Source organism: Microbacterium sp. AK031 (assembly GCF_024807145.1).
In the GTDB taxonomy this organism is placed as follows: domain Bacteria; phylum Actinomycetota; class Actinomycetes; order Actinomycetales; family Microbacteriaceae; genus Microbacterium.
On record NZ_JANUCA010000001.1, the window covers coordinates 744,452 to 973,436 of the forward strand.

The window sequence follows — 228,985 nt, forward strand, 5'->3', positions numbered from 1 at the left end:
ATACGGCGCGGCGCCTGCCAAGGGAACCCGCCCGGCGCGACGAGCGCGGAGGGCCGCACGTGTCGACGTCGCCGCCGACACCGCTGTGTTGGAAGCAGCACCTCACGACGCTCTACCGGAGTCTGCCGCCACCGCTCGGGTGGGTGAGCGTCCGCGTTCGACGCCTCCCGTGCGCGCATATGCGAAGCGGTCAGGAGTGGACATCGTGCTCGTCGCAGCCGAGGTGGGTGATCGTGTGATCACTCGTGACGACATCGACGCATATCTCGAGCGGGTGGGCAGCCCGGCGGCAACAGCGGAGCCGCGCACTCCTGAGGCCGCGGCAGCCGTCTCCACCGGGGAGAGGGAGACTCGGATCCCGATCAGGGGAGTCCGCAAGCACACGGCAGCGGCGATGGTTCAGAGCGCCTTCACCGCGCCGCACGTGACCACCTTCCACACGGTCGACGTCACCGCGACCATGGATCTGATCGCGAGCCTGCGCGATGACCGTGCGCTGTCCGAGCATCGGATCGGGCCGCTGGCGGTCGTGGCGAAGGCCGTGTGCCTCGCCCTCAGCCGCACACCGGGTCTCAACTCGCGCTGGGATGACGCCGCCGGTGAGATCGTTCAGCCGCACTATGTGGACCTCGGCATCGCCGCCGCCACGGAGCGCGGCCTGATCGTGCCGAACATCCGTGACGCGGATCAGATGACGCTTACGCAGCTCGCCGATGCGCTACGTGCGCTCACCGAGACCGCCCGATCAGGGAAGACCTCGCCTGCAGAGCTCGCCGGTGGCACGTTCTCGATCACCAACATCGGCGTCTTCGGGATCGATGCCGGCACTCCGATCCTGCCTCCAGGACAGTCCGGAATCCTCGCGGTCGGCGCCGTGCGACGCATGCCGTGGGAGCACAGGGGAGAGATCGCGCTCCGCCAGGTGATGACGCTGAGCCTGTCATTCGATCACCGGGTCGTCGACGGCGCGGAGGGAGCCAGGTTCGTCAAGGACGTCGCCGACATCCTCGAGGAGCCCGGTCGCGCGATGCTGCTGCGATGAAGGCTCTTCGGCAGGCTCATCCACCGGCAGCCCGGTCGGTGAGCCTGTCGAAGACCTCAGGCCTCTCAGGAGGTCAGGGCGGCGTGCGCCATCGACGTGAGGATAGTCGCCGTCGACTTCTTCGATCGACTCGCGCTGCGTGTGCTGTGCGGAGTGGAATTGATGAGGCCGAAACAGGCCTGTACACGCAACCGCAGCTCGTCGGATGGCGCGTCGTGCAGCGGCGCGAGCGCCGAGATCCACAGGTCGATGTATGTCCGCTGCAGCCGGCGGACCTCGGCGCGGTCCTCGTCGCTCAGGTGTGCCAGATCCCGATCCTGCACGCGGATGACGTCGGCGTGGGTGAGCGCGAAGTCGACGTGGAAGTCGATGAGAGCCAGCATCCGTCCCTCATCGTCGGACGCCGCCGCGGCGACGCGGCTCCCGCCGCTGACGAGGTCTTCACTGACCTTGACGAGAACAGCGCCCAGCAGCGCCTGCTTGCCCGAGAAATGGCGGTACACCGCAGGGCCGGAGACGCCCACAGCGGATCCGATGTCCTCCAAGCTCACGCCGGAGTAGCCGCGCTCGGCGAAGAGGCGCGCGGCCTCGTTCAGCAGGGAGTCCGCGCGTTCTGCCTTGGCGCGATCACGCGCTGTCGGGGGGCTTGTCATCTCAGTTAATGCTCGCTAACCTAAAATGATTGGTTAGTGAACAGTAACCGAGAATCCCTGTTCAATGCCACTGCGAGTCAAGGAGGACACCGCGATGCCGGTCACCCAGGAGATGCTCGCCGCTGAATTGCGCGAGCGGCGCGCTGCCGCCGCGCTCGGCGGCCCTGAAGCCTCCCGCACGCGTCACGTGTCGCGAGGCAAGCTGCTGCCGAGGGAGCGGATCACCCGACTGCTCGACGAGGGCAGCCCGTTCCTCGAGGTCGCTCCGCTGGCCGCACATGGGCTGTACGGGGGAGAGGCCCCCGGTGCCGGGGTGATCGCAGGCATCGGGCTCGTGCACGGCCGACACGTGATGGTCGTCTGCAATGACGCGACGGTCAAGGGCGGGAGCTATCTGCCGCTCACCGTCAAGAAGCATCTGCGGGCACAGGAGATCGCGCTGGAGAACCGGCTTCCCTGTCTCTATCTTGTGGACTCCGGCGGCGCGTTCCTGCCGAAGCAGGATGAGGTCTTCCCCGACCGCGAGCATTTCGGCCGCATCTTCTTCAACCAGGCGCGGATGAGCGCCGAGCGCATCCCGCAGCTGGCAGCGGTGCTCGGATCCTGCACAGCCGGTGGCGCATACGTCCCCGCGATGAGCGACGAGACGGTGATCGTCCGCGGGCAGGGCACGATCTTCCTTGGCGGCCCTCCGCTGGTGAAGGCGGCGATCGGAGAGATCGTCAGCGCGGAGGATCTCGGCGGGGGCGAGCTGCACGCGCGGCGTTCCGGCGTCGTTGACCACCTGGCTGAAGACGACGAGCACGCCCTCGAGATCCTTCGCGACATCGTCGCGACCCTTCCCGCTCCGTTCGCGCCGGCGTGGGAGATATCGGCATCCCGTCCACCGGCTGATCAGCCCAGCCTCTACGACGTGGTCCCCGTCGACGTGAATGCCGCATACGACGTTCACGAGGTGATCGATCGCCTCATCGACGTCGACTCCTTCCGCGAGTTCAAGTCCGAGTACGGCACGACGCTGGTCACCGGTTTCGCCAGATTGCACGGGCATCCGATCGGGATCGTCGCGAACAACGGTGTGCTCTTCAGCGAGTCGGCGCTCAAGGGCGCTCACTTCATCGAGTTGTGCGATCAGCGGGGCATCCCGCTGCTCTTCCTGCAGAACATCACGGGGTTCATGGTCGGCTCCGATGCCGAGGCCGGCGGCATCGCCAAGGACGGCGCGAAAATGGTGACAGCGGTCGCCACGACACGGGTGCCGAAGCTCACCGTGATCATCGGCGGATCCTTCGGCGCTGGCAACTATTCGATGTGCGGGCGCGCCTACTCGCCCCGATTCCTGTGGACCTGGCCGGCCAGCCGCATCTCGGTGATGGGCGGCAACCAGGCGGCATCCGTGCTGGCGACGGTGAAGGATGACCAGTTGACCGCCCGTGGCGAGAGCTGGAGCGCCGATGAGCGCACCGCGTTCGAGGAGCCGATCCGTCAACAGTATGAAACGCAGGGCGAGCCTTATTATGCCACCGCACGGCTCTGGGACGACGGCATCGTGGATCCGGACGAGACACGAGACCTGCTGGGTCTCGCACTCGACGTCGTCGCCCGCAGTCCACTGCCAGAGCCGCGCTTCGGCGTGTTCAGGATGTGAATCAGATGAACGATTCCAAGACGATGACGACAGTTCTGGTCGCCAACCGCGGCGAGATCGCGCGCCGCATCCTCCGCACGCTGCGGGAGCACGGGTTGCGCAGCGTCGCGGTGTACAGCGAGGCCGATACCAACGCACCTCATGTTCGCGAGGCCGATGACGCCGTCCTGATCGGCCGCGCGCCAGCAGCGGAGTCGTACCTCGTCGTCGACGCCGTGCTCGGTGCCGCGCTGCGGAGTGGCGCGGACGCGATCCACCCCGGCTACGGGTTCCTCTCGGAGAGCGTCGCTCTTGCCGAGGCTTGTGCGCGAGCAGGCATCATCTTCATCGGGCCTTCGATCGAGGCCCTCGAGATCATGGGCGACAAGGCGAAGGCGCGCGACCACGTTGCCGCACGCGGAGTGCCGGTGGTGCCGGGCTTCACTGCGCAGGGACTGTCGGATGCCGAGATCGCGAGTCGTGCGGATGAGGTCGGCTACCCGCTGCTGGTCAAGCCCAGCGCCGGTGGTGGCGGCAAAGGCATGGAGGTCGTCTCGGATGCGAGCGGACTCGGCGCAGCGCTGGCATCCGCCCGCCGTGTCGCCAAGGCGGCGTTCGGCGACGATGCACTCATACTGGAGCGGCTCATCCGTCGCCCCCGCCACATCGAGGTGCAGGTGTTCGGTGACAGCCACGGCACGGTCATCGCGCTGGGTGAGCGCGAGTGCACTCTGCAGCGACGCCATCAGAAGGTGATCGAGGAGGCACCGGCCGCAGGTCTGCCCGACGGTCTCACCGGGAGGCTGTTCGAGGCGGCGGTTCGTGCGGCCGAGAGCGTGTCGTACGTCGGCGCCGGCACGGTCGAATTCCTCATCGATGCGGATGCGCCGGATGACTTCTTCTTCATCGAGATGAACACGCGGCTGCAGGTAGAGCATCCGGTGACGGAAGCGGTCACCGGGCTCGATCTCGTGGCACTGCAGATCGACGTCGCCGCCGGCGGTGCGCTTCCGGCGCCGCCTACGGTGAGCGGGCATGCTGTCGAGGCCCGTATCTACGCGGAATCACCCGAACGAGACTTCCTGCCCTCCACGGGCCGCATTCTGCACTTCGCCGAGCCGCGCGGCGTGCGGGTGGATGCCGCGATCGAGACAGGCAGCGACGTCACAGGTTTCTACGACCCGATGATCGCGAAGGTGATCGCCTACGGCCCCGACCGTGCGACGGCACTCTCGCGCCTGGATCGGGCGCTGGCACAGACCGTCGTGCTCGGCGTCGACACGAACATCGCATTCCTGCGGCAACTGCTCACGAACGAGCGGGTCGTCAGCGGCGACCTCGACACAGGGCTGATCGAGACGCTGCTGCCTGTGCAGGCCGCTGAGCCGTCCGCATCGATGATCGCCGCCGCGAAACAGGAGCTGCAGCGTGAAACAGGGCGTGGCGGAGCCCGTCTCGCACAGGAGGTGCTGTTTCGACGTTCGGGCGGAGTCTGGGCAGCCCTCACGGACGCCGGCTCACGCGCGGTCGCCTTCCTCACCGACACGGACGAGCTCGTCGAGGCAGCAGCGGATGCGCGGACAAGCCTCGCTTCGGCGACGGATGCCGATGGAGCGATCTGGGTGAGTGAACACGGCCACTCCGCCCGTCTTCGCCCCGTGGATCGCCGGCAGCGGATGCGACTCCGTCTCGACGCCCAGCATCCGACCAGCATGGAGACTCATCCGGAGGCACGCGCCCCGATGCCGGGGAGCATCGTCGCGGTGCATGTCGAGGAAGGCGCGATCGTGACTGCAGGTCAGCCACTGGTCTCGATCGAGGCCATGAAGATGGAGCATCCGGTTCCCGCCCCGCACGACGGCACCGTGCACCTGCTGATGGCGGTCGGAGACCAGGCGAAGCGCGGCCAGGCCGTCGCACTCGTGACATCCACCGCAGGGACGACGTCGAACGACACCCCAAAAGGAGCAATTGCATGATCGAAGATCTCACCGCAGAAGAGGTCGAACTCGCCACGATGGTGCGCGAGTTCGCCGACACCGTTGTCGCGCCGCAGTCCTACGAGGCTGACCGCACGCACACCCTGTCGATGGACGTCGTCCGCCAGATGGGGGAGCTGGGGCTGTTCGGGCTTCCCTTCCCCGAGGAACTGGGTGGGCAAGGCGGCGACTACATGGCCCTCGGACTCGCGATCGAGGCCCTCGCACGAGTGGACCAGTCGATCGCGATCACGCTGGAGGCCGGCGTGAGCCTCGGCGCCATGCCGATCTTCCGCTTCGGCAATGACGCGCAGAAGGCCGAGTACCTGCCCGATCTGCTCGCCGGTCGTGCTCTCGCGGGCTTCGGGCTCACGGAGCCCGAGGCCGGCAGCGACGCCGGCGCGACGCGCACCACCGCTCGTCGCGATGGCGATGAATGGGTGATCGACGGGACCAAGCAGTTCATCACCAACTCCGGCACGCCCATCACCCGTTTCGTGACGGTCACCGCTGTCACCGGCATCCGAAATGGACGCAAGGAGATCTCGACCATCATCGTGCCGAACGGCACGCCCGGATTCACTGTCGAGGCGCCGTATGACAAGGTCGGCTGGCGCGCATCCGACACCCATCCGCTCACCTTCGACGGAGCCAGAGTCCCGGCGGACAACCTGCTCGGGGAAGAGGGTCGCGGATTCGGCAACTTCCTCAGCATCCTCGATGAAGGCCGCATCGCGATCGCCGCGCTCTCCACGGGCGCAGCGGAGGGGTGCCTGGAAGCCGCGGTCGACTACGCGAAGAGCCGCACCATCTTCGGCAGCGCCCTGAGCACGAGGCAGAACGCGCAGTTCACGCTGGCCCGCATGCGCGCCCGCGTGCACACGGCTCGCCTCGCCTGGCATCACGCGGCACGGCTCCGCGATGCAGGGAAGCCGTTCGCCGAGGCATCCGCGATCGCGAAGCTCGTCGCCGGAGATGCGGCGATGGACAACGCCAGGGATGCGACGCAGATCTTCGGCGGCAACGGGTTCATGAACGAGTTCTCCGTGGCGCGGCACTACCGGGATTCGAAGATCCTCGAGATCGGCGAGGGCACCACCGAGGTGCAGCTGCTCGTGATCGCGCGGGCGCTGGGCCTTGCCGGGTAGCGTGTCAGCATGACGGACATCCTCCAGCGCGGACTCTACTTCGAGGAGTTCGAGGTCGGCGCGCGCTATCTGCATCGCCCCGGACGGACTGCGACCGAGGCCGACAATGTGCTCTTCACGACATTGACCATGAACACGCAGGCACTGCATCTCGACGCCGCATTCGCCGCCGATCAGCAGTTCGGACAGCGCCTGATGAACTCGATGTGGACTTTGTCGACTATGGTGGGTTCCTCGGTCGCGCAGCTGACGCAGGGCACGCTCGTGGCGCAGCTCGGGCTGGGCGAGATCGCATTTCCGCATCCGCTGTTCGCCGGCGATACGCTCTACACCGAGAGCATCGTGACCGAGAAGCGGCCGTCGTCATCGCGACCGGGGCAGGGCATCTGCACGATCGCTCACACCGGTCGTAATCAGGATGGCGTCGTCGTCGCAACCGCAGCGCGGACGGTTCTGATGCTCTGTGTCCCTGGAGGCGATTCATGACGTTCGACCTCGGACCCGCGCTGCTCTTCTGCCCTGCGGATCGACCGGAGCGCTTCTCGAAGGCGCTCGAGCGCGCCGATGCCGTGATCCTCGACCTCGAGGATGCCGTGGCACCCGCCGACAAAGCATCGGCACGCGACAGCCTGATCGACGCTGCTGTCGAACCCGAACGCGTGATCGTGCGTGTGAATGCGCCCGACACGGGTGATTTCACAAGTGACCTCGCGGCGCTGGCCGACACGGAGTTCCGCACGGTCATGGTCGCGAAGGCGGAGGATCCCACGGCGTTGGATGCCTTCGACGAGAGGTTCTCGCTGATCGCCCTGTGCGAGACGGCGCGTGGCGTCGCGGCGGCAGACCGGCTCGCCGCGCACGATCGGGTCGTCGCACTCATGTGGGGCGCGGAGGATCTGGTGGCATCCCTCGGCGGAACGTCGAGTCGACAGCGGGACGGCCGCTACCGGGATGTCGCGCGGTACGCGCGTTCGCGGGTGCTCGTGGAGGCAGGAGCGCGCGGCAAAGCGGCAATCGACGCGGTGCACATCGACCTCGATGATGCTGAGGGACTGGCGGCGGAAGCCGCGGATGCCGTGGCTTCCGGCTTCCACGCCACGGCGTGCATCCATCCAGGTCAGGTGCCGATCATCCGCGAGGCGTATCTGCCGGATGCCGAGACCTTGTCCTGGGCGGAAACCGTGCTGGCTGCGGCGGACGGTGAGCGAGGCGTTTTCCGCTTCCGCGGGCAGATGGTCGATGAGCCCGTGCTGCGTCACGCTCGTTCGGTGATCGCGCGCGCCGGGCGCTGAATCGACTCGCTCAGGCGGTGACGGTCTCCAGCAGCCGAAGGATGCCAGGGGCCGCTTCGAAGCGGTGCAGGGATCCGTTCGCCAGCGGTACGCCGATGGGGGGAATCGTGCCGCCGGATGCATGATCGAGCAGTGCGCGAATGACACCTCCGTGGGCGACGACGATGATCGACTCCGCGACCGGCGCGGAACGGCGACGCGATGCGCGGGCGATCACATCGAGAGCGGCGAGCGCACGCTGTCCCACCTGATCGAAGCTCTCGGCCCTGGGGACTTCGGCATGCCAGTCCCCATAGCGGTCGATGTAGTCCGCGACGAGCATCCCCTCCGCCTCGCCGAACTCACGCTCGCGAAGATCCGGGACGAGTTCCGGCTCATCGAGCCCGATCGCGCCCGCGATGATCTGCGCCGTCTCATGCGCGCGCACGAGCGGGCTCGCGTAGATCGCGTGATGCGTGGCGCCCGCGAGCATCGCCGCGGCGTCTCGCGCGTGGCCGCGGCCGGTCTCGTTGAGGGGGATGTCGGTCGAGCCCTGGATGCGGCGATCCAGGTTCCAATCGGTCTGACCGTGACGGACGAGGGTGATGAAGGTCACTTTAAGAGCTCCAGAAATGCCGGGAGGACGTCGCTTGTGCCGCCTGCGAGGGTGACGTGCGCCCAAGCGTCGGCGCGAGTCGGCTCGCGATTGACGATGATGAGCGGGATGCTGCGGCGACGGGCGCGCTCGATGAGGCGCACGCCCGAGTTCACGACGAGCGAGGAACCCGCGACGATGAGGGCATCGCTGGCGCGCAGCAGGGATTCGGCGGCGCGGAAGCGGTCAGCAGGCACGAACTCGCCGAAGAACACCACATCCGGCTTCAGCATCCCGCCGCACACCGTGCACGTCGGGACGACGAAGTCATCCGTGCTCTCGGGTGCGACGTCGCCGTCCGGATTGAGAACGATGTTCTCCGGGACGGTGATCCACGGGTTGAGCTCCTCGATCTGCGTCGCGATGTCACGCCGATCGAAGACCTGTCCGCACTGCAGGCAGACCACCCGACGCATGGTGCCGTGCACCTCGATCACCCGACTGCTGCCGGCTCGCAGGTGCAGGCCATCGACGTTCTGCGTGATCACGCCCGAGGCGATGCCGTCTCGTTCCATCTCGGCGAGCGCGATATGCCCGGCGTTGGGCTCGGCGTGGGCGAAAGCGCGCCAGCCGAGGTGCCCCCCGACCCAATAACGACGGCGTGCGGCCTCGTCGGACAGATAGCGCTGCCCGGTCATCGGGTCGGCCCGCGTCCTCGCACCCTCGCCGCGGTATGCGGGAATACCGGAGTCGGTCGATATCCCGGCTCCCGTGAGAACGGCGATCCTGCGACCCCTGAGGAGGTCGACGGCTTGCTCCACACCGGCAGACAGCACGGCATCGGTCGTCACGCTCACAGAACCTCCCCGAGCGAGTCTACGGCGTGTCCGAAGAGTGAGGGACGTCCAGTCGGAGCCGCGAGATGGTGGCAGAGTTGTCGTCATGCCGCTCGAGTTGATCCACGACAGCGAGGATCCGCGATTGGCGGACTACCGCAACCTCACCGACACGGCGCTTCGGCGCATGAAGGAGCCCGAGCACGGCCTGTACATCGCCGAGTCGGTGAAGGTGATCGCGCGCGCGGTCCAGGCCGGTCACACACCGCGCTCCGTGTTGACGCAGCGCAAGTGGGTCGAGCAGGTCGAACAGGTGCTCGCAGGACGTGACACCGCCGTCTATCTGGTGACGGATGACATGGCCGAGCGGGTCACCGGCTACGCCGTGCACCGAGGCGCGCTGGCGTCGATGCACAGGCCTGTGCTGCCCACGGTGGCTGAGGTGCTGCGCGATGTGAAGCTCGTCCCACCTCACCCGGAGTCCCAGAGAACGGCTCGATCTCGTGTCGCGGTGCTTGAGGGCTTGACGGATCACGCCAACGTCGGGAGTGCCTTCCGGAACGCTGCCGCGCTGGGCGTGGACGCGGTCCTGGTGACGCCCAGCTGCGCTGACCCCTTCTACCGGCGTGCGGTACGGGTTTCGATGGGCACGGTGTTCCAAGTGCCGTGGACAAGGATCGAGAACTGGCCAGCGGGCATAGTCGACCTCCAGGCGGCTGGATACATCGTTGCCGGCATGACGCTGGGAGAGGGAGCGATCACGCTTGACCGGCTGGTCGAAGAGGACCACGAGAAGCTTGCTCTGATCTTCGGTACTGAGGGCGATGGCATCGCGTCCGAGACCGACCGCCGTCTTGACCGCAGAGTCACCATTCCGATGATGGGTGGCGTCGACTCTCTGAACGTTGCGGCTGCTTCGGCCGTGGTCTTCCACGCGACGAGGTGAACACGAGCGTCGGCCTGCGGCCGCGGGTCTCAGACGTCTGCCAGATGCAGCCGGCCGCCCTGCTTTCCATAGATCGCGATGATCTCGGAGGGGATGTCGTCGAGTGCGTTGCCGATCCAGTGCGGGACTCGGGTATCGAACTCCGCAGCTTCGCCGGCCGACAGTTCCGTCGCCTGCTCTGAGAGCACCAACCGAATTCTTCCGGACAGGACATACAGCCGCTCGCGTCCAGCGTGCGAGTGAAACCTCGCCGGCGGCAATGTGGCGACCGCAAAACCGACAGCATCGCCTCCATTGCAGATCACTGTCATCAGATCCATCAGCACTCACGATCGAACCTCACGGGTCTTGATCTCGCCGACGTCGTGTCGGGCCGCAGCCCGCGCACCATTCTGACCCTGTTCACGCACGTACTCGACGAACTCGCCTGGAACACAGGACACCTCGACATTCTTCGATCGCTCGCGGAGACCACTGACCGCTGACATCACGACCGCTGCTGACATCAGGGCCGCTGTGGTTCGGGTCGCCGGTGGCTCCACCGCTGCAGCGTCAAGGTGATCGCCGCGACGCCGACTACTTGCTGTCGGAGAAGAAGATCGGTCCTGGCTCCGGCCGCTTCGCTGTGATGAGGTCGCCGGAGGATTGGTGTCGCAGGCGCCTGAGCACCCATGGCACCAGGTGCTCCCGAGCCCACCCGAGGTCCTCACCACGGGCCTCGCGCCACGTGCGTACCGGCCGCGGCTCGGGCTGCAGCGCCTGCAGATCGTTCGGCACGTTCAGGGCGCGCAGCACCATTCTGGCCACCTCGTGGTGCCCCAGCGCGTTGAAATGCAGCCGGTCATCGTCGAAGAAACGCGAATCCTGCACGGTCTTCAACGCCCATTGATCGGCGACGATGCAGTCATGCGTCTCCGCGATCGCGCGGATGTTCTCGTTGTAGATCGCCACCTTGCCGCGGAATCGCCGGAAGACGGGCGTGAACCCGGTGTCGATTCCGGTGAAGAGGACGATCGCAGCGCCGGTCGATGCCAGTCGGGCGACCGCGTCCTCGAGCTGTTCGGCGATCGCGTCCGGATCTGTGCCAGGACGGATGACGTCGTTGCCGCCGGCGCAGATCGAAACGAGGTCGGGGCGCAGTGCGACGGCGGGTTCGATCTGATCGGCGACGATCTGGGCGATGAGTTTTCCCCGCACGGCGAGGTTCGCATATGCGAAACCGTCGACCTGACGCCCGAGCACCTCGGCGACGCGATCAGCCCAACCGCGATGCCCGTCCGGGACGGCGGGATCAGGATCGCCGATGCCCTCCGTGAACGAATCGCCGACGGCGACGAATCGCCGCCACGGGTGCGGGGTCTCGTTCGCGACATAAGGCGTTCTGGGCGATTCCTCGTCGACCATTGATACTCCTTCGCAGCGTGCGCGTCGGGAACGGCGACCGCGCAGTCTTCGAGCCTACTCGCCCGTCGGAACAAAGGGGCGGGCCGCGCGGACGGTGCCGCATGCGAGCGTGCCGCAGTGTCTGCGGCACCGATTACCCTTGAATCGATGCTCTCTCCGTCCTTCCCCCAGCGCGCCCCGTGGGGGACGGCGGACAAGCTTCGCGCGTGGCAGCGTGAGGCGCTGGACATCTACTTCCAGCGCGATCAGCGCGACTTCCTCGTCGCCGCGACACCCGGTGCTGGAAAGACGACGTTCGCGTTGACGCTCGCCGTCGAACTGCTGCGCATGGGCGAAGTGAACCGGATCATCGTGGTCGCTCCGACCGAACACCTCAAGACGCAATGGGCCGACGCCGCCGCACGCGTGCACATCCGTCTCGACCCGCGTTTCCGCAACAGCCACTGGGCGCCGTCACGTCAGTATCACGGCGTCGTCGTCACCTACGCGCAGGTCGCCGCGAAGTCGTCAGTGCACCGCCACCTGACCGAAGACGCCAAGACTCTGGTCATCCTCGATGAGGTGCACCACGGTGGCGATGCCCTCAGCTGGGGCGACGCGATCCGCGATGCCTACGGCCCGGCGAAGCGCCGCCTGTCGCTGTCAGGCACGCCATTCCGCAGCGATACCGCACCGATCCCGTTCGTCACCTACGCGCCCGACGAATCCGGTGGACGAGTGTCTTCGACGGACTACGCCTACGGCTACGGTCGTGCTCTGGCAGACGGCGTCGTGCGGCCAGTGCTCTTCCACATGTACTCCGGGAAGATGCGCTGGCGCACGAGCGCCGGCGACGAGCTCGAGGCCCATCTCGGGCAGGACAACACCAAGGACGTGAACTCGCAGGCGTGGCGCACTGCTCTCGACCCCGAGGGCGAATGGATGCCGGCGGTTCTGTCGGCCGCCGATCGACGCCTCACCGAGATCCGCCATCACGTACCGGATGCCGGTGGCTTGGTGATCGCGACCGATCAGACGGTGGCACGCGCCTATGCCAAGATCCTGCACAGCCTGACAGGCGAGCGACCGACGGTCGTGCTCTCCGATGAGGCCGCAGCCTCGGAGCGCATCGAGAGGTTCAGTGCCGACACGAGTCGCTGGATGGTCGCGGTGCGCATGGTGTCGGAAGGCGTCGACGTGCCGCGACTCGCCGTCGGTGTCTATGCGACGTCGTCGTCGACGCCGCTGTTCTTCGCCCAGGCCATCGGCCGCTTCGTGCGTGCCAGACGCCGTGGTGAGGCTGCGAGTGTCTTCCTGCCGAACGTGCCGGTGCTCATGGGCCTGGCGAACGAGCTGGAGAAGCAGCGCGACCACGCGCTGGATCGTCAGACCAAGGATGAGGACGGGCTCGACGACTCGCTGCTGGAGAGCGCGAACCGTGAAGAGGAGACCTCCGACGCCCTCACTCAGGAGTTCAGCTATCAGGCGATCTCCTCGCTCGCGCACTTCGACCGCGTCGTCTTCGAGGGGCAGGAATTCGGTCAGCTCGCCGAACCCGGAACCCCCGAGGAGGAGGAATTCATCGGCATCCCGGGACTCCTCGAGCCCGAGCACGTGCACGAGCTGCTCATGCAGCGCCAGACTCGCCAGTCGAAGCTGCGTGAAGCGCGAGAGTCCGAAGCGGGCCCGGAGACGGTCACGACGCTGCCGGCTCCGCTGCACCGCACGATGCGCGAGCAGCGGCAGCTCCTGAACAGCCTGGTCGGGCTGTACGCCCGGCAGGCGGGAGAGCCGCACGGTGCTGTGCACGCCGAGCTGCGCCGCATATGCGGAGGGCCGGCCGTCGCGCAGGCGACCGTGACACAGCTGCAGGCGCGCATCGAGGTGCTGCGCAAGCGCGTGCGCAAGTAGCCCGCTGCTCCCTGAGCCCGTCGAAGGGTTAGGAACCCCGAAATGCTGGCAATCCCTGGATTCCGGGGATGCCGGCCGCACCTGCTGGATACCGTTGAAGCTGCCCGATCACTCACTGGAGGATTCATGACAGCGCGTGCTGCCGCCGAGCCGACCGCCGCCGATCGCCGGCGTTGGGCACGATATCTCGTCGAGGAACGCGCCGAGGGGACGGTCTATCAGAAGCTCGCCGGGCGCAAGGCGGGAGAGGAACGCGAGATCCTGCAGAGCCTCGCCGATGCCGAGCGCCGCCATGAGCAGCACTGGCTGGATCTGCTCGGGGGAGAGCCGAACAAGCTCCCGAAAGCCGGTATCCGCTCGCGCCTGCTCGCCTGGATGGCAGGGCGATTCGGCTCCATCTTCGTGCTCGTTCTGGCTCAGAGCGCGGAAGCGCGTTCTCCTTACGACACCGAGCAGTATGCGACGCCCGCGATGCGCGCGGACGAGAAGATCCACCACGAGGTCGTGCGCGGCCTCGCCGCGCGTGGTCGGAGGCGCCTGTCCGGCTCCTTCCGCGCCGCCGTGTTCGGAGCCAACGACGGACTGGTCAGCAACCTCGCTCTCGTGCTCGGTATCGGCGCGACGGGGGTGGCATCGAGTTTCGTGCTGTTCAGCGGCATCGCAGGACTTCTCGCCGGAGCGTTGTCGATGGGCGCGGGGGAGTTCGTCTCCGTGCGGTCACAGCGTGAACTGCTCGCCTCGACGGAGGCGAATGACGACGCCGCGCACTCCGCGGGGGACCTCGACATCGACGTGAACGAATTGGCACTGGTGTATCGGACACGCGGCATGGACGAGAGCGAGGCTCTGGAGAGGTCGCGCCGCATCATCTCGGCCGCGCAGGAAGGCGTGCGTCGCGCCGCCACGGCGCCCGTCCGCACTCACGCGGCCGGCAGCGATCATGACATCGTCGGGCGTGATTGGACGGCCGCGATCTCCAGCTTTCTCCTCTTCGCGTCAGGCGCGATCATTCCGGTGCTGCCGTGGATCTTCGGCCTGCAGGGCATCACGGCGATCCTCACGGCTCTCGTGCTGGTCGGCATCTCGCTGCTTGCCACCGGGGCGATGGTCGGGATTCTCTCGGGCGGACCGCCGCTGCGCCGCGCACTGCGTCAACTCGCGATCGGGTTCGGCGCCGCCGCGATCACCTATCTGCTCGGTCTGGTCTTCGGGGTCGGCGCGGTCTGATCCGCGTGACGCCACCCATACACTGGGCGGGGGCGCGATGTGGCTGATCGACTCGGTTCCGGCGACGGCGGCCGCGCGAGCGAAGTGCTCCCGGTCCCCGCCTTCGCGCTGTTCTGGAGCGCGACGACCATCCGAGCATTCGGTGGATCGATCGCGGGCGCGGCATTCCAGATCCTTATCGTCACGGTTATCGCCGCTTCTCCCTTCGAGATCGGCGTGCTCAGCGCTCTGAGCATGGTCCCCTACCTCTTCCTGGGCCTGATCGTCGGGGCGCTCATGGATCCGTGGCGGCGCCAGCGGACTCTCATCATCACGAGCATCGGTCGCGCGCTGGTCCTCGGCACGGTCCCGGTGCTCCTCCTGCTCGACGCGCTCGACTTCTGGTCCCTCGCGGCTCCCTCGTGATGGCCAATGCGAGGTTGGGTCAGAGCGAGACGGTGGCGGTCACAGCGGGACCCGCGCTGGGCGGAACTCTCCTCAATCTTCTCGGTGCGCCTTTCCTGTTCGCGTTCGGTGCCGTGATCAACGCAGTGTCCGCCGTGCTCCAGTCCCGGATCAAGGTCGACGAGGCCACGCCGTCGCCTCGTGTCGCGGGCGCCATATCGGCGACGACATCGTCGAGGGGATGCGCTACACCTATCGGCATCGAACCCTCTGTCCACTCGCGGTCTCCATCCACGTGTGGTTCGTCGGGAAGAGCATCGTCGCGACGGTGTTCGCCGTCGGGCGATTCTGCTGGGCCGCCTGCTCGTCATCGTTCCGTGGGCGGCGCTTGCAGTGGCTCCGATATCCGCCGCAAGCGGACTCGCCCTGCTCGCCGGCTCGCTTGCGACCTTCTTGGGCTATCCGCTGACTCTCGGCGTCGCGGCAGTCATATTCGCCGCAGCCGCAGCGGTGGTCGGATTCTCTCCGTTGCGAACCGCGCGTCATGAGGACGCTGCACGTCTCGATTCCTGATCGCGAATAGGGGCGAAGCAAAAAGCTCCGGAAGATCCTGGGCGAACCAGGATCTTCCGGAGCTGTTCTGTGCGCGGAGGGGGACTTGAACCCCCACGCCCTTACGGGCACTACGACCTCAACGTAGCGCGTCTACCATTCCGCCACCCGCGCAGGTGATGAAAGGTTGTCTCCAACCGAAGATCGAGAATAGCACGCCGGCGGAGGGCGTTCGAACCGAGGAGCGTCCCGGGCGTGCCGTGCCGGTTCGATAGCCTGAGGGCATGTCTGACGCCGAACTGCCCGAGGTCGTCCGTGTCGCCCAGGACCTCATCCGGATCGACACCTCGAACTTCGGCGGCGGCAATGCCAAGGGGGAGCGCGAGGCGGCCGAGTACGTCGGGGCGTACCTGGAGAGCCTCGGCTTGAAGCCCGAGTACTACGAGCCCATCCCGCGCCGCACCAACGTCATGGCCCGTGTGACCGGTCGCGATTCGAGCAAGCCGGCGCTGGTCGTGCACGGCCACCTCGACGTCGTCCCGGCGATGGCTGAGGACTGGAGCGTCGATCCGTTCGCCGGCGAGGTGCGGGACGGGATGCTGTGGGGCCGCGGAGCCGTCGACATGAAGAACATGGATGCGATGATCCTCACGTCAGTGGCGGAGATTCTGCGGGCGGGCGAACAGCCGGAGCGCGACCTCGTGCTCGTGTTCTTCGCTGACGAGGAGAACGGCGGAGTCGAAGGATCGGCGCTCGTCGTGAAAGAGCGACCCGAGTGGTTCGCCGGGGCGACCGAGGCGATCAGCGAGGTCGGCGGCTACTCCATCACAGTCGACGATCGCCGCGCGTATCTGCTGCAGGTGGGGGAGAAGGCCCTGATCTGGATCCGTCTCGTCGCGAAGGGACGCGCCGGCCACGGCAGCCGCCTTCACGAAGACAGCGCCGTGGTGAAGCTCGCCGAGGCCGTCGCAGCGATCGGGCGCACGCGCTGGCCGATCCGGCTCACCGCCACGACAGAAGCGCTGCTGCAGGGACTCAGCGAGCTCACCGGACGCCCCGTCGACGACCCGGACGCTCTCGCGGCAGCATCCGGTCCTGCTGAAGCATTCCTGAGCTCGACGTTCCGCACGACGGCCAACCCGACGGCGCTGACCGCCGGCTACAAGCACAACGTGATCCCTGAGCGCGCGGTAGCGCTGATCGACGTGCGCGTGCTGCCCGGTACGGAGGACGATGTGCTGGCCGAGCTGCAGCAGATCGTCGGTGAAGACATCGTCATAGAGACGGTCGTTCGCGACATCGGCATGGAGACGCCGTTCGAAGGCGCACTGGTGGATGCCATGGTGCAGAGCCTCGGACGCCACGACCCCGGCGTGCCGGTCATCCCGTACCTGCTCGGGGCAGGCACCGACAACAAGGCGCTCTCCACGCTCGGGATCACAGGCTACGGCTTCGCGCCTCTTCGCCTTCCGGCCGATCTCGACTTCACCGGGATGTTCCACGGTGTCGATGAGCGCGTCCCCTTAGAATCACTTGTCTTCGGTCAGCAGGTTCTGACCGGTCTCCTGCGCACGTACTGACGCGCTTCCCTGAATCAGAAGGCCCTCCATGCACCTGCTCGAAGCGCTGTTCCTCGGCGTCATCCAGGGACTCACCGAGTTCCTTCCGATCTCATCCAGTGCGCACCTGCGCATCGTCGGCACCTTCACCGGCTCTGGCGAGGATCCTGGGGCCGCGTTCACGGCGATCACCCAGATCGGCACCGAAGCTGCTGTGGTGGTGTTCTTCTGGCGCGACATCACGCGCATCATCGGACATTGGTTCCGCTCGTTGACGGGGTCGCTCCCGCGCAACGATCCCGACGCCAGGATGGGGTGGCTGATCATCATCGGCAGCATCCCGATCGTCGTCCTCGGACTGCTGTTCCAAGACCAGATCGAGACCGTGCTGCGGTCGATGTGGGTTGTCGCCATCATGCTCATCTTCTTCGGCATCCTGCTCGGAATCGCCGACTACGTCGGCGCGAAGCGCCGCAAGCTCGACCAGATCACCTATCCGCACGGCATCCTGTTCGGATTCGCCCAGGCACTGGCGCTGATCCCCGGCGTCTCGCGTTCCGGAGGCACGATCACGATGGGGCTGTTCCTCGGGTACGAGCGGGCGGCCGCCGCACGCTATGCGTTCCTGCTCGCCATCCCCGCCGTGTTCGGCAGCGGCTTCTTCCAACTGTTCAAGAGTTGGGACGCCCCAGACCAGTACTTCTCGCTGGGTGAGACCATAGCTGCGACGGGCATCGCGTTCGTCGTGGCGCTCGGCGTCATCGCATTCTTCATGAACTGGATCTCCAAGCGCAGCTTCCTGCCGTTCGTGATCTATCGCATCCTGCTCGGCGTTACTCTGCTGATCCTGCTGAGCATGGGAGTGATCGCGGGCTAGCGCTTGTGGTCGCCGGGGCCGTCGCCTCGGCGACGCAGGTAGCGCTCGAACGCCTGCGCGATCGCATCGCCTGAGGCCTCCGGCGAGTCCCAGGTGTCACGGGTGCGCTCGAGCTGATGGATGTACTCGGTCATCTCCTCGTCATCCGCCGCTGCGGCGTCGATCGACGCCTCCCAGGTGGCAGCATCCGTGCGCAGCCGTTCACGAGGCATGTCGATGCCGGTCAGCTCCTCCAGGCGATCGAGCAACGCGAGAGTCGCCTTGGGAGAGGGCGCCGCGGATGCCACATAGTGCGGCACGCTCGCCCAGAGATTGGCGGTCGGGATGCCGGCACGCTCGGCGAAATGCTCGATCACACTGAGGATCCCGACCGGACCTTCGTACAACGAACGCTCCAGACCGAGCGATTCACGGACCTGTTCATTGGCGCTCGACGCGAAGATCGAGATCGGCCGCGTGTGCGGAACATCGGAGAGCATCGCGCCGAGTGTGATGAACCCGGTGACATCGTCGCGCAGCGCGACGTCGATGAACTCGTTGGCGAAGGCCTGCCAGGTGCGTGCCGGTTCCACGCCGGTGAGAAGCCAGAATTCCGGCGTTCGATCCGTCGATGGTGCGGCAGGACGCCACAGCGCCGCCTCAGGCCAGCGCAGATCGCGGCGTCCGGTGGCGTCCATCTTGGTCGACGGGCGGGTGTACTGGTAGTCGAAGTACAACTCGGGGTCGACCGTGTGCACGAGCTCGTACTCGGTGCTCTCGCGCAGCATCTCGATCGCGCAGCTCGCCGCCTCGCCGGCGTCGTTCCAACCATCGAACGCGACGACGACGATGCGGTTGCCCAGTGCATCCATCGAGTTCTCCTCCCATCCCGAACGCGGGTATCCCTCCAGGCTAGTCCGCGCCAGACGGGTGCGGGACATCAGCCGGGCTAGCATGGAGCGGTGAGTCAAAAGCCCCGCGCGGTCCTCTGGGACATGGATGGAACACTGGTCGACACCGAGCCGTACTGGATGGCGGCGGAGACGGCGCTGGTGGATTCCTTCGGAGGAACCTGGTCGCACGAGCAGGCGCTGCAGCTCGTCGGCAACGGCCTGCTCGACAGCGCGGTGCTGCTCCGTGCGGCAGGAGTCGACATGGATCCCGACGCGATCGTCGACAAGCTCACGGATGATGTGCGCACGGCATTGGCGACGCAGGGCGTTCCCTTCCGCCCCGGCGCCAAGGCCATGCTGCGAGACCTTCATGCCAACGGCATCCGCACCGCACTCGTGACGATGTCGCTGCGCCGGATGGCTCTGAGCGTCGTCGAGCTCGTCGAGTTCGACGCCTTCGAGCACATCGTCGCAGGGGACGACGTCGAACAGCCGAAACCTCATCCGGAGCCGTATCTGAAGGCAGCCGGGCTGCTCGACATCGACATCGAGGATGCCGTCGTGATCGAGGATTCCGTGACCGGTGTGCGTGCCGGCGCAGCATCGGGCGCCGTGACTCTCGGAGTTCCGCACATGGTGCCGCTCGACGGGGCAGGCGCGCACGCGCTCTGGTCCACGCTCGAGGACAGGACCGCCCATGACATCATCGACCTGTACGCCTCGACGAAGGCCGCGCAGACCGAGGGCGTTCTGCGGTGAGCGTCGCATCTGCACGCCAGAGCGGACCGTTCCGCGACGGCGACCGGGTACAGCTCACTGGACCCAAGAACCGGCTTCACACGGTCACCCTCAGCGAAGACGGCGAGCTGCACACCCACCACGGCGTGTTGCGACACCGGGATCTGATCGGTCTGCCCGACGGTTCGGTGGTCGCCAACAGCTCGGGGCACGAGTACCTGGCGCTTCGCCCGCTGCTGCGCGATTTCGCGATGTCGATGCCGCGCGGCGCGGCGATCGTGTATCCGAAGGATGCTGCTCAGATAGTGATGCAGGCGGATATCTTCCCCGGCGCGACCGTTGTCGAAGCCGGGGTCGGGTCGGGTGCCCTCTCGCTGTCGCTGCTGCGCGCGGTGGGTCCGACGGGGAATCTGGTGTCATTCGAGCGCAGGGACGACTTCGCGGAGGTCGCGCGAGCCAACGTCGAGACGTTCTTCGGGGAATCACCCGACACGTGGCGGGTCGTGGTGGGCGATCTCCTCGACGCGCTGCCGGCCGAACTCCCGGCCGGTTCGGTGGATCGTGTCGTGCTCGACATGCTCGCACCGTGGGAGGTCATGGATGTCGTCGCTGACGCCCTGACTCCGGGAGGTGTGGTGCTCTGCTACGTGGCGACTGCCACGCAGCTGTCTCGGGTCGCCGAGTTCATCCGCGGCGCCGGACTGTTCACCGATCCCGATGCATCCGAGACGATGGTTCGCGGCTGGCACGTCGAAGGTCTCGCGGTGCGTCCCGATCACCGGATGGTCGCACACACCGGATTCCTCCTCACCGCTCGCCGTCTGGCCCCGGGAACGATCGCGCCCGAGGTCAAACGTCGTGCGTCGAAGTCGAGTTACGGCGATGAGGATGTCGAGCAGTGGACGCCGGGAGCAGTCGGAGACCGCGATATCACGGACAAGAATCTGCGTAAGCGCGTCCGGGAGGCCACGAAAGCGGCAGACGGGGCGCGTCGTGCCGCCGCATCGCGCGATTCTGAGCAGCGTTCCCAATAGACTGGAACGCGTGCGTAAAACGTCTGCCGCTCTGGCCACACTCAGCCTCGCCCTCGTTGCTCTGACGGGGTGCACCACGGCGCCCGCGTTCGGCGGCGCCGCGTGCGACCGTGCGGCGGCGACCAGCGGGATCGACGACATCGCGACGATCACCGGAGAAGTGGGCGCCCAGCCGGATGTCGAGCTGTTCACTCCGGTCGGAGCACAGAAGAGTTCATTCAGCGACGTCGTCGTCGGCACTGGCCGTGCTCTCACGAGCCCGACCCAGAGCGCTGTCCTCGAGTTCGCGCTCTACTCGGGGAAGACCGGAGAAGCCGTCGCAGGCACCGCGTTCGATGAGGATCAGGCGCAGCTCGTGAGCATTGATTATTGGTCGCAGCGGGTGCCGGAGTTCGGGAAGGCGCTGGAGTGCGCCACCGAAGGCAGCCGCGTGCTCTCGGTGATCTCGCCGGAAGACTTCGGCGCGCAGAATCTTGCAGGCTTCGAACTCGACGAGGACGAGCCGGTCGTGGCTGTCTTCGATGTCGTGAAGGTCTTCCCGTCGAAGGCTGAAGGCGCCCTCCAGTACAACGACGCAGCAGGTATGCCGACTGTGGTGCGCGCCGATGACGGCCGCCCCGGCATCATCGTCCCCGACAGCGCGGCTCCCACCGATCTCGTCGTGCAGACCCTCATCAAGGGAGATGGCGAGAAGGTCGCAGACGACGACACTGTGCTCGTCAACTACACGGGTGTGACGTGGGCGGAGAAGACCGTCTTCGACTCGTCGTGGGACCGCGGGGCCACCGTATTCGATCTCGCCGCTCTGATTCCGGGCATGACGCAGGGCCTGAGCGGGCAGACCGTCGGTTCGCAGGTGCTCATCGTCGTTCCGCCCGAGCTCGGGTATGGCGAAGAGGGCGGTGGCGCTGTCCCCGCGAACTCGACCCTCGTGTTCGTCGTCGACATCCTCGGCATCGATCCGCCCGCGGCTCCAGCACAGTGATGGCTGCCCGGATCCCGCCCGAAGAGCGTCAGACGAATCTCGTCGTGGCGCTGATGGCCACGGAGATCGGGCTCACGAAGCAGCAGATCCTCGACAACATCTCCGGTTACCGGCAGCGCGCTGACGCCGGCACACGCGCGGATGCGCTGGAGAAGATGTTCGAGCGCGACAAGGACGAGTTGCGGTCGCTCGGTGTCCCGATCGAGACGATCGGCGAACCCGGCGACCCCAATGATCTCCGCGAGGCCAGATACCGCATTCCGAAGGCCGAGTACGATCTGCCTTCCGACATAGAATTCAGCCCCGCCGAGCTCGCCGTTCTGACGCTGGCAGGCAGCGTCTGGAGTGCGGAGTCGTCATCGGCAGACGCGCAGGCGGGCGTGCGCAAGATCCGGGCGCTGGGAATCGACGGCGATGAGCCGATCATCGGCTTCGCGCCGCGGATCACCGTTCGCGACGCGAGCTTCGCGCCGCTGCAGAGCGCGATCGAGGATTGCCGCGTCGTCACGTTCGACTACCTCAAGCCGGGGGAGGAGTCGCCGCGTCGCCGGCGAGTCGAACCTCTGGCTCTGCTCGACTACGAGGCGCGCTGGCACGTCTATGGCATCGACCTCGATGCGGATGACGAGCGCACTTTTCTTCTCAGCCGCATCGTCGGCGACGTGAGCGCGACGAAGCAGACGTTCGACGCGGGTCTCCGCGAAGGTGCGGGGGAGCGCGCGCTGGCGGGTCTCGAGGCGGTCGCCGCTCGCAATTCCGCTCTGCTCGAGATCACACCGGGCACCGAGGCCGCGCTGCGGCTCGGTCGACGTGCGACTGCGCAGGTGCAGGGCTTCAGTGTGCCGTTCGTCGATGTGCACATCTTCGCCGATGAGCTCGCCTCGTACGGACCTGAGGTGCGCGTGGTCGAGCCCGCCGTGCTGAAGGACGCCGTGATCGCTCGCCTCGAGGCGACGATCGCCGCCCATGCCGAGTCTGCTTCTGCCGATTCTGTCAGCACCGCTTCTGGTCACCACGACGGAGGGGAGCGCTGATGGCCGAGAAGACGAAACCCTTCCTCGCATCGGACCGGGTGCGTGCGTATCTGACGTTGGTGCCCTATCTCCTCGAGCGCGGGCAGGTCTCGCTCGAAGAAGCTGCCGGTGAATTCGGCATCACGGTAGACGAGATGCGCGGCATGGTCGAGAAGCTCACCGTCATCGGCCTTCCCGGCGACGCCGGATACTGGCAGCAGCCGCACGAGATGTTCGACATCAACTGGGATCTGCTTGATGAAGAAGGCGTCATCGAGATCACCAACGACGTCGGACTCCGCCGGGTTCCGCGGTTCACCGCACGAGAGGCTGCCGCGCTCCTGGCCGGCCTGCAGGTCGTCGCAGCAGTGCCCGCAGTGTCGAATTCGGGTCTGGTCGCAGGATTGCTGGCGAAGCTCTCCCGCGCGTCCGCGAACGCTCCGGCCGAGGTCGTCATCGCGCCAGGGACGGTCGATGCGGTGCGAGATGCCGTCGCCAGTGCGCTGAGCCGCGGAGTCGCCGTGTCATTCCGGTATCAGGCACCGGACGCCCCGGCCACGACCCGCACGGTCGACCCAGTCCAGGTGCTGATCACCGGCGGACAGTGGTACCTGCAGGGCTGGTGTCACCTTCGTGAGGCGATGCGCACCTTCCACCTCGATCGAGTCAGTGAGCCGGAGCTGACCGAGATCCCGATCACGCACGCCGACGAACTCCTCCCCGAGGCATTCGGCACGATCGGGGACGACGATGAGGTCACCGTCCGCCTTCCCGAACGGCTGGTGCCGCTGCTCGGCGACTACGTGCGGGCAGACAACGCGGAGCACAGCGGCGGTTTCGTCACCGCGCGCGTGCCCATTGCTGATCCGCGCGGCATCAAGCGCATCGCAGGTCGTTTCGGCGGGCACCTCGAGGTGCGTCAACCGGAAACAGCCCGCGCGGCGACACGAGAATGGGCAGCGGCCGGACTTGCGCTGTACCGTCACCCGTAATTCTTCATCCGCAGGTAGACTGCACGAAGACCCGATCCCTGGAGGGAACCATGGCTGGATTGACCGGTTGGCATCTGCTCGTACTCGTGCTCGTCGTCCTGTTGCTTTTCGGTGCTGCGAAGCTCCCGGCACTGGCGAAGAGCATGGGCCAGTCCGCGCGGCTCTTCAAGGGCGAGATGAAGGCCATGAAGGAAGACGACGGAAAAGTCGCCCAGACCTCGGCTGACCAGGCCTCGGCTGACGTCGCGAACACGTCGACGGCACCGGACCAGGGCGCTTCTGCACCCAGGTCTGACAGCGGCACCACCCCCTGACGACTGTGACCGCGATCGACAAGAAGTCGGCCGCGAGTGACAAACCACGCAATGAACGCCGTATGTCGCTCGGCGGCCACCTCGTGGAGTTGCGTCGACGGCTGATGATCTCTGCGGCGGCGCTTCTCGTCGCCATGATCTTGGGGTTCGTCATCTCCGACCCTGTGATCGCCTTCATCACAGAACCGGTGCGGAAGATCGCAGAGGCTCGCGGCGACGACCTCGTGGGTCTGACGTTCTCCTCCGTGACCTCGCCATTCGATCTCCGCATGCGTATCGCGTTCTCGCTCGGGATCTTCATCGCGGCGCCGGTGTGGTTGTGGCAGATCTGGGCATTCATCATGCCTGGTCTCACTCGCAAGGAGATCAGATACACGGTCGCCTTCGTGGCGGCCGCGGTTCCGCTCTTCTTCGGCGGCTGCTACGTCGGAGCGCTCGTCGTGCCGCATGTGATCGAGCTGATGGCCACGTTCACCCCGGAAGGTGCGAACAACCTCTTCGAGGCGAAGCAGTTCTATGACTTCAGCCTCAAGCTGATGCTCGTGGTCGGAGTCTCGTTCGTCCTGCCGGTGTTCCTGGTCGCGTTGAACGTGGCCGGCGTCATGTCGGGGCGTGCGATCCTCAAGGGATGGCGCGTCGCCATCCTCATCGCGACGGTGTTCGCCGCTCTGGCCACGCCGGCGGCTGACGTCGTCAGCATGCTGATGCTCGCCGGCATCCTCGTCGTGCTGTTCTTCGCCGCCGCAGGTCTGTCCGTGCTGTTCGACCGTCGCAAGACCAAGCGTGCAAAGGCTGAAGGACTGCTTCCGGACGTCGAGGTATGACCTCGCCCGCCGAGCGATACGCTGCCGCCCGCGACGCGGCATCTCACCCGCAGACAGCGGCATTCGCTGCGCGACAGAGTTTCGATCTCGACCCCTTCCAGATCGAAGGGTGTCACGCTCTCGAGCGCGGCCACAGCGTGCTGGTCGCGGCGCCCACCGGCGCGGGGAAGACGATCGTCGGAGAGTTCGCGATCCATCTCGCGATGCAGACTCCGAAGGACAAGGCGTTCTACACCACGCCTATGAAAGCACTGTCGAACCAGAAGTTCCGTGAGCTCGTCGACGTGTACGGGGCAGATCAGGTCGGACTGCTCACCGGTGACACGAACATCAACGGCAACGCCAGGATCGTCGTGATGACGACCGAGGTGCTGCGGAACATGATCTACGCGGATTCCGCCGCGCTGGCCGATCTGCGCTACGTCATCATGGACGAGGTGCACTACCTGGCCGACCGTTTCCGCGGTGCGGTCTGGGAAGAGGTCATCATCCACCTCCCGTCGCAGGTGCGACTGGTCTCGCTCAGCGCGACGGTCTCCAACGCGGAAGAGTTCGGAGACTGGCTCGACACGGTGCGCGGCGACACCGAGGTGATCGTCTCCGAGATCCGGCCGGTTCCGCTCGAACAGCACGTGCTGGTGCGAGACGACCTGCTCCCGCTGTTCGATGATCGCGCAGGGGTCGCCACGGCGACGGTGAACCAGGAGCTCATGCGCATCCGCTCGTTCACCGGGTCGCGCTATGACAGCAACAAACGAGCGCAGTCGTACATCAGCGGCAAGCACGCAGGGCGTCAGAGTCCCAGGCCGCAGCGAGGTGGACGCCGTCCGGTGCGCGCGGCGAACTCGCAGCGGATCGAGCGGATGGACCGGCCTGAGGTCATCCAGCTGCTGGAGCGCACGAACCTGCTCCCAGCGATCTTCTTCATCTTCAGCAGGGTCGGCTGCGACGCGGCCGTCCAGCAGGTTCGCCGTTCCGGCCTCCGGCTGACGACGGCGGAAGAACGGGCCGAGATCCGGGAACTCGTCGAGGAGCGCACGCGATCTCTGCAGGATGAGGATCTCGGAGTGCTCGGCTACTTCGAATGGGTGGAGAACCTCGAGCGGGGGATCGCCTCGCATCACGCCGGTCTCCTGCCTGCCTTCAAGGAGGTCGTCGAAGAGCTCTTTCGCCGAAAGCTCGTCAAGGTCGTCTTCGCCACCGAGACTCTCGCGCTCGGCATCAATATGCCGGCCCGCACGGTGGTGCTGGAGAAGATGGAGAAGTTCAACGGCGAAGCGCGCGTCGCCATCACCTCGGGGGAGTACACCCAGCTCACCGGTCGTGCCGGTCGTCGTGGGATCGACGTCGAGGGACATGCCGTGGTGCAGTGGACCGAGGGCATGGATCCGCAGGCGGTCGCTGCTCTCGCATCTCGGCGCACCTACCCCCTGAACTCGAGCTTCCGGCCCACCTACAACATGGCGGTCAACCTGATCGACATGTTCGGCCGGCCCCGTGCACGCCAGATCCTCGAGTCGTCGTTCGCCCAGTTCCAGGCCGACCGGGCCGTTGTCGGCCTCGCACGCCAAGTGCGCGAGGCGGAGGAATCCCTTGCAGGATACGTCTCGGCAATGCAGTGCGAGCACGGAGATTTCCTCGATTACGCGGGGATCCGGCGCGAACTCAGCGACCTGGAGAAGAAGAACCGTCAGGACTCGCATGCGCCGCGGTCAGCACGAGACAAGCGCATGAAGCGCATCCAGTCGCTGCGCACGAAGATGCAGCGACGCGGCTGTCACGGCTGCCCGGATCGCGAGGCGCATGCTCGTTGGGCGGAGCGCTATTGGAAGCTCAAGCGCCAGACCGACCGCACCCGCGCGCAGATCCAGACGCGCACGGGAACGGTCGCACGGGTCTTCGACCGAGTGGTCGAGGTGCTGGCAACGCTGGACTACGTCTCGGGCACCGCTGACGACACCGCCCTCACCGAAGCCGGGCGAACCATGCGCCGTATCTATGGCGAGCGTGACCTGCTGGTGGCAGAGTCGCTGCGCCAGGGACTCTGGAAAGCTCTGGATGCGCCGTCGCTCGCGGCGATGGCATGCTGCCTGGTGTACGAGCCGCGTAGAGATGAGGCGAACTCGGGGGAGCGCGGACTGCCACGCGGCGCCTTCCGCAGCGCATACGAGAAGACGACGACGCTGTGGTCAGAGCTCGATGACCTCGAGCAGGATCATCAGCTGCCGGGCTCTGAGCCGCTCGCAGCCGGACTTGCCGGTGCGATGCACGCCTGGGCACGCGGCGCGCAGCTCGATCGGGTTCTCGTGGATGCCGACATGGCTGCCGGCGACTTCGTTCGTTGGGCGAAGCAGACGATCGATCTGCTCGACCAGTTGTCGATCGTGGCAGAGGACGCGGGAGTCGCGCGTACGGCGCGGCAGGCGCTGGACGGTGTGCGGCGCGGCATCGTCTCCTACTCGTCGATGTGAGAATGCAGCTGATGACAGAGCTCGCCCCCGAGCGCCCGCGTCGGTCTCGACCTGTTCTGCAGCGCCCGCTGCTTCCGCTGTGGGCAGCGGTGGTGGTGGCGGCAGTCTCCGGGTTCCTCATGGATCTGTCCTATCCGCAGGCGAACATCTGGCCGCTGGCGTTCGTCGCCGTGGCGCTGCTTCTGCTCGCCCTGATCGGCAGGCGTGCCGGCGGAGCGCTGCTGGTCGGAGCGGTCTACGGCGCGGTGTTCTTCTTCCTGCTGGTATCTTGGACCTCGCGCTATCTCGGCGTCGTTCCGTGGGCCGCACTGGCGTCGCTGGAAGCGGCCCTGACGGCCATCGCAGTGATCCCCATCGCGCTGAGCTACCGATGGCTGCCCGGCGCTCTTCCGGGGCCCGTAGGACGCCTTGTGGGCCTTCCTGCGGTCATCGGAGCGCTGTGGGTGGGGCGAGAACTCTTCCTGGGCTCCTGGCCGTACACGGGCTTTCCGTGGGCGCGCATCGGCATGACGCAGTCGGAGAGTCCGCCGGGCGCGCTGTCGTCATGGGTGGGAGTGAGCGGGCTGAGCTTCCTGATCGTGTTCGCGGTGGCCATGCTGGTCGAATCGGTACGCATACGGCTCTGGCGTCTCCCGGTCGCGCTCCTCGCGCCGTCGGGCATCGTGCTCGTGCTTCTCGTGACGCCGGCGTTCCCGACCACCGCGGTCGGCACCATGCGGATCGGTGCAGTGCAGGGCAACGGGCCCAGCGGATATTTCGACGAGCGGGAGCCGTACTCGATCGTCCAGGCGCAGACAGATGCGACCGAGCCTCTGTTCGGTGAGGGCATGGATCTGCTGGTGTGGCCGGAGGGCGGACTGGACTACGACCCGTTCCAGGACGCTGCGCTCGCGCGTCGGATGACGATGGTCACCACGCGCGTCGGCGCACCGCTGCTCGCCAATGCTGCGACAGGGCGAGGCTACGAGTTCTTCAACACGTCGATGCTGTGGACCCAGGACGGCGTGGCCGAGCAGACTCATGACAAGCGATTCCCCGTACCGTTCGGCGAGTACGTTCCCGACCGCGATTTCTACAACGCGATAGTGCCCGACCTCATCGGACTGATCGGGCGCGAGTACACGCACGGCACGAACCCCCCGCTGATCGACGTCGACGGCATCGCTGTTGGCCTCGCGATCTGCTTCGATGTCATCTATGACGAAGTCAGCACCGAAGCCGTCAGAGGCGGCGCGCAGGTGCTGGTCTTCCAGACGAACAACGCAGACTTCCGAGGGACGGATGAGAACCTGCAGCAGCTCGCGTTCGCCCGCATGCGCGCAATCGAGACCGGGCGCAGTGTCGTCAACATCTCAACCGTTGGAACGAGCCAGATGATCCGTCCTGATGGCACGACGATGGCCGCGCTGGACGCGGACGAGGCCGGTGCGCTTCTCGAGGATGTGGAGTTGCGCACCGGCCTCACAGCTGGTGTCGTCCTGGGCCCCTGGGTGCAGCAGCTGCTGCTGTGGGGCGGACTGGGCGCACTGTTGTTCGGGTGGTGGCGCGCCCGTCGTCGGCTCTAGGCGCCGATCTTCTCGCGGGTCGGGTCTTCACCGGCACCACGGCGGGCACGGATGAATGCGAGGCGCTCCTCGAGGAGCTCTTCCAGCTCGGCGCGTGAGCGGCGCTCGAGCAGCATGTCCCAGTGGGTACGTGCGACCTTCTCGTCGGTGGCGTCGGGCGTGATGGTCTGCCCATCGACCCGAAGCACGGCCTCGGCACCGCAGGAGCGGCATTCCCAGGTCTGCGGCGGCTCGGCGTCGGCCGAGAACATCAGCGTGGTCACGTGATCACACGTGTCGCACTTGTAGGTGGTCTCGCGGCGTTCCATGAAAACGACGCCCTCTTCGCTCTGTAGGCTCTGGGCGCCGAGTCGGATGCCGCGCAGGCTGCGATCTGCCATTTTGTGGTCCTCTCGTCGCTGTCAGGTATAGCGGTTCAGCCTGTGCGCACGCTCAACGCAGGCGGATTCTCGGCGCTATTCACAGCCGAATCCCAGTCCGTCGTGCAATCGGGTCAGAAGAGCGTGTTCAGGGCCGTATCGGCGCGATCGGTGACGACACCGTCGACACCCAGCGCGATCAGCCGGCGCATGTCGTCTGAGGCATTGACGGTCCACACATGCACCTCGACGCCGTGGCGGTGCGCCGCGCGCAGGAGAGAGGGCGTGAGCACGCGAACCGGGCCGTATCGCTCGGGGATCTGAAGGGCATCGATATCTCGTAGTGCGCGTGCGCAGGGGAGACGCAGCGCACTCAGCAGTCGCACCCGCATCATGCTCGATCTGCCCGCGGAGGTCGCCGGACGCATCGCCGCTCCGGCGGCCAGCACGGCATCGACGGTGCGTCGGCGACGGGCATCGGAAAAGCTCGTCAGAAGAACTCGATGTGCGTGCGGCGCGATGATCCTGCCAAGGGGAGTGGTCGCGGCATCCGTTTTCACATCGATGTTGAAACGCGTCTCTGGGAATATCTCGAGCATCTCGCCGACGGTGAGCAGGCCACCGTGCGGTGCGAGGAGGCCTGCGAGCTCGCGTGTGCCGACTTCGCCGACCGTGCGGTCATCCGACAGCAGCCGTGTCAATGTCTCATCGTGGAAGAGCACCACGTCGCCGTCTGCCGTGACCCGGCAATCCGTCTCGATGTATTCCGCGCCGGCGGCGTGAGCGGCGGCGAATGCCGCGGCGGTGTTCTCCCACACGGCTCCTGGCAGCACGGCATTCGACGACGAGTCCTCGCCCGGTGCGGTCGGAAGACCACGATGGGCGAGGACTCGAGGATGCCGTGACTTGAGGAAGTACGGGTGCGTCACGCGCCGGGCGTGCCCGCGGGCGGCTGGCCGGTGCCGGGGCGCGGCGTGAATGCAGTGCCGATGCCCTTGAGCGCTTCGGTGAGCTCGCTCGGGATGATCCAGAGCTTGCTGGACTCGCTGTCTGCGATTTTCGGGAGCATCTGCAGGTACTGGTAGGCGAGCAGTTTGTCATCCGGTGCGCCCTGGTGGATGGATGCGAAGACGTTCTGGATCGCCTCGGCCTCACCCTGTGCGCGCAGAACGGCGGCCTGCTTGTCGCCTTCAGCGCGAAGGATCTCGGCCTGGCGAGCACCCTCTGCTTCGAGGATCGCGGACTGTTTGGTGCCCTCCGCGGTCAGGATCGCGGCGCGGCGGTCGCGCTCGGCGCGCATCTGCTTCTCCATCGAGTCCTGGATCGACAGGGGCGGGTCGATGGCCTTCAGCTCGACGCGTCCGACGCGGATGCCCCACTTTCCGGTTGCTTCGTCAAGCACGACACGCAGCTGCCCGTTGATGTTGTCGCGGCTGGTGAGCGCCTCTTCGAGGTTGAGCCCACCGACGACGTTACGCAGCGTGGTGGTGGTGAGCTGCTCGACGGCGCCGAGGTAGTTCGCGATCTCATAGGTCGCGGCGCGGGCGTCTGTGACCTGGAAGTAGACGACCGTGTCGATCGAGACCACGAGGTTGTCCTCGGTGATCACCGGCTGCGGCGGGAACGACACGACCTGCTCCCGCATGTCGATCAGAGGACGGAGCCGGTCGATGAACGGCACCAGGATGTTGAGGCCGGGCATGAGCGTCTTGTGGTAGCGGCCGAGACGCTCGACCACACCGGCTGTGGCCTGCGGGATGATCCGGATCGAGCGCGCTACCGTGACCACCACGAAGATGATGACGGCGATCGCGAGGATCCAACCGATCGCAGTGGGGATGAACGAGGAATCGTTCACGATTTCTCCTAGTCGTTGACGGGACGGACGATTGCAGTGGCGCCGTTGATCGTAGTGATCGCTACCGAGGCGCCCTGAGGAATGGGGATTGCCGCCTCGGTCCGAGCCGTCCAGGTGTCGCCGTTGCTGACTTTGACCTGACCGGAAATCCGTGTGATGTCGGCAAGTGCCGTGCCGCGGAGGCCGATGAGAGCGTCGACGTTGGATTTCGTCGGATCCTCACTGCGGTGAAGGCGTCTGAGCAGGGGCGGACGGATGACGAGGATGAACAGCGCAGCCGCTGCGGCGGCGACGATGAGCTGTGCCCAGACAGGCAGGCCGAACACTCCGGTGAGGAGACCGACCGCGCTGCCGAGGGCCAGCATGAGGAACGTGAAGTCAAGGGTCAGCATCTCGATCACGAGGAATACGGCGATCAGCACGAGCCAGCCGATCCACGCCCATTCGGTGACCAGCTCGAAGAAGACGGATACGTCGTTCATGGGCCCTCCTTTGCCGTCAACCTACCACGGTGGCGCGATGCGATCCGGGCATCGAATCCGCATTGGTAAGGTGAATATGCCGCGCTGCTCGTGGCGTTCCCCGCACCACTAGGAGTCACCGTGTCCGACGTTCTGCCCGCAGGTTCTCTCGCCGGAAAGGTCGCACTCGTCACCGGCTCGTCGCGGGGGATCGGGGCGGACACCGTCCGGTACTTCGCCGAAGCCGGCGCGGACGTCGTGATCAACTTCCGCAACAAGGCCCCGCGTGCCGAGAAGCTCGCCACGCAGTTGCGTGAGCTCGGGGGCCGCGCGCTCGTCGCAGGAGCAGACCTCACGGATCCGGCATCGGTCGCCGACATGTTCGAGAAGGTGCGCGCGGAGTACGGCCGGCTCGACGTGCTCGTCCTGAATGCATCCGGCGGCATGGAGTCCGGGATGGCGGAGGATTACGCGCTGACCCTCAACCGCGATGCGCAGCTGAGCGTGCTGAACGCCGCTCTGCCGCTGCTCGGTGAGGGCTCGCGCGTCGTTTTCGTGACCAGCCACCAGGCCCACTTCATCCGTACCACGCCCACCATGCCCGAGTACGAGCCTGTCGCACGCTCGAAGCGCGCAGGCGAGGACGCACTCCGAGGATTGATCCCGACGCTCGAAGAGAAGGGGATCGGCTTCACGGTCGTCTCCGGAGACATGATCGAAGGCACCATCACAGCGACGCTTCTCGAGCGTGCGAATCCGGGTGCGATCGCCGAGCGCCGTGGATCGGCGGGCAAGCTCTACAACGTCTCGGAGTTCGCCGCTGAGGTGGCCCTGGCGGCTGTCGAGCCGGTGCCTGCGGACAACACACGCCTCGTCGGCGACACCAGCGGCTTCGGCGGCGAATAGCATCCACAATGTGTGAACGGCCCCGTCCTGCGCTGAAGCAGTCGGGGCCGTTCTCGTTTCCGGACCTTATTCGGCCGTGATCGTGCTCTCGGAGAACGCGGCCGTTGCAGCCTTCTCCTCGCGTCCGAGCGTGATGGCACGGACGATCTGGATGATGCCGAGGACGACGAGCGTGATCCCCAGGATCCACCAGAGCGCGACCGCTGCGAGCAAGGGCGAGAAGATCACGATGATGCCCGCGACGATGCTGAGGATCGCGTAGATGATCGTCCACACTCTCGAACCGTCCTTGTTGAGCAACGTGAGCGAGACGACACCGTCGACGATCCAGCTGACGCCGATGAAGATGACGGTGATGAACGCCAGCGTGACCGTGACGGCAGCGAGATTCGTGAAGGCGATGACACCGGCGGCGATGTAAAGCACACCGAGCACGATGTGACCGACTCGCGCCCAACCGCCCTTCTTGCCGGAGAAGATGCCGAGGCCGACGTAGACGATGCCGGCGAGGATTAGGTATGCCGCGATGATGCCGGTCACGAGAACGGCCGTCTTCAACGGCCAGACAAGGAGAACGATTCCGGCGATCAGCGCGATGGCGCCGGATATTGCGAGTGTGATGCGAATCGACTTGAAGAACGACTTCGCCTCGGCGAGCGTTTCAGACATGTGTACAGCCTTTCTGAGAAGGTCCTGTGAAGGATGCGCTCAGCGTATCGCGCACTCCGTTCGAAATGTCGTCGGTCCGTGGGAGTATCAGAAATGTGCTGACACAGAACGTCGACCAGCAGCGACTGCGAGAGCTGGCAGTCATGCGACGTGTGCGCGATCGCATCGATCGCGAGTATGCGAGGCCACTCGACGTCGAGGCATTGGCGCGCGGAGTGCACATGTCTCCGGGGCATCTGAGCAGACAGTTCAAGGCCACGTACGGAGAATCACCGTACTCGTACCTCATGACGCGAAGAGTCGAGCGCGCGATGGCTCTGTTGAGGCGGGGCGATCTCAGCGTGACGGATGTCTGCTTCGAGGTCGGCTCCTCTTCACTCGGCACATTCAGCACGCGATTCACTGAACTCGTCGGAGTGCCGCCGAGCGTGTATCGCGAGCGTGCCGCTGATGTGTCCGGCATCCCGAACTTCCAGATCAAACACGTCACGAGACCGATCAGGAATCAAGAAGCGCCGCGCACCGGTGCCAATCTAACCTGGGCATCATGAACATCACCATCCACTACGCCTTCCTGCCGCACACTGACGCCGAGGCGGCACTCGGGTTCTACCGTGACACCCTCGGATTCGAGTTGCGCAAGGACGTCGGCTACGACGGTATGCGCTGGCTGACCGTCGGACCTGTCGAGCAACCGCAGACATCCATCGTCCTGCATCCGCCGGCAACCGACCCGGGGATCAGCGACGACGAACGGCGCACGATCCTCGAGCTCATCGCGAAAGGCAGCTACGGAGCGCTCACTCTCGCGAGCGACGACCTCGACGCGCTGTTCGACCAGCTCGTCGCCGGCGGTGCCGATATCGTGCAGGAGCCGATGGACCAGCCGTACGGTGAGCGCGACTGCGCCGTGCGCGACCCTTCCGGCAACCTGCTCCGTATCAACCAGGTCGCCTGACACCACTCGCCTCGACGCCCCCGATCACCCGCAGAAAGAAGACGATGGCCGACCTTTTGCATTCCGCCGATTCCCATGACCTGATCCGTGTGCAGGGCGCGCGGGAGAACAATCTCAAAGAGGTCAGCGTCGAGATCCCGAAACGACGTCTCACAGTGTTCACCGGGGTGTCCGGTTCCGGCAAGAGCTCGCTCGTGTTCGACACGATCGCTGCCGAGTCGAGGCGCATGATCGATGAGACCTACAGCGCGTTCGTGCAGGGGTTCATGCCATCGGTTCCACGCCCGGACGTCGACGTGCTCGAAGGGCTCACGACCTCGATCATCGTGGATCAGGAGCGACTCGGCGCGAATCCGCGATCGACTGTCGGCACGGTCACAGATGCGAACGCCATGCTCCGCATCCTGTTCAGCAAGTTGGGTCAGCCCTACATCGGCGGGCCGACGGCGTTCTCGTTCAACATTCCCACCCAGAAGGCCAGCGGCGTGATGACCGGACCCGGGGGTGAGAAGAAGATCGTCAAGGATGCCATCTATCTCGGCGGCATGTGCCCGAGGTGCGAGGGCAGGGGAGCGGTCTCCGACCTCGACCTCGCGCAGATCGTGGACGAGTCGAAGTCGCTGGACGAGGGCGCGATCATGGTCCCTGGCTACACAGCGGATGGCTGGATGGTGAAGGGGTTCTCACAGTCCGGCTTCTATCCGGCCGACAGGCCGATCGCGGACTTCACGGAGAAGCAGCGGCATCTCTTCCTCTATGGCGAGATCACCAAGGTGAAGATCTCGGGCATCAACATGACCTATGAAGGGCTCATCCCGAAGATCACCAAGTCGATGCTGTCGAAGGATCTCGATGCGTTGCAGCCGCACATCCGCGCGTTCGTCGAGCGGGTCGCGACCTTTGCGACCTGCCCGGAGTGCGACGGTACGCGGCTCACCGAAGGTGCACGGTCCTCGAAGATCGCCGGAGTCAGCATCGCGGATGCATGCCGGATGCAGGTGACTGATCTCGACTCGTGGGTTCGCGGACTGGACATGCCCGAGGCCGGCCCGCTGCTGACAGCACTCAGCGCGAATCTGGGGGCGTTCGTCACTCTCGGACTCGGATATCTGAGTCTTGATCGTCCTTCCGGCACGCTGTCCGGGGGAGAGGCGCAGCGGATCAAGATGCTGCGCCATCTCGGGTCATCCCTCACGGATGTCACGTACGTGTTCGACGAACCGACCATCGGGCTTCATCCGCACGACATCCAGCGCATGAACACTCTGCTGTTGCAGCTGCGGGACAAGGGCAACACGGTGCTCGTCGTGGAGCACAAGCCGGAGACGATCGCTATCGCCGACCACGTCGTCGACCTCGGTCCCGGTGCGGGTTCAGCGGGCGGAGAGATCTGCTTCGAGGGCGCGCTCGACGGATTACGTGCGAGCGGCACGCTCACCGGCACTCACCTCGATGACAGAGCGTCGCTGAAGGAGTCGGTTCGAGAGAAGACCGGCGCGATCGAAGTACGCGGCGCCGACGAGAACAACCTGCAGGACGTCGATGTCGACATCCCGACCGGAGTTCTGACAGTGGTCACGGGTGTCGCGGGTTCGGGAAAGAGCTCGCTGATCCATGGTTCGGTGACGGGCCGTGAGGGCGTGGTGGCGATCGATCAGAGCACGATCAAAGGCTCAAGGCGCAGCAACCCGGCAACGTATACCGGCATGCTCGAGCCGATCCGGAAGGCCTTCGCGAAGGCCAACGGAGTGAAGCCTGCGCTGTTCAGCGCGAACTCCGAGGGCGCCTGCCCGTCGTGCAAGGGATCCGGCGTCATCGTTACCCAACTGGGGTTCATGGACACGATCGAGACCCCGTGCGAGGACTGCGGAGGCAAGCGCTTCCAGGCCGGAGTTCTGGAGTACAAGCTCGCAGGCAAGGACATCACTGAGGTGCTGGATCTGCCGGTCAGCGAGGCGCGACAGTTCTTCTCAGACGGCGAAGCGAAGATCCCTGCGGTGGTCGCGATCCTCGGGCGACTGGAAGATGTCGGACTCGGGTACCTGTCGCTCGGCCAGCCGCTCTCGACGCTGTCGGGTGGTGAACGTCAGCGCGTGAAACTGGCGATCCAGATGGGGGAGAACGGCGATGTGTACGTGCTCGACGAGCCCACCACCGGTCTGCATCTCGCTGACGTCGACAAGATCCTCGGCCTCCTGGACCGACTCGTGGATGCCGGAAAGACGGTCATCGTGATCGAGCATCATCAGGCCGTCATGGCCCACGCCGATTGGATCATCGACATCGGCCCGGGCGCCGGACACGACGGCGGACGCGTGGTGTTCGAGGGTGCGCCGGCTGACCTCGTCGCCGCGAAGTCGACGCTGACGGGGGAACACCTCGCTCAGTACGTCGGAGCGTGAACGCAGTCGGATGTAGCGGGATGCGTCTGTCCTGCGCTCATCTGCTCGGCTGCAGCAGTCGCAGGGCGTCGATGAACGCCGTTCGGCTCTGTTCATCGAGCGGAGCAAGAACTTCCTCCTGGATGGCGGTCATGACCGCCAAGAGATCCTGGTGCCGAGCGCGCCCTGAGTCGGTGATCTCCACGACGTTGCGACGAGCGTCATCAGGATCCGGTCGTCGCTCGATCAATCCGTCCTCAGCGAGTGCCGCCAGTATGACGGAGACGTCGCGTCGATCCATTCGCGCGAGTGATCCGATGGCGACCTGAGACAGGGGAGTGGCTGCCGAGAGGACTTCAAGGATGCGGTAGTCGTATCCGCGCGCCCCGACCTCCGAGAGCCTGGCCAAGAGGATGTCGTGGGCCCGAAGGCTTGCCTGGGCCAGCAGCCAGGTCGGCAGATCGTGTAGCAAGCTCATATCCGATCAATCTGTTGGTTTCCCCAACGATATGGTACGTTGGCGGCACCAACGATACGCGAAGCCATGATGCTATCGCCTCTGTCTCAGGAGGTACATGGCGCCTGATCCTCGCCGAGACGCTCGCGGCCGCCGCTGAAGCGCATGCCGCGTGTAGCGAAGTTGTTGATCGACAGTCAACACGTTCTGGCGTCAGCTCGGAAGATCGAGCTGAGCAGCGACGCTGAATATGAACTCCATGAATCTCGCCGTATGGCGGCGCATGTCAACTCCGAGATCGATCGTCGGCTCACGAATGCGGATCGCGCGTCAACGGTACATTCGCGCAGAGCCGTTCGCGACGTTGTGGCCCGCATTGGCAAGCGTGGCTTCTCTTCGAGTGCACGCTCCGGCTATAGCTGATAATGCACATTATGTCAGCTGGTGGGAAAGCCACCGGTCGCCACGGTTCCCCACGTCCTGGGTCACCTCGTCACCATCCACCTGGAAGCCGAATGCTCTCACACCAGGATCCCTGAGCTCCCTCTCCCCGCAGCCGCTCGTTCCTGATTAAATTCGCTGGGAGCCACATCCGAGCGCCCGAATCGCCGTGGCGTTGCGCTGGGCCGGCACGCGAATGACAACGCTCCCGGACTGGGGATCATCATGTTCGAGCACCTCATGGCGACGGCCGTGTTGCCGGCGGCGGATCTCGACCGCGCGAAGCGCTGGTGGCACGACGTTCTGGGTCGCGACCGGGTCTACGCCGACACCGATTCAGGCAACCTGTTCTACGACGTCGGCGGCACAACGGTGCTCGTGTACCAGACCGACTTCGCCGGCACCGCACAGAACACCGCGTTCACCCTCGTGACAGACGATCTCGACCGCGATGCGACTGCGCTGCGCACGCAAGGTGTCGTCTCCCATGATTACGACTTCCCCGGTCTGAAGACCGTGGACGGGATCGCCGCGATCAGCTCTGGAGGTCGAACACCCACTCATTCATCATGAGTGTCGCCGCGCGGAATACATCGGCACGTTGCCCGGTCAGCGTGAAGCCGGTATTGCGGCATAACGCGTTCGACGGCGCATTGTTCTCGTCGGGAAACGCAGTGAGCAAGCGTCGACCATCAGCATGCGCTCGGGCGTCGTCGATGAGAAGCGTCAATGCTGCCGAACCCGCTCCCCTCCCCTGCGCTTCGGGGACGATGAACCAGCCCGCCTCGAACACTTCTTGATATGCAGCGTCATCTCGGGAGTGTTCCCACGATGAAGCAGCCCGGCGTCGTTCTCGGACCACCGGCGCAGGTGGATGTCGCTCATGCACTGATGATGGCACGACGTCCCGACATCGCTGACGGCGTGGGCACGTCGAGGTCAGCGGTGTTCATCCGCTGCGTCCAGGATGCTGCGCATGGTCGCCAGATCGATCCGCGAGGTCTCGCCGCCGTAGGTCTCCTCGATGTGGAACACGAGCCCGTGCCGTTCGCAGAATGCCGCCGTCTTCTCCAACCGTGGCGCAACCTGCACGTGGTCGTTTCCGAACAGCTCGGCGGCGTACACGTCGCGACCCGCAAGGATCGCCGAGCTCAGCTCCACCGACGAGCGTCCTGTGATGCCGTAGAGCTCTTTCAGCAGCGGCGGAGCGAGCCGCGGACGGTCCTCGATGACGATCGCGATGGAGGGAGATTCGGCCATGTTCCATTTCACCATGCCACGCGGTGACGACCATCCAGGCGGTGCATCGCTCGAAGCGAGAATCGTCGCAGAAGCCCGCGAGTAAGCTGAAACGCGTGAGCACGACCCCCGCCTCCCCTGTTTCAACGATCGGGTGGAGAGCGTGGCTGATCTGGTCGGTCGGCGTCGCGGCGTACATGCTCGCGATCACCAACCGCACATCGCTCGGCGCCGTCGGCGTGGATGCGGCGGAGCGGTTCCAGGCGGATGCGTCGACGCTCTCGCTTTTCGCTGTCGTGCAGCTCGCCGTCTACGGCGGCATGCAGATTCCGATCGGTGTGCTGCTCGACAAGTACGGCGCGCGACCGATCATCACGATCGGCATGATCCTGATGGCATTCGGACAGCTCACGATCGCGATCTCACCCAGCATCGGCATCGCCATCGTCGCGCGTATCCTCCTGGGCGCAGGCGACGCCGCCGTGTTCCCCGCTGTGCTGCGCCTCATTGCGATCTGGTTTCCGGCTCAGCGAGGTCCGGTCATGGTGCAGTTCACGGGCGTCATCGGACAATCGGGGCAGCTCATCGCTCTGATCCCGCTCGCCGCACTCCTGCACGCGACCACCTGGTCGGTCACCTTCGGCAGCATCGCCGGTCTCGCCATCCTCTTCGCCATCCTCGTATGGGTCGTGATCCGCAACCGCCCGCCAGAGCTCCACACCGACATCACCGTCAACACCGACACCGGTGTCATACGCGTCGTGACATCCGCCATCGATACCGGTGTGGGCATCCGCGCGGCGTGGGCGCATCCTGGTACGAGGTTGGCCTTCTGGTCGCACTTCACCACGCCATTCGCGGGCACGGCGTTCGTTCTGCTCTGGGGCATGCCGTTCCTCACTGCGGGCGAGGGCGTCACCACAGCGCAGGCGGCCACCATCATCTCGGTATATGTCGTTTCTGGCATGATTCTCGGTCCGATCATCGGAAACCTGTCCGGACGCATGCCGAATCAACGATCCATCGCGCTGGTGCTCCCTGCCATCGCGATCCAGATGATCGTGTGGCTCGTCGTGCTTCTCGTGCCTGGACCGGCGCCTCTCTGGCTTCTCTACGTCCTCGCAGTCGCACTCGCCACCGGTGGTCCCGCATCGATGATCGCGTTCGACCATGCCAGGACGCACAATCCTGCGCACCGGCTCAGCACGGCCACAGGCCTCACGAACGGCGGTGGGTTCATCTCCGCACTGATCGCGATCTTCCTCATCGGCCTCGCGCTCGATCTGCAGGGCGCCGGCACGCCTGACACCTACTCGCTGGACGCGTTCCGCATCGCGTTTCTGGCGCAGGTACCGATCTGGCTGGTGGGCGCCGCGTTCATCCTCATCGAGCGCAAACGCACCCGTATTCGAATAGGTCTCGACCCGGACCGAAAGGCGAGAAGATGACCGACCGCTTCAGCTTCGCGCAGAGTGACGAGCGCATAGACCGCGCACGCGTGCACCAGTGGCTCAGCGAAGAGTCGTACTGGGCGAAGGGGCGCACCCGCGCAGTACAGGATGCCGCGATCGATGCCTCTCGCAACTACGGAGTGTGGGACGCACGCACAGGCGAGCAGGCCGCCTATGCACGGGTCGTCACCGACGGCGTGACATTCGCCTGGCTGTGCGACGTCTTCGTCGCCTCAGAAGCGCGCGGCAACGGCATCGGCAAACTCCTCGTTCAGGGGGTCATCGCGGACCTTGAACCGATGGGCCTGCGCCGAATGCTGCTCGCCACGGCCGATGCTCACGGGTTGTACGCACAGCACGGCTTCGCCGTCTCGGACGACCCGAACCGTTACATGATTCGGGCGATGTCCTGACGGCGAAGCCGTTCAGACGTGTGGATCCTTCAGACGTGTGGATCCTTCAGACGTGTGGATCCTTCAGACGTGTGGATCCTTCAGACGTGTGGATCCTTCAGACGTGTGGATCCTTCAGATGTCTGATGCTGCGTCGTTGGACGACGACGACTGGCGGGTGGTGCGCTCTCCCACTGTCGGGTCGACCGTCGTATGTGTGACGGTGTCCTCTCGACGGCGCCGGGCCAGCAGCACCAGCCCGATCAGGAACACGACGACGCCGGCTCCCATCAGGATGTAACCGACCAGATCGAGATTCACCCATTCCACTTCGACGTTCACCGCGAATGTGAGAATCGCGCCGATCACGAAGAGGACGACTCCAGTGCCGATACTCATGTGCGCATTCCTTCCCGGTGCCGACCGTCGACACCCCGATGACGAGCCGAACGCTCGTTCGGTGTTACGACCATGCCAGGCAGCGAGGAGATGGCGAAGGGGGTTGACACCGCGCCCAATCGTCGAGGCGGCACTGCAGGTCGACTCCGACTGTTCACCGGAGCGGAGTCCATCCGAACGGCAGCGCGTCGTCTGACGCTGCCCGCTCTCGGTCGACCGCCGCTGACCACCCCTGTGCAGCATCCCTCTCGTCGAATCCGCCCCGTGCCAGTCGCATCCCGACGTCTTCGTGATGCATACGCGGCGCTCCCCCGCGTCTGACCGAGGCACGCACACTCCATGCGTCGTCCGCGTATCCGCCACCGCGGAACACGCGATAGTCGTCGTAGCGGGCCGGATCGAGCAAGTCCCAGCACCACTCCCACACGTTCCCCAGGGTGTCGAACAGGCCGTGGAGATTGGGCATCTTGCCGCCCACATCCTGCGGCGCGGCCACCGCGTCAGCTGTCGTCCACGCCACGTCGGTGAGCAGACCGTAATGCGGAGCCGTCGAGCCCGCGCGGCAGGCGTACTCCCACTCCGCCTCGGTGGGCAGCCGGTAACCGTCGCTGTCGACGTGCCACGTGATGTCCTCGCCGTCGAACGAATAGGCGGGGTCAAGCCCTTCCCATTCGGATGCCGCATTGCAGAAGCGCAACGCGCGCAACCAGCTCAGATCCGCCGCAGGGCGACGAGGATGACGCGACGCGATTCCGAGGATCTCGGCCAGCTGCTCCTCAGTGACCGCGAACACACCGATCTCGAAGGACTCGAGCGACACCGTGCGGTGAAGATCACGCCGTGCGTCGTGCAGCGTGACCTCTCCCGCAGGCAAGTGAGCCATCTCGATGTCGCTCATGCGGCGATGCCCTTCTGCAGCTGCAGGTTGATCGTGATTCCTTGCGACAGCACAGCGACCTCAATGGGGAGCTCGTTCGACCCATGAGGGATGCTTGGCGGCACGGCCATCGCCCGAGGAGGTCCGCGTCAGCCGTCGCCTGACCCACGGGCCGACATGCTCCCGGTAGTAGGCGAGCCCGACCGCTCCCCCGACGCTCTTCGCACTCGGCGCCCACCACTCCGCCGGCGGTTCGTAGCCGAGCGCGTCGAGCACCCTGGCAGCCACGCGATGGTGACCTGCCGCATTCATGTGCAGTCGGTCCTCTGACCAGTAGGGGCTGCGTGCCAGCTCGCGATCGGGCCAGTTCAGAGCCCGTACGACGTCAGGACGGTTCGCTATCCGGCGCAGCACCGCAGCCGAGAGCTCATCGCCTCGTCGTTGGATCATGGATCCCATCGGCAGCTGTCCGGCAGGATTCGCGCCGGACAGCAGAATGAGCGTGACACCCTGCTCATCGCATCGGCGCAGAACGCGGGAGAACGCGTCTGCGATGTGCTCGAGGTCGGTCCGAGGCCGTAGCATGTCGTTGCCGCCGCCGTTGAAGGAAAGATGCGTGGGGTTGAGCGCGAGTGCGGGTTCGAGCTGCTCCTCGACGATCGCCCAGGCCAGCTTGCCGCGGATCGCCAGGTTCGCATAATGGATCGTGTGGCCGGCAGCATCCGCCCATCCCTGTGCGGCGATGTCCGCCCACCCGCGGACCCGGCCATCAGGCAAATCGTCGCCGACGCCCTCGGTGAACGAGTCGCCGATTGCCACGAACCTCACATCACTCACCGAACCAGCCTATGCCCGCGCGCGGACATGGCGGCTCATCGATCGTCGAGCGCCTGACCTCGTCGATCCACCAGCCCCCATGTCACGATCGCCGCGACGACGAAGAAACCCGCGAAGATCGCGAAGAGCAGCGGTGCTCCCCCGGCGGCCAGCAGTACGGGCACGACCAGAGGCGCGACGATCGAGGCGATCCGGCCGACACCGGCCGCCCACCCTGCTCCGGTGCCGCGCAGCGACGTGGGATAGATCTCGGGTGTCACGGCGTACAGTGCGCCCCATGCCCCGAGGTTGAAGAACGACAGCGCCATCCCCGTCGCGATGATCGAACCGACGCCGGTCGCGGTTCCGAAAAGAACGGCGGATACGGCGGAGCCGGCGAGGAAGACCGACAGCGTCGTTCTGCGACCCCACACCTCGATCAACCAGGCTGCCACGGCATACCCCGGCAACTGCGCAAGCGTGATGAGCAGTGTGAAGCCGAAGGATCGCACGAGGTCGTACCCTGCATCGACGAGGATGCTGGGAATCCAGATGAATGCGCCGTAGTAGGCGAAGTTCACGCAGAACCAGATCACCCAGATGCACAGGGTCCGCACGCGGAACTCGGGATACCAGAGGGTACCGAGTCGTGTTGCCGCGTCGTCTGCGATGACCCGAGCCGCTGGAGCCTTGTGGATGAGCGGGCCGCCGGTGATCCCCGCGTCGGCCTCGAATGTCGATACGATCCGATCTGCCTCGGCGATCTTTCCACGGGAGGCGAGCCAACGTGGCGACTCAGGGAGCCCCCAGCGCACGACGATGGCGTACACCGCCGGCACAGCACCCAGGGCGAACGCCCAGCGCCAGCCAGACTCGGATGCCGGGATGACGAAGTAGCCGATGAGCGCTGCAGCCGTCCATCCGACCGCCCAGAATGCCTCCAGGATGACGATGAGGCGACCGCGGATACGGCGCGGAGCGAACTCGCTGACGTAGGTCGACGCGACCGGTAGCTCCGCACCGAGCCCGAGGCCGACGAAGAACCGCAGCACGAGCAGCATCGCCAATCCGCCGACGAGGGCGCTGGCCCCAGTGGCGACCCCGTAGATCAGCAGTGTGATGGCGAAGACCTGCCGTCGGCCGAGGCGATCTGCCAGCAGGCCGCCGAGCGTCGCGCCGATCGCCATGCCGATGAACCCGACCGAGGCGATCCACCCCGTCTCCGTCTTGGACAGATCCCACTGCTGTGCGAGCGCCGCGATGACGAACGAGATGAGTCCGACATCCATCGCATCCAGGGCCCAGCCGACGCCGGAGCCCGAGAGCACCTTGAAGTGCCGGCGCGTGAACGGGAGGCCATCGAGACGCTCGCCCAACGACGCGCGGCTCGGGATGCCGGGATTGCTCATTTCAGCAGGTCTCTGACACGAGGGACCACCTCGGTGCCATACAGCTCGATGCTGCGCATCATCTGCTCATGCCCGAGGGTGCCGGTGGAGTATTTGAGATCGAACCTGCCGATTCCCAGGGTGCGGATGGTGTCTGCGATCTTCGCGGCGACGCGTTCGGGAGAACCGGAGTAGATCGCGCCCGCCGGACCCACGTCGTTCTGGAACCGCGCGCGGCTGTACGTCGGCCAGCCTCGCTCCTTGCCGATCGTGTTGTTCATGGCCTCGAACCCTGAGTACGCAGCATTCCAGGCTTCCTCGTCGTTGTCGGCGATATGTCCCGGCGAGTGCACGGCGATCGGATGCTCCGGCGTGCCGAAGGCAGCGATCGAGCGTCGGTACAGCTCGACGAATGGCGTGAACAGAGCAGCAGGGCCGCCGATGATCGCAAGCATCAGTCCGACACCATGCCGCGCGACACGCACGACCGATTCAGGGCTCCCCCCGACGCCCACCCAGGTGCGAAGGCCGTTCTCGGTCTTCGGGAACACATCGGCGTCGACGAGGGCCGGGCGCATGGTGCCCGACCAGGTGACAGGCTTCTCCTTGGCCAACTCGACGAAGAGTTCGAGCTTCTCCTCGAACAGCGCCTCGTAATCACGCAAGTTGAATCCGAAGAGCGGAAACGACTCGGTGAACGAGCCGCGGCCGAGCACGACTTCTGCGCGACCTCCGGACAGCGCGTCCAACGTCGCGAATCGTTCGTACACCCGCACCGGGTCGTCAGAGGACAGCACGGTGACCGCCGTGCCCAATCTGATCCGCTCGGTGCGCGATGCGATGGCGGCCAGGACCATCTCGGGGGCCGAGACGGCGAACTCTTCGCGGTGGTGCTCGCCCACCCCGAAGAAATCGACGCCGACGCGGTCGGCGAGTTCGGCCTGGTCGACGATGTTGCGTATCGTCTGCGCCGCAGTGAGGAGCCGCCCGTCAGCGTCGAGAGTGATGTCGCCGAACGTGTCCAGGCCGAACTCGAGTGCCATGTGCCGCTACCTGCTCACGAGAGCCGTGCGAAGCGTGTCGAGCCCGACCCCGCCGAGATCCAGAGCACGCTTGTGGAACTGCTTGATGTCGAACGCATCGCCCTGCTGCGCCTGGTACGCGTCTCGCACCTGCTCCCAGATGCGCTGGCCCACCTTGTACGACGGTGCCTGGCCTGGCCAGCCGAGGTAACGGTTGACTTCGAACCGCACGAACTCATCCGACATGTTCACGTTGCGGCGCATGAACTCGAGCGCGTAATCGGCGTCCCAGACGCCGGTGCCGTCCAGTCGCGGCTTGCCCAGGTGGACACCGATGTCGAGCACGACGCGGGCCGCGCGCATGCGCTGTCCGTCGAGCATGCCCAGCCGGTCGGCTGGATCGTCAAGGTAGCCGAGTTGCTGCATGAGTCGTTCGGCGTAGAGCGCCCAGCCCTCGGCATGTCCGGACGTGCCCGCCAGGAGTCGGCGCCACGAGTTCAACTCGGCGCGGTTGTACACCGCCTGCCCGATCTGCAGATGGTGACCGGGAATGCCTTCGTGGTAGACGGTCGTGAGCTCACGCCAGGTGTCGAACTCGCTGACGCCCTCCGGCACCGACCACCACATGCGTCCAGGCCGTGAGAAGTCATCCGTCGGGCCGGTGTAGTAGATGCCGCCTTCCTGCGTGGGGGCGATCATGCACTCGAGCGTGCGGATCTGCTCCGGAATGTCGAAGTGCGTTGCGCCGAGTTCGGCGACCGCACGATCGCTGGTCTCCTGCATCCAGCGCTGCAGAGCCTCGGTGCCGTGCAGTTTGCGCGACGGATCGGACTCCAGATGCGCCACCGCCTCCTCGACGGTGGAGCCCGGCAGGATCTCGGTCGCGATCGCCGTCTGCTCGGACACCATGCGGGCGAGCTCTTCGCGGCCCCACTCGTACGTCTCGTCGAGATCGATCTCGGCACCGAGGAATCGGCGGGAGTTGAGTGCGTAGAGCTCGCGACCCACAGCATCCACATCGCTCGCGGCCGGCGCGAGGGTGCCGGTGAGGAAGGTCTTCAAATCGTCATAGGCGACGCGCGCCGCCGACGCGCTGTCGGCGAGTTCGCGTGCGAGGGATGCCGGGAGCTCGCCCTCGTCCGGCGTCGCACCGGCGACGAACGCGGCGAAGAAGCCGTCGTCTGCCGTGTACCGCACGATCTGGTCTGCGACCTCGACGACCTGGCGCCGCGCGGGGACGATGCCCCTGGCGATGCCCTCACCCAACGTCGCGGTGTAACCGCGAAGCGCACTCGGCACTGCCGACAGACGCTTCACGATGACCGACCAGTCATCGGCCGTAGAGGTCGGCATGAGGTCGTACACCTGACGGATGTCCTGCGCGGCGGACTCGATCACGTTGAGATCGCGGAGGTGCCACTGCGCCTCATGGAACTCGAGCTCGAGATTCAGCTCACTGCTGAGATCCGCCTTGGTGACCTCATCGACCGCATCGACCGGAGAGAGGGTCTCGAGCGTGCTGAGCGTCTTGCGCACCTCGGCCGCGTACTGTTCCTGACCATCAGGGCTCAGATCGGCGTAGCGATCGTTGGCGTCGTTGCGTCCGATATACGTGCCGACGGTGGGCACGAGGTCCACCATGGTGTCGACCCATTCTTCTGCGACCTTGTCGATCGCCGAGGGCGTGCGGGGGGTAGTCGTCATGCACTTCAGCGTAGCGCCGCGGATGAGCGAACGGACTGCGTACAGACGCTCAGTGCGCCGCTTCGTTCCAATCGTGACCTCGGCCTACCTGGACGTCGAGCGGAACGGACAGATCCGCCGCATCTGCCATGCGGGTACGCACGATCTTCTCCGTCGCGTCCCACTCCCCCGGCGCCACCTCGACCACGAGCTCGTCGTGGATCTGCAGAAGAACCCGTGAGCGCAGCTCGGCCGCCTGCAGGTCTGCGTGGATCTCGTACAGAGCGACCTTCATGATGTCGGCCGCGCTGCCCTGGATGGGCGCGTTGAGCGCCGCACGCTCGGCATTCTCGCGCAGCACGCGGTTGGGGCTGCTGAGGTCGGGGAAAGGACGACGGCGACCGAAGATCGTCTCGGTGTAGCCGACTTCTTTCGCCTTCACGACCGACGCGCGCAGGTAGTCGCGTACGGCACCGAAGCGCGCGAAGTACTCCAGCATCAGCTGCTTCGCCTCGGACTGCTCGATACGCAGCTGCTTCGACAGGCCGAAGGCGGAGAGCCCGTAGACCAGACCGTACGACATGGCTTTGACCTTGGTCCGCATCGCGGACGTGACCTCGGACGGCTCGACGCCGAAGACACGTGACCCGACGAACCTGTGCAGGTCCTCGCCGCTGTTGAACGCTTCGATCAGACCAGCGTCACCCGAGAGATGCGCCATGATGCGCATCTCGATCTGCGAGTAGTCGGCGGTCAGCAGAGTCTCATAGCCCTCGCCCACTTCGAACGCACTGCGGATGCGGCGGGACTCCTCTGTGCGCACCGGGATGTTCTGCAGGTTGGGGTCGGTGCTGGAGAGCCGGCCCGTCTGGCTGCCCGTCTGCACATATGTCGTGTGCACGCGGTGATCGTCACGTATCGCCGTGTCCAAAGACTCGATGATCTGCCGGAGCTTGGTCGCCTCGCGATGCTGCAGCAGCAGGTCGAGGAAGGGATGCGGGTGGCTCTCCTGCAGGTCGGCGAGCACCGCGGCATCTGTCGAGTACCCGGTCTTCGTCTTGCGCGTCTTCGGAAGCTGGAGGTCTTCGAAAAGCACCTCCTGCAGCTGCTTGGGCGAGCCGAGATTGAATTCGCGGCCGACCAGGGCGAATGCGTCGGTGGCGAGGCCCTCGGTACGCGCGGCGAGCTCGCTCGAGAATGTCGAGAGCACCTCGTGCGACACCGCCACACCTGAGATCTCCATATCGGCGAGCGTGAGCAGCGTGGGCAGTTCGATGCCGGTGAGCACGTTCGCCACCGACTCCGGCAGATCGTCGCGCAGCGCGGCCGCGGTGCGCAGCGTGAACCAGGCTTCCTGCGACGGCGTCGCACCATCGGTCTCCGGGACGAGCTGAGTCGGGTCGGCCACCGGCAGCTTCTCACCGAGGTAGCGATCGACCAGGTGCGCGAGGGTCTTGTCGGGGAAGCTCGGACGCAGCAGCCACCCGGCGAGAAGGGTGTCGTAGGACAACCCACCCAGCCGGATGCCTGCGCGGTGCAGCGCTTTCACCTGCGGCTTCGCGTCATTGAGGACCTTCGCAGCGTACGACTCGAGCCAGTGACGCAGCGCGTCTGCGGTCGCCTCGCTCCAGTCGGTCTCGCGAAGTTCGGTCAGGCTGGCGACGCCGATGCGGGATATCTCGCCGGCGGCCGTGACGAGTGTGACTGCCAGCTCATCGCTCTGCTCTCCGAGCCACTGCGCGAGGTCGGTCACGGAAGCCTCGACGGGGGCCGGCAGCGCGACCGCCGGCTCATCGTGAACGGGCTCATCACCGGCGCCGACTGCGTCGAACACCCGCGGAAGCAGGGTGCGGAACTCCAGACGCGCGAAGATGTCCCGCACGGCCTGTGCATCGATCGGAGCGACGGCGAGGTCGGCAGGCGCGACGGTCAGCTCGACGTCGGTGAGCAGGCGATTGAGCTGACGGTTACGTCGCACAGCTTCCGTGTGCTCGCGCAGGTTGCCGCCGACGACGCCCTTGATCTCCTCCGAGCGTTCGAGCAGCTCGTCGAGGCTGCCGAACTGGGTCAACCACTTGACCGCGGTCTTCTCCCCCACCTTGGGAACACCGGGCAGGTTGTCGCTGGTCTCCCCGACCAGCGCGGCGATGTCGGGATACTGCTCCGGGCGCACGCCGTACCGCTCTTGCACTGTTGCGGGGTCGTAGCGCTTGAGCTGCGAGACGCCCTGAACGGACGGGTAGAGCAGCGTGACCTTGTCGTTCACGAGCTGGATCGTGTCGCGGTCACCGGAGACCAGGAGCACGTTGTAGCCCTGCTCGGCGCCCTGCACCGCCAGCGTGGCGAGGATGTCATCGGCCTCGATCCCCTCCTTCGTGATTACAGGGATAGACATCGCGGCCAGAACGTCTTGCAGCAACGGCACCTGGCCGCGGAACTCCTGCGGCGATTCGGACCGGGTCGCCTTGTACTCGGGGTAGGCGTCGGTGCGGAACGAGTGCCGCGACGTGTCGAAGGCGATCGCCATGTGCGTCGGCTTCTCGGCCTTGATCAGGTTCACGAGCATCGACAGGAAGCCGTAGATGGCGTTGGTGTGCTGATGGTCCTTCGTGGTGAAGTTCTCGACCGGAAGCGCGAAGAACGCGCGGTAGGCGAGCGAATGGCCGTCGACGACCATGAGGGTAGGCTTTGCTGCGGAGTCCGTCACCCTGTCAGCCTAACTAGGACGACGGACACGCGCTGAGGAGGACACGTGAGTGACACGACCCTGACACCCGGGTTGCAGTGGGTCATGGAACGCGGAATGGGCACGCTGGCGGAACGAATGGGCATCGAGTTCACCGAGTTCACGATCGAACGCAGCGTCGCCACCATGCCGGTGGAGGGAAACACCCAGCCGGTCGGTCTCCTGCACGGCGGCGCGTATGTGGTTCTCGGCGAGTCGCTCGGCTCGATGGCCGCGAACCTCCATGCCGGTCCAGGGCGCCTGGCCGTCGGAGTCGACATCAACGCCACGCATACGTGCTCCGCCAGATCCGGCGTCGTGACCGGTGTGTGCACGCCGATCCATCTGGGGCGCAGCGTGACAGTTCACGAGATCGTCGTGACGGACGAACAGGGCCGCCGTTGCTCGACCATCCGCATCACGAACATGATCAAGGAAATGCCCGAGCGCTGAGTCCGCCGGTTCAGTTGTCCGAGAGAATCCGCTGGAACAGCAGGTGGTCCTGCCACTCCCCCGCGATCCGCAGATATTTCGGCGCCATCCCGAACTGTTCGAAGCCGTTGCGCAGCAGCACCCGCTGCGATGCGGTGTTGTCGAGAAGCGTGCCGGCCTGCAGACGGTGCAGCTCCAGCTCAGCGCGGGCATAGTCGATGACGATGGCTACGGCTCGGCTCATCACTCCGCGGCCCGCAAACGATGCATCGATCCAGTAACCGAGATCCGCGCTGTGGAACGCACCTCTGACGACATTGTTGACGTTGGCGACGCCCAGGATCCGGCCGTCTTCGTGAGCGAGCACGAAGCGGGCGGCACGCCCGTCTGAGTGATCCCGCAGGAACTGCGTCACCAGGGCGTTGTGCCACTCGACCGTGTAGAAGCTCTCGTCGCGTACCGGATCCCAGCGCTCGAGATGCGCACGGTTGGCGTCATAGGCGGCGGCGTATGCAGCCGCGTCGCCGGGTTCGACCAGACGGAGACGGATGCCGTCGCCGAGGTCGAACGTCACTTCTTGGGCGCGAGCTGCTCGATGATCGCCTTGGCGACGTCCTGCATTGTCAGACGGCGATCCATCGACGCCTTCTGAATCCAGCGGAATGCCTCGGGCTCACTGAGGCCCATCTTCTCGTTGAGCAGACCCTTGGCGCGGTCGACGAGCTTGCGCGTCTCGAACCGCTCGACCATGTCGGCGACCTCGGCCTCGAGCGTGATGATCTGCTCGTGGCGGGCGAGTGCGATCTCGATCGCAGGGAGAAGGTCGTTCGGAGTGAACGGCTTGACCACGTACGCCAGGGCGCCGGCCTCGCTCGCGCGCTCAACGAGCTCCTTCTGGCTGAAGGCCGTGAGAAGCACGACGGGAGCGATGTTGCCCTTGTGCAGCTTCTCCGCAGCGCTGATGCCGTCCAACTGGGGCATCTTCACGTCCATGATGACGAGGTCCGGCCGAAGTTCGGTGGCCAGTGCCACTGCGGTCTCACCGTCACCGGCCTCACCGACGACGTCGAATCCGTTGTCGCGAAGGATCTCCACGATGTCGAGACGGATCAGCGATTCGTCTTCGGCGACGACGACGCGTCGCGGGGCGGATGCCGTGGGCTGCTCAGCCGGTTCTGCCTGTTCTTGCTCGGTCACGACTCCATTCTAGTCGAGACCTGAGGGCGACCAGTCGCAGGAACCCGCCGAACGCACCGGACCGGTCTTCGTCCTGCGCTAAAGTCGTAGACGCACCACGCGCCGGCGTGGCGGAATGGTAGACGCGGAGCACTCAAAATGCTTTGTTCGAAAGGACGTGCGGGTTCGAGTCCCGCCGCCGGCACAATCGTGGCGAAGGCGATCATCACGTCACCTCGATGACTCGGATGGAGCAGCCACCCCGTATGGATCCGCGCTTGTCGCCCCTGTGGCGCCGCTGGGATGTACTGGTCGAGGCAGCTCTCGTCGGATTGGCGTTCGTTCCCGGCGTGGAGCGTAAGGGAGTCGATCTGGCCGAACTGCCCGATCGGGCGATGGACGCGCTGGGTTGGATGCTCCTTCTCGCACAGGGCGCGACGGTGGCGCTGCTGCAACGCCGGCCTGCAGCCCGTCTCGCCGTCGTCGGCTCCGCATTCGGCGCATACCAGTTGCTCGGCTATCCGACGACGTTCGCTGCGTTGGGTCTGCTGGTCTGCGTCGTCGGAGCCGGAGCGCTCGTGCGCCCGTCACCGACGAGTGACGATCGGGTGCGCGGCAGGCGGCTATGTGCTTCTCTGCAGTGCGTTGACGTGGGTCGGCTCACCGGCATCCCTGCTGGACCACGTCGTCTTCGGATTGCTGCTGGCGTCGTTGCGGGTGGTTGGCGCTTAGCTGCACAGTCGTGCTCTGGCTCAACGGCATCGGAGTGCGGAAGCCGCGCTCGCTGCCGCCCTGGCGGAGCGCTGACGCATCGCCAGGGAACTGCACGATGTGATCACGCATCACGTGACCGCGATGGTGGTGCAGGCCGATGCCGCGCAGTTCGCAGCGAACGAGAGCGAACGAACGAGGACGACGCTCGCCACGATCGGCGAGACGGGAAGAGCCGCGCTCACCGATCTTCGAGGCCTCCTCGGCGCGTTGGACGCGGCGGCGGATGCATCACCAGGAGATGACTCGGCGAGAATGCCGGCGATCACCGATGTCGAGGAACTCGTGGAACGCGCGCGAGCGGGGGGCCAGCCGGTCGAATTCGCTCGAGAGGGAGAGCTGCGCACCGTGGATGCCGCGTCAGCACTCGCTGTCATCCGGGTCGTGCAAGAAGCCCTGACGAATACGATCAAGCACGCGTACGGCGCCGCCACCCTGGTGCGCATCCGTTACTAGGAGAGGGAGATCGACGTGACGGTCACAACCGAGGCGGCCACAGCGCCCGGACTGGGGAGCGGCAGCGGTCACGGCCTCATCGGCCTGCGCGAGCGCATCGCGCTCGTCGGCGGGCGATTCGAAGCAGGTCACGTCGGCGCCGGGTTCGTCGTGCATGCCCGGATCGACGGATGAGCACGCCGAGCGGCGTCGCGCCGATCCGCGTGGTGGTGTGCGACGACCAGGATCTCGTGCGCACCGGGTTCGTCACGATCATCGACAACCCAGCCAAAGTGGTGATCGTCACGACGTTCAATCTCGACGCGCTGGTCTTCGACGCGCTGAGGGCGGGCGCCAGCGGATTCCTTTTGAAGGATGCCAGGCCAGTGGAACTTCTCGATGCGATCCGTACCGTCGCCGCCGGCGAGTCGCTGCTGTCGCCCACTGTGACGCGCACGCTCATCGCCGAGGGGCTCTCCAATGCGGAGATCGCGCTCGCGCTCGTCATCAGTCACGAGACGGTCAAGCCGTATGTCTCGCGGATCCTCAGCAAGCTTGATCTCCGCGATCGCGTTCAGGACGACGCTGACCACACCCCTGAGAGGCCTCGGGGCCCGGCTGGTTGACCGGTGGGGACTTCGGGCCCGAGGCGAGCATCGTCGCCGTGATCGTCTGCTCGATCGCGACCGCTGTGCTTCTCCGTATCGCCCATCGTCGAGGTCGTATCCTCGTCGGTCGCAGGCGCCAGATCCCGTCGGCGCTCTGACGACGAAGGGGCGGAGCAGAATCGAAGCTCCGCCCCACTCAGAAGACGTTCGCGCGATGCGCGAATGTCCTAGTCCATGCCGTCCATGCACGTCGGGTCGTCAGGAGAGCTCCTGCCGCTGAGTGTTCCCAGCTCCTCGATCACCCGCGGGTGCGCGAGGATTAGGAAATGCCCTCCCGTGTTCACACGGATGTTGGTCGCGCCGGAGAGCTCGCTCCCCTCAGGGATGTGAGGATCGAACCGCGCGTATATCGACACGATCTTCCGGTTGGTCGCGAGCTCTCGTCCGAGCGTGAGAATCACAGGGTCCATCGGAGCGAGGGCACGCAGCGTGCGCGACGGAATCATGCGCGCGTATCTCGAGCCACCGAATGGCGTGGCCACCGCGACCATCCCTCGCACTTGATCTCCGGCGGTCCCGATCATCACGAGCTTTCCGGCGAGTCCCCCCTTGCTGTGCGCGACAAGCGTGACGTCTCGCATACGGTTCCGGCGCAGATACTCGGTCACCAGATCGGCCATCTCTGCAACTGGATGCAGGTTTCGCTCGAGCATCTCCAGGACATGCACTGGGTGCCCGCGATTATGCAGCTCCTCGACGATCGGCTGCATGAACTTCCAGGTCTCGTAGATCCCCGGAAGGATGATCACCGGATCGCGGGTGCCGGTTGTGTAAGACGCAGGATCAGTGCGGTCGAACAACGCCCTGGTCTGCCATACCAGGGCGTACGCGTAGTCGAGAATCCACCAACCAGCGGCTCTCAGCGGTCCCATCACGTGCCGATTGTCTCTGGCGCTCGTGGTGCCGTGTGAGAACGAATTGCGCATGCGACGGCGGCAGGCGCCGCAAACTGCACGACATGGTGGTCGCCTGGTACCTCCACGAGCGTGGAGGCGCCAGGCACGAGATCACGGAGCCGTCGACACCAGGTTCGCCCCGCGACCGGGTCGCTACTGCCGCGGATGATGAGCAGCGGCTTCGTCAGTTCACGCACGCTGTCTTCGATCGGGTAGACGAGCATGCGGCGAAGTTGCGTCAGATACCACATGTACCAGCACGAATGCCGTGGCGTCCTGAGCCGGATCGGGTCCCTCCGTGGCGATGACACGAAACACCTGGTCGGAGTGATCCGCAGGACGGGGTCTGATGCGTATGCGGCTCGCCATGACTGAAACCTACCCTTGGCGGGTGGAATCGACATGCTCCTGACCGAGCCCGGCATGATCGGCTGTAGAAACTAGTGCTGCCGATACTGAGGGGGCAGGGCCGAAGCCCCGCCTCCTCAGAGAACTCGAGTCAGACGCCATCCTTGTAGATCGGCGCGGCACCGTTCACGGCATCCCCGACCTTGTGCACGCGGATGTCGTTCGTGGAACCGACGATTCCGGGAGGGGAGCCGGAGATCACGACGACCTTGTCCCCTTCCTTCGCGAGGTTGTTCTTCAGCAGGTGCTCATCGACCTGAAGGAACATCAGGTCGGTGTGCTGCACGTTCTCGACGAGCTTGGAGCGGATGCCCCAGGTCAGTGCCATGCGACGACGGATGCTGGGTTCCGGTGTGAACGCGATCATCGGAATGCGTGAGCGCAGACGCGAGAGGCGGCGGGCGGAGTCGCCGGACTGGGTGAAGACGCACAGGAACTTCGCCTCGACGAAGTCAGCCACCTCGAGAGCGGCGAGCGTGATCGCACCGCCCTGTGTACGCGGCTTGGCTGCGAGCGGTGCGATGCGCTCCAGACCGTGCTCTTCGGTGGACTCGACGATGCGGGCCATGGTCTCGACGACCACGATCGGGTACTGCCCCACGCTCGTCTCGCCCGAGAGCATGACGGCGTCGGCGCCGTCGAGGACGGCGTTGGCGACGTCCGATGTCTCCGCACGAGTCGGCACAGGGCTGGAGATCATCGACTCGAGCATCTGCGTGGCGACGATGACCGGCTTGGCGTTGCGTCGAGCGAGCTCGACTGCGCGCTTCTGCACGATCGGCACGGCCTCGAGCGGAAGCTCGACTCCGAGGTCGCCTCTGGCGACCATGATGCCGTCGAACGCGTCGACGATCTCTTCCAGTGCATCCACCGCCTGCGGCTTCTCGATCTTGGCGATGACGGGCACCTTGACGCCCTCTTCGGCCATGATCTCGTGCACCCGCACGACGTCGGACGCATTGCGCACGAACGACAGCGCGATGAGGTCGGCGCCGATCTGCAGACCCCAGCGGAGGTCTGCTTCGTCCTTCTCGCTGAGCGCGGGGACGTTGACGGCGACACCCGGCAGGTTGATGCCCTTGTTGTTCGACACCGCACCGGCGACGATCACACGGGTGGTGACGACGGTGCCGTCTGTCTCGACGACCTCGACGCGCACCTTTCCGTCGTCGATCAGCAGGAAGTCACCTGGCTTGACATCCTGCGGCAGCCCCTTGAAGGTGGTGCCGCAGATCTCGCGGTTGCCGATGATGTCCTCAGTGGTGATCTTGAAGATGTCACCGGCGGCGAGCTCGTACGGGCCGTCCTCGAACTTGCCGAGACGGATCTTCGGTCCCTGCAGGTCGACGAGTACGGCGACGGCCTTACCCGCGTCATCCGCAGCGCGGCGGACGTTGGCGTAGTTGGCGTCATGGACGGAATAGTCACCGTGGCTGAGGTTCAGTCGGGCGACGTCGACCCCCGCTTCGATGATTGCTCGAACGTTCTCGTAACTCGAGGTGGCCGGGCCCAGCGTGGCGACGATTTTCGCGCGTCTCAACAGAATCTCCAGGGTGAGAGTGGGGGGATAACAGAACTGGCGACGATGCCTCAGCCAGACTACGCGGGCTGCAGGCCGATCGCGACATCCGTGGGGCGCACGGGTGCGGGCAGCACCGTCTCGCCCATCAGGAAGCGGTCGACACCGGCAGCGGCGGCGCGTCCCTCGGCGATCGCCCACACGATGAGCGACTGCCCGCGACCTGCATCGCCGGCGACGAAGACACCGGGGACGGTCGTCTCGTACGAGTCATCGCGCTGGAATGCGCCGCGGTCGGTCGCCTCCGGCCGCACGTCGTCGGTGAAGCCGTCCTGCTCGGGGCCGGTGAAGCCCATTGCGATCAGCACGAGGTCGGCTGGGATCTCCCGCTCGGTGCCGCTCTTGGGCACTCGACGGCCATCGACGTACTCCGTCTCGGCCACGCGCAGGGCGCGCACCTCGCCGGCGTCGTTCGAGAGGAACTCGACCGTGGACGCCAGGTAGTGGCGCTCTCCACCCTCTTCGTGCGCGGACGACACCTCGAAGACGGTGGGCATCATCGGCCAGGGCTGGTGCTCCGGTCGCTCGACACCGGGCTGCACGCCGATCGCGAGGTTGGTCACGCTCAGCGCGCCCTGACGGTGCGCAGTACCGATGCAGTCCGCACCGGTGTCACCGCCGCCGATCACGATTACGTGCTTGCCCTCTGCGGTGATCTGGTTGTGCACGACATCGCCGGCGATCGCGTGGTTCGACTCGACGAGGTACTCCATGGCGAAGTGCACGCCGTCCAGGTCCCGACCGGGAATCGTCAGGTCGCGCGGCACCGTCGAGCCCGTCGCGATCACGACAGCGTCGTACCGGGTACGCAGATCGGCCCAGCTGATGTCCTTGCCGATCTCGACGCCGGCGCGGAAGCGAGTGCCCTCCTCCTGCATCTGCCGCAGGCGGGATTCGAGGTGGCCCTTCTCCATCTTGAAGTCCGGGATGCCGTAGCGCAGCAGCCCGCCGATGCGGTCGTCGCGCTCGAACACCGCGACCGTGTGTCCCGCGCGCGTGAGCTGCTGCGCCGCGGCGAGTCCGGCGGGGCCGGAACCGACGACGGCGACGGTCTTGCCGGTGATCCGCTCCGGCGGCTGCGGCTCTACCCAGCCCTTGGAGAAGGCCTCGTCGATGATCGAGACCTCGACCTGCTTGATGGTCACTGCGGGCTGGTTGATGCTCAGCACACACGCGCTCTCGCACGGTGCGGGGCACAGCCGCCCAGTGAACTCGGGGAAGTTGTTCGTGGCGTGCAGGCGCTCGATCGCCGAACGATCCTCACCACGCCAGGTGAGGTCGTTCCACTCGGGGATGAGGTTGCCCAGAGGGCATCCCTGGTGGCAGAACGGCACACCGCAGTCCATGCAGCGCCCCGCCTGTCGGCGCAGCACGGTCTTGTCGCCCGGCTCATAGACCTCCTTCCAGTCCATGATGCGCACGGGAACGGGACGGCGAGCAGGCAGCTCGCGCTCCGTCACCTTCAAGAAGCCCTTGGGGTCAGCCACCGGTCACCTCCAGGATCCGGCTCCAGACGACGTCGCCATCCGGGTCGAGCCCGTCTGCCTCCGCCTCCTGACGCATTGTCTGCACCGCGGCGAAGTCGCGCGGCAGTACTTTCACGAACTCGGATGCGACGTTGTCGAAGTCATCCAGCATCCGCGCCGCGAGCGGAGAAGCGGTGCGCTCCACATGCTCGACGAGCAGGCTGCGCAGCACCTCGAGGTCCGCCCGATCCAGCGTCTCCAACCGCAGCTCGCCGCTCTCGCGGGACTGCAGGTTGACCTTCTCGTCGGAGAGCGCGTGCACATATGCGACGCCGCCCGACATGCCGGCGCCCAGATTGCGGCCCGTCGACCCGAGGATCACGGCGAGGCCGCCCGTCATGTACTCGAGCGCGTGGTCGCCAACGCCCTCCACGACGGCCGTCGCGCCGGAGTTGCGCACCAGGAACCGCTCGCCGACGACACCGGAGATGAACATGGTGCCCGAAGTGGCTCCATAGCCGATCACGTTGCCGGCGATGACGTTCTCATGCGGTGCGATGTTCGACCCACGCGAAGGCCGGATGGTGATGTCACCGCCCGAGAGGCCCTTGCCCACGTAGTCGTTCGCGTCGCCTTCCAGGCGCAGCACGATGCCGGACGGCAGGAACGCTCCGAGTGACTGACCGGCGGTGCCGTGGAGCGTGACATCGATCGTCTCGCGAGCGAGTCCCGCCTCTCCGAATCGTGCCGTGACCTCGTGGCCGAGCATCGTTCCGACCGCGCGTTCCGTGTTGCGGATCGGGAGCTCGACGATGGTCGGCGCCATGTCGTTGAGCGTGCTCTGTGCCATCTCGATCAATGGCACATCGAAGTGCTTGTCGAGTGCGTGCTCCTGCGCCCGGCCGCTGCGGCGCGGCTCGGACGCCGGGAACACCGGACCCTCCAGCACCGGTGAGAGGTCGAGACCGTCGGCCTTCCAATGCTCGATCGCGGCGTTCGCCTCGATGAGGTCGGCGCGGCCGATGATCTCATCCAGGGACCGGAACCCGAGCTCGGCGAGGATCTCACGCACCTCTTCTGCGATGAACTCCATGAAGTTGACGACGAACTCCGGCTTGCCGGTGAACCGCTCGCGCAGCGCGGGGTTCTGCGTCGCGACGCCGACCGGACAGGTGTCCAGGTGGCACACGCGCATCATGATGCAGCCGCTGACGACGAGCGGGGCGGTCGCGAAGCCGAATTCCTCGGCCCCGAGCAGCGCGCCGATGATGACATCGCGTCCGGTCTTGAGCTGACCGTCGACCTGCACCACCACGCGGTCGCGCATGCCGTTGAGCATGAGCGTCTGCTGGGTCTCGGCGAGGCCGAGCTCCCATGGCGTGCCAGCGTGCTTGAGAGAGTTCAGCGGGCTGGCACCGGTTCCGCCGTCATGTCCCGAGACCAGGATCACGTCGCTGAGCGCCTTCGCGACCCCGGCCGAGACCGCGCCGATTCCGGACTGGCTGACGAGCTTGGTGTGGATGCGAGCGGACGGGTTCGCGCGCTTGAGATCGAAGATCAGCTGCTTGAGATCTTCAATCGAGTAGATGTCGTGATGCGGTGGCGGCGAGATGAGACCGACGCCGGCCGTCGCATGACGGGTACGAGCCACCCACGGGTAGACCTTGGTCGGCGGCAGCTGACCGCCCTCCCCCGGCTTCGCACCCTGGGCGAGCTTGATCTGGATGTCATCCGATTCCGTCAGGTACAGGCTCGTGACGCCGAACCGGCCGGAGGCGACCTGCTTGATCGAGCTGCGGCGCTCGGGGTCGAGCAGACGATCGACGTCCTCGCCGCCCTCACCCGTGTTCGACTTGCCGCCGATGCTGTTCATCGCGATCGCTAGCGTCTCGTGCGCCTCGCGGGAGATGGAGCCGTAGCTCATGGCGCCGGTGGAGAAGCGCTTGACGATCGCACTGACCGGCTCGACCTCGTCGAGCGGCACAGCAGGACGTGCACCGGTTCGCAGGTTGAAGAGCCCGCGCAGGGTCTTCAACTCGGCGGCCTGATCGTCCACGAGCTTCGTGTACTCGCGGAAGATGTCGTAGCGACGGTTGCGCGTCGAATGCTGCAGACGGAACACCGTCTCGGGATTGAAGAGGTGCGGAGAGCCATCGCGTCGCCACTGGTACTCGCCACCCGTCCACAGACGTTCGTGAGCGCGGGCAGCGGCGTCCTCGGGGTAGGCGTAATCGTGACGCGCCTGGTTCTCGGCGAAGACGTCCTCGATGTCGATGCCGCCGAGCTTGGTCTCAGTGCCGGTGAAGTACGCGTCGATCAGCTTCTGGCTGAGACCGACAGCTTCGAAGACCTGAGCGCCCGCGTACGACGAGACGGTCGAGATGCCCATCTTCGACATGATCTTGAGCACGCCCTTGCCGAGGGCGTAGATCAGATTCTTGACGGCCTTCTCCGGCGTGACACCGGTGATGAAGCCGGTGCGCACGAGGTGCTCGACGGTCTCCATCGCGAGATACGGGTTGACGGCAGAAGCTCCGTAGCCGATCAGCGTCGCGACGTGGTGCACTTCGCGGACATCGCCGGCTTCGACGATCAGACCGACCTTCATACGGTTCTCACGCCGGATCAGGTGATGATGGATCGCCGAGACCATGAGCAGCGACGGGATCGGAACGAGGTCCTTGTTGGAATCACGGTCCGACAGGATGATGAACTCCGCGCCGTCGGCGATGGCCTCATCGACCTCGGCGCACATCTCCTCGAGACGCTCCTGCATCGTGTGGGCACCGGCGTCGAAGTGGTACAGACCGCGGATCGTCACCGATGAGCGCCCTTCCAGCGCCTTGTCGATGTGACGGATCTTCGCGAGCTCGTCGTTGTCGATCACCGGGAAATCGAGCGTCACGGTGCGCGTGTGCTCCGGCCCCCAGCTGAGCAGGTTCCGCTCCGGTCCGAGGCCGGACTTCAGGCTCGTGACGACCTCTTCGCGGATGGAGTCCAGCGGCGGGTTCGTGACCTGCGCGAACTGCTGCGTGAAGTAGTCGAAGAGCAGCCGAGGGCGCTCGCTGAGCACGGCGATCGGAGTGTCCGATCCCATGGCACCGAGCGGCTCGACGCCGTTCTGCCCCATCGGCGTCAGCAGGATGCGCACTTCCTCTTCGGTGTAGCCGAAGGTGCGCTGGCGACGGGTGATGGATGCCGGCGGGTGCACGATGTGCTCACGCTCAGGCAGCTCGGAGAGGCGGACCGCGCCCTCATCCAGCCATTCCTGCCATGGGTGAAGCGTGGCGAGGTCGTGCTTGATCTCGTCATCCTCGACGATGCGACGGGTCTCCGTGTCGACGAGGAACATCTTGCCCGGCTGCAGACGTCCGCGGCGCTTGATGCGCTCTGGGGCGAACTCGAGGACCCCGGTCTCGGAGCCGATCACCACGAGTCCGTCTGTGGTCTCTGTCCAACGGCCGGGACGCAGTCCGTTGCGGTCAAGCGTCGCGCCGACGAGCGTGCCGTCGGTGAAGATGAGGGCGGCCGGGCCGTCCCATGGTTCCATCTGGTTCGAGTGGTACTCGTAGAACGCCCGAAGCTCCGGGGTGATGTCGGTCTGCTTCTCGTACGCCTCCGGCACCATCATCATGATGGCGTGCGGCAGGCTGCGGCCGGTCAAGGTGAGCAGTTCGAGCACCTCGTCGAACGATGCTGAATCGCTGGCACCGGGGGTACAGATCGGGAGCAGGGGGCGCACGTCGCCGAGCAGCTCTGACTCGAGCTGCGACTGGCGGGCGCGCATCCAGTTGCGGTTACCGCCGACGGTGTTGATCTCGCCGTTGTGCGCGAGCATGCGCAGCGGCTGAGCGAGCGGCCAGGACGGGAAGGTGTTGGTCGAGTACCGCGAGTGGACGACTGCGAGTTCGGAGGTGAACCGCTCGTCCTGCAGGTCGGGGTAGAACGGCTCGAGCTGCAGAGTCGTGACCATGCCTTTGTAGCCGATAGTGCGGCTGGACAGCGAGACGAAGTACGCGCCGATCTCGTGGCCCGCGCGCTTGCGCAGGCGGTAGGCCACCCGATCCAGGGCGATTCCGGACAGAGCCTCCTGACCGGGGGCCGAGGCGACGAAGAGCTGCTCGAACGCGGGACGCGCTTCATCGGCGAGCTTGCCGAGGTTCTCGTTGGCTGTGGGGACGACGCGCCAACCGAGAACCGTGAGTCCTTCTTCGCGGGCGATCTTCTCGACGCCGGCCTTCTGGGTGCGGCGCTCAGAGGCCTGCAGAGGAAGGAAGGCGAGCCCGGCGGCGTAATGGCCGGCATCGGGCAGTTCGAATGCGGTGACTTCACGCAGGAACTGGTCTGGCATCTGGGTGAGGATGCCGGCACCGTCTCCGGTGCCGGCATCTGAGCCGATCGCACCACGGTGCTCGAGGTTTCGCAGGGCTTCCAGCGCCAACTCGATGATGTCGTGTCCGGCTGTGCCCCGCAGGGTCGCGACCATGGCCAGGCCGCAGGCATCCTTCTCGAATGCCGGGTTGTACATGCCCTGCTTCGGGGGGTAAGCGCCGGAGGCGCCGTACGGAGGCTGGAAGTACATGGGTTACCGTCCTCAGGTAATCACGTGACACCGGGGACGACGTCGGCCCGCTCGTTCAATGCAGTGGATTCCTCACTCGACGAGGAGGCTTATCGGGAGCTGTCCTCGCTCGCGGGAGCAGTGCTTGTGGCGGTGGCTCCGGCGGTGACTTCGACCGGAGGCGCGCTCACGTCGACGAAGTCATCGATGATGTTCTGCGATTCTACATCAGCGTCGGAGTCCTTCCGCGTGCGCCCGGGAGAGTAAGGTCCCGCTTCGCGTCCCGTGTGCCTGCGCGTCTGGACGATCAGGATGACGATGCCGACGACCACGCCGATGATGGATGCCCAGACGTTGCTGCGCAGGCCGAGGATGATCTCGCTCGGGTCGATGCGGATCGACTCCCAGAGCACGCGACCGGCGCTGTACCAGATCAGGTACACGGCGAAGAGCTTGCCCCACTGCAGTTGCAGGCGACGACCGATCCAGAGCAGGAAGAGCACGCCGAGGCCGTTCCAGACGACTTCATACAGGAATGTGGGGTGGAAGAGCGTCCCCTCCGCGAGTCCTGGAGGGAAGGCGACGTTGTCGGACTCGATCTCGAGACCCCACGGCAGATCGGTCGGCAGACCGAAGAGCTCGTGGTTGAACCAGTTCCCGAAGCGCCCGAACGCCTGCGCGAGCAGCAGGCCGGGGGCGAGGGCATCGGCGAAGGTCCAGAACCGGATGCCGGTCCATCTGCAGCCGAGATATGCGCCGATCGCACCGCCGATGAGCGCACCGAAGATCGCGATGCCACCCTCCCAGATGGCCCAGACCGAACCGGGCTCGAACGGGTTCCAGGTGTTCTTGCCCTCACCGAAGTAGAAATTCGGGTGCGTGAGCACGTGGAAGATGCGCGCGCCGATGATCCCGAGCGGCACGGCGAGGATCGCGATGTCGATCACGACCCACGGCTCCGCTCCGCGCTTGGTGAGGCGGTGATTCGTCAGCAGAGTGGCGGCGATGATGCCCGCGATGATGCAGAGGGCATAGAAGTGGATCCGCAGGGGCCCGAGATCGAAATAGCTGACCGGAGGGCTCGGGATGCTGGTGAGCACGCCGCCGATGGCGGTGTGAAGCGCGAGGGACATGAGTGCGATTCTAGTTCTCGTGTGAGGTGACTGCCGACGGCGTGCCTGCGGCAAGGGACTTTGTGACGGCGGCGAGGGCCTCGAGGCCCCCGTCGCGGAGGGCACGCACCAGCGCGGTGCCGACGATGGCGCCGTCGGCGTACTCTGTGATGCCGGCGATCTGCTCGGCGGTGGAGATGCCGATTCCGACGCAGGCCCGCACCGCGCCGCGTTCGCGTAGGCGTGACACCAGAGTGCGCGCGGCCTTGTCGAGTTCGGTACGCTCACCCGTGATGCCCATCGTGGACACCGTGTAGACGAAACCGGTCGACGAAGCGACGACGAGGTCGAGGCGCTCGTCCGTCGAAGTCGGGGCGGCGAGGAAGATGCGATCGAGTCCAGTGCGCTTGCTGGCGGCGACCCAGTCGGCGGCAGCATCCGGTGTGATGTCGGGTGTGATCAGTCCTGCGCCGCCGGCGGCGAGCAGGTCGTCGGCATAGCGGTCGACGCCGTACTGCATCACGGGGTTCCAGTACGTCATCACGACGACGGGCACATCGGTGGCGGCCGTGATCTCCCGCACAGCGGTGAAGAGGTCGCGCATGCGGAACCCGGCGGCGAGGGCGGCCTGAGTGGCTTCCTGGATCACCAGGCCGTCCATCACAGGATCGCTGTACGGCGGTCCGAGTTCGATGACGTCGACGCCGTTCTCGGCGAGAGCGATCGCGGCCTGGATGCTGGTCTGCAGATCGGGGAATCCGACCGGCAGGTAGCCGATGAACGCACCCCGACCCTCATCATGTGCCTTCTGGATCGCGGCTTCCACGCGGCTCATCGCGCGGTCCCCGCATCCGCTGCAGCCTGCGTCACGGCATCCTTGTCGGCGGCGTCCCGTTCGGCAGCTTCGCGGTCGTAGAGATCGAAATACCTTGCGGCGGTGTCCATGTCCTTGTCTCCGCGGCCGGAGAGGCACACCGCGAGGATGGCGTCAGGGCCCAGCTCTCTGCCGATGCGCAGCGCGCCGGCGAGAGCATGGGCGGACTCGATGGCGGGGATGATGCCCTCGGTGCGGCTCAGCAGACGCAGCGCCTGCATGGCCTCGTCATCGGTGGCGGGGATGTACTCCGCCCGACCGATATCGGCGAGCCAGGAGTGCTCGGGTCCGACGCCGGGGTAGTCGAGGCCTGCCGAGATCGAATGCGACTCGATGGTCTGTCCGTCCTCGTCCTGGAGGACGTAGGTCTTCGCCCCGTGCAGCACACCGGGGCGACCGCGCTCGATGGATGCGGCATGCTGCTCGGTGTCGACGCCGTCGCCGGCGGCCTCCACTCCGTACAGCTTCACGTCGGCATCATCGAGGAACGCATCGAACATGCCGATCGCGTTGGACCCTCCCCCGACGCAGGCGATGACGGCGTCAGGGAGTCTGCCCGTCTCACCGAGGAGCTGCTGACGGGCCTCTTCGCCGATGATCTTCTGGAAGTCGCGCACCATCGCGGGGAACGGATGCGGGCCGGCAGCCGTGCCGAAGACGTAGTTGGTGCTCTCGACGGTGGCGACCCAGTCGCGGTAGGCGTCGTTGATAGCGTCTTTCAGCGTGCGCGAACCAGTGGTGACCGGGACGACTTCGGCCCCGAGAAGCCGCATACGCGCGACGTTCAGGGCCTGACGCTCGGTGTCGACCTCGCCCATGTAGATCGTGCAGTCCAGACCGAACAGCGCAGCTGCCGTCGCGGTGGCGACTCCGTGCTGCCCTGCGCCGGTCTCGGCGATGACGCGAGTCTTGCCCAGGCGCTTGGTCAACAGCGCCTGTCCGAGGACGTTGTTGATCTTGTGGCTGCCCGTGTGGTTGAGGTCTTCCCGCTTGAGGAAGACACGCCCTCCCCCGGCGTGCTCGGCGAACCGCTGCACCTCGGTGAGCGCGGAGGGCCGCCCGGCGTACGAGCTCAGCAGGCTCGCGAGCTCGGTGCGGAATTCGGGGTCGGCGATCGCCTGTTCGTAGGCGACCGTGAGCTCGTCGATCGCGGCGATCAGCGACTCCGGCATGTAGCGTCCGCCGAACTCGCCGAAGAACGGCCCAGGCTGGTCTCGCAGACTCACGCGTCCACCTCCAGGAAGCTCTTCAGCGTGGCGACCGGATCGCCGGTGACCAGTGCTTCGCCGATCAGCACGACATCAGCGCCAGCCGAGCGGTAGTGCGCGACATCGGCAGGGCTCAGCACGGCGGATTCGGCGATCTTCACGGCGTCTGAGGGGATGCGATCGACGAGCCGGCTGAACAGATCACGGTCGAGTTCGAGGGTCTTCAGGTTGCGCGCGTTCACGCCGATCAGCGGTGCGCCGAGATCGATCGCCGACTCCAGCTCGTCCGCGGAGTGGGTCTCCACGAGCGGGGTCATGCCGAGCTCGTTGATGAGGGCGAACAGCTCCCGCAACGCCTTCGGCTCGAGACCGGCGACGATGAGCAGCGCGAGGTCGGCGCCGGCGGCACGCGCCTCCAGCACCTGGTACGGCGTCGCGATGAAGTCCTTGCGCAGCACAGGAAGCGAGACCCTGGCCGTCACGGCCTCGAGATCGGCGAGGCTTCCCCCGAACCGCCGCTCCTCCGTGAGCACGCTGATCGCCGACGCACCGCCGGTCTCGTAGAGCGATGCCTGATGCGCGGGATCGGGGATGTCGGCGAGGGCCCCGCGCGACGGACTGGCGCGCTTGACCTCGGCGATGATCTTCACCCGTGCGGCCGGCGCGAGTGCGGCCACCGCGTCCTTGGCAGCTGGCCGTGCGAGGGCAGCCTTCTCGACCTCGGCGAGCGGACGTGTCTGTGCACGACGTTCGGCGTCTTCGACTGCGCCGGCCGTCAGGTCGGCGAGAACCACTAGTGCCCCTTCGGAGAGTACTTGGGGCCCTTCACGCCGTAACCGGCCTTGGTCAGGATCCACCCGAGCAGCAGGCCGACGACGATGATGCCGATCGAGACCCAGAGGATGGGCATCCAGATCGGGCTGAACTCTGCCAGGCAGAAGGCCACCGTGCCCAGCGTGAAGCCGAACAGCATGACCAGCACAGCGGTCCACGCCGCAGGTGAGTGTCCGTGGCCGGGGTCAGCGATCGGGTTGGTCATGGTCTCCTCCGAAGCGGTCGTTGGTATGCGGGTTCAGTCTATCGGGGTCATCGGGTCGGGTCCGTGCCGCGCGACAGGTCATCCCAGGAATCGATCGCATCGATGGGGCCCTCGGACTCGCCATGTGCGGTGGCGTCGGTGCGGAAACGCTTGCCGCCGCTCTTCCAGCGATTCGCGGTGAGGAGCGTGAACACGGACGCCACGATCAGCAGCACCCACCCGATCAGGGCCAGCACCGGCCACACGGTGGGCGTGATGGAGGCGACCAGGTCGGTCACCGCCGTGCCGCCGGCCAACCCGGTGGTCTCGGTGACGGTCGCGGCGACCGCCGATACCGGCGCGGTGAACGCGATCTCCGCAGTCCACCAGGTCAGCAGTGCACCGCCCAGCAGCGCGAGCGTCGCGAAGATGTAGCGCGGCATCCTCCCGACGAGCGCGAGCGCGGCTCCGAGCGCGAGTACGGCGAGACTCATCGGCGCGAGCAGCGCGAGCGCATCCGCACCGGGCACGAGGATCGGCTCCCCCGCATCCGCGCGGATGACGCTCAGCCAGGTCTGTGTCGAGGAGATGATGCCGACGGCGCCGGCGAGCAGGAAGGCGACGACGGCGGTGCTGCGCCCGCGACGGAGGAACTTCATTCGGCGCCTGAATCCTGCACGGCCAGGCCGTCGACGGCCTCCAGATCGGCCGCGTCGAAGCAGGTGCTGGTGCCGGTGTGGCACGCGGGACCGGTCTGATCGACCAGCAGCAGGATCGCGTCGCCGTCGCAGTCCAGCCGCGCCTCGTGGATGCGCTGGATGTTGCCCGATGTGTCGCCCTTGCGCCAGTACTCCTGGCGTGAGCGCGACCAGTAGGTGGCGCGGCCGGTCGTGAGCGTGCGGCGCAGCGCCTCGGCATCCACCCATGCGAGCATCAGCACTTCGCGGGTGTCCCATTGCTGCACGATCGCCGGCGCCAGTCCGTCGCCGTTCCAGGCCACCTGCGCGATCCGTGTCTCCAGGTCTTTCGACATCATCGCACCAGGATCCCTTCTGCGCTCATCGCATCCTTGACCTCACCGACGGTGAGCGCGCCGGAGTGGAACACGCTGGCTGCGAGGACGGCATCCGCTCCGGCCTGGATGGCAGGCGCGAAATCGGTCACTGCTCCGGCGCCGCCCGAGGCGATCACCGGTACAGACGACACCTCGCGCATGAGGCGCACGAGTTCGAGGTCGAAACCGTCGTGGGTGCCGTCGGCGTCGATCGAGTTGACGAGAAGCTCCCCAGCGCCGCGCTCGATCGCCTCGCGCGCCCATTCCAGAGCGTCCAACGAGGTCTGAGTGCGCCCGCCGTGCGTAGTGACGACGAATCCGGATGCCGTCGTCGGTGCGCGCTTGACGTCGAGTGAGAGCACCAGCACCTGGGCGCCGAATCGATCGGCGATCTCGCCGATGAGCTCCGGCCTGGCGATCGCCGCGGAGTTCACGCCCACTTTGTCGGCCCCGACGGCCTGCAGGCGCGCGACGTCTTCGACGTTGCGCACTCCCCCGCCGACGGTGAGTGGCACGAAAACGTGCTCAGCGGTGCGCTGCACGACGTCATACGTCGTGGCGCGCGCGTCGACGGTGGCGGTGACATCCAGGAACGTGATCTCGTCAGCGCCCTGGGCGGCGTAGTGCGCAGCCAGCTCGACCGGGTCGCCCATGTCGCGGAGGTTCTCGAAGTTGACGCCCTTGACGACGCGTCCCGCGGCGACGTCGAGGCACGGGATGACACGACTCGTGAGAGTCATCTGATTCCCCCCGATCACAATCTCGCGGCGTGGATGGCGGTCACGAGCAGCGCGCGTGCGCCGATGGCGTAGAGGTCGTCCATCACCTGGTTGATGCCCGTACGCGGCAGCATGACCCGCACGGCGACCCACTTCGGGTCCTGCAGGGGCGAGATGGTCGGCGATTCGCGCCCTGATGCGATGGCCGTGGCCTGCTCGATCAGTTCGACAGGCAGGTCGTAGTCGAGCAGCACGTAGCGGCGGGCAACGATGACGCCGCGGAGGCGGCGCAGCAGCCTCTCGGTGCCCTCTGCGTCACCGGGACGGCTGATCAGCACGGCCTCGGACTCGATGATGACCGGTCCGAATATCTCGAGTCCGGCCTGACGCAGCGTGGTGCCGGTCTCGACGACGTCGGCGATGGCGTCGGCGACGCCGAGTTGCACGGCGGATTCCACGGCACCGTCCAGCGGCACCAGGGTCGCCTCGACGCCGTGCTCGCGCAGGAAGGCGTCGACGAGGCCGGGGTACGCCGAGGCGACCCGCACACCGGCGAGATCCTCGATCGCGCTGTAGCGACCGGCGGGGGCGGCGAAGCGGAATGTGGAGCGTGCGAAACCGAGCGCCTGCACCTCACGGGCCTGCTGGGGAGCATCGCGCAGCAGATCCCGGCCGGTGATGCCGACATCGAGTGCCCCGGAGGCGACGTAGGTGGCGATGTCGCGCGGGCGGAGGAAGAAGAACTCGACGTCGTTCTGGGCGTCGATCACGTGCAGGGTCTTGGAGTCTCGGCGTCCGGCGTAGCCGGCTTCAGCGAGCATCTCGGCGGCGGTCTCGGCGAGCGAGCCCTTGTTGGGAACAGCAATGCGCAGCATGGGGAACTTTCAGATCAGAGGATGGGGACGGTACGCATCAGAGATGTCGGTACACGTCCTCGAGGCTGAGCCCCTTCGCGATCATCATGACCTGCACGTGGTAGAGCAGCTGGGAGATCTCCTCTGCCGCCTCGGCGTCGGACTCGTATTCGGAGGCCATCCACACTTCGGCGGCCTCCTCCACGATCTTCTTCCCGATCGTGTGCACGCCGGCGTCGAGTTCAGCGACGGTGCCGGAACCTTCAGGGCGGGTCTCGGCCTTGACACTGAGCTCTGCGAACAGGTCGTCGAAAGTCTTCACGATTCAAGGCTAGCGGCTCGCGTGCGCTCTCGAAGCCCACCGATAGCCGCCTCGATGTCCGCTGCCCCGTACACGGCCGACCCGGCGACGAACGTGTCGGCACCGGCCTCAGCAGCCTGCGCGATCGTGTCATCGGTGATCCCGCCGTCGACCTGGAACCAGACATCTGATCCGCGGCGCCTGGCCTCGTCTGCCAGAGCGCGCAGCTTGGGCATGGTCTCGGTCATGAAGCGCTGTCCGCCGAAGCCAGGTTCGACGGTCATCACGAGGATCTGGTCGAACTCGTCGAACAGCTCGTAGAGGCTCTCACCGTCAGTGCCGGGCTTCAGCGCCACGCCGGCGCGTGCACCGATCGATCGAAGGCGACGGGCGAGACCCACAGGGTCGGTCGCTGCTTCGAGATGGAAGGTGACACTGGCGGCTCCGAGTTCCGCATAGCCTGGCGCCCAGCGGTCGGGGTCGGTGATCATCAGGTGCACATCGAGTGGGATGGGACTCGTCGCCTGGATCCGTTCGACCATCTGCGTGCCGAAGGTCAGATTCGGCACGAAATGGTTGTCCATCACATCGACGTGGACGAAATCCGCCGTCGCGATGCGGGCGAGATCCGCCTGCATGTTGACGAAATCGGCGGACAGGATGCTGGGATTGATGCGCGGAGCAGCAGGAAGGCTCATCTGATCATTCTCCCGTCTCGGTGGTGGTCTTCGCGTCGTCAGTGCGCCGGAGCAGCGCGAGGAACATCGCGTCAGTGCCGTGGCGGTGCGGCCACAGCTGCACCCGACCACTGCCGTCGGACGCGAGACCGATCGGGCTCTGCGACACATCGGACATCACGGCCGCGGCATCCAGTTCGATCACGTCGTCACGCTCGCGCAGCACAGCCGACACCACGCCGGAGGTCTCGGCGAGGTGCGGCGAGCAGGTGACGTACGCGACGATGCCGCCCGGCGCGAGGGCATCGAGTGCGCCGGCGAGCAGCTGCTCCTGAAGGGGGACGAGATCGGCGACGTCGGCAGGCGTCTTGCGCCACCGCGCCTCCGGCCGCCTGCGCAGGGCGCCGAGGCCCGTGCACGGTGCATCGACGAGGATGCGGTCGTAGCGGCCGTGGTTCGCTGCGGTGAGCCCGCGCCCGTCCTCTTCGTGCACTGTGACCTCTCCCGGCACTGCCTTGAGGGCGTTGCGCACCAGGCGCGCACGCGTCGGCACGACTTCGTTGGCCTCGAGAGTGACCTGGTGCTGCTGCGCGATCGCGGCCAGCAGAGCCGTCTTGCCGCCCGGACCGGCGCAGAGATCGAGCCACTGCTCCCCCGCCCTGATCGGTGCAGCGCCGGCGAGTGCGAGTGCGACCAGCTGCGAACCCTCGTCCTGCACGCGCACGGTGCCGCCGGACGCGGCGATGATCTTGTGCGGGTCACCGCCAGGAGAGCCGAATGCGGTCGTCGCGTAGGGTCTGGCCGGACTGCCTGGTTCGGCGAGGCCGGGCAACGCGACCAATGTGACTTCGGGCGAGACGTTGTCGGCGTCGAGCAGCGCCTCCAATTCGTCTTCCCGGTTCTCGGCGGCGAGGGCGCGTCGCAGCGCACGGATGATCCAGACCGGATGCGCCGCGCGCAGACCGAGACGTTCGTCGTCAGAGCGCGCTTCGACTTCGATGTGCTCCTGCCACTGCCCCGGCGTGTCGCGTGAGATGCGTCGGAGCACGGCATTCGCGAAGCCGGAGGGGCCTCTGCCGAGTTCGGCCGCGACGAGGTTCACGGATTCATTGACCGCGGCATGCGAGGCGACACGGGTAGCGAGCAGCTGGTGCGTCGCCAGTCGCAGCGCATCGAGGACCGCCTCGTCGATGTCATCGATCGAGCGTCCGGCCGCCGATGCGATGATGGCGTCGTAGGTGCCGCGCCGGCGGAGCGTGCCGTAGGTGAGCTCGGTGGCGAGGGCTGCGTCCTGCGGATTCAGCGCGGCGTCGGCTATGGCCGAGGGCAGGAGCAGGTTCGCGTAGGCGTCCGACTCGCTCACCGCGCGCAGCACGTCGTAGGCGACTCGGCGTGCGGGCTGCACGGTTCTCGAGTTCCGCGTCGACCGCCGCGTCTCGGACGATCCTTGGGGCCGGGGCGAGCGCGCAGGCGCACGGTTCTTCCCACTCTCGCGGCGGCTCTCGCGCCTGTTGTCGCCGTTCATGCGCCGGCTCGGATCGTATCGTCGCCGCGGAAGCCGCGCCACCAGTCCGTCGCCTTCATCGGCGCCTTTCCGGCCGGCTGCACCCGCCGCACTTCGAGAGGCGTCGTGGCGGTGCCGATCAGCAGGGCGTGCGTGGTCGCGGCGATCTCACCGGGTGCCAGCGGCTCAGAGTCGACGGCCGGAGCGGCGTCGAGCACCTTCACCCGCAGCGCTCCGACGGTGGTGTGCGCACCGGGCTCCGGAGTCACTCCGCGGAAGCGCGAATAGATCTCTTCGACGGGAACGGTCCAGTCGAGCACGCCGTCCTCGAGCGTGAGCTTCGGCGCCAGCGACACCTCGCCCTCCTGCGGCACGGCGACAGCGGTGCCGCTCGCGATGCCGGCGACGACCTCGGCGGTGAGGCCGGCACCGTCGTACGCGAGCACGTCGAGCACGACGTCCGCGTTGGCATCGGGCGGCAACGGCACGACACGCGCACCGAATACGGCGCCGGCGTCCAGCGCGGGAACGAGCTGGAACACGCTCACCCCCAGCTCGGCGACCCCGGCGATGAGCGCGCGTTGCACGGGGGCAGCACCGCGCCAGGCCGGCAGAAGCGAGAAGTGCAGGTTGATCCAGCCGTGCTCGGGCGTCGAGAGCAGCGGCTCGCGGACGAGTCCGCCGTACGCGACGATGACGCCGAGCTCCGGCCGCAGCGCCGTGATGCGGCCGGTCGCCTCGTCATCCAACCGCGCGGCTTTGATGATCGGCAGGCCGAGTTCTTCAGCCGCCTGCGCCACCGGCGATGACGTCAGCACGCGCTTGCGCCCCAGTGGCGCATCCGGGCGCGTGACGACGGCCACGACCTCGTGAGACGCCGCGAGCGTGCGCAGCGTGGGTATGGCGGCGGCCGGCGTGCCGGCGAAGACGAGTCGCATGAAGGTTCTCCGGATGGAATGGGTGTCACAGCTCAGGATCGAGGATATCGAGCCGAAGTGACAGCGGGCTGCGGTTGCTCTGACCTCGGCCTCGGCGGCGCTTGACCGCCTCGGCGACGACGGCGGCGCGAAGGCTCGTCGCAACGGCGTTGCCCGCCGCGTACTCGAAGCGCACGAGAGCACGCACGCGGCCTTCGTCGCTCTCGATGGGCACGGGTCCGAGAATGGCGTCGGCGGGCAGTGGCAGCGCTCGGAGGTCGGCCAGAGCGCGGTCGACGGATGCCGGCAGTCCCTCGACGAGCGCGACGCGAGCGGCCGGGGGCATGTGCAGCGGAGCGCGCTCCTCGAGTTCTGAGCGTGCATAGCCGGCCTGGTTCCACGTGGCCAGCGCCCGGCCGACAGGGCCGTCGACGCCGACGAGGTGGATGGGCGCGCCGGGAGCTGCCAGGGCGGCGGCGTTCGACCACCAGCGCAGGCACGACTCCCCGACGCGCAGATCGGGCGCCTGCAGCATCCTCGTGCCGTCGAGGAGCACGACGGCACGGTATCCGCCGTCGGCGACCGGCTCGGCGCCGCGGGTCGCGACCACGAGAGCAGGCTTGTCGGACACCTGCTCCACCGGATGAGCACCATCGGCGATGATCACACGGATGCCGGGGAACGCGCGGCCGAGCTCGTCGGCGGTCCGCTCACTGCCAGAGGACGCGAGCCGCAGCTTCGTCGAGGAGCATGAAGGGCATGCCCACGCTCGCGCCGAGCGTCCGCACCATCCGCACACCGGCACGGCGCCGCGATGCCTCGCGCCGAGCGGACCGCCGCACGGTTGGCAGCGCGCCGGAGCACGGCATTCGGCGCAGACGAGGGTCGGCGAGAATCCGGGGCGTGAGACCTGCACCAGCACCGGGCCCTCTTCCGTGGCCCTCCGCGCTGCGCCGAACGCACTGGAGTGCACTCGCTGCGCCGGCTGCTCCATCTCCTGCGGTGTGCTCAGCACGACCTTGGGCAGCACACGCCTCGCGGCATGGATGTCCTTCAGCCAGCCGCGCGCCACGAGACGCTCGGCGTCTGTCGTACGGGTATGCCCGGCGAGCATCAGGGCCGAGCTCTCCTGCTCCTGTCGCAGCAGCGCGGCGTCGCGCGCGTGCACGTACGGGGCGAGCGGCTCCCCGAGCAGCGAATCGCCATCGTCCCAGATCGCGACCAGCCCTGCCTGTACCGGCGAGTAGACCGCAGAGCGGTTGCCGACCACGACGCAGGGCGCATCTTCCAGAGTGCGCAGAAACGCGCGATACCGATCGGGGTTGGTCTGTCGGGAGTCGTGCCGCACGATCGCCTCGGCAGGAAGGAACGACTCCAGCGTGTTCAGCAATCGGTCGACGTCACGATGATCCGGCACGACGAGGATCGTGGAGCGACCGGATGCCAGCATCCGTGTCGCGGCCGCGGCAAGCAGCTCGGTCCACCGCAGAACGCCATCGCGAACGCCGGGAATCGCCTCGACAGCGGCGCGTTCACCGGTGTCGAGCGCGGCGGTGAGAGCGTCGTACTCCGCGAGCACGGCATCGGCGCGCTCGACCGCGGCCGGCACAGGCACCGCTGCCTCGGCATCGCCTTTCCATGCCTTCTCGACGCGCACCTGCCGCTTCGGGATGACGAGCCGGAGGATGTCGCTCGCTGAACCGGCCGCGCGATCCGCCGTCCTGCGGGCAAGACGGTAGAGCCGCTCCGGGAGCACCGCAGCGGTGGAGACGACCGTCTCGACCGTGGAGAGCGGGCGCTCGGCGTCATTCTCCTCCGCGATCTCGACCACGTACGCGTCGATCATCCGCCCGGCGGTGCGCAGCGGCACGCGCACGCGTACGCCGACCGGCACCTCGCCGAGCTCTTCGGGCAGTGCGTAGTCGAACAGGCGATCCAGCTGCGGCAGCGGAGAGTCCAGCAGCACCCTCGCGATGCGCCGGCTCAACGCCGGGCTCCGCGCGTGGGCATCCGCGCCCCGCGCCCGTGCATCAGAGTCCGGCTGCGCGGCGGAGCTCGTCGGCGCGGTCCGTGCGCTCCCAGGTGAAGTCCGCGAGCTCCCGGCCGAAGTGGCCGTACGCCGCGGTCTGACGATAGATCGGACGCAGCAGGTCGAGCTGCTCGATGATCGCCTGCGGGCGCAGGTCGAACACCTGACGGATCGCCTCCGTGATCACCTCGTTCGAGACCTTGCCGGTGCCGAAGGTCTCGACGTAGAGGCCGACGGGGCGCGCGACGCCGATCGCGTAGGCGACCTGAACCTCGAGCCGCTCGGCGAGTCCGGCGGCGACAGCGTTCTTGGCGACCCAGCGCATGGCATAGGCACCTGAACGGTCGACCTTGGACGGGTCTTTGCCGCTGAAGGCCCCACCGCCGTGGCGCGCCGCGCCTCCGTACGTGTCGATGATGATCTTGCGACCGGTCAGCCCGGCATCGCCCTTCGGTCCGCCGGTGACGAAGGGTCCTGCGGGGTTGATGAAGTAGCGGTCGTCGGTCGGCATCTCGAGCCCTGTGCCCTCGAGCACCGGGTCGATGACGAGTCGGCGCACCTGCTCCTTGAGCTCATCCTGCGAGATATCGGGATGGTGCTGCGTCGAGAGCACGACGGCGTCGATGGTCTTGGGTGTGAAGCCCTCGTAGCCGAGCGTGACCTGCGTCTTGCCGTCGGGTCGCAGATATGCGAGTTCGCCGGAGCGACGCACCTCGGTGAGCCGTTCGGCGATGCGGTGCGCCGTGTGACCTGCCATGGGCATGAACTCGGGCGTCTCGATCGTCGCGAACCCGAACATGATGCCCTGGTCGCCGGCGCCCAGTCCGTCGAGCGCGTCGACGGAACTGCCGTCGCGCTGCTCCCGCGCCTGATCGACGCCGTGCGCGATGTCGCTGGACTGCTCCCCCACCGAGACGCTGACGCCGCAGGAGTCGCCGTCGAAGCCCGTCTCACTCGAGGTGTAACCGATCCCGTTCACGACCTGTCGGACGATCGTGGGGATGTCGACGTACGCCTCGGTACGGATCTCGCCTGCGACATGCACAAGGCCCGTGGTGACCAGGGTCTCCACGGCGACACGTGATCCGGTGTCCTGGGCGATCAGACCGTCGAGGATGCTGTCGGAGATCTGGTCGCAGATCTTGTCCGGGTGCCCCTCGGTGACGGACTCAGAGGTGAAAAGGCGCAGTGCGCTCATCGAGGAAGCTGCCTTCACTCAGCGTGGCGAAGGCGCAGCTTGTCCTCGTTGATCTCGTGGAGCGCGATGGTGAGCGGCTTGTCCTCGACAGACGAATCCACCAGCGGTCCGACGTTGTCGAAGAGGTTGCCCTCGTGGAGGTCGGCGTAGTAGTCGTTGATCTGACGCGCGCGCTTGGATGCGTAGATGACCAGCTCGTACTTCGACTCGACGCGGTCGAGCAGGTTGTCGATCGGCGGGTCGATGATGCCCTTGGTGTGGTGTCCGGCCATGGTGGGACCTCCAGATCAGGCGACGGGTTCGTCGCGAAGTCGAATCGGCAGGCGCGCGAATACCCTCAGCGCGCAGTCGCCTCGGACAATTCTACGACCTCGCGAGCGGCAGTGGCGACGTCCTCGTTCACAATGCGGTAATCGAACTCGCTCTGAGCCGCCAATTCGATCTTCGCGGTGCGCAGTCTGCGCGCCCGCTCCTCCTCGTCCTCGGTGCCGCGACCGACCAATCGATGGACCAATTCGTCCCATGAGGGCGGCAGCAGGAAGATGAGCGTCGCAGACGGCTCTGCCGCGCGCACCTGGCGCGCTCCCTGAAGATCGATCTCGAGAAGCACGGTCTTGCCCTCGGAGAGCGCCTTGTCGATCGGGGCGCGGGGCGTGCCGTAGCGGGAGCGGTTGTGCACGACGGCGTGCTCCAGCAGGGCGTCTTCGGCGATCATCCGATCGAACTCGGCGTCGTCCACGAAGAAGTAGTGCACGCCGTCGATCTCTCCCGGGCGTGGCGGCCTCGTGGTCGCGGAGATCGAAAGGTGGATATCGGGGTGGTTCTCGCGGATATGAGCGGCGACGGTGCCCTTGCCGACGGCCGTCGGGCCCGCAAGAACCAGCAGCCGGCTCCGTCCTGAGCGCGGGCTCTGCAGCGGGAAGCGCTCATCGAGCCAATGGCGGAGGGTGACGCGCTGACGCACGCCGAGCCCACCAAGGCGCTTGACCGGCGAGATGTCGAGTTCGACGAGGATCCGGTCGCGCTTGCCGACGCCGATCGCGGGAAGCGCGAGCAGGAAATCGGTGATGCGCATTGAGCCGGCAACGGACTCCGCGTCGGCGAACGCCTGCGCGGCGACGATCTGCGGAGCGACGACTCTCGTGGTCAGATCGCGTTTGAGCGACGCTCTCGCACGGCGTCGTTCGACAGCGCGTCGCGCGGCGGCCGCGCGGTCGACTTCGGGAACGCGGCGTTCAGACATTCAGTGCCTCCCGGTACTCCGCGGCGCGGGCGTCGATGGCTGCGATGAGCGCGTCGGGGCCAGCCGAGAGGATGCTGCGGCTCTCGGAGGCGATGACCATCGAGGCGTGCGTGCCGAATCGTGCGAGGAGATCACCGGGACCGGCTCCCTGTGCACCGAATCCCGGCCCGAGGATCGGTGCGGCCGGCGTGAACGCGGCGATGCCGGCATCCGTCCAGTCCACTGTCGCACCGATCACGAAACCCAGGCTGGCCCATTCACCGTCCGTTGTCGAGCGCGCGCTGCGTGAGCTGACCTCATCGATGATCGCGGCGGATACGGTCTGCGCGTCCGTCGAACGTGCGCGCTGCACGGCGCTCGCCTCAGGGTTGCTCGTCGCAGCGAGCACGAAGACGCCTTTGCCCGATCCTTCGGCGAGAGCGAATGTGCTCTCTAGTGCACCGACGCCGAGGAACGGGTTCACCGTGAGCGCGTCCGCCTCCAGCGGCGACCCCGGTGTGAGCCACGCCGCGGCGTATGCGTCCATCGTCGTGTCGATGTCGCCGCGTTTCGCATCGGCGATCACGACGAGGTCTGCGGCGCGTGCGGCGGCGAGCACCTCCTCCAGCGCGGCGAACCCCGCGGATCCGAAGCGCTCGAAGAACGACACCTGCGGCTTCACGGCGGCGATGCGCCCTGCCGCGGCATCCACGGTTCGAAGCCCGAACTCGCGAGCTCCGGCGGCGGAATCATCGAGCCCCCAGGAGGCCAGGAGCGCCCGGTGCGGGTCGATTCCCACGCAGAGCGGCCCATGGGCGCTCAGCGCAGCCCTGATCCGCTCCCCGAATCGTCCGCTCACAGAGCTGCCTCGCGGTCGATCGCGTACTCCTGCAGGCTCTTGACCTCGAAGCTCTCATCGGCGGCGTCCATACCGCTGACGGCGGCACCGAGAACAGCCATCGTCGTGAACAGCGCTTTGTCTGCGGCGACTGCCGCGGCGCGGATCTCATATCCGTCCGCTCGCGCGGCCCCGCCGGAGGGCGTGTTCACGATGATGTCGATCTCGCCGTCGTTGATGAGGTCGACGATGTTCTGCTCGCCGTTCTCGAGCGTCTCGCTGTACTTCGACACCACGGTGACGGCGATGCCGTTACGCGACAGGATCTCGGCGGTTCCCTCTGTGGCGACGAGGTTGAATCCGAGCTGCTGCAGGCGGTGCGCGGGCAGGATCACAGCGCGCTTGTCCGCGTCGGCGACCGAGATGAACACCGTGCCTGAGGTCGGCATCCCGCCGTATGCCGCTGCCTGGCTCTTCGCGAACGCGGTCGGGAAGTCCTTGTCGATGCCCATGACCTCGCCGGTCGAGCGCATCTCCGGGCCCAGCACGGAGTCGACGATCTTGCCGTCCTTGGTGCGGAACCGCTTGAACGGCAGCACCGCCTCTTTGACGGCGACCGGCGCACCGAGCGGCACGCGCGATCCATCGGAGATCGGCAGCAGGCCCTCGTTCTTGAGCTCGTCGATCGTGGCGCCGACCATGATGCGGCTCGCGGCCTTCGCCAGCGGGATGCCGAGCGCCTTCGAGACGAACGGCACCGTGCGGCTGGCGCGAGGGTTCGCCTCGATGACGTAGAGCACGCCGGCGCTGATCGCGAACTGCACGTTCAGCAGGCCGCGCACGCCGACGCCCTCGGCGATCGCGAGGGTCGCGATGCGAATGCGGTCGATGTCGCTGCGTCCGAGCGAGATGGGGGGCAGCGTGCAGCTGGAGTCGCCGGAGTGGATGCCGGCCTCTTCGAGGTGCTCCATCACTCCGCCGATGTACAGCTCGTTCCCGTCGTAGAGCGCGTCGACGTCGAGTTCGATCGCGTCGTCGAGGAAGCGGTCGACCAGCAGCGGGGTTCCTGGGCCGACGATGACCTCGCCTGCCGTGCGCACGAAGTAGTCGCGCAGGCTCGCGGTGTCGTACACGATCTCCATGCCGCGTCCGCCGAGCACGAAGCTCGGGCGCACCAGCACGGGGTAACCGATGTCCTCGGCGATGACGACCGCACCCTCCACGTCGGTGGCCGTGCCGTGACGCGGAGCGACGAGGCCCGCGGAGTTCAGCAGCTGTGAGAACAGCTCGCGCTCCTCGGCGATGTCGATCGCTTCAGGGCTCGTGCCGAGGACGGTGTAGCCGGCCGCTTCGATGCCCTTCGCGAGCCCGAGGGGGGTCTGACCGCCGAGCTGGCAGACGACGCCGAGGATGGTGCCGCTCGCGGCTTCCGCGTCGAGCACCTCGAGCACGTCCTCAAGGGTGAGCGGCTCGAAGTACAGCCGGTCGGAGGTGTCGTAGTCGGTGGAGACGGTCTCGGGGTTGCAGTTGACCATCACGGTCTCGTAGCCGGCGTCGGACAGCGCGAACGACGCGTGCACGCAGGAGTAGTCGAACTCGACGCCCTGGCCGATGCGGTTCGGACCCGAGCCGATGATGACGACCTTGGTGCGGTCCGACGGCGCGACCTCGGTCTCGAAGTCGTAGCTCGAGTAGTGGTACGGCGTGAGTGCGGGGAACTCCCCCGCGCATGTGTCGACCGTCTTGTAGACAGGACGGATGCCGAGGCCGTGGCGGACGCCGCGCACCTCGGCCTCGTCGATGCCGCGGATCTGGGCGAGCTGCGCGTCGGAGAAGCCATGCTCCTTCGCGTAGCGGAGCGTGTCGGCATCGAGCGCAGCGGCGTTGCGGACTGTCTCGGCGACCTCGTTGATCAGCACGATCTGGTCGAGGAACCACGGATCGATGGCGGTGGCATCGAACGCCTGCTCGATCGTCGCGCCCTTGCGCAGCGCCTGCTGCAGCACGACGATGCGGCCATCGGTCGGGGTCTTCGCGATCTCGAGCAGCTCCGCGGCCGTGCGTGTCTCCTCGCCCCAGTGGAAGCTGGAGCCGCGCTTCTCGAGCGAGCGGAGGGCCTTCTGCAGCGCCGTAGCGTAGTTGCGGCCGATCGCCATGGCCTCACCGACCGACTTCATGGTGGTGGTCAGCCTCGTGTCCGCAGCCGGGAACTTCTCGAACGCGAAGCGCGGCACCTTGACGACCACGTAGTCGAGCGTGGGCTCGAAGCTCGCAGGGGTGACACCGGTGATGTCGTTCGGGATCTCGTCGAGGCGGTAGCCGAGCGCGAGCTTGGCGGCGAGCTTGGCGATCGGGAATCCGGTGGCCTTCGAAGCCAGGGCGCTGGAGCGCGAGACGCGGGGGTTCATCTCGATCACGATGATGCGGCCGTCGGCCGGGTCGATCGCGAACTGGATGTTGCAGCCGCCGGTGTCGACGCCCACGGCGCGGATGATGTCGATGCCGATGTCGCGCAGCTTCTGGTACTCGCGATCGGTCAGCGTGAGTGCGGGGGCGACTGTGATGGAGTCGCCGGTGTGCACGCCCACGGCGTCGACGTTCTCGATGGAGCACACGACGACCGTGTTGTCTGCGGTGTCGCGCATGAGCTCGAGCTCGTACTCCTTCCAGCCGAGGATCGACTCTTCGAGGAGCACCTCGCTGGTCGGCGAGTCGTGAAGGCCTGCACCCGCCATGCGGCGGAGGTCCTTCTCGTCGTAGGCGAAGCCGGAGCCGAGACCTCCCATGGTGAAGCTCGGACGCACGACGAGCGGATAGCCCAGCTCATCGGCTGCCGCGAGAACCTCGTCCATGGTGTGGGCGATGCGGCTCTTCGCGACGTCTGCACCGGCGTCGAGCACCAGCTGCTTGAAGATCTGACGATCCTCGCCTTTGTTGATCGCCTCGAAGCTGGCGCCGATCAGCTCGACGTCGTACTTCTCCAGGATGCCGTGGTTGTGCAGTTCGATCGCGGCGTTCAGCGCTGTCTGGCCGCCGAGCGTCGGAAGGATCGCATCGGGCTTCTCCTTGGCGATGATCGTCTCGATGACCTGCCACGTGATCGGCTCGATGTACGTCGCGTCCGCGAAGTCCGGGTCGGTCATGATCGTGGCCGGGTTGGAGTTGACGAGGATGACGCGGACGCCCTCCTCGCGCAGTACGCGGCACGCCTGGGTTCCGGAGTAGTCGAACTCGCAGGCCTGGCCGATCACGATCGGGCCGGATCCGATGACGAGGACGGATTTGATGTCGTCGCGCTTTGGCATTACTTGGCGTCCTTCACAGTCGCGACGACCAGGTCGCGGAAGCGGTCGAAGAGGTAGTTGGCGTCGTGCGGACCGGCGGCGGCCTCGGGGTGGTACTGCACAGAGAAGGCCGGGATGTCGAGGGCGCGAAGCCCTTCGACCACGTTGTCGTTGAGGCCGATGTGGCTGACCTCCACCTTGCCGTAGCCGTTCGGGCTGTCGAAGGTGCCCTCCAGGGGCGCCTCCACCGCGAAGCCGTGGTTGTGCGCGGTGATCTCGACCTTGCCAGTGGTCTTGTCGAGCACGGGCTGGTTGATGCCGCGGTGGCCGAACGGGAGCTTGTAGGTGCCGAGGCCGAGGGCGCGCCCGAGCAGCTGGTTGCCGAAGCAGATGCCGAAGAAGGGCAGGCCTTCATCGAGCACGTTGCGCAGCAGAGCGACGTGATCGCCGGATGCCGCCGGATCACCGGGCCCGTTCGAATAGAACACGGCGACGGGTTCGATCGCAAGGATGTCCTGGATCGTCGCGGATTGCGGCAGTACGTGCACCTCGAAGCCGCGGCCTGCCAGATTGTCGATGGTGGCCTGCTTCACACCGAGGTCGAGCACTGCGAGATTGCCGATGCGCTCCCCTACCGGCATCGTGACCGTGGTGACGTCGACCGAAACCTGGGCCGAGAGGTTCTGGCCGCTCATCTCGGGAGCCTGCTGCACGAGGCGCAGCTGCTCGTCAGCATCCAGCGCAGCATCCGCTCCGGAGAAGACGCCGCCCCTCATCGAACCGGCGGAGCGGATGTGGCGTGTGATCGAGCGGGTGTCGATGCCGCTGATGCCGATGATGCCGTCGCGGACGAGGATCTCGTCCAGCGATGCGTTCGCACGCCAGTTCGACACCACGCGAGAGGGATCGCGCACGATGTAGCCGGCGACCCAGATGCGGCGCGACTCGGTGTCTTCATCGTTCATTCCGGTGTTGCCGATGTGGGGCGCGGTCTGCAGCACGATCTGGCCGGCGTAGGACGGATCGGTCAGTGTTTCCTGGTACCCGCTCATGCCGGTAGAGAAGACGACCTCACCGAGTGTGGTGCCCCGTGCGCCGTAGGCGCGGCCCGTGTGGCGGGTGCCGTCTTCGAGGACGAGGACGGCGGGATCTGGGAGTGTCATGATTCGGCTCCTGTGTCTTTCGCGGGGATGAGCCGCTGGAGTTCTGAGATGAGGTTCTGGGGATCGCCGGTCGTGACACGCACGTACGAGTCGACGATCGTGTCGTCGGACATGTTCCACGCGAGTCGGACGAGGCCGTTCGGCTCCACGACGCGGTCGATCGTGACTGTCGCACGGTCGACCTGCACGAGTTTCGCGGATGCGAGGAAGACGGTGGGCGCGCCGTCCAGGCAGAGCGCGGCGCCGCGGTCGGTGACGGCGATCTCGCCGCGTGCCCGGTATGCGAGCGGCGTGATCGCCAGGCGCTCCAGCGGCTGGTCGTGCCGTGTCGTCGAGACGTACAGCACCTCGTGCCGTGTCAGGACCTCGGCGTGCTCGGGGACGCCCATCGGCGCGGCGTGCACACCGTCGCGTCGGAGGCGTCGCCGCCACGCGAGGTACATGGACAGCAGGATCAGCACCGCCACCACGATGGTGATGGCGACAGCGATGTCTCGCATGCTCATGCGGTTAGCTCTTCCACGACTGCGCCGGATTCGACAGTGACGACGCCGTTGTGGATCGTCCACTCGACACGGCCCGGCAGGTCGCGTCCGAGGTACGGCGAGTTGCGGCTGCGACCGTGCAGGTCAGCGGCGGTGAAGGTGCCGGCCGCATCCGGGTCGTACAACGTGATCTGCGCGGGCTGACCGGCCTCCAACGGCGTGCCGTGGCCCTCGAGGAGTCCGATACGCGCAGGCGTCGCGCTCATGACGCGTGCGACATCGGCCCACCCGATCAGACCGGTCTGCACCATCGACTGGTGCACGACACGCAGCGCGCTCTCGAGTCCCACCATGCCGTTGGCTGCGGCCTGCCATTCGCACGCCTTGTTCTCGCTGGGGTGCGGGGCGTGGTCTGTGGCGACGATGTCGATCGTGCCGTCGGCGAGGCCCTCGCGCACGGCGAGCACGTCCTCTTCTCGGCGCAGCGGAGGGTTGACCTTGTACTTCGCGTCGTAACCGCGCACGAGCTCATCCGTCAGCAGCAGGTGATGCGGGGTGACTTCTGCGGTGACGCTGATGCCGCGCTTCTTGGCCCAGCGGATGATGTCGACGGACCCGGCGGTGGACAGGTGGCATACGTGCAGACGCGATCCCACGTGCTCGGCGAGCAGCACGTCGCGGGCGATGATCGATTCCTCTGCGACCGCGGGCCAGCCGGCGAGGCCGAGTTCGGCGGACACCGTGCCCTCATTCATCTGCGCGCCCTCGGTGAGGCGCGGATCCTGAGCGTGCTGCGCGATGACGCCGCCGAACGACTTCACGTACTCGAGCGCCCTCCGCATGATCAGCGGGTCGAAGACGCAGAAGCCGTCGTCGCTGAACACGCGCACCTTGGCACGAGATGCGGCCATGGCGCCGAGCTCAGCGAGCCGTTCGCCCTTCTGCCCAACGGTGACGGCGCCGATCGGCTGAACCGTGGCGTAGCCTGCGGCCTCGCCGAGGGCGAGTTCCTGCTCGACGACGCCGGCGGAATCTGCGACGGGCGACGTGTTCGGCATGGCGAAGACGGCGGTGAAACCACCGGCTGCGGCGGCCCTGGTCCCGGTGAGGATCGTCTCGGACGCCTCATAGCCCGGCTCGCGCAGGTGCGTGTGCAGGTCGACGAGTCCAGGGAGAGCGACGAGACCGTTCGCGTCGACGACGCGGGCGCCGGTGCGGCTGAGTCCCGTGCCGATCTCGGCGATCAGGCCGTTCTCCACCACGATGTCGGCGGCCTCTGCTCCGAGAAGCTGTGCCCCGGTGATCACGAGGGTGTCCATCAGCTGTCTTCTCCTCGTTCGTCGTCTCGTTCTCCTGCCAGCAGCAGGTAGAGCACCGCCATGCGCACGGACACACCGTTGGTGACCTGTTCCAGCACCGTCGAGCGCGGCGAGTCCGCGGCTTCGGCGGAGATCTCCAGGCCGCGATTCATGGGTCCGGGGTGCATCACAATGCTATCGTCCGGAAGCGTGGCCGCACGCACGGCATCCAGCCCCCAGCGCCGGGAATACTCCCGCTCACTCGGGAAATACGCGGCGTTCATCCGTTCGAGCTGGATGCGCAGCATCATCACGGCGTCAGGGCCGTCGGCTAGAGCCTCATCGAGGTCGTAGAGCACACGCACCGGCCACTGCGAGACGTTCTGCGGAACCAGCGTCGGCGGCGAGACCAGCGTGACCTCGGCACCGAGTGTCGTGAGCAGCCAGACGTTCGAACGTGCGACCCGTGAGTGCAGCACATCGCCCACGATCACGACCCGGAGGCCGGACAGATCGCGACCACGGCTGTCAGCGCCGAACCGGCGCTTGCGAATGGTGAACGCGTCGAGCAACGCCTGGGTGGGGTGCTCGTGCGTACCGTCGCCGGCGTTGACGACCCCGGCCGTGATCCAGCCGCTGGTCGCGAGCGTGCGCGGCGCCCCTGAGGCGTGGTGACGGATGACGACGGCATCCGCACCCATCGCCTGCAGGGTCTGCGCGGTGTCCTTCAGGCTCTCGCCCTTCGACACGCTGGAGCCCTTGGCTGCGAAGTTGATGACATCCGCCGAGAGCCGCTTGGCTGCGGCTTCGAAGGAGATGCGCGTGCGGGTGGAGTCTTCGAAGAAGAGGTTCACCACTGTCTTGCCGCGCAGCGTGGGCAGCTTCTTGTGCTCGCGTGACTGCGTGTCGGACATGTCCTCGGCGATGTCGAGGATGCGAAGGGCATTCGCCCGATCGAGGGTTCGGGTGTCGAGGAGGTGTCTCATTCTCCGATCGTCACCGCCTCGGCGCCGTCGTTCTCGAACAGGCGCACGTTGACGCGCTCCTGGCGGGAGGACGGGATGTTCTTGCCGACGAAGTCGGGGCGGATCGGGAGCTCCCGATGTCCACGATCGATGAGGATCGCGAGGCGCACGGTCGAGGGGCGACCGATCGACTGGATCGCATCGAGTGCGGCGCGGATGCTGCGCCCGGAGAACAGCACGTCATCGACGAGCACGACGGTCTTGCCGTCGATGCCGCCGGCGGGGATCTCGGTGGGCTGCGGTGACCGGGTCGGATGCTTGGCGAGATCGTCGCGGAACAGGGTCACATCGAGGGAGCCGGCCTGGACCGACGTCTGGGCGATGCTGCTGATCAGTGCGCCGAGGCGGTGGGCGAGAGTGACTCCGCGGGTGGGGATGCCCAGCAGGACGAGGTTCTCAGCTCCTCGGTTGGATTCGAGGATCTCATGCGCGATACGGGTCAGAGCCCGCGAGATATCGGCTTCGTGCAGCACAGTGCGTGCGCTCATCCACCGCTCCCTTCTCCGCCTCTCTGGACGGTGTTAAAGGTTGCTTGTTGATCCAGCTTAGCGGAGTGATCCACCCGATGACGCTCAGGCGCCGAGGCGCAGCGCCTCGTCAGTGACGTCGTCGACCTTCGCCGCCCGGATCGGATGACCGGTGGTGCTCAGGCACTTCCCCGTCTTCAGGTCCCACTTCCAGTCGTGCATGCTGCAGGTCAGCACGCCGTCCTCGTCGACCTTGCCCGTCTTGGTGAGATCGGCGCGCAGATGCGGGCAGCGGCGCTGCACGACCCAGTCGCCGATCTCGGCATCCTCGGTCTGATCGGTCTGCTCGGAGTACCAGTTCTCGACGTACTCGATGCGGTCGACCGAGAGGCACTTGAGGAAGGTCGTGAGGAACTCGTTGAACTTGCCGCTTCGGCCCACGTGGAACTGCATCGAGAGGAAGATCGAGTTCGACCAGTCGATCTCGCGGTCTCGGATGTTCGTCGAGACCAGATCGGCGGGGATCGTGTACCAGTAGATGCACTCCTCCCCGGCGTACTCGCGGACCTTCGCCCGTGGGAAGTCGACCACCATGTCGAGGTCGCCGATGCGGAACCGCACGTTGCCCCCGACGCCGAGGCGGATCGTGCGCGACTTCTTCAGCAGCGGCTCCCACCATGTCTTCAGCGTCTCGAGCATCTCCGCCGGCGGGATGATCGCCGCCCGAGATGCCTCTTCATCGCGGATCTCCTGCTGGCGGCTCGTGCGCTGAGATTCGAGGTACTCCCACTTCTCGTCGAAGATGTGGGCGATCTCGGCATCCGTGTACAGCGTCTGGGTGATCGTCATGTCGGCGTGATCGAGCTCGACGACGGTGCCGGGCACGAACAGCCGGCCGTCGTACTGCGGAGCCTTCTCCCTGAGGTGCGCGAGGAACTGCTTCTGATCCGTGAAGATCGAGTCGTCGTCCTGGCCGAAGCCGTTGTACTTGAACAGCTCGTCACGCAGGAACATCGGCGGGCCGGCCATCGGGAACACGTGGGGTGCGTCGACCTTCTCGATGTAGAACATCGCCCGCTTGTTCTGCGCGTCGCGCTTGAGGCGGGCGAAGTTCTGCTTCGCGTCCTGCGGCAGGTCGTAGACCATCGGCCACCAGATCGCGCCAGAGGTCTGCGTGAAGTACGCGTCTGGCTTGCCGAAGCTCAGCAGCTTCTCGAGGTCGAGCGGATGCGAGTCGTTCTGATTGAGCACGGATGCGGTGCCGTCGTCGACGCTGAGCGAGGAATCCCCGATCGGGCCGTCGCTCGGGGCTCTCAGCGGCGTGATCATGAGCTTCAGCGCACCGCGTTCGATGACCTCACCTGCGGGCGCGTAGGTGATGTTGTCGTAGCCGAGGGCGCGGATGTCCTTCTCGAGGTCGTCGATCGGGTAGTCCGGCAGCAGCACCTCGATGTCCTTGCGGATGTAGCGCTGCAGCAGCGCCGGATCGAAGTGGTCGCGGTGTCGGTGGGAGATGTACAGGAAGTCTGCCTCCCGCCCGAGCTTCTCCCAGTCGAGCCCGCGGTTGTCGGGGAACGGGAACCAGGAGCCGAAGAACGAAGGGCCCATCACGGGGTCGCAGATGATGCTTCCGCCGACCGTTTCGATGAACATTCCGGCATGGCCGAGCCCCGTGATCCGCATTGCGCTCCTTCTGAGATTGACCTCACGATTGTACCCGGGGCCCTCTGAGCGCACGCCGAGGCCGGGCCGGGCGAGACGATCGCAGTGCTGACTTCAGTGGGCCGCGGCCGCACGCACCTGCACGATCGCCGTCTTGAACTCCGGCATCGCCGAGATGGGGTCGGTGGCGTCGTTCGTCAGCAGGTTCGCGCTGTGCGCGTCGGCGAAGTGGAATGGCAGGAATACCGTGTCAGGCCGGATCTCGACGCTCGTCGCAACCCTCGCCGTCACGGTGCCTCGGCTGTTCTCGAGCGTCGCCTGGTCTCCGTCGCGGAGCCCTCGATCAGCCGCGGTGGATGGATGCATCGTCACCTCGAGCGCACTGCGCGCGACCATCAACTCCGGCACCCGTCGCGTCTGTGCACCGGATTGGTAGTGCTCGAGCAGCCGGCCGGTGATGAGCGCGAGCTCACCTCCGGTCGCCGCGCTCTCGGGTCGCTCACTGACGGACACCGCCACGATGCGGGCTCGGCCGTCGGGATGGCGGTATCCACCCAGCAGCGGCCGTGGAGTGCCCTCGCTTCCGATCGGAAAGGGCCAGTAGGCGTCGCGGTCGTCGTCGAGCAGATCATGGCTGAGTCCGGAGTAGTCGGCGATGCCGCCGGCGGAGGCGCGGGCGAGTTCGTCGAACACGAGTGCGGGATCGACGTCGAAACGCCCAGGGGCATCCAGCCGACGCGCGAGTTCGGCGAAGATCCACAGTTCACTGCGCACGCCCGTTGGCGGGTTCGTCGCGCGTCTGCGTCGGATCACTCGCCCCTCGAGGTTCGTCATCGTGCCCTCTTCCTCGGCCCACTGCGTCACCGGGAGGACGATGTCAGCCATGGCCGCGGTCTCGGAGAGGAAGAAGTCGCAGACCACGAGAAGCTCCAGCCGTCCGAGACGTTCGCGCACGGCGCCCGCATCCGGGGCGGAGATGACCGGATTGGACCCGTGCACGAGCAGTGCTCTGATTCCGTCCGGCTCGTCGACGGAGGCGAGCAGCTGCACAGCGGGCAGACCTGGTCCGGGAAGGTCTTCGGGGTCAACGCCCCAAACTGCGGCGACGTGTGCACGCGCGACGGGATCGGTGATCTTGCGATATCCCGGCAGTTGGTCGCACTTCTGGCCGTGCTCGCGGCCGCCCTGCCCGTTGCCCTGCCCGGTGAGAGTGCCGTAGCCGCTGCCTGGCCGCGTGGGCAGTCCGAGGATCAGCGCGAGGTTGATGGCCGCGGTCGCGGTGTCGGTGCCATCGGCATGCTGCTCGATGCCACGCCCGGTCAGGATGAAGGTCTCCGCTCCGGAGGACAGTCGCCTCGCCACGTCTCGCAGCACGCGGACGGGCACGCCTGTCAACTGCTGCACACGTGCCGGCCACCAGGCGGCCACACTGCGACGCAGATCGTCGAATCCGTCGGTGTGCGCCTCGATCTCCGCGGCGTCGAACAGCCCCTCCGCGATCACGATGTGCGTGAGACCGAGCAGCAGCTCCAGGTCTGTTCCCGGCGCGGGCGCAAGGTGCATCCCCTGCCCTTCTTCGGTCAGCCGTGCCGTCGCGCTGCGGCGTGGATCGACGACGATGAGGCCACCGGCCTCACGGACGCCGGCGAGGTGCGACAGGAACGGGGGCATGGTCGCTGCGACGTTCGAGCCCAGCATCAGGACCGTCTTCGCGCCGTCCAGATCGGTCAGCGGGAACGGCAGCCCGCGGTCGATGCCGAACGCGCGATTCGCGGCTGCGGCGGCGGACGACATGCAGAAGCGCCCGTTGTAGTCGATACGCGATGTGCCGAGCGCGATACGAGCGAACTTGCCCAGCTGATAGGCCTTCTCGTTCGTGAGACCACCGCCGCCGAACACGCCGATGCTGTCCGGTCCTGACTCGTCCTGCAGCGCGCGGATGCGCTGGGCGAGAAGGTCGAGCGCCTCAGACCACTCCGACGGCACCAGCTCGCCGTGAGCGTCTCGGATGAGGGGTGTGCGGATGCGATCATCGGAGTCCAGCAGGATCGAGGATGTCCACCCTTTCTTGCACAGGCCGCCACGATTGGTCGGGAAGGACCGCCCGGTCACTGTCAGCGACGGTTCGTCGATCGCGGCGTCTGCTGTTCTCGGTGTGAGCGTCATCGCACACTGCAGTGCGCAGTACGGGCAATGCGTGTGGGTGGCCACGCTCATGCGGGTGCGGCCTGTTCCGCCGGGGCGACGTGCTCTGCAGACGCGAATCTCTCGAGAAGTTCTGCGAGACGCGGCTTGCAGCCCCCGCAGCCAGTGCCGGCGCGGATGTCGCGACCTATGCATGCCACTGTGTCGCTGCCCGCGGCGACCGCGTCCTCGACGCGCTGGACGGTGACGCCGTTGCACCAGCAGACGGTGGACGTAGGGGCGAAGGCGTCTGCGCTCGCGGCCGCACCGTCATCAGCACCGTCGAACCGCAGCAGCAGCGAGCGATCGGCGGGCAGCTCACTGCCACGGTCGTACAGCAGGGTGAGCTCGGCACTGGTGCGCGGCATCCCGACGCAGGCGAACGCTTCGAGGATCCCGTCTCTGGTCACCAGTTTGAGATAGCGACCGTGCTGCGGGTCAGCCCACTCGGCGACATGCCGATGCGGTGCGGGCTCGTCGGGCAGCGGCGATTCCCAGACATCCACATCGACGTCTCCCACCGCCGTCACATCGATCTCATCGGACTTCAGCATGACGACCGAGTCCCGTTCGGTCGGCGCTGCCGAGGGCAGAGTGACGCCGGAGGCCTCAGCCGTGAGCCGACGAGCGAGCCACTCGGCCTGCCGCCATCCTGGACCGATGAGTCCGGACGGCGCACCCGGCAGACGCGTCAGGGCATCTGTCTCGGCCGTGTGCTCCACGATGTGCGCGCAGTCGCCGATCGCGAAGACATCCGCATCGGTCCAGCAACGCAGCTGTTCGTCGACCACGATCCCCATAGCGGTGCGCAAGCCCGACATGGTCGCGAGCTCCGCTCGGGCGCCGACTCCGCATGAGAGCACCAGCAGGTCTCCTCGGACGTAGTTGCCGTCAGCCGTGACCAGCGCATCAAATGTACGCGTGCTGTCGCCGTCCGTTCGAAAGGCGACAGCTTCGGCCCGGCTGTGCGCGTACACCGTCACCCCGCTGGCGCGCAGCGCGCGCGAGAGCACGATGCCTGAGCCCCGATCGAGGCTGCGCGGCATGGGCGTCGCCCCGTGATGCACCACGCCGACCTCGGCTCCTGCCTTCGCCGCCAGCAGGGCGAACTCCAGACCGAGAACCCCGGCGCCCAGCACGATGATCCGTGCCCTCTCCTGTACAGCGGCACGAATGCGTTCGGCATCAGCGAGGTCTCGCAGCACGGTCACTCCCATCGGCAGCACAGGGTCTGCCCCGATGGCGCCTGCCCCCGCTCTGGACAGGGAGGACAGGTCGAAGGCCGGTCGATCGATCCCGGTCAGGGTTGGTACGTTCGCGCGAGCCCCTGTCGCGAGCACCAGGCGGTCGTATGGCACGCTCTCTCCGGTCGACATCTCGACCTGCTTGCTCGCCCGGTCGATGCCGATGACCCTCGTGCCGAGATGCACACGCACGCCTGCGTCGACGCTCTCCTGCGGGTCGTGCAGGGTGATGCTCGCGGCATCCGCCCGATCGACCGTCATCTCGGCCACGAGGACGCGATTGTATGGCACCTCCTTCTCGGCGCCGACGACCGTGAGGTCGATCAGCCCCGTCTTCACCGCGGGAAGCAGCTCTTCGCACAGGCGAGCGCCGACCGGCCCGAAACCGACGATCACGACTCGGAGGCGTGCGTCCTCCGACACGCTCAGATCCGCCGTCCGTCGAGGGAGGCACGAGGCACGGCGTAGAAGACGACCGTGACGAGAAGAAGCACGATATAGGCGATGCCGAACCCGACGAACGCCGCTTCGTAGCCGCCAGAGGCCGACTGCGAAGCGTTGAGCACCTGGGGCACGACGAAGCCGCCGTATGCGCCGATCCCGGAGATGAGCCCGAGTGCCGCAGCTGCACGGCGGGCCACCGCGGCAGCGTCGCCTTCGCGTCGGGCGACGGCGCTGGCGGAGAAGACGATGGGGATCATCCGGTACGTCGAGCCGTTCCCGACTCCGGTGGCGGCGAAGAGCACCAGGAAGCAGACGAGGAACAGCCAGAACTGTCCGAGCGCGAGCACTCCGAGTATGCCGAACGCGCCGACCGCCATGACTGCGAAGGCGGCGACGGTCACTCGCGCCCCACCGAACCGGTCTGCCAGGCGCCCGCCGAGCGGTCGGAAGAGAGAACCGACGAGTGCGCCCAGAAATGCCAGAGAGACGACGGCTGCGCCGATGTGCAGAGCGGAGAACTCGGGGAACTCATCCACGATCAGCTTCGGGAAGACGCTGGAAAACCCGATGAACGAGCCGAAGGTGCCGATGTACAGCAACGAGAGCAGCCACAGGTGCGGTTCGCGCAGCGCTGCTGCGGAACCGGCGAGATCGGCCTTGGCGGACGACAGATTGTCCATGTACCGCCATGCGCCCCAGGCGGCGACCAGGATGAACGGCACCCACATCCAGCCTGCCAGTGGCAGACCGAGCCCGATGCCGGCACCGACCGAGACCACGACAGGGACGAAGAACTGCGCGACCGAAGTGCCGAGATTGCCGCCCGCAGCGTTGAGGCCGAGCGCCCAGCCCTTCTCTCGCTGAGGGAAGAAATACGTGATGTTCGCCATGGAGCTGGCGAAGTTGCCCCCTCCGAAGCCGGCGAGAGCCGCGATGACCAGCATCAGCCAGAACGGCGTGTCGGGATTACCCACCGCGATCGCCAGCAGCGACGCCGGGATCAGCAGCAGAAGAGCGGAGACGATCGTCCAGTTGCGGCCGCCGAACCGCGGCACCATGAATGTGTAGGGGAAGCGCAGCGTCGCTCCGACGAGGCTCGGCACCGAGAGCAGCCAGAACGTCTCGGCGCTGGTGAACGCGAAGCCCGCCGCAGGCAGCAGCACGACCACGACGCTCCACAACTGCCAGATGATGAAGCCGAGGAACTCCGCGTAGATCGACCAGCCGAGGTTGCGCCGTGCGATCGGGCGACCCTGCGTGTTCCAGAACTCGGTGCTCTCCGGATCGAACCCGTCGAGCCAGCGTCCCGACCGTCTGGTGAGAACCGGCGTGCGCGCGGACTGGTCCTGTGATCTTGAGACGGCGGATGTGACCATGGCTGCGCTCCCTGGGACAGTCGGATCCGAGATGGCCCGGACGGTATGTCACCGACGATAGGAGCGCGGTGTTTCGGGCGACCGCGGCGCGCGTTAACGCCCGATCACTTCTGCGTCACGCGTGCGATCGTCATCGGTGAGGACCATGTCATGTGCACGAAACACAGGCGGACGTCGTGCGCTCAGCTCTCGAACAGCCCGCGGATGTCGTCGGCCGTGAGTGACTGGGCGAACATCTCCTCGTCGTCCATCACAGCCGTGAACAGGCGCGCCTTGCGCTCCTGAAGCGCCAGCACCTTCTCCTCGATCGTGCCCGATGAGATCATCCGATACACCATGACCGGCTTCTGCTGCCCGATGCGGTGCGTGCGGTCGACGGCCTGCGCCTCTGCGGCCGGATTCCACCAGGGATCGAGCAGGAAGACGTAGTCGGCCTCCGTGAGAGTGAGACCGAATCCGCCGGCCTTCAGGCTGATGAGGAACACGGGCTGCTCCCCCGCCCTGAACCCGTCGATCACCTGCGGCCGGCTCCTGGTCGAGCCGTCAAGATAGGCATAGGCGATGCCGGCCTGATCGAGACGCGCCGCCGCCTCCTGCAGGTACGACGTGAACTGGCTGAAGACGAGTGCACGATGCCCCTCGGCCTGAAGTTCCTGCAGGTGCTCGAGCAGCGCGTCGAGCTTGCGCGACCCGATCTTCGCATCCTCCGGGTCCACCAGACCCGGTGAGAGGCTCAACAGCCGCAGCATCGTGAGCGAGCGGAACACTATGAAGCGATTGCGGTCGAGGTCTTTCAACAGCCCCAGCACCTTCTGCCGCTCGCGCTGGAGCACCGTGTCGTACAGCGCGCGATGCGCTGGACTGAGCTCGACGTGCAGGTGCTGCTCCTGCTTCTCCGGAAGATCAGCGGCGACGAGCTGCTTGGTGCGGCGCAGCATGAGCGGACGGATGCGGCGTCGCAGCCGCTCCAGTCGCCGCTGCCGGTACTCGCCGCCCTCCTCGTTCTCCGGGACCTTGCCCTTCTCGATGGGCTGCACATAATCCTCGCCGAACTTCCTGGCTGACGCGAACAGGCCGGGGGCTGCGAGCTTGAGCAGCGCCCAGAGGTCGGTGAGGCTGTTCTCCATCGGCGTGCCGCTCACGGCGTAGACGACGTCGGCGTGCAGGGCGGCGACGGCACGGTGCTGTTTGGTCTTGGGATTCTTCACGAACTGCGCCTCATCGAGGATGAGCCCAGCCCACTGCGTCTCGGCGAACTCCCTCTCGTCGAGGCGCACGAGCGTGTACGAGGTGATGACGACGTCGGCGTTCTGCGCAGCATCCGCCATCGCATCGCGCTTCACGCTGCTGCTGTCGATCACGCGCACGCGCAGTCCCGGCGCGAAGCGTGCGGCCTCGCGCTGCCAGGAACCCAGCACGGACGTCGGCGCGACGACGAGGAACGGACGCTTCTCCCCCGTCTCTTTCGCGTGCAGCGCCAGTGACAGCAGCTGGATCGTCTTTCCGAGTCCCATGTCGTCGGCGAGGATGCCGCCAAGGCGATGGGCCCAGAGGAACGCCAGCCAGTCGAAACCGTCCTTCTGATAGGGCCGCAACTCCGCGCGAAGCCCCGCCGGCACGGGTGTCGTCGGAACCTCGGTCGCCTGTCGCAGGCCCTCTGCCGTGGCGCGCCAGCTCACGGCGGGCAGCGCCTCGTCCGCGAGATCTTCGAACTCCTCCCAGAGGTCGGTCTGGTAGCGGCTGATGCGCGGACCGGTCTCCCACTCCTGAAGTTCGGACGCCTCGTCGATCAGCTCACGGAGCCGATCGAGCGCGGGGTGGTTCAACGACAGGTAGCTGCCGTCGACGAGCAGCAGCTTGCGCCTGCCCTTGGTCATCGCTTTGAACAGCGGGGTGAACGGGATCGTCCGCCCATCGATCTTCACGAGGACGCCGAGATCGAACCAGTCCGCGTCGGTGCTCTCCACTGTCGACACGGTGATCTCCGGGGTGCCGGTGAGCTCCTGGTAATCCTTGCGGGTGCCGTTCTCGACGACGCTCACGCCCTGCGCCTGGAACGCGGGAACGACGTGCGCGACGAACTCCGCAGCATCGACGTCGTGGAACGTGCCCGACGCCGCGAAGATGGAGTCGGAGAGCTCGCTCCACAGCTGCTCGAGTTCTCGCTGACGCTCCCTCTCGGCACCGTCGTCGCGCACGGCATCCGACGTCGATGAAAGGGGGAAGCGCCCGAAGCCCCTGTACGTCCACTCGAACGTGTAGTCGATCGTGTCACCGGTACGGAATGTGACGACGAGCGTCGGCTGCGGCTGCGGCACGGCAGGCAGTTTCACCCGGCCGATTGTGCGGATCGGCGCACGCCGCGCCAGCGCAGGGTAGGCCTCACGGAGGAACGCTGCCTCATCCGGCTTCGAGACCGTGATTGCGCCCTGCGCCTTGAGCAGGGCATGAACGGGCTCGCTGAGCTCGACCTCAGCCAGGGTGAGGGCGATCCGGCTGCCGATCGACTCGGCCACGTAGACGCCCGAGTGGCCGATCGCGCGCACGGATGCTGTCGGAACCGCCCGCTCGTCCACGACGACCTCAGCGGCGACGCTGAGCGAACCATCGTCCAACCGGGTGAGCGCCGCCGACAGGACCGCCGCATCGCCGAGCGACACAGTCGTGCTCTTCTGGGTCGATATCAATTCGATCCCGAGAGCTCTGCCCTGACGCAGATGTCCCCACAGCAGCGAGGACTCGATCAGGTCCATGGCGAGCCAGTCGCCCGCCGTCCCGGACAGCAGGGAATCACGTGACAGGCTGAGCAGGTCGGCGAACCACCGCACACGCTCACGACCGAACACCCCGGCCGATCGGCGCACAGAGTCCCAGGACACATCGCCCTGGATCCACGCACCGGACGCGGCGCTGCGCATGAGCGGACGAATACCGAGCAGCAATTCACCCGTGCCCTTGGCGAGCTCGCGCGCAGTGACGGGGCGCACCGGCCGCGGAGACCAGTGGTGTGCTTCGCTGTGCGCACGCTGGCGCAGTTCGACCCCCAGCGCGATCGGCGTTGTGGTATCCGCGGATGCGGCGGGGACGAGGATTCGCCATGCGGGCGGGGACGGCCGGTCGGGTGCGACAGCCGCCGCCATCACGGCGTCGTCGTTGCTCACCAGGAGCGTCGCGACGACGTGCTTGCAGGCCTGCGGAACCGGACAGCTGCACGACGTCGAAGCGACCGTCGCGGTGACCCCTGCCGCGGAGAATCGGATCGCGCAGCGGTAGGTGTGCTCTGCAGAACCGGCGACAACCGACGTGAGCACGTGCTCCGCGTCATCCCACGAAGTTCGGGTGACCATGCCGGAGCGCTGATAGGAGGTGCCCCGGCGGTAGCCGCCGTCGTCGGTGAGGCGACGGATGGCAACGGGATCGACGTACGGCGCTGGCATACCGGCATCCTCTCAGCGAGCACCGACGCTGCGCTCCACGTCCGCACGCGCCTGCGCGCACGTGTGCGAGTCAGGTGGCGCGTGCCACTCTGGCGAGCACGCCGTGCACGAATGCTCCGGAGTCGTCGGTCGAGAACTCCTTGGCGAGTTCCACTGCCTCGTCGATCGCGACCGCGGTCGGCACCTCGTCGTTATGCAGGATCTCCCACACGCCGATGCGCAGCAGCGCACGGTCGACGGCGGGCATCCGCTCGATCTTCCAGTCGCGGCTGTGGGTCTCGATGTGCTCGTCGATCTCATCGCGATGATCGACGATTCCGTCCACGATCTCGCGGGCGTACAGCCAGGAAGCCTCGCGAGCGGGTTCGCTCGCGGCGCGCTTGGCCTCCGCCGCAAGAGAGACGGAAAGGTCGTCTCCACGGACATCCGAGGAGAAGAGTATGTCGAGTGCGCGCTTGCGCGCCTTCGTCCGGGCGCCCACGCCTTACTTCTCGCGACCGAGGTAGTCACCCGTGCGGGTGTCGACCTTGATCTTCGTTCCGGCCTCGATGAAGAGCGGCACCTGCATCTCGTATCCGGTCTCGACGGTCGCAGGCTTCGTTCCTGCCGAGGAACGGTCGCCCTGCAGGCCCGGCTCGGTGTAGGTCACTTCGAGGGTTACCGAGGCGGGGAGATCGATGTACAGCGGGTTTCCGTTGTTCAGCGCGATCGTGACCTGCTGGTTCTCCAGGAGGAAGTTCTTGGCGTCGCCGACGGTTGCCGCTCCGACGGTGATCTGGTCGTAGTCGGTCGTGTCCATGAACACGAATCCGTCGCCGTCCGCATACAGGTAGGTGAAGTCGCGGCGATCGACGTTCTCGATCTCGATCTTCGCGCCGGCGTTGTACGTGCGGTCCACGGTCTTACCCGAGACGACGTTCTTCAGCTTCGTGCGCACGAACGCACCGCCCTTGCCGGGCTTGACGTGCTGGAACTCGATGACGTTCCAGAGCTGTCCGTCGATGCTGAGGACGACGCCGTTCTTGATGTCTGCGGTGGATGCCATGCGCTGAAAGTTCCGTTTCCGTTGATGAAGGGCCGGTCCTCGCCGTTTCGGGTTCGACCCGTTTCGGGTTCGATGAGTGCGGCCGACAGTCGATTCTACGGGATGAGTGCGGTGAGCTGACGAACGGCAGTCGCATAGCCGCCCACGCCCTCTCCGATCACCCGCACTGCGGCGACGTCCTCCAGGTAGGAGAAGTGCCGGAACTCCTCGCGGGCGTGCACGTCCGAGACGTGCACCTCGGCGAACAGAAGCGACACTCCGGTGAGCGCGTCGCGCAGGGCGACGGAGGTGTGCGTGAGCCCACCGGGGTTGATCACGATGCCGGCGCAGTCCTCACGCGCGGCGTGGATCGCGTCGATCAGCACGCCTTCGTGGTTGCTCTGGATGCTGCGCACTTCGAAGCCGGCTTCTGCGGCGGCATCGGTCGTGATCCGTTCGACATCTGCCAGCGTCGCCGATCCGTACACCTCGGGTTCGCGTGTGCCGAGCAGGTTGAGGTTCGGTCCGTTGACGAGCAGGATGCGGCGTTGTGCAGTCACGCCTGCACCCTATCGCCGTCCGCGATCTCACGCGCCATCTCGATCTCATGACCGATCGAGATGATGAACCGCACTCCGGTGTCCACGAAACCGGCGCGTCGGTACGCGGCCTGAGCGCGGGTGTTGTCCGCATGGACATCCAGCGTGAGCCCGGCGTCTCCCAACGAGGCCGCCCACTCCGCCGCCGCGTCGAAGAGTGCGTCGATGATTCCGCGGCCGCGGTGCTCTGGACGGATGAAGACGCCGACGACATCGCCGCGCGGAGACGTGACAGGACGCCCGTGGTGGTCGATCGAGCCTGCGAGACGTCGCAGCACCGAGACCGTGCCGATCCACTCCCCGTCGACCTCGGCGATGAACTGGGCGACGGCGTCGCCGGAGGCCGCGCCGGCAGCGCGCTGCTGCCAGAATTCGTCGTCATGCGCCGATTCCTCCTCGTAGGAGTGCAGGAACGCGATCGCGGCGGCCGGGTCGCGCACGGCATCGAGCCGCAGCGCACGCACTCGTTCCCATTCGTCCGCGCGGACGCGACGCACGTCGATGCTCACGCGCCGACCTCCTGGTAGGCGGCGAACAGCAGCGACTCGTCCGGAGCCCGAAGCACGGTGGGCTTGGCGATGTCGTCGAGCACGATGAAGCGCAGCATCCCCCCGCGACTCTTCTTGTCGCGCTGCATGGTCGCGAGCAGCTGCGGCCACGCGCCTGCCCGGTAGCTGGTCGGCAGACCGAGAGACTCGAGCACCGTGCGGTGACGGTCGGCGGCTTCGTCGGAGAGACGTCCTGCGAGGCGGGAGATCTCGGCGGCGAACAGCATCCCGACAGAGATCGCCGCGCCGTGACGCCAGCGATACCGCTCGGCGTGCTCGATCGCGTGACCGAGCGTGTGTCCGTAGTTGAGGATCTCGCGCTGACCCGCCTCACGGAAGTCCTCCGACACGATCCGTGCCTTCATGTCGATCGCGAGTTCGATCGTGCGCCGGAAGTCGTCGGTCGTCGCGTCGACGGCGCGGGTGGGGTCGGCCTCGATGATGTCGAGGATTTCCGGCGACCAGATGAATCCGGCCTTCACCACTTCTGCGTATCCCGCCGTGGCCTCGTGCGTGCTGAGGCTGCTCAGCTCGTCCAGATCGCCGATCACTGCGCGCGGCGCCCAGAACGCGCCGACGAGGTTCTTGCCCTCAGCAGTGTTGACGCCGGTCTTGCCGCCGACCGATGCATCGACGAGTCCGAGCACCGTGGTGGGGACCTGCACGATCTGTACACCGCGCAGCCAGGTGGCGGCGACGAACCCGGCGAGATCGGTCACGGATCCGCCGCCGTAGCCGACGACGGCGTCGGTGCGCGTGAAATCGGATTGGCCCATGATCTGCCAGCAGAACGCCGCGACTTCGATGCGCTTGCCCTGCTCGGCGTCAGGCACCTCGGCCAACAGCACTTCGCGGGGACCATCAGCCGTGTCGGCGAGGAGGCGGTCGCGCAGTTCCGCCGCGCGGGCGGCGAGCGTGGGAGGGTGAACCACGAGGATCTTGCGCACCGCCGGGTCAAGTGCCGCCGACACCCGGTCGAGGATGCGGCGGCCAACGGTGATGTCGTAGGACGCCTGCCCTGTCACGCTGATCGTGGTCGTGCTCATGCCTGTTCTCTCCTCCATGCTGCGATCTCATCGGCGATGCGCTGCATCGGCCGGCGCGAGGTGTCGAAAATCACATCGGCGACCTCCTCGTACCACCCGCGGCGCTGCTCGTAGATCTGATTCCAACGTTCCAGCGGATCTTCGCCCCCGGCCAGGAGTGGGCGCCCGCCGCTGCGGATGCGATCGGCGACCGCCTCCGGCGTCACAGCCAGGAAGACGACCGGATGCTGCCGCAGCAGCTCGCGCGTCTCCGCTGAGCTGACGGCACCGCCGCCGAGGGAGATCACTCCCCCTTCACTCAGCGCGGCTGCGACCGCGGCCTGCTCGAGCGCGCGGAAGTGGGATTCTCCGTGCTTCTCGAAGAGGTTCGGAATCGGACCGTGCTCGGCGGCGATGCGCTTGTCGGTGTCGATGAACCCGACGCCCAAGCGCTTGGCGACCTGTCGACCGACGCTTGTCTTGCCCGCACCCATCGGGCCGACGAGAACGACGGTCAGCTGCTCAGGCGTGCTCATCGTTGGCGATCAGCGCCGCCTCCGACGCGGGCGCGGTGCGCAGCTCGGCGGGGATCGCGTCGAGATAGCTCTGCAGATTTCGGGCCGTCTCACGGATGCTGTCGCCGCCGAACTTCTCCAGAACGGCGTTCGCGAGCTCTACCGCGACCATCGCCTCCGCGACGACGCCTGCTGCGGGAACCGCACACACGTCTGAGCGCTGGTGGTGGGCCGTCGCGGCATCGCCGGTGGCGACGTCGATCGTGCGCAGCGAGTGGGGCACTGTCGCGATCGGCTTCATCCCCGCGCGCACGCGCAGCACGGTGCCGGTGGACATGCCGCCCTCGGTGCCACCGGCGCGGTCAGAGCCGCGGGTGATACCCGCTTCGGCGGAGAAGAGCTCGTCGTGCGCGGCGGAGCCCCGTCGGCGCGTGGTCTCGAACCCGTCGCCCACCTCGACGCCCTTGATGGCCTGGATGCTCATGAGAGCCTGGGCAAGACGTGCGTCCAGCCGGCGATCCCAGTGCACGTGCGAGCCGAGCCCTGGCGGAAGCCCGTATGCGAGCACCTCGACGATTCCGCCGAGGGTGTCGCCGTCCTTGCGAGCCTGGTCGACCTCAGTGACCATTGCGGCGGAGGTGTGGGCGTCGAAGCACCGCAGCGGATCGGCGTCGAGCGCGTCGACGTCGTCAGGAGTGGGCAGCGCGCTGCCATCGGGCACGCGCACAGGGCCGATGGAAAGTGTGTGGCTGACGACGCGGATGCCGAGCTCGCCGAGGAACGACCGTGCGACGGCCCCGAGCGCGACGCGTGCCGCCGTCTCGCGCGCGCTCGCGCGCTCGAGGATCGGACGCGCCTCGTCGAAGTCGTACTTCTGCATGCCGACCAGATCGGCGTGCCCCGGTCGCGGGCGGGTCAGAGGTGCCGAACGTCCGCGCGACTTGTCGGTGATCTCGACGGGCTCGGGGTTCATCACCTCGATCCACTTCGGCCATTCGGTGTTTCCGATGCGCAGCGCGATCGGGCTGCCGAGGGAGCGGCCATGGCGGACGCCGCCCGAGATCGTGAGCTCGTCCTGCTCGAACTTCATGCGCGATCCGCGTCCATAGCCGAGCTTGCGGCGGGCGAGATCCTGCTGGATCGCCTCGGACGAGACAGGGACGCCGGACGGCAGCCCTTCCATGACGGCAATGAGTTCGGGACCGTGCGATTCGCCGGCCGTGAGCACGCGGAGCATTGCTCCAGTCTCCCACGACCGGGGACCCTGTTTTCTCCGCATGTCACGGAGGTCAGGTCAGGACGGCGATGGATCCGTCAGGGCCGTGCGCATGGCAGTGAGAACTCCGGCTTCATCGTCGAGCTCATGCAGCGGATCACCGTGCACGAACACGCGTGCCTGACGGACGGCCTGGTGCAGCAGCATCGCGAGTCCCGGGATGACGTCGTCACTCGTCCACGCTGAGGCCAGCGCGGACGGCCAGGGGGCGTAGGAGACATCGAGCAGAGTGCCGCCCCCCGTGGCGAAGGCGGCAGCGGTGTCGAGCACCGCACCGCCGGGAAGCGTTGCCACAGTGACATCGACGGCCTCGACCTGCGCGGCGAAGCCGCTCACACCGACCTCGACGCCGAGCCTCTCCCCCAGCGCGCGCAGCGTCTGCGCACGCTCCGGCCGGCGCGCGCGGACGTCGATGCGCTGCGCTCCCATCTCAGCGACAGCGACGAGAGCCGACGACGCGGTCGCACCGGCGCCGAGGATGCGCGCGTGCGACACGCTGCGGACGTCATGCTCGGCGAAGGCATCGATGATCCCGCCGACATCGGTGTTGAATCCGGCGAGCGAGGTGCCGAGCAGCAACGTGTTCACGGCACCCGTCAAGTCAGCATGAGGATCAAGGATCTCCGCTGCACGGAATGCCTGCTCCTTGAGCGGCATCGTGAGTGAGAGGCCGCGCCAGGAATCGTCCAGTCCGTGAAGCGCTGCGGAGAAGCCGTCAGCGTTCACCTGCCGGCGTCCGTACTCCCAGTCCAGACCGAGAACACGGATGGCGGCAGAATGCAGGGCTGGCGATTTGCTGTGAGCGATCGGATCGCCCCACACCGCCAGGCGACGAGCGCTCATCCCGTCAACACCCCTGGTCCGGGTTCGCGCGGCACCATTCCTGCCACGTCTCGATGGCGGCCTGGTGCTCTGCGTAAGTGGTTGAGAACACGGTCTCCCCGGTCTGCAGGTTGACCGTCACGAAGTAGAACCACGGCCCGTCGACCGGATGCATCGCGGCGTCGATCGCGGCATCGTTCGGGTTCGCGATCGGTCCGACCGGCAGCCCGGTGTGTACGTACGTGTTCCACGGGTTGTCATCGTTCTGCGCCTCGGTGGAGGTGCTCACCACACCAGCGTGGAGTTCGCCGTAGCCATACTGCGACGTCGAGTCCATCTGCAGCATCATCCCGTCGTCCAGACGATTCTGGATGACGCGGGAGACCTTGGCGAAGTCGTCCGTGCGCCCTTCTCTCTGGATGATCGATGCGATCGTCAGAATCCTCTGCTCGTCCCCGGCAGGCACGCCCGCAGACGCCAGGGATTCGCGGGTGCGGTCGACCATCCGCTGGATGATCTGAGTCGCTGTCGCCTCGGGGTCGAACGTGTACACGGCGGGGAACAGCCAGCCTTCGAGGCTCTGGGCCGTGACGCCATACGCGCTGGGGTCGGCCACCGCCGCCTGAAGATCCTCGAGGGGAACGCCCATGCTCTCACTGATGAGCGGTAGTGATGATTCGAGGGTGCCGCCCTCGGGAATGCTGACGGAGTTCTCGAGCTTGCTCGCGTCGTCCTGCAGGGCTGTGAGGGCATCCGCAGCGGTCATCTTCTGCTGCAGCTTGTACACGCCGGGATAGAAGGTCACTGCGATGTTCTCGTTCACGAGGTAGTCGTAGAAGACGTCCTCGGTCTTGGTCACGCCGGCCTCGTAGAGCGCCGTGGAGACCGGCGACCCGGTATCGCCCTCGCGGATGGTGACCAGTGCCTCACCGGTGGCGATGCCGGGTTCGTAGTCGTCCGGCTCCCCCCAGCCCATGACCTCGCTGATCCTGTCGCCATAGGCGTTCCAGACGGCGAAACCGCCGGCGACGACACCGCCGATCAGGGCGAGAACGATGACGAGCGCGACGATGCAGCCCGTGCGGCGCTTCTTCTTCCGCGGTGCGCGGCCGTCGATCTCGTCATGATCGGCTGCGAAGAGATCGTCGAGGGATGCAGGAGCGGACTCAGGCACCGGGTCGGCGGTTGGTTCGGCAGACCTCTCGCCATGTGAGGCCTCGTCTGAGGCCTCCGCGGCGTCGCGGGAATGCGCGGTCTCAGGCTGTGCGGCTTCGGACCGTGCGGTTACGGGCTGATCTGGATCGGAGTGCGCGGCTTCGCGCAGCGCGCGACGTGAACCAGGCACCGGCGGCGTCGAATCGACCGTGGGCACCTGACGCTCCGGAGCGGGAAGCTTGGAGAACAGGTCGTCGGAGAGCGAGTTCGACCCGCGCTCTGCATTCTCACGTTCGGGCATGCTCAAGTGGGCTCCTCATCGGTTGGAACCACGGAACCGGCCGGGTTGCCGGTGCTCTTCTCCGTGTCGATCGCGTGCTGCAGCAGCACGACTGCCGCGACCTGATCGACAATGCTACGAGAGTTTCGCTGAGTTCTGCCAGAAGAGCGCAGGGCAGCGTGTGCCGTGACGGTGCTGAGCCGCTCGTCCATCATGCGCACCGGCACGGCAGTGAGGCGCTGCAGCGCCGCCGCGAACTCTCTGGCATCGGCCGTCGACGGCGTGTCCGTTCCCTGCATGTTCACCGGCAGGCCGACGACGAACTCCAGAGGCTCGTACTCCGCGGCGATCTCGGCGATGCGCGCAAGAGAGTGCTCCGAGCGCGGCACCGTCTCCACCGGCACGGCGAGCATGCCGTCAGGGTCGCAGCGCGCCACGCCGACCCGTGCCTTGCCGACATCGATGCCGAGCCGCACTCCGCGGCGAAATCCGCTCACGCGCCGCGCAGCCCCTGAGTCACGGCCTCGAGTGCCGCATCCAACGCCGACGCGTCAGTGCCGCCCCCCTGTGCGACATCGTCACGGCCGCCTCCGCCGCCGCCGAGCACACCGGCGGCGCGCTTCGCGAGCGCACCGGCCTTGGCGCCTGCCGAGCGTGCGGCATCGTTGGTGGCCACGACGACGATCGGACGACCGGCGGCGATGCCGCCGAGTGCCACGACCGCGGCATCCGAGCCGAGCCGCTCACGCACGCTCAGTGCAAGAGTCCGGATGTCATCCGCCGAGGCGACATCTCCGAGAGAGACCGAGGCGACACGGTATGCGCCGACGCGTGCGGCCGCCTCTGCGATTGCGGGCACTTGGCCCTCGCGCTGCTTCGCTTCGAACTGCGCGATGCGCTTCTCGGCGGTCTTGAGGTTCGCGGCGATCTCCGCGATCCGCTCCGGCAACTGCTCGCGCGGCGTCTTGAGGGCGCTCGTGAGCTGCGAGACGATCGCACGCTCTGCGGCGAGTTCGCGGAATGCATCCTGACCGACCAGTGCCTCGATGCGGCGGTTGGAGGCGCCGATCGACGACTCACCGACGACGCTGACCAGTCCGATCTCTGCGCTCGTGTTCACGTGCGTGCCTGCACACAGCTCGCGTGACCACGGACCGCCGATGTCGACCATGCGCACGACGTCGCCGTACTTCTCACCGAACAGCGCCATGGCTCCGGCTTCCTTGGCCTCGTCGAGCGACACGATGCGGGTCGTCACCTCGAGGGCGTCGTGCACAGCACGGTTGGTGATCTCCTCGATGTCGGTACGCGCGTCGGCGGACAGCGCCTGCGACCACGAGAAGTCGAAGCGCATGTACCCCGCGCGGTTGAGCGATCCCGCCTGTGTGGCTGTCGGACCGAGCGTGTCGCGCAACGCGGCGTGCACGAGATGGGTCGCGGAGTGCGCCTGTCGTGCAGCACGGCGGTTCGCCGCATCCACGACCGTCGTCGCACGATCGTCCAGTGCGACGCTGCCACTGACGACCTGCACGGTGTGGCTGATGAGCCCGGCGACCGGCTTCTGCACGTCGAGCACGTCGAGTTCGAATCCGGCGCCCACGATCGTACCCTTATCGGCGACCTGGCCCCCGGACTCGGCATACAGAGTCGTCTCGGCGAGGATGACCTCGGCGACCTGGCCCTCACCGGCGGATGCCACCGGCTGGCCGTCGACGAGGATGCCGAGCACACGGGACTCGATGTCGAGATCGGTGTATCCCGCGAATCCGGTCTCACCGAGAGCGCGGAAATCGCGGTACACCGAGACATCGGCGAGCTGACGCTTGCGGCTCTTCGCATCAGCCTTCGCGCGTGAGCGCTGCTCCTGCATCAGGGTGTCGAACGCCGTGCGATCGACGTTGAGCCCCGCTTCCTCAGCGATCTCGAGCGTGAGATCGATCGGGAAGCCGTAGGTGTCGTGCAGCAGGAACGCCTCGGGACCCGCGAGGGTCTGCTTGCCGGACTTCTTGGTGTCGGCGAGTGCGAGGTCGAGGATCGTGGATCCCTGGGCGAGCGTGCGAAGGAACGTCTCCTCCTCCGCGACGGCCAGGCCAGAAAGGCGGGTCCAGTCGGTCTCGAGCACCGGGTAGGCGGACTTCATCGCGTCTCGTGACGTGGCGAACAGCTCGGGGAAGACCGGTGCGTCCACGCCGAGCAGACGCATCGCGCGGACGGTGCGGCGCATGAGCCTGCGAAGCACATACCCGCGGCCCTCGTTCGACGGCTTCACACCGTCGGAGAGCAGCATGAGCGAGGACCGCACGTGATCGGCGATCACGCGGAAGCGGACATCGTCCTCGTGGACGGCCCCGTAGCGATTACCGGACAGCTCGACCGCACGGTCGAGCACAGGACGGATCTGGTCCGTCTCGTACATGTTGGCCACGCCCTGCTTGAGGAAGGCGACGCGCTCCAGGCCCATGCCCGTGTCGATGTTCTTCTTCGGCAGCGGGCCGGCGATGTCGAAGTCGACCTGCGAGCGCACGTCGCTGAGCAGGTCCTGCATGAAGACGAGGTTCCACAGCTCCATGTAGCGGTTGTCGTCCGCAGCCGGACCGCCTTCGCGGCCGAACTCCGCTCCGCGATCGAAGAAGATCTCCGAATCAGGACCGCCTGGACCGGGTTGACCGGTGTGCCAGTAATTGTCGGCCCGTCCCAGTCGCTGGATGCGCTCCTCGGGAAGCCCAATCACGCGGCGCCAGATGTCAGCGGCCTCGTCGTCGGTCTCGTAGACGGTGACCCAGAAGTCCTTCTCCTTGAATCCCAGCCCGCCATCGGCCTCGCTGGTCGTCAGGAGCTCCCACGCGTACGTGATCGCCCCCTCCTTGAAGTAGTCGCCGAAGGACCAGTTGCCGAGCATCTGGAAGAACGTGCCGTGTCGCACCGTCTTGCCGACCTCTTCGATATCGCTGGTGCGAATGCACTTCTGCAGGTCGGTGGCGCGAGAGAACGGTGCCGGCACGAGCCCAGTGAGATAGGGAACGAACGGCACCATGCCGGCGATGTTGAACATCACTGTCGGATCGTCGCTCACGAGCGATGCCGAGGGCACCACCGTGTGGCCGTTCTTCTCGAAGTAGCTGAGGTAGCGCTGCGCGATGTCCGCAGTTTTCATAGGGGTACGGCTGTCCTTGAGTGAGGAGGATGAGCATCGCGACGGCCGCGATGCAGTGCGCTGAGGGTCAGTGATCAGTGGTCGAAGGAGCGGCGGGCTCGACCAGGCGAGCCTCCTGTGCGCGATAGGCGTCGCTGAGCACCGTGGTGAACCCGTTGATCCTGGCGTCGACCTCGGCGAGGATGTCGTGACCGCGAGGATCCTTGTTCATGAAGTGGGCGGCGACGAATCCGCCGATCACACCGATCAGGAACCACAGGAACGTCTTCATGTCGTCATCCTTGCCTTGGGCCGCGAGGCGCGGTCCCTCCATCGTATGCGGAAACGACAGAAGGCGTCGGGATGAACCCGACGCCTTCTGCAGAAATGGTTCGCTGGATCAGCGAGCCGCGTAGTACTCGACGACGAGCTGCACTTCACAGGTCACGGGGACCTCGGCGCGCTTCGGACGGCGAACCAGGCGAGCCTGGAGCTTGTCGAGCTCGACCTCGAGGTAGCCGGGAACGGGGGGAAGCACCTCGGCGTGACCGCCGGCTGCTGCCACCTGGAAGGGCTCGGTGCCCTCGCTCTTGGGCTTGACGTGGATGAGCTGACCCGGCTTCACACGGAACGACGGGCGATCGACGAGCTGGCCGTCGACGAGGATGTGACGGTGCACGACGAGCTGGCGAGCCTGTGCGGTGGTGCGGGCGAAGCCCGAACGCACGACGAGCGCGTCAAGACGCATCTCGAGCAGCTCGACCAGGTTCTCACCGGTCAGGCCATCGCGCTTGCGCGCCTCGTTGAACGTGTTGCGCATCTGCTTCTCGCGGATGCCGTACTGCTCGCGCAGACGCTGCTTCTCACGCAGACGGACCGCGTAGTCGCTGTCGGTCTTGCGCTTGGTGCGGCCGTGCTCGCCGGGAGCGTAGGGACGCTTCTCGAGGTAGCGGGCGGCCTTCGGGGTGAGCGCCACGCCGAGGGCGCGGGACAGGCGGACCTTGCGGCGGTCCTGGGACTTCGTGACCACGAAGTTTTCCTTCCGATGACGTGGACGTGTCTTTCACGCCTCACGGACGTATCTCCCCGTTCTGCCTTCGGGCGCACGCCGGGGCGCCGAGAAGGTGTGGTGTGAACGAGGGGATGCCCGAAAACTGTGTTTCGAGCCGGTCAAGTCTAACAGACTGGTTCTTCGAGGCGGTCCCTGAGCCTGTAGAAGGTCAGCGATCACCGAGGATGCGGCGGATGCGCTCGAGTCGGGCCGAGACGTCGCGCTCTGCTCCGAGCTGCTTGGGCTCGTAATAGCGGCGACCGACGAGTTCGTCGGGAAGATACTGCTGCGGCACGATCCCGAACTCGTTGTCGTGCGGGAAGACATAGCCCTTGCCATGGCCTAGGCGCTTCGCTCCGGCGTAGTGGGCGTCGCGCAGATGCACCGGGACCCGGCCGAAGCTCCCGGCCCGTACATCGGCGATCGCCGCGTTGATGCCGTCGTATGCCGCATTCGACTTCGCGGTGGTCGCGAGATACACGGTCGCCTCTGCGAGGGGGATACGGCCTTCCGGCATGCCGATGAACGCCACCGCATCAGCAGCGGCCGTGGCGATGACCAGCCCTTGGGGGTCGGCCAGCCCGATGTCTTCGGATGCCGAGATCACCAGACGACGCGCGATGAATCGAGGATCCTCCCCTGCTTCGATCATGCGGGCGAGATAGTGCAGCGCCGCATCGACATCCGAGCCGCGGATCGACTTGATGAACGCGCTGATCACGTCGTAGTGCTCGTCGCCCTGGCGGTCGTAGCGCAGCAGCGCACGGTCTAAGGCCTGCGCCACATCGTCTGCCGTGATCGCCGTTACCTCTGCCTCAGCATCGTCTGAGGCACCCGACATCGCGACGGCGGCTGCGGCCTCGAGGCCGGTGAGAGCGCGTCGTGCGTCTCCCGATGCCAGCCGCACCAGTGACGACCGCGCGGCCTCCTCGATCGAGACGGTGTCGTTCAGTCCGCGGGCGTCCGTAATCGCCCGATCGATCAGCAGGGCGATGTCGTCATCGGTGAGCGGTTGGAGGGTGAGCAGCAGTGACCGCGACAGCAACGGGGAGATCACTGAGAACGACGGGTTCTCGGTTGTGGCGGCGATCAGGATGACCCAGCCGTTCTCGACGCCGGGGAGCAGCGCGTCTTGCTGTGCCTTCGTGAAACGGTGGATCTCATCCAGGAACAGGATGGTCGTCTGCCCGTACAGGTCGCGCTGGGTGATCGCCTCCTGCATCACCTCGCGCACGTCTTTCACACCGGCGGTGATCGCCGAGAGCTCGACGAATCGGCGGCCGGAGGAGCGTGCGATGGCCTGTGCGAGCGTGGTCTTCCCTGTGCCAGGAGGCCCCCAGAGGATGATCGAAACCGCACCGGGAGAAGTCGCCTCGGGGTCGGCCAGCGCGACGATCGGCGATCCGGCACGCAGCAGATGCTGCTGCCCGGCGACCTCGTCCAGTGATACGGGACGCATGCGCACGGCGAGCGGCGTCTGTCCCGAGAGCAGAGGTGCGGAAGTCATCCGTCCAGGCTAATGCGAGGCACCGACAAAGCTCGCCACGATAGGCTCGCAGACGGCGCTCAGGCGAGGCGTCGAAGGAGGAGCCCATGGCCGCTCGCGGACCGAAGAACGTACAGCGCTCACGCGCCGAGGCCGAGCGCGCGCGCGTGTATGCCGCGCGAACGGCCTGGCATGACGGTCAGATCCGCCGGCGAACGCGAGACAATCTGATCGCCGGCGTCGTCGGCGGGCTCCTCGTGGTCGGTGCCATCGCCAGTCAGTCGGTGCACGCCGCCGTCAACGCCCCCGAGCCAGAGCCCACCGAAACCTCGGCACCCGGCGGTCCCCTCGAGAATCCGTTCGCAGACCTGTTCTCCGACGACGCGCCCGCCGAATAGACGCCACCTCACGCACGCGCACCCCCTGATGTGAGGGATTCGGTTCAGAGTCGTAACGATCGGTGCCTCTGCCGGTAACGCCGGTGAGCCACGCTGGGTCCAAGCCCGGCATCCGTGCTCATCCGTTACGTCCATGGAGGTTGCCCGTGTCCTACGTCAAACCCGCTGAACTCGTCACCAGAATGGTCGACGCCGGTGCATACAAGATGCAGCTGTCCACTCGCGACACGCTCATTCGCGCGTTCATGGGCGCGGCCCTGCTCACGATGGCCGCAGCATTCGCCGTCACGGTCTCGACCAACACCGGGCAGCCGTTGCTCGGTGCTCTGCTGTTCCCGGTCGGCTTCGTCATCCTCTACCTCTTCGGGTTCGACCTGCTCACCGGCGTGTTCACGCTGACTCCGCTCGCCGTGCTCGACAAGCGTCCTGGTGCGACCGTCGGGGCGATGTTCCGCAACTGGGGACTGGTGTTCCTCGGCAATTTCGGGGGCGCGTTCATGGTCGCGATCCTCATGGCGATCTACTTCACGTACGGCTTCTCGACAGCACCGAGCGCCGTCGGAGAAGCGATCAGCGAGATCGGCCACGGACGCACGGTCGGCTACGCCGATCACGGTGCCGCCGGGATGCTGACCCTCTTCATCCGCGGAGTGCTCTGCAACTGGATGGTCTCCACCGGCGTGGTGCTCTCGATGGTCGCGGACAATGTCGTGGCGAAGATCGTCGCAATGTGGCTGCCGATCATGCTGTTCTTCTACATGGGCTTCGAGCACTCGATCGTGAACATGTTCCTGTTCCCGTCCGGTCTGCTTCTCGGTGCGGACTTCACGATCATGGACTATCTCATCTGGAACGAGATCCCCACCGTTATCGGAAACCTCGTCGGCGGACTGCTCTTCGTCGGACTCCCGCTGTTCATCACCTACGGTCGCACAGCGACGCGTCGCGGTCGGGCCGCCTCACCGGCACAGAAGCGCTCAGCCACCGTGGGCGCCGCCACCGCTGACACCGCCACCGCGCACCCGGCCGCGCGGCCGATCGTGCAGCCGGTGTTCACGGCCAGCTCTTCGTCGGAACGCGAACCCGTCGGCATCGCCTGACCCTCGACCCAGAACACCCCGGTGAGACCGAAGCTCACGGGGTGTTCTGCTGCGCAAGCTTGAAGCTCAGCGAGCCGCGTGGAAGCGGTCCGCCACGACCTGTGCGATACGCGGGTCAGGAGCGAGAGGCAGACTGACGACGTCGGCTCCGGCGGCGCGGATGAGTCCTGCGAAGAACCCCGGTGCCAGCACATGACTCGCTGCGATCACTCGCACAGCGCCGTCGCGGCGCGCATCGGCCACAGCATCCACGATGCGCGGAATGGATGCGGAGGCGTAGCCGACCGTGACACGAACGGGGATGAGCGAACGCAGCCTGGTCGCGACCGCCTCGACGTCGGCCGATGCCGCGGGGTCGCTGGATCCCGCGGCTGCGAGCACCACGTGATCTCGTTGGATCCATCCATCCGGTAAGGCGGCAGACAGGCGATCGGCCAGAACCTCCGCCACGAGCGGGTGGGTCCCCAGCGGCTCTGCCTGACGAGCGTTCGCGTGCGTGCGGACCGCCCGGGAGATGTCGACGGCGGTGTGGTAGCCGACGGACAGCAGCAGCGGCACGACGATGACGTCGTCTCGTGATGCCTCCTGTGCGAGGACCGCACCGATCTGCGGCTCTTCGACGTCGACCACGGCGGGCATGACCCGGATACCGGGCAGCAGTGCGCGCACGTCATCGATCAGTCTGCGAACGGCATGCTGTCCGGCCGGGTCGTTCGTGCCGTGTGAGCAGGCGACGAGCGTGGTCATGCGATCTCCTCCACGGCGAGCCGGTAGCCCCTCTTCACGACGGTCTTGACGACGTCGACGGTGCCGAGTGCCTCACGCACGCGAGCGACCGCCATCTCCACCGCATGCGCGTTGCGTCCCGCGCGCGGGAGCGCCTCGGCGATCTCCTCTCGGGACAGCACGCGCCCGCCGGCGTCGAACAGCGCGCCCAGCAGATTCGCCCCTGCACGCGAGAGGGCGATGAACTCTCCGTCGACGACGGCGCCGCCGCTGCGCATCGACATGGCTCCCGCCGCAGTCGGAAGCGCCGGGGCGGCTCCCCCCTTGCCGAAGTAGCCGATGACGCAGCGTGCGAGCGAGCCGAGGCGGCCGCGCTCGGCGATCGTCGTACGAAGCCGATGCTCTCGCAGCGGCACAGCGGTGATCGGTCCGACGGCGGCGAGCAGCAGTCTGCCGGATTCGGCGCGTTCTCGGATGCTGTCCAGCGAGTCCAGACGGCTCGCAGCCCGCAACCACTCCGCCGCCCCAGGCGCTGAGGTGAACAGCACGGCATCCACCTCGCCGCCCGCCGCATGCGCGACAGAGCGCTCCACGAGCTGCGGGTCCGACGGAGGCCCCCACCGATAGACCGTGAGGCTCACGACGTCCGCCCCCGCATCCGCCAGCAGCTCATCCAACCCGTCGGAGCCCGCGCCATGATGCTGCACAGCGACGCGCCTGCCGGAGAGCGAGGAGGACAGCAGGTACTCCCCCACCTCGGCAGCCGTCTCGGACTCCGCGACCCAGTCCGCGACGAACCCGGCCTGCTGAATCGCGCCATGCGCCTTTGGCCCTCTGGCGATGAATTGCGTCTCGCTCAGCGCCTCTGTCAGCGCTTCCGCGAGACCGTGCTCGTGGGCGGCATCGATCCAGCCGCGGAACCCGACACCGGTCGTGACGACCACGACGTCGGGCGGGCGGACGATGAGCTCACGAGTGCGTCGGGTGAGCTCATCGTCGTCGGCGTTCGGAACGATGCTCAGCGCCGGCGCCCGGCAGACCTGCGCGCCGCGCCGCTCGAGCGCGCTCGCCAGGTCACCGGCTCGACGATCGGCGGCGACGACGATCGTGCAGCCGGCGAGAGCGGCATCCAGAAGGCTGCGCGGACTCAACTGATGGACTCCCGGGATCGCGCGTGCTCGGGCATGAGGAGGTGTGCTCCGGCGACGTCGCCGAACACGATCACCGCGGGGTTCTGCACGCCGGCGAGGGCAGCGTCCGCCACGATCTCGCCGAGAGTGCTGCGCGTCGTGCGCTGTCGGCGTGTGTGACCGCTTTCGACGATCGCGACCGGCAGGTCAGGACTGATCCCATGATCGAGCGCGGCGCGCACGACCTTCGACAGGGCAGCGACCCCCATCAGCATCGTCGTGGTCACTTCCGGGTCGGCGAGCGACCGAAGAGTCGTGGCCGACACCTCGCCCTGCCCGTTCACGACGTGCAGAGCGGATGCCGTGCCACGATGCGTCACCGGGATGCCTGCCGCCTGCGGCACCGAGATCGCGCTCGACACGCCGGGCGTGACCTCGACCGCGATCCCCGCCTGCCGGCAGGCGATGACCTCTTCGCCGCCACGACCGTACATGAACGGATCGCCGCCTTTGAGACGGACGACGCGCTTGCCCGCCGCGGCGTGCGCGATGAGCAGTGCGTTGATCTCGTGCTGCGGCACGGGATGGTGGTGCGGTCGCTTGCCGACGTCGATCACGAGTACATCGGGATCCAGTTCGGCGATCACTGCATCCGTCGGCCCGAGACGGTCGGCGATGACGACGTCGGCTTCGGCGAGCAGCCGCCGCGCGCGCACCGTCATGAGGTCGATCGGACCGGGACCGCCACCGATGAGATCGACGCGGCCGGCGCGTGTCGTGCGGTGTCGTCGAAGCGGAAGCCGCCCTGACACCAGCATCGTGTCGATGGCCCGCCGCACACCGGCAGCACGACGAGGATCGACGCCCACCTCGCTCGACACGCCGATGACCACGTCGCCCGATGACGTCTGCGCCGTCATCCTGGCGCTCGTGCGGGCACCGTCGGATGCGTTGATGCAGAACACCCTTCGTCGCTCGCACAGCTCGGCGACCTCGCGGTCCACCGAGGGATCGCCGGTCGCGCTGTGCACGAGCCATGCATCGTCGATGTCGTCTGGGACGAACCGGCGCGGAACCCATTCGATGTCACCGTCCGCGTCGGATTCCGCACTGTGCGCGGCGATCAGGGCGTGCGTCTGCCGCGCGAGCTCAGGCGCCACGATCCTGACCAGTGCGCCGTCGGCGAGGAACCGCCCGAGTCTGCGGGCGGTGACGGCGCCCCCGCCGACGAGGACCACCCGACGTCCGGTCAGCGACACCCCGAGCATCGTGGTCATCTCAGCCCACCTCCTGCAATGTCGAGCCGCTCGGCGTCCGCGTCGCCGCTCGCTGCAAATGGATGTCATCGCCCACGATGTGCACCGTCCACACGTCGAGGTGCTTGGCCGGTTTGCCCTGCGTCTCCAGGCACTGGCCGGTTCTGAGATCGAACACCTGCTTGTGCATGGGGGACGCGACGGTCGCAGCATCGCCCCTGGTGCCGACGATCCCGCGGGAGATCACATTGGCCCCGCTGTAGGGATCGAGGTTCGAGACGGCATGCACGGTGCCGTCACTCAGCAGGAACAGCGCGACCTGCTCGTCACCCAGAAGAGCGGCACGGCCGCGTTCCACCTCGAGATCGCCGATGCTGCACACGCGCACCGCGTCGCCCGCGCCGCTTTCAGCTGCGTATCCGTGCGAAGGAGTCATCGACGCACCTCCAGTGTGGTGCCGGCGATCATCACACCACCGGACTCTCGTTCCTCGGCCGTGGCCGGGCGGAGCTGGCCGCGGGTCGCGACATAGCCGAGCGAGGGGTCAGGCGTCTCCGCCGCGTTCACGAACGACTCGAAGCGCCTGAGCTTCTGCGGGTCGCGCAGCGTCGCAGCCCATTCGTCCTCGTAGTTGTCGACGTGCCTGGCCATGGCCGCGTCGAGATCGGCGCAGATGCCGAGGGAGTCGTCGAAGATCACTTCTTTGAGCCCGGTGAGTCCGCCGTCGAGCTCTTCGCACCACGGCGCAGTGCGCTGCAGGCGGTCGGCCGTGCGGATGTAGTACATGAAGAACCGGTCGATGGCCTGGATGAGCTCGTCGTCCGAGAGATCTGAAGCGAGGAGCTCGGCGTGCCGCGGCGTGAATCCGCCGTTGCCCCCGACGTACATGTTCCAGCCGGTCTCTGTGGCGATGACGCCGACATCCTTGCCGCGTGCCTCCGCGCACTCGCGTGCGCACCCTGAGACGCCGATCTTGAGCTTGTGCGGCGCCCTGAGCCCGCGATAGCGCAGCTCCAGGCGCACGGCCATTCCCACCGAGTCCTGCACGCCGTACCGGCACCAGGTGGAGCCGACGCACGACTTCACCGTTCGCAGCGATTTGCCGTACGCCTGCCCCGACTCGAATCCGGCGTCCACCAGCCGCTGCCAGATCAGGGGCAGCTGCTCCAGGCGCGCTCCGAACATGTCGATGCGCTGTCCGCCGGTGAGCTTCGTGTACAAACCGAAATCCTCGGCGACCTGCCCGATCACGACGAGGCCGGCCGGCGTCACCTCGCCACCGGGCATCCTCGGCACCACCGAGTACGTGCCATCCTTCTGCATGTTGGCCATGACGTGATCGTTCGTGTCCTGCAGCGTCGCGTTCTCGCCGTCGAGAACGTGCGCCCCCACCAGGACCGAGAGGATGCTGGCGAGTGCAGGCTTGCAGATGTCGCAGCCCCGCCCGCGCCCGAATCGCTCGATCACGGTGCTGAATGTCGTGGGCTCCGACACTCGTACGGCATCGAAGAGCTGCCGCCGCGACATGTCGAAGTGTTCGCACAGCGCATTGGACACGGTCTGGCCGAGCTTCGTGAGCTCCTGTCCGACGACCTTCTTGACCATGAGCACGCAGGAGCCACAGGTCGCGCCGGCTTTGGTGCAGGCCTTCACTGCGCCTGCGTCCGTGCATCCTTCATCGTGCACCGCCCGACGGATCCGGCCTGCGGTGACGTTCGAGCAGGAGCATACGACCGCGTCGTCAGGCAGCTCGCCTCCTGGCGCCTCCACGCCGCCTTCCGGCATCAGGTAAGCGACGGGGTCCGCCCCGAGACGGGCACCCACCAGCGGACGCAGTGAGCCGTACGCCGCCGCATCGCCGACGAGGATGCCGCCGAGAAGGGTCTGCGCGTCGTCGGAGAGCACGAGCTTCTTGTAGACGCCGGCCACAGGGTCGGTGTACACGACATCGAGGGCGTTCGGCGTGTGCCCGAACGCATCGCCGAAACTCGCGACATCGACACCGGAGAGCTTGAGCTTCGCGGATTCGTCGTAGCCGGGGAATGTCGCGTCGCCACCGAGGAGCCGGGTCGCTGCGACCTCTGCCATCGCGTACCCTGGCGCGACCAGTCCGACGCTGCGGCCATCGAAGTTCGCGACCTCTCCGATCGCGAGGATCGCCGGATCGCTGGTACGGCAGCGATCGTCGATGAGCACGCCCCCACGTGGATGCACGTCGAGCTGCGCGTTGCGGGCGAGCTCATCGCGCGGACGCACACCCACCGTGAAGATCACGATATCCGCCCGCTGGAAGCTGCCGTCCTGGAACTCCAGCGCGGTGACGGCCCCGGAATCGTCCGGGTCGAGCCTGGTCGTGCGCGACTCGGTGCGCACCGCGATACCGCGGGCCTCGATCAGGCGGCGCAGCATGCCGCCTCCCGCTAGATCGAGCTGCGCTGACATCAGACGATCGGAGGACTGCACGACGGTGCACTCCACATCCAGGCTTTGCAGCGCCCCTGCGGCCTCGAGTCCGAGCAGTCCGCCGCCGATGACCGCACCGCGCAGCGGTCGGCCGAGCTCACCGCTGCGATGCTGTACGAACCGGCGCAGCTCCTGCACATCGTCGAGAGTGCGATAGACGAAGCATCCGGGCAGCTCAGCGCCGTCGACGGCGACGCGCGCGGCATACGAGCCCGTCGCGAGGACGAGCGAGTCGTACGCGATGACCCTCCGTGCGCGCGTCAACACGGTCTTCGATCGCCGATCGATGCGGACGACGCGATCGTCGGCCAGCAGCGTGGTGCGCTCATCGTCGAAGACCGTGCGATCGAGCGTCAGCTCGCCCGGAGTCGTTCCGGAGAAGTAGCCGGTGAGTCCGACACGGTCGTATGGATGCCGACCCTCATCCCCGATCACGGTGATGAGCAGCGCTCCATCAGCTCGGTTCGACACGCTCTCGACGAAGCGGTGCGCTACCATTCCCGCTCCGACCACGACGATCCGCGTCACCGATTCGGTGTTCTCGTTCACAGCGCCTCCAGCACGTCGGGAATGCCCAGACACTATGAGCGCGGTGTTTCGCGGACCCTGCGGCTCCCGTTACGCGCGTCGAACGTTCTCCTCACAAAACGGTAACGGCGCTGTGAGATCCGAGCCCCCTCGCACAGTGCCCGGCTCGTACTAGGCTGATCAACGTCCTTTCCCCCTCCCGCGGGCTGACCGCGCAAGGAGCACATCGTGTCTGCCACCGAGCCTTCGAAGCCGACTCCCCCTGTCCCCTCACCGCCCGTCCCTGCACCCCCGCGCATCCCGATGCCGCCACGCACGCCCGCTCCCGCCGCGGCCGCTGCACCGGTGTCCCCGGTCGCTGCGGCCGATTCCGCCGATTGGGGTCGCGTCACCGAAGACGGCACCGTCGAGGTGCGTGAGGGTGAAGAGTGGCGCGTCGTCGGCCAGTACCCGGACGGCACCTCGGATGAGGCTCTCGCCTACTACGTGCGAAAGTTCGATGACCTCGCGTTCAAGGTGCACACTCTTGAGCAGCGCCACCAGGCCGGCGGTGCTTCCGCCAGCGATCTGACCACGCAGGCCAAGCATCTCGTCGAGGAGGTCACCGGCGCCGCCGCCGTGGGCGATCTCGCGTCGCTGCGCGCACGGATCGACGCACTCACCGCCGCGCTGTCAGAGGCCAGTGCGGCTGAGGCAAAGCAGGCCAAGGAGCTCGTCGACGCGGCGATCGCCGAACGGACCGTCCTCGTCGAGAGCATCGAGCGGATCGCCGCGCGCGATCTGTCGAAGGTGCAGTGGAAGCAGGTGACCGAAGAGGTCACCGCGCTCTTCGACACGTGGCAGGCGCAGCAGCAGAGCGGTCCTCGTCTGCCGAAGGGTACCTCCCAGCAGCTCTGGAAGCGATTCCGCGATGCCCGCTCGGTCGTCGACAAGAGCCGCCGCGCGTTCTACTCGGACCTCGACGAGACGCACAAGGCCGCCCGCGATCGCAAGGCGCAGTTGATCGAGCGTGCTGAGGCGCTGGCTCCCAAGGGCGTCGACGGCATCCCCGCATACCGCGCGCTGCTCGACGAATGGAAGGCCTCCGGTCGCGCTGGACGCAAGGCCGATGACGCGCTGTGGGCGCGTTTCAAGGCCGCCGGCGACGCGCTGTACGCGGCACGCGCCGAACAGTCCGCGGCGGAAGAGGCGGAGTCGGCGCCGAAGATCGAGGCGCGCGAAGCGCTGCTCGAAGAGGCCAAGGCCGTCGCAGATGAGCCGAACATCAAGCAGGCGCGCGCTCTCCTCACCCGCATCCAGCGACAGTGGGACGACGTGGGTCGCATCTTCCCGCGCGATCGCGAGCGCGCGTTGGACGACAAGCTGCGCGTGATCGAGCAGTCGCTCAAGTCCCGCGAAGAGGTGGACTGGAAGCGCAACAACCCCGAGACCAAAGCCCGTGCGAACGACATGAGCCAGCAGCTCCTCGATGCGATCGAGAAGCTCGAGAGCGAGAAGGCCGCAGCAGAGAAGGCCGGCGACAAGAAAGCGGCCAAGGAAGCGGCAGACGCTCTCGAAGCACGCCGCGCCTGGTTGAGCGCACTCGACGGCTGACCTTATCCACAGCCCGCCCCGGCGAGGAGGGCAGCGCGCCACACTGAATGTGTGGATCCGTCGCTGTTCTACCGACCCGGGGCGCTGCTGTCTCAGCAGGAGCTGGGAGCAGCGCGCCTGGACGGCCTGCTCGTCGAGGTCGGCGAAGGCTACATGCCCGCCGATCTGCCGGAGGATGCCGGTGCCAGAGCAGCGGCTGTCTCGCCGATCCTCTCCCCCGGCTACGCCGCGAGCGGTCCGACCGCAGCGTGGGTGCACGGCGTCGGAGACACGCCTCCGGCCCGACATCACACCCAGCGCGCCGTCGATCATCGTCCTCGCATTAGTCAGCGCAGCGACGTGATCGCCCACGAAGGGCGGGTACCGCCCTCCGACCTGGTCGTCATCGGAGTGATACCTGTCACCACGCCGCTGCGCACACTGACAGATCTCGTGCTCACATCCGGCCGATACCACGAGTGCGCCGTGTGGATGTCGGAGATGGCCGCAGCGTTCCCGTCGCTGGTGCCGCAGGTGCAGACGCTGCTTGCCGCACGCTCACGCATGCCGGGCAAACGGGCAGCGATGTCGGTCGTCGCAGAGCTGCTCGCCCTGCCCGCGCATGAGTGCGCTCAGGACGACGTGACGCTCAGGACGAGGTGACGCGATAGACGTCGTAGACCGCGTCGATGCGCCGTACGGCGTTGAGCACCCGGTCCAGGTGCACGGAGTCGCCCATCTCGAACACGAACCTGCTGATGGCCAGACGCTCGTCGTTCGTGTTCACGGTGGCCGAGAGGATGTTCACGTGGTGCTCGCTGAGCACGCGCGTGACGTCGGAGAGCAGGCCAGAGCGGTCCAGCGCCTCGACCTGGATCTGCACGCGGAACACGCTCTTCGTCGTCGGCGCCCATTCGACCTCGACGAAACGCTGCTCCTCGGCGCTGAGCGCCTTGACGTTCACGCAGTCCGAACGATGGACCGACACGCCGCTGCCACGCGTGACGAAGCCGACGATCGGGTCACCAGGCACCGGGGTGCAGCACTTGGCGAGCTTGACGAGGATGTCGTCGGCGCCGCGCACGAGAATGCCCGAGTCACCCGTTCGAGGCTCCCGAGAGCGCGCACGCCCTGGAATCTCGATCGCACCCGTCGTGGTGTCGTTCGCCGCGATGAGCGCGGTGACCTTCTCCAGCACCGACTGCGTGGAGACGTGGCCTTCGCCGACGGCGGCGTAGAGCGCCGAGACGTCTTCGTAGTGCAGCTGGTGGGCGACCTCTGAGAACGAGTCCTGGCTCATCAGACGCTGCAGCGGCAGGTTCTGGCGGCGCATCGCACGGGCGATGGACTCCTTGCCCTGCTCGATGGCCTCTTCGCGCCTCTCCTTCGTGAACCAGCCACGGATCTTATTGCGCGCTCGTGTGCTCTTGACGAAGCTGAGCCAGTCCTGGCTGGGACCGGCATCCGGGTTCTTCGAGGTGAACACCTCGACGACGTCGCCGCTCTTCACCGCTGTCTCGAGTGGCACCAGGCGACCGTTGACCTTCGCACCCATCGTGCGGTGGCCGATCTCAGTGTGCACGGCGTACGCGAAGTCGACCGGTGTGGCACCGGCGGGCAGGCCGATGACGCGCCCCTTCGGAGTGAAGACGTAGACCTCCTTCGCACCGATCTCGAAGCGCAGCGAGTCGAGGAATTCGCTGGGGTCAGCCGTCTCGGCCTGCCAGTCCGAGATATGCGCGAGCCAGGTCATGTCGGTGTCCGTGGGTCCGGCGACGGGCCTGCCCCCGTTCATCCGCTCCTTGTACATCCAGTGCGCGGCGACACCGAACTCCGCCTGCTGGTGCATCTCGTGCGTGCGGATCTGGATCTCGACCGTGCGGCCGCTCGGCCCGATGACAGTCGTGTGCAGCGACTGGTACAGGTTGAACTTCGGAGTGGCGATGTAGTCCTTGAACCGACCGGGAAGCGGCGTCCAGCGCGCGTGGATCGCACCCAGCACCGCGTAGCAGTCCCGCACCGAGTTCACCAGCACGCGGATGCCGATGAGATCGTAGATGTCGTCGAACTCGCGTCCGCGGATCACCATCTTCTGGTACACGGAGTACAGCTGCTTCGGGCGACCGCCGACCTTGCCGCGGATCCTCAGATCGTGCAGGTCCTCGTTGATGGACTCGATGACCTGGCCCAGATACTTCTCACGCTGCGGGGTGCGCTGCGCGATCAGACTGTTGATCTCGGCGTAGATCTTGGGGTGCAGAACCGCGAACGAGAGGTCCTCGAGCTCGGACTTGATCGCCTGGATGCCGAGACGGTTGGCGAGCGGAGCGTAGATCTCCAGCGTCTCCCTTGCCTTCCTCTCCGCCTTCTCGGGCGGGACGAAGCCCCAGGTGCGCGCATTGTGCAGACGGTCGGCGAGTTTGATGAGCAGCACGCGGATGTCCTTCGACATCGCGACGATCATCTTGCGGACGGTCTCGGCCTGCGCGCTCTCGCCGTACTTGACCTTGTCGAGCTTGGTGACGCCGTCGACGAGCATGGCGACCTCGTCGCCGAATGCCTCGGTCAGCTCTGAGAGTGCGTAGCCCGTGTCCTCCACCGTGTCGTGCAGGAGTGCCGCGGCGATGGCCCGCGGACCGAGTCCCATCTCCGCGAGGATCTGCGCAACGGCGAGCGGATGCGTGATGTACGGCTCGCCGCTCTGGCGCTTCTGTCCCTCATGCTTCTGATGCGCGACCCGGTAGGCACGTTCGATGATCGCGAGATCGCCCTTGGGATGGTTCACCCGGACCGTACGGACCAGATTGCCGAGGTCGTTTATGCGGGGGGCGCGCGAGAAGATGCGGGGCACCAGTCTTCTCAGACTGGATCCCTGCGTCGACGTGTTCGCCTCCGCCATCACTACACCTCCGGGTCAGAACATCCTACGCGCGCAGAGCAGGCGCGGCTCGCGCCCGACGGTGCTAAGCGTCGACGCGAGCGCGTTCGCGCAGTTCGAGCACGCGGCTGTCCTGGGCGATGATCTGCGGCTCCTTCTCGCGGAACAGCGAGTAGAGCGGAGCGGCCACGAACAGCGTGGAGTACGTGGCGACGAGGATGCCGACGAAGATCGACAGCGAGATGTCGGTGAGAGTCTCCGCGCCGAGCCAGAACGAGCCGATGAACAGGATCGCCCCGACAGGGAGCGCTGCGACGATCGATGTGTTGATCGACCGGATCAGCGTCTGGTTGACCGCCAGGTTCACGGATTCACCGAACGTTCGAGACGAATTCTCACCGTCCTCCGTGGTGTTCTCTCTGATCTTGTCGAACACCACCGTCGTGTCGTAGAGCGAGTACGCCAGGATCGTGAGGAACCCGATCACCGCCGCCGGTGAGATCTCGAAGCCGGCAAGCGCGTACACACCGATCGTGATGATCAGCACATCGAGCAGACCGATGATCGCCGCGGCAGACATCTTCCAGGTGCGGAAGTAGATCGCCAGGATCAGGAAGGTCAGTGCGAGGAAGATCGACAGGCCCCAGAGCGACTGCCTGGTGACGCTCTCGCCCCAGACCGGGCCGATGAAAGATGACGCGACTTCCTCGGCGGGCACGTCGTACGCCTCGGCCAATGCGCCGGCGACGCTCTGGGTCTCCTCCGGGCTCATCTGCGAAGTCTGCACGCGCACGTCAGTGCCGTTGACGATCGCCACCTTGGCGGCGGCCTCGGGAACGACGGACTTCACCGCACCCGTCGCGATCGACTGATCCGTATCGGACGGCGCGAGCACCGTGAACTGCGACCCGCCGGTGAACTCGATCGAGAACTGCACCGGACGCAGCAGCGGGACGAGAGCGGACGCGACGACAAGTGCGATCGCGATCACGAACCACAGACGTCGCCTGCCGACGAACGGGAACGAGGTCTTCCCGCTGTAGAGGTTGTTGCCGAATTCATCCATGGAGGCCATCAGCGCTCTCCCTCACTTCCGGCGTTGGTGGTTCTGTCGCCGGCCAGCGCCTCAGCGCGTTTGCGTTCGGCTATGGTCTGTCGGCGTTCGGCTTCCGCGCGCGAACGACTGTTCCTGGCCGCACGACCGGCGGTGGCCGGCGTGACCTGACGGTACTGCGTACGCGTGCGGTAGACCGCGCCGAGAGCGTCCGGATCGAGGCCCGACAGCTTGTGGCCGCCTCCGAAGAATCGGGTTCGCGCCAGCAGCTGCATCACCGGGTGCGTGAAGATCACGAAGATGAAGACGTCGATCAGGGTCGTCAGCCCCAGGGTGAAGGCGAAACCCTTCACCGTGGAGTCGGCGAGGACATAGAGCACGACGGCGGCGAGAACGTTGATCGATTTCGAGATGTAGATCGTGCGCTTGGCACGGCCCCATCCGTCCTCGACGGCACTCGTGATCGATTTCCCATCACGCAGTTCGTCTCGGATGCGCTCGAAGTACACGATGAACGAGTCGGCCGTGAAGCCGATCGACACGATGAGGCCGGCGACACCGGCGAGCGAGAGGCGGAAACCGAGACGCCAGGCGAGGATGCACACGATCACATAGGTCAGCACACCCATCACCGCGATCGACGCGATGATCACCGTACCGAGCGCACGGTAGCTCAGCAGCGAGTACACGGCGACGAGCGCAAGGCCGATGAGCCCGGCGATCAGACCGATCTGCAGCTGCTGCGTGCCGAGGGTGGCCGAGACCGTGTCTGAGCTCTCGGTCGTGAAGCTCAGCGGCAGAGCGCCGTACTTGAGCTGGTCGGCGAGGGTCTCTGCCGTCTCCTGAGTGAACGAGCCCGAGATGCTGGGCTTGCCGTTCAGGATCTGCGCGTTCATCCGCGGAGCGGAGAGCACCTTGCCATCGAGCACGAACGCGAACTGGTCACGAGGGCTGAGGCCATCGATCTGGTTCTGGTAGAGCCGCTGACTGATCTTGCCGAAGACCTCTGTGCCGGTGCCGTCGAGCACGAGGTTCACCGTCCATGCACCGGAGTCCGGTGCACGTCCGCTGGTCGCGTCGTCGATGGCGTCGCCGGAGAGCTCCATCGGGCCGAGGATGTACTTCACCGCACCCGTGTCATCACAGGTGACGAGCGGCTCATCCTCCGGGGCGTCAGCCGCCGTATTGTCGGGGTCTGCACAGTCGAAGGCGAGGAACTCCGACTGCAGCTTCTCCGTGATCCACGACATGTCGCTGCCATCGGTCGGCTCGGCCGTCGGAACGTCGTTGGCACTGGGATCGGGGGTCGGGTACGGCGTGGCGTTGCCGTCCTCGCCGACGAACTCGGTCGCGGGGTCTCCCACGTAGAGCACCGAGCGGAACTCGAGCTGTGCGCTGGCCTGGATCCGCGCACGCGTCTCCTCGTCGGCCGTACCGGGGATCTGGACGACGATATTGCGTCCGCCCTCGGTCGCGACGTCCGCTTCGGCGACACCGGCGGCATCCACGCGCTGACGGATGATCGCAGCGGCCTGGTCGAGCTGCTCCTGAGTAGGATCGGCGCCGTCCTCCGTGACGGCGCCGAGTACGATCTGCGTGCCGCCCTGGAGGTCGAGGGCGAGCTCAGGTGCCCACGAACTCTGTTTGAACACATGGACGCCGAGCGCGTTCACGCCGAACAGCGCGGCCGTCACGATGAGGAGGCTGAGAAGGACCTTCCAGGCGTGCCGGACTGGAGAAGAGGATGCCACGTACGTTCAGCTTTCTACGATGCCGGGCGGTCGAGGCCGAGGACTACTTGTCGTCGGAGTCGCGATCCAGGCGGGCCCTGGTCTCCTCTGGAGTCTCGAGCGACGACTCTGCCGGCGCCTCGAGCGGAGCCTGCGGCTCATCGACGATCTCGTCGGAGTCGACGGCGTCGGCATCCTCTGCCTCCGCGACGGCATCCTTCGGCTCGACGATGCGCAGAATCGCCTGGCTGTGCACCTCGATGACGGTGCCGGGTGCGATCTCGACGAGTGCAGGCGAGTCGAGGTCCTCGGCGTCGTACGCAACGATCGTGCCGTAGATCCCGCCCTGCATAAGCACCTTGACGCCGGGGACCGTCCTGGTCGCCTTCTCCTCTTGCTCGGCCTTCATCTGCCGCTGACGCTTGCGCGTGTTGACGAACATGAAGACGAGGAGAACTGCGAGGAGTCCGAAGAGGACGATTTCCATCAGGCGGAGCCTTTCAAAGTGCGCGCGCCATCAATGGGCACGCCGAGGGGGTTGGGTGGAAGCCTTCAGCGATTATAGGTCATCGAACAATGCGACTGACTCCGGATGCCGGAGCCCGAGGTGCTCGTAGGCCTCTGGCATCGCCACACGGCCCCGCGGCGTGCGTCCGAGGAACCCGATTCGCACGAGGAACGGCTCGACGACGCTCTCGACCGTCTCCGCCTCTTCGCCGACCGCTACAGCCAGTGTGCTGAGGCCGACCGGACCGCCCCTGAACCGACGGACGAGGGTATCGAGCACCGCACGATCGAGGCGGTCCAGCCCGATCGGATCGACGTCGTAGAGCTCGAGGGCGGCCCGGACCTCGGCGATCGAGGCCGATCCGTGCTCACCGTGGACGAGTGCGTAATCGCGTACCCGCCGCAGCAGCCGATTGGCGATACGGGGTGTCCCCCGCGACCTCTTGGCGATCTCCGCACGCGCATCGCCCGGCATCGACACTCCCAGCACACTGGAGGATCGCAGGATGACCTTCTCGAGGTCGCTGTCGTCGTAGAACTCGAGATGCCCCGTGAAGCCGAACCGGTCACGCAGCGGATTGGGAAGCAGCCCGGAGCGCGTCGTTGCGCCCACGAGCGTGAAGGGCGCCAGATCGAGCGGGATACTGGTGGCACCGGCGCCCTTGCCGACCATGATATCGATGCGGAAGTCCTCCATCGCGAGGTAGAGCATCTCTTCCGCTGAACGCGCCATGCGATGGATCTCGTCGATGAACAGCACCTCGCCGGGCACCAGGCTGGAGAGCAGCGCGGCGAGATCGCCCGCGTGCTGGATCGCCGGGCCGCTGGAGAGGCGGAGTGGCCGTTCGCTCTCATGTGCGACGATCATCGCGAGCGTCGTCTTGCCGAGCCCTGGGGGGCCTGCGAGGAGGATATGGTCGGGCGAGCGGTTCTGGATCCGTGCGGCTTCGAGCAGCAGCTGCAGCTGACCGCGAACCTTCGGCTGTCCGACGAACTCACCGAGGCTGCCCGGCCGCAATGCGCCTTCGATCGCGAGCTCCACCTCGTCGATGGGCTCGGCGTTCCTGCCCTCGAACGCGCCTTCGTCAACCACGCGGCGCTCCAGCGTTGGCGGGGCCCAGCGCGGCGAGAGCCTGACGTAGCAGCGCCGACACGGATTGCCTGTCGGCGTCGCTCGCCGCGTCCGCGGTCTCCGTTGCGGCTTCGTTCGCGACCTTCTCGGACCAACCGAGACCGACAAGGGCTGCGGTCAGCTGTGCGATGACATCGGTGCCGGTACCCGAGCGCGCATCGGCAGCACGCGGCAATGGCGCCTTGAGCTTGCCCGCGAGCTGCACGACGATGAGCTTCGCGGTCTTCGGTCCGATTCCGGACACCCGGCGAAACGGCGCGTCGTCGTCATCGGCGACGGCTGCGGCGATCTGGTCGACCGTGAGGTGCCCGAGCACACCGAGTGCAGACTTCGGACCGACGCCCGTGACGCTCAGCAGATGCCCGAACACCTCCAGCTCGACGGGTTCGGCGAACCCGAAGAGGGTGAGGGCGTCTTCACGCACGATCAGGCTGGTGTGCAGGCGCAACTGCTCACCGACGCGAGACGTGTGCGCCACGTCTCCGGGGACGAAGACGAAGAATCCCACGCCGCCGACCTCGATCATGACATGGTCGACGCCTGTGGAGAGCACGGTCCCGTGCAGCGAGGAGATCATCCTCCCAGCCTACGAGCCTGATCGTATGTATGTTCGAGCGACACGCTCAGCATCCGCCCACGCACGCTGGGCAGGGGTCAGAGATTCGGAGGCGCTCGGGGACGCACCGTCTCGTCGCCAGGCGTGACAGAGTGCGATCGCGAGAGCATCGGCGGCGTCAGCGGGCTGCGGCGGCGCATCGAGCCGGAGAATGCGGGCGATCATGGCCTGCACCTGCTTCTTGTCTGCAGAGCCATAGCCCGTGACCGCGGCCTTGACTTCGCTCGGCGTGTGAGTCGCCGCGGGCAGACCCGCCTCAGCGGCAAGCAACAGCGCCACGCCGCTCGCCTGCGCCGTACCCATCACAGTGTGACTGTTGTGCTGTGCGAAGACTCGCTCGACGGCCACTGCATCCGGGCGATGTTGTTCGAGCACGGTACGGATGCCGGCTGCGACTGCAGCGAGGCGATCGCCGATCGGCATATCCGGCGGCGTGCGGATGACGCCGACGTGCACGAGGCTGCCGCGGCGCGAGCGATCGACGTCGACGATGCCGACACCGCACCGGGTGAGACCGGGGTCGATGCCGAGTACGCGCAGAGAAGAAGCCGCCACTCCCCCAGGTTATGCGCCAGGAGGGCGACTGCGTCGAGGGCGCGCCTCAGTCGTCGCTCTCGAGTTCGGCCTGCACCTCTGGGCTGAGGTCGAAGTTGCTGTAGACGTTCTGCACGTCCTCGCTGTCTTCGAGGGCGTCGATCAGGCGGAAGATCTTGCGCGCGGTGTCGGCATCGATCTCCACCTTGAGGTTCGGCACGAACTCGACGTCAGCCGACTCGTAGTCGATGCCCGCATCCTGGAGCGCGGTGCGCACTGCCACCAGGTCCGAGGCATCGGTGATGACCTCGAAGCCCTCAGCGTGCGGTTCGATCTCCTCGGCGCCGGCCTCCAGCGCCGCCATCATGACGTCGTCCTCGGTGGTGCCTTCTGAGCCGACGACGATGACGCCCTTGCGGGTGAAGTTGTAGGCGACACTGCCCGGATCGGCCAAGTTGCCGCCGTTGCGGCTGAGAGTCGTGCGCACCTCGGCTGCGGCACGGTTCTTGTTGTCCGTGAGGCACTCGATCATGAGCGCGACGCCGTTGGCGCCGTAGCCCTCGTACATGATCGAGGTGTATTCGACGCTTTCGCCGCCGATGCCGGCGCCGCGCTTGACCGCACGGTCGATGTTGTCCTTCGGGACCGACATCTTCTTCGCCTTGAACACGGCGTCGAACAGGGTCGGGTTCCCCGCCATATCGGCACCGCCGAGCTTCGCGGCGACCTCGATGTTCTTGATGAGCTTGGCCCACGACTTCGCGCGCCTGGAGTCGATGACCGCCTTCTTGTGCTTGGTCGTCGCCCACTTGGAATGCCCGGACATATGTCTCCGCTCGTCGTATCCGCCCTGCTGACATCGCAGCGCGTCGTCCATTCTAACGAACGAGACCCGGCGGCATCGCGTGGAACATCTTGTTCGCGCATCGACGTGGTGCGAGACTTGCGCGCATGAACGCTCGTGAGCGTGCTCTCGACGCCGCGCATCGGCGCGCGACCGAGTTCCTGCTGACCGTTGACGAACGACCGGTGTGGCCACGCGCCGATCTGGATCAGATGCTGGCGGTCTTCGGCGGGCCGCTGCCTGAGAACGGCACCGACCCTGCGGCGGTCGTCGAGGAGATGGCCCAGCGCGCCGATCCCGGGCTCGTCGCCATCCCCGGTGGGCGTTTCTTCGGGTTCGTGATCGGTGGGACGCATCCCGCCGCGCTCGCGGCGGATTGGCTCGTCTCCGCGTGGGATCAGAACTCAGGTTCGTCGATGCTGACCCCCGCGACGGTGGCGATGGAGCGTGTCGCCGGGGAATGGATGCTGGACCTGTTCGGACTCCACCCGTCGGCCAGCGTCGGTTTCGTCACCGGTGGCCAGCTCGCGAACTTCGCGTGTCTCGCGAGCGCACGCACTGCCGTGCTGGCCCGTGCCGGATGGGACCTCGCCGAGAATGGGCTGCGCTCCGCCCCGCGGATGCGCTTCGTCGTCGGCGCCGATCGTCACGGCTCCATCGACCGTGCCGCGCGTTTCCTCGGAATCGGTCGTTCGGACTTCCTGATCATCGAATCCGATGATCAGGGCCGGATGCGCGCTGACGCGCTGGAGCGTGCATTGGTCGGAGGCGAGGGGCCGCTGATCGTATGCCTCCAGGCCGGTGAGGTGCACACCGGCGCCTTCGACGATTTCACGGAGCTGATCCCGATCGCGCAGCACCATGGGGCGTGGATTCACGTCGACGGAGCGTTCGGGTTGTGGGCCGCCGCATCTCCGGGACTGCGTCCCCTGACGAAAGGCATGGAGCTCGCGGATTCATGGGCGACGGATGCGCACAAGACGCTCAATGTGCCTTACGACTGCGGAATGGCCATCGTGCGTGAACCTGCGGATTCGATCGCGGCGTTCCGCACGGGCGGGGACTATCTGATCTATTCCGGCCTCGATCCGTGGGATGTCACTCCGGAGCTCTCTCGCCGCGCGCGCGGGGTGCCGGCGTGGGCGGCCATGCGCAGCCTCGGACGCAGCGGCATCGCGGCGCTCGTCGACGGCCTGCACGCCAACGCCGTGGCGATGGCGGCGGGTCTGTCTGCGATCGGCTCGATCGAGATTCTCAACGACGTCGACTACACGCAGGTCATGTTCCGCCTCGGCTCCGACGACGCCACGCGCGCGCTGGGCGAAGCGATCCTCGTTGACGGAACCGCGGCCGTGACCGGCGCGGAGTGGAGGGGACGCGCCACGCTGCGCTGCTCGATGTCATCCTGGGCGACAGACGGCGACGACATCGATCGCACGGTGGCCGCGATCCGCAGGCTCGTCGAGGGGTGAGTGACTGCGGCCGCGATCAGACCCGCGCGGCGACTCTGTCGAGAAATCGCCGGTGGAATCGCGTCTCCCCGGTGATCTCAGGGTGGAAGCTGATACCCAGGAGCCCGCCCTGCTCCACTGCGACGACACGGCCGTCGTTCAGGCTCGCCAGAGCGGTGGCGCCCACACCGACGTGCTCGATGACGGGTCCGCGGATGAAGGCTGCGCGCACGTTCGGGGTACCCAGTGCCGACACATCGAGCTCGGCTTCGAACGATTCGACCTGGCGTCCGAATGCATTGCGACGGACGATCACGTCCAGCCCGCCGAACGACTGCTGTCCGTCGATCGCGTCCACCACGGTGTCCGCCAGCATGATGAGACCGGCGCACGTGCCGAGCACCGGCATCCCCTCTCGGATCGCGTCGCGGATCGGATGCTGCAGCCCGAACAGGCGCGACAGTTTGTCGATCACGGTCGACTCTCCGCCAGGGATCACGAGTCCGGAGACCTGCGCGAGCTCTTCGGGGCGACGCACCCGGACGACGTCCGCCCCGAGATCGTGCAGAACCCGCTCGTGTTCGCGGACGTCGCCCTGCAGCGCCAGGACGCCGACGGTGGTGTTACCAGCCACGCTCAGCGAGGCGGTGCGGTGCGGGCAGGTCGGAGACGTTGATGCCGACCATGGCCTCGCCCAGTCCGCGGGAGACCTCGGCGACGACCTTGGCATCGTCGTAGAAGGTTGTGGCCTTCACGATCGCGGCCGCGCGCTCTGCGGGGTTTCCCGACTTGAAGATGCCGGAGCCGACGAAGACGCCGTCCGCACCCAGCTGCATCATCATCGCGGCATCCGCCGGAGTGGCGACACCCCCGGCGACGAACAGCACGACGGGCAGCTTTCCGGTCTCGGCGATCTCGGCGACGAGCTCGTACGGGGCCTGCAGCTCCTTCGCCGCGACGAACAGCTCGTCTTTCGGCAGAGCAGTGAGCGCGGCGATCTCTCCACGGATCTTGCGGATGTGCTTCATCGCCTCTGAGATGTCTCCGGTGCCCGCTTCGCCCTTGGAGCGGATCATCGCCGCACCCTCGTTGATGCGCCGGAGTGCCTCGCCGAGATTCGTGGCTCCGCAGACGAACGGCACAGTGAAGCCGAACTTGTCGATGTGGTTCACATAGTCGGCGGGTGAGAGCACCTCGGACTCGTCGATGTAGTCGACGCCGAGCTCCTGCAGCACCTGCGCCTCGACGAAGTGTCCGATGCGCGCCTTCGCCATGACCGGGATCGAGACGGTGTCGATGATGCTGTCGATCATGTCAGGGTCGCTCATCCGCGAGACGCCGCCCTGCGCCCGGATGTCTGCGGGAACACGCTCCAGCGCCATGACCGCGACTGCGCCGGCGTCCTCTGCGATCTTGGCCTGCTCTGCCGTGACGACGTCCATGATGACGCCGCCCTTGAGCATCTCGGCGAGACCGCGCTTGACGCGGGACGATCCTGTGGTGGCATTCTGGTCTGCAGCCATGAGCTGTTTCCTTCCGGGTATCCAAACGTGCACTTTGATCTATGCCAAAAGATACCACTGTCGGTGCGCCCCGTAGACTCGCATGTCGAGGGGTGACATGAACGACGAGATCACGGGGACCACAGCAGCCGACATCGCGACGAGCGTGCGTGAGCTGCGCGACCGCGGCGTGCTGCGTCCCGGAGCGGCGCTCCCCCCGGTGCGTGAGCTCGCGGCGCGTCTCGGGGTGAACCGCAACACCACCGTCGCGGCCTATCGGCAGCTCGCGCAGGCCGGACTCGTCGTCAGCCGTGGGCGCGCAGGCACCATGCTCGTCGAGCACGATGTCGTCGCCCAGGAGGGCTACGCCGCCGACACCGTGCTGCGCGACGTCGGCACCGGCAACCCCGACCCGCGCCTGATCCCCGATCCCACGCCCGTGCTGGCGACCGTGGCCGGGCGTCCGGTGCTCTATGGCGAACCCGTGATCGACACCGGCCTGGAGGCGTGGGCTCGCGAGTGGATCTCCCCTGATCTCCCTGCGGCGGATTTCCACATCACCGTCACCAGCGGAGCGGTGGATGCTGTCGAACGGCTGCTCGCACAGGCGCTTATGCGCGACGACGCGGTGGCGCTGGAGGATCCGTGCTTCCTCGCCAGCATCCACACGGTCCGTCTCGGTGGGTACCGAGCGGTGCCGGTGCCGGTCGACGACGAGGGGATGACCGTCGAGGGACTGCGTTCGGCGCTCGACGCAGGAGTCAGGGCGATCATCTGCACCCCGCGCGCGCAGAATCCGACCGGGGTCAGTCTCTCCCCCGCGCGTGCCGTCGCGCTGCGGGCGCTGTTGGCGGAGCATCCCTACGTTCTGCTCATCGAAGACGACCACTTCTCGATGCTCTCGTCCCGAGGGTACGAGAGCCTGATCGGCCCCGATCACAAGCGTTTCGCGTTGTTGCGGTCGGTTTCGAAGTTCCTCGGTCCTGATATGTGTCTCGCGGTCGCCGCGACCGATCCGGAGACGGCGGAGCGGCTCGCGATGCGCCTGAGTCCTGGCACGACATGGGTGAGTCACCTGCTGCAGCGTCTGACGCTGGGGCTGCTCGAAGACGATGGTGTGCGCGTGGCGATCCGCTCCGCCGGCACGCACTACGCCGAGCGCAACGAGGCGTTCGCGGAGCAGCTGCGCGCGCACGGGATCGAGACGCGTTACGTGGACGGCATGAATCTCTGGGTCGAGCTGCCGATTCCTGCGCGGACGGTGTCGGAGCGGCTTATGCGTCGCGGCTGGCTGGTGCGCACCGGCGACGGGTTCTCTCTCACGAACGCGGAGACCCCGTCACGTCATCTCCGTCTCACTGTGCACGATCTGACAGCAGACGAGGCCGAGCAGCTGGTGACCGACATCGCGGGCGCGGTACGCTGACGTGCGCGTGGTGACACTCAGCAGTGAGAGGATCGAAGGATGAAGATCCTCTCGATCCAGTCAGCTGTCGCCTACGGCCACGTAGGAAACTCCGCCGCGGTGTTCCCGCTTCAGCGGATCGGCGTCGACGTGCTTCCCGTGTACACGGTCAACTTCTCGAACCACACCGGCTACGGCGCCTGGCGAGGGCCATTGATCGATCCGAGCGATGTCGCCGACGTCATCACCGGCATCGAGGAGCGGGGCGCCTTCCCTGACGTCGACGCGATCCTGTCCGGCTATCAGGGCGGCGCGGGCATCGGAGACGTCATAATCGATGCGGTCGCGCGCGTGAAGGCCGCCAATCCGAAAGCGCTCTACGCGTGCGATCCGGTGATGGGCAATGCGAAGTCCGGATGCTTTGTCGCGCCGGCGATCCCCGAGCTTCTGCGGGAGCGCGTCGTGCCGGTCGCCGACATCATCACCCCGAACCAGTTCGAGCTTGGCTTCCTCACCGGCACTGACCCCGACACGTTGGATTCGACGCTCGCGTCGGTGGACGCTGCTCGTGCGATGGGCCCGTCGACAGTGCTCGTCACGAGCGTCGAGCGGCCCGACCGGGAAGAGGGCACGATCGAGATGCTCGCAGTGGACGACGCCGGAGCGTGGATCGTGCAGACGCCGTTCCTGCCGATGAAGGCCAACGGTTCAGGTGACGTGACGGCAGCGCTGTTCACGGCGCACTACGTCGATACCGGCAGCGCGAAGACCGCTCTCGAGCGCACGGCGTCGAGCGTGTTCGACCTGCTGCAGCTCACGCTGGACTCAGGTGAGCGCGAACTGCGGCTCATCGAGGCGCAGGAATCGTACGCGCACCCGAAGCTGCAGTTCGCCGCCCGCCAGGTGCGCTGACTGGTCTGTCGGTCAGGCCTGCGGCCAGGCATGCGCCACGGCCTCACGAACCTGCCCGAGCAGCTGCGGCAGCGCCTTGGTCTTTGCGATGATCGGGAAGAAGTTCGCGTCCGATTCCCAGCGCGGCACGATGTGCTGGTGCAGGTGCCCGTCGACGCCCGCTCCCGCGACCGCGCCCTGATTCATTCCCAGGTTGAAGCCGTCGCAGTTCGACACGTCGCGAAGCACGCGCATGCCGGTCTGCGTCAGTGCGCCGATTTCGGCGACCTCCTCGGCCGTCGCCTGGTCGTACGTCGCGATGTGGCGGTACGGACACACCAGGAGGTGTCCTGAGTTGTACGGGAACAGGTTCAGCAGCACGTAGGCGGTCTCACCGCGGGCGACGATCAGCCGTTCGGCATCGGGATGCTTGGGGGCCTCGCAGAACGGGCACTCGTCGCGCAGCGGCTGTGGCCCCGCCTGGATGTACGCCATCCGATGCGGGGTCCACAGTCGCTGGAACTGGTCGGGGATGCCGGCCAGGTGCGCAGCATCCTCCGCGCCGACGCCAGACGTCTCGGTCGCCGACGAGGCGTCAGTGATCGAAGGCTCCGGCATCGAGGTCACGCCAGATCCTCCACTGTGTGGACGAGGGCATGGGTGTCGATCGCCGCGCGGATGCGGGCGACGGCGTCCGCGATCGCGACGCCGTTCTCCTGCGTCCCGTCTCGGAAGCGGAACGAGACGGTGCCGGCATCCCGGTCCTTCTCCCCTGCAATGAGGATGAGCGGCACCTTGCCCGTGGTGTGGGTGCGGATCTTCTTCTGCATCCGGTCATCCGACACATCGAGGTCGGCGCGCACACCGCTGTCACGCAGCGTCGTGATGACCTCTCCGAGGTAATCGGCGAAGTCTTCGGCCACTGGGATCCCCACGACCTGCACCGGCGAGAGCCACACCGGGAAATCACCGGCGTAGTGCTCGAGCAGAATCGCGAAGAACCGCTCGATCGAACCGAACAGCGCACGGTGGATCATGATCGGCCGCTTCTTCTGGCCGTCCTTGTCCATGAACTCGAGGTCGAATCGCTCGGGCAGATTCGGGTCGACCTGCACGGTCGAGAGCTGCCAGGTGCGCCCGATCGCGTCGCGCGTCTTCAGGTCGATCTTGGGGCCGTAGAAGGCGGCCTCGCCCGGTACCTCGGTGAGCTTGAGTCCTGAGGCCACGGCAACTCGCCGCAGCGCATCGGTCGAGGACTCCCAGAACTCCTCCGAGCCGATCCACTTGGACTTCTCGTCGTCCTTCATCGACAGCTCGAGCTCGAACTCGGTGAGCCCGAAGTCGCGGAGCATCGACAGGATGAACTCGAGGACCTTCGAGACCTCTTCTTCCAACTGGTCGGGGGTGACGAAGAGGTGCGAATCGTCCTGTGTGAAGCCCCGCACGCGGGTGAGGCCGTGCAGGGCTCCGGAGAGCTCGTTGCGGTACACGGTGCCGTTCTCGGCGAACCGTAGGGGCAGGTCCCGGTAGCTGCGCGCACGCTCCTTGTAGATCAGGATGTGCATCGGGCAGTTCATGGGCTTCAGGTAGTAGTCCTGGCCCTGCTTGGTAATCTCGCCGTTCTCGTCGCGCTCCTCATCCATCACGATCGGAGGGAACATGCCCTCCTTGTAGGTGACGAGGTGGTTCGAGGTGAGGAAGAGATCTTCCTTCGAGATGTGCGGCGTGTAGACGTAGGTGTAGCCGCCCTCGATGTGGCGCTTGCGCGCGTGCTGCTCCATCTCGCCGCGGATCATGCCACCGCGGGGGTGCCAGACCGACAGGCCGGAACCGATCTCCTCGGGGAACGAGAAGAGGTCGAGCTCCTTGCCGAGGCGGCGGTGATCGCGCTTGGCTGCCTCTTCGAGACGGTGCTGGTAGGCGCGCAGCTCGTCCTTGGTCGGCCATGCGGTGCCGTAGATGCGCTGCAGCTGCGGATTCTTCTCACTGCCACGCCAGTAGGCTGCGGCGATGCGGGTGAGATCCCAGCCGTTGCCGATCATGCGGGTGCTGGGCAGGTGAGGGCCGCGGCAAAGGTCCTTCCAGACGACCTCGCCGTCCTTCGTGGTGTTGTCGTAGATCGTCAGCTCGCCGGCGCCGACCTCGACGGATGCGCCTTCGGCGGCTTCCTTGCTGCCGCCCTTGAGGCCGATGAGCTCGAGCTTGAACGGCTCGTTCGCGAGCTCGACCCGTGCCTCGTCATCCGTCACCACACGACGGACGAAGCGCTGTCCCTCGCGGACGATGCGCTGCATCTCCTTCGAGATCGCCTTGATGTCCTCGGGGGTGAAGGGCGTCTCGACGCCGAAGTCGTAATAGAAGCCGTCGGTGATCGGCGGGCCGATACCGAGGGTCGCCTGCGGGTTGATGCGCTGCACCGCCTGAGCGAGCACATGCGCCGTCGAATGCCGCAGAATCGCGAGCCCGTCTTCGCTGTCGATCGTGACGGGCTCGACCTCGTCGGTCGTCGTCACCGTGGTCGCGAGATCCTTCAGCTCGCCGTTGACGCGCATCGCGACGACGGATCGGTCAGAGAACAAGGCGAAGCCGTCTGTCGGCTGGGCGTTTTCAGGCACTGAATCACTCCATTTGGGTCGCCTCCAGGCTACTCGCCTCGCGGCATCGTCTGCGCGCGTGGCGCCCGATGGGACTCGGCCGTGACCCGTCAAAGAAAAGTGCTCCCGTGGAGTGGAAGTCCACGGGAGCGGCGATCACGTTCGTCTAGAAGGGACGACGCGTGAACTCATCAATTCTCTCACAGGGCGAGCGGTGCGGATGCCGCGCAGCGCACTCTTGGAGCGCACTCCCCGGGAAACGAGAAAACCCCCGGAAATCCGGGGGTTTCAGTGTGCGCGATACTGGGATCGAACCAGTGACCTCTTCCGTGTCAGGGAAGCGCGCTACCGCTGCGCCAATCGCGCCTGTTCAGGCTATTAAGTTGAAGCGACGAGGTGGCGACGGGATTCGAACCCGTGTAAACGGCTTTGCAGGCCGGTGCCTAGCCGCTCGGCCACGCCACCGTGTGGATTGACCCCACGTGCCGTGAGCCTCTCAGAAAGAGACTCCTGCACTCGAGCGGATGACGAGATTCGAACTCGCGACCCTCACCTTGGCAAGGTGATGCGCTACCACTGCGCTACATCCGCGTTGTGTTCCGGCTGACCGGGCACTTGTAAAACATTAGCCGATCATTTCGTTCCCGCAAAACCGAAACCCGATCTCGCGCGTGTCACACGGTTTGGTCGTGAGCGTGCCGAACGTTCAGGTAATATCGTTTCTCGACCCCCTGGGTCATGGGCGATTGGCGCAGTTGGTAGCGCGCTTCCTTCACACGGAAGAGGTCATCGGTTCGAGTCCGGTATCGCCCACCAGAAACAACCGCAGTCGATGACGCGGGGTTCATCTCGGCATCTGGTCGAGGACGAGTTCTCCACGAGCGTTGAGGTGTTCCATCATCCGCTCGAGTCTCTTCGGATCGATCTGGGCCATCTTCGGGTCGTCGAACTCCATGACGAGAGGGATGCTCGGGTGCATCCAGATGGTGAGGCGGCCGGCGGCACTCCTCTGATCTGGCAGCCACGTCATCATGAAGCTCTCATGGCGACGGAGCTTTGTGCCGATCACGACCTTCAGATGCGCCAAGGTTTCATCCGCGACGTTGATCGCGGGGCGAGAGCTGTTGTACTCGAGTGTTCCCATGCATTGGAGAATACTCGCCGTTGAGCGACGAAAGTTCCCGAGGTGGAGTTCTAGTAGTCGTACGTCTCGACGTACGGGAATCCTTGATCTCCATTGTCGCTCTGGTCGATTTCAACGGTCGCTTCGGATAACACCACGCGAGTGTGGGGCGTCACCAACGTGCTGACCTTCTCGTTGCCGACGACCGTGAACTCGACGAATGCGCCCCCCGACCGCATGGCAGTTTCGAAGCTCCGTTTCAGTTCATCCAGGTCCTGGTCTTGGGCTAGCAGGTACGGAGCATCGTCGATCTTCGCGCTTGCCCGCACCATCGTCCGTACCGAAGTCATGCCCTGCACCTTATGACCCTTGAGGCTCCTGGAGCATGGGGTTGCGCGAACAGCAAGCTGGCGCTACTCGCTACGACGCGTTCTCGCAGCGATGACCATGGTCGTCGCCGCATCGCGGACCTAAACTCGCCGCATGGGCATCTTGACCTTCGGCCTCAACGTCACCCTCGACGGGTGCGTCGACCATCAGGTGGGGATCGCCGATGACGAGACTCACGCCTTCTTCACCCGCCTCATGGACGAGGCCGGGGCGATGCTGTGGGGCCGCGTCACCTACGAGATGATGGAGAGCTCCTGGCCGGCCGTCGCTCGCGGTGACGAGGACGCGCCGCCGGCGCTACGCGAGTGGGCCGTCAAGCTGGACGCCAAGCCGAAATACGTGGTGTCGTCCACCCGAACCGACTTCCCGTGGTCCAACAGCCACCAGATCGCCGGCGACCTGCGAATAGGCGTGCAGGAGCTCAAGGATGCGACCCCGGATGGCATACTCCTCGGCAGTGGCCAGCTCGCGACCGAGCTGGACCGGTTGGAACTGATCGATGAGTACAAGTTCCTCGTCCACCCCAGGATTGCCGGACACGGCCCGACCCTCTATCAGAGCGGGCTGCCCAGCACACGCCGACTCGAGCTGGTCTCGGCGAAGCCACTCCACAACGGCGTGGTCACCATGCACTATCGACGCGTGCACTGACACGGTGCAGGAACTGCACCTCATTCATCGAGGTGGACCAGACGGTACGGTCGTGCGCGCCCGCAGATGGATGCGCTTGCCCTCTTTACTGAAGATCGACAGCAGCTCCGTCTGATGGGCGCCGACACCCGACAGCCAGTGCGGGATGCGCGTGTCGAACTCAGCAGCTTCTCCGGGTCCGAGGATGACGTCCTGCTCGCCGATCACCAGCCGCAGTCGACCCGACAACACGTAGAGCCATTCCTGCCCGTCGTGCACCTTCGGCTCCGGCACCGCGCTGATGCCCGCCGGGTTCGCCGGAAACGTGACCTTGTAGGTCTGCACCGGACTCGATTCCGGCGATAGCGACTCGTACCAGGTGTCTCCCATGCGTTTCTTCGTGCGGGCCACACGCGGATCCGGCGCTTTGCGCGGAACGATGTCGTCGAGCTCCAGCCTCAGCGCCCTGGCGATCGGCACGACGAGCTCGAGGTTCGGCGCCCGTTTACCTGCCTCAAGCCGCGACAGCGTGCTCGATGAGATCCCGGTCGCCTCCGAAAGGTCAACGAGGGTCATGCTGCGCTTCTCGCGCCAGCTCTTGAGTCTCGGGCCGATGAGTGCGACCGAGTCGTCGGGCATCTGGGGTCTCCTTGCTATTTCGGCATGGATATTTGCCATAACGGTATCACTCGCGCACTCTGAGATCATGACAAGTGACGACCGAGCAACGACAGCATCCGCATCCACACCCGACCCCACAGCACCCGCACCTCAGCTCGAGGCCGAGCGCTGGGATGTCGTGATCGTCGGCGGCGGGGCCGCAGGCCTGAGCGCCGCGCTCATCCTCTCCCGCGCCAGACGGCGCGTTCTCGTGCTCGATGCGCAGGCGCCTCGAAACCGGTTCGCCCCGCACATGCACGGCGTGCTGAGCCGTGACGGCTACTCGCCCCTCGACCTCGTGGCCGATGGACGACGCGAGGTGCTGGCCGCAGACGGAGTCATCGCGACCGCACGCGTCGTCGAGGCTCGTGCAGTTGCGGACGGTTTCGAAGTCATCACTGACGCCGGTACCCGGATCCCGACACGTCGGCTCATCGTCGCAACGGGAACCCGCGATGCGCTGCCCGACATCGACGGGCTCGCAGAGCACTGGGGCCGCGACGTCGTAGCATGCCCGTACTGCGACGGCTACGAAGCAGCTGGACGCAGGATCGGCGTACTGCTCGGGTCTGCCGCCGGCATCCACAAGGCACATATGCTGCGCTCATACTCCGGTGACATCACGGTGTTCACCGCGCTCGCGGACCCTATCCCCGAGACCGATCGTCGCATCCTCGAACAGCGGGGAATCCGTCTGGAGGACCAGAGCATCACACACGTCATGTCCGACGGTGATCGCCTTACCGGCCTCGCTCTCACAGACGGGACGGTCGTGCCCGTCGATGCCGTCTTCGCCGAACCACGACTGGTCCCGCTCGACGAACCACTGCAGCAGCTCGGCGCCGCACGCACCGACACCCCGTTCGGCACTTGGCCGACGGTAGATGAGTTCGGTAGGACCAGCGTCGCCGGTGTCTGGGCCGTGGGCAACACCGCGAATCCGGCCGCACTGGTCCCGATCGCGATGGGATCGGGCGCGACCGCCGCTCTCGCGCTCAACGGAGAGTTCGTCGCCGAAGAGGTGGCAGCCGCCGCTGAAGCGGTGAACACCGAGCTGGAAGCGGAAATGCGATGACAGACGGATCGGGTGGCGCCCGGGACGCGACTCAGTTCTGGGACGAGCGGTATGTGAGCCGGCGCACCGAGCACGGTCGAATGTGGAGCGGGCGCGTCAATGCGACCGTGGAACAGCAGGTGGCGGAGTTGACGCCGGGCAGTGCAATCGAACTCGGATCAGGGGAAGGCGCAGATGCACTGTGGCTCGCCGCCCGGGGCTGGACCGTCACCGCACTCGACATCTCGTCCGTGGCTCTGGCTGTCGGAGCAGCGGAAGCGGCGCGGGCAGGGCTCTCGGATCGAATCGACTGGGTTCAGACCGACCTCACGACATGGCATCCGTCCACCGAGCACGACCTCGTGGTCTCCGCGTTCTTCCATTCCCCCTTCGATTTCCCGCGGGAAGCCATCCTTCGACGTGCGGTTGCTGCGGTCGCGACCGGAGGCAGGCTGCTCGTCGTCGGCCACGGCGGATTTCCGCCCACGTCCGAACATGCACACGACACTGAGACCCCGTCGTTCCCGTCCCCGGATGAGGTTCTGGCATCCCTCGACCTGCCCACCGGATGGGTGGTCGAGACGAACGCGCTGATCGAGAGAACAGCGAAGTGGCGTGGCGAGGAAGACATCGTCCTTATCGACACGGTGCTGCGCGTGCGCCGTGTCGGATAGACACGACGCACGCGCAAGCTTCCTCGCAGGTCGGAACGAGGGTCAGCGGTTGCGAGTTGCGGTGGGTCCGGTCTGGGGCTTCGAGAACAGCACCACGACGATCACCGTGACTCCGACCACAACGTGCGGAAGCCACACGTTGAGCGCTTCGCCCGCGAAGCCAAAGATCCAGGGCGACAGGGCAAGGAACAGGCTCGCCACGATGTCGAACACGAGATGGACGGGCATCGGAATGAAACCGAAGGGACCCCACTCGTACTTCGTGAACAGGCTGTAGACGATGAGCCCGACGCCGAGCACGATCGGGATGACGACGGCAGGTCCTCCGACTCCAGCGAACCCGAACAGCCACGGCGCCGCGATGAGAGCGATGCCGACGAGGTAGTCGAGGACTCCGTGAACCTTGGTGGGAATGAAGCGCATGATTCCTCCTTGAGTATGGCCGCGAGATCGCGGCTGTCGAGAGGAGTTCGGCGCAGCGTGGAAATTGGATGGGATGCTCGGCGGAATGCGTCTCACACGGAGTCGGATCCCCCGTCCGCTTCCGGCATCCCCGGGCCCGGCCCAGGCCGCACTGCGGCCTCTTCGGCGATGTCCACCCGAGTCACCCCATCGTGCTCGGTCACGACGCGTGGTGCCGCGTCCGCTTCGGTCGCATCTGGCGCCGCCGTCATCTGATCGTGGCGCTTCTCCTCGCGGCTCATGTCTTCATATTCCATGTGGTGTCCCTTCATCGGATCGCCAAATCTACCGAGGTGCGGATCCGCTGGTGAGGGGCTTGATGTTTGACACCGAGATCATTAAAGGAAGACCGCCCGAACCGGTTCACGCCTGATGCGCAGACTTCACTGCTACGGTGAGCGGAGTCGGCATCTTGCCGGCGTCAGGGAAGACTTCTTGTCGACCAACGGGCCATCACGAGCCATTTCGTTTTCCGTCGCCTCCTCTGGACCATCTCGAGGAGACCCGATTTCCGTGCACCCGTACACCCATTCCGCTGACTCTCGCTCAGACGCCACGTCGACCGCGCTCCCGGTGCTTCCGGTCGGTTCGACAGCGATCGTCTACTGCGAGGCTCAGTTCGGCGAGCAGGACGGCAAGACGGCCAACGGACTGGTTCGCCACTCCGAGAAGTACGACATCCTCAGCGTCATCGACAGTCGCCATGCCGGCGCGGACGCCGGCGCCCTGCTCGACGGCACAGCCAACGGCATCCCGATCCTCGCGAGCCTCGCGGAGGCCATCGCACACGCGGGCAAGACCCCCGACTATCTCATCTGCGGCGTTGCACCCGCCGACGGCCTTCTGTCCGACGCGCAGCGCGTCGTGCTGCTGGACGGCGTCGCCCACGGCATGCACATCATCAACGGCCTGCATGAGTTCCTCAACGACGATGCAGAGTTCGTCGCCGCCGCGCTTCTCTCCGGTGTCACGATCACCGACGTACGACGCCCGAAGGACAAGAAGGACCTCCACCTGTTCTCAGGACGCATCTTCGATGTCACGTGCCCACGAATCGCCGTGCTCGGCACCGACGGCGCCATCGGAAAGCGCACCACCGCGACGCTGCTCGTCCAGGCTCTCAACGACCGCGGCATCCATGCAATCATGGTCGGCACCGGACAGACCACGATCATCCAGGGCGGCCGTTACGGCGTCGCACTCGACGCACTGGTGCCGCAGTTCTGCTCCGGCGAAGTCGAGAATCAGGTCGTCGCGGCCTACGAAGGCGAGAACCCCGACATCATCATCGTGGAGGGCCAGGGCGCGCTCAGCCACCCCGCATACCTCACCTCCGCGCACATCCTTCGCGGCAGCCGGCCGGCTGGTGTGATCGTGCAGCACGCGCCCGGCAGGCGCGTGCTCGGCGACTTCCCGATGATGCCCATGCCCGACGTCGCCAGCGAGGTCGCACTCATCGAGGCGTTCGCCGACACCCGCGTGATCGGCGTGACCGTGAATCACGAGCACCTCACCGATGCTCAGATCACGGCGGCCATCGACGAGATCGAACTCGACCTCGGCGTCCCTGCGACCGACCCGCTGACCCGACCATTGAGCAACCTGGTCGACATGGTGCTGCAGGCTTTCCCCGAGCTCTCGCCGACACTCACGCAGACTCCCGCCTGACCGGCCACAGTCCGCGGCGGCTTCAACCGCGCGTCACTGGTGCGGCGAGCCGCGAGACAGAGGGCACGCAGCGGCTTCTCGATGAACTCGATTTGCGACATGTGGTTCTCTCCGAGCTGACGCAAAGCGACTATCCGATGCAGGCGCTCGAGTTGCGAGGGATCATACGACCGGTAGCCGCTGAACTCGTCCACGTGAGCCGGCACGAGCAGACCGGCCGTGTCCCAATGCCGCAGCATCCGATGGGTCACCTGGCTGATCTGCGCGAACGCTCCGATGGATGACATGTCTCAGTTCTCTCGTCTTCCCCAGTGTGAGAGTCAAGTATCGCCCCTTGACCGACTGGAACGTCGCCGGTCACGGCTACGCTCCAACTGATGGTCAAGAACGTTCCTCTGCCTGGCCCCTGCACGCTGTGCGGCGGCGCTCGTGGGCAGCGTCTGCGCGGATCATGGCACTGCGCGGCGTGCGGTTGGCGTTACGGGGATGTGCCTGATTCCGACCTGCCGCTCCCCCGCATCGATGTCGTCTACTACCTGAGATTCGATCGCCGGGTGAAGATCGGCACGAGCATGCGTCCACGGCAGCGGCTCGCGAGCATCCGCCATGATGAGCTCCTCGCCTTCGAGCGCGGCGGCAGGAGCGTCGAACAGGAGCGGCATCGTCAGTTCAGCGCCCTGAGAGAAGGCGGCGAGTGGTTCACATTCACGAATGAGCTCGAGGTCCACGTCGCTCAGCTCAGGCGCAAGGGGGAACCCTGGCAGCTCCATGCGCGCTGGCTCAGCGACGCGCTGCGCTCCTGAATCGAGACGTCATTCTTCGACGCTGGTGCGCTTCGAGGTACGCCCCGCACCGGCCCCCTTCATCCACCGAGGTGCGTCGAAGAGCCATGCACAGTGCACTCGCAGGGCGACCCAGTGAAGCGCGAGGGGGCCCACGACACCGATGAGGGTGCCGGCGATCACCTGAACCGTGGGATCGTCCACTCCGATGCGCGACAAGACGATCCTCGACCCGGAGGCGAAGATGATGTGGGCGACGAAGATCGTCATCGATTCCCGACCGATGTACGAGAGTGGGCGGGCGACGACGGGCACGGGAGCGAGCACCCGCGCGAGCCCGAGCACCGCGAACAGGCCGGCAGTCGAGGCGACGACACCGAAGGCGACGGTCATGACTGTGCGGGTCGAGCCGCCCGTCGTCGGTGGCGTAGCCAAACCGGATACGCCGCACACGACTGTGACGACCCCCAACGTGAGGACCAGTATGGTCGTCAACCACATGGGCACGCGTCGTATCGCAGCCAGGACGCGGTCGCCTCGCCACACGAGCGCGACCACGAAGTACACCGTCAAAGCCAGTCCTTGAGTTCCGATGTACGGCCCCTGCACGCCCCAGAGGGCAAGGGAGCCGACGGCTGCTCCGATGATGACGACAGTCGCGCGTGATCGGCTCACCCATGGTCGAGTGGCGGCCGCGAGGATCATCATGAGGGCGATCCAGCCGAAGAACCACAGCTGACCATCGGGGACCCACAATCGGAGGATCTCGCCCAGTGAGGTCTGCGAATTCACGAATGCCCCAGCGATCAGCTTCACCGCCCCTTGGATGAGTGACCACACGACGTACAGCCACAGGAAGACGAGGTCGCGGTCTCGGGCGTATCGCCACGCGCCCTCGCGATTCATCCCGTGCTGCACGAAGAGTCCAGCAGTGAAGGCGAACACCGTCAGGTGCCACATGTACACGGTCGTGTCGACGGTCTCGAACAGATCAGCGTCGTGGATGAGTCCCGAGGCGGCGAGACCACGCCAGACGTGCCCGAACACGATCGCGATGATCGCGATCGCTTTCGCGATGTCCAGAGCAGCGTCTCTGTGTACTCCCATGGGCGAAGCGTAGCGAGCGCACTGGCGCGGTCAGCGGCCCCATCCGTAGCGCGCGATCAGTGCCGCGGCCACACGGTCGTAGCGTGCGCGTTCCAGCACGGCGGCTTCGCGTCGCATACCGCCGTCATGCACGCTGTAGAGCAGCTCGATGTCGACCCACGACGTCCGGCCCTGCGAATCCCAGGCGCCGCTGCCGATCGAGAGGTAGTCGCGGTCACGATCGTGGGGTTTGCTCGTCATCCGCACCGCGTACACGCGGTCTGCGGATTGCCGTCCGATCACGAGCACCGGGCGGTCTTTGCCTCGGCCATCGTTCTCCTCGTATGGCACCCACGTCCAGATGATCTCGCCGGAGTCAGGGGCGCCGTTCTTCTCAGGGCTGTAGCCGACCTGCAGATCCTTGATGCGCTCGGGGTCGATCCGCACAGTCTCACTCCCCCGCGCCTGACCCGCGTCCGCGCCCTCGGAAACGGCGACGGACGCGCTCGAACGCCCCGCCTCCTTGTGAGGAGAGCGGGGCGTTCGAGATATCAGCGCCTTCAGAACGATGTCGGCGAGCTGAGACAGGATGCTCTTGGAAGAGGTCACCCCGTCACCCTACCGGTGGCTCAGGCGTCGACCAGCGCGTAACCCTCTTCGCCATGGACGACCGAGTCGACGCCGGCGATCTCGTCTTCGTTGGTGATGCGGAAACCGATCGTCTTCTGGATCGCGAACCCGATGATGAAGGCGACCGCGAAGGCGTAGATCATCACGCCCAGTGCGGCGATGACCTGAACGGCAAGCTGGCGCGCGTCTCCGCCGACGAACAGACCGGTCTCCGTGGCGAAGAAGCCCAGGTAGATCGTGCCGAGCAGACCGCCGACGAGGTGGATGCCGACGACGTCGAGCGAGTCGTCGAAACCGAGGCGGAACTTCAGTTCCACAGCGAGAGCGCAGATGACACCGGCGAGAGCACCGAGCAGCAGCGACCAGCCGGGTGTCAGGTTGGCGCATGCTGGGGTGATGGCCACGAGGCCCGCGACGGCACCGGATGCGGCGCCGACCGACGTCGGCTTGCCGTCCTTGATCTTCTCGATGAGGATCCAGCCGAGGATGGCCGCGGCCGTCGCGCCGAGCGTGTTGAGACCGATGAGGCCGACACCGCCCATGTCCTCGGAGAGCCATTCCGCACCCGCATTGAAGCCGAACCAGCCGAACCACAGCAGGGCCGCGCCCAGGAGCGTCAGCGGCACGTTGTGCGGCTTGAGGATTCCCTTCTGGAACCCGATGCGCTTGCCGAGCACGAGGGCAAGTGCCAGGGCGGCCGCACCGGCGTTGATGTGTACGGCTGTTCCACCGGCGTAGTCGATCACGCCGATGCCGCTATCCTCTCCGAAGAGTGTCGTGCCCAGCTCCATGATCCAGCCGCCGCCCCAGACCCAGGCGGCAATCGGGAAGTAGCCCACGGTGGCGAAGATACCGGCGAAGATCAGCCAGCTGCCGAACTTGGCGCGATCGGCGATGGCCCCGGAGATCAGCGCGATGGTGATGATCGCGAACGTCGCACCGTATGCGACGCCGAGCAGTGCGACATTCGATCCTTCACCAGCGGCGAGGCTGGAGAGTCCGAAGTCGGCGAAGGGGTTGCCGGCGAACTGCGTCGGACTCTCGACCGCGCTCATCGAGAAGCCGAACAGGATCCAGAGCACCGCGACGAGCCCGATGGAGCCGAAGCTCATCATCATCATGCTGACGACGCTCTTGGCTTTGACGAGCCCGCCGTAGAAGAACGCGACGCCTGGCGTCATAAGCAAGACCAGCGCTGTCGCGGTGATCGCCCACGAGATGTTACCGGGAGCATCCATAGGAAAACCTCACATCCGAAGTAATTGAGAGCTTCAGTGTGACGAGGCCCGATTTCCGGGAAGCGCAGTGAGTGTTTCCGGCCGGTTACACCCCATGGTCCGGTGTAACCATCGCGTTACGCGATGCTGGGTTGCTGCGCAGAATGTGTGAGCGCGTTCAGCCTGGAGATGGCGCGCAGGTACTTCTTGCGGTATCCACCGCCCAGCATCTCGTCCGCGAAGACCTGGTCGAGACTCACGCCGGTCGCAACGATCGGAAGTTGCGCGTCATAGACGCGGTCGACGAATGCGACGAACCGCAGCGCTTCGGATTGGTCGGTCAGCACCTGCACGTCGCGGAGACCGACGAGCGACAGTCCGTCGATCAGTCGGATGTAGCGCGAGGGATGCACTTTGGCAAGGTGACGGATGACGTCGCTGAAGACATCATCGGATGCCGTACCCACCGCGCCCGCGATGCGCTGCGCGTACTCGGTATCGTCCAGCGCGACGGCGTGGCCGTCCAGTGCACGCTGCCGGAAGTCGACCCCGTCGATGCGGATGGTCTCGAACCTGTCCGACATCGCGTGGATCTCCCGCAGGAAGTCCTGAGCCGCGAAGCGGCCCTCGCCAAGAGCATTCGGCGGCGTGTTCGAGGTGGCGGCGAGACGGGTGCCGGTGCTCACGAGTTCTCCGAGGAGCCTCGTCATCACCATGGTGTCGCCCGGATCGTCGAGTTCGAACTCGTCGATGCAGATCAGATCCGCACCACGCAGCAAGTCGACGGTGTTGCGGTAGCCCAGTGCTCCGACGAGCGCCGTGTACTCGATGAACGAGCCGAAGTACTTACGACGTGCCGGCATCGCGTGGTAGATGGAAGCGAGCAGGTGCGTCTTGCCCACGCCGAAGCCGCCGTCGAGGTAGACACCCGGCTTCAGCTCCGGCTCCTTCTTCGCGCGGCCGAAGAACCCCCCGCGCTTCGCGGGCGCGCCGCGCCCGGCGAACTTCTCCAGCAGGGCCTTCGACTCCGCCTGAGACGGGTACGCGGCATCCGATCGGTAGCTTTCGAACGTGGCGTCGTCGAACTGCGGCGGCGGAACCAGGCTTGCGAGCATCTCTGGTCCGGTGACCACCGGCTGGCGCTCGGTGAGATGTGCGACGTTCGCGTTGTCGGTGTCGGTCATTCGTTTCCTGTGTCGAAGTCTTACAGAACGGGTGCCAGGCGCACGGAACGGCTCTATCGTCGAAGGGACGGCTCCACACTACGCCGTCCCAGCCGGAGCATTCGCTGCACCCCATCGAGGAGCGCCACGTGACCATCGAGTTCGATTCTTCATCCGAGAAGTTCGCAGAGTACGCAGAGCCTGGACGACTCGTCACCACCGACTGGCTCGCAGGGCATCTGGGCGACCCCGGTCTGGTCGTCGTCGAGTCCGATGAGGACGTGCTCCTCTACGAGACGGGTCACATCCCCGGCGCTGTGAAGGTCGACTGGCACACCGAGCTCAACGACCCCGTTGTGCGTGACTACGTCGACGGTGAAGGATTCGCTGCGCTGCTCGGCCGCAAGGGCATCTCTCGTGACGACACCGTCGTCATCTACGGCGACAAGAACAACTGGTGGGCTGCCTACGCCCTCTGGGTCTTCTCTCTTTTCGGCCACGAAGACGTGCGCCTTCTCGATGGCGGCCGCGATCGCTGGATCGCCGAGGGCCGCGAGATCACGACCGACCGCACCGAGATCACGCCGACCGAGTACCCGGTCGTCGAGCGCGATGACTCGGTACTGCGGGCGTACAAGGACGACGTGGTCGCCTTCATCGGCAATGGACCGCTCATCGATGTCCGCTCGCCAGAAGAGTACAGCGGAGAGCGCACGACCGCTCCCGCGTATCCCGATGAGGGCGCGCTGCGTGCCGGGCACATCCCCACCGCGCAGAGCGTGCCGTGGGCGAAGGCCGTCGCGGAGGACGGCGGCTTCCGCAGCCGCGCCGAGCTCGACGCGATCTACCGCGACGGTGCCGGTCTTGAGGACGGCGATGACGTCGTGGCGTATTGCCGCATCGGGGAGCGCTCCAGCCACACCTGGTTCGTGCTGAAGCACCTGCTGGGCTTCGAGAAGGTGCGCAACTACGACGGCTCCTGGACTGAGTGGGGCAGCGCGGTGCGCGTCCCGATCGTCACCGGATCCGAGCCAGGCACGCTCTGAACGTGTGACAATGACAGGGATGAGCACCACGCACGTTCCTGATTCTCTCGCGGAGATCCGCGACGACTTCCTCGAGCTTCCCGAGGCGGAGCGCCTCCAGCTGCTCCTGGAGTTCTCGAACGAGCTTCCGGAGGTGTCGGAAGAGGTCGCGAGCCATCCGGAGATGTACGAGCGGGTAGCCGAGTGCCAGTCGCCCGTCTATATCTACGTCGAGGTCCACGACGACGTCGTCACGATGCACGCGACGGCGCCGCCAGAGGCACCGACAACGCGCGGCTTCGCCAGCATCCTCGTGCAGGGCATCACCGGCCTCACAGCCGACGCAGTTCTCGCCATCCCGGATGACTATCCGCAGAGCATCGGCCTCACACGAGTCGTTTCGCCGCTGCGGATCGGCGGGATGACGGGGATGCTGATGCGCGTCAAGCGCCAGGTCACCCAGAAGCACTGATCACGCGGTAGCGCTGAAACCGTTCGCAGCGACCCAGTCGGTGATCGCCGCAGTCCAACCGATCTGGTCGTAGTTCCAGATCTTCGTGTGCCGTGCGCCGGTGAATCTGGGCATCGTGACGAGATCCGGTCGTGCTTCTGCGAGGGCATGCGAGGCATCGGCAGGCACGAAGCCGTCGTCCTCGCTGTGAAGGACGAGGATCGGCACAGCGAGTTCGTCGGCGCGCGCCACCATGTCGAGCTTGTCGAAGGGGATCACGAACTCCGAACCGGACAGCCGCGCGGTCAGCGGCGAAGAAAGCGCGTTCATCGCCAGCGCGGGGAACGGATCGCGGATACCCTCCTCGCGGGCCTGGAAGCGCAGGACGGTCCGCCAATCGACCACGGGGGAATCCAGCACGAGTCCTGCGATCGCCTCCCTGTGGGCGGAGGACACGGCCGTCTGCAGCGCGATCGCGCCGCCCATCGACCATCCCATCAGCAGTACTTGCGTCGCTCCGTGACGCAGAGCATAGGAGATCGCCGCATCCACGTCGCGCCACTCCGAGGCGCCGAGGGCGTAGGAGCCGCCCTTGCTGCGCGGCGCCTCCCCGTCGTTTCGGTACGACACCACGAGATTCGGCATCCCGAGCGAATGGAACACCGGCACCGCGCGCAGGCACTCTGCGCGGGTGACCCCGCGCCCGTGCACCTGGATGACCCAGGTCGATGACTCGGCCGGGAACAGCCATGCCGGACACGGGCCGGCGGGTGAACCGATCAGCACGCTCTCCCACGGGAGATGCAGTTCGCTCGGGGTCGAGTAATACCAGCCGCTGAACCCCGCGGCGCGGTCGATCTTCGCGCCGGATTCGATCTGAGTGAGCAGCTTGCGGCGCACGCGGGTGGCGTCTGCGCTCAGCACCGCACCGAGTTTGACGTAGCCATGGGTCCCGGTCGTGAACAGGCCGTAGCGGCCCGGCAGTTCAGTATCCGGGGTGCGCGAGAGCTCGATCGTCTGCGCACCGGTGTCGACCGCGAGGATGTCGGTGTCCGCGGCGCGAATCGAAGGCGTGACCACCCTGCGCGCGATCGCGAACACGAGGAGCGCGGCCGCGGTGCCCAGCATCGCGAGCAGCGCAGGGACCAGCAATGCAACGGCGTGCCTGAGACTCTTCATCGCTTCCTGACTCTAGCCTGTCAGCGTGAGCGCACACCCCGATGCCGGAGCGCATTTCGAACGTGCCGCAGCCGAGCTGCGTGACACGGTCTTCCGAGACGATATCGTGATCCGCGAGATCCCCTCCCCGCAGGGGCTCGCGCCGTTCTCGATCGCTCTCGCAGCCGACGTCCGTCCTGATGACCACGGCGACTCGATATACGGCACCGGCCGGTTCGTGCTGCTCTACGACCCGGATGCCCCGCCGGCATGGGGCGGGGCGTGGCGTATCGTCACTTTCGCGCAGGCGCCTCTCGAACCCGAGATCGGCACCGATCCTCTGCTCGCGGATGTGACATGGTCGTGGCTCGTCGACGCACTGGATTCACGGGATGCCGCGTACCACTCCGCATCCGGAACCGCGACGAAGACCCTCTCGAAGGGATTCGGCGCCCTCGCAGAGGAAGGCGACGGCGCTCAGATCGAACTACGATCGTCCTGGACGCCGGAAGAACCGTTCCGACCGCACGTGGAAGCATGGGCCGAACTCGTCGGCATGCTCGCCGGTCTCCCACCCGGCTCAGAGAACATCGCCGTGTTCGGCGCACGAAAGGCAGGGCGTGACTGAGTACAGCGTCATCGACGACCCGATCGAGTTCCAGACAGCCTGTCGGCTGCTGGCCGCCGGCATCGGACCTGTCGCCGTCGACGTCGAACGGGCCTCCGGATTCCGATACTCTCAGCGTGCATATCTCGTGCAGGTGTTCCGCCGGGGAGCAGGCGTCTTCCTCTTCGATCCACCGGCCATCGGCGACTTCGCCCCGCTGCAGGAGGCGATCGGCGACGTCGAGTGGGTTCTGCACGCCGCCAGCCAGGACCTCCCCTCACTACGCGAACTCGAACTCCAGCCCGCCACGATCTTCGACACCGAGCTCGCCGCCCGTCTGCTCGGCCATGAACGCGTCGGACTCGCCGCGGTGGTCGAAGACACCCTCGGCATCACGTTGAAGAAGGAGCACTCCGCGGCCGATTGGTCCACACGTCCGCTGCCGGCCGCCTGGCTCGACTATGCGGCGCTGGATGTCCTGCATCTGATCGACGTGCGCGACGCCATCGCCGCCGAGCTCGAGGAACAGAACAAGACCGAGTTCGCCGCGCAGGAGTTCGCGGCCACTCTTGCGCAGCCGCCGCGCCCGCCGAGGGAAGACCCCTGGCGCCGTTTGAGCGGCCTGCACCAGGTCAAGGGCGCCCGTGGCCTCGCCGTGGCGCGGTCGCTGTGGGAAGCACGCGAGGAGTTCGCTCAGCAGCAGGACACTTCTCCAGGACGTCTGGTTCCCGACCGTTCGCTGGTCGCGGCTGTTCTCGCCAATCCGCAGAGCAAGCAGGCACTCGCCGGAGTGCAGGCGTTCAACGGCCGCGCGAGCCGATCGCAACTCGACCGGTGGTGGAACGCTATCGTGCGCGGGCGCGAGGCTCCTGCCGTCCCCCGTGAACGAGGGCAAAGCGACGCTCTGCCTCCCGCTCGGGCGTGGGTCGATCGGAACCCGGAAGCGGATGCGCGGCTCAAGCTCGCCCGTCCCGTCGTGGAGGCCCATGCTGAAGAGCTGGGCATGCCGACAGAGAACCTGCTGAAGCCGGAGACCCTTCGCCGACTCGCATGGGCTCCGCCGGCGTTGACGACCGATGCCGTCGCTGCAGCCCTTTCGGATCTCGGCGCCCGGCCGTGGCAGGTTGAGCAGACTGCACAGAAGATCGTGGATGCCTTTGTAGAAGCTGGTCAACCCACTGATCAGCCCGCCGCACCGGAGTCGTAGGTTCGAACCAACCGATTCCCCGCGGTATCGGGCGGCTCGTAGTCTGAGGTCAAACCTAACCTTGGAGGCAGAGTGGCCGAGATCTCGGACGTCTACTTCGTTGATGGCGTACGCACCCCGTTCGGGCGCGCCGGCGAAAAAGGCATGTACTGGAACACCCGCGCAGACGATCTCGCTGTGAAAGCGACGATCGGCCTGCTGGAGCGCAACGCCGACGTTCCGGCCGATCGCATCGACGACGTCGCGATCGCCGCCACATCGCAGACCGGCGATCAGGGCCTGACTCTTGGCCGCTCCGTCGCGATCCTCGCCGGCCTGCCGAACACCGTCCCGGGTCTCGCTGTCGAGCGCATGTGCGCCGGCGCGATGACCAGTGTCACCACCATGGGCGCATCGATCGGCATCGGCATGTACGACTTCGCCATCGCAGGCGGCGTCGAGCACATGGGCCACCACCCGATCGGCGCCAACGCCGACCCGAACCCCCGCTTCGTCGCGGAGAAGATGGTCGACCCCGGCGCGCTGAACATGGGTGTCACCGCGGAACGCATCTTCGACCGCTTCCCCCACCTCACCAAGGAGCGCTCCGACCGCTTCGGCATGCTGAGCCAGCACAAGGTGCAGGCGGCGTACGACGCAGGCAAGATCCAGCCCGACCTCGTGCCAGTCGCGATCAAGGGCGCAGACGGCGCCTGGGGCCTCGCCACCGAGGACGAGGGCCGCCGCCCGCAGACGACGATGGAAGACCTCGCCGCGCTCAAGACGCCGTTCCGTCCGCACGGACGCGTGACCGCCGGGACGTCGTCGCCTCTGACCGACGGTGCCACCATGTCGCTGCTCGCCGGCGGCGGCGCGGTGAAGGAACTCGGCCTCAAGCCGAAGATGAAGATGGTCTCCTTCGCGTTCGCCGGGGTGCAGCCGGAGATCATGGGCATCGGCCCGATCCCGTCGACCGAGAAGGCACTGAAGAAGGCGGGCCTGACGATCTCCGACATCGGCCTGTTCGAACTGAACGAGGCCTTCGCGATCCAGGTGATCTCGCTGCTCGATCACTTCGGCATCGCCGATGACGACCCGCGGGTCAACCAGTGGGGCGGTGCGATCGCGGTCGGCCACCCGCTCGCGGCATCCGGTGTGCGGCTCATGATCCAGCTCGCGGCGCAGTTCGCCGAGCGTCCTGACGTGCGCTACGGACTCACCGCCATGTGCGTGGGCCTCGGCCAGGGTGGCTCCGTCATCTGGGAGAACCCCTTCTACGACGGCAAGAAGCGGAAGTGAGTGGGCACGTGACGAACTACGAAGAGATCGACTTCTCCCCCGTCGTGGCGCTTGCCGGCGACGAGGTAGTCACGCACTCCCCCGTGCGTGACATCCGCCTCCCGTCCGGCAAGGTGCTGGCGCTCATCACTCTCGACAACGGACGCGACCACACCCGTCCGAACACGCTCGGCCCTGCCACCCTCACTGAACTCGGTGAGACTCTTGCGGGTCTGAAGGCCCGTGCTGCGGCCGGCGAGATCCAGGCTGTCGCCATCACTGGCAAGCAATACATCCTCGCCGCAGGCGCCGATCTCTCCGACATCTCGAAGGTCGAGTCGAAGGACCACGCTCGTCTCATCGCGCAGCTGGGCCACAAGGTCATCGGCTCACTCAGCGACCTCGGCGTGCCCTCGTTCGCATTTGTGAACGGCCTCGCGCTCGGCGGTGGGCTCGAGATCGCCCTGAACTCGACCTATCGCACCGTCGACGCCTCCGCGGCCGCTGTCGCGCTGCCTGAGGTCTTCCTCGGCATCATCCCCGGGTGGGGCGGCGCCTATCTGCTGCCGAACCTCATCGGCATCGAGAACGCGCTCGAGGTCGTGATATCGAACCCGCTCAAGCAGAATCGGATGCTCAAGCCGCAGCAGGCGTTCGACCTCGGCATCTTCGATGCGATCTTCCCCGCGGCGAACTACCTCGAGAACTCGTTGGCATGGGCAGATGCCGTGCTCGGCGGCAAGAAGGTGGAGCGCAAGAACGAGCCGGGCAAGCTGGAGCGCTTGACGAAGTGGCCCATCGCGATCAAGATGGCGCGGGGCATGCTCGAGTCGAAGATCGGCACAGTTCCGAAGTCGCCGTATGTTGCACTCGATCTGCTCGACAAGGCGAAGAGCGGCACCAAGGCCGAAGGCTTCGCGCGGGAGGACGAGGCGCTCAGTGAGCTCGTCGCCGGCGATCAGTTCGCGGCATCCATGTATGCGTTCGACCTGGTGCAGAAGCGGGCCAAGCGTCCGGTCGGCGCCCCGGACAAGGCCCTCGCGAAGAAGGTGACCAAGGTCGGCATCATCGGCGCGGGTCTCATGGCCAGCCAGTTCGCGCTGCTGTTCGTGCGCAAACTGCGCGTGCCGGTGCTCATCACCGACATCGATCAGGCCCGCGTCGACAAGGGCGTGGCTTACATCAACGACGAGATCGGAAAGCTCGAGGCGAAGGGGCGTCTGGACGCCGACGGAGCCAACCAGCTGCGCGGGCTCATCCACGGCACCGTCGACAAGAGCGAGTACGCCGACTGCGACTTCGTGATCGAGGCGGTCTTCGAAGAGGTCGGCGTCAAGCAGCAGGTGTTCGGCGAGATCGAGAAGTTCATCGCCGAGGACGCGATCCTGGCCACCAACACCTCGTCGCTCTCGGTCGAGGAGATCGGTGCGAAGCTCGCTCACCCGGAACGTCTGGTGGGCTTCCACTTCTTCAACCCGGTCGCCGTCATGCCGCTCATCGAGATCGTCAAGACGCCCGGTACGGATGAGCAGACGCTCTCGACGGCCTTCGTCGTCGCGAAGGGTCTGGGCAAGAACGCCGTCCTCACCGCTGACGCCCCCGGATTCGTCGTGAACCGCCTCCTCGCGAAGGTCATGGGCGAGGCGGCCCGCGCCGTCTACGAGGGCACGCCGGTCGCAGACGTCGAGAAGGCATTCGGTCCGCTCGGACTGCCGATGGGACCCTTCCAGCTCATCGACCTGGTGGGCTGGAAGGTCGCAGCGCACGTGCAGGACACGATGGTGCGCCATTTCCCCGACCGCTTCTACGCGAACGAGAACTTCCATGCTCTCGCCGAGCTGGAACAGGTCGTGGAGAAGGACAAGGGCGGCCGCGTCACCGGATGGACGAAGGCCGCCGAGAAGACGCTCAAGGGCCACGTCGCGAACACACCCGCGTCTGCCGAGAGCATTCTGCGTCGCGTGCAGGACGGGCTCACGCAGGAGATCAAACTCATGCTCGACGAGGGAGTGGTGCCGGAGGTCGAGGACATCGATCTCTGCCTGATCCTCGGGGCCGGCTGGCCGTTCATCGACGGCGGCGCCTCCGTGTACCTCGATCGTGAGGGCGCATCCGAGCGCGTGTTCGACGGCACGTTCCACACTCCGCCGATCCGCGGGATCGCGCACAGCTGACGCCGCGATCTTCGCAGTGGAGGGGCCGAGTCCGGAGACTCGGCCCCTCCACTGCGTCTACCCGGCCAACCACTCACGAAATCCGGGTGAACAACTCGTGCTGGACCGTGAACTCGCGGCTCCTCGTGCGGGTGAACGGGCAGAGTGTGAGTGTGGATGCGATATTCAGCGCACTGGGCACCGGAACGATGAGCACACTCGTCAAGTCCGGAACCGCCGTCCTCACGACACTGCTCGTGGTCCCCGCGCTTCTGAAGCTCTTCATCGTGACCGTCGATGAGGGCTGGGCGGCCATCCGGACCCGCAACGGCAAACCGATCGTCCGCAAGCCCAACTCTCGGAGCGTCCGTGCCGGCAGAGGAACTGCGGGCGAGGTCGTCGTTCTCCACTCGGGATCGCACGGCGCTTTCCCGCTCTTCTACTGGTACAAGCTCATCGACGTCCGCGTGCGATCGACCGATCTGCCCGCGCGTCACCTCACCGGTGCGACCGGCCATCAGCACCTCATCCACGCCTCGTTCGAATGGCGCCCCGTTCCCTCCGGACGGGATCTGCGCGTGTTCGAGCTCGACGTCGTGAACGTGAAGGAACGGGCGGCGAACATCGTCGGCGCTGCGCTGCGTGACGTCATCCATGAGACGGATGGCGCAGTGCTTCCGCGCAACGAAGACGTCAACGTGACGGTGCTCGCCCAGTGCGCGGAACGCGCACAGTCCGCCGGAGGTATCGAGATCCTCTCGGTCATGATCACGGGCGACGCGCTCACAGACGGTTATCTGCTGTCTCAGGCGCTGCGCGAGACCGACCGAGGTCCCGCAGCCGTCGCTGCACTGAGCGCCCTGAACTGAGCGCCGCGGCCTCCCGGGCACCTCTCCCCGCCTGCTACCGTCTGAACATGTCCTCGACTCCCCCGATGGCTTTCAGCCGATGGCAGTTCTGGCGCGGTGTCGTCGCTGCGTGGGTCGTATTCATGATGCTGCTCGCCCTGTTCCTGACGTTCACTGCAGTGGTTCAGTCAGGTCCGCCGTGAGGTTCGCCTTACTCGACGGTCGTGATCTATCTCGTGTACGGCATCCCTGTCGGCGGCATCGCGGCAGCGGTGATCGCGGTGGTCGCGGCTCCGGCGGCATGGGCAGTCGCCCGCGGCCTGTCATCGACGCGCCGCATCGGTCTGCATCTCGGCGTCCACCTGACACTCGGCGCGGTGCTCGGGCTCTCGGTTCCGGTCGTCTCGACCCTGATCGGGCGCGGCGATCTCGTCCACGCGTTCGAGGTCGGATATACCTGGTATGCCGCCGCCGGATGTGCCGTCTCCATCACCGCAGGATGGTCCTGGACCGTGTGGCGATCAGTGCGAGAAGGGTCAGCGCCGCCGCTCCTGCAGCGGTAGGTCGATCGCGCCGGTCTCGCCGGCGTTACGGGCGACGGGGATGCGCGTGCCCAGCACCTGCGCCACGATGTCCTGTGCGATCTTCGGCGCCGTGAGTCCGGCATCCGCAAGGATCTGATCGCGAGACGCGTGATCGATGAACTCGTCCGGAAGCCCGAGTTCATCCACAGCGGTGTCGATTCCCGCCTCGCGGAGCACCTGACGCACGCGGGTTCCTACTCCGCCGACACGGATGCCATCCTCCAGGGTGATCACCAGGCGGTGATTCCGAGCGAGTTCGACAACCGATGGCTGCACGGGGATCGCCCAGCGCGGATCGACGACTGTCGCGCCGATGCCCTGGGCACGCAGGCGCGCCGCGACGTCCATGCCCATCGCGGCGAAAGGACCGATGGCGACGATGAGCACGTCTTCACTCTCGCCGCGGGAGAGCACGTCGACGCCGTCATCCAGCCGTTCCATTGCGGGCAGATCGGGGGCGACCGCTCCCTTGGGGAAACGGATCACGGTCGGCGCATCGTCGACCAGGACGGCCTCGTCCAGAGCCTCGCGCAGGCGTGCGCCGTCGCGCGGAGCGGCGATGCGGATATGCGGCACGATCTGCAGCATCGCGAGATCCCACATCCCGTGGTGGCTGGGGCCGTCCGGACCGGTGACGCCGGCACGATCAAGCACGAAGGTCACGCCGGCCTTGTGCAGGGCTACGTCCATCAGCACCTGGTCGAAGGCTCGTCCCATGAAAGTGGCGTACAGCGCGACGACGGGATGCAGACCGCCGTATGCGAGGCCGGCAGCGGACGCTACGGCGTGCTGCTCGGCGATGCCGACGTCGTACACGCGGTCGGGGAACCGCTCGGCGAACGGCGCGAGACCTGTCGGCCGCAGCATCGCCGCTGTCATGGCGATCACCTTCGGGTCGCGTTCACCCACATGCACCAGGGCTTCTGAGAAGACGTCCGTCCATCCCGTGCTGCTGCTCGCAAGCGACTCACCCGTGGCCGGATCGATCCGGTTGACCGCGTGGAACTGGTCGGCCTCATCGTCGCGAGCAGGCTGATACCCGCGGCCCTTCTCGGTGATCGCATGCACGATCACAGGAGCACCGTAGGACTTCGCCAGCTCCAGCGTTTCCAGGAGTGCGCCCATATCGTGCCCGTCTACCGGGCCGAGGTACTTGATGTCGAGATTCGAGTACAGCGCCTCGTTGTTCGTGAAACGCGACAGGAAGCCGTGTGTGCCGCCACGGACCCCGCGGAACACGGCACGCCCCACCGGCCCGAAGGCGCGGAAGAGCCGATCCGAGCGCCGATGCAGATCCTTGTACGCAGCAGCGGTTCGCACCCGGTTCAGGTATCGGGACATGCCTCCGATGGTCGGTGCGTAAGAGCGGCCGTTGTCGTTGACGACGATGACGAGGTTGCGGTCGTTGTCGTCGGAGATGTTGTTGAGTGCTTCCCAGGTCATGCCGCCCGTGAGCGCGCCGTCTCCGACCACGGCCACGACGTGGCGGTCGCTGCGACCCGTTGCCGTCAGCGCGCGGGAGATACCGTCCGCCCAGCTCAGCGAGCTGGAGGCATGAGAGGACTCGACGACGTCGTGCGGGCTCTCACTGCGCTGAGGGTAACCGGCGAGACCACCGCGCACGCGCAGTGCGGAGAAGTCCTGCCGCCCGGTGAGGAGCTTGTGCACGTACGACTGGTGCCCGGTGTCGAAGACGAAAGGATCATCTGGCGAGGAGAACACGCGGTGCAGAGCGATCGTGAGTTCCACCACGCCGAGATTGGGTCCGAGGTGCCCGCCGGTGCGGGACACGGTCTGGACGAGGAACTCCCTGATCTCCGAAGCGAGTTCGACGAGTTCTTCAGGGGTGAGTTCATCGAGATCACGTGGCCCACTGATGCGCTGCAGAATCGGCATCCGCCCTCCTCCTGGTTTCGGGAACCGGATCGGTCACCCACTCAGTCCCACCCCTTGATTCTATCGTCGCAGTCCGAGAACTTACGGTTAACCCGGTTGTGCCGCGCCATGGGCCCGGGTATGGCAGAGGGCCCGAGCGCTCAAGCGCCCGGGCCCTCTGTCTGTCTCGCTCAGACGAGCGAACGCAGCACGTACTGCAGGATGCCGCCGTTGCGGTAGTAGTCGGCTTCACCAGGGGTGTCGATGCGGACGATCGCGTCGAACTCCACGGCCTGCTTGCCCTCTGGCGAGTGCTCGCTCGGCGTGGCCGTGACGTGGACCGTCTTCGGGGTGGTCCCGTTGTTGAGTTCTTCCAGACCCGAGATCGAGACGACCTCGGTGCCGTCGAGCCCCAGCGACTCCCAGCTCTCCCCTGCGGGGAACTGCAGCGGGACGACGCCCATGCCGATCAGGTTCGAGCGGTGGATGCGCTCGAAGCTCTCGGTGATGACGGCCTTGACACCCAGCAGGCTGGTTCCCTTGGCGGCCCAGTCACGCGAGGATCCCGAGCCGTATTCCTTGCCACCGAAGATCACCAGCGGTGTGCCGGCGTCCTGGTAGTTCTGGCTTGCGTCGTAGATGAACGACTGCGGCGCGTCGGGCTGAGTGAAGTCGCGGGTGTATCCGCCCTCGACCTCTGCACCGTCGTTGACAGCGCGCACGAGCTGGTTCTTCAGACGGATGTTCGCGAACGTGCCGCGGATCATCACCTCGTGGTTACCGCGACGCGAACCGAAGGAGTTGAAGTCCTTCTGGCGCACTCCGTGCTCCTCGAGGTACTTCGCGGCCGGGGTCGCGGCCTTGATGTTGCCGGCCGGACTGATGTGGTCGGTCGTGACCGAGTCGCCGAGGGTGGCCAGCACACGCGCACCCGAGATATCGCTGACCGGGGTCAGATCCATCGTCATGCCCTCGAAGTACGGAGGACGACGCACGTAGGTGGACTGCTCGTCCCACTCGAAGATCGGACCGGTCGGCGTCGGCAGGCTCGTCCAGCGCTCGTCACCGTCGAAGACGGTGGCGTACTGCTTGATGAACTGTTCACGCGAGATCGACGAGTCGATGATCTCCTGCACCTCGTCGGGTGCGGGCCAGATGTCCTTCAGGAAGACGTCGTTGCCCTGCTCGTCCTTGCCCAGCGCGTCCGTCTCGAAGTCGAAGTGCATCGACCCGGCGAGGGCGTAGGCGACCACCAGCGGCGGCGAGGCCAGGTAGTTCATCTTGACGTCTGGGCTGATGCGCCCCTCGAAGTTGCGGTTACCCGAGAGCACCGCGGTGACCGCGAGGTCGTTGTCGTTGATCGCGGCGGAGACCTCTTCGATGAGCGGCCCGGAGTTGCCGATGCAGATCGTGCAGCCGTAGCCGACGGTGTAGAAGCCGAGGCCCTCGAGGTCCTTGTCCAGTCCGGACTTCTCGTAGTAATCGGTGACGACCTTCGATCCAGGGCCAAGCGTGGTCTTGACCCAGGGCTTCTGCTTCAGACCGCGCTCGCGCGCCTTGCGTGCGAGCAGACCTGCCGCGATCATGACCGACGGGTTCGAGGTGTTGGTGCACGACGTGATGGCGGCGAGCGTCACCGCACCGTGATCGAGGATGTACGGCTCTCCTGCTGCGGAGCGGACCGCGACCGGCTTCGAACTTCCGTTGACGCCGCTGGAGATGTGCACGGGACGGGTGTCCGGTTCCTCTTCACCAGGCACGGTTCCCGGGTCGGATGCCGGGAACGAATGCTTGGACTCCAGATCGACGATCGAGTCGGAAGTGCTGGGGTCCGCGTAGCTGAGGATGTCCTTCTCGAACTGCGACTTGGACTCAGACAGCAGGATGCGGTCCTGAGGTCGCTTCGGGCCTGCGATCGACGGTACGACGGTGCTGAGATCGAGCTCCATGTACTCGCTGAACACCGGCTCAGTGGCCGGGTTGTGCCAGAGACGCTGCTCCTTGGCGTACGCCTCGACGAGAGCCACGGCCTGCTCGTCGCGGCCCGTGAGGCGCAGGTACTCGGTGGTGACATCGTCGATCGGGAAGATCGCCGCCGTCGAGCCGAACTCCGGGCTCATGTTGCCGATGGTCGCACGGTTCGCGAGCGGCACGGAGGCCACACCCTCACCGTAGAACTCGACGAACTTGCCGACGACTCCGTGCCCCCGCAGCATATCGGTGATCGTGAGCACGACGTCGGTCGCGGTGACCGCGGCCGGGATCTCGCCTGTGAGCTTGAAGCCGACGACACGCGGGATGAGCATCGAGACGGGCTGGCCGAGCATCGCGGCTTCGGCCTCGATGCCGCCGACGCCCCAGCCGAGCACCCCGAGGCCGTTCACCATGGTGGTGTGCGAGTCGGTGCCGACGCAGGTGTCGGGGTACGCCTGGAGCACACCGCCGTTGACGCGATCGTAGATGACCTTGGCGAGATGCTCGATGTTCACCTGGTGCACGATGCCGGTGCCGGGAGGAACGACCTTGAAGTCGTTGAACGCCGTCTGGCCCCAGCGGAGGAACTGGTATCGCTCACCGTTGCGCTCGTACTCGATCTCGACGTTGCGCTCGAGAGCGTTGTCGGTGCCGAAGAGGTCGGCGATGACCGAGTGGTCGATGACCATCTCTGCCGGGGAGAGCGGGTTGATCTTGTTCGGGTCGCCGCCGAGTGACGTCACGGCCTCGCGCATCGTGGCGAGATCGACGATGCAGGGCACACCGGTGAAGTCCTGCATCACCACGCGTGCCGGGGAGAACTGGATCTCGGTGCTGGGCTCGGCCGCAGCATCCCACGACCCGAGCGCCTCGATCTGCGCCTTGGTCACGTTCGCACCGTCCTCGGTGCGCAGAAGGTTCTCGAGGAGCACCTTCAGGCTGAACGGAAGCTTCTCGAAGCCGGGAACCGCGTCAACTCGGAAGATCTCATAGTCGGTACTGCCGACCGTCAGGGTGCTCTTGGCACCGAAGCTGTTCACCGTGGACACGAATCCGTCTCCTTCTTGTCTGATGGAAGCGACAGGCGACTCCATCTTGCTCGCGTGCGGGCCTGTCGGCTAGCAAGGCACACCTAACAGTGTGCGCCGTGAAAGCTATCGACAAAAGCCCACAATTTATCTTGATGTCAAGATAAATCTATCACGAACGGGATGCTGTTGACTGCGGCGACTCGCGGGGGTAGAGCGCCCGCACGACAAGCCAGGTGACCGCGATCAACGGGGCGAACAGCGGCAGCCCCATGATGAGCTTGAGCGTGCCCAGCGCTGTCACCTGGTCCGACAGGTAGAGCGGCAGCTGCACCGCCAGCCGCGCGAAGAACAGCGCGGCCCAAGCGATGCCGAGCAGAGTGAACGCGCGACGCTTGCGCTTGTCCGCACGCCAGGCCGTGGCCTCCCCCATGAGGAACCCCGCGGCGATGCCGATCAGCGACCATCCGATCAGGGCGGACACGAGGAAGACGGTGCCGTACACGGCGTTCGTGACGAGGCCGGGCACGAAGTTGTCGGCGCCGCGACCGGTCCACAGTGCGAGAGCTGCGGCCGCACCGGCGGCGATCAGCCCGCCCAGCGCCGCAGACGGCGGCGACTTCTGCACCAGTCGCACGATGGTGAACACTGCGGCGAGACCGACGGAGACGCCGAGCGCGAGGATGAGCGGCTCAGGCTGCACCGTGAACACAACGACGAATGCGAGGCTCGGCAGTACGGATTCCAGCACGCCGCGCCATCCGCCGATGGCCGACCAGACGACCTTCTGCGTGCTGGCGTCCCGAGTCGGATCCAGCCCGGCTTTGCGGGCAGCTCCACCGAGCGCGGAGCCGAGCAGCTCCGGGGTGTTCTGCTCGCGTGCCTCGTCGCCTTCGCGCTTCTCGCTGCTCACGCGGATCCCGGCGTCGCCGGCATCTTCAGCGGGATCAGGTCGCGCGGCGGCATCGGTGCGCCTCCGCGAACCACGACGATCGAACGGAACAGATCCTCGATCTGAGCAGCTGCCTCCGGATCCGATGCCGCGGCGCCGCCGATGACGCCGCGAAGGAACCAGCGCGGGCCGTCGACGCCGACGAATCGTGCCAGCCGCAGCTCTGAACCTTCGGACGCGGGGCTGGGCACCTCGGCGAGCAGCTCCTTGCCGAGCGGCCCCTCCCGCTCCTCGACGCGTCCGCCCTGCTGGCGGACCTGATCGACCAGCTGCATCCGTGTCTCGTGCCAGAGACCCAGTGTCCGCGGAGCCGCGAAGGGCTGCACCTGGAGCGAGGAGTCCGCGTAGTCGAGCCCGACGGCGACGATACGCTTCGTCTGCTCTTCGACCTCGAGACGGAGATTCAGACCCTCGCGCGGAAGGATCTTGATTCCGCCGAGATCGATGTACGGACGGATCGGATTCGCCTCCGATTCATCGAACGGGCCCTCAGTGGAGCGGTTCGATGGCGCCGACTTCGAAGTCGGCTGGGTGATCTCTTCAGTCATCTGCTTGTTCCTGCCTGTTCGGCGACCTGCTCCGGTGCCTGATACCCAGTGGATCCGAATCCGCTCGCACCGCGCGCGCTCTCCGGAAGCTCGTCGACCGGGATGAAGTTCGCACGCGTCACCGGCATGAGGATCAGTTGGGCTATCCGGTCCCCGACCGCCACATCGTACGCGCTCGAACTGTCTGTGTTGAGCAGGCTCACCTTGATCTCGCCCCGATAGCCGGCATCCACGGTGCCAGGGGAATTGACGATCGTGATCCCGTGCTTGGCAGCGAGACCGCTGCGCGGCACCACGAACGCGGCGTAGCCGTCGGGCAGTGCGATACGGACGCCGGTGGGCACGAGGGCACGTTCTCCCGGCTCGAGGTGCACAGCCTCGGCAGCGACAAGATCGGCGCCGGCATCACCCGGATGGGCGTAGTGCGGCAGCACAGACGCGATAATGGGGAGATCAACGGAATCGCTCACCCCACGAGGCTAATGCAGAACCCCACACCTGACACGCTCGTTCGCTATCGCGAACGTCTTTCGCCGAGCCTGTGGCTGCTCGTGACCGCGGCGGTGGCCGGCCCCATGGTGGCGCTGACCTTCACTCCGCTGGGATCGCTGCCCGCGCTGCTCATCGGCGTAGCAGCAGCAGTGGTGCTGATCGTGGGCCTCATCGCCGCATCTCCTGCCGTGCGCGTGACCGGCACGGAGCTGCGCGCCGGCAAAGCGCATATCGATGCCCGCTGGCTCGGCACCGGCGTTGCTCTGATGGGCGACGACGCACGTGAAGCCCGAGGCACAGCGCTGCCTGCGCGCGGATGGCATCTGATCCGCGGAGGAATCGACGGCGTGGTGGTCATCCAGAACACCGATCCGAACGATCCTGTGACCGGCTGGACCATCTCCACGCGCACGCCGGATCGGCTGCTGGCGGCCATCCGCGATGCACAGGTCGCCGCATCAGCGAACGCCTGATGCGCGCATGATCGACGGGTGAGGGAACGACAACGCGCCCCAAGCCATCCGGCCGGGGCGCGTGAACGCGGTGCGTCTGTGGTCAGGCAGCGCACTCCTTGCAGATCGGACCTTCTGCGCCTTCGTGATCGAGCTGCGAGCGATGCTTCACGAGGAAGCAGCTCATGCAGGTGAACTCGTCCTGCTGCGCTGGCAGCACGACGACATCGAGTTCAAGGTCGGAGAGGTCGGCACCCGGGAGGTCGAAACTCGACGGGTTGTCGGAGTCCTCGTCACCGGTCGTGCCAGACAGTTTGTCCGGCACACGCTCCTTGAGGGCTTCGATCGACTCGGAGTCGTCTTCGCTCTTTCGGGGGGCGTCGTAGTCGGTTGCCATGCGGTAGATCTCCACTTTCATGGTGCTAGTGGGCGGTGCGCCGTCGGGTACGCGGCGGGCATAGTTTGCACGACGCAGAGACAATAAGCAAATGCCCCCACGCGCGACAGATCAAACTCACGGCACGCCCAGCGTATTCCCGGCTCTCACGGTGTCGCCGTGACACCATGATCGGAAACCCATCAGAGGGGCATTCGCATGGAAAACGTCACTATCGTCGGCACCGAAGACGACCTGCTGATCCTCGCCACCGGTTCCGGCGAGCGATTCGCGCTCGCCATCGACGACGTTCTGCAACGCGAGATCCGTCGCGCGCGCCGCCGGGACGCGGAAGATGCGCCGAAAGTCAGCGTGAGCCCTCGTGAGATTCAGGCGCATGTCCGTTCCGGACTCTCCGCCGCCGAGGTCGCCGAGCTGCTCGGCATCAGCGTCGATGACGTCGCCCGATTCGAAGGACCAGTCCTCGCGGAGCGCGAACACATCATCGGCCAGGCGCTCGCCGTCCCCGTCCTCATCGGCAGTGAGGTCGAGCCGGATGCGCAGCCCACCTTCGGCGTCGCGATCCACGCCAAGCTCGCAGACCTGCAGGCATCGACAGAGCGCTGGGCGAGCTGGAAGGACGATTCCGGCTGGATCGTCAAGCTCGAGTTCGAAGCCAACGACGTCTCGCACGACGCGCGCTGGTCGTTCGACCCCCGCCGCAGCGCACTGTCGCCGCTGAACGCGGATGCCACACAGCTGTCGCGTCAGGGATCGCTGCCCGAAGGGCTGATCCCCCGTCTGCGTGCCGTCGACAGCGACCGCGCAGAGTCTCCGTACAAAGACGACAGCCGCTTCGACTCCGGTGCGTTCGGGCCGAGGCTGCTGCCCGCACCGGACGCCGATGTCGAAGAGCCGACACAGCCTGAACGCTCCAATGCCGCCGCTCAGGCGGCCGCGATCAAGCGCGCGCCAGACGATTCGGTCACCAGCGCGGAGACAGCCGATCTGCTCGAGGCCCTGCGTCGACGCCGTGGCCAGCGCGAGAGCGCACCACTGCTGGATGACGAACCGTCGTCGCATTCCGAGCGGACGGACGACTCAGGTCCGATCGCGCTGTTCGAGTCTCTCGAACCGGAGTATGTGGAGCAGAAGCCGGCGCGTACGTCTGAGCGTGCACCGGAGGATTCGAATCCTGAGAGCACCGGTCGTCGTCGTCGGCGCAACGCCATGCCGTCCTGGGACGAGATCGTCTTCGGAGCCCGAACAGACGACTGACGGGATCGCGACCACTCAGTCGGCGAACGCCCCGCGCCGGATGTACGGCACCTGTCGCTCCTCCGGAGAGATCGCGCCGTGCTGGCCGATCATCCCGCGTGCACGCTGGTCCTCGTCCGTCCCGTCGTAGAACGCCTTGTTGCCCTTGGCGATCACCACGAGGTCACCGATTCGAGTGAGGGCTGCGGGCGTCACCAACGCTCCGAACAGGCCGGCAGCCACGGCCTCCGCCCTGCTGAGCACATCGGCATCGCCCTCGCTCGCGACACGCCATCGCTCCGTGACGGCCGCTGCGTCGGCATCCGCCTCCAGATATACGTGCAGCATGCGCGGCTCTCCCCCGATGTGGCGCACGCCATCGAAGCGAGGGTCGCCATCGTCGAGCACCACGTGCCGATGAGCAGGCACGTCGATCATGCCGTGATCCGCCGTGACGAGCACACCGACATGGCGCGGCGGGATCACCGAGAGCGCCCCATCGATCTCTTCAAGCGCAGTGATCCATTCCGTGGAGTCGACGCCGTGCTTGTGCCCGGCCTTGTCGATCTCCGGCAGGTAGCAGTACACGAGTGAGCCCGCGTAGTCAGCGGCGAGCTGATAGGCGACGGCGACCCGTTCGGCGGGGGTCTTCGCTGCGACGAATGTCGCGCCTCGCAGGGTCGCCCTTGTGAAGCCGCTGCGAGCGTATGCAGCGACGCCGACCGCGAAGGCGGCATGCCCCGCTGCGAGGGCCCTCTCGAACACCGTCGGCGCCGGCTGCCAGACGATCGGATCGATGCCATCGCTCTCCCATCCGGAGAGTTGATTCACGAGCCTGTCGTGCTCCCGATCCAGCACGCGGTACCCCACCAGTCCATGTGCGCCTGGCGCGACGCCCGTGAGGATGCTGGTCAGTGCAGCCGCAGTGGTCGTCGGAAACACCGAGTAGGCGACGTCCTTCTTACCCAGCCCTGCCATGAGATGACGAGCGTGACCCGCGTGTCCGCGCAGCTGGATGGCTCCGAGTCCGTCGATGATGACGAGGACGACGGAACGAGCGGGTCTCAGCGGCCCGGCCGCGCCCTCGATCGCCGCGAGCAAGTCGCTCGCCACCCCGGTCAGGCTCCGGGCGGGCGTCGGTGCGGACGGTAGAATCAGAGACATCCGAGCCAGTCTTTCACAGGCCCAGCATCGTCCCCAGGAAGTCCATGCCCCGCACCGAATCCGCCGAGCCCGTCGAGGAGCGCATCCAGGACATCGATCTGTCCACCGAGATGCAGGGATCATTCCTCGAGTACGCCTACTCGGTGATCTACTCCCGCGCGCTCCCGGACGCCCGCGACGGGCTCAAGCCCGTGCAGCGCCGCATCCTTTATCAGATGGCGGAGATGGGGCTGCGCCCCGACCGTGGCCATGTCAAGAGCGCCCGCGTCGTCGGTGAGGTGATGGGAAAGCTGCACCCGCACGGCGACTCCGCGATCTACGACGCACTCGTGCGCCTCTCGCAGGACTTCGCACTTCGCGTTCCGCTCGTCGACGGCCACGGCAACTTCGGCTCGCTCGACGACGGTCCGGCCGCATCGCGCTACACCGAGGCCCGCCTCGCGCCGGCCTCACTCGCCCTGACCGAGAACCTCGACGAAGACGTCGTCGACTTCGTCCCGAACTACGACGGGCAGTTCCAGCAGCCCGCCGTGCTGCCCGCCGCGTTCCCCAATCTTCTGGTCAACGGCGCCAGCGGCATCGCCGTGGGTATGGCGACGAACATGGCGCCGCACAACCTGATCGAAGTCGTCGCGGCAGCCGTTCATCTGCTGGAGAACCCGGAGGCCACCCTCGACGAGCTCATGGAGTTCGTCCCAGGCCCCGATTTCCCCTCCGGCGGCATCATCATGGGGCTGGACGGCATCAAAGACGCCTATGCGAACGGCCGCGGTGCTTTCAAGGTCCGTGGCAAGGTCTCGGTCGAGTCGATAGGCCCCCGTCGCACCGGCATCATCGTCACAGAGCTGCCGTACATGGTCGGCCCGGAGCGACTGATCGAGAAGATCCGTGATGCCGTGCAGGCGAAGAAGCTGCAGGGCATCAGCGACGTCAACGACCTCACCGACCGTCAGCACGGCCTGCGCGTCGCGATCGGCATCAAGACCGGCTTCGATCCGAACGCCGTGCTCGAACAGCTGTACCGTCTGACGCCGCTGGAAGACTCGTTCAACATCAACAATGTCGCGCTCGTCGAGGGGCAGCCACGCACGCTCGGACTCCGAGAGATGCTCAGCGTCTACGTGGGGCACCGGCTCGAGGTCATCACGCGGCGCAGCCGGTATCGGCTCGCTCGTCGCGAAGAACGTCTGCACCTCGTGGAGGGCCTGCTCGTCGCGATCCTCGACATCGACGAGGTCATCCAGGTCATCCGCACCTCGGATGACTCCGAGCAAGCGCGCTCGCGCCTGCGGACGGTGTTCGATCTCTCAGAAGCGCAGGCCGAGTACATCCTCGAGCTTCGCCTTCGCCGACTGACGAAGTTCTCCCGCGTCGAGCTGGAGACCGAACGCGACGCGCTGTTGACGGAGATCGCCCAGCTCCGCGAGCTTCTCGGCAGCGACGCACTGCTGCGGGCGCAGGTGGCCAAGGAACTGGATGCCGTCGCAGAGGCCTATGGCACGCCCCGGCGCACGCTGCTGATGAACGGCAAGCCGGCAGCGCCGCGCCGCGCAAAGCCCGGCGAGGTCGATCTGCAGATCGCCGATGCGCCGACCATCCTGGCTCTTTCCACGACCGGACGCGCGGTGCGCGTCGACCTCGCCGAAGGGCAGGAGCTTACGAGGCCGGCACGGCGCAGCAAACACGACGCGATCCTCTCGACGACGACGACCACGGTTCGTGGAGAAGCCGGCGCCATCACGACCGCTGGCCGACTGCTGCGCTTCTCCCCCGTCGATCTACCCTCCGTTCCCGGCTCGTCGGTGCAGCTCGCCGCCGGCACCCCGCTGCGCGATTACCTAGGCATCACCTCGCGTTCGGAGAAGGTGCTGGCGCTGGTGGATCTGTCCTCCGACGCGCCCGTCGCGCTGGGTACGGCTCAGGGAACGGTCAAGCGCATCGTGCCCTCCGGCCTGCCAGTGCGCCCCGAGATCGAGGTCATCTCCCTCAAGCCCGGTGACACGCTGGTCGGCGCGGCCGAGGCTGCAGACGACGTCGAACTGGTCTTCATCACCACCGACGCACAGCTGCTCCATTTCGCCGCATCCGCGGTGCGTCCGCAGGGCGCGGCCGCCGGGGGCATGGCGGGCATCAAACTCGGCTCCGGCGCAGCGGTGCTCTTCTTCGGAGCGACGCCTGCGACGGACGACGTGACCGTCGCCACGGTATCCGGCGCCGACGGCGTGATCCCCGGAACGGATGCCGGACGCGCCAAGGTCTCCGCCTTCGCCGAGTTCCCTGCCAAGGGACGAGGGACCGGCGGTGTGCGCGCACATTCGTTCCTCAGGGGCGAGGATCGCCTCACCGTGGCGTGGGCCGGTGCCGTACCTGCCTATGCAGTGGGAACCGACGGTGCCGTGCGCAAGCTTCCGGAGACTCCCGCCAAGCGCGACGCCTCCGGTCAGCTGATCGACGGCGTGATCGGCTCGATCGGTCGCCCCGTCATCTGACTCTGCCCCGAGATCTCATCGGCTGACGGGCGTCAGCGGGACTCGAACGCGTCTCTTCCGAGCTCACCGAGGCATTCTTCGACGGCCCGTGCGACCGTCTCGGCGTACGCGCCGTCCGAGTCCAGGTCCGGGTCGAACACGGTCACCGAGGCGCCCCACGCGCGGGGAGCGAGGCCGCGGAGCAATGCGATGAGCTCGTCGGGAGCCAGCCCTCCCGGATCCGGGCTGTCGACAGCGGGCATGTGCTCCGGGTCGAGCACGTCCACATCGACGTGAAGCCAGAATCCACGTTCCAGACCGGGTGCAGTGAGGATCTGCGCGGCTGCGCGCACACCACCGTGCAGGATCACCCGCGCGGCCGGGACCGTCAGACCGATCAGATCCGACATCTCCGCGACGTGCTCATCCTCCGGTCGGCAGCCGATGTGCGCTGTCGCCTGCGCCTCGAAGTACGGACCGAGCCCGTCGATGTCGGCGATCTCAGGAGGATGATGCCCGATGGCGGATGCGAGGTCTTCACCTGCGAGGCTTAGATGATCGCGCCCTGATTGCGCACGGTGCCTGCGGCCGCTGTCCGCCGTCGTCGACGTAGCGACCGAGCAGCACGACGCCCCAGTCGACGGCACCCAGTCCGTGCAGCGCCTCATGCAATCCGGCCTCGCGCAGCGCCTCCGGCGCCTTGGCTGTGCCGGGTACCGCGCCGGGCTGCGGTGGCCTGAGTCCGAGATTCGACGGGGCGGAGATGATGGCGATCACGGGGTCAGCGTCCCCCGCGGCGTCTTGTACGGCTCGGCTACTCGACGTCACGCGTCGATCGACTCCCGTGAGAGCTGATCTGACGAGTCGACGATGAACTCCCGGCGAGGCGCGACCTCATTGCCCATCAGCAGTTCGAACACCCGGCCTGCGGCCTCGCCATCCTCCATGCGCACGCGGCGCAGCAGCCGCCCGCCGCGGTCCATCGTCGTGTTCGCCAGCTGATCGGCATCCATCTCACCGAGGCCCTTGTAGCGCTGGATCGGCTCATGCCAGCGCTTGTTCGCCTTGCGGAGCTTCGTGAGCAGCGCGTGCAGTTCCTGCTCGCTGTAGGTGTAGATCGTCTCGTTGGGCTTCGAACCGGGGTTCATCACGATGACCCGGTGCAGCGGTGGCACTGCCGCGAACACGCGTCCCTCTTCGATCAGCGGACGCATGTATCGGAAGAACAGCGTGAGCAGCAGGGTGCGGATGTGCGCGCCGTCGACGTCGGCGTCGCTCATCAGGATGATCTTGCCGTAGCGCGCAGCGCCGATGTCGAACGTGCGGCCGGAACCGGCGCCGATCGTCTGGATGATCGCCGCGCACTCCGCGTTCGAGAGCATGTCGCCGATGGATGCACGCTGCACATTGAGGATCTTGCCGCGAATCGGCAGCAGCGCCTGGATCTCACTGTCGCGAGCCCGACGCGCCGTTCCCAGCGCGGAGTCGCCCTCGACGATGAAGAGCTCGCTGCGCGAGACGTCGTTCGATCGGCAGTCCACGAGCTTGATCGGAAGCGACGACGACTCCAGAGCATTCTTGCGTCGCTGGGTCTCCTTGTGCGCGCGAGCGGAGACGCGCGCCTTCATCTCGGAGACGACCTTGTCCAGCAGCTGGCTCGCCTGGTTCTTGTCGTCGCGCTTCGTCGACGCGAAGCGCGCACCGAGCTCCTTGCGGAGCACCTGAGCCACGACCTGGCGCACGGCTGGTGTGCCGAGCACCTCCTTCGTCTGGCCCTCGAACTGCGGTTCGGGCACCTCGACGGTGAGCACAGCCGTGAGGCCGGCGAGAACGTCATCCTTCTCGACTTTGTCGTTCCCGACCTTGAGGCGACGGGAATTCTGCTCGACCTGGGCGCGCAGCACCTTGAGCAGCTCCTGCTCGAACCCTTGCTGGTGCGTGCCCCCCTTGGGCGTCGCGATGATGTTCACGAACGATCGCGTGACGGTCTCGTAGCCGGTTCCCCAGCGCATCGCGATATCGACGCGGCACTCGCGTTCGACCTCCTGCGACGTCATGTGGCCGTTCGCCTGCAGCACGGGTACCGTCTCCTTGAAGGATCCGGTGCCCTGAATGCGCCAGGTGTCGGTGATCGGCGCATCTACGGCCAGATAATCGACGAATTCCGCGATGCCGCCGTCGTAACGATACGACGTCTCTGCGCTCTCCTCGCCACGCTCGTCGCGCACGACGATCTCGAGTCCGGGGACGAGGAATGCGGTCTGGCGCGCGCGGTTCTCGAGCTCTCCGAGCTGGAAGGCGGCATCCTTCGTGAAGATCTGACGATCAGCCCAGTAACGCACTCGTGTTCCGGTGACGCCGCGTGGAGCCTTGCCTGCGATGCGCAGTTCGCTGCTCTTCTCGAACGGCGAGAACGGCGCATCAGGACGCTTCTCCCCCGAGTCCTTGAAATTTCCGGGCTCGCCGCGGTGGAACGACATCGCATAGGTCTTTCCGCCGCGGTCGACCTCGACGTCGAGTCGCTCGGAGAGGGCGTTCACGACGGATGCGCCGACACCATGAAGGCCACCGGATGCCGCGTATGAACCGCCGCCGAATTTTCCGCCGGCGTGCAGCTTGGTATAGACCACCTCGACGCCGGTCAGTCCGGTGCGCGGTTCGATGTCTACGGGAATGCCGCGGCCCCGGTCATGCACCTCGACACTGCCGTCTGCATGCAGGATGACATCGATGCGCGTGCCGTTGCCCGCGACGGCCTCATCGACGGAATTGTCGATGATCTCCCACAGGCAGTGCATGAGACCGGGCGAGCCGTTCGACCCGATATACATACCCGGGCGCTTGCGAACCGCTTCAAGGCCTTCGAGAACCTGAAGATGATGGGCGGAATACTCAGCGGTCACAATCCTCGATTCTATTCGTGAGGAAGCGCCCAGCCCTGCAGACACTCCCCTGCAGAGCCACTCAGGTGGGCCCGGCGTACGCGCTGAGCGAAACACGCCGACTATCGGGCATGACTATCAGCCAGCCGTGGTTGTATTGAGCACATTCCCCACTGGAGATGCCGATACCCGAGGAGGCACCGAGATGAACGCTACAACCGAACGTGAGCCCTCCACAGTCGAGTACCGTCTGACCGCGATGGACCGCTGCGACTCATGTGGCGCACAGGCCTACATCGCCGCTGAGGTCAACGGCTCCGAACTACTCTTCTGCGCCCACCACGGCCGCAAGTACGAGGAGAAGCTTCGCGACGTCGCCACCTCCTGGCACGATGAGACCGCGCGTCTCGTCGACGCTGTCTGACACAGCTCGTCGTACGACTGATTCGTCAGTCCCCGATCACCCGTCGCACCCCAGCGGTGAGGCGGGTGACGATCTCTTCGCCGACGGTGCCGATCCGCTCGGCGAGCCTCGTGGCATCCGATTCGCCCTGCTCCCCTGGACCGAACACGGTCGTCGGCTCACCGACCCGCGCACCGGACCAGCCCCGCACGAGGGTACTGGTCGCGTCGATCCGCACGATCTCACGTACACCACCGGGTGTGCCGATCATCGCGCCGGCAAGGGTGGACGGCAGACCGTGCAGCGCCCCGACCCCTATCAGCACGTCGTCGCCGCGCTCCTCGATCACCCGCGCACGCAACGCCGCGATCGGCGTGATGCCCGGGATCTCCGGTCCGTCGGCTGATCGGATGCCGTAGCAGAACGCACCGATCCGGCACACTGTGCCGCGCAGCTCCGGGCGCCACCATGACGCTGCAGAGGCGGTCAGGTGCAGCGCCCGAGGTGTACCGCCGGCCGCACGCAGCACGTCGACCGCGCTGCGGAACTCGCGGGCGGCCTCGTCATCCTCCGCGTCGCTCGCCTCGGCCAGGTGACTCCACACCCCGACCACTTCGATCAGTCCCGCACGCTGCGCGGCCATTGCATCGGCGATCACCCGTGGCCAGTCCTCCGGGCGGATTCCGTTACGGTGCAGCCCGGTATCGATCTTCAGATGAATGCGCGCGGTGATCCTGAGCCGACCGGACATCTCGATGACGCGACGCAGATAATCCGATGCCCCCACGCCAAGCTCTATGCCAACTGCAAGTGCCTGCTCGATCTCATCATCGCTCGAATCCGCCCAGGCGAACACTGTCGCCCGGCCTGTCTGCTCGCGGATGCGCAATGATGTGTGCACGTCATAACCGCCGAAAGAATCGACCGGCTGCGCTGCGCCGACCGCCGCTGAGGCGGCCCATTCCACGCCGTGGCCGTACGCGTCGTCCTTCATCGCGAGCATGAGTTGCGCGGGAGCGATTCGATCCTGCACTGCAGCGAGATTCTGCAGGAACCGCGTGCGCGAGATCTCGAGTGTCGGGGTCATCAACGCGTCCATTCGCGCACCGCCTTGGATCCGGCGACGGTGATGAGTTCGGCGATGCCGAGCCCTGTGACATCGGCCCAGTCCGCCAGTGCATCACAGGCGACGCCGCTGCCGCCGAAATAGACGACGTCCGCACCCGTGGCGACATCGGCAGCCGAGTCCTGAAGATCGACCACGCACACGTCCATCGCCACACGTCCCACGATCGGTCGCAGCGCGCCGTCGATCTCGACGTACGCGGAGTTGCCGAGTGCGCGGACGATCCCCTGCGCATAGCCGCCGGTGACCAGTGCCACCGTGGTGTCGGCGGAGGCTCGATGGAGATAACCGTAGGAGACCGCCTCACCGGCTCGCAGCGGCTTGGTCGAGACGATCCGCCCCACAAGCTGCATCGCGGGCGTCGTTCCAGAACCCGGAAGGCCATAGAGCACGCTGCTGTCGACGTCTGCTTCTCCCGACGTGACGGCGTGGAGGCCATGGCCACGCACGAGATCGGCGATGTCGGCATCGTCGACGAGGACGGTATGCACGCCGGCATCACGCACCACAGCGGCGGCCTGAAGCACGCCGTGTCCGAGAGCGTCGCCGCGCAGATCGGCCAGTTCGCCACCGCGGGCGGCGGCCTCGCCCGCGCCCTCGCGCAGCGCTCCCGCCGAGACGAGTGCGCGCGGAAGGCTCCTGGTCGGTGTCACCGCCTGCTGGCCTCGATCACCGGACGGTGCCTCGCTCGGCTGCCGGTGCGGATGCCGGTGGCACTGACCCTGGTCTCGTAGAGCCCCGGTGTCCAGTTGCCCTCGATCAGCATGGGACCGTCGGGGCCGACGGCGACGTCCCAACCGATGTACGGCACGGTGGGCACTTCCTTGGCAGCGCGAGTGACGAGGTCGACCACGCGGTCCCACATCGGCACCTCGAACTCGACGATCGACTTGCCCGAGTCAGGGTGCGTCTCGTAGCGCGACTTGTGCTTGCCGGTGTGCCCTGGCCCGAACGACTTTCCGTTCTCGTCGATCATCGTGAAGAACCCGCCCCAGGTGAACTGATCGCTCACCGCACCGCGACCGAACTTCTGCGCGGCCATCAGCACGTGCACCTTCGTACCGTCGAAGAACGTCGCGACACGTGTCGTGTTCACTGTGCCCTCGCAGTACTCGGAGAGGTAAGGATGCTGCTCGATGCGCTGTTCGATGAGCCGCTGTCCCTTGTCCCGGAGTTCGTCGCGGAACGCGTTCCAGTCAGTGACCTCTGACGCCTCGTACCGGAAGACGCCTTTGCCCTCGCGGCCGACAGGAGTCTTCGCGATGAACACCGGGTTCTTCTCGGCGAAGGCGCGCAGGCCGTCGGCATCCACCTCATCGAGGTCGAGCCACTCGCGGCCGAGATACTCGGTGAAGCGGCGGTTGAAGGTGATCTTGTTCTCGAACTGCAGCACGTCCGTGCGGTCGTTGAGCGCCTGCGCCAGATGATGCTGGATCAGCGAGGTCATGAATGTCTTCCGCTCGCTCTTCGTCAGCAGCGCGAAGTCGGCCTCGTAGTAGTCGATGTATGCCGTGTCGTGAAAGGCCGCCCAGACGAGCATGTCGACGAAGACCTTCGGCGCCCACTTGCCCTGCTCCTTCGCGATCTGAGTCGCGAACGCCCATACTCGTCGCGGATCGAACGAGGTGAGGCGCCTCAGGAGGTACTTCAGGCGCGCAGTGAGTGCGACGTCTCGAGACAAGAGGAAAGACCTTTCGGCAGGGGCATGTCAGAACGACTCATGCTACTCGCTCCACCTGCCCGGGACCGTGGACACCTGCGTGTTAGCCTGGGTCGGTGGATCAGAAGCGGTTGCGTGTCCGGTATCTTCTCGACCGGGCTCGGCGGCTCAATCCGACGCAGCTGATCGAGCTGGCGCACCAGGTGAAGAAGGTGTCGAAGGCACCTCTCCCCGTCATCATCGCCGACATGCTGTGGTGCTCGGTCCGTTACGAGATGGGCTTCCGCGACTACGCCGTGTGGGACATCCGCATCCTGAATGCCCGCGAGCGTGCGACATGGATGACGCACCCCAAGGCGTTCCGTCTGAACCGGACTCTGAACGGCCCGGACTCCAAGGTCATCCTCGGCGACAAGATGCGCTTCCTTGCAGACTTCGCCGATCTCACCCGCCGCGAGTGGATCGATGCCGCGGCGGCATCCGACGAGGACCTGCGCGCCTTCATCGACCGCCACCCCCGCGTGATCGCCAAGCCGGCCGCCGGTGAGGGCGGCGCGGGCATCGGCATCTACGACACTGCCGAGGTCTCAGACGTAGCGACCTGGCGTGCACTGCTCGTCGAGCGCGACCAGACGTTGCTCGAAGAGGTGCTGACGCAGCACGAAGACCTGAACAGGCTGTACCCGGACAGTGTGAACACCGTGCGGATGATCACGTACCGCGATCCGTCGGACGAACTGCACGTGATCGCATCCGTGCTGCGGATCGGCAACGGCGCGGTGATCGACAATTTCGCCTCGGGCGGCATGTTCACGATGCTCGACGACGACGGCGTCGCCCTGTACCCGGGCGTCGACAAGCAGTCGAACATCTACCACCAGCATCCGACCACCGGCACGACCATCAAGGGCCTTCAGGTGCCGTTCTACCCGCAGGTGGTGGAGATGATCGCCGATGCTGCGAAACGGCTTCCCACGGTGCCCTACGTCGGCTGGGACATCGCGATCACACCCGACGGCCCCGCGCTCATCGAAGCGAACCACAATTCGAGCGTGTTCCAGATGAAGCCCTCAGCGTCCGGCATCCGCACCGGTCTGCTCTACCGCTACCGCGACGCGATCGGCGCGGACGTGGTCGACGACAAGCGCTGATCCGCCGGCCCGGCTCCGAGGCGTCATCAGCCCCGGCGGCGGCGCACGGTATCGATTGCGACCGTGAGTTCGGGCGCACGGAACACGGCAAGCAGTCCGATGTAGACCAGCACGCTCGTCGCACCGATGAGCGCAGAACCGAGCGCTCCCCAGATCATCCCCTGCAGCATCCAGCCCTCCGCTCCACCTGAGAGCACGAACACTCCCCATCCCGCAGCTCCGGCCGGGATGGCCATGAGAACGAAGCGGCACAGCGCCCACCATGTCGCACCCAGGCCCAGGGGCCCGATCTTGCGACGAAGCAGAATCGTCGCGATCACCGTCTGCACGATCCCGGACAGCGACTGCACGAATGCCACAGCAGCAGCCAGGTACTCCACCGGGACGCTCGCAGCGACGGCGAGTGTCAACGCGAGCACCAACGTTCCTTGGACGATCGTGAAGATGAACGGAGTACGTGCGTCGCCGTAGGCGTAGAACGTCCGCTGGATGACGAACAGCACCCCCATGGGGACGAGACTCACCAGATAGGCGATGAGTACGGGCGCCATCGCACTCGCGTCCTCGGCTGTATTGCTGAAGACGCGAGAGGCCGGGACTGCTGCTGCGATCACGGCCGCCGCGGCGATCACGGTGAAGAGTCCGAGGATCCTGATCGATTGACCGACGTCTGCTCGAAGTTCACTGTGGCGCTCGGCGGCGGAATGCTCGCTGATCCGAGTGAAGTAGGGCGTCCCGATCGCGAGAATGATCATCGAGTACGGGAGCATGTACACGAGCCAGGCGTATTGAGAAGCCGCTGTGGAGGCGTGCTCGCCGGAGGCCGTCGTGATCGTGAGCGACTGGACGATACCGACCGCTTGGCCGATCAAGGTCGTCAGCAGCGTCCACGTCGCGAGCTTGCCCATGTGGCCGAGCCCCATGCCCCGCCAACGGAAGTCGAGCCGCAACGGGATGCCTGCACGTCGCCAGAACAGCGTCAGAACGACTGTCTGCGCGACCACACCGAGCGTCGCGGTACCCGCGAGCACCAGCACCATCGAACCGTCCCACCCGTCGAGAGTGTTGCGGTTCTGCCCGAACAGCACGATGAACACTACGAAACCGGCGATGGAGACGAAGTTGTTGACGATCGGCGCCCAAGCATAGGGGGCGAACATCTTGCGGGCGTTGAGGATCTCGCCGAGCAGTGCGAACATGCCGTAGAAGAACAGCTGCGGGATGCACCAGTACGCGAATTGTGTGGCAAGCGCGTGCTGCTGCGGCGAGTCGAAGTTCGAGTACAGGTCGATCAGCAGCGGGGCGCACAGCGTCGCCACAATCGTGACGGAGCCCATGATCAAGGCACCGAGCGTCAACAGTTTCGCAAGGAATGCGTGCCCGGTGTCCTTCTGCGTTGCAGCGCGCACCACCTGTGGCACGATCACGCCTGTGAGCACTCCGGCTGAGATCACCTGATAGATGCTGTTGGGCAGCGCATTGGCGACGGCGAACGCATCAGGTGCTCTACCGACCGAGTTGATCGCGATGACGAGCACGACAGTGCGCAGCAGGCCGGTGATCCGCGATGTGAGCGTACCCGCCGCGATCATGGCGCTGGCGCGACCGAGTCCCATGCGTGTGGTGATTCCCCTCCGCGCCCGTCGTCAGTGATCCGACGTCAGACGGTGCGTTCTCAGACGGTGCGGATGATGCCCATCGGGGTGGACTCGCGTCCCTGGCCGAGCGGGTTGTCCTTCAGGATACGCACCAGACGCTGTTCGCCGGCCTTGTCGAGTGTCGAGCCCAGGATGTTCCCACCGAGGTCGTTGATGTCTACGACTGCGACGTCGGCCTTGCCACCGATGAGCGACTTGAGATGAGTCGCCACCTGGCGAGGGTTCTTCGGCCCCAGCACGACCGCCTCGTTGTACGGCGGAATGGTGTGAGTCGTCGGACCGTCGATCGCACGAGCCTTGTCGCCGGCTATGCGGTAGAAGTCGCCCTTACGGCCGAATGCCTTCGTCAAAGCCGCGACGGCGGCAGCGAGCAGGATGCGCGGCGTGCCGCATTCCCGAAGCGCCATCTCCATCGTCTCCGGCATGCCGAGTCCGATGCCGTACGGCGTGCGCGTGACGTACTTCGACAGGAACAGCGCGAGCTTTCGAGGCTGGATCTCGTCAAGACGGTACGAGCGCCCCTGGGTGATCGCCACGATCTTCTCGGTCACGAACAGAAGGTCGCCCGGCTGCACGGCATCGGCCGCGTACTCGGTGACGATCTGGTCGATGTCGTCGTCTGGCATGACGACGCGCGTGCGCAGCGGGATGCGGGCGTACTTCTTGCCGTCGACGCTCGTCTCGAGCGCCTTACCGTCGTTCGCCTGCATCACTCGAGGTAGTCCCGCAGCGACTGCGAACGGCTCGGGTGGCGCAGCTTCGCCATCGTCTTCGACTCGATCTGGCGGATGCGCTCGCGCGTGACGCCGAACGTGTCGCCGATCTGGTCGAGGGTCTTGGGCTGACCGTCGCCGAGGCCGAAGCGCATGCGAATCACGCCGGCTTCGCGCTCGGAGAGCGAGTCGAGCAGCTGCTCGAGCTGACGCTGCAGCATCGTGAAGCCCACTGCGTCGGCCGGGACGACCGCCTCGGTGTCCTCGATGAGGTCACCGAACTCGCTGTCGCCGTCCTCGCCGAGAGGAGTGTGCAGAGAGATCGGCTCGCGACCGTACTTCTGCACCTCGACGACCTTTTCCGGCGTCATGTCGAGCTCACGGCTGAGTTCTTCCGGAGTGGGTTCGCGACCGAGGTCCTGCAGCATCTGGCGCTGTACACGGGCGAGCTTGTTGATGACCTCGACCATGTGCACCGGGATGCGGATCGTGCGAGCCTGATCGGCCATGGCGCGGGTGATCGCTTGACGAATCCACCAGGTGGCGTACGTGGAGAACTTGAAGCCCTTGGTGTAGTCGAACTTCTCGACCGCACGAATGAGGCCCAGGTTCCCTTCCTGGATGAGGTCCAGGAACTGCATGCCACGACCGGTGTACCGCTTGGCGAGAGAGACCACGAGGCGCAGGTTGGCGCCGAGCAGGTGGCTCTTCGCGCGGTGGCCGTCGCGGGCGACCCATTGCAGGTCGAGTCCGAGCTGGCTGGTCTTCTCCGCCGCGGTCATGTTCGACAGCTTCTCCTCGGCGAACAGACCGGCCTCGATGCGCATCGCGAGCTCGACCTCTTCGGCCGCGTTCAGGAGCGCGACCTTTCCGATCTGCTTCAGGTAGTCCTTGACAGGGTCGGCGGTGGCGCCGGTGATCTGCGTCGAGTAGACCGGGACGTCGTCCTCGTCCTTGGATGTCAGGACGATCGCGCCGGTGGGAAGCGGCTCGGTGAACGCCGGCTTCTTGTCGTCGTCGTCAGCGTCGTCGGCGACGACTTCCCCATCGGGAGCGTCTTCCTCGACGACGTCATCGGCCTTCTTGCGCCGTACTGGCGCCTTCTTGGCTGCGGGAGCCTTCTTGGCTGCGGGAGCCTTCTTGGCTGCCGGCGTCTTTGCAGCAGCGGTCGTCTCCGGCTCGACGTCTTCGGTCGAGGCAGCCTCGGCTGCGGTCTTCGTCTTCGTCGTCCGGGAGTTCTTGGTCGCGGCAGGAGTCACGTTTCGCCTTTCACGGGGCAGCGCGCCCGCCCCGGGACATTTCGGACACTAGTAAGACCCTTGTCAAGTCATCAGCCTTGCGGCCGATCATTGACAACGGGTCGGATTACCAGTATCGCACACGATTGAGGCTACGGACGCATCTCGCGCCCGTGGTGCTCACCCGCTCGTGATCGCACCGCTCAGGGTCGCGGACGCTTGTCGTCATCACCCGGTCGCCGAGTAGCCAGGTAACGTTCGAGCTCAGCCGCGAGCTCGTCCGCACTGGGCAGGTCCCGCTCATCGAAGCCGCCTTCGTCGAAGCGATCCAGGTCTTCGGGATTCCGACCGGCCATGTACGCGTCGTAGCGGTGCTCGAGGGTCTCCACCATCTGACGAAGCTCGTCGTTTCCGGTGACCTGCTCGTCCACTTTTCCGAGGTACTCTTCACGACTCTCCCGGAGATCGTCGAGAGTGAGCACGATCCCAGTCGAGCCCATCACGCGGTCGGCGGCGGCGATCACCGCATCCGGGTACTCGGTCTCTGCGAGGTAATGGGGTACGAGCAGCACGAATCCGACGATCCGGTCACCGCGTTCGGCGAAACGGTACTCGAGCAGATGGCCCGCGGTTGCGGGAACCTGCGTACGCGGGCGCCAGACGGAAAGGCTCGCCGTGATCTCCTTGCGATTGCCGCTGACCGTCGTGCTGATCGGACGCGTGTGCGGCACCGGCATGGCGATCGAGTGCACCCAGGTGACGCCGGAGACGTCGAATTCCTCAGCGAGCGCGAGAACCTTGTCGCTGAACGCATTCCACGCGAAGTCGGGTTCGTAGCCCGCGAGAAGGAGGAACTGCTGACCGAGAGTGTCGTGTGCGAGCGACAGCTCGAGTCGCGACGGCCTGAACTCCGTGAGGTGGTCCTGTTCAAACACGACGATCGGGCGACGCGCCCGGTAGTCGAGAAGCAGATCGTTGTCGAAGACGATGACCGGCTGTGGATCGGACACATCGCGAAGATGGTCGATGAGCCCTGACACGGCGTTTCCGGCATCCGTGAATCCGGTGAGCAGGATCACGAGAGGCAGCCCCTTGGGGACGGCAGGGGCGTTGGCGACGCGTTCGTACAGCTCTCCGGAGACGGGCATGCTCCCATGCTACGAGCAGCGGGTCGTGCCAGGGGCGGCTGCGTCATGCTCACAGCGAACAGATCCGAGGAGCGACGGTCTCTTCGAGCCTAGGATGGAGACATGACGCTTCCTGCGCTCTCGCACACCGCCAATCGATTCCCCGGGAGCGCTGCCGACGCAGCAGTGCTCGTCGTCCCGGACACAGAAGCGTTCCCCGAGGCTCTGGAGGACTATCCAGGACTCGCTGAGGTGCTCGCGGGTATCGGCTTCACCGGATCCGCTTCTGCATTCGCCCGCGTCCATCTGCCGTCGTTCACGCCATTGCCGTTGGCTGTCGTCGGCGTCGGCAGCAAGCCCGATGGTGCGGCGGTACGCGAAGCCGCAGGTGCCGCGCTGCGCACGTTGACCGGATTCGAGCACATCGCGCTCGGACTCGCGGGCGATCTCGATCAGTTCGCCTCCGAGGCCGCAGAGGGCGCAGTCTTCGGCGGATACCGCTTCGAGGGATATCGTGCCAAGCCCGGCAAGTCGCGCGCCAGCGAAGTGACCGTGCACAGCGGCTCGCTCTCGGAGGACGACGTCTCACGTGCCCAGATCCTCGGCGACGCCCTCGCACTCGTGAAGGATCTCGTCTCCGTACCCGCGGAGTGGCAGAGCCCGGCTGAACTCGCGCAGAGCGCGGTCGAAGCTGTCGCCGGTCTCGACGTCACCGTCGATGTACTCGACGAGGCTGCTCTCGCCGAACAGGGCTTCGGCGGTGTGCTCGGCGTCGCACAGGGCTCCGACCGCCCACCTCGCGTCGTCCGGCTCGACTACTCCCCGGCCGACGCCGCCAGTCATATCGCACTCGTGGGTAAAGGCATCACCTTCGACACCGGCGGACTCTCGCTCAAGCCCGCAGCGAGCATGGTCGGCATGAAGTTCGACATGGCAGGCTCTGCCACGGTGCTCGCCACGCTGCGCGCGATCGCATCGCTGAAGCTGCCTGTACGCGTCACTGCATGGATGTGCATCACCGACAACATGCCCTCCGGCAAGGCGACGCGCCCGGGAGATGTTCTTCGGATGCTGGACGGCACGACGGTCGAGGTGCTCAACACGGATGCCGAAGGACGCCTCGTGCTCGCCGACGGTCTCGTCGCCGCGAGCCGCGAGCATCCCGACGTGATCTTCGACGTCGCCACCCTCACCGGTGCCGTGCTCGTCGCACTCGGCCACCGGCACACCGGGGTCATGGGCGACGACGAGGCCGTGGCCGAGTACCTGACGGTGTCGGAGCAGGCCGGGGAACTCGCCTGGCCGCTGCCCCTGCCGGAGTACATGCAGGACTCGCTCGACTCGCCCATCGCCGACATGATCAACGCCAACATGAGTGACCGGGCGGGCGGCACGATGTTCGCCGGGCTCTTCCTGCAGCGCTTCATCGGTCGCACGAGCGACGAGGACGACGCCCCGCGCATCCCCTGGGTGCACCTGGACGTCGCCGGCTCAGCCGAGCACGGCAGCTCACCGTACGGATTCACAGACAAGGGCCCCACGGGTGCGACGGTGCGTTCACTCGTCGCGTTCGCCGAGGCTCGCGCACAGGAGGCATGATGACCACGCATACGTTCGACATCGTCGTACTCGGTGGCGGCAGCGGCGGTTATGCCGCGGCTCTTCGCGCGGCCGAACTCGGCAAGTCAGTCGCCTTGATCGAGAAGGACAAGGTCGGCGGCACCTGCCTACACCGCGGCTGCATCCCGACCAAGGCACTGCTGCACGCCGCCGAGGTCGCAGAGCATGTACGCGACGCGGCATCCGTCGGTGTGTCGGCGACGTTCGAGGGCGTCGACGCCGCAGGAGTGCGCACCTACCGCGAGAACATCGTCGCCAAGAAGTTCAAGGGACTCGAGGGCCTGATCAAGGCCAGGGGCATCACCACGGTGGCAGGACTCGGACGACTCGACGCCGATCGCAGTGTGCGCGTCGGCGACGATGTGTACGTCGGCGCTGATGTGGTGCTCGCCACCGGCTCATACAGCCGGTCGCTGCCCGGGCTCGAGATCGGCGGACGCATCATCACCAGCGAGCAGGCCCTCGCGCTCGACGTGATTCCGGAGCGCGTGCTGGTGCTCGGCGGCGGCGTCATCGGCGTGGAGTTCGCAAGCGTATGGCGCTCTTTCGGCGCCGAGGTGACGATCATCGAGGCGCTGGAGCACCTGGTACCCAACGAGGACATCGCCCTCAGCAAGGGCCTTGAGCGCGCCTTCCGTCGGCGCGGCATCCAGTACTCGCTCGGCACCCGTTTCCAGACGGCGACTCAGGATGACTCGAGCGTGACCGTGACGCTGGAGGACGGCAAGACCTTCACCGGCGACTATCTGCTGGTCGCCGTCGGACGAGGCCCTGTCACGGATGACCTCGGCTTCGAGGAGGCCGGCGTCACGCTGGATCGCGGCTTCGTGACGGTGAATGAGGAGCTTCGCACCGGAGTGTCCGGCCTGTGGGCCGTCGGCGACATCGTTCCCGGCCTGCAGCTCGCACACCGCGGATTCCTGCAGGGCATCGCCGTCGCGGAGCGGATCGCGGGGCTCTCCCCCGCGCCGATCCCCGAATCGCAGATCCCGAAGATCACGTACTGCAACCCGGAGGTCGCATCGGTCGGCGTGACTGAGCAGGCTGCGGTCGCGGAGCACGGCGCGGACGCTGTCGTGTCGTACGAGTACAACCTCGCCGGCAACGGCAAGAGCGAGATAATCGGCACCACCGGTCTCGTCAAGGTCGTGCGACTGAAGGACGGCCCCGTGGTGGGAGTGCATCTTCTCGGCGATCGTGTGGGTGAGCTGATCACAGAGGGTCAGCTGGCCGTCGCCTGGGAAGCTCACCCCGAAGACATCGCCCCGCTCATCCACGCGCACCCCACGCAGAGCGAAGCCCTGGGCGAGGCATTCCTCGCACTCGCCGGAAAACCACTGCACGCTCTCTGAACACCAACCGGTGTCAGGGTCACTAAGCTGAACATGTCACAAACATTCTTGAAGGAGACTCCGTCATGAGCACATCCGTGGTCCTCCCCGCTCTCGGTGAGAGCGTCACAGAGGGTACGGTCACCCGCTGGCTGAAGCAGGTGGGAGACACCGTGCAGGCGGATGAAGGCCTGCTCGAGATCTCGACCGACAAGGTCGACACCGAGATCCCCTCGCCGGTCACCGGCGTGATCGAAGAGATCCTGGTCGCCGAAGACGAGACCGTCGAGGTCGGCGCCCTGCTGGCACGCATCGGCGATGGCAGCGCTCAGGCGCCCGCCTCGGATGCTCCGGCAGCCGCTGAGCCTGAGGCTGAGGCCGCACCTGCCGAGGCAGCACCCGCCGCGGAAGCCGCACCTGCTGCCGAGGCCGCTCCGGCCGCTGACGCAGCACCGGCTACTGAACCTGCTGCTCCCGCCGCTGAGGCTGAGGCAGCACCGGCTCCGTCCGCGTCCGCTGATGCCACCGACATCGTGCTCCCCGAGCTCGGCGAAAGCGTCACGGAAGGCACCGTCACCCGCTGGCTGAAGCAGGTCGGCGACGAGATCGCCGTCGACGAGCCGCTGCTGGAGATCTCCACCGACAAGGTCGACACGGAGATCCCCTCCCCCGTCGCCGGCGTCCTGCAGGAGATCCTCGCAGCGGAAGACGAGACCATCGCGGTCGGCAGCGTGCTTGCACGCGTGGGCTCCGGTGCCCCGGCAGCTCCTGCCGCCGAGGAACCCGCCGCTCCTGCCGCCGAGGCGCCCGCCGCTCCTGCACCGGAAGCTGCGGCACCTGTTGCCGAAACTCCAGCAGCGGAAGCAGCACCGGCACCCTCTGCCGAGGCCGCACCAGCTGCTGCGCCCGCCGCGGCACCGGCTCCCGCCGCTACGCCTGCACCAGCCCCGGCTCAGGCCGCCCCCGCACCGGCGGCACAGGCTCCGGCATCCGCTGAGTCCGCTCCTGCGTCGACTGACGGCGACAACGTCTACGTCACTCCGCTCGTGCGCCGTCTCGCGTCGCAGCAGGGCGTCGACCTCGCCACCGTCAAGGGTACCGGCGTCGGAGGACGCATCCGCAAGGAAGACGTCCTCAAGGCCGCCGAGTCCAAGACCGCCGCACCGGCTGCTGCAGCACCAGCCGCCGCGCCCGCGCCGCTCGAGGTCTCGCCGCTGCGGGGAACGACACAGCCGATGTCGCGTCTGCGCAAAGTTCTCGCCAAGCGCGCCGTCGAGTCGATGCAGCAGACCGCACAGCTCACCACGGTCGTGGAGGTCGATGTCACGAACGTCGCCAACTACCGCGACAGCGTCAAGGCGGACTTCCAGCAGAAGACGGGCGACAAGCTCTCCTTCCTGCCGTTCTTCGCTCTCGCCACGGCTGAGGCGCTGCAGGCGTTCCCGATCGTCAACTCCACCGTCGACGGCGAGAACATCGTCTACCCGGCCACCGAGAACGTGTCGATCGCCGTGGACACCGAGCGCGGGCTGCTGACTCCGGTGCTGCGCGATGCGGCGTCGAAGAACCTCGCCCAGATCGCGCACGAGATCGCCGACCTGGCTGCGCGCACACGTGACAACAAGCTGAAGCCCGACGAGCTTGCCGGTGGCACGTTCACGCTGACCAACACCGGCTCGCGCGGCGCGCTCTTCGACACCCCCGTGGTGTTCCTGCCGCAGTCTGCGATCCTCGGCACCGGCACGGTCGTCAAGCGTCCTGGTCTGGTCAAGGTCGACGGTGTCGACGCGATCTCCGTGCGCTCGTACGTCTATCTGGCACTGTCGTACGACCACCGCATCATCGACGGTGCGGATGCCGCGCGCTTCCTCGGAGCGATCAAGGCCCGCCTCGAGGCTGCGAACTTCGCGGGGGACCTCGGGATCTGAGCACCGCTCGCACCTAATCTGGCTGGTGCGCGACGTCATACACGTCGCGCACCAGCCAGATGTCGTTCTGGCGTTCGAGAACCATCATCTGCTCGTCGGCTCCGGATTCGATGGGCGTCAGCCTGATGACCGCGACGTCACCGTAGTCGTCCACCAGCGTCGCCGTGCTGCCGGATGCACCACGGACCGCGACGCCGTCGGACGGAGTCCGGGCGCCCTCGGCGACGGCATCGGCACAGGTCGCAGCGGCGGCCGTGACACATGCGCTGATCGCATCAAGCAGTGCGGGCACCGCACCCAGCGGCGCGCTCCCTTCGGGTGGAGACACGGGCGGTGACTCGGGCGGAAGCTGCGACGGCGTCGCGGCAGGCTTCGAAGTCTCGGCCGCGCCGGTCTCGTCGTCGCCCGCACCTTCGACAGAGCCGGCGATTGCGTCTACCTTCTCCGACGACGCGTCGGCAGAGGAACCACCATCGTCCCCTGGCCAGAGCAGACCGACCATCAACACGGCCGCACCGAGCGCGCCGGCCACCAGCATCGAGCGGCGCCGCGACGGCTTTGACATCGTTGCGTGGCCTGCACCGCCGGGCCGCTCGACGCGCGCCGATCGCGCGGGGCGCCGATCGCGCAGAAGGCTGACTTGCTCGCCCACCCTCTCCGTCACAGAACGCAGCAGACCCGCAGCAGCGGACTCCACGCGCTCCTGCGTCCTTCGCCGACGCCTTCCGCTCTCGGCCTCGCGAGACGCCGCATCCGCTGCCACCAGCCGCGGTGCCACATCGCTGACTCGCTCCGGTGCGAACACATCAAGCTGCAGCGCGCGCGGCGCCGCGCGCGCGAACAGCTGCTCCTCCCAGCGGCGATCGTCGTCGACCGGGTGTCGCGGTCCGCGCATTGCGGTGGCTGCCTCCTCCAGGGCGCGCACCGTGGCGCGATCCGCCTGCTGCCGTCCCAACCGCTCGAGGAGCGCGGCGGTGCGCGCCCTTGCGGTTCCGCCCTCGCCGTGCACGAACAAGGGACGCCCGTCGCCGGTCAGCCACCAATCGCCGAGCACGTCAGCATCCGCCCCCAGCTCACGCACACCGCGTAGCAGACTGACGACGAGGGTTCCGAGTTCCCCCGGTGCGAGCGGCGAATCGGACGCGTCCCGACGCCCCAGGAACGTCTCGACGCGCTGGGTGCACCAGGGCAACAGAGCATCGTGGCCATCCATGCGGCGCCTGACGTCGAGTACGCCGCACACGTGCTCCGCATCAGAGAACACCCACCCGGCCCACTCTCTGAGCTGCTCGACGTCGACGCAGACCGCAACGGAATCATCGAACGCCACGAGCGTGCCGGCGAATGGGCCCTCCTTCCCATCGACGGCACGGATCAGGCGATGCACCCCTGGTACGAGCGCGGCACGGTCGGCGGCAGCATCCGTCTCGGTCATCACCCCATCACAGCGCAGTGCGCCCTCGCCCGCCGCGGGAAGCAGCCGAATGTGGACAGACCGGAAGTTCTCCGAAATGTGCAGGGCGAGTGCGCCGGGCGCGAACGCGCACGTGGAGCGCGCGAGGACTCGGTAGTCTTGTATCCATGGCTAAGCGTGCTCCAGAACCCGAGAAGCGTCCGGGGTTCTTCTCCCAGATCAAGTCCCTGTTCCGGTTCACGCGTGAGGTGTACGGCTGGCTCCCCTGGGCTCAGATCGCGATCCTCGTCGCCGGCATCCTGCTCGGCCTCGTGGTCGGCTATCTCATTCCGCCGTTCCAAGTGTGGACACTCGTGCTCTGGGCGATCACGGGGCTCATGCTCGGCGTGCTCGGCGCGCTGTTCCTGATGACGCGCCTGTCGACCAACGCGATGTACGCCAAGATCGATGGCATGCCCGGCGCCTCCGGCCACGTGCTGAGCACGAGCCTCGGCCGCAACTGGCAGTCCTCGGACACTCCTGTCGGCATCAACCCGAAGACGCAGGAAGCCGTCTACCGCGCGGTCGGCCGCGGGGGCATCGTCGTCGTCGGCGAAGGAGCTCGCGGCCGCCTCACCCGTCTGGTGAACGAGGAGCGAAGCAAGGCTCAGCGCGTCGCGAACGGCGTTCCTGTGCACGTGTTCTATGTGGGCCACGGCGACGATGAAGTCGCGATCGCCGACCTCTCGAAGACGATCAAGAAGCTCCCCAAGGCGATCAACAAGACGACCATGGCTGCCGTCATCCGCCGTATCGACTCGGTCTCGCAGTCGGTGTCGTCGCTGCCGATCCCGAAGGGCATCGACCCGACGAAGGTCCGCGCTCAGCGTCCGCGCTGAGCTGCGACCCCGTCAGGGGCAAAGCCCGTCAGCTCAACGGCTCCTTCGGCAGACGACGCACCTTCGCCCTACGACGGCGACGCTCGGGGACCATTCCGCGCATCTCCTCGAGCTTGCCGAAGCACAGCAGTCGATCATCGGCCTCGAGCACCACATGTTTGCGCGGATTGGGAATGACGCTGACGCCGCGGTGCAGCGTCAGCACGGTGATGTCGCGCTCCCACAACCCGGAGTCCCCCAGAGTCTTGCCGACGAGCTCCGCAGCGTTGTGCACGAGCAGCTCTGCCACGCCGTAGCCCGTTGACACGGTCAGTCGCTGGCGAACGTCGATCTCAGGGAAAGCCACCTGTCCCGAGATGTGGTCGATGATCGCGCCGGCGACATCGAGGTTGGTGGCCTGCTCGATGCCCTGAAGGCCCGGTGAGGAGTTGACCTCCATCACCAACGGGCCTTCGTCGCCTTCCAGCATGTCGACGCCGGCCACCCGCAGGCCCATGATCTGCGCGGATCGCACCGCCACCTGCTCGTACGCTGGCTCGAGTTGAACGCGCTCGACGCTGCCGCCGCGATGCACGTTCGAGCGGAACTCGTCGCCCGCAGCGACACGTCGCATCGCCGCGACGACACGATCGCCGACGACGAGCGCCCGGATGTCGCGTCCCCTGCTCTCGGCGATGAACTTCTGAATCAGCACGTTCTGGTTCGTGGAATGCAGCGTCTCGATGATCGCCTCAGCGACCTTCACCTGCGGGGCGAGAATGACGCCGATCCCCTGAGTCCCCTCCAGCAGTTTGATGACAACCGGTGCGCCGCCGACCCGCTCGATGGCCGGCCGCACATCCGCGCGGTTGCGCACGAACGCCGTCGCCGGCATGGCGATGTTGTGACGGGAGAGGATCTGATTCGCTCGAAGCTTGTCCCGTGCGCTGGAGATGCCGTTCGCCGTGTTCGGCGTGTACACGTCCATCTGCTCGAACTGACGCACCACTGCGGTGCCGAAGTATGTGATCGAGCTGCCGATGCGGGGCAAAATCGCGTCGTAGTCGCTCAGCGGGCGACCTCGGTAGTGCAGGTCGGGCTCGTCCGCCGTCAGGTCGATCGCGAACTTCAGCGTGTTCAGCACCTTGACGGTATGCCCGCGCTGGAGTGCAGCCGCGCGGAGGCGTTGCGTCGAGTACGCCTGCGGAGCGCGGGAGAGAACGGCGAGCTTCACGTGTGTTTCCTGCCAAGATATATCGGGTGACGAAGACATCTCATTCAAACACTCTTACGGGGTGGCGTGAATGGGTGAGCCTGCCCGACGCCGGTGTCGATTGGATCAAGGCCAAGGTCGACACGGGTGCGCGTACCTCGTCGTTGCACGCGTTCGACGTCGAGGAGTTCGAACGAGAGGGCGAGGCATGGGTGCGCTTCCGGGTGAATCCCTGGCAGCACACCAACGCGGATGCCACGATCGTCGAATGCCCTGTGCACGACAGACGGGCGGTCCGCAGCTCTTCCGGACACGCCCAGCAGCGACTCGTCGTGCTTCTGGCGATCCGCCTCGTCGACCAGCTCGTCGTATCAGAGGTAACGCTCAGCAATCGCGATGAGATGGGCTTTCGCATGCTGATCGGTCGCGAGGCGCTGCGGCGCGGCTTCATCGTGGATCCGGCGCGCTCGTTCCTGGGCGGCCGAGCGCCGAAGGAGACCCGCCGCCGCAACCGCGGCCGACACTGACCGCGTCAGGCCCGGATCAGGACCGTGCCCGCGAGCTTGTCGTGCAGTCCACGCTGGTCCTGATCCCAGATCACTGCGGGGATCACGACGACGAGCAGCAGTGTGCGCACGATCGGACGCCAGAGGCCGACCCAGCCGCCGCCCAGCATCACCAGACGCATTCCGAGGATGCGGTGACCCGGGCTGCCGCCGATCGTCGGAATGAAGACGATCTGCACGACCGCGAAGATCAGAAGTGTCGCGATCGAGTCGTATTGGAAGAACGCGATCGAGATGATCACGGCTGCGGCCCAGTCGATGGCGAGAGCGCCGATGCGACGGCCGACCCTGGCGATGCTGCGTGGGCCGGTTGAGGGAAGGCCGAGATGTTCACCGGGGTACGTGTACTCAGCATCCGTCACCTCCTCAGTCTACCGGCGGTCTGTAACATGGCGGAAACATAGAGGACATGGCCGGGTAACCCTCCGGCCATAACCTGCTTGCAGCCTTCAAGGCCCCGATCCGCATCATCTGGAGTGATAAATGTTCACCGATTCGTCCGAGGTTCTGAGCTATATCAAGGAGAACGACGTCAAGTTCCTTGACATCCGTTTCACTGATCTGCCCGGTGTCCAGCAGCACTTCAACATCCCCGCGTCGACGGTCGACGAGGCATTCTTCACCGACGGCCAGCTGTTCGACGGCTCGTCGATCCGCGGATTCGCCAGCATCCACGAGTCCGACATGCAGCTCATCCCCGACGTCACCACGGCGTACGTCGACCCGTTCCGCGAGGCGAGCACTCTCGTGATGCTCTTCGACATCTACAACCCGCGCACCGGCGAGATCTACTCGAAGGACCCGCGTCAGGTCGCCAAGAAGGCAGAGAAGTACCTCGTCTCCACTGGCATCGCCGACACGGCGTTCTTCGCCCCCGAGGCCGAGTTCTACATCTTCGACGACGTCCGCTACTCGGTGACCGCGAACTCGAGCTTCTACAGCGTCGACTCCGAAGAAGGCGCCTGGAACACCGGCCGTGACGAAGAGGGCGGCAACCTCGGCAACAAGACGCCGTACAAGGGCGGGTACTTCCCGGTCAGCCCAGTCGACAAGACGGCTGACCTCCGGGACGACATCACCCTCAAGCTGATCGAGGCGGGTTTCATCCTCGAGCGCTCGCACCACGAGGTCGGCACCGGTGGGCAGCAGGAGATCAACTACCGCTTCGACACGATGGTGCACGCGGCAGACGACATCCTGAAGTTCAAGTACATCGTCAAGAACACCGCAGAAGAGTGGGGCAAGTCGGCGACCTTCATGCCGAAGCCGCTGTACGGCGACAACGGATCCGGCATGCACACGCACCAGTCGCTGTGGAGCGACGGCAAGCCGCTGTTCTACGACGAGGCAGGCTACGGCCAGCTCAGCGACGTCGCTCGCTGGTACATCGGCGGCATCCTGGCTCACGCGCCGGCGCTGCTCGCCTTCACGAACCCGACGCTGAACAGCTACCACCGTCTGGTCAAGGGCTTCGAGGCTCCGGTCAACCTGGTCTACTCGGCCGGCAACCGCTCGGCTGCTATCCGCATCCCGATCACGGGCTCCAACCCGAAGGCGAAGCGCATCGAGTTCCGCGCACCGGATGCGTCGGGCAACCCGTACCTCGCATTCGCCGCCCAGCTTATGGCCGGCCTCGACGGCATCAAGAACCGCATCGAGCCGCACGAGCCGGTCGACAAGGACCTCTACGAGCTTCCGCCTGAGGAGGCCAAGAACATCCCCCAGGTGCCGAACTCCCTGCTGGACTCGCTCGACGCACTCCGTGACGACCACCAGTTCCTGCTCGAAGGCGGCGTCTTCACGCCCGAGCTCATCGAGACCTGGATCTCCTACAAGATCGAGAACGAAATCCTGCCGATGGCGCAGCGTCCGCACCCGTTCGAGTTCGAGCTCTACTACGGAGTCTGACCTTCTAACGCCGATTCCAGCACGAGAGAACCCCCCGAGTCCGCACTCCGGGGGTTCTCTCGTGCGTTGAGTATCGCTGCGATCGGAATCCGCGACGAGATGCTCCGTCCGGCTTGAATTGCGCTGCTAGAGTGATCGCGCACCGATGCATCGCGGTGTCGACATCTTGTCGCACTTGTCGAGAAGGAAAGCTCCGTGCCCGAAGCCAACGCAAGCTCTGCTTCCTCCCCTCTCCCCGCGATCTCGCGACGCACGGCTCTCGCTGCCGCAGCCTGGTCTGTCCCGATCGTGGCCGCTGCGGTGGCCGTGCCCGCGCACGCAGCGAGTGGCGACACCATCGACGCGACTGGCGTGACTCTCACCTTCACTGGACCGCAGTGGAGCTCCGAGTTCCGGCTGAGCGGGCAGCTCACGCTCTCCTCCCCTGCCACTGCGGCGACGACGGTCACGGCCACCGTCACGTGGCAAGGCACCGGTTCGAACACCGGCGCCGAAGGGCTCTACCTCTACAAGGGGAACATTCCCGGCGGCGACGCTGGCATCGTCGGCTGGACGACCGTGCAAGGCGCTGCAGATGATCAGCTTCACACGACCTTCGCGTTCCAGACTTCGCCGGGTGCAGGCACCACCCAGGTTCTGACAACCTCCAGCTATGACGGAGAGACGATGAATGGCTTCATGTACGGTGCAGAGACGCAGATCGGCGCATCCACTTTCTGGGATGGTGCGATCACCATCCGCTTCTCTTCACCGGGGTACACGGACGCCGTTCTCGTGGTGCCCTACGTGCAGACGATCTGATCCGGCGGGAATCTCGGCCTCGACGAGTACCGACTGAGAGTTTCAGACGTTCCCATGCCTGCTCGGAGGGGTCTTGCAACGCATACGCTGTCGACCAGAATCCGTCCGGGGAGTCGAGCTCGGCCTGAACGCTGAACCCGAACGTCGAGTACCGCTCCTTGTCCATCTGCCCGCTGCGGAAGAAGCACAGCACTTTGCCGTCACGCGCGTAGCCGGGCTGACCGTAGTAGAGCTTGGGAGCGAGCTCGGGAGCGACGGTCGTGACGATCGCATGGACGCGCTCCGCCATCTGGCGGTCGCCGTCAGGCATCTGTGCGATCTTCGCCAGCACATCAGCCTCCTCCGCAGCGGCCTTCTCGGCTCCCTTCGCGCGTTTCGCATCCGCCTTCAGCTCCGCCGCGCGTTCTTTCATCGCGGCGCGCTCCTGAGCGGAGAATCCATCCTTCGTCGAGGGCGTCTCAGTCATCGAACTTTCCTCCGCATTGCGTATTCGGTGATGTGACATCCACGCTACGGCCGGCCCGCGACCGGAGGCGTCTTGAATCCCTCCCTGTCTCCGCGTGAATCAGGCGGATCGACCGCGAGCGCTCAATGCACGCGAAGCCCGCCGGCCTGCACGTGGACGTCGAAAGATGAGACCTCGCCCACTTCTTCACCGTCGATTTCGAAGGCCAGCGGCTGCTCGAGCTCGACCCGGATGCGCTCTGCCGTGAGGTGGCGGGTGGACTCTGTGCTCACCGCGGTCTCATCACGGGTCAGCAGACGACGGATGCCGTTGTCCCAGACCACTGAGCGCACGGTGTCGAGCCACTGCAGTGCGCCGTCTGCGCTCACCAGCAGCAGGTCGAGCAGCCCGTCGTCGAGCTTCGCGTCCGGCAGCAGGCGCACACCGCCCTGCACCATGCCGCAATTGCCGATCAGAAGAGTGTGACCGCGCACCTCCTGCGCGCCTCCCCCATCCAGAGCAAGCGTGATGCCGGTCATCTCGGTGCCGGCCATCGCGCGCCCCATCGCCTCGACGTAGGCGAGCCACCCGGCGCGATCCTTCAGGTCGTCATCCGTCTCCACGAGCATCTGCGCATCGATGCCGAAACCGACCATCACCATGAAGGCCTGATCTTCGCCGCCGGTGTTCACCCAGCCGAGATCGATCTGCCTGGTCTCTCCGGCGCTGATCCGCGCGAGGGCAGCGGGAATGTCATCCAACGGCACTTCGAGATTGCGCGCGAGCAGGTTGCCGGTGCCCTGCGGCACGATGCCGAGCGCAGCATCCGACCCGGCCAGCCCTTCTGCGACCGCACGCACGGTGCCGTCGCCGCCGACGGCGATCACCGTCTCGCAGCCTGCGGCGATGGCTTCCTTCGCCATACCTAGCCCAGGATCGTCCTCGCTCGTCTCCCACCACTGCACATCACCGTCCAGCGCGTCATCCACTGCCGAGCGCAGTGTGCCCTCGTCGATCTTCGACGGGTTCCAGATGATGCCGATCTTCGTCGCTGTCATGTGCTCAGCCTGAGCCAGTGATGGCGATCGCGCAACTCAGCCGTAGAAGAGATTCTCGAACGCCCGTCGTGCGCGCCTGGTGACGCCGAGATAGTCCTCTTCGACGGCCGTGGCGGAGCGGTCAGGATAGCCGAGCAGATGGGCGATCGCATCGAGTTCACGCCTGTCGGCGGGGAGCATGTCGGACGTGTGCCCGGTTCGAAGGGTGATCGCCGAACGCAGCCTGCTCGCCAACAGCCATGCCCCACGCAGCTTCTCCGCGTCGTCGGCCGGCACGAGCTCAGCATCCACGGCCGCCTGCAGGGCGTCCAGAGTCGACGTCGTACGAAGCGCCGGCACCGCATGGGCGTGCTGCAGCTGCACGAGCTGAACCAGCCACTCGACGTCGCTGAGCGATCCAGGCCCCAACTTGAGGTGACGATGCGGGTCAGCACCCTGAGGAAGCCGCTCGCCCTCCACCCGCGCCTTGATCCGCTTGATCTCGCGCAGCCCCTGCTCATCGACCTGCTCCGGATAGCGGATGCTGTCTGCCAGCTGCATGAACTTCATCAGCAGCTGCGAGCTGCCTGCCACGCCACGCGCGCGCAACAGCGCCTGTGCTTCCCATGACACGGACCAGCGCCGGTAGTACTCGGTGTACGCGGCGATGGATCGCACCACGGGTCCCTGGCGCCCCTCCGGGCGCAGATCCGCATCGAGGTCGAGCGGCACACGATGGTCGGTCAGATGCTCCCGGAGACCGGCGACGAGCTTCGTCGAGAGCGTCTGCGCGCGCTGCGGATCGATTCCGTTGGCGTCGTAGACGTACAGGATGTCGGCATCCGATCCGAATCCGAGCTCCGCACCGCCGAACCGCCCCATGCCGATCACGGCGAAGTCGAGCGCGTCATCTTCGGGCGGCACGACCTCGCGGCGCACAGCCCTCAGCGCTGCCTGAATGGTCGCGTCGGTGATGGCGGTGAGCGAGGTCGCGAGCTCTTCGATGGTCAGCACGTCCAATACCGCGCCCATGGCGGTACGCAGCAACTCCCGCCGCCTCAACGCACGTACGGCCTTCAGTGCGGGGCCGACCGACTTGTGACGCGTCTGGATCGCCCGTGCCTCTTCGTAGAGCTGCGATGCGGCGCGTGGGCGAAGCCGCTCGGGGCTGTCCAGCCATGCCACCGATTCGGGGATCCACTCCATGAGCTCGCCGATGTAGCGTGACGCCGACAGCAGGCGCGTGAGGCTCTCGGCCGCGCCGGAGGAATCGCGCAGCATCCGGAGGAACCAAGAGGTGTCCCCCAGCCGTTCGCTGATCCTTCGGAAGGCGAGCAGTGCATAGTCTGGGTCGCTGCCGTCCGCGAACCACCGCACCATGATCGGCATGAGGTGGCGCTGGATCGTGACCTTGCGGCTGATGCCAGAGGTGAGCGCGCCGATATGACGCAGCGCGCCGGCAGCATCGCGGAACCCGATCGCTGCGAGGCGATCATGGGCCTGCGCGGTCGAGAGCGTGCGCTCCTCTTCCGGTAGTGCGGCCACAGCGCTCAGCAGCGGCCGATAGAACAGGCGGGTGTGGATGTCGCGCACCTCGCGCCGAACGCTCTCCCAGAGAGCCCAGATGCCCTCTCCGGTGTCAGCCAGTCCGGTGGCTCTGGCCAGAATCCGCAGCTCGTCAGCGGTTCTTGGCATGAGGTGCGTGCGGGAGAGTTCGCGCAGCTGCAACCGGTGTTCCAGAAGTCGAAGGGTCCGGTAGTCGGTGGCGAACGTCGCCGCATCCTCACGCCCGATGTATCCGCCGGCGACGAGCGCGTCCAGGCTCTCCAGTGTTCCCTTCGTGCGCAGGCTCGGATCGGTGAGTCCGTGCACCAGCTGGAGCAGCTGCACGGTGAATTCGATGTCGCGCAGACCGCCGGTGCCCAGCTTGATCTGGTGTGCGGCGTCTTCGGGGTCGATGTGCTCCGTGACGCGCTCGCGCATCCGCTGCACGCTGTCCACGAAGTTCTCTCGCGCGGCACTCGACCAGATCTTCGGCTGTACGGCCTCGATGTAGGCCTCACCGAGAACAGGGTCCCCTGCGAGCGGGCGTGCCTTGAGGAGGGCCTGGAACTCCCAGCTCTTCGCCCATCTGTCGTAGTAGGCCAGGTGAGAGCCGAGCGAGCGCACCAACGCCCCCTGCTTGCCCTCTGGGCGAAGATTCGCGTCGACCTCCCACAGCGGCGGCTCGATCTCGATGCCCTCCAGCCCGCGCATCGTCTCGATCGCGAGCTTGGTGGCGATGTCGATGGAGCGCCCCTCTTCGAGTCGCTCCTCGTCGCCGGTGCCACCGACGAAGATCACGTCGACGTCGCTCACATAGTTGAGCTCGCGGGCGCCGGCCTTGCCCATTCCGATGATCGACAGCCGCGTGAGAGCGACTTCGTCACGTGGACGAGTGCCGGCGACTCGCGTGCGCGCCACTGCAAGCGATGCCTCCAGAGCTGCGCCGGCTGCGTCCGCGAGCGCAGCCGACACCGCTGCGATGCGCAGCGCGGGTTCGGCGGCTGAGAGATCGACGGCGGCGATCTCGGCGAGCGAGCGACGGTACGCGATCCGCAGTGCGACCAGCGCGGAATCGTCTGCCGTCTCCGCGAAGCCGTCCTTCGCACCGACGGAGTCGAGCAGACGCTCGCTCAGCGTCACCGCACTCGGCACCAGCGGACCGACCTCGGCGAGCACTGAGAGCTGATCGGGGTGTCGGAGGAAGAAGTCGGCCAGACCGTTGGACGCACCGAACACGCGCCAGCACATGCCGCGCGCTTCATCGTCACGCAGCACCTGCTGCAGTGCGCTCGGGTCGCGGCGCGCCACTCTGACCATCCCCCCGGCCGCGCCGTCGGGATCCGCACACGCTGCACCGTCGACGAGCGTCGATCGCTCGATGTCGACCAGCGCCGAGAGCTCTTCAAGGACCTCAGCGGCTGTACTCAGATCGGCGAAGCCGACCCGCGCGAGGGACGACAGCGAGAACGTGGAATCCGATCGAGCCATCGGCTCAGAGAAGCTCGAGGTTGCTCTTCAGCTCGAACGGGGTCACCTGACCGCGGTACGCTTCCCACTCCTTGCGCTTGTTGAGCAGCACGTAATTGAAAACCTGCTCGCCGAGAGTCTCGGCGACGAGCTCCGATGACTCCATGTACTCGAGCGCATGGTCGAGGCTGGCAGGCAATGACGAGTATCCGAGCGCACGACGCTCCGCATCGCTGAGCGACCACACGTTGTTCTCGGCCTCTGGCGGCAACTCGTACTCGTTCTCGATGCCCTTGAGCCCTGCGGCGAGCAGCAGCGCGTATGCGAGATACGGATTGGCGGCAGAGTCGAGCCCGCGGTACTCGACGCGCGAGGACTGGCTCTTGTGCGGCTTGTACATCGGCACGCGGATGAGAGCGGATCGGTTCGTGTGGCCCCAGGTCACGAAGCTCGGTGCCTCGTCGCCGCCCCACAGCCGCTTATACGAGTTCACGAACTGATTCGTGACGGCGGCGATCTCGTTGGCGTGCTTGAGGAGACCCGCGATGAAGTGCCGTCCGGTCTTGGAGAGCTGGTATTGGGCGCCCTCCTCCCAGAAGGCGTTCTGGTCGCCTTCGAACAGCGACATGTGCGTGTGCATGCCGCTGCCCGGCTGGTCGCTCATCGGCTTCGGCATGAACGTCGCATACACGCCCTGCTCGATCGCCACTTCTTTGACCACCGTGCGGAACGTCATGATGTTGTCGGCCATGGTGAGCGCATCCGCGTACCGCAGGTCGATCTCGTTCTGGCCCGGTCCGCCCTCGTGGTGGCTGTACTCGACCGAGATGCCCAGGTCTTCCAGCATCCGCACCGAGCGCCGGCGGAAGTCGTGTGCCGTTCCACCGGGGACGTTGTCGAAGTACCCGGCGGAGTCGACGGGGACAGGGCCGTCGGGCCCGATCAGCGATGACTTGAGCAGGTAGAACTCGATCTCGGGATGCGTGTAGAAGGTGAAGCCGGCGTCAGCGGCCTTCGCGAGCGTGCGCTTGAGCACATGCCGCGGGTCGGCGACGGCAGGCTGCCCGTCGGGCGTGGTGAGATCGCAGAACATGCGAGCGGTCGGGTCGATCTCGCCCCGCCACGGCAGCGTTTGGAACGTCGTCGGGTCGGGCTGCGCAAGCAGATCCGACTCGTACGTCCGCGTCAGCCCTTCGATGGCAGAGCCGTCGAAACCGATGCCTTCGGCGAACGCGCCCTCGACCTCGGCCGGCGCGATCGCCACGGACTTCAGCGTGCCGATCACGTCGGTGAACCACAGACGCACGAATTTCACGCCACGCTCTTCGATCGTGCGCAGCACGAAGTCTCGCTGCTTGTCCATTCCCATATGACTAGTGCTTCCCATCCACATCGGTCTTGCGCACGTCGGTCGCTTTGCGCCAATCCTCATCGATGGCTTCTTCCGCAGCCCAGGCCTCCGAGCGCGCGCGCAGCATCTGGAGCGCACCTGCCGCTGCCTCAGCGGTGTCGAAGGGGCCGATTCTGTCGACCGCAGGCGAGATGTAGCCGTACTCGACCTCACCGGTATCGGTGTTGTACCAATACTTGCGCTCCCCGCTGGACATGTATGAATCCTCACCGCGAGACATGGCAGCTCCCTTCGTAAGCTTCTGTCACGATCCTACTGTCGTCGCGGCCGCTCGCTAGGCTATTGACCATGGCAAAAGCGATCGGCGTCGACATCGGCGGCACAGGCATCAAGGCGGGCATTGTCGACCTAAAAAAGGGGGCACTCGAATCGGATCGTGTTCGGGTCGACACCCCCAAGGGCGCATCGCCGGAAGACGTGCTCAAAGCCGTCAACGAGGTACTCGACACACTCGAAGTTCGGGAATCGGATCTGCCTCTCGGCGTCGCGTTCCCCGCGATCGTGAAGAACGGCAAGACGCTTTCTGCGGCGAACGTCTCGGACGCGTGGATCGGCTTCGAAGCGGAGAAATTCTTCGAGGACGGCCTCGGCCGTCACATCACCTTCGTGAACGACGCGGATGCTGCAGGCGTCGCAGAGGTGCGTCACGGCGCGGCACGCGACGTCGATGGCCTCACGATCCTGGCGACTCTGGGCACCGGCATCGGCTCGGCGTTCCTGTACGACGGCGTGCTGCTGCCGAACACCGAACTCGGCCACCTGCTCTACAACGGCACGGCCGTCGGGGACGCGTCCATTGAAAGGTGGACGGCGTACTCGGCGATGGAGCGCGAGAACCTGTCGTGGGAGGAATGGTCGGCCCGCCTGCAGGTGTTCTTCTCGCATGTCGAGTTCCTCTTCAGCCCTGACCTCTTCGTCGTAGGCGGCGGTGTCTCGAAGCACCCGGAGAAGTTCATCCCCCTGCTCGAGCTGAACACGCCGATCATCCCGGCCATCCACCGCAACTCGTCCGGAATCATCGGCGCTGCATCGCTCGCAGCCGACTGATCCCCACGCACTGAACCGACGAAGGGCTCGGCGACCATGACAGGTCGCCGAGCCCTTTCACATCGGTGGGGCGAATGGGCCGGCCTGTACGCCGGGTTCTGTTCCGGGGCCTCTCTCGAGGGATCCCTTCGACGGCCATCTCTCTCGGCGACACGTTGCCGTGCCGCTCCAGCGGTCTACCCGAGGACTCGGCGAGCCGCGTCAACATCCTCTGTCTGACCTTGCTCCGGACGAGGTTTACCTGGCAGGTCATGTCACCATGACCCCCGGTGGTCTCTTACACCACCCTTTCACCCTTACCGGGGCATGCCCCGGCGGTCTGCTCTCTGTGGCACTTTCTCGCGGATTGCTCCGGGTGGGTGTTACCCACCATCCTGCCCTGTGGAGCCCGGACGTTCCTCGGTGCGGTCTCCCGCAACGCGGCCGTCCAGCCGACCCATTCGCACTCTCAGTCTACTTCTCCGCCGTCTGCACGATTCGCAGATCAAGGGGCACATCGATCGGGAAGCCGCCGAACAGTCGGCGCGTCGCGACGGCGGCGGACTGGCGCACGGCCTCAGCCGCAGCATCCGCCGACTCGGCCGGCACGTGCAGGATCACCTCGTCGTGGAGGAAGAAGGCCAGATGTGCGTTGCGGGCGAAAGGGCCGGATGCTGCGGCCGGCGTAGCAGCCTCGGGAAGCCCCCGGAGCCGATGACGGATCTCCGCCAGCCAGATGAGCGCCCACTCGGCAGCTGTCCCCTGCACCACGAAGTTGCGGGTGAACCGGCCGCGCTCGCGCGCGCTCTGCCGCGCGCGCTTCACCTCTACTGGATCGGCGTCGGCACCACTCGCGTCACTCTGCATCGCCTGCCACGCGGCATCCGGCCGAGGAGAGGAACGGCCGAGGTTCGTCGACACAACGCCCCCGTCCTCTCCTGTACGCGCGGCCTCGTCCAAGAGGCGCATCGCACGAGGGTAGACCTTGCGCAGCCGGGGAACCAGGCGCCCGCTGTCGCCGGTCGTCGCGCCGTACATCGCGCCGAGCACGGCATACTTCGCCTCTTCGCGTGTTGCCACGGCGCCGGATGCGACGACACCGGCATACAGGTCGCGGCCGCGCGCCGCCTCGGCCATCGCCTTATCGCCGGCCATCGCCGCCAGCATGCGAGGTTCGAGCTGCGCGACGTCCGCGACGATCAGCATCCAACCCTCGTCCGCCTGCACTGCGGGGCGGAGGATGCGAGGGATCTGCAGTGCTCCCCCACCTGATGATGCCCAGCGGCCCGTGACGACGCCTCCGGGAATGTATACGGGGCGGAAGCGGCCATCGCGCACCCACTCGGACAGCCAGGCCCAGCCGTTCGCGCTCAGAAGCCGCGAGAGTTTCTTATACGCCAGCAGCGGCTCGATGACTGGATGGGCGACCTCACTCAGCTCCCACTGGCTCGTCGACTCGACGTTCACGCCGACGCGGTGCAGCGCACGGAGAAGCTTCACGTGGCTGTCCAGGTGGAGCTGCGGGTCGCCGAGGTGGAAGCGCACCTTCTCGGCGAGTTCGGCCATGCGTGCGGGCAGACCGCCGCCCGCCGGTCGTGGGCCGAGCACGTCGACGAGGATGCGGTCGTGCGCCTCGGCATCCCACGGCACTCCGCCAGCGCGCATCTCCTCGGCGATCAGTCCGCCGGCGGATTCCGCCGCGCACAGCAGCGGCAGGTGCCCCGTCTTGTCGGCGGCGATAACGCGGCACTGCTCCCGATACTGCTCGAGGAGGTCGTCTGCCGAATCCCCCGACGGCCGCGCGAGCAGGTCGAACAGCGCGGGCGCTCCGGCATCCGGCTCGCGGGGAAGCCAGTCCGCTGACGGCACTAGCGGTCGCGCGACACGATCGGTGTCGCGAAGGATCGCGTGACACAGCAGAAGGTCATGCGCCCTCGTCAGGACCACCCCTTCGGCCAGCAGACGCGGATACAGCTCTCTCGCACTGCGGATCACCCACCGCGGCGAACGGTTCTGCTCCACATCGCGCACCCACTCGACGAGGTCAGGGCCTGCGAGCTCGACACGGTGTCGCTCTGCTCCATCGGCATCGAGCTCGATGGCGAGGAAGTCACCGCTGCCGGCGGAGGCCAGCATGATTCTCGCGTCCGATGCGGACGCCGGCTTCACAGCCCTGATTCGTCGGTGCGCACCAGGATGGCGCCGCACTCGGGGCAGGACATCACAGCGTCGGGTGCGGCCTGTCGAACCTCGTTCAGATGCGTTCCCGACAGCATCATGCGGCAGCCCTCGCAGGTGCCGCGACGCAGCAGGCCGACGCCGATGCCGCGCGATGCACGGCGCTCGTAATCGGCGAGCAGGTCGGCGGGGATGCTCGCAGTGATGGCCGCGCGGTCGCGCTTGAGGTGCTCGCCCTCGGTCGTCGCCGCGGCAACCGCGGCCTTCGCCTGCGTGGTGAGTTCTGTTCCCTCGGCCGTGGTCAGGTCGATGAGAGCCTGTTGCGCTGCGACGGCGGCCTCGGCCTCCTCCACACGCGACATGACCTCGAGTTCCATGTCTTCCAGGTCGCTGACGCGCTTGGCGAGGCTCGCGAGCTCGTGTTCGAAGGCCTGGGCGTCTTTCGAATTGGTGCTGGCCGCCAGCCGCTCGGAGTCGCGGGTGCGACGCTGCTCGACGAGCTTCACATCGGATTCGAGTCGGCTGAGCTCGGTGCGTGCGTCATCACGTGCGCCGGTCAGTGAGGTCAGCTCGCGAAGCTGCTCCTGGCGCTCTTTGGCGAGCTCATTGATGCGCGGGCCCTGCGCCGGCGTGGTGCGTGCGCGCTCGGCTTGCTGGATGCGGCGATCCAGGTCGGCGACGTCGAGAAGGAGGCGCTGATGCTCGGGGCTGGCGTTCACAACTCCAACCTACCCGCGGTTGCGGCAGGCTGACGATCGGATCGTTCAGCCGGGCGCGCCATCGACGTATGACCACACCCCGCCCTCGCGGACGAAGCGGCTGCGCTCCTTCATGGATCCCTGCACGCCCTGCTCACGGTAGAAGGATTCGAACGTCACGTAGCCGTCCGTGTCGAATGGCCCGCCCGCCGCCGTCTCGAGGATGTCCAACCGAGTCCAGCGGATGTCGGGATCGAGATCGAGATCGCTCGGCCTGGTCGACGGATGCCACGAACGCAGCAGATACGGCACATCCCCGACCGCGAACGCCGTGAATCGCGAACGCATCAGGCGCTCGGCGGTCGGCGCTGCCGAGTCTCCCGCGAGCAGTGGGCCGCAGCACGACTCGTATGTGTCGCCGGAGAGACAGGGACATCGCATGAATCCATTGTGCCGCGTACTCTGAGTTGCGAACTTGAAGGAGAACACGATGACCGCTCTGCCCACCCGCACCGCTCACAACGGCTTCACTCTTCCCGCGATCGGACTGGGAACCTATCGGCTCAACGGCGCCGAGGGCGCGGCGGCGATCGCCGCCGGCATCGACGTCGGCTACCGCCTGATCGACTCGGCGTTCAACTACGAGAACGAGGGAACCGTGGGGCGCGGCGTGGCAGATGCAGCGACCGATCGTGCAGAAGTGATCGTCACCACGAAGCTCCCCGGTCGCCACCACTCCATCGAGAAGGCGCGCACAAGCATCGAGGAGAGCCGGTTCCGGCTGGGAATCGACGCCACCGATCTGCACCTCATCCACTGGCCGAACCCGATCCAGGACGAATATGTGCAGGCGTGGGCCGCGCTCGTCGACGCCCAGCAGCGCGGCGTGGTGCGTCAGATCGGCGTGTCGAACTTCCTGCCGGAGCACCTCGAGCGCCTCGAGCATGAGACGGGCGTGCGCCCTGTGGTGAACCAGATCGAGCTGCACCCGTACTTCCCGCAGGAGGAGCAGCTCGAGTACCACCTCGAGCACGGCATCATCACCGAGGCGTGGAGTCCCATCGGCCGTGCGAAGGCGCTGCTGGAAGAACCCGTGATCGTCGAGGTCGCGGCAGCTCACGACATCTCTCCCGCACAGTCCGTGCTCGCCTGGCACGTCGCGCGTGAGAGCGTCGCGATCCCGAAAGCGTCGTCGCTGGAGCATCAGCGCGCGAACTTCGCCGCGGCATCCGTCGTCCTCGACGACGCCGAGGTGGAGGCGATCACTGCACTCGGGCGCCCCGACGGTCGCCTCTTCGATGCCGACCCGAGGACGCACGAGGAGTCCTGAGCCGCGGCATCCGTCCAATCGTCAGATCGTCGTCGTCAGCACACCGCCGTCCGCGCGCAATGCCGCGCCGTTAGTCGCGGACGACAGTGGGCTCGCCAGGTAGATCGCGAGATTGGCGATCTCGTCGGGCTCGATGAATCGCTGCAGCAGAGATGTCGTGTTCCCGCCGATGATGGCCGCCTTCAGAGCTTCTGCAGAAACATCCTGCGCCTGCGAGAGCGCGCTGACGGTGTCGGCGACCCCATCGGAGTAGGTCGGGCCGCCGAGAATCGTGTTCACCGTCACCTCGGTGCCACGGGTGAGCTTCGCGAGCCCGTTGCTCAGAGCCAGCATCGCGGCCTTCGTGACGCCATAGTGCACCATGTCTGCGGGGATGTTCACCCCGGACTCGCTGCCGATGAAGAGGATGCGTCCCCATCCGTTCTCCAGCATGTTCGGCAGGGCGTGCCGCGCGAGTCGCACGCCACTCATGACGTTGATCTCGAAGTACCGCTGCCAGTCGTCGTCGCCGATGTCGCCGAATGAGGCGAGTTCGAAGAGACCGACGTTGTTGACCAGGATGTCGACCTCACCGAGCGCATCGACCAGCCGCGCCGTCTCCTGTGGGTCTTCGAAGTCGGCGACGATTCCCGAGACGGGCGCGTCGGAATCCCCTGCTTCCAGCTCTTGAACCGCGCGGTCGACTTTCTCCTGACTTCGGCCGTTGATGACGACCGAAGCTCCTTCTGCGAGAAGCCCCTTCGCGATCGCGTACCCGATCCCCTGCGTAGACCCGCTCACGAACGCTCGCCGGCCGTTCAGTTTCATCTCCATGATGCTCCGTTCACTTGCTCAGTAAAGTCATAACCTATCATTTGACTTGATCGAGAAAGTCATCGGGTAGTCTGCTGGCATGTCCGATCCTTCTGTCTCCACGGTTCTCGACGGCGACGAGCTGGAGACCTGGTCGTCTCTTGCCACTCTCCTGGAATGGCTGCCGGCGGCGCTCGACGCTCAGCTGCTCGGCGACTCGGACATGACGCACTTCGAGTACGGAATCCTCTACGCCCTCGCCCACGCCCCCGAGACAAGCCTTCGCATGAGCGTGCTCGCCGGTTACGCGAACAGCTCACTGTCCAGGCTCTCGCGCGCGGCGACGCGCATGGAGAAACGCGGATGGATGCATCGGATGCCCGATCCCACCGATGGCCGTTTCACGCTCGCGATTCTCACGGATGCCGGGCTGCACAAGGTCGACCAGGCGAGTCCTGGGCATGTGAGCACCGTCCGCCGATTGGTCATGGACCCGCTGACGACGACGCAGTCGAAGCAGCTGAGGGAGATCAGTCGGCGTATTCTCGGCGCCATCCGGGAAGAAGAGGGCTGGCGGCCGCCGCAGGAACGGTCCGCTGAACGACCCGACCCGTCACACGGCGCCTGAACTCGGAATACCCGTAGCCGCCTCCGCCTTGCATCCGACATGAGAGCAATCGTGTACACAGGCAAGGGCGGCTCCGAGACGCTCACGTTGATCGAGCGGGAAGCGGGACAGCCCGGCCAGGGTGAGGTGCGCGTCCGCATCCACGCATCGGGAGTCAACCCCACCGACTGGAAGGCTCGCGCTTCGTCGGGCACACCGATGCCGTTCGATCAGGTCGTGCCGAACCAGGACGGCGCCGGCGTCGTGGATGCTGTCGGTGACGGCGTCGTCGACCTGCAGGTCGGGGATCGCGTGTGGGTGTATCTCGCAGCGCACGAACGTCCGACCGGGACCGCTCAGGACGTCACGGTCGTTCCCGCCGCACGCGCCGTCCGGCTTCCCGACGGGATCGGGTTCGACGTCGCCGCGAGCCTCGGCGTCCCCGCGATGACGGCGCATCGTGCGCTGACCGTGCACGAGTTCGGCCCGTCGCGCCTCTCTCCCGGAGCCCTCGCCGATCGGACTGTCCTCGTGCAGGGCGGAGCCGGCGCCGTCGCACACGCGGCGATCCAGCTCGCGGTCTGGGCAGGTGCGAAGGTTCTCACGACTGTCAGCAGTGACGAGAAGGAGAGTCTCGCCCGCGCGGCCGGCGCACACCACGTGTTCCGGTACCCCGATGATCGGCTCGCCGAGCGCATCCTCGAGGTTGCGCCGTCGGGCGTCGACCACATCGTGGAGGTCTCCCCCGCGACGAACGCCGCGCTGGATGTCGCCGTGGTGGCCAATCACGGTTCGATCGCGTTCTACGCGAACGACAAGGGCGACACGATCACCGTCCCCATCATCGCCACCTTCGCGAAGAACGCACGCTGGCAGGGGCTTCTGCTGTACACGGTCGGCGAGGATGCGCTCGCTGCGGCGGTCGAGGACATCACCGCCGCGCTGCAGGACGACGCGCTTCCCGTCGGGGAGGCGGCAGGGCTCCCTCTCACATGGTTTCCCTTAGAGGAGACGGCCGCCGCGCATGATGCCGTGCAACAGGGCACGATCGGCAAGGTCCTCATCCGCGTAATAGAGGACAGGGACTGAGCGGAGACTGATGTGGTGGGCCCTGCCGGGATCGAACCGACGACATCCACGGTGTAAACGTGGCGCTCTACCAGCTGAGCTAAAGGCCCTGGTGTGTTCAGTCTATCCATGTCGCGGATGCGCGACGCAGTCTGTGAAGAGGGCTAGGCTGAATGCGGCGCGCGTTGTGCCGAGCCGACAAGGCTCCCCGCGTCGCTTCCCGTTTCCTTGGCAAGACCTGCCAGCTTGACGAAAGGCTCCTTGTGACCGTTCACGACCAGGATCCGTACTCCCAGGGCCCCCTCGACAGTGATCCGGAGGAGACCAGCGAGTGGCAGCAGTCGCTCGACGGGCTGGTCGATTCCAAGGGTCACGGCCGTGGGCGCGAAATCATGCTCAGCATGCTCAAGCGCTCGAAGGAGCTGCACCTCAATGTGCCGATGGTTCCGACCACGGACTACATCAACACCATCGCTTCCGAGAATGAGCCCGACTTCCCGGGCGATGAAGAACTCGAGCGCCGCTACCGCCACTGGATTCGCTGGAATGCCGCGATCACGGTGCACCGCGCACAACGTCCGGGCATCGGCGTCGGCGGTCACATCTCGACCTACGCATCGGCAGCCTCGCTCTACGAGGTCGGGCACAACCACTTCTTCCGCGGTCAGGATGACTCGTCCGGCGGCGACCAGATCTTCTATCAAGGTCACGCCTCCCCCGGCATGTACGCCCGCGCCTTCCTCGAAGGGCGCCTGAGCGAGGCTCAGCTCGATGCCTTCCGCCAGGAGAAGTCCGGCGCACCGAACGGCATCCCGTCGTACCCGCACCCGCGCATGATGCGCGAGTTCTGGCAGTTCCCGACCGTCTCGATGGGTCTCGGCCCGATCAACGCTGTCTACCAGGCGATGGCGAACAAGTACCTCGAGAATCGCGGCATCAAGAGCGTCGCCGACTCCCACGTGTGGGCGTTCCTCGGCGACGGCGAGATGGACGAAGTCGAATCGCGCGGCCAGCTCCAGGTCGCAGCCAACGAGGGCCTCGACAACCTGACCTTCGTGATCAACTGCAACCTGCAGCGTCTCGACGGTCCGGTGCGCGGCAACGGCAAGATCATCCAGGAACTGGAATCGTACTTCCGCGGCGCCGGCTGGAACGTCATCAAGGTCGTCTGGGGACGCGAGTGGGACGACCTGCTCGCCCGCGACACCGAGGGCGCACTGCTGAACCTCATGAACGTCACCCCCGACGGCGACTACCAGACCTACAAGGCCGAGAGCGGCGCCTTCGTGCGCGAGAACTTCTTCGGCCGCGACGAGCGCACGGCGGCTCTGGTCAAGGACTACACCGACGACCAGATCTGGAAGCTGCGCCGCGGTGGCCACGACTACCGCAAGGTGTACGCCGCCTACAAGGCCGCCATGGAGCACAAGGGCCAGCCGACCGTCATCCTCGCGAAGACTGTCAAGGGCTACGGTCTCGGCCCGCACTTCGAGGGGCGCAACGCGACGCACCAGATGAAGAAGATGACGCTGGAGGACCTCAAGCTCTTCCGCGACACCATGCAGATCCCGATCACGGACGCTCAACTCGAAGAAGACCCGTACCGTCCGCCGTACTTCCACCCGGGAGCGCAGGACGAGACGATCCAGTACATGCTGGACCGCCGTCACGACCTCGGCGGCTTCCTGCCGGAGCGACGCACCACCCACGTGGGGCTGACCCTTCCCGAGGACAAGGACTACGCGTTCCCCAAGAAGGGCTCGGGCAACCAGGAGGTCGCCACGACGATGGCGTTCGTCCGCATGCTCAAGGACCTCATGAAGGTCAAGGGGTTCGGCGAGCGAGTCGTGCCGATCATCCCGGACGAGGCACGTACGTTCGGAATGGACGCGTACTTCCCGACCGCGAAGATCTACAACCCGAACGGCCAGAACTACACCGCCGTCGACCGCGAACTGCTCCTCGCCTACAAGGAGAGCCCGCAGGGTCAGATCATGCACGTCGGCATCAACGAGGCCGGCGCCACCGCGGCGTTCACCGCGACCGGCACGTCGTACTCGACGCACGGCGAACCGCTGATCCCGATCTACATCTTCTACTCGATGTTCGGCTACCAGCGCACCGGCGATGCCTTCTGGGCGGCCGCCGACCAGATGGCACGCGGTTTCGTCATCGGCGCGACGGCCGGCCGTACGACGCTGACCGGAGAGGGAACACAGCACGCGGACGGGCACTCCCCGCTGCTCGCATCGACCAACCCGGCCACCATCACCTACGACCCGGCCTACGGCTACGAAGTCGCGCAAATCGTGCAGGCTGGCATCGAGCGGATGTACGGCGGATCGCACCCCGATCCCGACGTCATGTACTACCTCACGGTGTACAACGAGCCGTTCAAGCAGCCGGCTGAGCCGGAGGATGTCGACGTCGACGGCATCCTCAAGGGTCTGCACCGCGTCTCCGAAGGTCAGGGCGACGGACCTCGCGTCCAGCTGCTCGCGTCCGGCGTCGGAGTGCCGTGGGCTCTCGAGGCGCAGGAACTGCTGGCGAAGGACTGGGGCGTCGTCGCCGACGTGTGGTCCGTCACCAGCTGGACCGAGTTGCGCCGCGACGGCCTGGCCGCCGACGAGCACAACTTCCTGCACCCCGAGGAAGAGCCGCGTCTGGCCTACATCACGCAGAAGCTGCAGGGCGCCGAGGGTCCGTTCATCGCGACCAGCGACTTCATGCACGCGGTGCAGGACCAGATCCGCCAGTGGGTTCCGGGCGACTACTACACGCTCGGCGCCGACGGTTTCGGCTTCGCTGACACCCGCGCAGCGGCACGTCGCTTCTTCAAGATCGACGGCCCCTCGATGGTGGTCCGCGCGCTTCAGGGTCTCGCAGACAAGGGCAAGGTCGAGCGCTCCGTGATCGCACAGGCGATCTCGAAGTACGACCTGCACAACGTCAACGCCGGCACAAGCGGAAACGCCGGCGGCGAGAGCTGAGCCCGGTGTGACCGGATCGTCTCCCACATCGATGGACAAGGCTACGACGCTCGCCTGGCTGCGCCGGATCTCCGGTGACCTCGCCACGGCGACCATCCAGCGCCTCGACGACACGCTGCCCTGGTACGCCGACATGCCACCGGCCCGCCGCTCTGCGGTCGGGCTGGTGGCCCAGGCGGGCATCAGCTCGTTCATCCAGTGGTTCGACGATCCCACTTCGACGCCGTGGATCGCGGCTGACATCTTCGCCGCCGCACCGCGCGAACTTCTGCGCAGTGTGAGCCTGACCCAGACGCTGCAGCTCATTCGCGTGACCGTCGAGGTCACAGAGGAGCGCGTCGCCGGCAAGGGCGAGGACCTGCGCGAGGCGATCCTGCTGTACTCCCGCGAGGTCGCTTTCGCCGCCGCTGACGTGTACGCCCGCGCCGCCGAGGCGCGAGGGCTGTGGGATGCGCGACTCGAGGCGCTGGTGGTCGACTCCATCCTCACCGGGGAGGCCGATGAAGAGTTGCCCAGCCGCATCGCGGCTCTCGGCTGGCACGGCCACGGCGAGGTGTGTGTGCTGGTGGGCACGACTCCCCCGCAGTTCGATGTCGATCATGTGCGCCGCACCGCACGCAAGCTCGCGGTCGACGTGCTCATCGGCGTGCAGGGTTCGAGACTGGTCCTGGTCCTGGGTCGTGCGCGTGTTCCCGGTCGCGAAGAGGTCGCCGACGAACTCGCCTTCGAGGACATCGCCGCGCGTCTGGAGCCGTCGTTCGGTCCCGGGTACGTCGTGCTCGGCCCGCCGGTGGCTGCGCTCGTGGATGCCGGGCAGAGCGCACGTGCAGCTCTCGCCGGGTTCGCCGTCGCCCGCGCCTGGCGCACCGCTCCACGTCCCGTCGAAGCCGATGACCTGCTTCCTGAACGCGCACTCGCCGGTGATCCTCTGGCGAAGCAGACACTCATCGAACGCATCTACCGCCCGTTGCAGGCGCACTCCACTGACCTTGTCACCACGCTGTGGAGCTATCTCGACAACGGTCGCTCGCTCGAAGCGACCGCACGAGAGCTGTTCGTGCATCCGAACACGGTCCGCTATCGCCTCAAGCGCGTGAGCGAGGTCATCGGGTGGGATGCCACCGGTCCCCGCGAGGCACTGATCCTGCAGACGGCACTGATCGTCGGCTCCATCGGCGCCACGGAACCGGTGCGTCGCCGAGCAGCCAACCGTCGCACGCGCTGAACTGTCGACGCGCGCTGTACGTCGCGCACAAGGGAATCTCGGAATCTTGTGAGGGATCATCCACCGTTCTGGCGCGAACGTTGGCAGACTGAGTAGGTGATTGTCGTCGCCTGCCCTGGACAGGGCTCACAGACCCCCGGTTTTCTCTCCCCCTGGCTCGAGCTGGACGGCGTGGCCGACAGTCTCGCTGCATACTCCGAGGCCGCAGAAGTCGATCTTCTCCTTCACGGCACGAAGTCCGACGCTGACACCATCCGCGACACGCGCATCGCGCAGCCGCTCATCGTCGCGGCATCGCTGATCGCCTCGGCTGCGCTCGCCAAGCGCGCCGGACGCGCTCCGGACGGCACCGCAGGGCACTCGGTGGGCGAACTCGCCGCGCTCGTCGGCGCCGGTGTCGTCTCCGCAGAACAGGCGATGCGTCTCGTAGGTGTTCGGGGTCGGGCGATGGCGGATGCCGCGGCACAGACCCCGACCGGGATGAGCGCAGTGATCGGCGGCGACGAGCAGTCCGTGCTCGCCCGCCTCGCCGAGCTGGAACTCTCCCCGGCCAACTACAACGGGGGCGGGCAGATCGTCGTCGCAGGAGCCCTTCCCGCCCTGGCTTCGCTTGCTGAAGAACCCGTGAAGGGAACTCGAGTGATCCCGTTGCAGGTCGCCGGCGCGTTCCACACCTCATACATGGCGCCCGCCGTCGAAGCGCTGCGTGCCGCCGTCGACGAGATCGCACCGAGCGACCCGCAGATCACGCTCTGGACCAACAAGGACGGCTCGATCGTCACCTCCGGTGCCACCGCACTCGAGCTGATCGTCAACCAGGTCTCCTCGCCGGTGCGCTGGGATCTCTGCATGAGCTCCTTCGCCGACAACAGCATCACCGGCCTCATCGAACTCGCGCCGGCAGGAGCCCTCACCGGCCTCGCCAAACGTGGCCTACGCGGCACGCCTGCCGTGGCCGTCAAGACACCAGAAGACCTCGACGCAGCGGCTGAGCTGCTGAACGGAGCAGCCGCATGACCGCCACCCTGAAGCAGGCCACCGGCCCGCAGTTCACCCGGATCCTGTCGTTCGGCGCCGCGCGCGGCGAGAACGCAGTCCCGAACGACGATCTCATCGGACCGATCGATTCCAGCGACGAGTGGATCCGTCAGCGCACCGGCATCATCACCCGTGCACGCGCCGCCAAGGACACCGACGCGATCGACCTCGCAGCCATCGCGGCGGCAGAAGCCATCGAGAAGTCGGGGGTCGCAGCGTCCGACGTCGACCTCGTGATCGTCGCGACCATCAGCAACCCGAAGCAGTCCCCCTCGGTGTCCGCGATCGTCGCGGACCGCGTCGGCGCGAACCCGGCCGCGGCATACGACGTCAACGCCGCGTGCGCCGGATACGCCTACGCGATCGCACAGGCCGACGCGCTGATCCGCGCAGGCGCCGCGCGCTACGCCCTTGTGATCGGCACGGAGAAGCTCTCCGACGTCGTCGACCCGGCCGACCGCAGCATCTCGTTCCTGCTCGGCGACGGTGCCGGCGCCGCTCTGATCGGCCCGAGCGAGACTCCGGGCATCGCGCCGGCCGTGTGGGGATCGGATGGCTCGAAGGCGGATGCCGTCGGCATGAACGGCACGCTCACCCAGTTCCGCGACGGCGAGGTGCCATGGCCGACACTGCGCCAGGAGGGACAGACCGTGTTCCGCTGGGCCGTCTGGGAGATGGCCAAGGTCGCGCGCGAAGCTCTCGACGTCGCGGGCGTCGAGCCGGCAGACATCGCCGCGTTCATTCCACATCAGGCCAACATGCGCATCATCGACGAGTTCGCGAAGCAGCTGAAGCTGCCGGAGACCACTGTGATCGCACGCGACATCGAGACCACGGGCAACACCTCGGCGGCATCGATCCCTCTCGCGAGCCACCGGTTGATGGCCGAGCATCCTGAACTGTCCGGCGGACTCGCGCTGCAGATCGGCTTCGGAGCCGGTCTCGTGTTCGCCGCGCAGGTCGTCGTCCTCCCCTGATCACGCCCGGCGACCTCCTAAACTGTTCATCGGTTCCGAAAACAACCCGCAAGAAAGAGGAAAACCACATGGCTTTCACCAACGATGAGGTCCTCGCCGGCCTCTCCGAACTCATCACCGACGAGACCGGCATCGACGGCTCCGAGGTCGCGCTCGAGAAGTCCTTCACGGACGACCTCGACATCGACTCGATCTCGATGATGACGATCGTCGTCAACGCCGAGGAGAAGTTCGGCGTCACGATTCCCGACGACGAGGTCAAGAACCTCAAGACCGTCGGCGACGCCGTGAACTTCATCGTCGCCGGCCAGGCGTAAGACCTGACGGATGCCACCCTCGCACTCTGCGGGGCGTGGCATCCTCTGCCTTCCCTCCCCCGAGACCGCTCTCGTCCCTTTCGACAGGAACCACACCCAATGACCAAGCGCATCGTCGTCACCGGTATCGGCGCCACCTCCGCCATTGGCGGTACGGCCCCTGAGAACTGGACCAACCTGCTGGCCGGCATGTCCGGAGGACGCACTCTCGAACACGAGTGGGTGGAGGAGCTCGAACTGCCTGTCACTTTCGCCGCTGAGGCGATCGTGCGGCCGGAAGAGGTGCTCGCGCGTCCGGTCGCCAAGCGACTGGACCCTTCTTCCCAGTTCGCGCTGATCGCGGCTATGGAGGCCTGGGAGGACGCAGGTTCACCCGATGTCGATCCCGAGCGCCTCGGCGTCGACTTCGCCACCGGAATCGGCGGCGTATGGACCCTGTTGGACGCCTGGGACACCCTGCGTGAGAAGGGGCCTCGCCGCGTCATGCCGATGACAGTGCCGATGCTCATGCCGAACTCGGCCGCAGGGAACCTCTCGCTGCACTTCACCGCGCGCGCCTTCGCCCGCACCGTCGCCTCCGCCTGCGCCTCCAGCACCGAGTCTCTCGTGAACGCGTACGAGCACCTGCAGTCGGGGCTGGCGGATGTCGTCATCGCCGGCGGCACCGAGTCTGCCATCCACCCGATCACGATCGCGTCGTTCGCGTCGATGCAGGCACTGTCGCGTCGGAACGAAGACCCCGCGACTGCGTCCCGCCCGTATTCCGAAGATCGCGACGGCTTCGTCATGGGCGAGGGCGCCGCAGTGCTCATCCTCGAGACGGAAGAGCACGCCAAAGCCCGCGGTGCCAAGATCTATGCCGAGCTCGTCGGCGGCGGCGTCACCGCAGATGCGTACCACATCACCGCCAACGCTCCAGAGGGCGCTGCGCGTGCCGTCACGCTCGCACTCGAGACCGCCGGACGCACTCCGGATGAGATCACCCACGTCAACGCGCACGCGACGTCGACACCAGTGGGCGATCCGAACGAATACGCCGCACTGAAGAGCGTCATCGGCGACCGCGTCCACGACATCCCGGTCTCGGCGACGAAAGCATCCACCGGCCACCTGCTCGGTGGCACCGGTGCTCTCGAAGCGATCTTCACGATCCTCGCGATCCAGAACCGCGTCGCCCCTCCGACCATCAACATCTCCACGCAGGATCCGGAGATCCCGCTGCTCGTGTCCGGCGACGCACAACCTCTGGGTGACGGCCCGCAGCTGGCGATCAGCAACTCGTTCGGCTTCGGCGGGCACAACGCCGTGGCCGCGTTCGCCTCTTACGACGACTGAGCGCAGGTGGCGCGCTGATCAGCGCGCCACAACGGCGGCGAGCCGGCGCGAGCGCTCTTCACGTCGTCGGGTGATCCGCGGCAGGAACAACCCGATGAGTGGTCCTACCCCAAGTGCGAAGAGCACCGTGCCCACTCCGACCGGTCCTCCCAGCAGAAAGCCGATCACCAGGACGCTGCCTTCGATCAGCGTGCGGACGATCCATACCCTCCAGCCGGTGATGCGCACGAGCCCCGTCATCAGACCGTCTCTTGGGCCCGGACCGAAATCTGCGGCGATATACAGACCGGTGGCGAACGACAGCAGGACGAGCCCGAACAGGAACATCGGAGCACCGACCCAAACCGAGCTCGGCACGGGGATGAGAGCAAGAGTCAGGTCTGCGCTGGGCCCGACCAGGAGCGCGTTGAACAGCGTCCCGACGCCGACGCGTTGTCTGAGGGGGATCCAGAGCAGTAGAACCACCACGGCGACGAGATTGGTGACTATCCCGTAGCCGAGAACAGTCTTGCCCGCGACTCCTACCGCCAATACGTCCCACGGCGAGACGCCGATACCAGCCCGCACCATCAGACCGAGCGCGACGCCGTAGAGGAAGAGCCCGATGAGCAATTGGACGAGACGCTCGATGAGGTCGCGCCGACTCGTGGAAGCGACGGGGAGGAAGACGGAGCGAAGCTGCATCCATCCATCGTGGAGGCCGCTCGGCGGTGCAACTTGAGGCCACTGGCCGAGAAGTGGCTTCACTATCTGAGTCCACTTTGCGCAATGCTTGATGCATGGCATCTCGTCTGGTTCAACAGCTCGGAGCGACGACCGCGGCCGGCTCCACCGCCGCCGGGCTCGCCGAGCAGATTCGCGCGCTGATTCTGGACGGCCGCCTGACCGTCGGAGAACGCCTGCCCAGCGAACGCGCACTGGCGCTGGAGCTGCGCCGATCGCGCTCCACCATGACCCGCACGTACAATCTGCTCGAGCGCGACGGGTACGTCGCACGCCTGCACGGTGGCAGCACCCGTGTCGCGCTCCCCCATGCCGTGCCCGTGCCGCGCGACTCGGAAGACGAATCCGCGATCGACCTCTCGATCGCCTCGATGGACTCGACCCCTGGTCTCTATGATGCGACGGTGCGGTCGCTGCCTCGCCTCGCCGCACTGCGCAGCACGAGCGGATATTCGCTGCGGGGTCTGCCAGAACTGCGCGACGCGGTGGCCGATCGCTTCAGTCAACGCGGCGTCGCCACCAGTGCCGACGAGATCATCATCACCTCGGGCGCGATGAGCGCGCTCAACCTCGTTCTCGCGACGATCGGCCGGCGCGGTGAGCGCGCTCTCGTCGAGCAGCCGTCATTTCCTCACGCGCTCGATGCCCTGACGCGCAACGGCTACCGCACGATGCCGACGCCTGTCGGCGTCAGCGGGTGGGATGTGCGCCACCTGACCGACCTGATGCTGAGCAGTCGTCCACACATCGCCTATCTGATCCCCGACTTCCACAACCCCACCGGCGCGACGATGACCGATGCGGACCGGTCTCGCGTCGCCAGTGCGGCGCGCAACTCGGCCACGCATCTGATCGTCGACGAGACCACAGCCGAGCTCGACATCGACCGTGGCTGGTCGCCACTGCCGATGGCGTCGTTCAGCCCGGGCGTCATCACGATCGGTTCAATGTCCAAGATCGCATGGGGCGGCCTACGGCTGGGATGGATCAGGGCGGAGCGGGTACTCATCTCGCGGCTGCTCGCCACGAGACCATCATTCGAGCTCGGCACGGCTCTGCTCGATCAGTGCATCGCTGTCGAGCTTCTCGACGAGATGCCGGCACTCACCGCACACGTGCGTTCACGGCTGCAGGTCGGGCGCGAGGCCGTGTCCGCCGGAATCGCAGCGATCGGCGACCTGCAGATGCCGCACACGCCCGGTGGCCTGTCCGCGTGGATCGACCTCGGCATACCGGTCTCGACGCGACTGTCGCTCGCCGCCCGTGACCGCCAGCTGATCGCACCTCCTGGTCCGCGGTTCTCCAGTGGAGGCGTGCTCGAACGCTACATGCGCATTCCGATCACTCAGCCTCCGCAGCGCACGGCCGAAGCCATGGAACGACTGCGGCTCGCCTGGGACGACGTGCGCGAGGGCACATCCACCCGCAGTGCGGAGGCGAGGCACGCCGCGGTGATCTAGGTTGACGCCCGAACGGGGTCAGACCCACCGGACAACTGACGAGACCCTCCTCTGAATGCAGAGGAGGGTCTCGTCAGTTGAAGCGAGGATACGTTTCTCAGCGTCCGGGATGAATCACCGGCATCCGGTAGTCGGCCTCCACGCTCCAGGTCTCGTCTCGGAACTAACCGACCTTGTGGAGCCACACGACAGTGGAATCATCACTGGCATGCCGGAACGGCTCGAGCTCCTCGTCCCAGGCGGAGCCGAGAGCGACATCGAGCTCACGCTGCAGTTCGATCGCGCTTCCGGCGGCGATCTCCATGGCGTAGCGAATGCGATCCTCACCGATGACGATGTTGCCGGCTGCGTCGGCCTGCGCATAGTGGATGCCGAGATCAGGCGTGTGCAGCCAACGGCCGCCGTCGCTGCGCGGAGTCGGATCTTCCGTCACCTCGAAGCGGAGGTGCTCCCAACCCCGGATCGCGGTCGCGAGAGCAGCACCGGTGCCGACAGGGCCGTCCCAGTAGAACTCGGCGCGACGAGAGCCTTCGAGTACAGGCTGGTCGGCCCACTCGAAGTTCACCGCACGACCGATAGCGCGTCCGACAGCCCATTCCAGGTGCGGGCAGAGCGCGCGAGGCGCAGAGTGGATGTAAACCACTCCGCGTGCGTAAGCCGTCGCCATGATCTCTCCGTTTCTTCAGGTGCGTCTTCCCCAACGACCTGAGCCAACGAAGTGTGGCGAGAATATGCGGTTATACGCTGATTATCGCCCAGACTGACGGAAATCACAAGCGTGTGATTATGCGGAATGCCCCGGCCTTTCGACCGGGGCATTCCGCGAGCGCCGAGCGGGCTGCTTACGCCTCGCTCATGGCCTGTTTGACCTGCTGGCCCTTGGCCGCGTAGTACGCGGCGCGAGCTGCGTCCTTACGCGCCTGCTCCGCATAGCCGGCCTCGAGAACGTCCTGGGGGACGTCGAAGTTCTCGACCTGGTCGGTCCCGTGGTACTTCTCGATGTAGGCGTCGAGCTCCGGGCCCGACGTCCAAGAGGTGATCAGGTTGTAGCGCGGCTCGGATCCGACGTGGGTCGCGGCGTGCCACAGGCGCTGCGTGTCGATGATCAGCTGCGCGCCTGCGGGGAGCGCGATCCGCACCTCACCCGCAGGATCTGTGCGGTTCTCACGCAAAACGAAGAAGCTGTCCTTGTCGTCAGTGAGATTGAAGAACCCGCGGACGACCCAGCCGGTGCCGTCGGGGTTCAAGCGGTTGTTGTCGTCCTGATGAAGGTTGTAGAGGCACTCGCCGTAAGGCGTCGGCTGCAACTCGATCACGCGGCAGCGGCCGACGTTGGCACCCGGCTCCTGCGCGCGACGCGTGAGGTTCGGGGCCTTGGCGACCTGCGAGTCGATCCACACGCCGTCCTTGTCTGTACGCGGCGGCTTGTGGTTCCAGAAGCCGTTGCACTCGATGTCACCGAAGGCGCTCGCGAGCGGCGCGAAGCGGGTGTCTCCCGAAGACTTCCAGTCGTTGTACTCGATGTCCAGCCACTCTTTGGGATCGAGGTCCTGGTTGTAGCTGTCGAGGACGACGAAGCCCTTTTCCTCGAGGGCAGCGGATTTGATGTATCCCATGATCTAGGTCATGTCCTTTCATCGGGGGCCAGCACGTTTTAACAGGCCCTGATAAGGCAAGCCTAACAGCGTGTTCTGCGGAGCCAGCGTGGCCAGCCGTCGCGAGTTCACCGGCGGCTAGACTCGTTGACGGCGGAGCGCGGGATTCCGTCGTCGTGAGGAGCAAGAGCGAAGAACATGGCAACCGCCACGAATGTCGAAGCGACCGCCGTCAACACGATCGAGTGGCTTTCCGCACCGGGCACGACGATCGTCGTGCCGGTCTATCAGCGCCAGTATCGCTGGGATATCGGCGGATGCGAGCGTCTGCTCTCCGACATCCGCGCGGTCGCCCGCGAAGGCGAGACGCACCGTCACTTCATCGGATCCATCCTGTCCGCGCAGGATGCATCTGAGGTCGATCTGATCCTCATCGACGGACAGCAGCGCATCACGACGCTCATGCTTCTCGTCGCTGCCCTGCATCACGCGGTTCGCGATTCCGATGCCGCCATGGCGGCGGACCTCGAACGCGTGCTGGTGCGCGCAGACGACTCGTCCCGCACCAAGCTGCGCCCCCACCACGCATGGGCGGACTTGTACGAATCGGTCGTGCTCGATCAGCGCGACGATGCCGACCGTGAATCGCGCTTCGACGACAACTACGCATTCTTCCGCAGCCATGTGCACGCTGAGGAGGCTCCGCTGATCTGGCGTGGGCTGCAGAGGATCGAGCACGTGTCCATCACACTCGGACCCGCAGCGAACGCGCAGCAGATCTTCGAGAGCCTGAACTCCACGGGTGAGCCGCTGCGAGATCACGAGCTCATCCACAACTACATCCTGATGGGTCTCACCCACTCGGAGCAGCTGGACGTCGAAGAGCGCTACTGGCTGCCGATCGAGCGCCACACCGGCGAGACCATCGGGGCGTTCTGGCGCCACTACCTCGTGATGACCACCGGCCGAGAAGTCGCCGCGAACGGCGAGCACGGCGTATACAGCGCCTTCCGGCACTCCTTCCCCCGCGTCGACGTGGAACATCTCCAGGCGGATGCCGACATCTGGCGCCACTATGCCGAGATCTACGGCATCCTGCTCGATCCATCATCCGAAGAGGATGCCGAGATCCGCAGGCAGCTCGAGTACGTCAACACGTTCGGGCGGGCGGCGTACCCCCTGGCCATGAGCGCGTACAGCGACCATGCTCGTGGAATCATCCCGCGCGCGGAGCTGATCGAGACGCTGGAGTGGATCCAGGCGCTCTATCTGCGCCGCGCGCTCGTCGGCCTGCCGGCCGAGCGGTTGATCGCCCGACTGTGCCGAGCACGCACGGAAGGCCGCGACGCGCTGATGAGGGCGTTCGCCCGCATCACACCGTCCGACGAACGGGTCAGCGCCGTGCTGAAGTACGCAGAACTCCCCCACGCCGCGTACGTGCTCGGCCGCATCGAAGAAGTGGAGGACACGTCAGACTTCGATGTCGAGCACGTCGTGCCGCTCGTGCCGAGCGACGCCTGGTCCGGCGACGGCACGCGGCCATGGATCGACTACTCGGAAGACGAGCGCAACAGTCACCGGGCGCTCGCGCCGACACTGGGCAACCTGACCTTGCTGGAGCAGTCCCTCACGGAGCGGGTGTTCGGTGCCTCCTACGGCGACAAGCGGCGGGACGCGTACGCGCGCAGCGCGGTCGCAGAGACGCGCGCTCTCGTGGACATGGAGTCCTGGGGCACGGCTGCCATATCGCAGCGCACAGTGCGCCTCACCGAGCAGCTGATGCGCATCTGGCGGCGACCCGCCCTCCCGGAGATCGACGACGACGCTCTCACCCCCGTGCTCGACGCCGTGCGCCGACGTGGGTGGCCGGCGGGCTGGGACCGCGAGTTCGACTACGTCGAGTACCGGGGCGAGCACTGGGAGGTGAAGGACGTCCGCGCGCTCTTCAATCGGATCTTCCGCCGCGCATGGACCGACGCCCGCCCGTCGGCGCTCGCCTACAGCAGGAGCCACGGCGGCCCCATCTACGACGAGATGGCTTGGAAGGGCCACTGGGACGCTCTGGACGACGAGCATTTCCTCTACATGGGCTGGGACTCGAACTACATGATGAGCGCTCTCCAGGGCGTGTTGGAAGAATCGGGTATCGCCGCCGAGGTGTTCGTGAAATACTCCTACATCGGGAACGTGATGTGATGCGACAGAAGACTCATACCGACGCGCCGTCCGCGCCGACGGCCGCAGACCCATTCGACCAGGCGTTCGAAGGCATCTCGCTCGGATGGGATGCGGATGTGCCGCTGGAGTGCGAGTGCGATCACGGCGACGAAGAAGCATATGCGCCGTGCGGCCGCCGCGCGAAGTGGCGCGTGACGATCGACTGCACATGCGGTGAGAACCATCCACGCACGGTCGAATTGCTCTGCACGAAATGCCTTCGCACCGCGCGCAAGGACCTGGGGAACGAGGCGATCACCGCGCGTCCGCTGTGATGCTGAATGAGAGTAGGGCGGGTGGGACTTGAACCCACGAATCGTCGGGTTATGAGCCCGCTGCCTTAACCAACTTGGCCACCGCCCCGCAGGGTTAATAGCCTAGCGGTGGTCGCCGGCATCAGCGCGCCGTGGCACCCCGGTGCGTTTCCAAGTGGGAGTGATAGATCTCGGCGTTCGCGATGAGGCCGGCGCGCTCCTCCTCGCTGAGTTCGCGGCGCACCTTCGCTGGCACTCCGGCGACCAGCGATCCGTCCGGGACCTCGGTGCCGCCGAGGATCACCGCCCCACCGGCGACCAAGCACCCCTTGCCGATCACCGCACCGCTGAGAATTACCGACCCCATCCCGATCAGCGAGCCGTCGCCGATCGTGCAGCCATGCACGACGGCGTTGTGCCCGATCGACACGTTCTCACCGATCACGACGGGATGGCCGCTGTCAACGTGCACAGAGACGTTGTCCTGCACGTTGCTGCCCACCCCCACCGTGATCTCGGCAGAGTCCGCACGCAGCACGGCGTTGTACCAGACGCTCGCGCCGGCCTCGAGCGTGACTGCCCCGACGAGACGCGCACCATCGGCGACGAACGCGTCATCGGCGATATGAGGAGTCTTGTTCTGGAGGGCGAGTACAGACGCTGATGAAGAGATGCTCATGAGGCGAGACTACCCTCACTTCCGCGTGATTCCGGGGATTTTTGGGTCGATAAGCCGAGCCTCAGCTTGCTTGCGGAATGTTTCAGGCTGAGTAGCGTTGACTGCATCAGGTTCGAAATCGTCGTTCTGGAGGAAGAAAAATGAGCAAGGCACAGACCATCTCCACCACCGCCAGTGACCCGACGGTCGCCGCGGCCGCGGCGCAGTTCCTGTCCCCCGTCGTACTCGGGCTGCAGGCGCTGACCGTCAACGGCAAACAGGCCCACTGGCACGTGCGCGGCGCCAACTTCATCGGCGTGCACGAGCTCCTCGATTCCGTCGTCGCGAACGCCGGCGCCTTCGCCGACACCGCAGCGGAGCGCATCGTCGCTCTCGGCCTCCCGATCGACGCGCGCCTCAGTGCCGTCGCCGCCAAGGCCGGCGCTTCTGCTGTGCCGGCGGGATTCACGCAGTCTTCCGAGTTGATCCGCCACATCGTCGCTGACATCGACGCGATCCTCGTCGACACGAAGGCTGCGATCGACGGTCTCGACGAGATCGACCTCACGAGCCAGGACGTCGCGATCGAGATCATGCGCGGTCTCGAGAAGGACCGCTGGTTCCTCGTGGCTCACGTCGCGGAGTAATAGACAGCGCACACGCAGAAGGGCACCGGATCCGTCCGGTGCCCTTCTGCGTTTCTCCTGTGCAACGTGGTGCGGCGGTGGCTCAGCCCGCCGCTGCCATCGCGTCTTTCAGCGCCTTCGTGTACTGCGGGGCCAGGGTGTCGACGAACGTCACGGTCAGGTGGTCCTGATCGCGATACACGTTCGCCCCGCCGATGACCGTCTTGCACGTCTCCTCGTCGCAGAACACGTCGGTGAAGTCGAGCAGAGTCACAGCCTGCCCACCTTCGGCCGCATCGCGCAGCGGATCGTCCTCGAGCAGCACGTCTGCACGAGCTCCAGAACACTCCGCCTGATCACGAGTGCGCAGGCACTTGTTCGGGTCGGTTTCGAAGACAGGGTTGTCGACGACGGTGACGACCGGGATGCCGCGGTCGGTCATGGTCGACCACGCCTTCTGGTAGCCGGCCACTGCGGCGTCGTGGGCGGAGTCGAACCCGGCAGACGAGTAAGGAGTGTTCGAGATCGCAGACGTGAAGACCGCGTCGAACTCGCGGTCCGCGAGCTGTGCGTCCACGCCCGCGCGCCAGTCGGAGCACGCAGCGCCGAAGGAGCCGCCCGTTGCGAGTGGCGTCGCGTTCCACGGGCACGCGCCCTTGAAGTACGTCGTGAGACGCCAGCCCTCTCGGTCTGCGATGTTCTGGAAAGTCGGGAGTAGTTGGTAGGCGTGGCTGTCGCCGATCAGCGCCACCTGGGGCGCCTCGGGGGCATCGGAGCCGAACTCGCACGACACGGGGCGCGAATCATTGAGCTGAATGAAGCACTGCTCGTCGGTGGGCCGGTCGACGCCGGCGAAGCCGGGAGCGGGGAGGATCGTGTCGAGTTCGGTGCCTGCGCACCCCTCGTCCAGCACGGAGGCCGCGCCGAAGCACGCGGGCGGGTTCTCACGCACCTCCTCGATCGCCTGCACGCCCTGCTGATATGCCGGAGAGTTGACGGCCCAACCGCCTACCGCGACTGCACCGACCAGCACCATGGCTGCAAGAGCTGACCACAGCGTGACCTTCGGGGGGCGCGTTGTGAGTGGTTTCCATGAGCGTGCCGGATCTTCGACGAACCGCTTGGTGAGCCAGGCGAGCACGAAGCAGATGACTAGCAGCGCGACGCGGTGGTAGATCGTCAGGCCCCAGAACGGCACGGAGGGCGCGATGATGATCAGCGGCCAGTGCCAGAGATACAGGCTGTATGAGATGTCGCCGGTGAAGCGCATCGGAGGGATCGACAGCAACCGTGTCGGATACCACCAGCGGTCGGTGTTCGACGCCATGATGATCGCCGCAGCGCCCAGCGTCGGCAGCAGCGCCGTGTAGCCGGGGAACGGCGTCTGCCCGTCGAAGCGGAACGCGGTGTACACGAGTGCGATGATTCCTGCCCAGCCGAGCAGGAAGCTCAAGGCGGCATTGCGTACGCGCAGCAGCGGCACGAGGGCGATCACGGCACCGACGCCGAACTGCCACATGCGTCCCATGGTGATGAAGTACGCCGGGGCGGGATCCGTCAGCGTGTAGACCACGCAGAATACGAAGGACGCGACTGAGACCGCCCCGATCGCGATCGCCGCGGCGCGCAGCCGGTCCCCGCGGAACCACTTGACCGAGACCCACGCCGCCAGCAGCATGATGAGCGGCCAGACCACGTAGAACTGCTCTTCCAGCGAGAGCGACCAATAGTGCTGCACCGTCGTCGGATCCCCGGCATGCGCCAGGTAGTCGGCGGAGTTGAATACGAGATACCAGTTCTCCACGTAGAACGTGGAGGCGATGATCTCCTTGACCTCTGCCGGCAGAGCCGACGTCGGCGTGAGGAACGGGATCGCAGCGACGACAGCGCAGAAGAGCAGAACCAGCAGCGAAGCCGGCAGCAGACGTCGTGCACGACGTGCCCAGAACTGTCCCAGCTTGACGGTCCCTGTCGAGCTGAGCTCGCGGGCCAGGTGAGACGTGATCAGGAACCCGGAGATGACGAAGAAGATGTCGACGCCGACGTAGCCGCCGCTGAGACGCCCCGGCCAGAAGTGGTACAGCACGACGAAGAGGACGGCGATCGCCCTGAGCCCCTGCACGTGCGGGATGAATCGAGAGGATGCCGCATGCTCCGGTGAGCGGTCGCGGCGAAGCTGAGACCGGGTGGCCGGCGGAGTCTGCGCTGTGGAGTTCACGGCTACAACGGTAGCGTGCACCCGCTGCACTCACGCGCAACGCCAGGCCGCATCGCTGCGTCGATCATCCGATGTGTGTGACGCGTCCGCCCAGCAGCGTCGCCAGTACCGACATGGTACGCAGCGTCGATCCGGCTGCCGCATGGGGGTCGGCACCGCACACGACCAGGTCCGCGGGGTCGCCAGGACGAATCGCGCTGCGAACGCTCGCACCGAGCGCCTCATCCACGGTCAGCCGCTCCTCCGGATGCCACGGCTCGCGCTCATCATTCGTGCGCTCCACCGCCGCCGCCATCGCCTGCCACGGATCGAGCGGCGCCACCGGGGCGTCGGAGCCGAGCCGCAGTTCAGCATCCGCACGAAGCAGTGACGCCATCGGATACCCGACGGCAGTCTGCGCGGCCCAGTAACCATCGACCAGATCTCGATCGTCGAGAGCATGCACCGGCTGCACGCTGGCGGTGAGCCCGAGCCTGGCGAAACGTGTGAGGTCGGCGTGGCGCACCAGCTGGGCGTGCTCGATCGTTCCTGATGCCCCGGTCACCGTCACCGCATCGAGCGCGGATGACACTGCACGATCGCCGATCGCGTGGATGGCGACGGCGAACCCGGAGCTGACAGCATCTGTCAGAAGGCCGATCAGCTCATTCGGCGAGATGTTCATCACGCCGAAGTCCGCCTCGTCTCCGGGGTACGCATGCGTGCACGCAGCAGTGCGCGTGCCGAGCGAGCCGTCGGTGATGATCTTGAGCGGGCCGACTCTAACCAGACCATTAGCATCGGGCAGCTGCTCCCCGCTTCGCAACCCCGCTCCGACCGCACGTGCGAAGTCGGCTGGATACACCGCGAATTCCACACGCTGCGTCGCGAATCCATCGCCCACGCGCCGACCCCAGGCATCCGCATTCCAGGCCATGTCGAAGTCGACGATGCCCGTCACGCCTCTGGCAGCGGCGGCATCGCCTGCTGCGCGTACGGCACGGTCTCCGTGCGACGGCTCGACGGCGTTGATCCTTCGCGAGATCTCGAACGCATCCTCCTCGCGCAGCACCCCGTCCGGGGAGGAGAATCGTTCACGTGCGAGCGCTGCTGAATTCAGCCACACGCTGTGGACATCGGCATTGATCAGGTAGGTCGGCGCTGCGCCGGTCGCGGCGTCCAGCACCTCCAGGGTCGGCGCATCGGCCCAGAATGCGTCGCGGAAACCCGTACCCACCCGGCGGCCGTCGGCCAGCGGTGCGACCGACGACATCCGCGAGGCCGCATCGAGCGCAGACGCCGAGTCACCGATCTGTTCGCGTTCCGATGCGAGCGCCCACTGCACCGTGTGCACGTGGCTGTCCCATAACCCGGGAACCGCCCACGCACCGTCAGCGTCGAGGATGTCGCCGCCTGCCGGCAGTGCGCCCGTGGGGGCGATGTCGACGATCTGACCCGCGGCGATGTGGATGTCGACCGGTTCGTCGTCGATGAGGAACTCCCGCCCAGGGCCAGCGACCCGGATTCCTCGGATCATCGCGATGTGCGCGCCGACCTCCGTCATGCCGTTCGACCGGGTCGGGCATCCTGAGCTCTGCGCATCTCGGCTGCCAACGCCGGATTCGCGTACACGCCATCGCCCTGCAGTTCGGCGATCACTCGTTCGACCGTCGCCGCATCCTTGTTCTGGCTGAGTTTGCGCTTGGCCACCACTCGAGTGGGTTTCAGGCGGAAACCGACGGTCCCTGCCGCAAGCCGGCGAACGAACGCCTCATCGTTCGGCCGTTCCCACATGAGCCGCGGGTCCGGCATCCGCCCTTCGAATCGCTCCACGAGCCGGTCGAGCACCCGCAGGTTCTCGTCGTCGCTGAGGATCTCGGGCACACCGGAGAGATGTACCGCGATGTAGTTCCAGGTCGGCACCGCCTGAGTCTCCGACCCGTACCAGCCGGGCGACACATATCCGTGCGGTCCTTGGAACACCACCAGCAGTTCGCGCTGCCCCATGCCGTGGATCAGGTCGTCCGGACGGCCGACGTGGCCCACGATGGTGAGGTCGTCGTGTTCCTCATCGAGCATCATCACGTAGTGCGAGGCGACCTGTCCCTCGGCTCCGTCGCTGACGATCGTCGCCCACGGATTGTGCTCGATGACACGCCGTATCTCGGCGACGTCGGCGAGTGTGAAACTGGGGTTCTGACGCATATGCCCAGCCTAGGCGCGCGCGCTCACTTGGTCTTCACGACGGGGATGGTCTGAGTCTTCCAGTCTTCGAAAGCCTTGTCCCCTGCCATGAACGCGTCGACTTCCGCGCGAGTCGCGCGCAGCTTCGGGTCGTTGTCGAGATACTTCTTCGTCTCGCGCGCGACGAGGCCGGAGAGAATCAGCAGACCGATCAGGTTCGGCAACGCCATGAGGCCGTTCATCACATCCGAGAACGCCCACACGACCCCCAGCTGCACCGTGCAGCCGATGAACACGACGAGCGAGAACAGGATTCGGAACGGCACCACCGCACGTCGTCCGAACAGGCGCTCGGCGTTGCGCTCACCGTAGTAGGACCAGCCGAGGATCGTGGATCCGGCGAAGAGCACCAGACCGATCGTGACGATGTAGTGGCCCCATTCGCCGGGCAATCCGTGCGAGAAGGCCTCGCCGGTCATCAGTGCCGGGCTGATCTGCGCGCCGGTCTCCGGATCGGTCTGGTTCCACACACCCGTCGTGATGATGACGAGCCCTGTGCATGTGACGACGATGATCGTGTCGATGAACGTCTGCGTCATCGACACGAGCCCTTGCCGGACGGGATGACTCGTCTTCGCCGCGGCGGCTGCGATCGCGGCTGAGCCCATGCCGGACTCGTTCGAGAAGATGCCGCGCGCGACGCCGAACTGCACCGCGATGATGATGGCGGATCCGGCGAATCCACCGACGGCGCTGGTTCCGGTGAAGGCGTCTGTGAAGATCTGTGCGAAGGCCGCAGGGATGCCTCCGACGTTCACGACCAGAATGTACAGCGCACCGAGCACGTAGAAGACGATCATGATCGGCACGAGACCTGCCGTGACGCGGCCGATCGACTTGATGCCGCCCACCAGCACGACGAGCGCGAACACGGTAAGCACGATGCCGGAGACCCACGGCGGCACGCTGAAGCTCGATTCGAGGTTGGTGGCGATCGAGTTGCCCTGGGTCATGTTGCCGATGCCGAAGCAGGCGATCAACGCGGCGACCGAGAAGAACAGCGCGAGCGTTTTTCCGAACCAGCCGCGGATGCCGCGCTCGAGATACTGCTGTGGTCCGCCGTTCTTCTCCCCGGCCTCATCCGTCGTGCGAAAGCGCACACCGAGGAACGCCTCCGAGTACTTCGACGCCATGCCCACCAGGCCCGTCACCCACATCCAGAACAGTGCGCCAGGACCGCCGATGCCGATCGCCGTCGCGACGCCGACGATGTTGCCCGTCCCCACAGTGGCCGCCAGCGCCGTCGTCAGTGCTTGGAACTGCGAGATGTCGCCGTCCGAGCCCGGATCCCTCCGCGTGAAGAGGCCGAGACGCAACGCCGCTCCGAGGCGGATGAACTGCAACCCTCCGAGCCGGCTGGTCAGATACAGCCCCGTACCGAGGAGAAGGGGGATGAGGAACCACGGCCCCCATATCCAACCGCTCAACGTCTCCAAAGCGCTCTGCAAGCCTGCGAGATCCATCACGTCTCCTGTTCATGTGTCCTGCGTGTGAAGGACAGACTAGTCAGGCCTGGCACCTCGGACACCAGTAGAGCTTGCGCGCGCCGAGTTCTTCCAGTGCGATCTCGGTGCCGCAGACCCGGCACGGGAGCCCCGCCCGGTGGTACACCCAGTGCCGGTCATCGCGGCTCGCCATCGCCGCCCGGTAGTCCGACGGGGAAAGATCGTCCATCGTCATCATCTGGCCGGTCTCGACACCGATGGACAGCAGTCGCACCCAGTCCTGCCAGAGCTGCCGCGCGATCTCCTCCGGCACATCGCGCCCCGGTGTGTGGGGGTTCAGTCGCGCCCGATAGAGCATCTCCGCGCGGTACACGTTGCCGATCCCGCTGACGACCGACTGATCCATCAGCAGCAGAGCTATCGGCGTCGACTTCTTGCGCACCGCCTGGACGAAGCGCTCCTCATTCGCAGCCGGATCGCCCACGAGGGGGTCCGGCCCGAGCTTGGCGACACTCGCGAGCATCTCATCCGGAGTCTGCAGCTCGCACGCCGTCGGACCGCGCAGATCCGCCACGGTGATGTCGGTCATCAGGCGCAGCCGCACCTGACCGACGATGGGCGGCGGCCATTCCAAGCCTTCATCCGCGAGGCCCTTGGTCTGCTCCGACATCCGCACGTGCACCCGCGCGCGTCGGGGTGCACCGATCGAGGCCAGCGAGTTCTCCCCGGCGCTGTCCAGGATCGGTGCAGCATCCAGAAGCGGTGAGTCCAGATCGGTGCCGCGCTGATTCGTCTGCCCCATGCGCCCATTGGCCGATGCGATGGTCGGATCGATCAGGATCTCGCCGGCGAAGTCCCACGCGCCGTAGAGCCCGAGGTGCACGCGCAGCCACACATCGCCGTCGGCCTCGAGGAACATCTGCTTCCCGACCGCCTTCACGCTCACGGCCTCGCGACCGTCCAGCACCGCTGCACCCTCAGCGAACCGCCCCTGAGGGCTCGATGCACGCAGTTGCTTGCCCACGAAGTTGCGCTCGAACTGCCGAGCGATCCGGTGGACGGAGTGACCCTCGGGCATGTCAGGCCCGCGGGTCAGGCAGCAACGAGCCGTCGCGCTCGAAGTCCGCGATCTGGCCGATACGGCGCACGTGGCGTTCCTCGTTCGAGAACGGTGTCGAGATGAACCGGTCTATGAACGATGTGACCTCCTCAAAAGCGTGCTGGCGCGCACCGATCGAGATCACATTGGCGTCGTTGTGCTCGCGCGCGAGCTCGGCCGTGGAGAGGTTCCACACCAGCGCCGCGCGGATGCCCTGCACCTTGTTCGCAGCGATCTGCTCGCCGTTGCCGGAACCGCCGAAGACGACGCCGAGGGCCTCGATGCCCGCGGATTGATCGGCGACGACCGCTTGCGCTGCACGGATGCAGAACGCCGGGTAGTCGTCGACGGCGTCATACTCGAGCGGGCCATGGTCGAGGACCTCGTGGCCCGCAGACCGCAGGTGCTCCTGCAGCTTGGTGGAGAATTCCAGTCCCGCGTGGTCGGTGGCGATGTGGATGCGCATGCTCACCATCCTAGAAGCGTCCAGGTGCACGGCCGCGTCAGGGCACGAGGCCTGCGGCGGCGGGTTTGAAACCCAATCGAACGTTCTCGCAGTCACCTGCACGCGACACGTCGTACCAGGGGCCGAGGTCGGTCAGGTGCGGGCGCTCGGATGCCGGTGTCCCCTCGATCCGCTCGATCACGAGATCGACCAGCCCTGTCACGAACGCGGGATGCACCCCAGGGGTCTGCGTGCGAACTGCGAGCAGACCCGCCTCCGAAGCGGCATCCATGGCTTCGGTATCCAGATCCCACATGACCTCCATGTGGTCGCTGACGAACCCGAGCGGCACGATCACCACGGCTTTCGCGCCTACTGCGGGCAGCTCCGCGATCACATCGTTGATGTCCGGCTCGAGCCATGGCTGCGTCGGCGGGCCGGAGCGCGACTGGAACACCAGCTGCCACGGCACCGTTGATCCGCCGGTGACGTTGGTCGCAAGCTGCTCGATGATGTGCGCGGCGACCGCGCGGTGCTGCGCGACATACGCTCCACCTTCGCCCCAGTCGACGTCGCGCGGTCCGGAGCGCACTGCATCGGCCGTCGGGATCGAGTGCGTCGAGAAGAGCACATGGATGTTGGATGCCGCGACCCCCTGCTCGAGGAACTCAGTGACCGCGGCATCCAACCCCTCCTGGAACGGCTGCACGAAGCCGGGGTGGTCGAAGAAGAGGCGCACCTTGTCGGCGCTGACGCGATCCTCCAGACTGGCATCGGTGATCGCCAGGGCGATGTCCTCGCGGTACTGCCGGTCGCTGGAGTACGAGCTGTATGCGCTCGTCGCGAGCACCAGCAGAGTGGAGTGGCCGTCGTCGGCCGCCGCGGTGAAGGCATCGTCGAGGTATGGTGCCCAGTTGCGGTTGCCCCAGTACACGGGCAGATCGATTCCGCGACCGGCGAGCTCAGTCTCGAGTGCGGCCTTGAGCGCGCGGTTCTGGGCGTTGATCGGGCTGACGCCGCCGAAGTGTCGATAG

At 66.3% G+C, this 228,985-nt stretch carries 216 protein-coding genes, 8 tRNA genes, 1 other RNA gene and 1 pseudogene (2 of these 226 cut by a window edge); 81 read left to right on the top strand and 145 right to left on the bottom strand.

The features are described from left to right. Positions 1-1,042, top strand: partial view of a dihydrolipoamide acetyltransferase family protein gene (locus HDC95_RS03545; protein ID WP_259061789.1) — the 3' portion only. 332 nt of this gene lie to the left of the window's left edge; only the last 1,042 of its 1,374 coding nucleotides appear in the window; the start codon falls outside the window, past its left edge; it ends in the stop codon at positions 1,040-1,042. A 65-nt stretch (positions 1,043-1,107) separates the two neighbouring features. On the opposite strand, the gene HDC95_RS03550 is transcribed toward HDC95_RS03545, so the two are convergent. Then, positions 1,108-1,695, bottom strand: coding sequence for a TetR/AcrR family transcriptional regulator (locus HDC95_RS03550; protein WP_259061790.1), 588 nt, complete (start codon positions 1,693-1,695; stop codon positions 1,108-1,110). Between the two features lie 64 nt (positions 1,696-1,759). Here HDC95_RS03550 and HDC95_RS03555 point away from each other — a divergent pair, with 64 nt between their 5' ends. From HDC95_RS03555 to HDC95_RS03575, 5 genes are read left to right on the top strand one after another with little or no spacing between them, the layout of a single operon-like run. Beyond that, positions 1,760-3,343, top strand: coding sequence for a carboxyl transferase domain-containing protein (locus tag HDC95_RS03555; RefSeq protein WP_259061791.1), 1,584 nt, complete (start codon positions 1,760-1,762; stop codon positions 3,341-3,343). Between the two features lie 5 nt (positions 3,344-3,348). Further along, positions 3,349-5,301: a biotin carboxylase N-terminal domain-containing protein gene (locus tag HDC95_RS03560; RefSeq protein ID WP_259061792.1), complete on the top strand. Its 1,953-nt coding sequence runs from the start codon at positions 3,349-3,351 to the stop codon at positions 5,299-5,301. Next, a complete protein-coding gene (locus HDC95_RS03565) occupies positions 5,298-6,449 on the top strand; it encodes an acyl-CoA dehydrogenase family protein (protein ID WP_259061793.1) in 1,152 nt (383 codons plus the stop codon). Before HDC95_RS03560 ends, HDC95_RS03565 begins: the two co-directional genes overlap by 4 nt. Positions 6,450-6,458: 9 nt before the next feature. Further along, on the top strand, positions 6,459-6,935 hold the full coding sequence (locus tag HDC95_RS03570) for a MaoC family dehydratase (RefSeq protein WP_259061794.1): 477 nt from the start codon (positions 6,459-6,461) through the stop codon (positions 6,933-6,935). After that, positions 6,932-7,741, top strand: a complete 810-nt coding sequence (locus HDC95_RS03575; protein ID WP_259061795.1) for a CoA ester lyase — start codon at positions 6,932-6,934, stop codon at positions 7,739-7,741. The genes HDC95_RS03570 and HDC95_RS03575 overlap by 4 nt, the downstream gene beginning before the upstream one ends. 10 nt (positions 7,742-7,751) lie before the next feature. On the opposite strand, the gene HDC95_RS03580 is transcribed toward HDC95_RS03575, so the two are convergent. Then, a complete protein-coding gene (locus HDC95_RS03580) occupies positions 7,752-8,336 on the bottom strand; it encodes a histidine phosphatase family protein (RefSeq protein WP_259061796.1) in 585 nt (194 codons plus the stop codon). Then, positions 8,333-9,172 carry a Sir2 family NAD-dependent protein deacetylase gene (locus HDC95_RS03585; protein WP_259061797.1) on the bottom strand — a complete coding sequence of 280 codons (840 nt, stop codon included), beginning with the start codon at positions 9,170-9,172 and terminating at the stop codon, positions 8,333-8,335. The genes HDC95_RS03580 and HDC95_RS03585 overlap by 4 nt, the downstream gene beginning before the upstream one ends. A gap of 85 nt (positions 9,173-9,257) precedes the next feature. Between HDC95_RS03585 and HDC95_RS03590 the strand changes: the two genes are divergently transcribed. Continuing rightward, the gene (locus HDC95_RS03590; RefSeq protein ID WP_259061798.1) at positions 9,258-10,097 is read left to right on the top strand and encodes an RNA methyltransferase; all 840 of its coding nucleotides are present in this window, start codon (positions 9,258-9,260) and stop codon (positions 10,095-10,097) included. Between the two features lie 29 nt (positions 10,098-10,126). Here HDC95_RS03590 and HDC95_RS03595 read toward each other — a convergent pair whose 3' ends face one another. Beyond that, positions 10,127-10,417, bottom strand: coding sequence for a cupin domain-containing protein (locus tag HDC95_RS03595; protein ID WP_310503225.1), 291 nt, complete (start codon positions 10,415-10,417; stop codon positions 10,127-10,129). A gap of 256 nt (positions 10,418-10,673) precedes the next feature. Continuing rightward, positions 10,674-11,501 carry an SGNH/GDSL hydrolase family protein gene (locus tag HDC95_RS03600; RefSeq protein ID WP_259061799.1) on the bottom strand — a complete coding sequence of 276 codons (828 nt, stop codon included), beginning with the start codon at positions 11,499-11,501 and terminating at the stop codon, positions 10,674-10,676. 147 nt (positions 11,502-11,648) lie between these two features. Here HDC95_RS03600 and HDC95_RS03605 point away from each other — a divergent pair, with 147 nt between their 5' ends. The 4 genes from HDC95_RS03605 to HDC95_RS03620 all read left to right on the top strand — a co-directional run bounded on the left by HDC95_RS03605 (position 11,649) and on the right by HDC95_RS03620 (position 15,575). Next, positions 11,649-13,391, top strand: a complete 1,743-nt coding sequence (locus tag HDC95_RS03605) for a DEAD/DEAH box helicase (RefSeq protein WP_259061800.1) — start codon at positions 11,649-11,651, stop codon at positions 13,389-13,391. Positions 13,392-13,517: 126 nt separating this feature from the next. Then, positions 13,518-14,618 (top strand): VIT1/CCC1 family protein, encoded by a 1,101-nt coding sequence (locus tag HDC95_RS03610; protein WP_259061801.1) that lies wholly within the window; start codon positions 13,518-13,520, stop codon positions 14,616-14,618. Between the two features lie 39 nt (positions 14,619-14,657). Beyond that, a complete protein-coding gene (locus tag HDC95_RS03615) occupies positions 14,658-15,023 on the top strand; it encodes an MFS transporter (protein WP_259061802.1) in 366 nt (121 codons plus the stop codon). Between the two features lie 276 nt (positions 15,024-15,299). After that, complete coding sequence (locus HDC95_RS03620) at positions 15,300-15,575, top strand: hypothetical protein (RefSeq protein ID WP_259061803.1); 276 nt, start codon at positions 15,300-15,302, stop codon at positions 15,573-15,575. A gap of 70 nt (positions 15,576-15,645) precedes the next feature. Here HDC95_RS03620 and HDC95_RS03625 read toward each other — a convergent pair. Further along, positions 15,646-15,728 (bottom strand) — tRNA-Leu (locus HDC95_RS03625). A 110-nt stretch (positions 15,729-15,838) separates the two neighbouring features. Between HDC95_RS03625 and HDC95_RS03630 the strand changes: the two genes are divergently transcribed. Both HDC95_RS03630 and HDC95_RS03635 read left to right on the top strand, forming a co-directional pair. Next, entirely contained in the window at positions 15,839-17,134 is a 1,296-nt protein-coding gene (locus HDC95_RS03630) for a M20/M25/M40 family metallo-hydrolase (RefSeq protein WP_259061804.1), read from the top strand. A 28-nt stretch (positions 17,135-17,162) separates the two neighbouring features. After that, positions 17,163-17,990 (top strand): undecaprenyl-diphosphate phosphatase, encoded by an 828-nt coding sequence (locus HDC95_RS03635; protein ID WP_259061805.1) that lies wholly within the window; start codon positions 17,163-17,165, stop codon positions 17,988-17,990. Here the strand turns inward: HDC95_RS03635 and HDC95_RS03640 are convergent. Next, positions 17,987-18,841, bottom strand: coding sequence for a PAC2 family protein (locus HDC95_RS03640; protein WP_259061806.1), 855 nt, complete (start codon positions 18,839-18,841; stop codon positions 17,987-17,989). The genes HDC95_RS03635 and HDC95_RS03640 overlap by 4 nt on opposite strands. 90 nt (positions 18,842-18,931) lie before the next feature. Here HDC95_RS03640 and HDC95_RS03645 point away from each other — a divergent pair, with 90 nt between their 5' ends. The 9 genes from HDC95_RS03645 to lnt all read left to right on the top strand — a co-directional run bounded on the left by HDC95_RS03645 (position 18,932) and on the right by lnt (position 28,798). Continuing rightward, a complete protein-coding gene (locus HDC95_RS03645; RefSeq protein WP_396652635.1) occupies positions 18,932-19,621 on the top strand; it encodes an HAD family hydrolase in 690 nt (229 codons plus the stop codon). Next, a complete protein-coding gene (locus HDC95_RS03650) occupies positions 19,618-20,634 on the top strand; it encodes a tRNA (adenine-N1)-methyltransferase (protein WP_259061807.1) in 1,017 nt (338 codons plus the stop codon). Before HDC95_RS03645 ends, HDC95_RS03650 begins: the two co-directional genes overlap by 4 nt. A 10-nt stretch (positions 20,635-20,644) precedes the next feature. Further along, entirely contained in the window at positions 20,645-21,619 is a 975-nt protein-coding gene (locus HDC95_RS03655; protein WP_259061808.1) for an FKBP-type peptidyl-prolyl cis-trans isomerase, read from the top strand. Next, positions 21,619-22,653 carry a YafY family protein gene (locus HDC95_RS03660; RefSeq protein WP_259061809.1) on the top strand — a complete coding sequence of 345 codons (1,035 nt, stop codon included), beginning with the start codon at positions 21,619-21,621 and terminating at the stop codon, positions 22,651-22,653. Before HDC95_RS03655 ends, HDC95_RS03660 begins: the two co-directional genes overlap by 1 nt. Next, positions 22,653-23,624: a YafY family protein gene (locus HDC95_RS03665; RefSeq protein ID WP_259061810.1), complete on the top strand. Its 972-nt coding sequence runs from the start codon at positions 22,653-22,655 to the stop codon at positions 23,622-23,624. Before HDC95_RS03660 ends, HDC95_RS03665 begins: the two co-directional genes overlap by 1 nt. 50 nt (positions 23,625-23,674) lie before the next feature. After that, the gene (gene tatA / locus HDC95_RS03670; RefSeq protein ID WP_259061811.1) at positions 23,675-23,938 is read left to right on the top strand and encodes a Sec-independent protein translocase subunit TatA; all 264 of its coding nucleotides are present in this window, start codon (positions 23,675-23,677) and stop codon (positions 23,936-23,938) included. Positions 23,939-24,000: 62 nt separating this feature from the next. Beyond that, entirely contained in the window at positions 24,001-24,762 is a 762-nt protein-coding gene (gene tatC, locus HDC95_RS03675) for a twin-arginine translocase subunit TatC (protein WP_259062211.1), read from the top strand. Beyond that, positions 24,759-27,233, top strand: coding sequence for an RNA helicase (locus HDC95_RS03680; RefSeq protein WP_259061812.1), 2,475 nt, complete (start codon positions 24,759-24,761; stop codon positions 27,231-27,233). The genes tatC and HDC95_RS03680 overlap by 4 nt, the downstream gene beginning before the upstream one ends. Before the next feature lie 11 nt (positions 27,234-27,244). Beyond that, complete coding sequence (gene lnt / locus HDC95_RS03685; RefSeq protein ID WP_259061814.1) at positions 27,245-28,798, top strand: apolipoprotein N-acyltransferase; 1,554 nt, start codon at positions 27,245-27,247, stop codon at positions 28,796-28,798. Here lnt and HDC95_RS03690 read toward each other — a convergent pair. From HDC95_RS03690 to HDC95_RS03705, 4 genes are all read right to left on the bottom strand, one after another. After that, complete coding sequence (locus HDC95_RS03690) at positions 28,795-29,178, bottom strand: RNA polymerase-binding protein RbpA (protein ID WP_259061815.1); 384 nt, start codon at positions 29,176-29,178, stop codon at positions 28,795-28,797. The genes lnt and HDC95_RS03690 overlap by 4 nt on opposite strands. A gap of 113 nt (positions 29,179-29,291) precedes the next feature. Next, complete coding sequence (locus HDC95_RS03695; RefSeq protein WP_259061816.1) at positions 29,292-30,086, bottom strand: glycerophosphodiester phosphodiesterase family protein; 795 nt, start codon at positions 30,084-30,086, stop codon at positions 29,292-29,294. Further along, positions 30,083-31,015, bottom strand: coding sequence for an SPFH domain-containing protein (locus HDC95_RS03700; protein WP_259061817.1), 933 nt, complete (start codon positions 31,013-31,015; stop codon positions 30,083-30,085). Before HDC95_RS03700 ends, HDC95_RS03695 begins: the two co-directional genes overlap by 4 nt. Before the next feature lie 8 nt (positions 31,016-31,023). Then, positions 31,024-31,497, bottom strand: a complete 474-nt coding sequence (locus tag HDC95_RS03705; protein ID WP_259061818.1) for an NfeD family protein — start codon at positions 31,495-31,497, stop codon at positions 31,024-31,026. A gap of 120 nt (positions 31,498-31,617) precedes the next feature. Between HDC95_RS03705 and HDC95_RS03710 the strand changes: the two genes are divergently transcribed. Beyond that, complete coding sequence (locus HDC95_RS03710; RefSeq protein ID WP_259061819.1) at positions 31,618-32,382, top strand: SDR family oxidoreductase; 765 nt, start codon at positions 31,618-31,620, stop codon at positions 32,380-32,382. Between the two features lie 66 nt (positions 32,383-32,448). Here HDC95_RS03710 and HDC95_RS03715 read toward each other — a convergent pair whose 3' ends face one another. Beyond that, positions 32,449-33,051: an HdeD family acid-resistance protein gene (locus HDC95_RS03715; protein ID WP_259061820.1), complete on the bottom strand. Its 603-nt coding sequence runs from the start codon at positions 33,049-33,051 to the stop codon at positions 32,449-32,451. A 65-nt stretch (positions 33,052-33,116) separates the two neighbouring features. Between HDC95_RS03715 and HDC95_RS03720 the strand changes: the two genes are divergently transcribed. Genes HDC95_RS03720 through HDC95_RS03730 form a run of 3 tightly spaced genes read left to right on the top strand, consistent with a single transcriptional unit; the run spans position 33,117 to position 36,411 of the window. Then, positions 33,117-33,602 (top strand): helix-turn-helix transcriptional regulator, encoded by a 486-nt coding sequence (locus HDC95_RS03720; protein ID WP_259062212.1) that lies wholly within the window; start codon positions 33,117-33,119, stop codon positions 33,600-33,602. Next, positions 33,599-34,009, top strand: coding sequence for a VOC family protein (locus HDC95_RS03725; RefSeq protein WP_259061821.1), 411 nt, complete (start codon positions 33,599-33,601; stop codon positions 34,007-34,009). The genes HDC95_RS03720 and HDC95_RS03725 overlap by 4 nt, the downstream gene beginning before the upstream one ends. Positions 34,010-34,053: 44 nt before the next feature. Next, positions 34,054-36,411 (top strand): excinuclease ABC subunit UvrA, encoded by a 2,358-nt coding sequence (locus HDC95_RS03730; RefSeq protein ID WP_259061822.1) that lies wholly within the window; start codon positions 34,054-34,056, stop codon positions 36,409-36,411. Positions 36,412-36,448: 37 nt separating this feature from the next. Here the strand turns inward: HDC95_RS03730 and HDC95_RS03735 are convergent, their stop codons facing one another. Next, positions 36,449-36,868, bottom strand: a complete 420-nt coding sequence (locus HDC95_RS03735; RefSeq protein ID WP_259061823.1) for a MarR family winged helix-turn-helix transcriptional regulator — start codon at positions 36,866-36,868, stop codon at positions 36,449-36,451. Positions 36,869-37,513: 645 nt separating this feature from the next. On the opposite strand from HDC95_RS03735, the gene HDC95_RS03740 reads away from it, so the two are divergent. Continuing rightward, the gene (locus HDC95_RS03740; RefSeq protein ID WP_259061824.1) at positions 37,514-37,861 is read left to right on the top strand and encodes a VOC family protein; all 348 of its coding nucleotides are present in this window, start codon (positions 37,514-37,516) and stop codon (positions 37,859-37,861) included. On the opposite strand, the gene HDC95_RS03745 is transcribed toward HDC95_RS03740, so the two are convergent. Both HDC95_RS03745 and HDC95_RS03750 read right to left on the bottom strand, forming a co-directional pair. Further along, positions 37,824-38,189, bottom strand: coding sequence for a GNAT family protein (locus HDC95_RS03745; protein WP_310503226.1), 366 nt, complete (start codon positions 38,187-38,189; stop codon positions 37,824-37,826). The two genes, HDC95_RS03740 and HDC95_RS03745, sit on opposite strands and share 38 nt — an antisense overlap. 38 nt (positions 38,190-38,227) lie before the next feature. Further along, positions 38,228-38,548 carry a hypothetical protein gene (locus HDC95_RS03750; RefSeq protein WP_259061826.1) on the bottom strand — a complete coding sequence of 107 codons (321 nt, stop codon included), beginning with the start codon at positions 38,546-38,548 and terminating at the stop codon, positions 38,228-38,230. Between the two features lie 176 nt (positions 38,549-38,724). On the opposite strand from HDC95_RS03750, the gene HDC95_RS03755 reads away from it, so the two are divergent. After that, positions 38,725-39,975: a nitrate/nitrite transporter gene (locus tag HDC95_RS03755; protein ID WP_396652668.1), complete on the top strand. Its 1,251-nt coding sequence runs from the start codon at positions 38,725-38,727 to the stop codon at positions 39,973-39,975. Then, on the top strand, positions 39,972-40,391 hold the full coding sequence (locus HDC95_RS03760; RefSeq protein ID WP_259061828.1) for a GNAT family N-acetyltransferase: 420 nt from the start codon (positions 39,972-39,974) through the stop codon (positions 40,389-40,391). The genes HDC95_RS03755 and HDC95_RS03760 overlap by 4 nt, the downstream gene beginning before the upstream one ends. A 114-nt stretch (positions 40,392-40,505) precedes the next feature. Here HDC95_RS03760 and HDC95_RS03765 read toward each other — a convergent pair whose 3' ends face one another. The 7 genes from HDC95_RS03765 to polA all read right to left on the bottom strand — a co-directional run bounded on the left by HDC95_RS03765 (position 40,506) and on the right by polA (position 49,232). Continuing rightward, positions 40,506-40,769, bottom strand: a complete 264-nt coding sequence (locus HDC95_RS03765) for a DUF6458 family protein (protein ID WP_259061829.1) — start codon at positions 40,767-40,769, stop codon at positions 40,506-40,508. Positions 40,770-40,923: 154 nt separating this feature from the next. Then, positions 40,924-41,667 (bottom strand): formylglycine-generating enzyme family protein, encoded by a 744-nt coding sequence (locus tag HDC95_RS03770; RefSeq protein WP_259061830.1) that lies wholly within the window; start codon positions 41,665-41,667, stop codon positions 40,924-40,926. Positions 41,668-41,727: 60 nt separating this feature from the next. Beyond that, on the bottom strand, positions 41,728-42,483 hold the full coding sequence (locus HDC95_RS03775) for an SGNH/GDSL hydrolase family protein (protein WP_259061831.1): 756 nt from the start codon (positions 42,481-42,483) through the stop codon (positions 41,728-41,730). Positions 42,484-42,518: 35 nt separating this feature from the next. Next, positions 42,519-43,871, bottom strand: a complete 1,353-nt coding sequence (locus HDC95_RS03780; RefSeq protein WP_259061832.1) for an MFS transporter — start codon at positions 43,869-43,871, stop codon at positions 42,519-42,521. After that, complete coding sequence (locus HDC95_RS03785; protein WP_259061833.1) at positions 43,868-44,893, bottom strand: LLM class flavin-dependent oxidoreductase; 1,026 nt, start codon at positions 44,891-44,893, stop codon at positions 43,868-43,870. The genes HDC95_RS03780 and HDC95_RS03785 overlap by 4 nt, the downstream gene beginning before the upstream one ends. 6 nt (positions 44,894-44,899) lie before the next feature. Next, complete coding sequence (locus tag HDC95_RS03790) at positions 44,900-46,576, bottom strand: DUF885 domain-containing protein (RefSeq protein WP_259061834.1); 1,677 nt, start codon at positions 46,574-46,576, stop codon at positions 44,900-44,902. 49 nt (positions 46,577-46,625) lie between these two features. Beyond that, positions 46,626-49,232 (bottom strand): DNA polymerase I, encoded by a 2,607-nt coding sequence (gene polA / locus HDC95_RS03795; RefSeq protein ID WP_259062213.1) that lies wholly within the window; start codon positions 49,230-49,232, stop codon positions 46,626-46,628. 114 nt (positions 49,233-49,346) lie between these two features. On the opposite strand from polA, the gene HDC95_RS03800 reads away from it, so the two are divergent. After that, a complete protein-coding gene (locus HDC95_RS03800) occupies positions 49,347-49,733 on the top strand; it encodes a hotdog fold thioesterase (RefSeq protein WP_259062214.1) in 387 nt (128 codons plus the stop codon). Positions 49,734-49,743: 10 nt separating this feature from the next. On the opposite strand, the gene HDC95_RS03805 is transcribed toward HDC95_RS03800, so the two are convergent. Both HDC95_RS03805 and HDC95_RS03810 read right to left on the bottom strand, forming a co-directional pair. Continuing rightward, entirely contained in the window at positions 49,744-50,286 is a 543-nt protein-coding gene (locus HDC95_RS03805) for a GNAT family N-acetyltransferase (RefSeq protein WP_259061835.1), read from the bottom strand. Continuing rightward, on the bottom strand, positions 50,283-50,909 hold the full coding sequence (locus HDC95_RS03810) for an ANTAR domain-containing response regulator (protein ID WP_033107049.1): 627 nt from the start codon (positions 50,907-50,909) through the stop codon (positions 50,283-50,285). Before HDC95_RS03810 ends, HDC95_RS03805 begins: the two co-directional genes overlap by 4 nt. Positions 50,910-51,010: 101 nt before the next feature. On the opposite strand from HDC95_RS03810, the gene HDC95_RS03815 reads away from it, so the two are divergent. After that, positions 51,011-51,093, top strand: a tRNA-Leu gene (locus HDC95_RS03815). Between the two features lie 455 nt (positions 51,094-51,548). On the opposite strand, the gene HDC95_RS03820 is transcribed toward HDC95_RS03815, so the two are convergent. Next, positions 51,549-51,734 (bottom strand): hypothetical protein, encoded by a 186-nt coding sequence (locus HDC95_RS03820; RefSeq protein ID WP_259061836.1) that lies wholly within the window; start codon positions 51,732-51,734, stop codon positions 51,549-51,551. A 9-nt stretch (positions 51,735-51,743) separates the two neighbouring features. Between HDC95_RS03820 and HDC95_RS03825 the strand changes: the two genes are divergently transcribed. From HDC95_RS03825 to HDC95_RS03835, 3 genes are read left to right on the top strand one after another with little or no spacing between them, the layout of a single operon-like run. Then, the gene (locus HDC95_RS03825) at positions 51,744-52,115 is read left to right on the top strand and encodes a hypothetical protein (protein WP_259062215.1); all 372 of its coding nucleotides are present in this window, start codon (positions 51,744-51,746) and stop codon (positions 52,113-52,115) included. Between the two features lie 15 nt (positions 52,116-52,130). Then, entirely contained in the window at positions 52,131-52,289 is a 159-nt protein-coding gene (locus tag HDC95_RS03830) for a hypothetical protein (RefSeq protein ID WP_259061837.1), read from the top strand. Beyond that, entirely contained in the window at positions 52,286-52,720 is a 435-nt protein-coding gene (locus HDC95_RS03835; protein ID WP_259061838.1) for a response regulator transcription factor, read from the top strand. Before HDC95_RS03830 ends, HDC95_RS03835 begins: the two co-directional genes overlap by 4 nt. 209 nt (positions 52,721-52,929) lie before the next feature. Here HDC95_RS03835 and HDC95_RS03840 read toward each other — a convergent pair whose 3' ends face one another. From HDC95_RS03840 to HDC95_RS04070, 47 genes are all read right to left on the bottom strand, one after another. Next, entirely contained in the window at positions 52,930-53,634 is a 705-nt protein-coding gene (locus tag HDC95_RS03840) for a triacylglycerol lipase (RefSeq protein ID WP_259061839.1), read from the bottom strand. 523 nt (positions 53,635-54,157) lie between these two features. After that, positions 54,158-55,606, bottom strand: coding sequence for a pyruvate kinase (gene pyk, locus HDC95_RS03845; protein WP_259061840.1), 1,449 nt, complete (start codon positions 55,604-55,606; stop codon positions 54,158-54,160). 59 nt (positions 55,607-55,665) lie between these two features. Continuing rightward, positions 55,666-57,132: a glutamate synthase subunit beta gene (locus HDC95_RS03850; protein WP_259061841.1), complete on the bottom strand. Its 1,467-nt coding sequence runs from the start codon at positions 57,130-57,132 to the stop codon at positions 55,666-55,668. Next, positions 57,125-61,693 carry a glutamate synthase large subunit gene (gene gltB, locus HDC95_RS03855; protein WP_259061842.1) on the bottom strand — a complete coding sequence of 1,523 codons (4,569 nt, stop codon included), beginning with the start codon at positions 61,691-61,693 and terminating at the stop codon, positions 57,125-57,127. Before gltB ends, HDC95_RS03850 begins: the two co-directional genes overlap by 8 nt. A gap of 89 nt (positions 61,694-61,782) precedes the next feature. Beyond that, positions 61,783-62,805, bottom strand: coding sequence for a prolipoprotein diacylglyceryl transferase (gene lgt / locus HDC95_RS03860; RefSeq protein ID WP_259061843.1), 1,023 nt, complete (start codon positions 62,803-62,805; stop codon positions 61,783-61,785). Between the two features lie 10 nt (positions 62,806-62,815). Beyond that, the gene (gene trpA / locus HDC95_RS03865; protein ID WP_259061844.1) at positions 62,816-63,619 is read right to left on the bottom strand and encodes a tryptophan synthase subunit alpha; all 804 of its coding nucleotides are present in this window, start codon (positions 63,617-63,619) and stop codon (positions 62,816-62,818) included. After that, positions 63,616-64,884, bottom strand: a complete 1,269-nt coding sequence (gene trpB / locus HDC95_RS03870; RefSeq protein WP_259061845.1) for a tryptophan synthase subunit beta — start codon at positions 64,882-64,884, stop codon at positions 63,616-63,618. Before trpB ends, trpA begins: the two co-directional genes overlap by 4 nt. After that, entirely contained in the window at positions 64,881-65,660 is a 780-nt protein-coding gene (gene trpC, locus HDC95_RS03875; RefSeq protein WP_259061846.1) for an indole-3-glycerol phosphate synthase TrpC, read from the bottom strand. Before trpC ends, trpB begins: the two co-directional genes overlap by 4 nt. Continuing rightward, on the bottom strand, positions 65,660-65,905 hold the full coding sequence (locus tag HDC95_RS03880) for an HGxxPAAW family protein (RefSeq protein ID WP_259061847.1): 246 nt from the start codon (positions 65,903-65,905) through the stop codon (positions 65,660-65,662). Before HDC95_RS03880 ends, trpC begins: the two co-directional genes overlap by 1 nt. Before the next feature lie 47 nt (positions 65,906-65,952). Next, on the bottom strand, positions 65,953-66,543 hold the full coding sequence (locus HDC95_RS03885) for a Trp biosynthesis-associated membrane protein (protein WP_259061848.1): 591 nt from the start codon (positions 66,541-66,543) through the stop codon (positions 65,953-65,955). Continuing rightward, on the bottom strand, positions 66,540-66,917 hold the full coding sequence (gene hisI, locus HDC95_RS03890; RefSeq protein ID WP_259062216.1) for a phosphoribosyl-AMP cyclohydrolase: 378 nt from the start codon (positions 66,915-66,917) through the stop codon (positions 66,540-66,542). The genes HDC95_RS03885 and hisI overlap by 4 nt, the downstream gene beginning before the upstream one ends. Then, the gene (gene hisF, locus HDC95_RS03895) at positions 66,917-67,678 is read right to left on the bottom strand and encodes an imidazole glycerol phosphate synthase subunit HisF (RefSeq protein WP_259061849.1); all 762 of its coding nucleotides are present in this window, start codon (positions 67,676-67,678) and stop codon (positions 66,917-66,919) included. Before hisF ends, hisI begins: the two co-directional genes overlap by 1 nt. A 14-nt stretch (positions 67,679-67,692) precedes the next feature. Continuing rightward, the gene (hisG, locus tag HDC95_RS03900) at positions 67,693-68,532 is read right to left on the bottom strand and encodes an ATP phosphoribosyltransferase (RefSeq protein ID WP_259061850.1); all 840 of its coding nucleotides are present in this window, start codon (positions 68,530-68,532) and stop codon (positions 67,693-67,695) included. 37 nt (positions 68,533-68,569) lie between these two features. Then, positions 68,570-68,833, bottom strand: a complete 264-nt coding sequence (locus HDC95_RS03905; RefSeq protein WP_259061851.1) for a phosphoribosyl-ATP diphosphatase — start codon at positions 68,831-68,833, stop codon at positions 68,570-68,572. Further along, positions 68,830-69,510, bottom strand: a complete 681-nt coding sequence (gene rpe, locus HDC95_RS03910; RefSeq protein WP_259061852.1) for a ribulose-phosphate 3-epimerase — start codon at positions 69,508-69,510, stop codon at positions 68,830-68,832. The genes HDC95_RS03905 and rpe overlap by 4 nt, the downstream gene beginning before the upstream one ends. Before the next feature lie 4 nt (positions 69,511-69,514). Then, positions 69,515-70,894, bottom strand: a complete 1,380-nt coding sequence (locus HDC95_RS03915; RefSeq protein WP_259061853.1) for an RsmB/NOP family class I SAM-dependent RNA methyltransferase — start codon at positions 70,892-70,894, stop codon at positions 69,515-69,517. Between the two features lie 116 nt (positions 70,895-71,010). Continuing rightward, complete coding sequence (fmt, locus tag HDC95_RS03920; protein WP_259061854.1) at positions 71,011-71,931, bottom strand: methionyl-tRNA formyltransferase; 921 nt, start codon at positions 71,929-71,931, stop codon at positions 71,011-71,013. A gap of 25 nt (positions 71,932-71,956) precedes the next feature. Beyond that, entirely contained in the window at positions 71,957-73,897 is a 1,941-nt protein-coding gene (locus HDC95_RS03925; protein WP_259061855.1) for a primosomal protein N', read from the bottom strand. A 43-nt stretch (positions 73,898-73,940) separates the two neighbouring features. Next, positions 73,941-75,137 carry a methionine adenosyltransferase gene (gene metK / locus HDC95_RS03930; RefSeq protein WP_259061856.1) on the bottom strand — a complete coding sequence of 399 codons (1,197 nt, stop codon included), beginning with the start codon at positions 75,135-75,137 and terminating at the stop codon, positions 73,941-73,943. Between the two features lie 14 nt (positions 75,138-75,151). Next, positions 75,152-75,409 (bottom strand): DNA-directed RNA polymerase subunit omega, encoded by a 258-nt coding sequence (gene rpoZ, locus HDC95_RS03935; protein WP_033107065.1) that lies wholly within the window; start codon positions 75,407-75,409, stop codon positions 75,152-75,154. 65 nt (positions 75,410-75,474) lie between these two features. Further along, positions 75,475-76,380, bottom strand: a complete 906-nt coding sequence (gene gmk, locus HDC95_RS03940) for a guanylate kinase (RefSeq protein ID WP_259061857.1) — start codon at positions 76,378-76,380, stop codon at positions 75,475-75,477. Further along, entirely contained in the window at positions 76,373-77,218 is an 846-nt protein-coding gene (gene pyrF, locus HDC95_RS03945; RefSeq protein ID WP_259061858.1) for an orotidine-5'-phosphate decarboxylase, read from the bottom strand. Before pyrF ends, gmk begins: the two co-directional genes overlap by 8 nt. Then, positions 77,215-80,502, bottom strand: coding sequence for a carbamoyl-phosphate synthase large subunit (gene carB / locus HDC95_RS03950; protein WP_259061859.1), 3,288 nt, complete (start codon positions 80,500-80,502; stop codon positions 77,215-77,217). The genes pyrF and carB overlap by 4 nt, the downstream gene beginning before the upstream one ends. Next, entirely contained in the window at positions 80,502-81,644 is a 1,143-nt protein-coding gene (gene carA / locus HDC95_RS03955) for a glutamine-hydrolyzing carbamoyl-phosphate synthase small subunit (RefSeq protein ID WP_259061860.1), read from the bottom strand. The genes carB and carA overlap by 1 nt, the downstream gene beginning before the upstream one ends. Next, the gene (locus HDC95_RS03960; RefSeq protein WP_259061861.1) at positions 81,641-82,150 is read right to left on the bottom strand and encodes a hypothetical protein; all 510 of its coding nucleotides are present in this window, start codon (positions 82,148-82,150) and stop codon (positions 81,641-81,643) included. The genes carA and HDC95_RS03960 overlap by 4 nt, the downstream gene beginning before the upstream one ends. Further along, positions 82,147-83,451, bottom strand: coding sequence for a dihydroorotase (locus HDC95_RS03965; RefSeq protein ID WP_396652669.1), 1,305 nt, complete (start codon positions 83,449-83,451; stop codon positions 82,147-82,149). The genes HDC95_RS03960 and HDC95_RS03965 overlap by 4 nt, the downstream gene beginning before the upstream one ends. Beyond that, positions 83,448-84,413 carry an aspartate carbamoyltransferase catalytic subunit gene (locus tag HDC95_RS03970; RefSeq protein ID WP_259061863.1) on the bottom strand — a complete coding sequence of 322 codons (966 nt, stop codon included), beginning with the start codon at positions 84,411-84,413 and terminating at the stop codon, positions 83,448-83,450. Before HDC95_RS03970 ends, HDC95_RS03965 begins: the two co-directional genes overlap by 4 nt. Beyond that, positions 84,410-84,940 (bottom strand): bifunctional pyr operon transcriptional regulator/uracil phosphoribosyltransferase PyrR, encoded by a 531-nt coding sequence (gene pyrR / locus HDC95_RS03975; protein WP_259061864.1) that lies wholly within the window; start codon positions 84,938-84,940, stop codon positions 84,410-84,412. The genes HDC95_RS03970 and pyrR overlap by 4 nt, the downstream gene beginning before the upstream one ends. Before the next feature lie 84 nt (positions 84,941-85,024). After that, positions 85,025-86,602 (bottom strand): Rieske 2Fe-2S domain-containing protein, encoded by a 1,578-nt coding sequence (locus HDC95_RS03980; protein ID WP_259061865.1) that lies wholly within the window; start codon positions 86,600-86,602, stop codon positions 85,025-85,027. 93 nt (positions 86,603-86,695) lie between these two features. Then, entirely contained in the window at positions 86,696-88,798 is a 2,103-nt protein-coding gene (locus tag HDC95_RS03985) for a molybdopterin oxidoreductase family protein (protein ID WP_259061866.1), read from the bottom strand. After that, positions 88,795-90,432 carry an FAD-dependent oxidoreductase gene (locus HDC95_RS03990; RefSeq protein WP_259061867.1) on the bottom strand — a complete coding sequence of 546 codons (1,638 nt, stop codon included), beginning with the start codon at positions 90,430-90,432 and terminating at the stop codon, positions 88,795-88,797. The genes HDC95_RS03985 and HDC95_RS03990 overlap by 4 nt, the downstream gene beginning before the upstream one ends. Positions 90,433-90,434: 2 nt before the next feature. Next, positions 90,435-91,829 (bottom strand): MFS transporter, encoded by a 1,395-nt coding sequence (locus tag HDC95_RS03995; protein WP_259061868.1) that lies wholly within the window; start codon positions 91,827-91,829, stop codon positions 90,435-90,437. Between the two features lie 182 nt (positions 91,830-92,011). Further along, entirely contained in the window at positions 92,012-95,266 is a 3,255-nt protein-coding gene (locus HDC95_RS04000) for a DEAD/DEAH box helicase (RefSeq protein ID WP_259061869.1), read from the bottom strand. A gap of 70 nt (positions 95,267-95,336) precedes the next feature. Next, the gene (nusB, locus tag HDC95_RS04005) at positions 95,337-95,747 is read right to left on the bottom strand and encodes a transcription antitermination factor NusB (RefSeq protein WP_259061870.1); all 411 of its coding nucleotides are present in this window, start codon (positions 95,745-95,747) and stop codon (positions 95,337-95,339) included. A gap of 3 nt (positions 95,748-95,750) precedes the next feature. Further along, the gene (gene efp, locus HDC95_RS04010; protein ID WP_259061871.1) at positions 95,751-96,311 is read right to left on the bottom strand and encodes an elongation factor P; all 561 of its coding nucleotides are present in this window, start codon (positions 96,309-96,311) and stop codon (positions 95,751-95,753) included. Positions 96,312-96,406: 95 nt separating this feature from the next. After that, on the bottom strand, positions 96,407-96,850 hold the full coding sequence (locus tag HDC95_RS04015; protein WP_259061872.1) for a type II 3-dehydroquinate dehydratase: 444 nt from the start codon (positions 96,848-96,850) through the stop codon (positions 96,407-96,409). Beyond that, complete coding sequence (locus HDC95_RS04020) at positions 96,847-97,398, bottom strand: GNAT family N-acetyltransferase (protein WP_259061873.1); 552 nt, start codon at positions 97,396-97,398, stop codon at positions 96,847-96,849. Before HDC95_RS04020 ends, HDC95_RS04015 begins: the two co-directional genes overlap by 4 nt. Then, positions 97,395-98,483 (bottom strand): 3-dehydroquinate synthase, encoded by a 1,089-nt coding sequence (aroB, locus tag HDC95_RS04025; RefSeq protein ID WP_259061874.1) that lies wholly within the window; start codon positions 98,481-98,483, stop codon positions 97,395-97,397. The genes HDC95_RS04020 and aroB overlap by 4 nt, the downstream gene beginning before the upstream one ends. Next, positions 98,480-98,998 carry a shikimate kinase gene (locus HDC95_RS04030; RefSeq protein WP_259061875.1) on the bottom strand — a complete coding sequence of 173 codons (519 nt, stop codon included), beginning with the start codon at positions 98,996-98,998 and terminating at the stop codon, positions 98,480-98,482. The genes aroB and HDC95_RS04030 overlap by 4 nt, the downstream gene beginning before the upstream one ends. Further along, positions 98,985-100,214, bottom strand: a complete 1,230-nt coding sequence (gene aroC, locus HDC95_RS04035; protein WP_259061876.1) for a chorismate synthase — start codon at positions 100,212-100,214, stop codon at positions 98,985-98,987. Before aroC ends, HDC95_RS04030 begins: the two co-directional genes overlap by 14 nt. Positions 100,215-100,271: 57 nt before the next feature. Further along, positions 100,272-101,096 carry a shikimate dehydrogenase gene (locus HDC95_RS04040; protein ID WP_259061877.1) on the bottom strand — a complete coding sequence of 275 codons (825 nt, stop codon included), beginning with the start codon at positions 101,094-101,096 and terminating at the stop codon, positions 100,272-100,274. Between the two features lie 4 nt (positions 101,097-101,100). After that, the gene (mltG, locus tag HDC95_RS04045; RefSeq protein ID WP_259062217.1) at positions 101,101-102,531 is read right to left on the bottom strand and encodes an endolytic transglycosylase MltG; all 1,431 of its coding nucleotides are present in this window, start codon (positions 102,529-102,531) and stop codon (positions 101,101-101,103) included. A 2-nt stretch (positions 102,532-102,533) separates the two neighbouring features. Beyond that, positions 102,534-103,007, bottom strand: coding sequence for a Holliday junction resolvase RuvX (ruvX, locus tag HDC95_RS04050; protein WP_259061878.1), 474 nt, complete (start codon positions 103,005-103,007; stop codon positions 102,534-102,536). Further along, a complete protein-coding gene (alaS, locus tag HDC95_RS04055) occupies positions 103,004-105,664 on the bottom strand; it encodes an alanine--tRNA ligase (RefSeq protein WP_259061880.1) in 2,661 nt (886 codons plus the stop codon). The genes ruvX and alaS overlap by 4 nt, the downstream gene beginning before the upstream one ends. Positions 105,665-105,731: 67 nt before the next feature. Further along, positions 105,732-105,935, bottom strand: coding sequence for a hypothetical protein (locus HDC95_RS04060; RefSeq protein ID WP_259061881.1), 204 nt, complete (start codon positions 105,933-105,935; stop codon positions 105,732-105,734). Between the two features lie 108 nt (positions 105,936-106,043). After that, positions 106,044-106,673 (bottom strand): 30S ribosomal protein S4, encoded by a 630-nt coding sequence (rpsD, locus tag HDC95_RS04065; protein ID WP_259061882.1) that lies wholly within the window; start codon positions 106,671-106,673, stop codon positions 106,044-106,046. Positions 106,674-106,863: 190 nt separating this feature from the next. Beyond that, positions 106,864-108,201, bottom strand: coding sequence for a replication-associated recombination protein A (locus tag HDC95_RS04070; protein ID WP_259061884.1), 1,338 nt, complete (start codon positions 108,199-108,201; stop codon positions 106,864-106,866). A gap of 86 nt (positions 108,202-108,287) precedes the next feature. Here HDC95_RS04070 and HDC95_RS04075 point away from each other — a divergent pair, with 86 nt between their 5' ends. Continuing rightward, entirely contained in the window at positions 108,288-108,578 is a 291-nt protein-coding gene (locus tag HDC95_RS04075) for a hypothetical protein (RefSeq protein WP_259061885.1), read from the top strand. Positions 108,579-108,724: 146 nt separating this feature from the next. Next, positions 108,725-109,678, top strand: a complete 954-nt coding sequence (locus HDC95_RS04080; RefSeq protein ID WP_259061887.1) for a formate/nitrite transporter family protein — start codon at positions 108,725-108,727, stop codon at positions 109,676-109,678. 66 nt (positions 109,679-109,744) lie between these two features. On the opposite strand, the gene HDC95_RS04085 is transcribed toward HDC95_RS04080, so the two are convergent. The 5 genes from HDC95_RS04085 to nirB are packed head-to-tail and all read right to left on the bottom strand — an operon-like array spanning position 109,745 to position 115,751. After that, on the bottom strand, positions 109,745-110,425 hold the full coding sequence (locus tag HDC95_RS04085; RefSeq protein WP_259061888.1) for a sirohydrochlorin chelatase: 681 nt from the start codon (positions 110,423-110,425) through the stop codon (positions 109,745-109,747). After that, positions 110,422-111,555 (bottom strand): uroporphyrinogen-III synthase, encoded by a 1,134-nt coding sequence (locus tag HDC95_RS04090; protein ID WP_259061890.1) that lies wholly within the window; start codon positions 111,553-111,555, stop codon positions 110,422-110,424. The genes HDC95_RS04085 and HDC95_RS04090 overlap by 4 nt, the downstream gene beginning before the upstream one ends. Then, positions 111,552-112,811, bottom strand: coding sequence for a uroporphyrinogen-III C-methyltransferase (cobA, locus tag HDC95_RS04095; protein ID WP_259061891.1), 1,260 nt, complete (start codon positions 112,809-112,811; stop codon positions 111,552-111,554). The genes HDC95_RS04090 and cobA overlap by 4 nt, the downstream gene beginning before the upstream one ends. Position 112,812: 1 nt before the next feature. Beyond that, entirely contained in the window at positions 112,813-113,226 is a 414-nt protein-coding gene (nirD, locus tag HDC95_RS04100; RefSeq protein WP_259061893.1) for a nitrite reductase small subunit NirD, read from the bottom strand. Then, positions 113,223-115,751 carry a nitrite reductase large subunit NirB gene (nirB, locus tag HDC95_RS04105; protein WP_396652670.1) on the bottom strand — a complete coding sequence of 843 codons (2,529 nt, stop codon included), beginning with the start codon at positions 115,749-115,751 and terminating at the stop codon, positions 113,223-113,225. The genes nirD and nirB overlap by 4 nt, the downstream gene beginning before the upstream one ends. 258 nt (positions 115,752-116,009) lie before the next feature. Between nirB and HDC95_RS04110 the strand changes: the two genes are divergently transcribed. Beyond that, positions 116,010-117,374, top strand: a complete 1,365-nt coding sequence (locus HDC95_RS04110) for a DUF349 domain-containing protein (protein WP_259061906.1) — start codon at positions 116,010-116,012, stop codon at positions 117,372-117,374. Positions 117,375-117,425: 51 nt separating this feature from the next. Continuing rightward, a complete protein-coding gene (locus HDC95_RS04115) occupies positions 117,426-118,016 on the top strand; it encodes a type IV toxin-antitoxin system AbiEi family antitoxin (RefSeq protein WP_259061907.1) in 591 nt (196 codons plus the stop codon). Here HDC95_RS04115 and HDC95_RS04120 read toward each other — a convergent pair. From HDC95_RS04120 to HDC95_RS04155, 8 genes are all read right to left on the bottom strand, one after another. Continuing rightward, a complete protein-coding gene (locus HDC95_RS04120) occupies positions 118,003-120,252 on the bottom strand; it encodes a bifunctional (p)ppGpp synthetase/guanosine-3',5'-bis(diphosphate) 3'-pyrophosphohydrolase (RefSeq protein ID WP_259061908.1) in 2,250 nt (749 codons plus the stop codon). The genes HDC95_RS04115 and HDC95_RS04120 overlap by 14 nt on opposite strands. A gap of 64 nt (positions 120,253-120,316) precedes the next feature. Then, a complete protein-coding gene (gene secF / locus HDC95_RS04125) occupies positions 120,317-121,306 on the bottom strand; it encodes a protein translocase subunit SecF (protein ID WP_259061909.1) in 990 nt (329 codons plus the stop codon). Then, positions 121,306-123,036, bottom strand: coding sequence for a protein translocase subunit SecD (gene secD, locus HDC95_RS04130; protein WP_259061910.1), 1,731 nt, complete (start codon positions 123,034-123,036; stop codon positions 121,306-121,308). The genes secF and secD overlap by 1 nt, the downstream gene beginning before the upstream one ends. Positions 123,037-123,079: 43 nt before the next feature. Then, complete coding sequence (gene yajC, locus HDC95_RS04135) at positions 123,080-123,502, bottom strand: preprotein translocase subunit YajC (protein ID WP_259061911.1); 423 nt, start codon at positions 123,500-123,502, stop codon at positions 123,080-123,082. A gap of 72 nt (positions 123,503-123,574) precedes the next feature. Beyond that, positions 123,575-124,615 (bottom strand): Holliday junction branch migration DNA helicase RuvB, encoded by a 1,041-nt coding sequence (gene ruvB / locus HDC95_RS04140; RefSeq protein WP_259061912.1) that lies wholly within the window; start codon positions 124,613-124,615, stop codon positions 123,575-123,577. Then, on the bottom strand, positions 124,608-125,231 hold the full coding sequence (ruvA, locus tag HDC95_RS04145; protein WP_259061913.1) for a Holliday junction branch migration protein RuvA: 624 nt from the start codon (positions 125,229-125,231) through the stop codon (positions 124,608-124,610). Before ruvA ends, ruvB begins: the two co-directional genes overlap by 8 nt. Positions 125,232-125,240: 9 nt before the next feature. Then, positions 125,241-125,825, bottom strand: a complete 585-nt coding sequence (gene ruvC / locus HDC95_RS04150; protein ID WP_259061915.1) for a crossover junction endodeoxyribonuclease RuvC — start codon at positions 125,823-125,825, stop codon at positions 125,241-125,243. Between the two features lie 46 nt (positions 125,826-125,871). Next, complete coding sequence (locus tag HDC95_RS04155) at positions 125,872-126,630, bottom strand: YebC/PmpR family DNA-binding transcriptional regulator (RefSeq protein WP_259061917.1); 759 nt, start codon at positions 126,628-126,630, stop codon at positions 125,872-125,874. A 125-nt stretch (positions 126,631-126,755) separates the two neighbouring features. Here HDC95_RS04155 and HDC95_RS04160 point away from each other — a divergent pair, with 125 nt between their 5' ends. Further along, on the top strand, positions 126,756-128,120 hold the full coding sequence (locus tag HDC95_RS04160; RefSeq protein WP_259061918.1) for an aminotransferase class V-fold PLP-dependent enzyme: 1,365 nt from the start codon (positions 126,756-126,758) through the stop codon (positions 128,118-128,120). 16 nt (positions 128,121-128,136) lie between these two features. On the opposite strand, the gene pdxT is transcribed toward HDC95_RS04160, so the two are convergent. After that, entirely contained in the window at positions 128,137-128,733 is a 597-nt protein-coding gene (gene pdxT, locus HDC95_RS04165; protein ID WP_259061919.1) for a pyridoxal 5'-phosphate synthase glutaminase subunit PdxT, read from the bottom strand. Beyond that, a complete protein-coding gene (gene pdxS, locus HDC95_RS04170) occupies positions 128,723-129,622 on the bottom strand; it encodes a pyridoxal 5'-phosphate synthase lyase subunit PdxS (RefSeq protein ID WP_259061920.1) in 900 nt (299 codons plus the stop codon). The genes pdxT and pdxS overlap by 11 nt, the downstream gene beginning before the upstream one ends. A gap of 97 nt (positions 129,623-129,719) precedes the next feature. On the opposite strand from pdxS, the gene HDC95_RS04175 reads away from it, so the two are divergent. Both HDC95_RS04175 and pdxY read left to right on the top strand, forming a co-directional pair. Then, on the top strand, positions 129,720-131,027 hold the full coding sequence (locus HDC95_RS04175) for an aminotransferase class I/II-fold pyridoxal phosphate-dependent enzyme (protein WP_259061921.1): 1,308 nt from the start codon (positions 129,720-129,722) through the stop codon (positions 131,025-131,027). Between the two features lie 39 nt (positions 131,028-131,066). Beyond that, positions 131,067-131,918: a pyridoxal kinase PdxY gene (gene pdxY / locus HDC95_RS04180; protein WP_259061922.1), complete on the top strand. Its 852-nt coding sequence runs from the start codon at positions 131,067-131,069 to the stop codon at positions 131,916-131,918. Positions 131,919-131,930: 12 nt separating this feature from the next. Here pdxY and HDC95_RS04185 read toward each other — a convergent pair whose 3' ends face one another. The 5 genes from HDC95_RS04185 to HDC95_RS04205 all read right to left on the bottom strand — a co-directional run bounded on the left by HDC95_RS04185 (position 131,931) and on the right by HDC95_RS04205 (position 135,082). Further along, a complete protein-coding gene (locus HDC95_RS04185) occupies positions 131,931-132,515 on the bottom strand; it encodes an HIT domain-containing protein (protein ID WP_259062218.1) in 585 nt (194 codons plus the stop codon). 5 nt (positions 132,516-132,520) lie between these two features. After that, positions 132,521-134,449, bottom strand: a complete 1,929-nt coding sequence (gene thrS / locus HDC95_RS04190; RefSeq protein ID WP_259062220.1) for a threonine--tRNA ligase — start codon at positions 134,447-134,449, stop codon at positions 132,521-132,523. Positions 134,450-134,785: 336 nt separating this feature from the next. Beyond that, positions 134,786-134,857, bottom strand: a tRNA-Val gene (locus tag HDC95_RS04195). Between the two features lie 28 nt (positions 134,858-134,885). After that, a tRNA-Cys gene (locus HDC95_RS04200) sits at positions 134,886-134,956 on the bottom strand. Positions 134,957-135,010: 54 nt separating this feature from the next. Continuing rightward, positions 135,011-135,082 (bottom strand) — tRNA-Gly (locus tag HDC95_RS04205). 149 nt (positions 135,083-135,231) lie between these two features. Here HDC95_RS04205 and HDC95_RS04210 point away from each other — a divergent pair. Further along, positions 135,232-135,307 (top strand) — tRNA-Val (locus HDC95_RS04210). A gap of 28 nt (positions 135,308-135,335) precedes the next feature. Here HDC95_RS04210 and HDC95_RS04215 read toward each other — a convergent pair. Both HDC95_RS04215 and HDC95_RS04220 read right to left on the bottom strand, forming a co-directional pair. Further along, positions 135,336-135,635 carry a hypothetical protein gene (locus HDC95_RS04215; protein WP_259061923.1) on the bottom strand — a complete coding sequence of 100 codons (300 nt, stop codon included), beginning with the start codon at positions 135,633-135,635 and terminating at the stop codon, positions 135,336-135,338. 50 nt (positions 135,636-135,685) lie between these two features. Beyond that, positions 135,686-135,964 carry a hypothetical protein gene (locus HDC95_RS04220; RefSeq protein ID WP_259061924.1) on the bottom strand — a complete coding sequence of 93 codons (279 nt, stop codon included), beginning with the start codon at positions 135,962-135,964 and terminating at the stop codon, positions 135,686-135,688. A 133-nt stretch (positions 135,965-136,097) separates the two neighbouring features. On the opposite strand from HDC95_RS04220, the gene HDC95_RS04225 reads away from it, so the two are divergent. Next, positions 136,098-136,655: a dihydrofolate reductase family protein gene (locus tag HDC95_RS04225; protein WP_259061925.1), complete on the top strand. Its 558-nt coding sequence runs from the start codon at positions 136,098-136,100 to the stop codon at positions 136,653-136,655. Positions 136,656-136,679: 24 nt separating this feature from the next. On the opposite strand, the gene HDC95_RS04230 is transcribed toward HDC95_RS04225, so the two are convergent. Next, positions 136,680-137,273 carry a helix-turn-helix domain-containing protein gene (locus HDC95_RS04230; RefSeq protein ID WP_259061926.1) on the bottom strand — a complete coding sequence of 198 codons (594 nt, stop codon included), beginning with the start codon at positions 137,271-137,273 and terminating at the stop codon, positions 136,680-136,682. Positions 137,274-137,340: 67 nt separating this feature from the next. Between HDC95_RS04230 and HDC95_RS04235 the strand changes: the two genes are divergently transcribed. Then, positions 137,341-138,369, top strand: coding sequence for an NAD(P)/FAD-dependent oxidoreductase (locus tag HDC95_RS04235; RefSeq protein WP_259061927.1), 1,029 nt, complete (start codon positions 137,341-137,343; stop codon positions 138,367-138,369). Next, positions 138,366-139,022 carry a cyclopropane-fatty-acyl-phospholipid synthase family protein gene (locus HDC95_RS04240; RefSeq protein ID WP_259061928.1) on the top strand — a complete coding sequence of 219 codons (657 nt, stop codon included), beginning with the start codon at positions 138,366-138,368 and terminating at the stop codon, positions 139,020-139,022. Before HDC95_RS04235 ends, HDC95_RS04240 begins: the two co-directional genes overlap by 4 nt. Before the next feature lie 42 nt (positions 139,023-139,064). Here HDC95_RS04240 and HDC95_RS04245 read toward each other — a convergent pair whose 3' ends face one another. Together HDC95_RS04245 and HDC95_RS04250 are read right to left on the bottom strand one after the other, a co-directional pair. Beyond that, positions 139,065-139,445, bottom strand: coding sequence for an SPW repeat protein (locus tag HDC95_RS04245; RefSeq protein WP_259061929.1), 381 nt, complete (start codon positions 139,443-139,445; stop codon positions 139,065-139,067). A 92-nt stretch (positions 139,446-139,537) separates the two neighbouring features. Further along, positions 139,538-139,741, bottom strand: a complete 204-nt coding sequence (locus HDC95_RS04250) for a multidrug transporter (RefSeq protein ID WP_259061930.1) — start codon at positions 139,739-139,741, stop codon at positions 139,538-139,540. A 256-nt stretch (positions 139,742-139,997) separates the two neighbouring features. Between HDC95_RS04250 and HDC95_RS04255 the strand changes: the two genes are divergently transcribed. Beyond that, a complete protein-coding gene (locus HDC95_RS04255; RefSeq protein ID WP_259061931.1) occupies positions 139,998-141,152 on the top strand; it encodes a DUF1611 domain-containing protein in 1,155 nt (384 codons plus the stop codon). A 122-nt stretch (positions 141,153-141,274) separates the two neighbouring features. On the opposite strand, the pseudogene HDC95_RS04260 reads toward HDC95_RS04255, so the two are convergent. Continuing rightward, positions 141,275-141,439 (bottom strand): annotated as a pseudogene (locus tag HDC95_RS04260) (MerR family transcriptional regulator); the annotation flags it as partial. Positions 141,440-141,529: 90 nt separating this feature from the next. Here HDC95_RS04260 and HDC95_RS04265 point away from each other — a divergent pair. Beyond that, positions 141,530-141,955 carry a GIY-YIG nuclease family protein gene (locus tag HDC95_RS04265; RefSeq protein ID WP_259061932.1) on the top strand — a complete coding sequence of 142 codons (426 nt, stop codon included), beginning with the start codon at positions 141,530-141,532 and terminating at the stop codon, positions 141,953-141,955. Between the two features lie 9 nt (positions 141,956-141,964). On the opposite strand, the gene HDC95_RS04270 is transcribed toward HDC95_RS04265, so the two are convergent. The 4 genes from HDC95_RS04270 to zapE form a co-directional block, all read right to left on the bottom strand. Then, positions 141,965-143,041: an acyltransferase gene (locus HDC95_RS04270; protein WP_259061933.1), complete on the bottom strand. Its 1,077-nt coding sequence runs from the start codon at positions 143,039-143,041 to the stop codon at positions 141,965-141,967. 30 nt (positions 143,042-143,071) lie between these two features. Continuing rightward, the gene (locus tag HDC95_RS04275; protein ID WP_259061934.1) at positions 143,072-143,629 is read right to left on the bottom strand and encodes a type II toxin-antitoxin system PemK/MazF family toxin; all 558 of its coding nucleotides are present in this window, start codon (positions 143,627-143,629) and stop codon (positions 143,072-143,074) included. 20 nt (positions 143,630-143,649) lie between these two features. Beyond that, positions 143,650-144,888: an ammonium transporter gene (locus HDC95_RS04280; protein WP_259061935.1), complete on the bottom strand. Its 1,239-nt coding sequence runs from the start codon at positions 144,886-144,888 to the stop codon at positions 143,650-143,652. Between the two features lie 116 nt (positions 144,889-145,004). Next, entirely contained in the window at positions 145,005-146,051 is a 1,047-nt protein-coding gene (gene zapE, locus HDC95_RS04285) for a cell division protein ZapE (protein ID WP_259061936.1), read from the bottom strand. A gap of 128 nt (positions 146,052-146,179) precedes the next feature. On the opposite strand from zapE, the gene HDC95_RS04290 reads away from it, so the two are divergent. After that, positions 146,180-147,076, top strand: coding sequence for a sulfurtransferase (locus HDC95_RS04290; protein ID WP_259061937.1), 897 nt, complete (start codon positions 146,180-146,182; stop codon positions 147,074-147,076). A 19-nt stretch (positions 147,077-147,095) separates the two neighbouring features. Continuing rightward, positions 147,096-147,527, top strand: coding sequence for a SufE family protein (locus HDC95_RS04295; protein ID WP_259061938.1), 432 nt, complete (start codon positions 147,096-147,098; stop codon positions 147,525-147,527). Here the strand turns inward: HDC95_RS04295 and HDC95_RS04300 are convergent, their stop codons facing one another. After that, entirely contained in the window at positions 147,528-148,685 is a 1,158-nt protein-coding gene (locus tag HDC95_RS04300) for a S9 family peptidase (protein WP_259061939.1), read from the bottom strand. A 25-nt stretch (positions 148,686-148,710) separates the two neighbouring features. Here HDC95_RS04300 and HDC95_RS04305 point away from each other — a divergent pair, with 25 nt between their 5' ends. From HDC95_RS04305 to HDC95_RS04330, 6 genes are all read left to right on the top strand, one after another. Continuing rightward, positions 148,711-149,292 carry a DUF3000 domain-containing protein gene (locus HDC95_RS04305; protein WP_259061940.1) on the top strand — a complete coding sequence of 194 codons (582 nt, stop codon included), beginning with the start codon at positions 148,711-148,713 and terminating at the stop codon, positions 149,290-149,292. Further along, positions 149,285-150,478, top strand: a complete 1,194-nt coding sequence (locus tag HDC95_RS04310) for an HRDC domain-containing protein (RefSeq protein WP_259061941.1) — start codon at positions 149,285-149,287, stop codon at positions 150,476-150,478. Before HDC95_RS04305 ends, HDC95_RS04310 begins: the two co-directional genes overlap by 8 nt. A 72-nt stretch (positions 150,479-150,550) precedes the next feature. Further along, on the top strand, positions 150,551-151,756 hold the full coding sequence (locus HDC95_RS04315; protein WP_259061942.1) for a thiolase family protein: 1,206 nt from the start codon (positions 150,551-150,553) through the stop codon (positions 151,754-151,756). Positions 151,757-151,764: 8 nt separating this feature from the next. Continuing rightward, positions 151,765-153,909, top strand: a complete 2,145-nt coding sequence (locus tag HDC95_RS04320; protein WP_259061943.1) for a 3-hydroxyacyl-CoA dehydrogenase NAD-binding domain-containing protein — start codon at positions 151,765-151,767, stop codon at positions 153,907-153,909. A 152-nt stretch (positions 153,910-154,061) separates the two neighbouring features. Beyond that, positions 154,062-154,757, top strand: coding sequence for an SPFH domain-containing protein (locus HDC95_RS04325; RefSeq protein WP_259061944.1), 696 nt, complete (start codon positions 154,062-154,064; stop codon positions 154,755-154,757). A gap of 203 nt (positions 154,758-154,960) precedes the next feature. Beyond that, positions 154,961-155,299, top strand: coding sequence for a hypothetical protein (locus HDC95_RS04330; protein ID WP_259061945.1), 339 nt, complete (start codon positions 154,961-154,963; stop codon positions 155,297-155,299). Here HDC95_RS04330 and dxs read toward each other — a convergent pair. The 5 genes from dxs to dut form a co-directional block, all read right to left on the bottom strand. Further along, the gene (dxs, locus tag HDC95_RS04335; RefSeq protein WP_259061946.1) at positions 155,273-157,216 is read right to left on the bottom strand and encodes a 1-deoxy-D-xylulose-5-phosphate synthase; all 1,944 of its coding nucleotides are present in this window, start codon (positions 157,214-157,216) and stop codon (positions 155,273-155,275) included. The two genes, HDC95_RS04330 and dxs, sit on opposite strands and share 27 nt — an antisense overlap. A 170-nt stretch (positions 157,217-157,386) precedes the next feature. Continuing rightward, positions 157,387-160,218 (bottom strand): aconitate hydratase, encoded by a 2,832-nt coding sequence (locus HDC95_RS04340; RefSeq protein WP_310503228.1) that lies wholly within the window; start codon positions 160,216-160,218, stop codon positions 157,387-157,389. A 151-nt stretch (positions 160,219-160,369) separates the two neighbouring features. Then, entirely contained in the window at positions 160,370-161,110 is a 741-nt protein-coding gene (locus HDC95_RS04345) for a DUF3159 domain-containing protein (RefSeq protein WP_259061948.1), read from the bottom strand. Next, positions 161,107-161,697, bottom strand: coding sequence for a DUF3710 domain-containing protein (locus tag HDC95_RS04350; protein WP_259061950.1), 591 nt, complete (start codon positions 161,695-161,697; stop codon positions 161,107-161,109). Before HDC95_RS04350 ends, HDC95_RS04345 begins: the two co-directional genes overlap by 4 nt. Beyond that, positions 161,694-162,167 (bottom strand): dUTP diphosphatase, encoded by a 474-nt coding sequence (dut, locus tag HDC95_RS04355; protein ID WP_259061951.1) that lies wholly within the window; start codon positions 162,165-162,167, stop codon positions 161,694-161,696. The genes HDC95_RS04350 and dut overlap by 4 nt, the downstream gene beginning before the upstream one ends. A 12-nt stretch (positions 162,168-162,179) precedes the next feature. Between dut and HDC95_RS04360 the strand changes: the two genes are divergently transcribed. Further along, entirely contained in the window at positions 162,180-162,662 is a 483-nt protein-coding gene (locus tag HDC95_RS04360) for a DUF3093 domain-containing protein (RefSeq protein ID WP_259061952.1), read from the top strand. Between the two features lie 82 nt (positions 162,663-162,744). On the opposite strand, the gene HDC95_RS04365 is transcribed toward HDC95_RS04360, so the two are convergent. Further along, positions 162,745-163,038, bottom strand: a complete 294-nt coding sequence (locus HDC95_RS04365) for a DUF4193 domain-containing protein (RefSeq protein WP_033107339.1) — start codon at positions 163,036-163,038, stop codon at positions 162,745-162,747. A 198-nt stretch (positions 163,039-163,236) separates the two neighbouring features. Between HDC95_RS04365 and sepH the strand changes: the two genes are divergently transcribed. Further along, the gene (sepH, locus tag HDC95_RS04370; RefSeq protein WP_259061953.1) at positions 163,237-164,295 is read left to right on the top strand and encodes a septation protein SepH; all 1,059 of its coding nucleotides are present in this window, start codon (positions 163,237-163,239) and stop codon (positions 164,293-164,295) included. Between the two features lie 15 nt (positions 164,296-164,310). Here sepH and HDC95_RS04375 read toward each other — a convergent pair whose 3' ends face one another. Continuing rightward, the gene (locus HDC95_RS04375; RefSeq protein ID WP_259061954.1) at positions 164,311-165,438 is read right to left on the bottom strand and encodes an alkaline phosphatase family protein; all 1,128 of its coding nucleotides are present in this window, start codon (positions 165,436-165,438) and stop codon (positions 164,311-164,313) included. A gap of 44 nt (positions 165,439-165,482) precedes the next feature. Between HDC95_RS04375 and HDC95_RS04380 the strand changes: the two genes are divergently transcribed. Then, positions 165,483-167,927 (top strand): DNA topoisomerase (ATP-hydrolyzing) subunit A, encoded by a 2,445-nt coding sequence (locus HDC95_RS04380; protein ID WP_259061955.1) that lies wholly within the window; start codon positions 165,483-165,485, stop codon positions 167,925-167,927. A gap of 32 nt (positions 167,928-167,959) precedes the next feature. Here the strand turns inward: HDC95_RS04380 and HDC95_RS04385 are convergent, their stop codons facing one another. Both HDC95_RS04385 and HDC95_RS04390 read right to left on the bottom strand, forming a co-directional pair. Then, positions 167,960-168,574: an arginase family protein gene (locus tag HDC95_RS04385; protein ID WP_259061956.1), complete on the bottom strand. Its 615-nt coding sequence runs from the start codon at positions 168,572-168,574 to the stop codon at positions 167,960-167,962. Between the two features lie 156 nt (positions 168,575-168,730). Then, complete coding sequence (locus HDC95_RS04390) at positions 168,731-170,809, bottom strand: type IIA DNA topoisomerase subunit B (protein WP_396652651.1); 2,079 nt, start codon at positions 170,807-170,809, stop codon at positions 168,731-168,733. 184 nt (positions 170,810-170,993) lie between these two features. Here HDC95_RS04390 and HDC95_RS04395 point away from each other — a divergent pair, with 184 nt between their 5' ends. Further along, positions 170,994-171,212 (top strand): hypothetical protein, encoded by a 219-nt coding sequence (locus HDC95_RS04395; RefSeq protein ID WP_259061957.1) that lies wholly within the window; start codon positions 170,994-170,996, stop codon positions 171,210-171,212. Between the two features lie 25 nt (positions 171,213-171,237). Here HDC95_RS04395 and HDC95_RS04400 read toward each other — a convergent pair whose 3' ends face one another. From HDC95_RS04400 to HDC95_RS04410, 3 genes are read right to left on the bottom strand one after another with little or no spacing between them, the layout of a single operon-like run. After that, positions 171,238-172,278 carry an alanine racemase gene (locus HDC95_RS04400; RefSeq protein WP_259061958.1) on the bottom strand — a complete coding sequence of 347 codons (1,041 nt, stop codon included), beginning with the start codon at positions 172,276-172,278 and terminating at the stop codon, positions 171,238-171,240. After that, positions 172,278-172,970, bottom strand: coding sequence for an alanine racemase (locus HDC95_RS04405; protein WP_259061959.1), 693 nt, complete (start codon positions 172,968-172,970; stop codon positions 172,278-172,280). Before HDC95_RS04405 ends, HDC95_RS04400 begins: the two co-directional genes overlap by 1 nt. Next, the gene (locus HDC95_RS04410) at positions 172,967-173,998 is read right to left on the bottom strand and encodes a sugar-transfer associated ATP-grasp domain-containing protein (protein WP_259061960.1); all 1,032 of its coding nucleotides are present in this window, start codon (positions 173,996-173,998) and stop codon (positions 172,967-172,969) included. The genes HDC95_RS04405 and HDC95_RS04410 overlap by 4 nt, the downstream gene beginning before the upstream one ends. A gap of 95 nt (positions 173,999-174,093) precedes the next feature. Here HDC95_RS04410 and HDC95_RS04415 point away from each other — a divergent pair, with 95 nt between their 5' ends. Further along, positions 174,094-175,128 carry a sugar-transfer associated ATP-grasp domain-containing protein gene (locus tag HDC95_RS04415; protein ID WP_259061961.1) on the top strand — a complete coding sequence of 345 codons (1,035 nt, stop codon included), beginning with the start codon at positions 174,094-174,096 and terminating at the stop codon, positions 175,126-175,128. 26 nt (positions 175,129-175,154) lie between these two features. Here the strand turns inward: HDC95_RS04415 and murJ are convergent, their stop codons facing one another. The 4 genes from murJ to HDC95_RS04435 all read right to left on the bottom strand — a co-directional run bounded on the left by murJ (position 175,155) and on the right by HDC95_RS04435 (position 179,885). Then, the gene (murJ, locus tag HDC95_RS04420; RefSeq protein WP_259061962.1) at positions 175,155-176,744 is read right to left on the bottom strand and encodes a murein biosynthesis integral membrane protein MurJ; all 1,590 of its coding nucleotides are present in this window, start codon (positions 176,742-176,744) and stop codon (positions 175,155-175,157) included. 59 nt (positions 176,745-176,803) lie between these two features. Beyond that, the gene (locus tag HDC95_RS04425; protein WP_259061963.1) at positions 176,804-177,496 is read right to left on the bottom strand and encodes a coenzyme F420-0:L-glutamate ligase; all 693 of its coding nucleotides are present in this window, start codon (positions 177,494-177,496) and stop codon (positions 176,804-176,806) included. Next, the gene (locus tag HDC95_RS04430) at positions 177,496-178,758 is read right to left on the bottom strand and encodes an RNA polymerase sigma factor (RefSeq protein WP_259061964.1); all 1,263 of its coding nucleotides are present in this window, start codon (positions 178,756-178,758) and stop codon (positions 177,496-177,498) included. The genes HDC95_RS04425 and HDC95_RS04430 overlap by 1 nt, the downstream gene beginning before the upstream one ends. Before the next feature lie 182 nt (positions 178,759-178,940). Then, positions 178,941-179,885: a proteasome assembly chaperone family protein gene (locus tag HDC95_RS04435; RefSeq protein ID WP_259061966.1), complete on the bottom strand. Its 945-nt coding sequence runs from the start codon at positions 179,883-179,885 to the stop codon at positions 178,941-178,943. A 102-nt stretch (positions 179,886-179,987) separates the two neighbouring features. Here HDC95_RS04435 and HDC95_RS04440 point away from each other — a divergent pair, with 102 nt between their 5' ends. The 3 genes from HDC95_RS04440 (at position 179,988) to sucB (ending at position 184,743) form a co-directional block, all read left to right on the top strand. After that, positions 179,988-181,463, top strand: coding sequence for a leucyl aminopeptidase (locus HDC95_RS04440; RefSeq protein WP_259061968.1), 1,476 nt, complete (start codon positions 179,988-179,990; stop codon positions 181,461-181,463). Further along, positions 181,463-182,836: a dihydrolipoyl dehydrogenase gene (gene lpdA, locus HDC95_RS04445; RefSeq protein ID WP_259062222.1), complete on the top strand. Its 1,374-nt coding sequence runs from the start codon at positions 181,463-181,465 to the stop codon at positions 182,834-182,836. The genes HDC95_RS04440 and lpdA overlap by 1 nt, the downstream gene beginning before the upstream one ends. A 65-nt stretch (positions 182,837-182,901) precedes the next feature. Beyond that, positions 182,902-184,743 (top strand): 2-oxoglutarate dehydrogenase, E2 component, dihydrolipoamide succinyltransferase, encoded by a 1,842-nt coding sequence (sucB, locus tag HDC95_RS04450; protein WP_259061969.1) that lies wholly within the window; start codon positions 182,902-182,904, stop codon positions 184,741-184,743. 13 nt (positions 184,744-184,756) lie between these two features. Here the strand turns inward: sucB and HDC95_RS04455 are convergent, their stop codons facing one another. Next, positions 184,757-186,178: a hypothetical protein gene (locus HDC95_RS04455; protein ID WP_259061970.1), complete on the bottom strand. Its 1,422-nt coding sequence runs from the start codon at positions 186,176-186,178 to the stop codon at positions 184,757-184,759. A 146-nt stretch (positions 186,179-186,324) separates the two neighbouring features. On the opposite strand from HDC95_RS04455, the gene HDC95_RS04460 reads away from it, so the two are divergent. Continuing rightward, positions 186,325-187,035, top strand: coding sequence for a DUF4191 domain-containing protein (locus tag HDC95_RS04460; RefSeq protein ID WP_259061971.1), 711 nt, complete (start codon positions 186,325-186,327; stop codon positions 187,033-187,035). A gap of 28 nt (positions 187,036-187,063) precedes the next feature. Here HDC95_RS04460 and HDC95_RS04465 read toward each other — a convergent pair whose 3' ends face one another. After that, complete coding sequence (locus HDC95_RS04465) at positions 187,064-188,248, bottom strand: RimK family alpha-L-glutamate ligase (protein ID WP_259061972.1); 1,185 nt, start codon at positions 188,246-188,248, stop codon at positions 187,064-187,066. A gap of 17 nt (positions 188,249-188,265) precedes the next feature. Between HDC95_RS04465 and HDC95_RS04470 the strand changes: the two genes are divergently transcribed. Continuing rightward, positions 188,266-188,754 (top strand): ATP-dependent zinc protease, encoded by a 489-nt coding sequence (locus HDC95_RS04470; RefSeq protein WP_396652671.1) that lies wholly within the window; start codon positions 188,266-188,268, stop codon positions 188,752-188,754. A 5-nt stretch (positions 188,755-188,759) separates the two neighbouring features. Here the strand turns inward: HDC95_RS04470 and HDC95_RS04475 are convergent, their stop codons facing one another. Then, entirely contained in the window at positions 188,760-189,155 is a 396-nt protein-coding gene (locus HDC95_RS04475) for an RDD family protein (protein WP_259061974.1), read from the bottom strand. Between the two features lie 121 nt (positions 189,156-189,276). Here HDC95_RS04475 and glnA point away from each other — a divergent pair, with 121 nt between their 5' ends. Continuing rightward, positions 189,277-190,701 carry a type I glutamate--ammonia ligase gene (gene glnA, locus HDC95_RS04480; protein WP_259061975.1) on the top strand — a complete coding sequence of 475 codons (1,425 nt, stop codon included), beginning with the start codon at positions 189,277-189,279 and terminating at the stop codon, positions 190,699-190,701. A gap of 195 nt (positions 190,702-190,896) precedes the next feature. Continuing rightward, entirely contained in the window at positions 190,897-191,502 is a 606-nt protein-coding gene (locus HDC95_RS04485) for a hypothetical protein (RefSeq protein WP_259061977.1), read from the top strand. On the opposite strand, the gene HDC95_RS04490 is transcribed toward HDC95_RS04485, so the two are convergent. The 5 genes from HDC95_RS04490 to HDC95_RS04510 form a co-directional block, all read right to left on the bottom strand. Beyond that, a complete protein-coding gene (locus HDC95_RS04490; RefSeq protein WP_259061978.1) occupies positions 191,432-191,968 on the bottom strand; it encodes a DUF1801 domain-containing protein in 537 nt (178 codons plus the stop codon). The genes HDC95_RS04485 and HDC95_RS04490 overlap by 71 nt on opposite strands. Positions 191,969-192,090: 122 nt before the next feature. Then, positions 192,091-193,005, bottom strand: a complete 915-nt coding sequence (locus HDC95_RS04495; protein ID WP_259061980.1) for a diacylglycerol kinase family protein — start codon at positions 193,003-193,005, stop codon at positions 192,091-192,093. A gap of 36 nt (positions 193,006-193,041) precedes the next feature. Continuing rightward, positions 193,042-196,017, bottom strand: a complete 2,976-nt coding sequence (locus HDC95_RS04500; RefSeq protein WP_259061982.1) for a bifunctional [glutamine synthetase] adenylyltransferase/[glutamine synthetase]-adenylyl-L-tyrosine phosphorylase — start codon at positions 196,015-196,017, stop codon at positions 193,042-193,044. A 4-nt stretch (positions 196,018-196,021) separates the two neighbouring features. Then, positions 196,022-197,359, bottom strand: coding sequence for a glutamine synthetase family protein (locus tag HDC95_RS04505; RefSeq protein ID WP_259061984.1), 1,338 nt, complete (start codon positions 197,357-197,359; stop codon positions 196,022-196,024). Between the two features lie 10 nt (positions 197,360-197,369). Next, entirely contained in the window at positions 197,370-197,603 is a 234-nt protein-coding gene (locus HDC95_RS04510; RefSeq protein WP_259061986.1) for an SPOR domain-containing protein, read from the bottom strand. Positions 197,604-197,695: 92 nt separating this feature from the next. Here HDC95_RS04510 and ppgK point away from each other — a divergent pair, with 92 nt between their 5' ends. After that, entirely contained in the window at positions 197,696-198,454 is a 759-nt protein-coding gene (gene ppgK / locus HDC95_RS04515) for a polyphosphate--glucose phosphotransferase (protein ID WP_259061987.1), read from the top strand. Between the two features lie 71 nt (positions 198,455-198,525). Here the strand turns inward: ppgK and rnpB are convergent. From rnpB to HDC95_RS04535, 4 genes are all read right to left on the bottom strand, one after another. Continuing rightward, positions 198,526-198,893: RNase P RNA component class A (gene rnpB / locus HDC95_RS04520), an RNA gene on the bottom strand. Between the two features lie 14 nt (positions 198,894-198,907). Continuing rightward, a complete protein-coding gene (locus HDC95_RS04525; protein WP_259061989.1) occupies positions 198,908-200,569 on the bottom strand; it encodes a bifunctional 3'-5' exonuclease/DNA polymerase in 1,662 nt (553 codons plus the stop codon). A 29-nt stretch (positions 200,570-200,598) separates the two neighbouring features. Next, a complete protein-coding gene (locus HDC95_RS04530; RefSeq protein ID WP_259061991.1) occupies positions 200,599-201,330 on the bottom strand; it encodes a zinc ribbon domain-containing protein in 732 nt (243 codons plus the stop codon). A 45-nt stretch (positions 201,331-201,375) separates the two neighbouring features. Further along, complete coding sequence (locus tag HDC95_RS04535) at positions 201,376-201,750, bottom strand: YchJ family protein (RefSeq protein ID WP_259061992.1); 375 nt, start codon at positions 201,748-201,750, stop codon at positions 201,376-201,378. Positions 201,751-201,799: 49 nt separating this feature from the next. Between HDC95_RS04535 and HDC95_RS04540 the strand changes: the two genes are divergently transcribed. Next, positions 201,800-202,639, top strand: a complete 840-nt coding sequence (locus tag HDC95_RS04540) for an aldo/keto reductase (protein WP_259061994.1) — start codon at positions 201,800-201,802, stop codon at positions 202,637-202,639. A gap of 21 nt (positions 202,640-202,660) precedes the next feature. On the opposite strand, the gene HDC95_RS04545 is transcribed toward HDC95_RS04540, so the two are convergent. Further along, positions 202,661-203,452, bottom strand: a complete 792-nt coding sequence (locus HDC95_RS04545) for an SDR family NAD(P)-dependent oxidoreductase (protein ID WP_259061997.1) — start codon at positions 203,450-203,452, stop codon at positions 202,661-202,663. Between the two features lie 79 nt (positions 203,453-203,531). On the opposite strand from HDC95_RS04545, the gene HDC95_RS04550 reads away from it, so the two are divergent. Then, positions 203,532-204,059 (top strand): MarR family winged helix-turn-helix transcriptional regulator, encoded by a 528-nt coding sequence (locus HDC95_RS04550; RefSeq protein WP_259061998.1) that lies wholly within the window; start codon positions 203,532-203,534, stop codon positions 204,057-204,059. Between the two features lie 39 nt (positions 204,060-204,098). After that, positions 204,099-205,127, top strand: a complete 1,029-nt coding sequence (locus tag HDC95_RS04555; RefSeq protein ID WP_259062000.1) for an NADPH:quinone reductase — start codon at positions 204,099-204,101, stop codon at positions 205,125-205,127. Between the two features lie 13 nt (positions 205,128-205,140). Here HDC95_RS04555 and HDC95_RS04560 read toward each other — a convergent pair. Further along, positions 205,141-205,216 (bottom strand) — tRNA-Val (locus HDC95_RS04560). Between the two features lie 153 nt (positions 205,217-205,369). Between HDC95_RS04560 and aceE the strand changes: the two genes are divergently transcribed. The 6 genes from aceE to HDC95_RS04590 all read left to right on the top strand — a co-directional run bounded on the left by aceE (position 205,370) and on the right by HDC95_RS04590 (position 212,988). Continuing rightward, entirely contained in the window at positions 205,370-208,096 is a 2,727-nt protein-coding gene (aceE, locus tag HDC95_RS04565; RefSeq protein ID WP_259062002.1) for a pyruvate dehydrogenase (acetyl-transferring), homodimeric type, read from the top strand. Positions 208,097-208,127: 31 nt separating this feature from the next. Next, positions 208,128-209,321: a CdaR family transcriptional regulator gene (locus HDC95_RS04570; RefSeq protein WP_259062004.1), complete on the top strand. Its 1,194-nt coding sequence runs from the start codon at positions 208,128-208,130 to the stop codon at positions 209,319-209,321. 96 nt (positions 209,322-209,417) lie between these two features. Next, on the top strand, positions 209,418-210,338 hold the full coding sequence (locus HDC95_RS04575) for an ACP S-malonyltransferase (RefSeq protein ID WP_259062005.1): 921 nt from the start codon (positions 209,418-209,420) through the stop codon (positions 210,336-210,338). Then, the gene (locus tag HDC95_RS04580; RefSeq protein WP_259062006.1) at positions 210,335-211,336 is read left to right on the top strand and encodes a beta-ketoacyl-ACP synthase III; all 1,002 of its coding nucleotides are present in this window, start codon (positions 210,335-210,337) and stop codon (positions 211,334-211,336) included. Before HDC95_RS04575 ends, HDC95_RS04580 begins: the two co-directional genes overlap by 4 nt. A 68-nt stretch (positions 211,337-211,404) precedes the next feature. Then, positions 211,405-211,653, top strand: a complete 249-nt coding sequence (locus HDC95_RS04585; protein WP_259062007.1) for an acyl carrier protein — start codon at positions 211,405-211,407, stop codon at positions 211,651-211,653. Positions 211,654-211,752: 99 nt separating this feature from the next. Next, complete coding sequence (locus HDC95_RS04590) at positions 211,753-212,988, top strand: beta-ketoacyl synthase (RefSeq protein ID WP_259062008.1); 1,236 nt, start codon at positions 211,753-211,755, stop codon at positions 212,986-212,988. An 18-nt stretch (positions 212,989-213,006) separates the two neighbouring features. Here the strand turns inward: HDC95_RS04590 and HDC95_RS04595 are convergent, their stop codons facing one another. After that, positions 213,007-213,672: a YitT family protein gene (locus HDC95_RS04595; RefSeq protein ID WP_259062009.1), complete on the bottom strand. Its 666-nt coding sequence runs from the start codon at positions 213,670-213,672 to the stop codon at positions 213,007-213,009. Between the two features lie 95 nt (positions 213,673-213,767). Between HDC95_RS04595 and HDC95_RS04600 the strand changes: the two genes are divergently transcribed. Continuing rightward, a complete protein-coding gene (locus HDC95_RS04600; protein ID WP_259062010.1) occupies positions 213,768-215,171 on the top strand; it encodes a PLP-dependent aminotransferase family protein in 1,404 nt (467 codons plus the stop codon). Positions 215,172-215,334: 163 nt separating this feature from the next. Here HDC95_RS04600 and HDC95_RS04605 read toward each other — a convergent pair whose 3' ends face one another. Together HDC95_RS04605 and HDC95_RS04610 are read right to left on the bottom strand one after the other, a co-directional pair. Further along, positions 215,335-215,838, bottom strand: coding sequence for a DUF3145 domain-containing protein (locus HDC95_RS04605; RefSeq protein ID WP_259062011.1), 504 nt, complete (start codon positions 215,836-215,838; stop codon positions 215,335-215,337). Between the two features lie 175 nt (positions 215,839-216,013). Further along, positions 216,014-216,787: a hypothetical protein gene (locus tag HDC95_RS04610; RefSeq protein WP_259062012.1), complete on the bottom strand. Its 774-nt coding sequence runs from the start codon at positions 216,785-216,787 to the stop codon at positions 216,014-216,016. 177 nt (positions 216,788-216,964) lie between these two features. Here HDC95_RS04610 and HDC95_RS04615 point away from each other — a divergent pair, with 177 nt between their 5' ends. Together HDC95_RS04615 and HDC95_RS04620 are read left to right on the top strand one after the other, a co-directional pair. Continuing rightward, entirely contained in the window at positions 216,965-218,962 is a 1,998-nt protein-coding gene (locus HDC95_RS04615; protein ID WP_259062014.1) for a DUF262 domain-containing protein, read from the top strand. Then, the gene (locus tag HDC95_RS04620; protein ID WP_259062015.1) at positions 218,962-219,258 is read left to right on the top strand and encodes a hypothetical protein; all 297 of its coding nucleotides are present in this window, start codon (positions 218,962-218,964) and stop codon (positions 219,256-219,258) included. The genes HDC95_RS04615 and HDC95_RS04620 overlap by 1 nt, the downstream gene beginning before the upstream one ends. 13 nt (positions 219,259-219,271) lie before the next feature. On the opposite strand, the gene HDC95_RS04625 is transcribed toward HDC95_RS04620, so the two are convergent. Continuing rightward, positions 219,272-219,346: transfer RNA gene (locus HDC95_RS04625), tRNA-Ile, on the bottom strand. Between the two features lie 33 nt (positions 219,347-219,379). Continuing rightward, positions 219,380-219,916, bottom strand: a complete 537-nt coding sequence (locus tag HDC95_RS04630) for a gamma carbonic anhydrase family protein (protein ID WP_259062016.1) — start codon at positions 219,914-219,916, stop codon at positions 219,380-219,382. Positions 219,917-220,056: 140 nt separating this feature from the next. On the opposite strand from HDC95_RS04630, the gene HDC95_RS04635 reads away from it, so the two are divergent. After that, positions 220,057-220,542: a Dps family protein gene (locus HDC95_RS04635; protein ID WP_259062017.1), complete on the top strand. Its 486-nt coding sequence runs from the start codon at positions 220,057-220,059 to the stop codon at positions 220,540-220,542. Between the two features lie 82 nt (positions 220,543-220,624). On the opposite strand, the gene HDC95_RS04640 is transcribed toward HDC95_RS04635, so the two are convergent. From HDC95_RS04640 to HDC95_RS04670, 7 genes are all read right to left on the bottom strand, one after another. Further along, positions 220,625-222,739, bottom strand: coding sequence for an acyltransferase family protein (locus tag HDC95_RS04640; RefSeq protein WP_259062019.1), 2,115 nt, complete (start codon positions 222,737-222,739; stop codon positions 220,625-220,627). A 64-nt stretch (positions 222,740-222,803) separates the two neighbouring features. Beyond that, positions 222,804-224,282, bottom strand: coding sequence for an amidohydrolase (locus HDC95_RS04645; RefSeq protein WP_259062020.1), 1,479 nt, complete (start codon positions 224,280-224,282; stop codon positions 222,804-222,806). Then, a complete protein-coding gene (locus HDC95_RS04650; RefSeq protein WP_259062022.1) occupies positions 224,279-224,923 on the bottom strand; it encodes an FMN-binding negative transcriptional regulator in 645 nt (214 codons plus the stop codon). Before HDC95_RS04650 ends, HDC95_RS04645 begins: the two co-directional genes overlap by 4 nt. Before the next feature lie 23 nt (positions 224,924-224,946). Then, positions 224,947-226,425 carry a sodium:alanine symporter family protein gene (locus HDC95_RS04655; protein WP_259062024.1) on the bottom strand — a complete coding sequence of 493 codons (1,479 nt, stop codon included), beginning with the start codon at positions 226,423-226,425 and terminating at the stop codon, positions 224,947-224,949. 43 nt (positions 226,426-226,468) lie between these two features. Next, a complete protein-coding gene (locus HDC95_RS04660) occupies positions 226,469-227,485 on the bottom strand; it encodes an Fpg/Nei family DNA glycosylase (RefSeq protein WP_259062026.1) in 1,017 nt (338 codons plus the stop codon). Between the two features lies 1 nt (position 227,486). Then, on the bottom strand, positions 227,487-227,972 hold the full coding sequence (locus HDC95_RS04665; protein ID WP_259062028.1) for a ribose-5-phosphate isomerase: 486 nt from the start codon (positions 227,970-227,972) through the stop codon (positions 227,487-227,489). A gap of 37 nt (positions 227,973-228,009) precedes the next feature. After that, a protein-coding gene (locus HDC95_RS04670) for a ferrochelatase (RefSeq protein ID WP_259062030.1) crosses the window boundary here: on the bottom strand, positions 228,010-228,985 show its 3' portion. 209 nt of this gene lie beyond the right edge of the window; only the last 976 of its 1,185 coding nucleotides appear in the window; the start codon falls outside the window, past its right edge — the gene reads right to left on this strand; its stop codon occupies positions 228,010-228,012.

What these genes read in the sequence shown, in the direction of transcription:
- HDC95_RS03550 (WP_259061790.1), bottom strand. Translation starts at nt 1,695, where the DNA reads ATGACAAGCCCCCCGACAGCGCGTGATCGCGCCAAGGCAGAACGCGCG.
- HDC95_RS03555 (WP_259061791.1), top strand. Translation starts at nt 1,760, where the DNA reads ATGCCACTGCGAGTCAAGGAGGACACCGCGATGCCGGTCACCCAGGAG.
- HDC95_RS03560 (WP_259061792.1), top strand. Translation starts at nt 3,349, where the DNA reads ATGAACGATTCCAAGACGATGACGACAGTTCTGGTCGCCAACCGCGGC.
- HDC95_RS03565 (WP_259061793.1), top strand. Translation starts at nt 5,298, where the DNA reads ATGATCGAAGATCTCACCGCAGAAGAGGTCGAACTCGCCACGATGGTG.
- HDC95_RS03570 (WP_259061794.1), top strand. Translation starts at nt 6,459, where the DNA reads ATGACGGACATCCTCCAGCGCGGACTCTACTTCGAGGAGTTCGAGGTC.
- HDC95_RS03575 (WP_259061795.1), top strand. Translation starts at nt 6,932, where the DNA reads ATGACGTTCGACCTCGGACCCGCGCTGCTCTTCTGCCCTGCGGATCGA.
- HDC95_RS03590 (WP_259061798.1), top strand. Translation starts at nt 9,258, where the DNA reads ATGCCGCTCGAGTTGATCCACGACAGCGAGGATCCGCGATTGGCGGAC.
- HDC95_RS03595 (WP_310503225.1), bottom strand. Translation starts at nt 10,417, where the DNA reads ATGGATCTGATGACAGTGATCTGCAATGGAGGCGATGCTGTCGGTTTT.
- HDC95_RS03600 (WP_259061799.1), bottom strand. Translation starts at nt 11,501, where the DNA reads ATGGTCGACGAGGAATCGCCCAGAACGCCTTATGTCGCGAACGAGACC.
- HDC95_RS03605 (WP_259061800.1), top strand. Translation starts at nt 11,649, where the DNA reads ATGCTCTCTCCGTCCTTCCCCCAGCGCGCCCCGTGGGGGACGGCGGAC.
- HDC95_RS03610 (WP_259061801.1), top strand. Translation starts at nt 13,518, where the DNA reads ATGACAGCGCGTGCTGCCGCCGAGCCGACCGCCGCCGATCGCCGGCGT.
- HDC95_RS03630 (WP_259061804.1), top strand. Translation starts at nt 15,839, where the DNA reads ATGTCTGACGCCGAACTGCCCGAGGTCGTCCGTGTCGCCCAGGACCTC.
- HDC95_RS03635 (WP_259061805.1), top strand. Translation starts at nt 17,163, where the DNA reads ATGCACCTGCTCGAAGCGCTGTTCCTCGGCGTCATCCAGGGACTCACC.
- HDC95_RS03640 (WP_259061806.1), bottom strand. Translation starts at nt 18,841, where the DNA reads ATGGATGCACTGGGCAACCGCATCGTCGTCGTCGCGTTCGATGGTTGG.
- HDC95_RS03660 (WP_259061809.1), top strand. Translation starts at nt 21,619, where the DNA reads ATGGCTGCCCGGATCCCGCCCGAAGAGCGTCAGACGAATCTCGTCGTG.
- HDC95_RS03665 (WP_259061810.1), top strand. Translation starts at nt 22,653, where the DNA reads ATGGCCGAGAAGACGAAACCCTTCCTCGCATCGGACCGGGTGCGTGCG.
- tatA (WP_259061811.1), top strand. Translation starts at nt 23,675, where the DNA reads ATGGCTGGATTGACCGGTTGGCATCTGCTCGTACTCGTGCTCGTCGTC.
- tatC (WP_259062211.1), top strand. Translation starts at nt 24,001, where the DNA reads ATGTCGCTCGGCGGCCACCTCGTGGAGTTGCGTCGACGGCTGATGATC.
- HDC95_RS03680 (WP_259061812.1), top strand. Translation starts at nt 24,759, where the DNA reads ATGACCTCGCCCGCCGAGCGATACGCTGCCGCCCGCGACGCGGCATCT.
- lnt (WP_259061814.1), top strand. Translation starts at nt 27,245, where the DNA reads ATGACAGAGCTCGCCCCCGAGCGCCCGCGTCGGTCTCGACCTGTTCTG.
- HDC95_RS03690 (WP_259061815.1), bottom strand. Translation starts at nt 29,178, where the DNA reads ATGGCAGATCGCAGCCTGCGCGGCATCCGACTCGGCGCCCAGAGCCTA.
- HDC95_RS03705 (WP_259061818.1), bottom strand. Translation starts at nt 31,497, where the DNA reads ATGAACGACGTATCCGTCTTCTTCGAGCTGGTCACCGAATGGGCGTGG.
- HDC95_RS03715 (WP_259061820.1), bottom strand. Translation starts at nt 33,051, where the DNA reads ATGTCTGAAACGCTCGCCGAGGCGAAGTCGTTCTTCAAGTCGATTCGC.
- HDC95_RS03720 (WP_259062212.1), top strand. Translation starts at nt 33,117, where the DNA reads ATGTCGTCGGTCCGTGGGAGTATCAGAAATGTGCTGACACAGAACGTC.
- HDC95_RS03725 (WP_259061821.1), top strand. Translation starts at nt 33,599, where the DNA reads ATGAACATCACCATCCACTACGCCTTCCTGCCGCACACTGACGCCGAG.
- HDC95_RS03730 (WP_259061822.1), top strand. Translation starts at nt 34,054, where the DNA reads ATGGCCGACCTTTTGCATTCCGCCGATTCCCATGACCTGATCCGTGTG.
- HDC95_RS03735 (WP_259061823.1), bottom strand. Translation starts at nt 36,868, where the DNA reads ATGAGCTTGCTACACGATCTGCCGACCTGGCTGCTGGCCCAGGCAAGC.
- HDC95_RS03740 (WP_259061824.1), top strand. Translation starts at nt 37,514, where the DNA reads ATGTTCGAGCACCTCATGGCGACGGCCGTGTTGCCGGCGGCGGATCTC.
- HDC95_RS03750 (WP_259061826.1), bottom strand. Translation starts at nt 38,548, where the DNA reads ATGGCCGAATCTCCCTCCATCGCGATCGTCATCGAGGACCGTCCGCGG.
- HDC95_RS03755 (WP_396652668.1), top strand. Translation starts at nt 38,725, where the DNA reads ATGCTCGCGATCACCAACCGCACATCGCTCGGCGCCGTCGGCGTGGAT.
- HDC95_RS03760 (WP_259061828.1), top strand. Translation starts at nt 39,972, where the DNA reads ATGACCGACCGCTTCAGCTTCGCGCAGAGTGACGAGCGCATAGACCGC.
- HDC95_RS03765 (WP_259061829.1), bottom strand. Translation starts at nt 40,769, where the DNA reads ATGAGTATCGGCACTGGAGTCGTCCTCTTCGTGATCGGCGCGATTCTC.
- HDC95_RS03770 (WP_259061830.1), bottom strand. Translation starts at nt 41,667, where the DNA reads ATGAGCGACATCGAGATGGCTCACTTGCCTGCGGGAGAGGTCACGCTG.
- HDC95_RS03780 (WP_259061832.1), bottom strand. Translation starts at nt 43,871, where the DNA reads ATGAGCAATCCCGGCATCCCGAGCCGCGCGTCGTTGGGCGAGCGTCTC.
- HDC95_RS03785 (WP_259061833.1), bottom strand. Translation starts at nt 44,893, where the DNA reads ATGGCACTCGAGTTCGGCCTGGACACGTTCGGCGACATCACTCTCGAC.
- HDC95_RS03790 (WP_259061834.1), bottom strand. Translation starts at nt 46,576, where the DNA reads ATGACGACTACCCCCCGCACGCCCTCGGCGATCGACAAGGTCGCAGAA.
- polA (WP_259062213.1), bottom strand. Translation starts at nt 49,232, where the DNA reads ATGGTCGTCGACGGCCATTCGCTCGCCTACCGCGCGTTCTTCGCGCTT.
- HDC95_RS03800 (WP_259062214.1), top strand. Translation starts at nt 49,347, where the DNA reads ATGGAACGCGGAATGGGCACGCTGGCGGAACGAATGGGCATCGAGTTC.
- HDC95_RS03825 (WP_259062215.1), top strand. Translation starts at nt 51,744, where the DNA reads ATGGTGGTGCAGGCCGATGCCGCGCAGTTCGCAGCGAACGAGAGCGAA.
- HDC95_RS03835 (WP_259061838.1), top strand. Translation starts at nt 52,286, where the DNA reads ATGAGCACGCCGAGCGGCGTCGCGCCGATCCGCGTGGTGGTGTGCGAC.
- HDC95_RS03840 (WP_259061839.1), bottom strand. Translation starts at nt 53,634, where the DNA reads ATGGGACCGCTGAGAGCCGCTGGTTGGTGGATTCTCGACTACGCGTAC.
- gltB (WP_259061842.1), bottom strand. Translation starts at nt 61,693, where the DNA reads ATGTACTTCCAGCCTCCGTACGGCGCCTCCGGCGCTTACCCCCCGAAG.
- lgt (WP_259061843.1), bottom strand. Translation starts at nt 62,805, where the DNA reads ATGTCCCTCGCGCTTCACACCGCCATCGGCGGCGTGCTCACCAGCATC.
- trpA (WP_259061844.1), bottom strand. Translation starts at nt 63,619, where the DNA reads ATGAGCCGCGTGGAAGCCGCGATCCAGAAGGCACATGATGAGGGTCGG.
- HDC95_RS03880 (WP_259061847.1), bottom strand. Translation starts at nt 65,905, where the DNA reads ATGACCAACCCGATCGCTGACCCCGGCCACGGACACTCACCTGCGGCG.
- HDC95_RS03885 (WP_259061848.1), bottom strand. Translation starts at nt 66,543, where the DNA reads ATGAAGTTCCTCCGTCGCGGGCGCAGCACCGCCGTCGTCGCCTTCCTG.
- hisI (WP_259062216.1), bottom strand. Translation starts at nt 66,917, where the DNA reads ATGTCGAAAGACCTGGAGACACGGATCGCGCAGGTGGCCTGGAACGGC.
- hisF (WP_259061849.1), bottom strand. Translation starts at nt 67,678, where the DNA reads ATGACTCTCACGAGTCGTGTCATCCCGTGCCTCGACGTCGCCGCGGGA.
- hisG (WP_259061850.1), bottom strand. Translation starts at nt 68,532, where the DNA reads ATGCTGCGCATTGCTGTTCCCAACAAGGGCTCGCTCGCCGAGACCGCC.
- rpe (WP_259061852.1), bottom strand. Translation starts at nt 69,510, where the DNA reads ATGAGCCTTCCTGCTGCTCCGCGCATCAATCCCAGCATCCTGTCCGCC.
- fmt (WP_259061854.1), bottom strand. Translation starts at nt 71,931, where the DNA reads ATGCGACTCGTCTTCGCCGGCACGCCGGCCGCCGCCATACCCACGCTG.
- metK (WP_259061856.1), bottom strand. Translation starts at nt 75,137, where the DNA reads ATGAGCGCACTGCGCCTTTTCACCTCTGAGTCCGTCACCGAGGGGCAC.
- rpoZ (WP_033107065.1), bottom strand. Translation starts at nt 75,409, where the DNA reads ATGGCCGGACACCACACCAAGGGCATCATCGACCCGCCGATCGACAAC.
- gmk (WP_259061857.1), bottom strand. Translation starts at nt 76,380, where the DNA reads ATGTCTGAACGCCGCGTTCCCGAAGTCGACCGCGCGGCCGCCGCGCGA.
- carB (WP_259061859.1), bottom strand. Translation starts at nt 80,502, where the DNA reads ATGCCAAAGCGCGACGACATCAAATCCGTCCTCGTCATCGGATCCGGC.
- carA (WP_259061860.1), bottom strand. Translation starts at nt 81,644, where the DNA reads ATGACACTCCCAGATCCCGCCGTCCTCGTCCTCGAAGACGGCACCCGC.
- HDC95_RS03960 (WP_259061861.1), bottom strand. Translation starts at nt 82,150, where the DNA reads ATGAGCATGCGAGACATCGCTGTCGCCATCACCATCGTGGTGGCGGTG.
- HDC95_RS03970 (WP_259061863.1), bottom strand. Translation starts at nt 84,413, where the DNA reads ATGAGACACCTCCTCGACACCCGAACCCTCGATCGGGCGAATGCCCTT.
- pyrR (WP_259061864.1), bottom strand. Translation starts at nt 84,940, where the DNA reads ATGAGCGCACGCACTGTGCTGCACGAAGCCGATATCTCGCGGGCTCTG.
- HDC95_RS03980 (WP_259061865.1), bottom strand. Translation starts at nt 86,602, where the DNA reads ATGCGGATCACGGGGCTCGGCCATGCCGGAATGTTCATCGAAACGGTC.
- HDC95_RS03985 (WP_259061866.1), bottom strand. Translation starts at nt 88,798, where the DNA reads ATGAGCGTGGCCACCCACACGCATTGCCCGTACTGCGCACTGCAGTGT.
- HDC95_RS03995 (WP_259061868.1), bottom strand. Translation starts at nt 91,829, where the DNA reads ATGGTCACATCCGCCGTCTCAAGATCACAGGACCAGTCCGCGCGCACG.
- HDC95_RS04000 (WP_259061869.1), bottom strand. Translation starts at nt 95,266, where the DNA reads ATGCCAGCGCCGTACGTCGATCCCGTTGCCATCCGTCGCCTCACCGAC.
- efp (WP_259061871.1), bottom strand. Translation starts at nt 96,311, where the DNA reads ATGGCATCCACCGCAGACATCAAGAACGGCGTCGTCCTCAGCATCGAC.
- aroB (WP_259061874.1), bottom strand. Translation starts at nt 98,483, where the DNA reads ATGAGCACGACCACGATCAGCGTGACAGGGCAGGCGTCCTACGACATC.
- HDC95_RS04030 (WP_259061875.1), bottom strand. Translation starts at nt 98,998, where the DNA reads ATGAGCACGCCTGAGCAGCTGACCGTCGTTCTCGTCGGCCCGATGGGT.
- aroC (WP_259061876.1), bottom strand. Translation starts at nt 100,214, where the DNA reads ATGCTCCGCGTGCTCACGGCCGGCGAATCGCACGGTCCCGAACTCATT.
- HDC95_RS04040 (WP_259061877.1), bottom strand. Translation starts at nt 101,096, where the DNA reads ATGAGCGCTCGTCGCCTGGCGGTGTGGGGCGATCCGATCGCTCACAGC.
- mltG (WP_259062217.1), bottom strand. Translation starts at nt 102,531, where the DNA reads ATGCCCGAACGTGAGAATGCAGAGCGCGGGTCGAACTCGCTCTCCGAC.
- alaS (WP_259061880.1), bottom strand. Translation starts at nt 105,664, where the DNA reads ATGAAAACTGCGGACATCGCGCAGCGCTACCTCAGCTACTTCGAGAAG.
- HDC95_RS04060 (WP_259061881.1), bottom strand. Translation starts at nt 105,935, where the DNA reads ATGAAGACGTTCCTGTGGTTCCTGATCGGTGTGATCGGCGGATTCGTC.
- HDC95_RS04070 (WP_259061884.1), bottom strand. Translation starts at nt 108,201, where the DNA reads ATGACTTCCGCACCTCTGCTCTCGGGACAGACGCCGCTCGCCGTGCGC.
- HDC95_RS04075 (WP_259061885.1), top strand. Translation starts at nt 108,288, where the DNA reads ATGGCCGCTCGCGGACCGAAGAACGTACAGCGCTCACGCGCCGAGGCC.
- HDC95_RS04085 (WP_259061888.1), bottom strand. Translation starts at nt 110,425, where the DNA reads ATGACCACGCTCGTCGCCTGCTCACACGGCACGAACGACCCGGCCGGA.
- cobA (WP_259061891.1), bottom strand. Translation starts at nt 112,811, where the DNA reads ATGACCACGATGCTCGGGGTGTCGCTGACCGGACGTCGGGTGGTCCTC.
- nirD (WP_259061893.1), bottom strand. Translation starts at nt 113,226, where the DNA reads ATGACTCCTTCGCACGGATACGCAGCTGAAAGCGGCGCGGGCGACGCG.
- nirB (WP_396652670.1), bottom strand. Translation starts at nt 115,751, where the DNA reads ATGGTAGCGCACCGCTTCGTCGAGAGCGTGTCGAACCGAGCTGATGGA.
- HDC95_RS04120 (WP_259061908.1), bottom strand. Translation starts at nt 120,252, where the DNA reads ATGGCGGAGGCGAACACGTCGACGCAGGGATCCAGTCTGAGAAGACTG.
- secF (WP_259061909.1), bottom strand. Translation starts at nt 121,306, where the DNA reads ATGGCCTCCATGGATGAATTCGGCAACAACCTCTACAGCGGGAAGACC.
- yajC (WP_259061911.1), bottom strand. Translation starts at nt 123,502, where the DNA reads ATGGAAATCGTCCTCTTCGGACTCCTCGCAGTTCTCCTCGTCTTCATG.
- ruvA (WP_259061913.1), bottom strand. Translation starts at nt 125,231, where the DNA reads ATGATCTCCTCGCTGCACGGGACCGTGCTCTCCACAGGCGTCGACCAT.
- HDC95_RS04155 (WP_259061917.1), bottom strand. Translation starts at nt 126,630, where the DNA reads ATGTCCGGGCATTCCAAGTGGGCGACGACCAAGCACAAGAAGGCGGTC.
- HDC95_RS04160 (WP_259061918.1), top strand. Translation starts at nt 126,756, where the DNA reads ATGAACGCTCGTGAGCGTGCTCTCGACGCCGCGCATCGGCGCGCGACC.
- pdxS (WP_259061920.1), bottom strand. Translation starts at nt 129,622, where the DNA reads ATGGCTGCAGACCAGAATGCCACCACAGGATCGTCCCGCGTCAAGCGC.
- HDC95_RS04175 (WP_259061921.1), top strand. Translation starts at nt 129,720, where the DNA reads ATGAACGACGAGATCACGGGGACCACAGCAGCCGACATCGCGACGAGC.
- pdxY (WP_259061922.1), top strand. Translation starts at nt 131,067, where the DNA reads ATGAAGATCCTCTCGATCCAGTCAGCTGTCGCCTACGGCCACGTAGGA.
- HDC95_RS04185 (WP_259062218.1), bottom strand. Translation starts at nt 132,515, where the DNA reads ATGCCGGAGCCTTCGATCACTGACGCCTCGTCGGCGACCGAGACGTCT.
- thrS (WP_259062220.1), bottom strand. Translation starts at nt 134,449, where the DNA reads ATGCGCGTCAACGGCGAGCTGAAGGATCTCGCGACCACGGTGACGACG.
- HDC95_RS04215 (WP_259061923.1), bottom strand. Translation starts at nt 135,635, where the DNA reads ATGGGAACACTCGAGTACAACAGCTCTCGCCCCGCGATCAACGTCGCG.
- HDC95_RS04220 (WP_259061924.1), bottom strand. Translation starts at nt 135,964, where the DNA reads ATGACTTCGGTACGGACGATGGTGCGGGCAAGCGCGAAGATCGACGAT.
- HDC95_RS04225 (WP_259061925.1), top strand. Translation starts at nt 136,098, where the DNA reads ATGGGCATCTTGACCTTCGGCCTCAACGTCACCCTCGACGGGTGCGTC.
- HDC95_RS04230 (WP_259061926.1), bottom strand. Translation starts at nt 137,273, where the DNA reads ATGCCCGACGACTCGGTCGCACTCATCGGCCCGAGACTCAAGAGCTGG.
- HDC95_RS04235 (WP_259061927.1), top strand. Translation starts at nt 137,341, where the DNA reads ATGACAAGTGACGACCGAGCAACGACAGCATCCGCATCCACACCCGAC.
- HDC95_RS04240 (WP_259061928.1), top strand. Translation starts at nt 138,366, where the DNA reads ATGACAGACGGATCGGGTGGCGCCCGGGACGCGACTCAGTTCTGGGAC.
- HDC95_RS04245 (WP_259061929.1), bottom strand. Translation starts at nt 139,445, where the DNA reads ATGCGCTTCATTCCCACCAAGGTTCACGGAGTCCTCGACTACCTCGTC.
- HDC95_RS04250 (WP_259061930.1), bottom strand. Translation starts at nt 139,741, where the DNA reads ATGGAATATGAAGACATGAGCCGCGAGGAGAAGCGCCACGATCAGATG.
- HDC95_RS04265 (WP_259061932.1), top strand. Translation starts at nt 141,530, where the DNA reads ATGGTCAAGAACGTTCCTCTGCCTGGCCCCTGCACGCTGTGCGGCGGC.
- HDC95_RS04270 (WP_259061933.1), bottom strand. Translation starts at nt 143,041, where the DNA reads ATGGGAGTACACAGAGACGCTGCTCTGGACATCGCGAAAGCGATCGCG.
- HDC95_RS04280 (WP_259061935.1), bottom strand. Translation starts at nt 144,888, where the DNA reads ATGGATGCTCCCGGTAACATCTCGTGGGCGATCACCGCGACAGCGCTG.
- zapE (WP_259061936.1), bottom strand. Translation starts at nt 146,051, where the DNA reads ATGACCGACACCGACAACGCGAACGTCGCACATCTCACCGAGCGCCAG.
- HDC95_RS04295 (WP_259061938.1), top strand. Translation starts at nt 147,096, where the DNA reads ATGAGCACCACGCACGTTCCTGATTCTCTCGCGGAGATCCGCGACGAC.
- HDC95_RS04300 (WP_259061939.1), bottom strand. Translation starts at nt 148,685, where the DNA reads ATGAAGAGTCTCAGGCACGCCGTTGCATTGCTGGTCCCTGCGCTGCTC.
- dxs (WP_259061946.1), bottom strand. Translation starts at nt 157,216, where the DNA reads ATGCCGATTCTGCAGCGCATCAGTGGGCCACGTGATCTCGATGAACTC.
- HDC95_RS04350 (WP_259061950.1), bottom strand. Translation starts at nt 161,697, where the DNA reads ATGACTGAAGAGATCACCCAGCCGACTTCGAAGTCGGCGCCATCGAAC.
- HDC95_RS04360 (WP_259061952.1), top strand. Translation starts at nt 162,180, where the DNA reads ATGCAGAACCCCACACCTGACACGCTCGTTCGCTATCGCGAACGTCTT.
- HDC95_RS04365 (WP_033107339.1), bottom strand. Translation starts at nt 163,038, where the DNA reads ATGGCAACCGACTACGACGCCCCCCGAAAGAGCGAAGACGACTCCGAG.
- sepH (WP_259061953.1), top strand. Translation starts at nt 163,237, where the DNA reads ATGGAAAACGTCACTATCGTCGGCACCGAAGACGACCTGCTGATCCTC.
- HDC95_RS04375 (WP_259061954.1), bottom strand. Translation starts at nt 165,438, where the DNA reads ATGTCTCTGATTCTACCGTCCGCACCGACGCCCGCCCGGAGCCTGACC.
- HDC95_RS04380 (WP_259061955.1), top strand. Translation starts at nt 165,483, where the DNA reads ATGCCCCGCACCGAATCCGCCGAGCCCGTCGAGGAGCGCATCCAGGAC.
- HDC95_RS04385 (WP_259061956.1), bottom strand. Translation starts at nt 168,574, where the DNA reads ATGAGGCGCTGCACGGACTGGGTGCCGTCGACTGGGGCGTCGTGCTGC.
- HDC95_RS04395 (WP_259061957.1), top strand. Translation starts at nt 170,994, where the DNA reads ATGAACGCTACAACCGAACGTGAGCCCTCCACAGTCGAGTACCGTCTG.
- HDC95_RS04400 (WP_259061958.1), bottom strand. Translation starts at nt 172,278, where the DNA reads ATGACCCCGACACTCGAGATCTCGCGCACGCGGTTCCTGCAGAATCTC.
- murJ (WP_259061962.1), bottom strand. Translation starts at nt 176,744, where the DNA reads ATGGGACTCGGTCGCGCCAGCGCCATGATCGCGGCGGGTACGCTCACA.
- HDC95_RS04425 (WP_259061963.1), bottom strand. Translation starts at nt 177,496, where the DNA reads ATGCAGGCGAACGACGGTAAGGCGCTCGAGACGAGCGTCGACGGCAAG.
- HDC95_RS04435 (WP_259061966.1), bottom strand. Translation starts at nt 179,885, where the DNA reads ATGCCCGTCTCCGGAGAGCTGTACGAACGCGTCGCCAACGCCCCTGCC.
- HDC95_RS04440 (WP_259061968.1), top strand. Translation starts at nt 179,988, where the DNA reads ATGACGCTTCCTGCGCTCTCGCACACCGCCAATCGATTCCCCGGGAGC.
- lpdA (WP_259062222.1), top strand. Translation starts at nt 181,463, where the DNA reads ATGACCACGCATACGTTCGACATCGTCGTACTCGGTGGCGGCAGCGGC.
- sucB (WP_259061969.1), top strand. Translation starts at nt 182,902, where the DNA reads ATGAGCACATCCGTGGTCCTCCCCGCTCTCGGTGAGAGCGTCACAGAG.
- HDC95_RS04455 (WP_259061970.1), bottom strand. Translation starts at nt 186,178, where the DNA reads ATGACCGAGACGGATGCTGCCGCCGACCGTGCCGCGCTCGTACCAGGG.
- HDC95_RS04460 (WP_259061971.1), top strand. Translation starts at nt 186,325, where the DNA reads ATGGCTAAGCGTGCTCCAGAACCCGAGAAGCGTCCGGGGTTCTTCTCC.
- glnA (WP_259061975.1), top strand. Translation starts at nt 189,277, where the DNA reads ATGTTCACCGATTCGTCCGAGGTTCTGAGCTATATCAAGGAGAACGAC.
- HDC95_RS04490 (WP_259061978.1), bottom strand. Translation starts at nt 191,968, where the DNA reads ATGACTGAGACGCCCTCGACGAAGGATGGATTCTCCGCTCAGGAGCGC.
- HDC95_RS04495 (WP_259061980.1), bottom strand. Translation starts at nt 193,005, where the DNA reads ATGACAGCGACGAAGATCGGCATCATCTGGAACCCGTCGAAGATCGAC.
- HDC95_RS04500 (WP_259061982.1), bottom strand. Translation starts at nt 196,017, where the DNA reads ATGGCTCGATCGGATTCCACGTTCTCGCTGTCGTCCCTCGCGCGGGTC.
- HDC95_RS04505 (WP_259061984.1), bottom strand. Translation starts at nt 197,359, where the DNA reads ATGGACAAGCAGCGAGACTTCGTGCTGCGCACGATCGAAGAGCGTGGC.
- HDC95_RS04510 (WP_259061986.1), bottom strand. Translation starts at nt 197,603, where the DNA reads ATGTCCAGCGGGGAGCGCAAGTATTGGTACAACACCGATACCGGTGAG.
- ppgK (WP_259061987.1), top strand. Translation starts at nt 197,696, where the DNA reads ATGGCAAAAGCGATCGGCGTCGACATCGGCGGCACAGGCATCAAGGCG.
- HDC95_RS04525 (WP_259061989.1), bottom strand. Translation starts at nt 200,569, where the DNA reads ATGCTGGCCTCCGCCGGCAGCGGTGACTTCCTCGCCATCGAGCTCGAT.
- HDC95_RS04535 (WP_259061992.1), bottom strand. Translation starts at nt 201,750, where the DNA reads ATGCGATGTCCCTGTCTCTCCGGCGACACATACGAGTCGTGCTGCGGC.
- HDC95_RS04540 (WP_259061994.1), top strand. Translation starts at nt 201,800, where the DNA reads ATGACCGCTCTGCCCACCCGCACCGCTCACAACGGCTTCACTCTTCCC.
- HDC95_RS04545 (WP_259061997.1), bottom strand. Translation starts at nt 203,452, where the DNA reads ATGGAGATGAAACTGAACGGCCGGCGAGCGTTCGTGAGCGGGTCTACG.
- HDC95_RS04550 (WP_259061998.1), top strand. Translation starts at nt 203,532, where the DNA reads ATGTCCGATCCTTCTGTCTCCACGGTTCTCGACGGCGACGAGCTGGAG.
- HDC95_RS04555 (WP_259062000.1), top strand. Translation starts at nt 204,099, where the DNA reads ATGAGAGCAATCGTGTACACAGGCAAGGGCGGCTCCGAGACGCTCACG.
- HDC95_RS04570 (WP_259062004.1), top strand. Translation starts at nt 208,128, where the DNA reads ATGGACAAGGCTACGACGCTCGCCTGGCTGCGCCGGATCTCCGGTGAC.
- HDC95_RS04580 (WP_259062006.1), top strand. Translation starts at nt 210,335, where the DNA reads ATGACCGCCACCCTGAAGCAGGCCACCGGCCCGCAGTTCACCCGGATC.
- HDC95_RS04585 (WP_259062007.1), top strand. Translation starts at nt 211,405, where the DNA reads ATGGCTTTCACCAACGATGAGGTCCTCGCCGGCCTCTCCGAACTCATC.
- HDC95_RS04590 (WP_259062008.1), top strand. Translation starts at nt 211,753, where the DNA reads ATGACCAAGCGCATCGTCGTCACCGGTATCGGCGCCACCTCCGCCATT.
- HDC95_RS04595 (WP_259062009.1), bottom strand. Translation starts at nt 213,672, where the DNA reads ATGCAGCTTCGCTCCGTCTTCCTCCCCGTCGCTTCCACGAGTCGGCGC.
- HDC95_RS04600 (WP_259062010.1), top strand. Translation starts at nt 213,768, where the DNA reads ATGGCATCTCGTCTGGTTCAACAGCTCGGAGCGACGACCGCGGCCGGC.
- HDC95_RS04605 (WP_259062011.1), bottom strand. Translation starts at nt 215,838, where the DNA reads ATGGCGACGGCTTACGCACGCGGAGTGGTTTACATCCACTCTGCGCCT.
- HDC95_RS04610 (WP_259062012.1), bottom strand. Translation starts at nt 216,787, where the DNA reads ATGGGATACATCAAATCCGCTGCCCTCGAGGAAAAGGGCTTCGTCGTC.
- HDC95_RS04615 (WP_259062014.1), top strand. Translation starts at nt 216,965, where the DNA reads ATGGCAACCGCCACGAATGTCGAAGCGACCGCCGTCAACACGATCGAG.
- HDC95_RS04620 (WP_259062015.1), top strand. Translation starts at nt 218,962, where the DNA reads ATGCGACAGAAGACTCATACCGACGCGCCGTCCGCGCCGACGGCCGCA.
- HDC95_RS04630 (WP_259062016.1), bottom strand. Translation starts at nt 219,916, where the DNA reads ATGAGCATCTCTTCATCAGCGTCTGTACTCGCCCTCCAGAACAAGACT.
- HDC95_RS04635 (WP_259062017.1), top strand. Translation starts at nt 220,057, where the DNA reads ATGAGCAAGGCACAGACCATCTCCACCACCGCCAGTGACCCGACGGTC.
- HDC95_RS04645 (WP_259062020.1), bottom strand. Translation starts at nt 224,282, where the DNA reads ATGACGGAGGTCGGCGCGCACATCGCGATGATCCGAGGAATCCGGGTC.
- HDC95_RS04650 (WP_259062022.1), bottom strand. Translation starts at nt 224,923, where the DNA reads ATGCGTCAGAACCCCAGTTTCACACTCGCCGACGTCGCCGAGATACGG.
- HDC95_RS04655 (WP_259062024.1), bottom strand. Translation starts at nt 226,425, where the DNA reads ATGGATCTCGCAGGCTTGCAGAGCGCTTTGGAGACGTTGAGCGGTTGG.
- HDC95_RS04660 (WP_259062026.1), bottom strand. Translation starts at nt 227,485, where the DNA reads ATGCCCGAGGGTCACTCCGTCCACCGGATCGCTCGGCAGTTCGAGCGC.
- HDC95_RS04665 (WP_259062028.1), bottom strand. Translation starts at nt 227,972, where the DNA reads ATGCGCATCCACATCGCCACCGACCACGCGGGACTGGAATTCTCCACC.